The sequence below is a fragment of the Photorhabdus hainanensis genome (assembly GCF_018448965.1).
In the GTDB taxonomy this organism is placed as follows: Bacteria; Pseudomonadota; Gammaproteobacteria; order Enterobacterales; family Enterobacteriaceae; genus Photorhabdus; species Photorhabdus akhurstii.
Genome location: NZ_RCWD01000004.1, coordinates 1 through 182,015, shown reverse-complemented (window position 1 = coordinate 182,015; position 182,015 = coordinate 1). Strand labels below are relative to the sequence as shown.

Below are 182,015 nucleotides of genomic sequence, written 5' to 3'. Positions count from 1 at the left end.
TGAAATAAACTCATGAATAGAAATGCCTTTTTGGAATTGAATCTGATTTTTAGCCATTTTCATTTACCTCCACACAGACTTATTTTAAGTATACGCCTATGGGAGCTGAATTTAAGTGATAATCAGGAATAATTATGTTACTTAAACATTTATAAAATTTATATTATTGACTGTTCTGAGCAAAAATTTACATTTACTTAAACTATCAATTTTGATATTTATTGAGGATAAATATAAATTTATATTAACTTTCTAACGTGAAAAACAGAGGTAGAAATGAGGAATTTTAAAGACGTCAATAGGGAAAAATTTTTACAAATAAAACGTAATATGAATGAATTGACGCAAGAAAACCCACATTTTTCCCTGCTGATTTCTCCCGTTTCAAGCAATATCCGGCCCATATTTTTGTATCCTATCCCTCCAAACAGCTTTTTGAAATGTTGTTAAATCATTTGCGTAAGTTCACTGCTTGAACAATGAACTTATTCAGGATTGTAACCAGTGAAAATATTCTCAGCCTTTGGTTGTATGAACTTTTTTGAATAATAAGAGTAGCCGCAGTGTATCCATGACATCCTTAGATTAACAACAAAGGAGATATTATGACCATCAATATTCAGGAAGAATTTGACAAATTAATAGAAAAAGCTTACGAAATGTTCCCACAAAATCTTGAAGCAGATACTTATATTCAGCCCTGTGACTGCAATGTTAAACCGATTTACCCGGTTCGCTATGCTTATGTGAACTTTTTCGGCAAGGAGCTGGAAAAACCAGAAGCGCCCCCGGATATCCACACCCTGATGTTCTCTTCATCACTCCAACAAACCAAAGGCTATGCCGCCCGCCTGCTGCGTCCCGGATGGATATACATTAAGGAAGAAGACCCGCTTACCGCTCGCGGCAGCAAGGCCCGGGGCTATCTTCATATCTTTAAATACTGCGTGTCAGAGAAAGAGGTTAACGGCAAAAAACAGCGGGTAGAGAAATTTAGAAAATATATGTTTCTCAACCGCAGAGATGCCAGTGAAGGGCTTATCCCTGAGCCGGGCATTCGGGGTGAAGGTCATTCATTCCTGTTTGTCGCCAAAGATGTCATCAATATCAGTATCGCCTACAGTGAACACCCGTGGCACTCCTCAATACTGGCTAAGATTGACAACAGTCTTGAACTGCGGCAAAAAACCATGCAGTTTATCAACCTCGAACAGAAGCAATCCCCTTTTGCGGTTAACGCCTCAAACAAGTATTTTCGAAAACTGATTGTCGATTACAAAATCCGGCAGGAACAGTTTGCCAACATCAAGGCCATCATTGAAAAAGACATCAATGAACTGGATTTGGCTGACGTCAGTATTGATACGCTGACCACTCAGGACAGCTACGAAATGGACGCCGGTAAGATTATCCAGGAAATCAACAGTTATCTGCACTTCAATGAACAGGCGCGGATTGTGATCCTGCATGACCCGGTAGGCCGTCAGCGGGACATTGTGGAAGCCTACTCTATCCTGAATTTGTGGCAACAGAGCTATAACGCCTCCAACATCTATCCACTGACCATCGGTTTTTATGTCGAAAAGCTCAAAGCCACCAAAAACCCGGAGCTGAAAAAGAAAATAGATGACAGTATTCATCAGGACCGCTGGAACAACGACTGGCCGAAACTGAAAAAAGTCACCGAAGATTTTGAAGCGCGTCAGGCGATGTTTATGAAACTGTTTGAAGCCTTTGCGGATAACCCGGACCTCAGTTATCAAGTCGGCGGGCTGCAAAATTACTTTCACTACTTCTTTTCACTGCAAGATGAAAAACAGACGCTGGAAGAAGAGGATGCGCTGGAGTTCCGGTTTTTCAGTGAAATTCTCTCAGGTCTGCTCGGCAACCTGCAATCATCCTTGCCCGGCCAGCAGGTTTTAGCGAAGCTTGCAGCCAAAGAGTCAGATAGCAACGGGGATGGCAACTTCTGGCGCACCATTACCACCGGGGTTGTCACCGTACTAAATAACGACAAAGTAAAATCACCGATGCTTAAGGGCCCGTTTATTAGTGGAGTCGATAATATTCTGCTGGGGATGGGGACCTTTCTGGCAACCGTCTGCGCCTATACTAATCAGGCAATTTATCAGGGTTCAAGTTATGTCCGCCAGCTTCCCCAGAAAGCCATTGACCAGATAACCCAACAACTGGTTCCGGCCCTGTTATCCACGTTGGGAGTGGTGATTGAACCGGATGGCAGAGTGGCACTCAGTGAACAGAGCTATCAGGAAGTGCTTAAGCGGCTGGAATCGAAAACGAATCGCAACCGACCTGACCCGGCAGTACGTCAACAGGCTATCGGAGAACGGATGATTAACTGGAGTAAATGCCTGGAATCACTTGGCAATAAACCGGTGATCACTCTGCCGGAAGTTAAGACCAGTGTGGATTCTCCGGTTCAGCTTTTTACCTTAGAAGGGGCTAATAAAACCTCTATTGGTTTACTGTTTGATTCTTCATTGACCGGTGTCAGCCTGTTTCTGAATGCCTTCACCCTGGCGGACGTGGTTATGCAGACAGAATATGCCCGCAACAACCCGTTACAACCCGGACCTACCTATATGAATCTGCTGCGCTTTAGTACCGCGGTAATTGGTATGAGTGCCGATTTGACTTCTATTGGTTCGACACTGGCAAGTAAAGTGAATTCCCCTATAGTGAAGGCATTGATGAACGGGACAAAAATGTCTTCTATCAATGCGGCGATGGTCAGTCAGTTCTCCCGGATTGCCGGTAGTGTGGCGGGATATTTAGGAGCAATTATCTCCTTCTATGATGCGAGTAATGCTTTCAAAGTGGGTAATAACATGGAAGGTTATGGGCAAGTTGCTATAGGGACCGGTTCTACCATCTTAACAACAGCAGTTGTGATCGGAGCTGCGGTAGGTACCTTTCTGACGGCAGGAGTACTCACAGCAATAGTCATTGGAGCTGGCTTGCTTATCGGTGGCAGTATTGTACAAGCTAGCAGTGCCTGGTCGGATTTGGAGAAAGTGCTGAATAACTGTTTTTGGGGAGCAGGGAAAAAATATAGTTTTTGGAGTGATGACGGAAGGCCAACCATTCTAGAACAACTTAAAGCAGCCAGGAAAATGGATAATGACACCCAAAATCATTTTATTATTGAAAACCAAGAATTTTTAAATCTCTTTATCCAGCCACAACTGAAAATACATCAGGGCTTTGGCGTTACCATCTATCGTTTTATTCTACCTGCTTTTCAGATGGGTCTCTCAAATATTCGCGGGATCTTTGTGACTTCTCCTAAAACCTCTTACTGGGGAGAAAAAATCTATTATATTGAGATTAACCGTCAAAAATATACCCTAGATACTTTTCGCAATACCAAATTTAAGGAAGCCCAGGAACAAGCCAAATTGACCCTAAATGGTGATACTGCAACGTTGGAGATAACAGTTACGGAGACAATGGGAGTTTATCCCCATAGTAGCGAACTGTATTGGTACTATGAGCAATCAGCAAATGTCATCGCTCCTCTGCGCTACTTTTGGGGAGAGAAACCAACAGAGGAAAATACGATTAAAGGTAGTTTTGACGGGGAGCAGGTATTATGAAGCAACGATTAAAAAACTTACTTAAAAAATGGTTTCCCACTATTCATCCACTGCCGTCTAAACGGCTGGCACATTGGGAAAAAGAAATTCTGGCAGTACCACCAGATATTAAGAATGCAGAAACCATCAAACATATGGAAATGTTGGATTACCTTGATAATAAGGAATGCCATATCCGTAACACTCAACGCCGAGCCCGAAGTATTGCTTTGATTCCCGTAACTCTGGGGATTATTAGTAGCCTGATTTTGAGCATTAATAATTTTATAGAAGAACGAAGAAGTGGAGAAGCATACATTCACCGTTGGGTTAATTTAGTCAAAGAAGAATATGGTGAGAAATTTTATCTACGCAATGATTTACCGGATTATATGGAAAATGCACGTTATATTGGTAATGATAAAGAGATTTCTCTAAGAAAATACCTACATTATCGCTATAACTATTATGAATATAGTGATGATATTTTTATAATTGATATGACATTTATGCTACTTTATCTATTGATGATTCCGCTTTTTGTCTGGGCTGTCTTTTTTTTACGCCGGCAGGCACCATTAATTATTGATCGTGACCGACAGATTTTTTACACCTGGTATAAAGGCAAAGCTTATGCAGCCCGCTATCCCCAAGTAGGCATGGCAGAAAAAACTAATATTCTGTTCCTCAAAGTTTATGGCCTAGACGAAAATAATAACCTTGTCGGGCGTGGTTTTATCCCTAACGTCAGCAGTTATTCTTTTGCCTTCTTAAGTAGTGGCAATGATAAAGTACTGGCAGTCGCCTTTATGGTGAAATTCTTATTAAACGGCAAAGAGGCAGTCAGTAAAGTGAACTATAAACGCCGTGAGCCGCTTATCTGGTGGAGTAAAGATAAAAGACCCGCCGATTTAGAAGTTCAAATTCCGTTGATTCTGGCAGAATTGGATCGCTTAGGTCCCCCTGATGAAGATCTTTCCGAATGAAAGTGAAATTAAAAAACTTGCTTAAAAAATGGTTTCCCACTATTCATTCACTGCCAGCCAAACGGCTGGCTCGTTGGGAAAAAGAGATTCTGGCGGCACCACCGGATATCAAGAATGAGGAAACGATTAAGCATGTAGAGATACTGGACTACCTTGATAATAGAGAGTGCCATGTTCGTAACACTCAGCGCCGCGCTCGGAGTATTACTTTGATTCCGGTAACTCTAGGACTAATCACCAGTATGTTATTAACAGTAAATGATTTCATAGAAGAACGGAAGAGTAATGAATCAGAAATTTATCATTGGGTTGATGTAGCTAAAAAAGAATATGGGGAGAAGTTTTACCTACGTGATGATCTACCTGACTATTTGAACGGTATGGACTATATTGGTGATGATAAAGATCTATCCCTGATAAAATACTTGTATTACCGCTATAATTATTATGAATATAGTGACTATTATTTTAAAATTGATATAGGTTTCCTGCTACTCTACCTACTGATTATTCCTCCTTTTGTCTGGGCCATCTTTTTCTTACGCCGTCAGGCACCATTAATTATCGATCGCGAACGGCAGATCTTTTATACTTGGTATAAAGGCAAAGCTTATGCCGCCCGCTATCCCCAAGTAGGCATGGCAGAAAAAACTAATATTCTGTTCCTCAAAGTTTATGGCCTAGACGAAAATAATAACCTTGTCGGGCGTGGTTTTATCCCTAACGTCAGCAGTTATTCTTTTGCTTTTTTAAGTAGTGGCAATGATAAAGCTCTGGCAGTTGCCCTTATGGTGAAATTCTTATTAAACGGCAAAGAGGCAGTCAGTAAGGTGGATTATAAACGCCGTGAGCCGCTTATTTGGTGGAGTAAAGATAAAAGACCTGCCGATTTAGAAGCTCAAGTTCCATTGATTCTGGCAGAATTGGATCGATTAGGTCCCCCTGATGAAGATCTTTCCGAATGAAAATTAGCGTTAAAAAGTCATTTCCTACTATTCATCTTACACCAGCCAAATGATTGGCATGCTGGAGAAAAGAAATTCTGACTGTATCGCTGGATATCAGGAATGAAGAAATCATTAAACATGTGAAAATACTGTATTGCCTGAATGATTTCTTTCTATCCGCATTTACAATTTATTCACAAGCATAATTTGTAATAATAACGCTTACTGAGGCGAACAGTAGAAATCCTTATTTTCCGCTTTTTCCATCATATAGGGGTAAAATTGCCAGAATAGTGCTTCAAAGTCAGCGTAATGTTGTTCTATATCCTGAAATGATCCAGATAAAGCCGATAATCTGGGATGCCTTCGGGCCATGCCTGTTAATACATCTGCGATAAATGCAAGATCTGCATAGCGGATTAGCCAGTTTTGCGGCCATAAAAATTCATTCAGCTCCTGAAATTTTTCAGGAGTGTAATAAAGATGAGGTTCAATTTGGTTGCGGGCATGGTGAATAAATGCCGGTAATGAGTAAGTGGGAACTAATTTATCCCAATACAAGGAGAGGAAGTGATCCCAGATAATATCCAAAGTGATCGGCGCAACCCGTCGATATGGATTACTGAACAAGTGACGGGCTTGTATAACCAATGGATGGGTATCTGTTAATACGTCAACACGCCGATGCATGCGAATACCTGCAACCACATCAGCGCTGTATTGCCCCTCTGGATTACCACGCACAAAATCTGCCATCAGATTCCCTAACAGGGAACTGTCAGCCAGAGTAGCTAAATGTAGGTGAGCGAGAAAATTCATTCGGTGATTATAATATAAATCCGCGAAGTTATGTGCTTATTTGTTGCACCCTCAGTGCTGCGGCACTAGACTAGTCCGCCTGTTTTTCTGAATGATTAAATATAATGCGTGTCTCCGATTTTACTTTTGAACTTCCTGACGAAATGATTGCTCATTACCCTCAACCACAACGCAGTGGCTGCCGTTTGCTCTCGCTTGATGGTGAAACGGGGGCATTAACGCATGGTGTTTTTACGGATGTTCTCGATAAGCTGAATGCCGGAGATTTACTGGTTTTCAATAATACTCGCGTCATACCTGCGCGTATTTTCGGCCGAAAAGCTACCGGCGGTAAGCTGGAAGTGCTGGTTGAACGGGTGTTGGATGATAAGCGGGTACTTGCACATGTGCGTGCTTCCAAAGCGCCAAAAGAGGGAACTGAGCTGTTGTTGGGTGACAATGAAAGTCTTAAAGCAACCATGTTGGCTCGCCATGATAGTCTGTTCGAAATACGTTTTGATGATGAGCGCGATGTGCTGTCTATTTTGGATGATGTCGGTCATATGCCTTTGCCGCCTTATATTAATCGTCCTGATGAAGAGGCAGACCGTGAGTTGTATCAAACTGTATACAGTGAGCGGCCCGGGGCGGTAGCTGCGCCAACCGCCGGTCTGCATTTTGATGAGCCATTGTTGGAAGCGCTGCGTAAAAAGGGCGTGGAGATGGTTTTTGTGACATTGCATGTTGGTGCCGGTACTTTCCAACCAGTGCGGGTAGAGACTATTGAAGACCATATTATGCATGCCGAATATGCAGAAGTGCCACAGGATGTGGTTGATGCTGTGCTGGCGTGTAAGGCGCGAGGTAACAAAGTTGTTGCTGTTGGCACAACCTCAGTGCGATCGCTGGAAAGTGCAGCAAAAGCCTGCCAGGATGGGTTAATTGCGCCATTTTTTAATGACACGCAAATTTTTATCTATCCGGGTTTTGAATATCAAGTTGTGGACGCGTTGATTACTAATTTCCATTTGCCGGAATCGACACTTATCATGTTGGTTTCTGCGTTTGCGGGTTATAAAAATACGATGAATGCTTATAAAGAGGCAGTTGCAGAAAAATATCGTTTCTTTAGTTACGGTGATGCGATGTTTATTCGTCGTAATCCCTTCGCTTGCAAGGAAAAGATTTCTTAATTTAATGTAATAATTATGGCATTGACTGGAATATATTGTTGAAGTTGTTGAAAATAGGATTATGTGAATATCTCAGCTCAACGGTAAATTTCAACTTTGTCTGGTTTTAAACAACAGCATCGGACTGTTTATCTGATGCTTGGAGGTTAAGTGAAATTTGAATTACAAACTACCGATGGTCAAGCCCGTCGTGGTCGTCTGATTTTTGAGCGTGGCGTGGTAGAAACGCCGGCATTTATGCCAGTTGGGACTTATGGCACGGTAAAAGGGATGACACCGGAAGAGGTAAAGGAAACTGGTGCGCAGATCCTGCTTGGCAATACTTTCCATCTGTGGCTACGTCCAGGGCAGGAAATCATGAAACTTCATGGTGATCTGCATGGGTTTATGCAATGGCATGGTCCAATCTTGACGGATTCAGGCGGTTTTCAGGTATTCAGCCTTGGCGCAATGCGTAAAATCAAAGAGGAAGGTGTACATTTCCGTAACCCAATCAATGGTACCCCAGTTTTCCTTAGCCCAGAAAAATCGATGGAAATTCAGTATGATTTGGGCTCTGATATTGTCATGATTTTTGATGAATGCACGCCATATCCTGCTGATTGGGATTATGCGAAACGTTCGATGGAGATGTCCTTACGTTGGGCGGCGCGTAGTCGTAAGCGTTTTGATGAATTACAGAATAAAAACGCGTTGTTTGGTATTATTCAGGGAAGTATTTACGAAGATTTACGTGACATCTCAGTAAAAGGTCTGGTAGAGATTGGTTTTGATGGATACGCTGTAGGTGGTCTGGCGGTAGGCGAGCCTAAAGAGGATATGCACCGTATTCTTGAGCATGTCTGTCCGCAAATCCCGCAAGATAAACCGCGCTATCTGATGGGCGTGGGGAAGCCAGAAGATTTGGTGGAAGGGGTTCGTCGCGGCATTGATATGTTTGATTGTGTGATGCCGACCCGAAATGCCCGTAATGGTCATCTTTTTGTGACCAATGGTGTGATTAAGATCCGTAATGCCAAACATAAAGAGGATACTTCCCCGTTGGATGAGCAGTGTGACTGTTATACTTGTCGGAATTATAGTCGGGCATATTTGCATCATCTCGACCGTTGTAACGAAATTCTCGGTGCAAGGCTGAATACTATCCATAATTTGCGGTATTATCAGCGCCTGATGGCTAAGATTCGTCAAGCTATCGAAGAGGGTAATCTTGAACAGTTTGTTGAAGATTTTTATCAACGGATTGGTAAACCCGTTCCGGCATTAAGTATTTGACTTAAGTGGTGATTGACTGGTTTCGGTGTGTATAGCATATTGCGGCTGGTTTTTGATTACTATTGAATTTGATAACAATGAGGGAAGTTTAATGAGTATTATTTCTGAAGCAGCAGCATCTGCTGGCGCACCGGCTCAGGGAAGCCCATATTCTTTGATCATCATGCTGGTCGTTTTTGGCTTGATCTTCTACTTCATGATCCTGCGTCCACAACAGAAACGTACTAAAGAACATAGAAAGCTGATGGATTCTATTTCCAAAGGTGATGAGGTGATGACCAATGGTGGTTTGATTGGTCGCGTCACTAAAGTTTCTGACACGGGTTATATCGTTGTAGCACTGAATGAGACTACTGAAGTGACCATTAAACGTGATTTCGTCGCTGCCGTTTTACCGAAAGGTACGATGAAAGCTCTATAATTTCTGATTTTCCCGAAGGGAACTGCCGTGCTAAACCGTTATCCTTTGTGGAAGTATCTGATGCTGATCGCTGCGATCCTCATCGGTTTGCTTTATGCACTTCCCAACCTTTATGGTGAGGATCCGGCTGTACAAATCACTGGCGCGCGAGGTGTCGCCGCCAGTGAGCAAACGCTGGTCCAAGTCCATAATGTTTTAGAAAAGAATCAAATCGCGAGTAAATCTATTACGCTGGAAAATGGCGCGATTCTTGCTCGTTTCAATAATTCCGATATTCAGCTTCGTGCCCGTGAAGTATTGATGTCCACATTAGGCGATCAATACGTGGTGGCATTGAACCTGGCGCCAGCAACACCAACCTGGTTAAGTAAGGTTGGCGCCGAACCAATGAAGTTGGGCCTTGATCTGCGGGGTGGGGTGCACTTCCTGATGGAAGTGGATATGGAAACCGCATTAGGCAAACTGCAAGAGCAGAATATTGATGGTCTGCGCACTGATTTGCGTGAAAAGGGTATTCCTTATTCCACTGTTCGTAAAATTGATAATTACGGCGTAGAAATCCGCTTCCGTGATGAAAAAGCGCGTGCTGAGGCGGAAAACTATCTGACAGGTCGTCACCGTGATTTAGTTTTCAGTATCGGAACTAATAATACCCTGAAAGCGGTGATGAGTGATGAACGTCAGCGCGAAGCCCGTTCTTATGCGGTACAACAGAACATTACTATTCTACGTAACCGTGTTAATCAACTGGGGGTGGCTGAACCATTGGTTCAGCGTCAGGGCGCTGACCGTATTGTGGTTGAATTACCGGGTATTCAGGATACCGCTCGTGCAAAAGAGATTCTTGGCGCGACAGCAACGTTGGAATTCCGTCTGGTTAATACCGGTATTGATTCTACCGCGGCTGCATCAGGTCGTGTGCCTGGTGATTCTGAGGTGAAAAACACCCGTGACGGTAATCCGGTTGTGCTATATAAGCGTGTTATTCTGACCGGTGATCACATTACAGATTCAATCTCGGATGCCGATGAATATGGTAATCCACAGGTGAGTATTTCACTGGACAGTGCCGGTGGCACAGCGATGTCTAATTTCACCAAAGACAATGTTGGTAAGCCAATGGCAACACTGTTTGTGGAATATAAAGACAGCGGTAAGAAAGATGCTAACGGTCGGGCGGTGTTAGTTAAACATGAAGAAGTGATTAACATTGCTAATATTCAGACTCGTCTGGGGAACAATTTCCGTATCACGGGCCTTTCCAATGCAACCGAAGCGCGTCAGTTATCCTTATTGTTGCGTGCGGGGGCTTTGATTGCGCCGATTCAGATTGTGGAAGAGCGTACCATTGGACCAACCCTTGGTCTGCAAAATATTGAACAAGGTTTAGAAGCTTGTCTGTGGGGCTTAATTGCATCAATTCTGTTTATGGTGATTTACTATCGTAAATTTGGCGTGATTGCGAGCAGTGCGTTGTTGGCTAACTTGGTGTTGATTGTCGGTATCATGTCTCTGCTGCCAGGGGCGACGTTAACCATGCCGGGGATCGCGGGTATTGTGCTAACGCTGGCGGTGGCGGTTGATGCTAACGTGCTGATTAACGAACGTATCAAAGAAGAACTGCGTAATGGCCGGACAGTGCAACAAGCGATACATGAAGGTTATAAAGGGGCTTTCTCCAGTATTATTGACGCTAACCTGACTACGTTGATTACTGCGGTCATTCTTTATGCTGTTGGTACCGGGTCAATTAAAGGCTTTGCGATAACAACGTCAATTGGTGTCGCGACTTCTATGTTCACCGCTATTGTAGGTACTCGAGGGATCGTCAACCTGCTATACGGCGGTAAGCGTATTAAGAAGCTGTCAATTTAAGGAGCACGTTGTGGCACAGGATTATACTGTTGAACAATTGAACTATGGTCGCAGAGTCTATGACTTTATGCGCTGGGACAACGTTGCTTTCGGAATTTCGTTGCTGCTGTTGGTAGCTTCTGTTTTTGTGATGGCAACCCGCGGATTTAACTGGGGACTCGATTTTACCGGTGGTACGGTAATCGAAATCAAACTCAGTCAATCTGCTGATCTGGATAAGATGCGTGATAGCCTGGCAAAAGCGGGTTTTGAAGATCCGCTGTTGCAAAATTTCGGTAGTAGCCGTGATGTCATGGTGCGTATGCCACCGGTTACGGGAGCGGCTAATGAGGAACTGGGTAAAAAGGTTATTAAGGTCGTTAATGACACCATTGATAAAGATGCGAGTGTCAATCGTATTGAAATTGTTGGTCCGAGTGTCGGTGCTGAGCTCGCCCAAGATGGTGCAATGGCGTTACTGGCGGCGCTTGTCTGTATCTTGATTTATGTTGGGTTCCGTTTTGAATGGCGTTTAGCATTGGGTGCGGTTCTTGCCCTTGCCCATGACGTCATCATCACATTAGGGGTTCTATCACTGTTTCATATCGAGATTGACCTGACCATTGTGGCATCGCTGATGTCGGTTATCGGTTACTCATTGAATGACAGTATCGTGGTTTCTGACCGTATCCGTGAGAATTTCCGTAAGATCCGTCGTGGTACGTCGTATGAAATTATGAACGTCTCTCTGACGCAAACATTGAGCCGTACAATCATGACGTCCGCGACTACCTTACTGGTGGTGCTGATGTTGTATATTTTCGGCGGCGCGATGTTGAAGGGTTTCTCACTAGCGATGTTAATCGGTGTTTCTATCGGTACGGTATCTTCTATCTATGTTGCTTCCGCTTTAGCGTTGAAACTGGGTATGAAGCGTGAACACATGATCCAGCAAAAAGTTGAAAAAGAAGGGGCTGATCAGCCATCTTTGTTACCTTAATTATTCTGCCTTGATGCTGTTCAAACACCCTGTGAGTATTCCGGCTGACAGGGTGTTTTTTATTCAGATTAAGGATAAACTGTAAATTTAGTTTGGATTAACCATCAGGAAACGATATGCATTGCCCATTTTGTGCTGCTGTTGATACCAAAGTGATTGACTCTCGTTTAGTTGGGGATGGCTCGCAGGTGCGCCGACGGCGCCAGTGTCTTGAGTGTCATGAGCGATTCACCACTTTTGAAATGGCTGAGTTGGTTATGCCTAGAGTAATAAAAAGTGACGATATCCGAGAGCCGTTCGATGAAGAAAAATTGCGCCGCGGTATGCAAAAAGCACTGGAGAAGCGCCCGGTTAGTTCTGATGATGTAGAGATGGCGATTAGCTATATTAAATCTCAGTTACGTGCTACCGGTGAACGGGAAGTTCCATCCAAAATGATTGGTAATCTGGTCATGGATGAATTGAAGAAATTGGATAAAGTTGCTTATATCCGTTTTGCTTCTGTTTATCGCAGCTTTGAAGATATTCGTGAATTTGGCGAAGAGATTGCTAAATTACAAGGTTGAGCCAGTGAATAACGATAAAAAATATATGGCGCGTGCTTTGGAATTAGCGCGTCAAGGGCGCTTTACCACGTCACCTAATCCCAACGTAGGTTGTGTGATTGTGCGTGATGGGCAGATTATTGGGGAAGGTTTTCATTTACGTTCTGGCGAGCCACATGCTGAGGTTCACGCTTTACGGATGGCCGGAGATAAAGCTAAGGGCGCAACTGTTTATGTCACGCTTGAACCGTGCAGTCATCACGGTAAAACGCCACCTTGTGCCGATGCGTTGATTGCGGCTGGTGTTAGCCGTGTGGTTGCGGCGATGCAGGACCCTAATCCACAGGTAGCAGGAAGGGGACTTTATAAGCTGCAACAGGCTGGTATTGCAGTAGAGCATGGTCTGATGATGGAAGAAGCTGAATCTCTCAACCGGGGATTTTTGAAACGGATGCGTACCGGATTCCCGTATGTTCAGTTGAAGATGGCTTCTTCTCTTGACGGGCGAACTGCATTAGCTTCTGGCGAAAGTAAATGGATTACATCATCTCAAGCTCGCGATGATGTGCAAAAATTCCGTGCTCAATGTAGCGCGATTCTGAGTTCCAGTAGCACTGTTCTGGCTGATGATCCTCACTTGACGGTTCGTTGGAGTGAATTGGATGCAGAAACTCAGGCGGCTTATCCCGAGGAAAATCTTTGTCAACCGGTACGTGTTATTGTTGACAGTCAAAATCGTGTTGGTCCTCAGCATCAGGTGATACAACAGCCCGGTTATTGTTGGCTGGCTCGCACTAAAGCAGATGAACATGACTTGTCTAAAAATGTAGAACAGATACTGTTACCGGCTCATGGTGCTGGGGTAGATTTAGTGTCATTGATGATGCAGTTGGGGAGGCGCCAGATCAATACGGTCTGGACTGAATGCGGGGCATTGTTGGCGGGGGCATTGCTAACGTTAGGATTGGTGGATGAACTGGTTCTTTACGTTGCGCCAAAAGTGCTAGGTGATACGGCTTGTGGTTTGTTTACTATTCCTGAACTCAAAAATCTGGCAGTGGCGCCGGAATTTGACATTTTTGATATACAGCAAGTTGGGCCTGATCTTCGTCTGCGTTTACGGCCTGTATACTGACTGAATATGTGAGTGTGGATTAATTTGCCTGTTTTTATGCTCCGTTGCTAAATCGGCAGGCGCGGCTAACGAAAGAATATGATAGAATCCGCCCCCCTGCGGATATGAACAGATAGAAGGAAGGCTATGAACGTAATCAAAGGTGTTGTTGCAGCTCCACAAGCTCGTGTGGCGATTGCCATTGCACGTTTCAACAACTTCATTAATGACAGTCTGTTAGGAGGCGCGGTAGATGCGCTTGAGCGTATCGGTCAGGTTGCCTCAGAGAATATCACTGTTGTCTGGGTTCCTGGTGCTTACGAGTTACCATTGACAGTGAAGACATTGGTCGAAACCCGAAAATATGATGCCGTTGTCGCGCTAGGTACAGTTATCCGCGGTGGTACCGCTCATTTTGAATACGTTGCTGGTGAATGCAGTTCTGGTCTGTCTAGTGTGGCGATGTCCAGTGAAATCCCAGTGGCATTTGGTGTTCTGACTACAGAAAGCATTGAACAGGCGATTGAACGCGCTGGAACCAAAGCGGGTAATAAAGGCGCAGAAGCTGCATTAACCGCGCTGGAAATGGTCAATGTAATTAATGCCATTAAAGGCTGATTTTAGTTTTAATTAAGGGGAATCTTGTGAAACCTGCTGCTCGTCGTCGTGCTCGTGAGTGCGCTGTTCAGGCTATATATTCATGGCAATTATCTGGCAATAGCATTGCTGATGTTGAATTACAGTTTCTGTCGGAGCAGGACGTCACTGGTGTTGACGTAACCTATTTTCGTGAATTGCTGTCAGGAGTAGCTGTGAATGCAGTTAAGCTGGATGCTTTGATGGCTCCTTATCTTTCCCGTCAGCTCGAAGAGTTAGGTCAGGTAGAAAAAGCCATTTTGCGTGTTGCTATGTTTGAACTAAGTTATCGTGATGATGTCCCTTATAAAGTGGCTATTAACGAAGCTATCGAATTGGCAAAAGTCTTCGGTGCTGAAGATAGTCACAAATTCGTGAACGGAGTATTGGATAAATCTGGTCCAGCAGTACGCAGAAAAAGATAAGCTACTGCTTGTCGGGTTTTTCCCACCGTAGACGATGATTTGTAAGGCCGGGATACCGGCCTTATGTTCATGATCATCAGTAATTTTTTGGGATTTTATTATGGCATGTGGCGAATTTGACCTCATTGCACGTTATTTTGATCGCCAGGAGACTAACCGGCGTGATGTAAATTTGGGTATTGGTGATGACTGCGCACTAATGACACTGGCCGATAAACAACAATTGGCGGTTAGTACGGATACCTTAGTTTCAGGCGTTCATTTTTTACCTGATATCTCCCCTGAAGATTTAGCTTACAAATCTCTCGCTGTGAATCTTAGTGATCTGGCCGCGGTCGGCGCTGATCCTGCTTGGCTTTCATTGGCTTTAACATTACCGGAAGTGGATGAATGCTGGCTGAGTAGTTTCAGTGACAGTTTGTTTGAACAATTGCGTTATTACGGTATGCAGCTTATTGGCGGCGACACTACCCGCGGCCCAATGAGTCTGACGTTGACGATTCATGGCTTAGTTCCCGCAAGCAGAGCGTTACGGCGTGCTGGCGCAAAAAATGGCGATTGGATTTATGTGAGTGGATCGTTGGGTGATAGTGCGGCGGGTTTGGCTCTGTTACAAAATCGTTTGCAAATTTCTGATCCGATATCCCACAACTGGTTAGTTCAGCGTCATCTCAGGCCGCAGCCTCGTATTTTACAAGGGCAAGCGCTACGTGGCTTGGCAACATCAGCTATTGATTTGTCTGATGGTTTGATTTCTGATTTGGGTCACATCCTGAAAGCCAGCCGATGTGGAGCCAGAATAAACCTGGATGCGATTCCTTACTCTGATGCGATGAAACAATATGTTGAACCGCAGCAAGCTTTGATGTGGGCTTTGAGTGGTGGTGAGGACTATGAATTATGTTTTACCGTCCCGGAGCGGAATCGTGGTGCGTTGGAAATTGCGTTAGCGCATACCGGTGCTGGTTTTAGCTGTGTTGGACAGATCATGGCGGAATCGGAAGGTATTCGTTACTACAGCAATAATAAAGAGATTAAATTAGATCTAAAAGGGTTCGATCATTTTATTACCGAGGAAGCACATGGATAAGGCAAAGCGTCGCTTACGGATGAGCAATCCCTGGCATCTATTAGCGACAGGTTTTGGTAGTGGGCTGTCGCCGGTCGTGCCGGGGACAATGGGATCGGCAGCGGCTATTCCGTTCTGGTTATTACTGGTTCAGTTCCCGGAATGGATTTGCTGGTTGGTGATTATTGTCGGGATGTTTTTCGGCATAATGATTTGTCAGCGTACTTCTGATGATATGAAGGTTCATGACCACGGCAGTATTGTCTGGGATGAATTTATCGGTATGTGGATCACATTGATGGCAATCCCTGTGATTAACTTGCAGTGGGTTTTGACCGGTTTTATGGTGTTCCGTATTCTCGATATGTGGAAACCGTGGCCAATTCGCTGGTTTGATCGCTATGTTCATGGAGGATTAGGCATCATGTTGGATGATATTATTGCGGGTGTATTTTCTTTCGTGATTGTTTGGTTATTGGCGTTTTATCAGATTTTGACTTTTTGAGGTGTGGTGTATTGATTATCCCTTAGAGAGGGACTCATTTTTTGCTTCATACTTGGAGTAGTGATCGGGTAGCTGCGATAACCGCTAACTTCTGTGGTAGGTGATTTTTCTACAGAAAATTCCGGTTTGGGATAGTTGTGTGAGGACAAAACCGTAAGTTTCTGCGTAAAAGTGCCCCAACAGAGATTCTCGTTGAGTTCAATCAACCGCTTGTTCATGTTATCTGGATGCTCCCAATACACCTCCCCTTTCTTGGGCATGTAAATGCTTCGCGATGTTATCATCGTCGCAGTCAGGTGCGCCAAGTACCCATACCGGATAGTCAGAAACGAAGGCTTCCAGCTCAAGTTTTTTGCCGACAGTTTCCATTTCTTCAACGGATGCAGAATCCCAAGAGAACACCAGTCTGGCAATGATCTGGTTGCACTTGGTACAAGGAAATATCTTAGGTTGAAGTTGGGTATCACCCAACCGAGTACCGTGAACAACTACTCCGCCGATTTCTTAATGCCCATTTTTAAATATGACGTAGGCGTTTCCCTGTCGTTTAGCAGAGATATCTGGTAGTAGTTGTAATTTATTGTGATTGGTTGGCTTCGTTCATTTAAAGCTTTCCCGCAGTGACTAGTGCCGCATGTATTGTTTTTAATGGTAACAGCAAAGATAGATGGGCATCTAATAGCGGAATAGCATCATAGCTGGCGTACCACTCGGCAACACGCTCATTCTTGGCATCAATTAGCAATGCAACCCCGCCAGCCTGCGTGGCCACCAATAAACAGCGCCGACCAGCAGCTAGCAACAACTGGCCACCGAGTCCTTGACTCTGTACTGAAAGATCTACAGCCAGACGGCCAAGCCGAAATACTGGCACTTCATGTCGAGCCAGACCACGTTTAATCACTTCCGGTGCACGTTCATAAGCAATAGAAGCGGGGCTTAGACTGTAGTAACCCAATACCGTCCGATTGCTCTCGCTAACCGCAAGGTAGGTTTTTGCCCCACCTTTCTCATGGCTCTGCCTTGCATGGCGATGTAAAAACTGATTCAACGCCTCATCACCACAGTCAAAAGCACCGCGATAATGATGTTTGCCTATAGGCTCTTCGTGCCAGATTGGTAGCATCATGATTGTTTCGGCAAGGCAAATGCTGCGGCCAACAATTTATCATTCGGTGCCGGTGGGTTATCCAAAAGATCCAGAACATGCAAACTATCTCTTTCGGTCAGCTCCAGTCGTTCGTTCTCGTCGATAATCTTCCGTGCTGCTGACATCACATTGCGGAGCACGAACTCAGTCAAGTTGGTATGTTGTAAAGCGGCTGCACGCATCAACAGCGACTTTTCTTCTGAGGCAATACGTAGCGACATTCGGTCATTAGTTTCTACTGGGATCTGAGGCATTGTTACGTCCTCCTATTTATACGCATTGAAATTGTACACTAAGGTGTGCCTATTAGCAAAATGTACACAATGAAAGCGTACGCGTACCGTATCAAATACGAACGTTTTTGGCACGGCAGTGACCTCTATCGATTTTGTTATTTTCAGAAGACGACTGCACTGGATTACTGGGTTTGTGTAGAGCCTTTGGTAGGTATCGTTACTTGATTCTGAAAATAGTGCCTTTTTATAGAGAAGAATGCGGAAAATACATATCATCTAACTTGAGGCACTTCCTACTATAATCCTAAACTGAGGATAATAGAATAAATATCCTATTATCCCTATACACTCAGGAAAATAGCCTTTTATTGATGCTATTCTGAATACCTACGGCATCAAGCCCTAAATCCGCTCTGATTTCTTCCTGATTACCTTGTGGAACAAATTGGTCAGGCAAGCCAATATTCAGAATTTGCACCAGACGACCTTCCTGCATTAGCAGTTCATTAACGCCACTTCCGGCACCGCCCATAATGGCATTTTCTTCCAGCGTGACCAATAAATCATGGTTATCAGCCATTTCTAATATCAATTCTTTATCCAGTGGTTTGACAAAACGCATATCAACAACAGTCGCATCCAGTGACTCTGCTGCTGTTATTGCATCGGGTAACAGAGTTCCAAAGTTCAGGATCGCTACCTTATTACCCTGACGACGAATAACGCCTTTACCAATTGGCAATTGTTCAAATGGTTGGGGTTCTGCCCCCGTTCCGGTCCCTCGTGGATAGCGCACGGCTACTGGACCTTGCTGATAATGATAGCCGGTATGCAGCATCTGTCGGCATTCGTTCTCGTCACTGGGCGCCATAATGACCATGTTGGGGATGCAACGAAGGAATGAAAGATCAAAGGCGCCTTGATGTGTCTGACCATCAGCACCTACGATACCTCCGCGATCTATTGCAAATAGAACAGGTAGATTCTGAATGGCGATATCATGGATAACTTGGTCATAAGCACGTTGGAGAAATGTCGAATAGATAGCAACAATCGGCTTGTAACCACCAATTGCCAAACCAGCGGCAAAAGTCACGGCATGTTGTTCTGCAATGGCGACATCGAAGTATTGATCAGGATATTCACGGGAGAAACGCACCATACCAGAGCCTTCGCGCATGGCTGGTGTGATTGCCATCAGTTTTTTGTCATTGGCGGCTTCTTCGCATAACCAGTCTCCAAAGATTTTGGAGAAAGTAGGGCGGTTGTCTGAGCTTTTAGGTAATGCGCCAGTAGTCGGATCAAATTTAGGTACCGCATGCCAACTGATAGGATCTTTTTCGGCGGGTGCATAGCCCCGACCCTTTTTAGTCATGATGTGCAGTAGCTGCGGCCCTTTCAACTCACGCATATTTTTTAGCGTTTGGGTCAATGTCAGTACATCATGTCCGTCGATAGGGCCAATGTAATTAAAGCCCAATTCTTCAAACAGAGTGCCAGGAACAACCATGCCTTTGATATGTTCTTCGGTTTTTTTCAGTAGTTCTTTAATCGGAGGTAGATTGGAAAAGACTTTTTTCCCACCTTCCCGCAATGTGGTGTAGAGTTTACCGGATAGAAGTTGAGCTAGATGGTTATTTAACGCACCAACGTTCTCTGAGATAGACATTTCGTTGTCATTAAGAATAACTAACATATCCGGGTCGATATCCCCGGCATGGTTCATCGCTTCGAAAGCCATGCCTGCTGTTATCGCGCCATCACCGATAACACAAACTGTACGACGGCCTTTGCCTTCGCGTTGAGCGGCAATTGCCATTCCTAATCCAGCACTGATAGAGGTCGATGAGTGGCCGACACATAAGGTGTCGTATTCACTTTCATCCCGCCACGGGAAAGGGTGAAGCCCATTCTTTTGACGAATCGTATCAATACGATCTCGGCGTCCTGTCAAGATTTTGTGAGGATAAGCCTGATGGCCGACGTCCCATACCAATTTGTCGAAAGGCGTTTTATAGACATAATGTAACGCTACAGTCAGCTCAATGGTGCCAAGACCTGAGGCAAAATGACCACTAGAGCGACTGACACTGTTTAGCAGGAATTGCCGAAGTTCATCACATAACTTCGGCAGGCTCTCTTTTGGTAACATACGAAGTTCTTCAGGATTTTCCGCTAATGCCAATGTTGGGTATTTGGCTATATCAATGCTCATTTGATGCTCGTTAAGAAGTGTTTATTAATAGCGCTGTCAGTAGGTAAATTTACTGGCAGACCTTAGTTGTTACGTTCAATGATAAAGCTGGCAAGTGTGCGCAGCATGGTTGTGTTATAAGATTTATCTTCCAGTTTATTCAAAGCTTGTAATGCTTCTTGATACAGTTCGTATGCTTTTTTCTGTGCTTGTTCTAACCCTAGTAATGCGGGGTAAGTGCTTTTTCCTAGCTGTTGGTCACTGCCTTGGCGTTTTCCTATCATTTCGGTATCGCCAATGACATCAAGAATGTCGTCCTGAACTTGGAATGCGAGGCCGATGGCTTGGGCGTATTGATCCAATTCAGGCAGGGCGTCATGCCCACTTTGGCCTGCGCTATATGCGCCCATTCTGACTGCGGAACGGATAAGCGCGCCTGTTTTGTGGCGATGAATTTTTTCTAGCATATGGAGATCGATGTGTTTGCCTTCTGCTGCCAAATCCAGGGCTTGGCCGCCACACATACCGGCTACGCCACTGGCGGTTGCCAATTCAGCAAGCATTTCGAGGCGATCTGTTGTTGTAACATCCGGCATTTCTCTTTTAGATAGGATTTCAAATGCCAGAGCCTGTAATGCATCTCCCGCCAGAATTGCGTGAGCTTCGCCAAATTTTATGTGGCAGGTCGGTTGTCCACGGCGTAAATCATCGTTATCCATCGCCGGTAAGTCGTCATGGATTAATGAAAAGGCGTGGATACATTCAACGGCTGCTGCTGGAGCATCCAGATTATTTGCGGATAACCCAAACATTTCACCAACGGCATAAACTAAAAATGGGCGCAGGCGTTTACCACCGAGCAAAGTACCATGTTGCATTGCGTGAACGAGCGGGTTGTCTGCAAATGCCAGTGAAGATAGTGTGCTTATCAGAACGTTATTGACTCGTTGTTGACAGATTTTAAGCTGTTCTTTAAATTGGGTTGAATTTTGTTCAGACATAGGCTTATTCAGTATCCGGGGAGAAATGACTCAGTGGAGATTGGGCATCATCGTTAAGCAGAATCTGAACTCGCTGTTCTGCTTGTTGCAAAGTCTGTTGCCCTTGGCGGGCTAATTGAATACCACGCTCAAACTCGCTTAGGGCTTCTTCCAGTGCCAGTTCACCTGATTCCAGCCGGGCGACGATCTGTTCTAGCTCTTTTAATGAGCTTTCAAATGTCATTGCCGGTGCACTTTCTGGCGTACTGTTTGTGCTTTCTGATATTGCATTTTTCTTTGGCATAATTTTTTACTATTTACGGAGCTCGCCTGAGGGTTGCAGACTATCTTATTATGCTGGTGCAAACAAATCCTTAACTGATTTTGTGTTTTTTCCGCGCTATACCACGAGATAGTGTTATACTCCGCAGCCTGATTTGACAACCAAAACGTACCATCAGTTTTTTTATCAAAATGCCTAACTACTACTATAACTCACTATGAAGTTTATTATTAAATTATTCCCGGAAATCACGATCAAGAGCCAAACTGTTCGTTTGCGCTTTATTAAAATTCTCGCTAGTAATATTCGCAATGTGCTGAAAACGTTAGGAGATAATATTGCAGTGGTTCGCCATTGGGATAATATCGAAGTTCGTACTAAAGATGAAAACCTTGGCGCTCAAATTTGTGATGTGTTGACACGTATCCCCGGTATCCACCATATTCTGCAAGTAGAAGAGCGTGAGTTTCGTGACATGCATCATATCTTTGAACAAGCTTATGACGCTTATGGCGAATCGCTCCACAATAAGACATTTTGCGTGCGAGTAAAGCGTCGAGGTAAACACCAATTTACTTCTAATGAAGTAGAACGCTATGTCGGTAGTGGTTTAAACCAGCATATTGAATCTGCGAAAGTAAAACTCAATCATCCTGATGTTACCGTCAATTTGGAAATTGATCAGGATGTGCTGATTTTGGTAAAAGCCCGTTATGAAGGGATTGGTGGTTTTCCTATCGGAACGCAGGAAGATGTATTGTCTCTGATTTCCGGGGGTTTTGATTCTGGTGTTTCCAGCTATATGCTCATGCGCCGTGGCTGCCGTGTTCACTATTGCTTCTTCAACCTCGGCGGTTCCGCCCATGAAATTGGCGTGAAGCAGGTTGCTCATTATCTTTGGAGTCGTTTTGGTAGTTCCCATAAAGTCCGCTTCGTTGCTGTGGATTTTGAACCTGTTGTCGCTGAAATTTTGGAAAAAATTGACGATGGTCAAATGGGGGTGGTGCTTAAACGGATGATGGTAAGAGCGGCATCTAAAGTTGCAGAGCGTTATGGCGTGCAGGCGATTGTTACCGGTGAAGCTTTGGGACAAGTTTCCAGCCAGACACTCACTAATTTGCGTTTGATTGATAATGCATCGGATACATTGATTCTGCGGCCGCTGATTTCTCATGATAAAGAACATATTATCAGGTTAGCACGTGAGATTGGCACTGAGGATTTTGCCCGTACGATGCCTGAATTCTGCGGTGTCATTTCAAAAAGCCCAACGGTAAAAGCTGTTAAAGCTAAAATTGAAGCAGAAGAGGAAAATTTCGATTTTAATATTCTGGAAAAAGTGATCAGTGAGGCTCAGAATATTGATATTCGCCAGATCGCAGAACAAAGCAATGAGCAAGTGGTTGAAATTGAAACAGTGACAGCGTTCGCTCCAACGGATGTGTTATTGGATATTCGTTCGCCTGATGAACAAGATGATCGGCCATTGCAGTTAAATGGTGTGGAAATCAAATCATTGCCATTCTATAAGTTGAGCAGCCAGTTTGGTGATTTGCCAAAGGATAAGACCTATTTACTCTATTGTGAACGTGGAGTTATGAGTCGTTTGCAGGCACTCTATTTATCTGAACAGGGTTTTGACAACGTAAAGGTTTATCGGCCTTAATTGTATATTTCGGGGTTCCTATTATGTGAACCCCGAATCGTATAAAGTAAGATGTTTTTGTCTATTTTTTCAGTCCTGATAAGAATATACACCTAGTGGCAATATGAGTTGAGTCGCCACCTCTGCCGCTGTTTCTCGTCCTTTTAATAATTCAATGAGTTTTAATGCGAAATCAAAAGCTGTTGCTGGCCCTTGGCTGGTCAATAGATTGACTCGATCATCAAAACAGACTCGGCAATCAATCCATTTATCAGACGAAATTTTGTCTTGCAAACCGGGATAACCGGTCATTTTGCCAGTAGGGAATAAGTTGTGGTGTTCAAGCACGATAGCAGGCACGGCACAAATTGCCGCGATAATTTTCCCTTGATAATGTGTCTGGCGGATTTTTTCGATAACGAGTGGATTATCACGGAAACATTCGGCACCTTGCATACCACCGGGTAAGATGATGGCATCGAAAGATTCATCAATAACTTTTTCTAGAGGGACATCAGCAACTAGTTTTACACCTCTGGAGCAAGTTAAAATCAGTTCTCCATCGTTGGTGGTGCTGGCGATCGTAACATTGATGCCAGCGCGTACCAGTAAATCAATGGTTGTAACGGCTTCTATTTCTTCACTACCGTGAGTCAGGCAGATGAGTGCTGAAGGGGTCATAATCATCTTTCCTTATGTTTAACTAGGTTATAGATACGGGTATTTTCAGGGGCTGCCAGACCGTGTGCACCGGCCCGGCGTAATAAATAACCGGTGATATAGTCAATTTCAGTGCGACGTTTTGCGCGGATATCCTGCAACATGGAAGAGTAATTTTTTGCTGTAAGTTTAATCACATCGTAGACATAGGCAATCAGGTTGTCGATGGTGGTATGTATGTTCTCTCGTTTCATAACCTGAATAATTTCTTCGCACAAAATATTTAGTTGTTCCGGATAGCGAAGCAAATCGCCATTTTGGCATTCATAAAGTGTAGTCAGCGGGTTTACGACACAGTTAGCGGCAAGTTTCAGCCAGCTAATAGAGAGGATTTCATTATGCCATGCAACGTCAGGCAAAGATTGGTGTAGTACATTAGCCAGGGATCTAAGTCCAGTTGCATTTGACGTTGCCGAGCCAATATGGGTTAGTCCGGACGCGGTATGATAAACCCGTTGGTCATCCTGATATGCGCCATGTGTTGTGACGCCAAGCAGTATGGGATTAGGCGCTGATAATAGTTCTTCCTGGGTACCCATGCCGTTGTGTAGTAATAAAATTGGGCAATTAGGTGAAAGCTTGGGCAGTAAATTATTGACTGCATCAGCGACTTGCCATGCTTTCAGGCAGACAATTAGTAATTCGCTGTTAGCAAGATGGTCGCTGTTATTAGTTGGGATTGGTTGGTTGAATGCTTGCCCATTCATTTCGTCAATATGAACAGATAAATAAGGCCGGGAACTTTTTAGCCAACCCTGTACTTGATGCTTTTGTTGCGATAATGCTGCTAGCCACAGTTTTCCTATAGCGCCACAGCCAAGAACGGTTATCTTCATATACACCTTTTGAAAGACGCTGCCATAATATTGGATAGAAATAATAAGATCCCGCTAATCCAAGTATAGCGCTTTTGCTGACAGTGGAAAGCGGTTATCATGCCAACTTATTGATTATCAGGAGGTCATGGATAATGCCATCTTTCGATATTGTTTCAGAAATTGATATGCATGAAGTTCGCAATGCGGTAGAAAATGCGCAGCGCGAGCTTACTAGCCGCTGGGATTTCCGTAATGTCAGCGCCAGTTTCGAGTTAAATGAAAAAAGCGAGTCTATCAAGATTACCAGTGAGTCAGATTTTCAGGTAAATCAGTTGGTTGATATCATGCGTGAAAAGTTGGCTAAACGTGGTATCGATGGCGCTGCATTGAATATCCCTGATGATATGTTGCACAGTGGTAAGACTTACAGCGTTGAAGCGACTTTGAAGCAGGGGATTGATACCCCTACGGCGAAAAAGATCGTGAAGCTGATTAAGGATAGTAAACTGAAAGTGCAAGCACAGGTTCAGGGTGAACAGGTGCGAGTGACAGGTAAAGCTCGTGATGATTTGCAAAGTGTAATGGCATTAGTTCGTGGCGCAGAGCTGGGACAGCCATTCCAGTTTACTAATTTCCGGGATTGATTTTCTGCCTAGTGGATTGAAATATCTAGCCTAATATGGAGTGGGGTATTCTTGACCAGAATACCCCACTCCCAGTTTCCCTGAATATCAAATCGGAGTGAGTGGAGTTATCTGGTTTGATACTTAATCTATCGTGTCATTATTATTGGCTATCAATTGTTCAAGTTGCGCTCTGTTTGTCAGCTTGGTATCTACTTTTATGTAAGCACTATGCTCCTCCGGCACAATAACGACGTCGCAAACGCCTGGTTGAACAAGAATTTTTTGTTCCAGCAATGCTTTATTGACTATATTTTCTGGCAGAGAAATTCTGATGCTGCTGACATAGGGGGGTTGTTTCATTGTTGTGCTGATAATCAACCAAATGATTGTCAGAACGATACCTGCCATAAATACCAGCGGTGCTCCTTTTAATTCAGATAACCAACCACCAAGGCTCCCCCCTAAAGCGACACCTAAAAATTGGCTAGTGGAGTAGACGCCCATTGCTGTACCTTTATAACCTGCCGGTGCTTCTTTACTGATAAGTGATGGCAAGATAGCTTCCATTACATTGAAAGCAATAAAGAAAATTTGTATGCCGATGAAAATTACCCATAAGTGATGTCCCGCCGACCACAATACAATTTCGGCCATCAGTAGCATCGTGATACACAGTGAAAATACTTGTTTCATGCGGCGCTTTTTTTCTGCGTAAATAATGAAAGGTAAAACAGATACAAATGAAGCCAGCATGGTGATCAGGTAAACCTTCCAATGTTGTTGGTTAGGGAATCCTGCTTGTTGCATCACTAAAGGAAAGGCGACAAAACTTGCCATTAGCAAAGTGTGCAAACTGAGTATGCCAAAGTTGAGTTTCAGCAATTGGCTATCAGCCAGAACCTTACTGAAACTGTGACGAACAATGCCTGATTCGCGGTTGAGGATGTGTTTATCTGTGGAAGGAACAGCAAATAGTGTTATCAGAATGCTACAACCAGCCAGAATGGTAATTACCCAAAACAGACCGTTTAACCCAATAGCGTGAGCCAGTATTGGGCCAAGTACAATGGCTGCGGCGAAAGTTATTCCGAAACTAATGCCAATAAAAGCCATCGCTTTAGTTCGATTTTGTTCACGGGTTAAATCAGAAAGTAGCGCCATAATTGCAGCAGATATGGCTCCAGCGCCTTGTAGCGCTCGTCCAATTATTATGCCCCAAATAGAATCACTGAGAGCAGCAATGATGCTGCCAAGGACGAATAGTAGTAACCCACCAATAATTAAGGGTTTAGCGCCAATTTTGTCAGAAAGCAGTCCAACAGGGATCTGTAAAATTGCCTGGGTTAAACCATAAATGCCAATGGCGATACCAATAAGTGTTTTAGTGGCATCTTCTAGATTCAGGCCATAGGTTGTTAATACAGGAATCACCATGAACAGGCCTAGCATTCGCAGAGAAAAAACTGAACCTAGGCCCCATGTCGCCCGAAGCTCAAGTGGCGTCATTTTATTATCGTTCATGATTACCTCGAAATATTTTGATACGTCATTGTAGATAGGTTTTCAATAAGGGGTAAATAGTTAATTGAATTAATAATATTGAAGTATTAAGGGGAGGGGATAACAGGCTGGAAAGAAACTGATGGCAGAGGGGACACCTCTGCCATCAGGGAAAATTACCGGACGTAAGTTAGGAAGGCTTCTGAGGGCACATGTGGGTCAATAGACATCATGACACTCAGGGAAGTGATTGCCACAATGGAAAATATAAATAATTTACGAGCCCAAATGCGGTCATTATCAGTTTTATAACCGGATAACGCCATTCCTAGCCACCAGACGCTCACTGCTGCTGCAACAACCAAATATTTGTAACCAGCGTAACCGCTGATGGCTAACATAAGGGTTGCAATCATAAATGCCAGGATATAAAGGATAATGTGGTTTTTCGCCACAGATATGCCTTTGATCACGGGCAGTACAGGAATATTGGCTGCCTGGTAATCTTTGAAACGAAAAATAGCAATGGCATAGGAGTGCGGCATTTGCCACAGGCTGAAAATCAGTAACAGGATCAACGCGCCCGTATCAAACTGACCAGTTACTGCGCAATAACCGATAACCGGAGGTGCCGCACCGGACAAACTGCCGATCAACGTGCCATAAACAGATTTCCTTTTCATATAGAGGCTATAAACCCCTACATAGACGACAAAACCGATAATCGCTAATTGCATTGCTAAAGCATTGGCTGCTGCATAGAGCAGCACTATGCCAGCAATACCCAGTATTGATGCATAAATCAGGCTGATTTTCGGATCAATAAGTCCTTTTACAAGGACGCGGTTTTTTGTTCTTTCCATGATCCGATCGATGTCTCGGTCAATGTAGTTGTTAAATACACAACCAGAAGCCACGACTAATGAAACGCCGAGCAGAGTCGAGATGAACAAAGGGTAATCAATCACCCCTTTCGAGGCGAGTAGAAAACCACCGATCACAGAAATTAAATTGCCGAAAATAATTCCTGGTTTAGTTACTTGCAGGTATTGCTTAATCATATATGCAGCTCTTTAATCAACCATCATATTAATGTTGAGGTTGTACATAATCCATAGTGAGCCAACAACAACAATACCGATAATTAAAATGGTGAACAGCAATGCTACTAAGTTCCAGCGCTCTTCTGACGAAGTGTTCATGTGCAGGAAGTAGATAAAATGAACAATAATCTGCACCACAGCCAGAGCGACTACCGTTGTCAGGATAGTCGTATGGGAGGCAGAACCATCCATTACCATCCAGAACGGAATCACTGTCAGGATGACTGAAAGAACAAAGCCGATCAGATAAGACTTCAGGCTACCGTGGCTAGCTCCAGTATGAGCAGTATTAGAATGACTCATTACATAGCTCCTAACAGATAAACAACGGTAAATACACAGATCCAGACCACATCCAGGAAGTGCCAGAACAAGCTCAGGCAGTTCAGACGGGTTTTGTTGACATCAGTTAAACCGCGGCGGGTGACTTGAATTATCATGATGATAATCCAGACCAGACCACAGGTAACGTGGATACCGTGAGTAGCAACCAGTGCGAAGAATCCAGACAAGAATGCACTGCGGTTAGGGCCGTAGCCTTCAACAATCAGATGATGGAATTCGTACAATTCCATCGCCACGAAGCCAAGGCCGAACAGGAAAGTCATACCAAGCCAGGCGTTAACCTGGCCGATTTTTCCTTTGTTCATTCCCAGCATGGCAAAGCCATAAGTGATACTACTGAATAACAGTAGGAAAGTTTCAACCAATACAAAAGAGAGGTCGAAAAGCTCTTTACCAGATTTGCCGTCCGCGGTTCCGTTAACGAGTACTGCATAAGTCGCAAACAGACATGCGAACAGAATACAGTCACTCATCAAGTAGACCCAGAAACCGAATACTTTAGTGGCTCCCGCATCGTGGTGCCCATGATGCTCGTGGGCATGATTGTGGTTAGTCATAGTTTCAGTTGACATGGTTCAGACCTGCCTTGCTAATTTGTTCATGGTGTTGATTCTCAATTTGCTCAACTTCAGCAACGGGTACGTAGTAATCAACATCTTCATCAAAGCTTTTTGCAATCCAAGTGATAATCATGCCTGCAAAGCTTGCGATAACCAGCCACCAGATATGCCAAATCATGGCGAAACCAAACAGCAAGCTAAAGCCAGCAATGATTACACCCGCCCCGGCGTTTTTAGGCATATGAATTTCTTCATACTGAGCAGGACGCTTATAAGCAGTGCCTTTTTCTTTCATATCCCACCATGCATCACGGGTTTGCACATGTGGAACGTCAGCAAAGTTGTAGAACGGCGGTGGAGAAGATGTTGCCCACTCCAGAGTACGTCCGCCCCAAGGGTCACCGGTCAGGTCACGGTTTTGGTCACGGTCACGGATACTCACGTAGAATTGAATGACCTGACACAGGATACCAACGGCAATCAGTGCGACACCAATCGCGGAGACGACCAGCAGAGTATGGAATTCAGGGTTGATATCTTGGCTAATACGACGGGTCATTCCCATAAAGCCGAGCGCGTAAACTGGCATAAAGGCGATAAAGAAGCCGATGATCCAGAACCAGAATGCGCGGACACCCCATTTTTCATTCAGTGTGAAACCAAAAGCTTTCGGAAACCAGTAAGCAGTACCAGCGAAACAACCGAAAACAACACCACCGATGATCACGTTATGGAAGTGTGCAATCAGGAACAAGCTGTTATGCAGAACGAAGTTTGCGCCTGGAACTGCCAGCAGAACGCCGGTCATACCACCGATAGAGAAGGTGACGATGAAGCCAACGGTCCACAACATCGGTGTTTTATACTCAATACGGCCTCGATACATGGTGAACAGCCAGTTGAAAATCTTAACGCCTGTCGGAATCGAGATAATCATGGTGGCTATGCCGAAGAAAGCGTTAACGTTCGCGCCAGAACCCATCGTAAAGAAGTGGTGCAGCCATACGATAAACGACAATACGGTGATGGCAATGGTTGCCCACACCAGAGAAGTGTAGCCGAACAGTCGTTTTTTCGAGAACGTCGCAGTCACTTCAGAGAAAACACCAAAGACTGGCAGCACCAGAATATAAACTTCAGGGTGACCCCAAGCCCATATCAGGTTGATATACATCATCATGTTACCGCCCATATCATTGGTGAAGAAATGGGTACCCATGTAACGGTCAAAAGTTAGCAGGGCAATGGTAACTGTCAGAATTGGGAATGCGGCGATGATAAGTACGTTAGTACAGAGTGCTGCCCAAGAGAATACAGGCATTTTCATCATGGACATGCCAGGGGCACGCATACGCAGGATCGTCGCAAAGAAGTTAACGCCTGTCAGCAAGGTACCGATACCGGATATTTGAAGACTCCATATCCAATAATCGACCCCAACGCCTGGGCTATATTCTATACCTGAGAGCGGAGGATAAGCTAACCAGCCGGTCTGAGCGAATTCACCCACACCCAGAGAGATGTTAATCAGCGCAACGCCAACGACGAAGAACCAGAAACTCAGTGAGTTCAGGAATGGGAATGCTACGTCACGAGCGCCGATCTGTAGTGGAACCACGATGTTCATCAGGCCGACAACAAAAGGTGTCGCCATGAAGAAAATCATGATGACGCCGTGGGCGGTAAAGATCTGGTCATAGTGGTGCGGCGGCAGGAAACCTTCTGCACCCGCAGAGGCGACAGCCTGCTGACCACGCATCATGATGGCATCGGCGAAGCCACGGAGCATCATGACCAGCGCCACAATAATGTACATAATACCGATTTTCTTGTGGTCAACGCTGGTTAACCACTCGCTCCACAGCCATTTCCATTTACGGAAATAGGTCAGGGCTCCGACAATCGCGAGCCCTGCGAAGAGAATCCCAGCAAGAGTGACCATGACAATGGGCTCATGCAATGGGATTGCATCAAGTGTTAATTTTCCCAACATTACTTTATTCCTCAACTCCGGCATGAGCGGTCTCGCTCATATTCATGTTATGACCTGTCGTTGCACCGTGGCCGCCATGCATATTCATGTTGCCCATAAATTTGGCAATAATGTCTTGATACAGGTTAGGCTTAACGCTTGAGAAGTATTCAACCGGATGGTTCTGGCTTTGTTTAGCTAACTCGTTAAATGCCTGCATGGTATCCAAGGTTTTGGGAGAGGCTTTCACTTTTTGAACCCATTGTTCAAAACCTTCACGATCTGCGGTAGCGGTAGCAGTAAATTTCATGCCGGAGAAGCCGTGGCCACTATAGCTACTGGATAAACCTTTATAAGTGCCAGGTTCATCGGCAATTAAGTGAAGTTTAGTCTGCATGCCAGCCATTGCATAGATTTGACCACCTAACTGTGGGATGAAGAATGAGTTCATCACAGAATCAGAGGTGATTTTGAAGTTAATAGGAACCCCAGTAGGGAAAGCAATTTCGTTAACTGTGGCGATACCTTGCTCCGGGTAAACGAATAGCCATTTCCAATCAAGAGAAATAACTTCAATAGTCACGGGTTTTTCATCACTGACCAGTGGTTTATATGGGTCAAGCTCGTGGGTTGTTTTCCAGGTAATGGTTGCTAAAATAAGAATGATAATGATAGGAACGGTCCATACTACCAGCTCAATTTTATTTGAGTGTGCCCAGTTAGGGTGATAGGTAGCACTTTTGTTGGCTTCGCGGTAACGCATGGCAAAAGTGAATGCCATGATGATTACCGGAATAACGATGATCAGCATCAAGCCAATAGCCGTAAGTATCAGTGTTTTTTGTTCAGCGCCGATAGCGCCTTTAGGATTCATCAATACCATATCGCAGCCACTCAGCATAAGAGTAGCCGCTAGTATTGACAATATCCCAATACTTTTATTGTATTTCATAAGTCTCATCTAACGACCCCAAATAACAAAAGCTCTATTGTCGTTTCATCAGTGCGGGCATTCTACGGTAAGGCCACTGGAGTGTAAACATTTGTAATAGTTAGTTGAGGGGTTGTTAACCCTTTATGTTACTGGGATCACATGCAACTGTAAGATTAATCAGAAGTTAGCTTGAAAAGGTTATTTAATTGTAACGAAATAGTGCGGAAATATGAATTTGTACTAAATCATTTTATATTTTTTAGGTGAAAGGAAAAAAATAAAAAAATTTGCTTTAAAAATTTCCACCGTAGTCATTTTATTTAGGAATTAAATTAATTGTGAGCCGCTTTTGGCAGCCCACAATTAAAATCAATAATTAGAAATTATATTTAATGGAGTAGACAATCGCATCCTGCCAGAAGTCTTCACCTAATTTATGATCGGCATATCGATATTGAATGCCGGTTGTGAAGGATTGGTGAGGCGTCCACCATAACGCTATTGCTCCATTGGCGCCGTTTCGTCCACCGTTGCCGTAGCGTTCATTCCTGTTAAGTTCTATTTCATTCCAGTTAGTTATGCTGAATTTTTCTTCCCAGAGTTGAAAGTCGTAACCCGCAACCCAGCCAACGACATAGCCGTTATTACCGGAGTAGAAAGTTTGGTCAACATAGTGCAGCGCAACGAATGGTTTGAACCAGACACCGGCGAAATCAGTGTTGTAACCAATACCATAGAGGGTATTTACCTCGTGGAAGTTCCCGCCGTGTGCTGTACCTGGGAGGGAGTAAGTACCGTAAACATGACCATAGAGGTTGAAACCAGTATCAGCCAGATAAAAGCGACCGGTTGTTTTAAAAGTGTATCTTTGGTTATCCCCTGGTTCAGCATGTTGACTGTTGAAAGCATTTTCCAGATCAAAGAACCCGTATAATTCACCCCAGTCAAAGCCGGCTCCGCCTTCCAGTTCCAAATAGGCAAAGTCGTCTTTATGAGAGGTTTGCCCTGACTTGTGTGTGGTATGGCTAGTCCAGTCGAGGTAGTTCATGCTGATATTAGCAAAGCCCCCTTGATATTCAGCATAAGCGGGAACTGAGACGGTGGTGAATAAAGCAGTAGCCAGAATGGTTGTTCTCATAAATTTCTCTAACGCATCCATGAAAAGAGGTTTTGGGTTTTAAAGCTATATTAAATAACCCTTAAAATGGTAGTCTGATTCTACGCAGATATGAACATTGAACAATTAAATAATCACTCGAAAATAGCACTTTTGGCAAATGACTATTTGAAGTGTGATCGCTATCACTTAAATATTTAAAAAGAGGGCTGGGATATCAAAGGCTGACGGTCGTCAACCTTTGATAAATTAACTTAATATTTTCACCTTTTAAGCCAATTTGCACTTTCTTAATGCAAGATAATCTAGAAAGCTACCGAGAATGATGCTTGTGATACCAATTTGTACTCCCCATAGTAGTAATGTTTCGGCCAGATCAGGCGTATGAGTCCAATTAAGAGCATTGGTGATGATGATAAGTAACCAAAATGTGAGCAAGATGCTTGCTAATGATAGTAAGCCAAGCGCTAGACGATAGAAATTTTTGAACTCAGTACGTGGCATAAAATCATTAGTTCGCTGGGTATAAACCAGAGTCTGGCGGCAGACAAATAACAGTAATAAGCCTGGAACAGAGGCCGCTATAGAGAATAGATAGAAGTTTGGCCAGCCGTGTAATTCAACGAACCAACCCGCAATTGGGCCGACATAGACTCGCCCAACAGCAGATAAAGCAGATAATAAAGCAAACTGTGTCGCAGAGAATGATTTATGACATAACGCCATAATTAGGGCGACAAATGCAGCGGTTCCCATTCCGCCACAGATATTTTCCAGAAAAACGGCGCTACCCATAGTGTAGATATTTTTGTCAGTAATAGATAACAGCCAGTATCCGATATTGGAAATCGCTTGAAGGATGCCAAAGCTCATGAGTGAGCGGAATAAACTCCATCGTTGCATCAAATAACCACCATATAATGCACCAACGATGGTTGCCGTTAATCCTAGCGTTTTGTTGATCATTCCGACTTCACCAGCATCAAAGCCAATACCACGGATTAGAAATGGGGTACTTAGGCTGGCGGCAAAGGCATCTCCCATTTTATACATGACAATCAACAGTAGTATCAGCCATGCATTATTGCGATTAAAAAAATCGGCTAATGGTTCTATTGCGGCTTGCTGGAGTGTTTTTGGTGGCGGAGCGTCAATTTCAGGTTCTCTAGCTTTTAACGTCGCATAGATGCCAATTAGCATCAATCCAGCCATCAACCAGTAGGTGTGTTGCCAGCCAATATAGCGGTCTGCGATCCATAGTGCTAACCCGCCTGAAACCAACATGGCTAATCGATAACCAAGTACCGAAACGGCAGCACCTACACCCCGCTCTTCGCTACTCAATAAATCGGCTTTATAAGCATCAAAGACGATATCCTGTGATGCGGAGCAGAAGGCAATGGTTACCGCTAGTGTGGCCAGCCACCATAAATGTTGAGATGGTTGGAGAAAACCCATTGCAGCGATACTGGTTATGAGTAATGACTGTGTAACAAGTAGCCAACCACGGCGGCGCCCGAGAAAAGGGAGGGTAAATCGGTCCATAAAAGGGGACCAAAGAAATTTGAAAACATATGCTTGGCCGACAAGAGAAAAGAAGCCAATTGTTTTAAGATCAATGTCTTCGACAGTCATCCATGCTTGCAGGGTGCTGGCAGTCAATGCGAGCGGTAAACCAGAAACAAAGCCGAGTAAAAGCAGGATTCGTGAGTTATGTTGGGTAAAAACGTTGAGATAACGATAAGACATGTGCCCCCCAAAACCCTGCCCTTGGCGGGCAGAGTAAATAATTAGTCCTTTAATAAACAATTAATCCTTTAATTAGCGAGCATTTTGTTTGATGAAATTGCTGACTGAGGGATCTTGAGCCATATCTGCTATGACTTCTGATAAGACAGTATTGACCGCATCAGCAATTTTTTCGTTAGTTGCGCCTAAAGGGCCTTGTACATTGTAACTAGTGCGGTAATTTTTAACTTGTTTACTGCCATTTTGCGCTGTACTAATGATGGAAATATCGGCTTTTGTTGAAATATTATGGCGCAGGCTACCTTCTTTAACGTCTGCATATAGATTGTTCACAATAATTTGCAGATTGGCATTGGCTGGAGATCCAATCATATAACCACGGGCGGTCATCTGTTTTTCCAGGATTTCCTGGAGTAGAAAGCGCAGATCACGGGAGGGTTTCAGTATTTCCAGCTTTGCATTGCGGTTAACTTGAGCAAGTGTCTGAGACTGACGATTGTCGGCACCGCTGATACTGATGGTAATCGCGCCCATTGTTGGATCTGCTGTTGGCAATGTAATTTTAGGTTCAATGGTCAAGGTATTGCTGGGAGCGGCACAACCAGCAAGAAGAAAAAGCGCAATGAGTGGGAATAAGATTCTTTTCAACATGTTAATTTTCTCATCGGTGATAAGGATATCCAGTAATACTTATCAATAGCATAAATTGCGTCAATAATAGCACTGCCTTTTGATCATGGCATATCCCTGATGGGGTAAACGCATATAAAAACCTTATGATGTGGGATTCGATTAAAAGATATTTTAATGCGTTGGCGCTATAACTCATGGAGAATAGACTAAAATTATTAGTATGGTTGGCAGTACGACTGCTGTGTGGTTAAGGAGAATGATATGGTGTATCAGGATATAGAAGAAAAATTACAGGCTGCATTTAATCCCTCGTATCTTGAGGTCATTGATGAAAGTTATCGTCACAATGTACCCGTAGGTTCTGAAAGCCATTTTAAGGTCGTAATCATCAGTAATAAATTTGCTGGTGAACGTATGCTGAATCGCCATCGTTCTGTTTACAGCGTATTATCGGCAGAATTGTCCGCAGGTGTTCATGCTTTGGCGTTGCATACCTATACAGAAAAAGAGTGGAATGAATTACAGGATACTGTTTTAGCGTCACCAGCATGTCGCGGGGGTAATATTGTTGCCTGAAATCCGCTGATTGATACTTAATTTTGGGCATTTTCTTACACAATAGAATAAATTTAGCGAACGGTCTTCGGGCCGTTTTTATGTTTTATATATGCATCCGTTTTGGATGTAAATTTAGCCGCTGAATAATCGTTATCCTGTGAAGTTGATGAATAGTTCGGCCTTTTTTCAGCAATTCTCGACTCACACCGTCTGCATCGCTATAATGTCGCGTCTAATTTTTAGAATGGTTTCGGGACGCTTCTGACATCAGGGATTCTCGGTTTTTAAATGCGACCGCCCCGGTTCTTAGAGAGTGTTGCGATTGGTACATACAAATATGTGCTGGTTGTATGGTCTCTGGAGTTGACCGAGCACTATGATTTTTTTGAGGTAAAAAGATGCAAGTTTCTGTTGAAACCACTCAAGGCCTTGGGCGTCGTGTGACAATCACCGTTCCTGCTGCCGATGTTGAGAAAGCAGTTAGTAGTGAGTTGGTCAATGTAGCAAAAAAAGTTCGTATCGATGGTTTCCGTAAAGGCAAAGTGCCTATGAACATCGTTAAACAGCGTTACGGCGCTTCTGTCATTCAAGACGTTCTGAGTGATTTGATGCAACGTAACTTTATTAATGCAATCATCGAACAAAAAATTAATCCAGCGGGTGCGCCAAGTTATGCGCCAGAACAATTCAAAAATGGTGAAGATTTCACTTACTCTGTAGAGTTTGAAGTTTATCCAGAAGTTGAATTGAAAGATCTGGAAGCCATTGAAGTTGAAAAACCTGTTGTTGAAGTAAAAGACGAAGATGTTGATGCAATGCTGGAAACATTGCGTAAGCAGCAGGCTAATTGGAAAGAAACCGAAGAAGCTGTTGGCGCGGAAGATCGTATTACTGTTGACTTCAATGGTTTTGTTGATGGTGAAGAGTTTGAAGGTGGTAAGGCATCTGACTTTGTTCTGGCTATGGGGCAGGGCCGCATGATCCCAGGTTTTGAAGAGGGCATTGTTGGTCATAAAGCTGGAGAAGAATTTACCATTGATGTCAATTTCCCAGAAGATTATCACGCTGAGAATCTGAAAGGGAAAGCTGCTAAGTTTGCGATCACATTGAAAAAAGTGGAACAGCGTGAACTGCCGGAGTTGAATGAAGAATTCATCAAACGTTTCGGTATTGCTGATGGCACTGTTGATGGTCTGCGTGCAGAAGTACGTAAAAATATGGAGCGTGAACTGAAAAATGCAGTTCGTAACCGTATTAAATCTCAAGTTATCGAAGGTTTGGTTAAGGCTAACGAAATCGATGTGCCGGCCGCTGTTGTCGATAGCGAAATTGATGTTCTGCGCCGTCAATCGGCTCAACGTTTTGGCGGCAATGAAAAACAAGCTCTGGAACTGCCTCGTGAACTGTTTGAAGAACAAGCTAAACGTCGCGTTGTTGTTGGTCTGCTATTAGGTGAAGTTATCAGCAGTAATGAACTGAAAGCTGATGAAGAGCGTGTTAAAGCATTAATCGAGGAAATGGCTTCTGCCTATGAAGATCCTCAAGAAGTGATCGAATTCTATGGTAAAAACCAAGAATTGATGAATAATGTTCGTAATATTGCTTTGGAAGAACAAGCTGTTGAAGTTCTTTTGGGGAAAGCAAAAGTTTCTGAAAAAGAAACCACTTTCAATGAGTTAATGAATCAGAATCAAATGGCATAAGTTTTAATTTTGTCGTGAGATAATGAATTTGTTGTCTTAGTGAAATGAACCCGCAGATAAATCTGCGGGTTTTTTTATAAGTAAGAGGCAAGATTTTTCTTGAAAAAAGTGGGTTTAACCCCAGATCCTTTTTAATATTATGTATATGATTGCAAAATTTTTCAGGGGTAATTCCCCCTTGATTGGTTAACTTTGAATCATGGTCATCATCGCTTATCTCAAGTAGAATTGGTTATGAATGGCACCAACATGAATTCTATTAGGAGACGAAAATGTCATATAGCGACAAGCGGGATCAATATGCGCCTCACATGGCTCTGGTGCCGATGGTAGTTGAACAGACTGCGCGTGGGGAACGTTCGTACGATATCTATTCGCGCTTATTAAAAGAACGTATTATTTTTCTGACCGGTCAGGTTGAAGATCATATGGCAAACCTGGTTGTAGCCCAGATGCTGTTTCTTGAGGCGGAGAATCCGGAAAAAGATATTTTCTTATATATCAATTCGCCAGGTGGCGTGATTACTGCGGGAATGTCCATCTATGATACGATGCAGTTTATTAAACCGGATGTCAGTACTATTTGTATGGGGCAGGCATGTTCAATGGGAGCATTCTTGTTGACTGCCGGCGCAAAGGGAAAACGTATCTGTTTGCCAAATTCCCGGGTTATGATCCATCAGCCATTAGGCGGTTTCCAGGGACAAGCTACAGATATTGAAATTCACGCTCAGGAAATATTGAAAGTAAAATCTCGTATGAATGAGTTAATGGCAAAACATACGGGAAGACCTATTGAAGAGATCGCGAAAGATACAGAACGTGATCGTTTCTTGTCGGCAGATGAAGCCGTAGAGTATGGATTGGTTGATAAGATTTTCACCCATCGCGATTAATTTATTATTCCCGGAAGCTATAATATAAACATTCAGCTTACCATTTGGTAAAGCTATGACGTTCGGGGTAATAGCAGAAGTTTCCTGCTTTGCCAGATAGATCTGGGGGAGCAGTTGATAAAGTGAGGTTGTGACTGATGACAGATAAGCGCAAAGACGGTTCAGGAAAGCTGCTGTATTGCTCTTTCTGCGGGAAAAGCCAACATGAAGTGCGAAAATTGATTGCTGGCCCGTCAGTATATATCTGCGATGAATGTGTGGATTTATGTAACGACATTATTCGCGAAGAAATTAAAGAGCTTGTACCACATCGTGAGCGTAGTGCATTACCAACGCCTCATGAGATCCGTCAGCATTTGGATGATTATGTTATCGGCCAGGAAACGGCGAAAAAAGTGTTGGCGGTTGCTGTTTATAACCATTACAAACGGTTACGTAATGGCGATACCAGTAACGGTGTTGAATTAGGTAAAAGTAATATTCTGCTTATTGGTCCAACAGGGAGTGGTAAAACGCTACTAGCTGAAACATTGGCTCGTTATCTTGACGTTCCTTTTACCATGGCCGATGCGACTACGCTGACCGAAGCGGGATATGTAGGAGAAGACGTAGAAAACATTATTCAGAAATTACTGCAAAAATGTGACTACGATGTACAAAAAGCTCAACGCGGTATTGTTTACATTGATGAAATTGACAAAATTTCACGTAAATCTGATAACCCGTCAATTACTCGGGATGTTTCAGGTGAAGGTGTACAGCAAGCGTTGCTGAAGCTGATTGAAGGTACAATTGCGGCAGTTCCTCCTCAAGGGGGGCGTAAACATCCTCAGCAGGAGTTTTTACAGGTAGATACCTCCAAAATCCTATTTATTTGTGGTGGTGCGTTTGCAGGTCTGGATAAAGTCATTGGCCAGCGTTTAAATACCAGTACGGGTATTGGATTTGGTGCGAAAGTCAAAGGTGAGTCAGAAAAAGCGACTGAAGGCGAACTGCTTGCACAGGCTGAACCGGAAGATCTTATCAAATTTGGGCTTATCCCTGAATTTATTGGGCGGTTGCCTGTTGTCGCCACGCTCAGTGAATTGAGTGAGGAAGCATTGATTCAGATTTTGAAAGAGCCTAAAAATGCGTTGACCAAGCAGTATCAAGCACTGTTTAACCTTGAAGGCGTTGATCTGGAATTCAGAAGTGAAGCCCTGACTGCTATTGCTAAGAGAGCAATGGTTCGTAAAACTGGGGCCCGCGGCCTACGCTCTATTGTTGAAGGCGCATTGTTGGACACTATGTACGATCTACCATCAATGGAAAACGTTGGAAAAGTTGTTGTAGACGAATCTGTTATCAATGGTCAATCTGCGCCTTTGCTGATTTACAGCAAACCGGATGCCCAGGTTTCTGGTGAATAATTGAATCTAGGACAGGGAATTCACTAAACGAGATATTATTGAATAAAATGAGGGGATTACCCTCATTTTGTTTTTATTAAAGTGCCATACCATTGAATGTCAAATTCCTGTCCCCATATATTTTATATTCTATGGAGTGAAACTCGTGAGAACCGTGTTTCACGAGATTCCTAAAAACTGGCGAAAGCTAAACGAAGAGAGAGCTCTATGAATCTTGAGCGTTCCGAACGCATAGAAATCCCTGTATTGCCTCTGCGCGATGTGGTGGTTTACCCGCATATGGTGATCCCATTGTTTGTAGGGCGTGAGAAGTCTATTCACTGCCTGGAAGCAGCAATGGATCATGACAAACAGATCATGTTGGTTGCGCAAAAAGAAGCTTCAACTGATGAGCCAGGGGTTAATGACCTTTTCTCCGTTGGTACCGTAGCTTCTATTTTACAGATGTTAAAACTGCCTGACGGCACGGTAAAAGTGCTTGTCGAAGGGTTGAAACGTGCCCGCATTACGACTCAGGCTGATAATGGCGAACATTTTTCTGCTCATGCTGAGTATCTTGACTCGCCGCTCGTTGATGAGCGTGAGCAAGAAGTTATGATCAGGACAGCTATTAATCAGTTTGAAGGCTACATTAAATTAAATAAAAAAATTCCGCCAGAGGTTCTGACCTCGTTACACAGTGTCGAAGATGCCGCTAAATTAGCTGATACAATTGCTGCGCATATGCCATTGAAGCTTAGTGATAAACAGACTGTGTTGGAAATGTCTGATGTCGTTGAGCGTCTTGAATATCTGATGGCAATGATGGAGTCAGAAATTGATTTGTTACAGGTAGAAAAACGCATTCGTAACCGCGTGAAGAAACAAATGGAAAAAAGCCAGCGCGAGTACTACCTGAATGAACAGATGAAAGCGATTCAGAAAGAATTGGGTGAAATGGATGATGCGCCTGATGAGTATGAGACCCTAAAGCGTAAAATTGAAGCAGCAAAAATGCCCAAAGAGGCTCGTGAAAAAGCCGAAGCTGAATTGCAAAAACTGAAGATGATGTCTCCTATGTCGGCGGAAGCGACGGTTGTCCGTAGTTACATCGATTGGATGGTGCAGGTTCCGTGGGTTGCTCGCAGTAAAGTTAAAAAAGATTTGGTTAAAGCTCAGGAAACTTTGGATACCGATCATTATGGTTTGGAACGTGTGAAAGAGCGTATCCTTGAGTACCTGGCAGTACAAAGCCGAATTAGTAAAATTAAAGGGCCGATTTTATGCTTGGTTGGGCCTCCAGGGGTGGGTAAAACCTCTTTAGGTCAGTCCATTGCACGAGCGACCGGGCGGAAATATGTGCGTATGGCACTGGGTGGGGTTCGTGATGAAGCTGAAATCCGTGGTCATCGTCGTACCTATATTGGCTCTATGCCGGGCAAATTGATCCAAAAAATGTCCAAAGTTGGAGTGAAGAACCCTCTGTTTCTGCTGGATGAGATTGATAAGATGTCATCTGATATGCGTGGTGATCCAGCTTCTGCCTTGCTGGAAGTTTTGGACCCGGAACAGAACGTGGCATTTAACGACCATTATCTGGAGGTCGATTATGATCTGTCAGATGTCATGTTTGTTGCGACATCCAACTCTATGAATATTCCGGCGCCATTGTTGGATCGTATGGAGATTATTCGTCTTTCTGGTTATACCGAAGATGAAAAATTGAATATTGCCAAACGTCATTTGCTGCCTAAGCAGATTGAGCGTAATGCCCTGAAAGAAAGCGAATTAACTGTTGATGACAGCGCTATTATTGGGATTATCCGTTATTACACTCGTGAAGCAGGAGTGCGTAGTTTAGAGAGAGAAATTTCTAAGCTGTGCCGTAAGACGGTAAAAGCATTGTTAATGGATAAAAATTTAAAACATATTGAAATCAACGCAGATAACTTAAAAGATTATCTGGGTGTTCAACGTGTGGATTATGGCCGTGCAGATACGGAAAACCGTATTGGTCAGGTCACAGGACTTGCATGGACTGAAGTTGGTGGTGATTTACTAACTATTGAGACCGCGTGTGTTCCAGGGAAAGGTAAACTAACCTATACCGGCTCACTCGGTGAGGTTATGCAGGAGTCCATTCAAGCAGCATTAACCGTTGTTCGTGCTCGTGCTGATAAGTTGGGTATCAACGCTGATTTTTATGAGAAACGGGATATTCATGTCCACGTTCCGGAAGGTGCGACGCCAAAAGATGGCCCAAGTGCGGGTATCGCCATGTGTACAGCATTGGTTTCCTGTCTGACCGGTAATCCGGTTCGAGCTGATGTTGCTATGACCGGTGAAATCACATTGCGTGGTTTAGTTCTGCCAATCGGTGGTTTGAAAGAGAAACTATTGGCAGCTCATCGAGGCGGAATCAAAACAGTCTTAATTCCGGAAGAAAATAAACGTGATCTGGAAGAAATTCCCCAAAATATTATTGCAGATCTACAGATCCATCCAGTAAAACGTATTGAAGATGTTTTGGCTATTACATTGCAGGACCCTGTGTTTGGCGCAGAATTAGTGTCAGTTCAATAGTGCAAAAATAGTGAATTACCTCAATAATCATGAATGAAATATAGGCTGGTAAGCGAATTCAGGCTTGCCAGCCTTTTTATATTGCTAACTTGGATGAACTGTCTAATAAATATTTTGTTGTCTTATGATTTCTTGCCAATATCGGAAAGGATTGATATAACGGCACTGCTATCGGGTTATCCGTTAGGATTCTGATGCGATAGTAAAAACTATATGGGGATGATAAGAGTGAATAAATCACAACTGATCGACAAGATTGCTGCTGACTCTAATATTTCTAAAGCAGCCGCAGGGCGTGTAGTAGATGCATTTATTTCTTCTGTAACGGGTGCATTGAAGGATGGCGATGATGTTGCTCTGGTGGGATTCGGTACTTTTGCTGTTCGTGAACGTTCTGCACGTACAGGCCGTAACCCTCAAACAGGAAAAGAGCTCAAAATTGCTGCGGCTAAAGTACCTGCTTTCCGTCCAGGTAAAGGTTTGAAAGACGCTGTTAATGGGTGACATGAACCAAATATTGTTTATCAGTCCTTGTTATATTGGCAAACATAGACTGACGAGACAGGTTTGGTAAGTTAAAATAGAAGCGCATCAATTGATTGGTGCGCTTTTTTTCTCTTAGCGCTTGAATTAGCGTAATATGGCGTTTTCAATTTCACCAAAGCGGAGTTTTGCCTCTTTATGATGGACAACCTACGCACGGCGGCAAACAGTCCTGTGCTTAAAATCGTGCTGGCTCTCATTATCCTGTCTTTTGTTTTGACGGGGGTTGGCGGCTACCTGACAAGTGGAGCTGGTAGTTATGCTGCCGAAGTGAATGGCCAGGCTATCAGTCGTGCTCAATTGGAGGGTGCGTTTCAGCAAGAGAGAAACGCATTGCAAGAGCAATTGGGAGATAAATTCTCAGTGTTGGCAAGTGACGAACAAAGCATGAAGCAGATTCGTAATCAGGCTTTGGAGCGTCTAATTAATAATGTACTGATTGAGCAATATTCCCGTGCATTGGGTTTATCTGCCAGCGATGAGCAAGTTAAGGATTCTATCCGAAATATCTCTTACTTTCAGACAAATGGTAAATTTGATAACAACAAATATCTGGAGTTGCTCGATCGTTCCAATATGAGTCCAGATATTTTTGCTGAACAAACACGCCAGAATTTAGTTAATCAACAATTAATTATGGCTTTTTCTGGTAGTGAAATAGCATTGCCTAGTGAGGTGAAACTCAGCGCTGAATTACTTCTGCAACAGAGAACTGTCCGTATGGTTACACTGGAGCTGAAGAAAATGCAGGCGCAGCAGGAAGTAACAGATAAAGATTTGCAAGATTATTATAATCTGAATAAAAGCAGCTTTATTGCTCCAGAAGAAGTGAAAGTTAGCTATATCAAGATGGACGCTGTAGATGAAATGAATAAAGTTTCAGCTACATCTGCTGATGTTGATGCTTACTACGAACATAATTTGAAACGTTATACTCAACCAGAACAGAAAAAATACAGTCTGATTCAGCTTGCAACTGAAGCTGAAGCCAAAACAGTGCTTGATGAGTTAAATAAAGGTGCTGATTTTGGTAAATTAGCGACTAAAAAATCTACGGATAAGTTTTCAGCGAAAAATAGTGGTGAGATCGGTTGGATGGAAGAGGATGCTCTTCCTGAAGAGTTGAAACAAGCTAATTTGAAAGAGAAAGGCCAAATTTCTTCTGTGCTTAAGGTTTCTAATGGCTTCGCTATTTTCCATTTGGATGATGTTAAGCCTCAAGTAATTAAGCCCTTATCTGAAGTTCGTTCTGAAATTGAGAAAACGGTTAAGCAGGAAAAAGCAGTAGATGCTTTCTATGCTCTGCAACAGAAGGTTAGTGATGCTGCTACTAGCGATAATGAATCTCTAGCTGCGGCTGAGGAAGTTTCAGGTATTAAGATTGTGACGACTGATTGGTTTGATCGCAATAGTGTGCCGACAGAGATTAATTTTGGGGCCGTCATTCATGCCATTTTTGAAGGTAATCTTGTTGATGGACAGGGGCCAACAGGGACTAACTCTGATGTTATCTCCGTTGAAGGTGATCGTGCATTTGTTCTCCGTGTAGATAATTATAAGCCAGAAACAGTACAACCCTTCGAGAAAGTTAAAGAGCAAGTTACTGAATTGGTTAAACGTCAGAAAGCTGAAAAACAACTTCAAGTCGAAAGTGAGAAATTACTGGCTGCCTTAAAAGAAGGTAAAGGTGAGCAAGCCTTGAAAGATGCAGGTATTCAATTTGGTGAATCTCAGGTTATTCAGCGTACATCTCAGGATAATGTGTTAGTTGGTGCAGTATTTGCTTTACCACGGCCGAAAGGAGGTAAGGCAGGATATGGTTTGACGAAAAATAGTTTGGATGATGTTGTGTTGATCCAACTAGATAAAGTTACTCCAGGTGTTGTATCCGAAGAACAAATTAAAAGCATGATTGATAGCTATCAGAGTGAAATGGGTAACGCTATGCTGGAGTCTTTACTGGTTAGCTTGCGTGAAAAAGCCAAAATTAAGTTAGGTCATATCGAATAAAAATTTGCGGAGAATATCGCAAATATCTTTGTAATTATCTTGTCAATAAAGGCCGCTTTCGCGGCCTTTCGCATATCTGATCTTTGTCCATTGTACTCAAATTTATCTGTGGCAATCTTTTTTCCGCTCATAAAACATGGAGGAATTAATATGAAAAAATCGGGAATTTTATCTGTTTTGCTCGTTGGCTTGCTTTATGCGTGTGGAGGGCAATTCGCGATTGCCACTGAACAAGTAAAAGATAAAGTAGCTAAAACAGCCAATACTACCAGTAATTCTTCATCAGAAAAGCAATTACAGCAGCAGGATGCTTTGAAAGTAGAAGAAAAGGGAAAGGTGAATATTAATACTGCAAGTGCGGAAGAGTTAGCAAAAGCACTAAATGGTATTGGGGTAAAAAAGGCACAAGGAATCGTTGAATATCGAGAAAAACATGGTGCGTTTACTACGGTGGAGCAGTTACAGGAGGTTCAGGGAATAGGACCAGTTTTTATTGAACGAAATAGAAGTAAGTTGAGTTACTAGTATATTATCTATCATCCTCATTCATGATTTTTTTTATGAATGGGGATGTTGTGATCAAGGTTGCAAATAAATCACTTTAATTAGTGTGAATTTTTTGTTTTGCTATTGTGAAATCAACCTGGTCAGATGAGTGACTTTAACATAAAGGCAATATTATGAGTTCAATTATAAAAGTTCATGGTTATCATATAGATTTGTTTCAGCATGTGAACAATGCTCGCTATTTGGAATTTCTGGAAAGTGCTCGGTGGGAATGGTTGCATAAGCATTCTGTAGTGGAATGGATACAGAAAAATAACGTTGGGTTTGCCGTGGTCAACATTAATATTAATTATCGTAGTTCGGCAGTTCTTGGCGATGAATTGGAAGTGGATTGTCGATTGACGGAGCTGAGAAACAGAAGTGGTGTATTTTCTCAGGAAATCATACGCAGAAGGAACAATCAACTTATTGCAGATGCCAAGACTACGTTTGTCTGGATTGATAGAAAAACGCAAAGGGCATTGTCTATTGAAGGTGAATTACGTGAAATAATGGGAGCTTTGGTGAAAACAGGGCAATGAAAGGTGAAGGCTCTCATTGCCATTGGGATTAAATTAAATGTGTTTTTGCTTTCATTTCAGTCATTATTTTTTCAGGCGCACTTAGATATTGTTCTAATCCGTTAGCTCTGAGATGACAAGCGGCACATGTACCACATCCATTACCTTGAATGCCGTTGTAGCAAGTTAATGTCTGACTACGAACAAAGTCTAAATGCTGGTAGTAGTCGGACAATGCCCAAGTTTCAGCTTTGTTTAGCCACATTAATGGCGTTTCAAAACGGATATCACGGGCAATGCCAAGGCTTACAGCTTTATTCAGCGCTTTGACGAATTCATCACGGCAATCAGGGTAACCGGAGAAATCAGTTTCACATACGCCAGTAATAACCGCTTCCGCTTCAACTTGGTAAGCATATATAGCAGCCAGTGTCAGGAACAAAATATTGCGGCCAGGGACAAATGTACTGGGTATGGCGCTCTTTTCACTTTCACTATAGTCGGGAACAGGGATGTTATCACGAGTCAGACTGCTGAGAGCCAGTTCATTAAGTAATGTGACATCCAGTACTTTATGTGCAACAACATCAAGAGAATGGCTGACATTACGTGCAACATCAATTTCGGCATGATGGCGCTGACCATAATCAAAAGTGACACAATGTACTTCGTCATATTGATTAATTGCCTGGATCAGGCAGGTAGTGGAATCTTGCCCACCACTGAATACAACAACTGCTCGTCTCATTGTAACATCCTCATTGGAATAAAATGGTTATGTTACTTATAACTACGGAAATTGGATAGTTGTTTGAGATAAGGTGAAATATCGCCGATGTTATTTTTTATCCAATCTGGGTTGTAATAAGTATCAAGATAACGTTCACCACTGTCGCACAGTAAAGTTACTATTGCACCTTGTTCTCCACGCTCATGCATTTGGTTAGCAAGCAGGAGAGCTCCCCAGACATTGGTCCCCGTAGATGCGCCAACTTTTCTGCCTAACAATTTTTCCAGCCAGTAAATTGTTGCAATGCTGGCGCAATCGGGTATTTGTATCATGTCATCAATAACCGAAGGAATAAAAGAAGGCTCAACCCGTGGGCGGCCAATACCCTCAATCTTACTGCTATAATTGCCACGAATATCACAGCAATTTTGGCGGTAATAGTCATAGAATATAGAGTTTTCTGGATCGACAACAATTAGTTTCGTGTTATGCCCTTGGTAACGGATATAGCGCCCTAAAGTTGCAGAAGTCCCCCCAGTACCAGCGCTCATAACGATGTAATCTGGTTCAGGAAATGGTTCCATTTGCATCTGGCGAAAAATACTTTCAGCAATATTGTTATTACCTCGCCAGTCTGTTGCTCTTTCGGCGTAAGTAAATTGATCCATATAATGTCCATTTAGTTCTTTCGCTAGTCGTTCTGACTCGTCATAAATTTGTGCTGAATGGTTAACAAAATGGCATTTACCACCATAAAATTCAATTTCCTGAATCTTACGTTTAGCGGTGTATGAGGGCATAACAGCAATAAAAGGTAACCCAAGCAGGCGGGCAAAATAGGCTTCGGATACAGCGGTACTACCCGATGAGGATTCAATAACCGGGGTACCTTCCTTTATCCAGCCATTACTAAGTGCGTAAAGGAATAAAGAACGAGCAAGCCTGTGTTTCAGACTACCGGTTGGATGGGTGCTTTCATCTTTTAGATACAAATGGATACCTGGGAAAACCGGTAAATTAAGGCGGATAAGATGAGTGTCAGAACTGCGTTGATGATCTGCTTGAATCTCTCTGATTGCCTTGGTGGTCCAACTGTGTGACATTAATTATTAACTCTATAATTTAAAAATAATTGACGGCGGGTAGATTAACTTGATATTGGGAGAAATAGATTGTTATTTTTCTTAATATGTGGTTTCTTGATGGAAAAATTTTCTATAAGAGGTAGCTATGTTGGATAAAACAGACCGCAAGTTGCTTAAGTTACTACAGGAAGACTGTAGTCTGTCTCTGAATGCATTGGCGGAAGCTGTTAATCTTACCTCTACTCCTTGTTGGAAGCGACTAAAACGACTTGAAGATGAAGGCTATATCGTTGGCAAAGTTGCTTTGCTTGATAGCGAAAAATTAGGATTAGGGCTGACAGTAATTGTTATGATCAGAACTCAGCAGCATAATAGTGCTTGGTATGAGCAATTTGTCGCATTTATAAAACAAATGCCAGAAGTCTTGGCTTTTTATCGTATGGCTGGTGAGTGTGATTATCTGATGCATGTTGAAGTTGTAGATATGAAAAGTTATGATCTTTTTTACAAGCGTATGGTAAACGGTATCCCGGGGTTGATTGATGTTACATCCAACTTTGCAATGGAAAAAATCAAGTATACTACGGTATTGCCAATACCAGATTAGTCCACTATTATTCAGAGAATTAATTCAATTATTTTGAGTTTGATTCGATGTTCTTATTATTTATTTAAATTTATATTTAAGTTTATATTTAAATATAAATTTATATTTCGGGATATACACGTGTGATATTATTTTCTCAATTAAGTTGGTACTTTCGTAGTGAATGGCGTCGCTACCTTGGAGCAGTAAGCCTGCTTATTATCATTTCTATTCTGCTGCTAGTTCCTCCATATTTGGTGGGCGTCATTGTTGATGGTGTTAGTACTCGATCTATGTCATCTTACCAATTGATGATATGGATTGGTGTTATGTTGGTCGTAGCGTTGTTTGTTTATATTCTACGATATATATGGCGATTATGGTTGTTTGGGGCGTCATATCAATTAGCGGTTAAATTACGGAATAATTTTTACCGACAATTCAGTTGCCAAAACCCGGAATTCTATCTGCGTCACCGTACGGGCGATTTGATGGCTCGTGCCACTAATGATGTGGAACGGGTGGTGTTTGCCGCAGGGGAAGGCGTGTTAACGTTGGTTGATTCGCTAGTTATGGGCTGCGCTGTGTTGATCGTAATGAGTGTGCAAATTAGTTGGCAGTTAACGTTATTGGCTATGTTACCTATGCCTATTATGGCAATTATTATTAAACGATATGGTGATCAACTACATCATCGTTTTAAATCGGCACAAGGCGCGTTTTCTGCTCTGAATAATCAAGCTCAGGAGAGTTTAACTAGTATTCGCATGATCAAGGCATTTGGTCTTGAAGATCTACAAGCAAATCAGTTTGAGCAAGTTGCAGTAGAAGCTAGCCGTAAGAATATGTATGTTGCCAGAGTAGATGCCCGGTTTGATCCGACAATTGTTATTGCAATCGGTATATCAGATTTGTTGGCTGTCGGAGGGGGTAGTTGGATGGTGTTGAATGGGGGATTAACACTGGGGGAACTTACTAGCTTCGTAATGTACCTTGGTTTGATGATTTGGCCAATGTTGGCGCTAGCATGGATGTTTAATATTGTTGAACGGGGAGGTGCTGCATATAGCCGTATCCGTAGTTTATTACAAGAACCTCCTGTCATTAAAAATGGTCTCCGTCATTTATCACCTGAGCGTAGTATCCTGAATGTGGATATTAAATCTTTTAATTATCCTCAAAGTAATAAAAGTGTTCTGAATCAAATTAATTTCAGGTTATCTCCTGGGCAGTTACTAGGGATCTGTGGTCTAACAGGTTCAGGTAAGAGTACCCTGCTTGCTCTGATGCAGAGACAGTTTGATGTAACTGAGGGAGAAATTCTTTTCCAGTCGATAAAAATTGCAGATATCCAGTTGGATGAATGGCGGGCTCGTTTTGCCGTTGTCAATCAAACACCTTTTCTGTTTTCAGATACCGTTGCCAGTAATATTGCTTTGGGACGTCCGGATGCTACACAGGAGCAAATTGAAGAAGTTGCTCGTTTTGCCTGTGTTCATGAAGATATTCTTCGTTTACCGGAAGGGTATCAAACGGAGGTGGGGGAGCGTGGTGTGATGCTTTCTGGTGGGCAGAAGCAGCGTATCTCTATTGCGAGAGCATTACTCTTAGATACAGAGATTTTGATTTTGGATGATGCCTTATCTGCGGTTGATGGGCAAACTGAATACAGTATTTTGCAAAACCTAAGACAATGGAGACAACAACGTACTGTCATTATTAGTGCCCATCGTCTGTCGGCATTAACTGATGCTGATAATATTTTGGTGATGCAGCAAGGTTCGATTATACAGCAGGGACAGCATCAGCAACTGGTGGAGCAACCAGGATGGTATCGTGATATGTATCATTATCAGCAGATTGAAGCAGCACTGGATAGTGAGGATGGAATCGTATGAAGGAGATAGAGATGACTAAGGTTCGTCAATTGTGGCCGTCTCTGAAACGTTTGCTGGTTTATGGGAAAGATTATCGTAAGCTGCTGGTGCTGGCGGTACTTATGTTGTGGGTGGCTGCAATTGCGGAGGTAAGTGGTCCAGTTCTAATTTGTTATTTTATCGATAATATGGTTGCAACAGGTAATATGCCCATTGGATTGGTTATTGGCTTGGCTGTAGCCTTTATTGCTCTGCAACTGATCACCGCTGTATTACACTATTTCCAGGCTTTATTGTTCAATCAAATATCAGTTGATGTTGTTCGTCAACTTCGTACTGATGTGATGAATGCGGCATTGCGTCAGCCTTTGAGTGCTTTTGATAATCAACCAGTAGGGCAATTAATTTCTCGTGTAACGAATGATACAGAGGCTGTTCTAGATCTTTATGTCAATGTGGTCCCTACGATATTCCGTGGTATAGCATTAATTAGCGCTATGTTGATTGCCATGTTTGTACTGGAATGGCGTATGGCATTGATTGCAATTCTTATTTTTCCTATCGTATTAATTGTTATGGCGATATATCAGTATCTAAGTACACCAATTGTCCGACAGGTACGTAGTTATTTAGCTGACGTTAATGATAATTTTAACGAGATTATCAATGGAATGAGTGTCATCCAACAATTCCGGCAGCAGGCCCGTTTTGGTGAACGAATGCTGGCAACTAATCTTGCTCATTATCAAGCAAGAATGCAGGCACTACGGTTAGACGGGCTTTTATTACGACCATTACTGAATTTTGTGTCAGCTATGGTACTGTGTGGCCTTATCATGCTATTTGGTTTTAATGGAATCGGCGTAATTAGTGTTGGGGTGTTGTATGCCTTTATCGATTACTTGGCACGGTTGAATGAACCACTCATTGAGTTGACCTCCCAGCAATCTATCTTGCAGCAGGCTGTGGTTGCTGGTGAGAGAATATTTGAATTAATGGATAGTCCTCAACAAGGCTATGGCATGGATAATCAGCCACTGTCTAGCGGTCGAATTGATATAGAAAATGTTAGCTTTTCTTATCGGGATGACAAAGTAGTTTTACAAGACATCAATTTACAGGTTCCGGCTCATGGTTTTGTTGCTTTGGTTGGTCATACCGGTAGTGGTAAAAGTACGTTGGCAAATTTACTGATGGGATATTATCCGTGGCAGAAAGGGGAAATTTACCTCGATGGTCGGCCTGTATCATCCCTGTCTCATTCGGTACTACGCAATGGTATAGCGATGGTTCAGCAGGACCCGGTCGTTCTTGCTGATTCTTTTTTTGATAATATTACGCTTGGCCGGAATATCTCAGAAGAGAAAGTTTGGCAGGTATTGGAAACCGTGCAATTAGCTGAGTTAGTACGTACATTATCTAATGGACTTCATACTATTTTGGGAGAGCAGGGTAATACGTTGTCGGCTGGTCAAAAACAGTTGCTTGCTATGGCGAGAGTGTTAGTGCAAACGCCACAAATTTTGATCCTTGATGAAGCGACTGCAAACATTGATTCTAGTACAGAACAGATGGTACAACAGGCTTTGAGGTTGATTCGTCAGCAAACGACGTTGATCGTGATTGCTCACCGCCTGTCTACTATTGTGGAAGCTGATACCATTCTGGTGCTACATCGTGGTGCAGTTGTTGAACAGGGATGCCATCAGCAATTATTGGCGAGGTGTGGACGTTATTATCAGATGTATCAATTGCAACAAGTCGGTGAGACACTAAATGAATGTGGCACAATCTCTGAAAAAGAGGTACTAATTTAATCAGGCTTGCACTGATTAGGTGCACTCTGGGAGAGTATATCCGCTACTCTCCCTCCTTCTTATTCTCCAGAATTTTTATTTTCTTTATTATTATTTGATTTTTATATTCTTTTAGTTTCTGGCACACCCTTTGCTATTTCCTTATTGCAAACATAATAGCTGGATGGAAAGGGGATATATGAAGCTCATTACGACAATTATAAAACCATTCAAATTAGAGGATATTCGGGAAGTTCTCTCTAATCTTGGTGTTCAGGGGTTGACCATAACAGAGGTAAAAGGATTTGGGCGTCAGAAAGGGCATGCGGAGCTTTACCGTGGAGCTGAATATAGTGTCAATTTTTTACCTAAAATAAAGATAGATATTGCTGTAGCAGATGAATTAGTTGAGGAGGTAATTCATGCTATTCAGCAATCAGCTTTCACTGGAAAAGTTGGCGACGGTAAAATCTTTGTCGTTGAATTACAACAGGCTATTCGTATTAGAACAGGAGAAACTAACGATGCGGCACTGTAACTCACTGATAGAGAAGATAGATGTGAAAAGACAATTCTCAGTGGCTGCCGGTATTGTGGCCAGTTGTGTACCATCATTATCTCAGGCTGCGGAAGGCGTTGCTGACAAAGCTGATAATGCTTTTATGATGATTTGTACAGTCCTTGTTCTGTTTATGACCATTCCGGGAATTGCTCTGTTTTATGGTGGATTGTTACGGAGTAAAAACGTTTTATCGCTCATGGCTCAGGTTATGGTGAGCTTTGCTTTAGTATGTGTGTTGTGGGTGATTTACGGTTACAGCTTGGCTTTTGAACCAGGGAATGGTTTTCTCGGTGGTTTTAGTCAAATGATGCTAAAGAATTTGGCATTCACTGACTTAAGTGGCAGTTTTTATCAGCTAATTCATGTGGCATTTCAGGGTTCTTTCGCTTGTATCACTGTTGCTTTGATTGTTGGTGCATTAGGGGAGCGTATTCGCTTTTCGGCTTTGTTAATTTTTAGTGTGCTGTGGTTGACATTTTCTTACCTGCCTATGGCGCATATGGTTTGGGGCGGTGGTGTACTTTCACAGGATGGAGCATTGGATTTTGCGGGTGGTACGGTTGTCCATGTTAACGCTGCTGTAGCTGGATTAGTTGGTGCTTACTTGCTGGGAAAACGCACTGGTTTTGGGAAAGAAGCATTTAAACCGCATAATTTGCCGATGGTTTTCACCGGTACTGCTGTGCTCTATATTGGTTGGTTCGGTTTTAATGCGGGTTCTGCTAATGCGGCTAATGAGATAGCTGCTCTGGCATTTTTAAATACCATTGTGGCGACTGCTGCCGCTATTCTGTCATGGGTTTTTGCAGAATGGTTTTTCCGTAATAAGCCGTCTCTTTTAGGGGCATGTTCAGGCTGTATTGCTGGACTGGTTGGTATTACACCTGCTGCCGGAATGGTGGGTGTTGGTGGTGCATTAGTCATTGGCCTGATCGCGGGTTTTACCGGGCTTTGGGGGGTGGTGGCTTTAAAACGATGGTTATGTGTTGACGATGTGTGTGATGTATTTGGTATACACGGCGTATGTGGGATCGTTGGCTGCCTGCTGACTGGGGTTTTTACGGCTAAATCTTTGGGAGGAACCGGCCATGCAGAGGGTATAACCATGTTAGAGCAAGTTGGTATCCAGGCTTTTAGTATATTGGTTTGTGTGGTTTGGTCAGTCATTGTTGCCTTTATTGCTTTTAAAATAGCTGATCTGTTGGTAGGGCTGCGGGTTACGGTTGAAGTTGAAAGGGAAGGGTTGGATATTAATTCTCACGGAGAGAGTGCTTATAATTAAGTTGTAATATTAAAAGGCAGCAATAAAACCATAAAATATGCTGCCTTATTCATTTATCTGTTGCGTTTCCTAATCAGACCTTCCTGTACAGTGGAAGCAACAAGTACCCCTTCACGATTATAAATTTGTCCCCTAACAAAACCACGAGCACCGGAAGCTGATGGACTATCTATAGCATATAGTAGCCAGTCGTCTAGTTTAAACGGACGGTGAAACCACATAGAATGGTCAATTGTTGCTATCTGAATATTTTTTTCAAGAAACCCGACACCATGTGGCTGTAATGCTGTTGGCAGAAAGTTAAAATCGGAGGCATAGCCAAGTAGATATTGATGAATAAAAGGGTCATCAGGCATATTGCCATTACTACGGAACCAAACATAGCGTATAGGTTCTTCTGGTGGGCAATTAAATGGACTGTGATATTTTACGGGTCTCATTTCTAGCGGGCAGGGAAAGAGAAGAATATTCTGCATCTTCTGTGGCAGTAGATGCGACATCTTTTTCACGATTTCGTTCTGAGGGATAAGTTCTTCTGGATATGGTACATCCGGCATTATATTCTGATGTTCAAAACCTTCTTCGTGACTTTGAAATGAGGCAGTCATATAAAAGATAGGTTTGCCATTTTGAATGGCACTGACTCGCCGGGCACTAAAACTTCCTCCATCACGTAGAATTTCGACATCATAGACGATAGGTTTGTGACTGTCTCCGGGGCGTAAGAAATAGCTATGAAAAGAGTTGCCCATCCGGTCATCGACAACGGTTTGTTTGGCTGCATACAGTGCCTGACCAATCACTTGTCCCCCGAAAACCTGAGGAAAACCGAGATCTTTACTTTGCCCTCGGTAAATACCTTCCTCAATTTTTTCCAATTTCATCAAATTTATCAGATTCTGTAATGACTTGCTCATAATATGCCTTTGTTTTCTATTAGGTTATCGAGAGTACAAGGGATGATTATTGTCTCATTAATAGATGATTAATAAATAACTAAATTGTAAATGTTTTAAGTCCTGACAGTAGCGCAATAAAGAATATGAGATTTATTGGCGTTTTATATTCAATTTTTTAATCTATAATTCAAATGATTTAGATTTAATGATCTGATATTTCAATTTATTTTAATGTTTATATAGATTAGTTAATAATGGAGGAATGTGTATGAGGTTATGGCAGCTCCCCGCTGGCGTACTACTAGCGGTTGCTTTGGTCGGGTGTAATGCCAAAGGTGCTGAAGTAGTCGATACTCAGGTGGGAAAGATTGAAAACCCAATGAAACGGTCTTTTGTTGAAGGCAATATTAATATACTACAGCGTATAGCATTGCCAGCAGATGCTGTGCTGACAGTGGCTTTATCTGATGTATCTTTGCTTGATGCACCTTCAGTTACTCTGTCTCAGAAGGTAGAGCGTTTAGGTGGGAAACAATCACCTTTTCATTTTGTTTTGCCTTATCAGCCAGATAAAATTAAGCCGGGTGCGCGCATTGTTGTCAGCGCTTCTGTTTCGTTGCATAGCCGCTTGATGTTTGTTACAGATACAGCATATGAAGTGATTAATAATGGGAAGACTAAAGATATCGAAATTACGCTGAAAGCCGTTAGATAATGTATTTCCTTAAATTGCATTGACTTGCAATGTTCAATAAATCAGCATTCGGGTCTGCTTATCTTGCTATTTGAGTAGGTATGAATGATAATGGCGCCGCTTTAGAAGTTAAAGCAACACGTCGCAATGGGGGCTCTGTTGGTTCTCCCGCAACGCTAACTTGTTAACTTGGTCAGGTCCGGAAGGAAGCAGCCATAGCAGGGGATGTGTGTGCCGGGATGTCGCTGGCAGAGCCCTCGCCAATTTTCATTGATAACCTAAATAAATAGATGATCTAAATAAGCCGATAGCACTTTACCGGCTCGGATCACTTTCTATCTGATAAAGACTATTTTAGCGAACGTATTTCCATACTGAAGGTGGAATTCTATCATACAGTTTATTCATGGTCAGCTCAGCTAGGCGGTGATCCGCAGCAGAGTAGAATAGTTCAAGTTCATCTCCTGAAAGTTCATATTTGTTCTTTTCAATTACACGTTCTAGTGTATCAATCGTGGTGCATTTTCTTAAACGCATCAGATAATCAGTTTTAGTCATAATCGCCTTTCTTATTTAACATATATAAAAAATTATTGAGGGAAATATTCAATCAAATTTTGCTCAAGGAACAACTTAAATCCTGTAACAGGACGCTGATTGAGCGTTCATTAGTTTTTACCATTCCACAAGTCTGGAAACGCCAATCTTAAATTTGTTTCCAAGAAATTTGTAAGTATATGTATTATCAATACATTTATCAATTTAAGAGAGAAGGTTGAAATCATCAGAATATTTTATTTTAAAGTACCAAACGAAAGTTGATATGTATTCGTTCTATTTGTTTAGTTCTAAATTATCCTGAGATGTAAAAATTATTTCCACAACCAGTCTCATCTCTGTGTACTTTGCACTAGACGTGCCTCTTGCCTTAGATTCTTACATAAGCATTTTAATTCATCAATATTATGTCATCTTGAGTGAATATTCATCCATGCTATGTTGATCTTCCAGTATATGCCATTACTTAATTTTTTGAGTTAAACACTAAGCATATACACGTATTATAAAATTTTTTTCGAGAGATTATTATTATGTATCTATAATCGTTCTTTGGGATTATTTATCTTTTTTACAGATAGCTCTGATTTTCTTCTGGTAAATCAGGATCAGCTCTTAACAAAAATTCATACCTTAACTCAATAAACTATAAATATCGGCTAGTATGTGTGAGTTAATATGTAGGTTTATATAAAACAGTATTACTCTCAGATACCAGTAACGGCAGATTATAGCCTGATGGCTACAATAATCAATGAATATAACATCATTATTACATAAGTCACTATGTGCTGGTATTGTTTTTTGTCATTTAGTGTAAAAAAAGATAAAGTAATTTTTGTCCGACAACTTTCATATTAATTTTATTAAAGTCACTAATGCTTGGATTTTTAAAGCTATTTTATACTCATAAGTGGTGATCATAATTAAATTTAAACAAAATTACTTAAAGATTAAGCGGATAGGTTAATGATCAGAATCTTGCCAGACGGAAGCAACCATTATATTAAGAAGGCCGATTTGACGGCCTTCTGGTTATTGTTGGTAGCATTAATGAGATTCTGACGCAGGTTCAATCTCCTCTGCTTTCTTACTGAAACGTCGTCTTATAACCACAAAGAATACTGGTACGAAAAAGATTGCTAGAGAGGTTGCTGCAATCATTCCGCCTAATACGCCAGTACCTACTGCGTTTTGAGAGCCGGAGCCTGCACCATTACTCAGTACTAGGGGAATAACACCTAACATAAATGCTAGTGATGTCATTAGGATTGGGCGAAGACGCATTCTTACCGCATCTAGCGTAGCTTCTATCAACCCCTTGCCCTCTTTTTCCATCAGATCCTTAGCGAATTCAACGATGAGTATCGCGTTTTTCGCCGACAAACCGATAGTGGTTAACAAACCAACTTTAAAGTAAACATCGTTATCCAAACCGCGGAATGTTGTCGCTAGCAAGGCCCCAACGATACCCAATGGTACTACTAGCATAACTGAGAATGGAATTGACCAGCTTTCATATAGTGCTGCCAGGCAGAGGAATACCACTATCAATGATAATGCATACAGAGCTGGAGCCTGATTACCGGATAGGCGTTCTTGATAGGACATACCGGTCCAATCGAAACCGATCCCATTTGGTAGTTTGGATGCTAGCTCCTCCATCAGGGCCATTGCGTCACCGGTACTTTTACCTGGAGCAGCTTCACCCAGAATTTCCATTGATGGTAAACCGTTGTAACGTTCCAGACGTGGTGAGCCGTAGGTCCAGGGTTCTTTGGATGTATCTATAAAGGCAGAAAATGGAACCATTTCACCTTGTTTGTTACGGACATACAGCTTGTAGATATCACTTGGCAACATACGATAAGGTGCTTCCGACTGAACGTAAACTTTTTTGACGCGACCACGATCGATAAAGTCGTTCACATAGTTACTACCAAACATCGTGCTGAGTGTTGAGTTAATATCAGCGATGGAAACACCGAGAGCTTCGGCTTTTTCCTGATCGATCCGGAGCCGATATTGAGGAGTATCTTCCTGACCATTAGGACGAACACCTACTAACATATCTGGATGCTGTTGTATCATGCCAAGTAATTGGTTACGGGCTTCTGTCAGTTTGTCATGTCCAAGGTTTGCTTTATCAATTAATTCAAAATCAAAGCCGGTTGCTGAACCTAACTCTACAATTGCCGGGATGTTAAACGCAAAAACCATACCTTCTTTGATTTTCTGGAAGTGAGCGCTAGCCCTGGCAACAATAGCAGGTACTTTGTTTTCAGCGCCAGGACGTTCACTCCAGTCTTTCAGGCTTATAAAGCCTAACCCAGTGTTTTGCCCTTGACCACTAAAACCAAAGCCGCTGACGGTAAATACAGAAACCACACGATCTTTTTCTTCTGTATTGAAGTAATCGCTTATTTTATCCAGAACTTTCTCTGTTTGTTCCTGTGTCGCCCCCGCAGGTAATTGAACCATTGTCAGCAATACTCCCTGATCTTCTTCAGGAAGAAAGGAAGATGGTAAACGTGTGAACATGACGGCCATACCAGCCACTAGGAGTACATAAATTACCAGATAACGGCCTGTATTGCGTAGAATACGACCAACACTGTCAGTATAGTGGTGGGTACTTTTGTCAAATATGCGGTTGAACCAGCCAAAGACGCCGGCCTGCTTACCGTGGCTACCTTTGGCAATGGGTTTCAACATAGTGGCACATAGAGCCGGTGTCAGGATTAAGGCTACCAGCACAGAGAGTACCATTGCAGATACGATAGTAATCGAGAATTGACGATAAATTGCACCGGTTGAACCGCCGAAGAAGGCCATTGGGATAAATACAGCAGACAGCACCATTGCAATACCAACCAAGGCGCTTTGGATTTGTCCCATTGATTTCCTGGTTGCTTCTTTTGGCGATAGACCTTCTTCCTGCATAACACGTTCAACGTTTTCTACAACAACAATGGCGTCATCTACCAGTAAGCCAATGGCAAGAACCATAGCAAACATGGTTAATGTATTTATTGAATAGCCAAATGTAGCGAGTATCGCGAATGTTCCTAAGAGTACGACTGGAACCGCAATAGTTGGAATGAGTGTTGCGCGGAAATTTTGGAGAAATAGGTACATTACCACGAACACTAGCATAATTGCTTCAACCAGTGTTTTTACCACTTCGTTAATAGAGATTTTAACGAATGGTGTGGTGTCATATGGATAGACAATTTTCAGCCCGTGAGGGAAGAAAGGTTCCATATTTTTTAGTGCTTCTTTTACTGCTTTGGATGTATCCAAAGCGTTAGCGCCTGTCGCTAGTTTGACACCGATACCCGCAGCAGGTTTACCGTTATAGCGGGCAATGATGTTGTAGCTTTCTGCACCTAGTTCCACGTTTGCTACATCTTTCAGACGGACCTGAGAACCGTCAGTATTGACGCGCAGGAGAATATTACTGAACTCTTCTGGTGAGGTTAGACGTGTTTGAGCAATGATCGAAGCATTCAGGCGTTGACCTGGAACGGGAGGAGTTCCTCCTAATTGACCGGCGGCTATTTGGTTATTTTGCGCTTTGATTGCATTTATTACATCTAAAGTCGTCATTTTGTAGTTAACAAGCTTGTCAGGATTTAACCAGATACGCATGGCATACTGGTTACCGAAAAGCATTGTATCACCTACACCGGTTACGCGACTTAAAGGGTCCTTGACAGTTGCACCAACATAATCAGAGATATCGTCCTGTGACATGGAACCATCTTCAGAGATGAATCCGGCAACCATTAAGAAAGAGGTTGTGGACTTATCTACACGTATCCCTTGCTGTTGTACTTCTTGTGGTAACAGAGGCATAGCGAGTTGCAGCTTGTTTTGTACCTGTACCTGTGCAATGTCGGGGTTAGTACCTGCTTCAAAGGTTAGTGTGATATTCATGTTTCCAGCAGAATCACTGTCGGAAGACATATAAACCAGGTTGTCGATACCATTCATGTTCTGTTCGATAACCTGAGTAACTGTGTTTTGTACAGTGGTGGCATCTGCGCCGGGATAAGTTGCGGCGATAGAAATCGCCGGTGGTGCGATAGTAGGGTATTGCGCCACGGGTAATTTCATAATTGCCAGCAGCCCAGCCAGCATGGTGATAATTGCGATTACCCATGCAAAGATTGGCCGATCTATAAAAAACTTAGGCATGAATCACCGACTCCTAAATTAAGACTTTTTCGCAGGTTCAGTTTGGTTCGCAGCAGATTTTGCATTTAAGTCTACTTCTGCTGCTTTAACCGGGATGCCGGGTTTAATTTTTTGCAAACCAGTAACAATGACCCGATCACCTGCTTTCAGACCGGAAGTTACTAGCCACTTATCACCAATTGCTTGGTTAGCGGTGATAATGCGTGGTTCGACTTTTTCGTCTGCACCAACCACCATGACAGTAGCTTCACCACGAGGTGTACGGGTAACTCCTTGTTGAGGAACGAGGATTGAATCCCGGCGAATACCCTCTTCCAGTTTTGCTCGAACAAACATGCCTGGCAGTAACTCTTCATTTGGATTAGGGAATATTGCACGGATAGTGATAGAGCCCGTTGTTTCATCTACAGTGATATCAGAAAATTCCAAGTAGCCTGTTTCACTGTAATTTTTACCATTTTCCATGATCAGGTGAACTTTAGCTTTACTGTCCCCTTTCTGTACAACACCTTTGGCGATTTCATTTTTAAGACGCAGATAATCATCACTTGACTGAGTGACATCCACATAAATTGGATCTAGTTGTTGAACAGTTGTCAGTGCTGTTGGTTGGCCAACAGAAACTAGAGCGCCTTCAGTTATAGTCGATTTGCCGGAACGACCACTAATCGGCGCTGTAACTTTGGTATATGCCAAATTGATACGGGCAGTCTCTACAGTTGCTTTTGCTGCCTGTACTGTAGCATTCGCTTGAGCGTAGTCAGCGCTGGCTTTATCAAATTCCTGTTGACTAACATAGTTTGTACCTAACAGTGACTTATATCGGTTCACTGTCAAGCGTGTGATCTCTGCATTAGCTTGAGCTTTTGCCAAATCAGCTTTAGCACTGTCATAGGTAGCCTGGTAAGTTGCTGGATCTATCTGATATAAAGATGTGCCTGCTTTTACATCGCTGCCTTCTTTATAATTTCGTTCCAGAATTATACCACTCACTTGTGGACGAACTTCTGCAATGCGGAAGGCTGACGTTCGGCCTGGAAGTTCTGTCGTGACCATCAGAGGTTCATTTTTCAGCGTCACGATACCGACTTCAGGAGCCTGTTGATTCCCAGCAGCTTGCTGAGAGTCTTTGTCGTTACATCCTGAAAGAGCTAAGCTGCCTGAGAATACCAGTATTGTAGCCAGAGGCAAAACTCCCCTGTTTATTCGCATAAGTAAACCTCAATATTTTTAGATGTTGACCCTTCAATCCGTAAAACCATTACTCCATTAATAACAGCATGCTATAATACAAACATACGTGAATGTATGTAAATCCATTTTAGGTTAAAATTAGAGTGTATGGCACGAAAAACTAAACAACAGGCTGAGGAGACCCGGCAACAGATTATAGACGCAGCTATAAAAGAGTTTTCTGAGCGCGGTGTTTCTGCTACTTCACTGACAGATATTGCCACAACAGCCGGGGTAACCCGAGGGGCAATTTACTGGCACTTTAAAAATAAAGTAGACCTGTTTTCCGAAGCCTGTAGAATAACAGATTCTAAGATTGACGAATTAGAAAAAGAGTATCAAGCAAAATATCCTAATAATCCACTCCTGATTTTAAGAACTTTAATCATCCATATCCTGACGTCGGTCGTTGACGATCCGAAAAACCGGCTATTAATGGAGATTTTTTTCCACAAATGTGAGTTTGTTGGTGAAATGTCTGCCTTGGTGGAAGTCCGTCAGGAGCTGTGTGTTGCAGACTATGTTCGTATTGAAGAGTCTCTTTCTGGTTGTATTGCATCAGGTCAGCTTCCTTATAATCTTCATCTGCGGCGAGCGGCTATCATGTTAAGAGGATTGATAACGGGCTTGTTGGAAAATTGGTTATTTGCGCCAGATAGTTTTGATATTCAGAAAGAAGCGGAGTCGTTAGTGGATAGCTTTATCGATATGCTTAAATATAGTGAGCATATGAAAATCACTGAAAAATGAAGAATCAGAATAATAGAGGTGAATTCTATTTTAGTAATTGCTAACAATGTGGATAATGGCAAAAAATCATTATCTTATGCTCTTTGTTTATCTGCTGCTATATAAGAGATGAGACAGAGAAACTAAGTTGAAAATATTGCTAATATCAGATGCAGTTGCCGGTTTTGTTAGGGAAGAGGTCAAAGAAAAACTATAACTTAAGGTAAATTTTTAAGATTCTGACTGTATAAAATGTATTGATCAAATTTAGAAGGGCGGAACAGGAGCTTGTGATATCAGCAAGTTGGAACGGGTTGATAACGCTGAAATTAGTATATTGATTGAATTTTCCCTACGGATTCTGTAGGCAGACACAGTACTAAGTAGGAGTAGTGTTAAGTTGCTGGCTGCTAAGAGATAACTATCTATGTTGGAAATACGAAATGTGACGCATGCCTATGGCGAGCGAGTGATATTAAAAGAGTTAAATTTGCAGCTTAAGGAAAAACGGATTGCCATCATAGGTAGTAACGGTTGTGGCAAAAGTACATTTGCGCGTCTTCTTAATGGATTATTAGTACCGAAAAGTGGTGATGTTTTGGTGGATGGTTTGAACACCAGAACGGAGGGTAAAGCGATCCGACGTAAAGTTGGTTTCGTATTTCAGAATCCTGACAATCAGATCGTTTTTCCAGTTGTTGAGGAAGATTTGGCCTTTGGAATGAAAAATCTTGGTTTTACCAAGGACAAGATTCGGCAAAGAACGCAGGAAGCTCTTTCTCGGTATGATTTACTTCAATTTAGGGAACATCCTGCCCATCTTTTAAGTGGTGGTCAGAAACAACTCCTTGCGATTTCTGGCGTCCTTGTGATGGAACCCGATTACATTATTTTCGATGAACCTACAACCTTGTTGGATTTACGAAACAAGCGCCGTGTTGCCGAAGCAATCGATAACTTATCTCAAACTGTGATTGTAGTTTCTCATGACCTTGATTTTTTGGCGAGATTTGATCGTGTTCTGGTTTTTGATGATGGTCGCGTCGTTGTTGATGACATACCCTCTATTGCTATTCCTGAATATGTAAGGATGATGTTATGAGCCTGTCTGGGTATAACCCTGGTTCATCATTTGTACATAGAGTTAGCCCGGGGCTTAAAATTATTTCTTTGGTCATTTTGGGAACATTGCTTTTCGTTATTCCACGTATCGATCTCTCTGTTGCGGCGTTAGCGGGTATCGTACTTTTATACTTATTAGCCAGAATCTCATTAAAAACTGCTTGGATGCAATTACGGCCAGCGCTATGGATCTTCGTACTTATTTTTATAGTCCAATTGCTTCTACACCACTGGACCGCAGGTGTACTTGTGGTAGTTCGTCTTGTCTCACTTTTATTGCTGGCCTCACTTGTCACTCTTACTACTCGCTCTTCTGATATGATCGACGCCTTGGAAAAGGGCCTTGGATGGTTGTACTATCTTGGCATCAATCCTGGAAAAGTGAGTTTGGCTCTATCGCTTGCTTTGCGGTTTATCCCTGTTCTGGCGTCAATTACAGAAGAAGTACGGGAGGCGCAGAAAGCAAGAGGTCTCGATAAGAGTGTCATTGCAATTGCAGTTCCTGTTATTGTGCGAATGCTCAAAATGGCAGACGATATTTCTGCCGCTATTGAAGCTAGGTCCTATGATCCAGAATTTGACAGAAATAAATCAAGCAGCAAGTAAAACAGAGGTTGTGGCTTTATCGAAAAGAAAGGGGGATTAAATGTCTACCAAAGATATTGTTTATATAGCACTATTTGCCTCTTTAACCGTAGCGCTGGGTTTATTTCCGCCACTGACACTTCCCGTTGTGGGCGTTCCGATAACAGCGCAGTCAATGGGAGCAATGCTTGCTGGTGCCATTATTGGTGCGAAACGGGGTGGATTAGCATTGTTGCTCTTTTGTGTGTTTGTTTCCGTTGGATTACCGGTAATGTCTGGAGGGCGGGGAGGATTGGGGGTGTTTCTCAGTCCAAGTGGTGGCTTTATTTTGTCATGGCCGATTGCCGCTTTTGTTATCGGCTATTTGTATGAGAAGAATCTTGCAAAACTGAATACCTTTAAAGAAGCTGTATTTCTTGTTTTTGGTGGAATTATGGTTGTTTATGTCATCGGTATTCCGTGGATTGCCTTATTTGCTAATATCAGCACTTGGCAAGCAGCCGTAGGTTCAATTGGGTTCATACCGGGAGATATTATCAAAATCGTACTGGTTATTTTAATTGCGAAGACGGTTCGTCGGGCTTATCCCACCCTTGAGTCGCGTTCTTAAGTGTCATCATTGTGCTTATTATGGACCAGGCAACTGGACGATAGCCTTTAACGGTAACTTAATGATATTACAGATATAATATCAATTAATTGTAGTTTTGCTGCATATCACGACATTTCCCTCGCGATAATTGTTACAACGTATAAAATGGCGGTAGGGTAAGAAAAAGTGCTCTTAATGTTCAAATTCCAGATACCTTACTGAAATACATTACGACCATAAAATCAACTTCTTCTCATTTAATACACCGATGAAGGAGCCTGTTGCAATGCGATTGCTGTTTGCAGGCAGGACAATATGAGGGTTAGTTGTGTTGAAAATGACGACTGAACCAATTTGGGGTCGAAAAGTGAAAGATTCGCAATTAACCAATGGGGCGCTATCATACGGTTTGTACGTTTTATCAACGACAGTACTCTTGAATGGTTGGTTATAGATCACGGTTTCTCCTCCCTGAGAGGGAGATAAAATATAGAGGTTCCAGGCAAGTTGAGTCGATATATCTCCGACGACTAAATTTCCTTTCGCAAAAGTAGGTGCGTAGTCCACATGTAGATCCGAACCACCGGAGATAATCCGGACGATACCGGCAAAATAGGGGCCAAATCCCGGTTCTTCTGCGACCGAAATGCTGAAATTTGTATCGTGATTGATATATCGAATGAACCGAGCAACTGGATCAAAAGCTTGACTGATAATTTGGGTGAGATCTTGTTCAGCTACGCTAACTTGAGCGAAATATTGCTCTTTTGGTCGATTACGGTAATGAGCGAGTGGATTTCCTAAATAAGACCCCGGCCTTCCAAACTCATATGGCTTTGCCTTCATGCTCAGTATTGCAGACGAAAGCTGTTCTGCTTCTTCTTTAGTTGCAAAATCATCTATCATCGCTGCTGGAATCTTGTTATCTATGATTGCCTGCAAGCTTTCTGATGATAATTTGACAAGCTCGTTTGATACCCACCGTGACGACATAGTAGTCGATTCCTAGCCGATTTTCTTTATATTAGAAAAACTGATCTATTGATGGTCAGTATTAATCATATAGCATTGGTTGTATAAAAATGCAACATTTGATCACATTCTGGAGCGCAATAATGACAATATCTCTGAGAGGTCATCACCTTTTGTGTATTCTTACCTACGCTGGCAACGGATATTCCCCTGATTTTGTTGAAAATTATAATAGGATTATTCCTCGAATTCGGGATGAAGATATTCTGATTGTGGCAGGGCCGGATGACATATGTATTCCTTTGCTTGGAGAAGACAAACCTCATTGTTTTGGCGAGAGTGTTATTGTCCGGGATGGTCGAGCTTTGGAAGCCATTGGTTCTCTTATGGGCCGATCAGTTGAGGTAGGTTATACGTTGAGGCTTGATGAAACCTATTTAGAATGGGCTCGATGGGCTTTTAATCGCGGGATCATAAGAGCCGCTTGTGTAGGTTGTGAATGGGAACCGCTTTGCACTCGAATTGCTGCGGATGATTATTCTTCAACGTTTCTTAAACGAAATAGCGGAAAGAGCGAGTGACGATATAAAGCCGTTTGAAATTTTGCAAAGGCTGATATTGATATGAATGTATGACCACATACTTAAGACAAATGTGAATCTCTTATAGTATCGATCAGGGAATCTATTAAGGTGTTGAAGTAAATCGCTCAATACTCCTTCGTTGACTGTGATTGCTTCGCTAATTTTGCTTGATAGTCGTGTTTGACTATTTCCAGTGCGGCGAGGGCGATTTCAGGAGTGATTTCATTGCATTCCAGTAAATAGATCAGATCAACAGCAAGTTGAACTTCGGGTGGTGCATGTTCGACGGACATAAAACATTCCTCATCTGAATCGTTAGTCCATGTTCTCTTTGTATTCGATTGATTTTTCAATTCGCATCAGAGATTGACGGCAACGTGCTAGCCTTCCGGCTAATGCCGCGATTTCTTTCTGTATTTTTTGTTGATGACTAAGTGTAGTTTGTTGATTCAATTTTAGCTCTCTATCATTGATCATTGCGAGCAGGCGGCGTTCATAATCCTGATGTTCAGCCAGTTTGTGATATAGGTCAGTAGCTTGTTGTTTATGTTCAAATCGGTTCTCTTTTTTTCTCAATGACTGGGTGGACAATTCACGCTTTAGTGCCTCTATTTGGGCAATTAGGCGTTCAGTTAGAAATGCGACCTGTTCGGTTCGGTGATCCTGAACACACTCTTTGAGTTGTTCCATGTTGTGCCTGACTTCTTGTAGATAGCCTCGGAGTTTATCGCTATGTCGGTTAAATAAAGCCTGATCAAACCGGGCAGTAGAGAATGGCGTGTCAGCTAATGGCGCTATCTCTTCCGCCAGTATATCGACCTGTTTTTCGAGTAAATTTAATAACGGCTGTGTATTCATTTATACCCTAAAATGGTTATGTCTTGCGAAGCAGAATTAATCTGGGACGACAAAAAGTAGGCTGATGCGTGTTCATCAGTTGCTTTTTTCTATCAGTTTACATAGATTTTAGAACCTCCGTGTTCTACTCATCATTGGCCCGATTATGACCGCAAACGCGCAGCAACTGCAATTTATTAAAGACAGCATTGAAACGATTCCTGATTACCCGAAACCAGGGATTCTTTTTCGTGATATTACTACTTTATTGGATAACCCTCTTGCCTACCAAATGACAATTGATCTTCTGGTAGCGCGATATCAGGACAAAGGCATTACAAAAGTTGTTGGCACAGAAGCTCGCGGTTTTCTGTTTGGCGCTCCGGTTGCGTTACGTCTTGGTGTTGGTTTTGTTCCTGTTCGTAAAGCGGGCAAACTACCTCGGGAAACATTGAGTGAAACGTACGATCTAGAGTATGGCGCTGATAAGTTGGAAATGCATAAAGATAGCGTAAAAGAAAACGATAAGGTGTTGGTTATTGATGATTTGCTGGCAACGGGGGGAACGGTTGAAGCCACTGTTCGTTTAATCCGTCGCTTAGGCGGTGAAGTTTTTGAAGCGGCCTTTATTATTGGTTTGCTTGGTTTAGGCGGTGCTGAGCGTCTGCAAAAACAAGGTGTAAGTAGTTTTACGCTACTTGAATTCCCAGATCATTAATCTGCTTATTTTCGTATTACTAACATATCGGCCTCGCTGTCTATAGTGAGGCTGTGTTAGCATGGTGCCCAACTGTATTCGATTTTCCCGGTATCAATGAGCTATCAGGTACTTGCCCGTAAGTGGCGCCCACAAATATTTTCTGATGTCATTGGTCAGGAGTATATCCTGACTGCGTTGGCTAATGGTCTTGCCCACGGTCGGCTTCATCACGCCTACTTATTTTCTGGCACGAGAGGTGTCGGGAAAACAACGATCGCCCGTTTGTTTGCCAAGGGGCTAAATTGTGAAACGGGTATTACTGATAAGCCTTGTGGTAAATGTGTTAATTGCCTTGAAATTGAACAAGGGCGATTTGTCGATTTAATTGAAATTGATGCGGCTTCCCGTACCAAAGTCGAAGATACGCGTGAATTGCTAGATAACGTGCAATATGCTCCAGCTCGTGGGCGTTTTAAAGTCTACCTGATTGATGAAGTGCATATGCTTTCCCGCCACAGCTTCAATGCGTTATTGAAAACGTTGGAAGAGCCACCCGAGCATGTGAAATTTCTACTGGCAACGACTGATCCGCAAAAATTGCCAGTGACCATTCTTTCCCGTTGCTTGCAGTTCCATCTCAAATCGCTGGATATTGGTCAAATAAGCGATCAGCTTGAACGTATTCTTAAAGCTGAACATATAGAGAGTGACAGCCGTGCTCGTCAGCTATTGGCTCGTGCTGCTGATGGCAGCATGCGTGATGCTTTGAGTCTAACAGATCAGGCTATTGCTATCGGGCAGGGCCAGGTAACAGCCGAAATAGTTAGCTTGATGCTTGGAACGTTAGATGATGAACAGCCGTTATCAATTATTGAAGCATTAATTCGAGCTGACGGTCAGCAAGTTATGGCATTGGTGGAACAAGTCGCTTCACGTGGTGCTGACTGGGAAGATTTGTTGGTAAAGATCCTTTCATTGCTACATCGAATTGCAATGCTTCAACTATTGCCTTCTCAACCAGAGATCGCTTCTTCATCAATTGAAGGCCGTTTGCGCATATTGGCAAAAGCTATTTCACCGGAAGATTTGCAACTTTATTATCAAACTTTGCTGATTGGTCGTAGGGACTTGCCGTATGCGCCGGAGCGCAGGATGGGGGTTGAAATGGCTCTGTTCAGAGCTTTGGCATTTCATCCCAAAAAAGTTATTGAAGAGGTTGCTGCGCCGGTGGTAAATCCTGCGGTTATACCATCAGTTACAACACCAGTTACAGCACAGCCGAAACATAAACAGAGTGATCAGGGGGATGTGCCACCTGCTAATGATATTAATGAACCGGCGCAATTGGATAGAACTTCTCCGTCGCAGCCTCAGATACCTCAGGCGCTTGCATCAAGCCCAACCGCGCAGTTGCTGAAAGCAAGGAATGTGTTATCCCGACAGCAAGAGCAAACGCCAACAAAAAAGCCTGAATCGGCTACGCCGGTTAAGATGAAGTCAGCAACTTCGGCATTGGAACGGATTGCCGCAGTGTCAGGACAGCGACCTCAGTCATCAATAGATAAAAAACAGGAAAACAGACCTGAGAAAAAAGAGGCTTACCGTTGGCGCGCCAAGAATATTGAGGAGAAAACAGAAACTCATGTGGCTACGCCAAAGGCTTTAAGAACAGCTTTGGAACATGAGAAAACACCAGAGTTGGCAGAGAAATTAGCGGAAGAATCTAAACAGAGAGATGCATGGGCCGCAGAAGTTGATAAACTTAAAATTCCTAAACTGGTGCAACAATTGGCATTAAATGCGTTCAAAGAGCAGGTTAGCGCGAATAACATCCGTTTACACCTACGTTCGAGCCAGCGTCACCTTAATTCCGCTTTCGCGCAGAAGTCATTAGCGGGGGCTTTGAGCGAGTTGTATGGCGCAACGGTTGAATTCAGCATTATTGAAGATGATAATCCTGCGGAGAAAACTCCGCTGGAGTGGCGACAAGCCATTTATGAAGAGAAATTGGCACAAGCTCGCCAATCAATTATTGCGGATAAAACTATTCAAACATTGCGGCAGGTATTTGATGCTGAATTGGATGAAGAGAGTATCCGACCGGTTTAACCATGCTGCAATCTGTACCTTGTTGTACGATGTAGCCATAGCGAAGAGAGAAATCTATGTTTGGTAAAGGTGGTTTGGGCAATTTGATGAAACAGGCCCAGCAAATGCAGGATAAGATGCAGAAAATGCAAGAAGAGATCGCCAATCTGGAAGTGACGGGTGAATCGGGTGCGGGTCTGGTTAAAGTGACTATCAATGGTGCTCATAATTGCCGTCGTGTTGAGATCGATCCAAGCCTGATGGAAGATGACAAAGAGATGCTGGAGGACTTGATTGCTGCCGCATTCAACGACGCGGCTCGTCGTATTGAAGAGACTCAGAAAGAGAAAATGGCAAGTGTTTCCAGTGGGATGCAACTGCCGCCAGGCTTTAAGATGCCATTCTGATGCAAACCAGTCCTCTCCTTGAATCCTTGATGGAAGCATTACGCTGTTTACCAGGGGTTGGCCCTAAATCTGCGCAGCGGATGGCTTTTCATCTGCTACAGCGTGATCGCAGTGGTGGAATGCGTTTGGCTCAGGCATTGACCAGAGCGATGTCAGAAATTGGACACTGCAAATATTGCCGGACTTTTACCGAACAGGAACAGTGCACGATTTGTGCTAATCCACGCCGTCAACAAAGTGGTCAAATTTGTGTGGTTGAAAGCCCTGCGGATATTCATGCTATTGAACAAACCGGGCAGTTTGCCGGGCGTTACTTTGTATTGATGGGGCATTTATCTCCATTAGATGGTATTGGTCCAATCGATATCGGTTTAGATCGTCTTGAGGATCGTCTCGCCACTGAAGAGATTTCAGAGGTGATTCTGGCGACTAATCCGACAGTGGAAGGAGAGGCTACTGCCAATTATATCGCGGAGATATGCGTTCAGTACGGTGTGACAGCAAGTCGTATTGCTCATGGTGTACCGGTTGGTGGTGAACTTGAGATGGTAGATGGTACAACATTGTCTCATTCAATTGCTGGGCGACAGAAGATTACTTATTGATTTTCTGTTAACGCCTTACGGTTTTCGAGTTGTGATTGAATATGTAGCTTGAACAGTGTTGTAGCTTGGTTAGAGCAAGTCGTAAAGGTTTTGAGGCGCTACATTTATGTGGCGCATACCTTTTAGCTCATTCTGCTATGATCAAAAGTGACTTCATAATTCTTTTAGATAATCAAACTTGAAATTCAACTTATTTATCCCCATCTGCATATTATCGTCTGATTTTGTCTATCTGAACTGGATTTAGATTGAGGTAATAAATGAGTATGAAAGGTCAGGAAACCCGTGGATTTCAGTCTGAAGTAAAACAACTTCTGCAATTAATGATCCATTCACTCTATTCCAATAAAGAGATTTTCCTTCGTGAGCTAATCTCAAACGCTTCCGATGCTGCTGACAAATTACGTTTCCGCGCATTATCAGCTCCAGAACTTTATGAAAATGATGGTGAATTACGTGTTCGCCTTTCTTTCGATAAAGAAAAGAGAAGCATCACGATTAGTGATAATGGCATTGGTATGACTCGTGATGAAGTTATCGATAATCTTGGAACAATCGCTAAATCAGGAACAAAAGCTTTTCTGGAATCTATTGGTTCAGATCAGGCTAAAGACAGCCAGTTAATTGGTCAGTTTGGTGTTGGGTTTTACTCTGCATTTATTGTGTCTGATAAAGTCACTGTGCGTACTCGTGCGGCTGGCGCTTCAATTGATCAGGGCGTATTCTGGGAATCTGCCGGAGAAGGCGATTACACGATTGCTGATATTGAAAAAGAGACGCGCGGTACAGAGATCACCCTTCATTTACGTGAAGGAGAAGATGAATTCCTGAATGACTGGCGTTTGCGTTCTGTTATCAGTAAATACTCTGACCATATTGCTTTGCCGGTTGAAATTGAAACCAAAAACAAGGGCGAAGAAGAGGGTGAAGAAGATACAGTAACTTGGGAAAAGATTAATAAAGCTCAAGCTTTGTGGACTCGTGGCAAATCTGAAATTACAGATGAAGAGTACAAAGAATTCTACAAACATATTTCTCATGATTTTTCTGATCCGCTGATCTGGAGCCATAACCGCGTAGAAGGTAAACAGGAATATACTAGCATGCTCTATATTCCGTCTCAGGCTCCGTGGGATATGTGGAACCGTGAGCATAAGCACGGGCTGAAATTGTATGTCCAGCGTGTGTTTATTATGGATGATGCGGAACAGTTTATGCCGAACTATTTACGCTTTGTCCGCGGCCTGATTGACTCCAACGATTTGCCGCTGAACGTTTCCCGTGAAATCTTACAAGATAATTCTATTACCCGTAATTTACGTAGTGCATTGACCAAACGTGCATTACAGATGCTGGATAAACTGGCGAAGGATGACGCAGAAAAGTACCAGCAATTCTGGCAACAGTTTGGTCTGGTAATGAAAGAAGGTCCGGCAGAGGATAACACCAACAAAGAAACTATCGCTAAATTGCTGCGTTTTGCTTCTACTCATAATGACAGCTCGGCACAAACAGTTTCTTTGGAAGAGTATGTTAGTAGGATGACCGAAGGTCAGGATAAGATCTACTACATTACCGCGGACAGTTATGCTGCGGCAAAAAACAGTCCTCATTTGGAGCTATTCCGCAAGAAAGGTATTGAAGTTCTGTTGCTGTCAGAGCGCATTGATGAATGGATGATGGGATACCTCACTGATTTTGACGGTAAAAAATTCCAGTCAGTCAGTAAAGCCGATGAATCTCTGGATAAATTGGCAGATGAAAACAAAGCTGAGCAGGAAGAAATTGAAAAGCAGTTGGAGCCGTTTGTTGAGCGTGTGAAAACACTGCTTGGTGATCGCGTGAAAGAGGTTAAATTGACTCACCGTCTGACTGATACTCCAGCAATTGTGACAACAAATGCGGATGAAATGAGTACTCAGATGGCGAAATTGTTTGCTGCGGCTGGTCAACAGGTGCCGGACGTTAAGTACAATTTTGAACTGAATCCTGATCATCAGTTGGTAAAACTGGCTGCTGATATCAGTGATGAGGCTCAATTCGCGGATTGGATTGAACTGTTGCTTGATCAGGCATTGTTTGCTGAACGTGGCACATTAGAGGACCCAAATCAGTTTATTCGCCGTATGAATCAGTTGTTATTGTCTGAAAAAGCTTGATTTAACTATATTTCTTGATAACGATTGTAAACCACGCCTCTGATAATAAGATGGGGCGTGGTTTATTTTTACAGAAAAATATCACGAAATCGTTTACCTGTTTCCTTGAGCGAACCCCATGCTAAATGGTATGGTGATTCGTTTTCTGAAAATATAAAAACTAATTAGCAAGGGGATTTACGCAATGCGTATTATTCTGCTGGGCGCTCCGGGCGCCGGTAAAGGGACTCAGGCGCAATTTATCGTGGAGAAATATGGGATCCCTCAAATTTCTACTGGCGATATGTTGCGTACTGCGGTTAAGGCTGGCACAGAATTGGGTTTAAAAGCGAAAGCGCTGATGGATCATGGCAAGCTGGTCACTGATGAACTGGTAATTGCTTTGGTCAAAGAGCGCATCAAACAAGATGACTGCCGCAATGGTTTCTTGTTGGATGGGTTCCCCCGTACTATTCCCCAAGCTGATGCAATGAAAGAAGCGGGGATTAATGTTGATTATGTCCTGGAGTTCGATGTTCCCGATGAACTCATCATTGAACGTATCATTGGGCGCCGTATACATGCGCCATCTGGCCGTGTTTATCACATCAAATTTAATCCGCCGGCAGTGGAGAACAAGGATGATGTTACGGGTGAAGAGTTGACCATTCGTAAAGACGACCACGAAGATATCGTGCGTAAACGTTTAGTTGAATATCATCAACTGACAGCACCTTTAGTATCCTACTATCGAAAAGAAGCAGAGGTAGATTATACTAAATATTTTAGAATTGATGGTACTCGTAAGGTATCTGAGATTAGCGAAGAATTAACTGAAATTTTAGGTTAATCAACCTAAATGGTTCTTAGAAGGCGACTAACAAGTCGCCTTATCTTATATTATTTATTTACTATATCATGTAAATTGGTCGGTTTTTCCTCATTGTTTGCGTAGATAAACATGATTTTCATCTGTATTTTATTGTGTTAGGGTTTTCACTAGCAAAACAATTAAGGATCGACATAATGAGCAACGGTAAATATGGTGTTTTATTAGTTAATCTTGGTACTCCTGATAAACCGACAACTAAAGCTGTAAGACGTTATTTAGCTGAGTTTCTGAGCGATAAAAGAGTCATAGACTTATCTCGATTCATCTGGAAGCCAATATTATATGGATTTGTTTTGCCTTTACGTTCTTCACGTGTAGCAAAGTTATACCAGAAAATTTGGACGGATGAAGGCTCTCCTCTGTTAGTATATGGCCGTCGGCAACAGAAATTACTGGCAGAAAGACTGGCTGACATCCCTGTTGAACTTGGAATGAATTACGGCTCTCCGTCTCTTGAGCAAGCGATTGACAATTTACTTAAGCAGAATGTTGAGCAGCTAATTGTGTTACCACTTTATCCCCAATATTCTGGCTCCTCATCTGCGGCGGTATTTGATGGTGTCAGTCAGGTATTGCAGAAATATCGTACTATTCCTGGAATTCACTTTATTCGTAGTTATGCTGATCATCCGGCCTATATTTCTGCGCTGAAAGAGACTATTGAGCAGAGTTTCGATAAGCATGGTCAACCAGACCGATTATTGTTTTCCTACCATAGCATTCCGCAGCGTTATGCTGATACGGGTGATATTTATGCTGAACAGTGTAAGTTAACAACACGTTTACTAAAGCAGGCAATTAATTATCCGGCAGAACGGGTAATGGTGGCTTATCAGTCACGTTTTGGTCGTGAACAATGGTTGACGCCATATATGGATCAAACAGTGAAATCCCTGCCTAATCAGGGAATAAAACATATCCAGGTGATTTGCCCCGGCTTTTCGTCTGATTGTCTGGAAACTTTGGAAGAGATAAAACAGCTAAATAAAGAGATATTTCTGAGTGCTGGTGGAGAAAAATTCGAATATATTCCTGCGCTTAACGACAATACAAGACATATTTTACTCCTTGAAACGTTGGTTAACGGGTTTGTCAGAAACGGGAATGAATAGTGATAGGATTAATCTATCATTAGGGTTCATTGGCTTTTTAGGGTATATTGCTACACGGATGCTAGCTTGGTGGAAATGCCATACTTATTTCAGGGTAAATGGGAATTAACCTATGGGCTAGTGGGATGATGTTTTGTATATCAATTAGTAACAGCATATTTGAATTTGGATATAAATAATGAGTAATAAACCGATTAAAGGCACTAACTTAAATGAAGAATATTTTAATTATTACAATTCAAAACAAGATGATGAAATTGATTTGTTTGAGTTATTCTCTGTTTTATTTCAATCAAAGTTATTGATTATTGCTGTTACTATTCTTTTTGCTGTTATTGGCTTTGCAGCAGCATCTTTGATGCCACAAAAGTGGAGTAGTTCGGCTTCTGTTGTTAAACCTCAACTTGAAGAGATACAACCACTTAAAGATACCCTGACTAATTTAGAGGTTTTAAGTTTACAATCATCAATAACTTCGTCGTCGTTGTATAATAATTTTTTAAATAATTTTAATTCACGGGTTTTACGTGAAGAATATCTGATCAATACAGATTATTTTAAAAATCTGATAGCGAAATCAGATGATCATTCACCGCTTGCAAAAAGAAAACTTATTGAAAAGATTGTAAATGATAATATTTCATCTTCTTCAAAAGCGGAGAAAGATGATGAAAATGGTGAAACTAAATTGATTTTCAGTGCTGGAACTGCTGAGGATGCATATAACCTGTTAAATGGCTATATTGACTATGTGTCGTCTGTTGTTCATGAGCAGGTGAAGAGTGAATTAAGTGATATGGTAAAACAAAAGCTAGCTTACTCTGAAGGTTTATATAAAGTTGATTTAAATCGTGTGAATAACGTACAGGAAGCAAATATTGAGCGATTGAAACATGCATTATCTATTGCTAATTCAGCAGGAATTAAAAAACCTATTTCCAGTGAAGGTGCAATGATCAAAGACGATCCAGATTATTCCATTGCTTTGGGAGCTGATGCATTACAACGTAAGCTGAAAATTACGGAGGATATTAAAGATCCCACCTCAGTTGATGCTGACTTACGTAACCGTTTGTTCTATATAAAGGCGCTTAAAGCACTTAAAATAGACACAGTTAATTTCCAACCATTCAAATATATGCAGGCTCCTTATGAGCCAACGGCGAAAGATTCACCGAAACGTTTACTTATTTTGGTAGGCAGTGCTTTTATTGGGCTGATCCTAGCTGTGGTGTTTGTTCTGATCCGTCATATGGCACGTAGTCGTCGACAAGCGGCTTAGTCTTCTTTGGCAGCAAATGTCGAATGACATTTGCTGCCTGTTAGTCTTTTGTTGTGCTAATATGCTGCATCTTTTGGCGTCATAGCATCAATCAAAAATGAAATTCCCCGGTAAACGTAAATCAAAACACTATTTTCCCGTCAGCCTGCGCGATCCTTTACTCCAGCCAATTAAAGAGATGATGGATGGGGAGAATAACCGAGCTTATATCGTTGGCATCGATCAGATATTAGTAGATATTGAAGCGAAAGTAGACGAAGGTTTTATCCAGCGCTATAACCTCAGCCAAGGGCATTCATTAGTTATTGAAGATGATGTCGCTGAAGCTCTGTATAAAGAACTTACTGATAATAATCTTATTAGCCACGAATTTGCTGGCGGCACTATTGGTAATACCTTACATAATTACTCGGTTCTTGCCGATGATCGTTCTGTCTTACTAGGTACTATGTGCAATAATATTCAGATTGGCAGCTATGCTTACCGCTATTTATGTAACACATCTAGTCGTACTGATCTGAACTACTTACAAGGTGTGAACGGGGCAATTGGGCGCTGTTTTACGCTAGTAACGGAAAATGGTGAGCGCACTTTTGCCATCAGTCCTGGGCAAATGAATCAACTTAAGCCGGAGAGTATTCCTGAGAAGATTATTGCTGAAGCTTCTGCATTGGTGTTAACCGCTTACCTGGTTCGTTGTAAACCAGGAGAACCAATGCCAGAAGCGACCATGAAGGCCATCGAATATGCGAAAAAGCATAGTGTGCCTGTCGTTCTGACGTTGGGGACAAAATATGTTATTGCTGATGATCCACAATGGTGGCGTGACTTTTTAGTTGAGAATGTTTCTGTTCTGGCAATGAATGAAGATGAGGCTTATGAGCTTACTGGTTGCAGTGATCCGCTATTAGCTTCAGATATGGCGTTGGATTGGGTTGATTTAGTTTTATGTACCGCTGGTCCGGCTGGACTATACATGGCAGGTTATACGGAAAAAGATTACACACGTCAGACAACTCACCCATTGCTACCGGGGGCTATTGCTGAATTTAACCGTTATGAATTCAGCCGCGCTATGCGTAAATCTGATTGCCAAATCCCAATGAAAGTTTATTCCCATATTGAACCTTATATGGGGGGGCCGGAAAAAATCATGAATACCAATGGGGCAGGTGATGGTGCTTTATCTGCTTTACTGCATGATATAACGGCCAACAATCATCACAGAATGAATGTGCCTAATTCGAGTAAACATATCCGTACTTATCTGACATATTCATCACTTGCTCAGGTTTGTAAATATGCAAACAGAGTTAGTTATCAGGTATTGAGTCAGCATTCCCCACGATTAAGTCGTGGTTTACCTGAAAAAGAAGACAGTTTGGAAGAGTCTTATTGGGAACGATAACTCTAAAATTTCGGCGCTGTATTAATTTATACGGCGCCGAAATTTAGGTATAAAATCATTTATTAAGATTATGAATGATAGTTAAAGTTTATTTTGTTAAGAATAATGATTCTTTATTGAATTGATAGAAGAGAAAATATTTTTCTCTTCTTTATATATCTGTTTAAATAGATTTACATAATATATAAAAAATATTTTGGAATAGAATATTTATATCACTAAGATAGCAAAAATATGCAAATGAAATTTTCTGTTTGTTTTTTGCTTTCAACTTATCCTATTGTTTTATATATGATAATTACGTATAGTAGAGTATTTATAATATAGCTATATATCGCTAAAATTATCAATCAGCCCCGTTCTGATTTAATGATTTCTCTAATTTTTCTATTTATTTTGTGAGGGAACAGATGGAAGATGAATTTGGACTAAAATCACAATTTTTAAAAATATTGGAACTGGTTTTTCAATTGTTGATTCTAATAATTATAATCAAGATGATTGGCTAGAGGATACTCCTTTATTAGTAATATGCTGAAATGATATTCTTTATATATTGAAATGATATCGATCATATATAGAAATGATATTAGTTATATATGGATTGGTGCTGCTATATTTTAGAAATAGCCCCTAGGCTGATACGGAGCTTAATATTTTTTTGTATAGTATTGATATGTGAGTTAGTGTTTTCTAATGCTAATTCTGATAGCGAAATTTTATCGATGATTGATAACTTAGAAGGATCATTTAGCGAAATACTTTTTGTTTACTGTAATTATTTGATTTTGTGGCCTATATTAGGATGGTTTTTTTGTATCTTTTATTATTGAGTTGGAGTTATTGAGACTACTAACATTTGAAGAAAATACGCATCTAATAGCCATTAAATGAAAGTGATAGTATTTAATGACTATAACTTATTATTGCTAATTTAAAGAAATGGAGGAACGTGATGAAATTTTTTATTAAAAATTTCCTATTATATTTCAAGTAATTAATTATTATCTATAACAGCCATTGAGGATACTATGAATAGTTACTACGATTATATAAGAATTGCCAGTATGGTCAGTATGGTCTTAATTATGCCGGGACCAACCAATACTCTATTGGTATCGTCTGGATATTCACATGGTTTTATTAGTACACTCAGGCTGATATTAGCTGAGGCACTGGGTTATATAACAGCAATTAGTTTGTGGGGGTTATTTTTATCTACTGTCTCTCATGCTTTCGTATGGTCATTAGTTATCTTAAAGATGTGTGCTTCGACATACATTGCTTATTTGGCTTTTAAAGTTTGGCATTTCTCATTAGACAAGAATGCGGCGAAAATCCACTTTATCACGGTATTATTTGCCACGTTGCTGAATCCTAAGGCCTTTGTGTTTGCTACATATATATTTCCTCTTACTGCATTTACTTTGTGGTCAGAATACATTCCATGTATGGCGGTTTTTGTTTGCGCGTTATTGCCTGTTTCTTTAATTTGGGTGGGGGTTGGGAAAATGCTATATGCAGGAAAGCTGGGAAAAGGGAGTTTAAAACCCGATCTGTTTTATCGTCTCGCTTCTGTAGTGTTATGTGTTTTCTCGGTTTCAATGTTTTACACGTCAATGAAAGGTGTTTTATATCTTTGACGTAATGAAATATTTGATATCACGACTTTCCGATTGATTTTTGCTGTACAGAATTGAGTAGATCGATACTGTAACTGAAAGCTTTGTTTCCTCTGAGCCGTTCTTATCGCTGGTACTTAAAGTGATAAGAACGGCTCATATGGTTCACTATAGAATAGAAGAAAAAACCCTACTCGGTAACGAATAGGGAATTATGCCATCAACAGTCGCGTCTTCTTAGATTAATGGTGAAAAGGGCGACGCAGGGGGAGGCTCAGTCGGATAGCCTTGCTCACTATTGGCTAATACACTTGCCATTGTTTTGGCAATTTCACGTTCGCCAATAATAACGTGGCTAGCCCCACGCTCCGTGATATAGGTAACTTCATCGTCGTAGTCAGCTCGGACAATGATATTAATATCTGGGCGTGCTTCTCTCGCACTAGCGACAATCTCACCTGCTTCATAGCCATTGGGAATGGTCAGTAGAAGGGAGCAGGCGCAATCCAAGCGAGCCAGTGACATAATATCTTTGCTGGCGGCGTTGCCCATGACGGCACTGATGCCTTGTTCACCGAGTTCCTCAAATTTGGCTCTGGTGTTTTCAATAACAACCAGAGGGATCTCTTTTTCCTGCAAGCGTTGACATAGCAAGCTGCCGATACGTCCGTAGCCGACAACGATAGTGTGACCGCAGATATCGACAGGAATTTGCGTCTCTTCTTCCAGAGTTTCTTCCAGCAACTGTTCCTCAATAGTTTCTGTTTTTTCCAGATAGCGATCCAACAGGCTAAATAGAACTGGATTTAGCATGATAGAAACAATCGCGCCAGCCAGAACAAGGTTACGGGCATTTGCATCAAGCAGGCCGAGTGCGACCCCAAGACCAGCCAGAATAAAGGCAAATTCACCGATTTGTGCCAGACTGACTGAAATTGTCAACGCAGTCCGGCGTGAGTGGCCGAACATCTTTACGAGTAACATTGCAGCTGCGGACTTACCAATAATAATGATTGCCAACGTTGCCAGTATCGATAGTGGCTGTTGAATGAGGACCATTGGGTCGAACAGCATGCCAACAGAAACGAAGAACAATACGGCGAAAGCATCTCTGAGTGGCAGCGTATCTTGGGCGGCACGGTGGCTTAATTCTGATTCGTTTAATACCATACCGGCGAAGAATGCGCCCAATGCGAATGAGGCATCAAACAGAGCAACAGCGCCGTAAGCGATACCCAAGGCGATAACCAGTACGGCAAGGGTAAATAGTTCCCTGGAGCCGGTACTGGCGGTTTTTGCCAGTACCCACGGAATTAGACGACGGCCAACAACAATCATCAGCAGGATAAACGCGATAACTTTGCCGACGGTCATGGCGAGCTCGATAACTAGCTGCCCGATATCGGCTTCTTTATTACCAAGAATACCGGCGGCCGCAGGCAGTAATACCAGAGTCAGCACCATCGCCAGATCTTCGACAATCAGCCAGCCAATAGCTATTTGACCTCGTTGGCTATCGATCAGTTGGCGCTCTTCTAGCGCTCGTAATAGAACAACGGTACTGGCGGTTGATAGACAGAGACCAAAGACGATACCGCTAAATAATTCCCAACCCAGTATTGCTGATAATCCTACTCCGAGTAATGTCGCGACCAGTATTTGCGCAATCGCGCCGGGGATAGCAATGGATTTTACGGCAAGCAGATCTTTGAGTGAAAAATGCAATCCGACACCAAACATCAATAAGATGACACCAATTTCTGCCAGCTCGGGGGCCAGTGATGCATCAGCGACAAAACCAGGAGTGAAAGGACCAGCGAGTACTCCCGCAGTAAGATAACCAACCAGCGGTGAGATTTTCAGGCGTTGTGCCAGCATACCAAGCAGATAAGCGATAAAAAATCCGCCAACGATAGTGGTGATAAGTGGTGTCGAGTGCTCCATTAAGACTCCTTCTTGCTGAGGCTAGTAAATAGCATAGTGAAGAGGTAGGTGTAACTTTATTTTATAGATAATTCGAGGTAAATTCGCTAAAAAAATGAATAAAACATCAAAAAATATGGATTGAAAGGATTAAATTACCCGTAACAGGGATTTATGTTGTTTTATTTGAATATTTATGAGGTAAATAAGCATTATTCCCACATAAAAAGTAACTTTTATGTGGGGTTGTATGGTGATTTTTCTAGTTCTTATCTTCTATATTAGGTAATAAAGCGGTAAATATGCCAAGTAACGGCAGAAAAGCACAAATCTGATAAACCAGTTCAATACTTGTTCTGTCCGCGATATCACCAAGTACCGCTGCGCCAATACCTCCCATACCAAAAGCCAGCCCAAAAAACAGGCCGGATACCATCCCGGTTTTACCTGGAATAAGTTCCTGAGCGTATACCAGGATTGCAGAGAACGCAGATGCCAGAACCACACCAATAATCACGGATAGAATACTTGTCCAGTACAGAGAAGCGTAAGGCAGAACTAATGTAAAGGGTGCAACTCCGAGGATAGATATCCAGATAACATACTTTCTGCCGATCCTATCACCAAGCGGTCCGCCAATAATGGTTCCTGCTGCAACTGCGAATAAAAAAATAAACAGATGAAACTGGGCGTTTTGTACGGAAATGCCAAATTTGTGTATTAAGTAAAAAGTATAATAGCTACTGATACTGGTGAGATAAAAATATTTGGAAAATATTAAAATTAGCAAAATAACCAAGGAACCTATCACGGTTTTTCTTGATAAAACTTTGACGGCGAGGTCAGCTTTAGTTTGATTTTTCTTGATGTAATTCTGAGCTTTATACCATTTACTGATCTGTAGCAGCACGATGATGCCGAGTAATGCCGCCAGAGTGAACCAGCCAACGTTGCCTCTGCCATAGGGAGCAATAAACACAGCAGCTAGCAAAGGCCCAAGGGAACTGCCGAAATTACCGCCGACCTGGAAAAGAGATTGAGCTAATCCGTGTCGACCACCGGATGCCATACGTGCTACGCGCGACGATTCCGGGTGGAATACCGAAGAGCCTGTGCCAATTAATGCAGATGCTAATAGAATTAACGAGAAATTGTTGGCGTAGGCCAGCAGTAATAGACCGGATAAAGTGAAACTCATTCCAACAGGTAATGAATAGGGTTGTGGATGTTTATCAGTATAGAGACCTATCAGTGGTTGTAATAAAGAGGCGGTAATTTGATAGGTCAGTGTGATCATACCGATTTGCACAAAACTTAGGTTAAATTCTAATTGTAGCAAAGGATAAATCGCCAGAATCAGCGATTGGATCATATCGTTCAATAAGTGTGAAACACTGATTGCACCAAGAATAGTAAAAACGGTATTCCTAGTTTTTCTTGTGGGAGATGGGACTATAGTAGTATTGCTCTGTTCACTCATATTCGCTGCCAACCTGTCTTAATCAGTAATCAGTAATCAGTAATCAGTATATTGGTTATTTGTTGAATTTTAATACACATTAGGTAGAGAGTTGATTTTTTACTATTTTGGATATAGTTTTATTTTGGATGTAGTTTTATGGTACTCTCGCGAAGACGAAACAAAACATGTTCTAATAATTGCATAACATACATAACCTATCTCAAGAAATGATCAATTTATCCCGCCTTGTTAGCTTTTGAAGCTGTTTTTGCATGGCAATTCACTAAAAAACATGGAGATATACCATGAAACTCTCGTTCAAGACCTCAGCTTGCGCTTTGGTTGTATCTATAGCATTACTTCCTGCAATCGCAAATGCCTGGGAGAAAGATAAAACCTATGACATTACTATCTTGCACACCAATGACCATCATGGACATTTTTGGCATAACGATTATGGCGAGTATGGTTTAGCCGCTCAAAAAACGGTAGTTGATGAAATCCGCCAAGAGGTCGTGAAAAAAGGTGGTAGTGTGTTGCTACTTTCCGGCGGAGATATTAATACCGGTGTACCAGAATCTGATTTGCAAGATGCCGAACCTGATTTTAAGGGCATGAATTTGGTGGGCTATGATGCAATGGCGTTGGGGAACCATGAGTTTGATAATCCTTTGTCAATACTGCGTCAACAGGAAAGATGGGCAAATTTTCCATTTCTGGCTGCTAATATTTACCAAGCAAGCACCGGCAAACGTTTGTTCAAGCCTTATACCATTTTCGATAAACAGGGTGTGAAAATTGCCGTTATTGGTCTGACGACTGATGATACGGCGAAAATCGGCAACCCGGCTAATTTCCCTGATGTTGAATTTCGGGTTCCTGCGACAGAAGCCAAAATGGTTGTTGAAGAACTAAAGAGAGATGAAAAGCCAGATGTGATTATTGCCGCAACCCATATGGGACACTATGACAACGGTGATCATGGTTCTAATGCGCCGGGCGATGTTGAAATGGCTCGCAGTTTGCCCGCAGGCTATCTGGATATGATTGTTGGTGGTCACTCGCAAGATCTGGTCTGTATGTCCGCGGAAAAGAAAAATTATAAGCAGATCGATTATGTGCCAGGAACGCCATGTTCGCCGGATCGTCAGAACGGTACCTGGATTGTCCAAGCTCATGAGTGGGGGAAATACGTTGGTCGAGCTGATTTTCAATTTCGTAATGGTGAATTGAAGTTGACTCACTATCAGTTGATCCCTATTAACCTCAAAAAGAAAGTGCAGAAGGGAGATGGTGCTACTGAACGTGTTTACTACACTCATGAAATTGCCCAAAACCCGGATATGTTAAAGTTGTTGATGCCTTATCAGGATAAAGGTGATAAACAGCTTGGTGTAAAAGTGGGTTCTATTGAGGGTAAATTGGAAGGGGATCGCAGCAAAGTTCGTTTTGTTCAGACTAATATGGCCCGTGTTGCTCTTTCTGCCATGATGGAACGCGCGGATGCTGATTTTGCGATTATGAGTGGCGGCGGTATTCGTGATTCGATTGAATCTGGCGATATCACTTATAAAGATGTGTTGAAAGTACATCCATTTGCCAACACATTGGTTTACGTTGATATGAACGGCAGTGAAGTCGAAAAATATCTGGCGATAATTGCGAATATGAAAGTTGATTCCGGTGCTTATGCACAGTTTGTGAATGTTAGCCTGATAGCTGATGGTAAAGGTATTAAAGAGGTAAAAATCGGTGGAAAGCCACTAGAGCCGAATAAAACTTACCGCATGGCAATGCTTGACTTTAATGCTATTGGTGGTGATGGTTATCCTCGAGTTGATAATTATCCAACCTATGTCAATACCGGTTTTGTTGATGCAGAAGTGTTGAAAGACTATATCGAGAAGCATTCACCACTGAAAGCGGCTGATTATGAACCAAAGGGTGAAATTATTTATCAATAAATTTTCCCTGACAGAATGATAAATCGAAAGGGCTGCAATCTTGGCAGCCCTTTTGGAGTAATAATTTAAACTTTTGCAATATCAGCGAAATTGCCTTTCACTAGCCTACAGAGATCAGACGGCGCTAATTCAATATCTAACCCTCGTTTGCCGCCAGAGACAAAGATAGTAGGGTACTGTTGCGCTTGATTATCAATAACCGTTGGTAAGAGTTTTTTCTGTCCTAGCGGACTGATCCCACCGACGAGATATCCTGTCACTTTCTGGGCGATTTGCGGATCAGCCATCTCGGCTTTTTTGACTTTAAAAACTTTGGCGACCTTTTTTAAGTCCAGTTCACTTGAAACGGGGGTGACCGCTACTACCAAATTTTTAGCCTCACCATTAAGTGCAACCAGCAAAGTTTTGAAGACTTGCCTGGCATTGAGTCTTAATTTCCTCACTGCTTCATCACCAAAGTTATGCTCATTTGCGTCGTGTTCGTAGGTATGAAGAGTAAAGCTAACTTTCTGTTTCTCTAGCAAAATGATCGCAGGTGTCATGATTTCATTACATAGGATGATTTTGTAATTAAAGATAATGGATGAAATGGAATGATGGAATTGATAATCTGACTACGGCTCTGTTGCTTGTATACAAACAGGTAATATCCCGTACTTAAGAATAACAAAAATGACAGATTATACCTCATATGATTGGCCAATATTATTATAGCGATATATGTAATATTGGCCTTTTTTTAATGCTGTTTTTCTGTCAGCATCTTGGGCAAATTCCCTTCACCATACAGATGCAAGACGCCAACAGCGACGATGTATCGACCGGCGGGTAATTCCTGTAAACGCTTATTCCATCGTTTATTACGTTCAGTCATCAATAGTTGGTATATCTCTTTACTGAAAGTTGTTGGTAAAGCATGTTCTTGTTGTTCAGGTTGATAGTCCATCCACCAACTGATCATGGTTTGTAAAGCACGGGCATTTGCGTGCCAATGGGTTAATGTATCTTCCAGTAGTGGCAGGCCGTTATTGGGAATTTGATTAAGTAAATTAATTTGTGATTTAGTACCTTCTAGTTCAATAATCGTTTTCCCTTGAGCTTTGGCTGCATTCAGGAGCTGATAATCGATACCGTATTGGGGATGCAATCCAAGGTTTTGTGCTTGTCCTGCTTGTAAAATTAAAGCGATTTGCCATGAGGGCAATAGATTGAGGAATTCTTCTTGTTGTTGGATCTCATTGCAACAGTCCTGAAAATTCTGATACATCTCAGAAGATAAACGTTGTTCGATACGGTGATATGATTGAAACTCATCATGAAATGGGGAGTCTGACTGAGTAATATCCGCTTCCACGATTAATGTATCGGATTGATTAAGTTGTTCTATCAATATTTCCGACAGTGGGAACATATTTTTCGTACCCATATGAATACTGCCCACCAGATGCAAATGTCTATCACCTGCTAGTGTAATATCGTGAGCGGGATAGGGATAACGATGGGAAAAATTTATTCCCAAGATATTGGTAAGGTGTTTAATCAGTCGTCCCATTTTAGCTCCGGTTTAGCATTTATTCTTTAGGCTAACTATTTTTTCAGGTTAATATACAGCCGTATCTCTATTCATTTCCATTGAATGTTCCTTTCACTACTATTCAGTATACAAGGAGATTTTACTTGACCTCCGCATTTACCTTTCCAGTTCTTTAAAAATGATAACTAGAGATTTGTAATGAAAACATTGACGGAGACGTAGTGATTTGATGCGGTAACATGGATGGATATTGCTATATGAAAAAGTGCTGGGGTAGAAGTGTAAAATGCGATCATGGATGCGCATTTTTACAGCTCACCCCAAAATCATCAAAGCAGACTTATTTCTTTAGTGATTCAGGATTTAGGTTTAAACCTCAATAAGCGGTTAGCATTACTTACTACCGTAATTGAAGAGAGCGCCATTGCCGCACCTGCGACTACCGGATCTAACAGGGTTCCGGTAAAGGGATAGAGCACGCCAGCGGCAATTGGAATCCCTAATGTGTTGTAGATAAATGCCCCCAATAGGTTCTGTTTCATATTGCGCAGCGTTCCTTTGGACAGTTCAACTGCATCAGCCACACCATGCAGACTATGACGCATCAGTGTTATCGCCGCGGTTTCAATGGCGATATCGCTGCCGCCTCCCATTGCAATCCCCACATCAGCCTGCGCCAGGGCGGGAGCATCGTTAATACCATCTCCCACCATAGCAACCTTGCGACCTGCTGCTTGCAGTTTCTGAATCGCCTCGGCTTTGCCATCAGGTAATACACCCGCAATCACTTGATCAATACCTGCTTCTTTTGCAATCGCATTGGCAGTAGCCGGGTTATCACCGGTTAACATCACTAAACGGTAGCCTTGGTGATGTAATCGCTGTAATGCAGTAATGGTATCTTCACGCAGTGGATCGCGAATTGATAGCACTGCCGCTGCTTTACCTCCTGCTGCCAGAATAACCGGTGTGATGCCTTGTTCTGCTTGTTGAGCGATCAGCGGTTTTAATTCTTGCGTATCAACTTGATTTTGTTCAATCCAGGCTTGATTACCTAGCAACAAGGTTGCGCCATTCACTTCACCGCTGATACCGAGTCCAGCCAGAGTGCGGAATTGTTCAACTTGCGGCAATGCCAGCCCTTCGGCTTTGGCAAGAATGGCTTTGGCTAATGGATGGCTAGAACCTTGTTCCAGTGCGCCAGCCCAACGCAATACCTCTTGTTCGCTGTACCCATTAAAAGTATGGATATCAGTCACTTGAGGCATACCTTCCGTCAGCGTACCGGTTTTATCAAAAACCAGGGTATCCAAGGTACTCGCTTGTTGCAGCGCGTCGGCATCCCGAACCAGAACCCCAAATTCTGCTGCCCGGCCGACGCCAGAGATAATTGACATCGGAGTCGCCAACCCAAGAGCGCAGGGACAGGCAATAATCAACACCGTGGTAATAATGACCAATGAATACATGATCTGTGGCGCTGGCCCCAAGAAATACCAAATAGCCCCGGCAATCAGGGCAATGGCGACCACAACGGGAACGAACACGGAGGAAATTTTATCTGCTAATTGACCAATTTCGGGCTTGCTACTTTGCGCCTGACGGACCAGTTTAATAATTCGTGCTAATGTTGTCTGACTGCCAACTGCGGCGGCAGTAAACAGCACTGTGCCGTCTTGCACTGTCGTACCGGCATGAATGTTATCGCCTTTGGATTTTTGCTGTGGAATCGGCTCACCGGTGAGCATTGCTTCATCTATCCAAATCTCACCTTGCATGATTTCACCATCAACGGGAACACGATCACCGGTTGTCAGACGTAACGTCATGCCGGGTTTGACATTAGCCAATGGCATCTCTTTTTCGCCATCTTCTGTCACCACACGGGCTGTCGGTGGCGTCAGATCCAGCAGACGTTCCAGTGCTTTTGAAGAACGCTGACGGGCACGTTGTTCCAGAGCATGACCCAGGTTTATCAGACCAATAATCATCGCGCTGGCTTCATAATAAAGATGACGGGCTTGTGGCGGAAAAATATCCGGCCATAGATTGACGCTGATTGAGTAAAGCCAGGCTGCGCCTGTTCCTAATGCCACCAATGTGTCCATTGTGGCACTACGGTTTTTCAGGCTTTGCCACGCATTGCGATAGAAGTGACCACCGGCAAAGATCATCACGGCAAACGTGATAACGCCGATAATCAGCCAGATATGACGGTTTTCAGGTGTGAGCATCATATTATCGCCCATCATTCCCCACACCATCACGGGAATACCGACGACCAATGCTAATGCTGACTGCCAACGAAAACGGCGCATATTAGCGTCAGAAACTTGTTGCTGACGTTCACGCCGTTCAGCTTCGTCCTGAATCAGTTCTGCGCCATACCCGGCTTTTTCTACTGCTTTAATCAGCGCCTCCGGTGAGGCGCTACCGGTAATTAAAGCGCTGCGTTCAGCAAGATTCACTCTGGCATTTTCCACGCCATCAACACCTTGTAATGCTTTCTGAACTTTGTTCACGCAACTGGCACAAGTCATGCCGTCCAACAACAACTGGATGCTCTCATCGCTATCACTCACAACGGAGGCGTCAGTTTTTTCGACCGGAACGGAAGAGGTTGCCGCTGCCAAAGGTTCCGGTCTATTCGAAGCAGGTAGTGTCAGCGGCTCAGATTTTGGGGAGTTTTGACCGGAAATCAGTTTTGCGTGATAGCCAGCTTGTTCAACAGCGGCAATCAACGTATCGACATCGGCTTTACCGTAAACTTTAGCTGTTTCAGTATTTACCTCTGCGGCGATAACGCTATCCACGGCTTCCAGCGCTTTACGTGTCGTACCGGCACAATGCATACAACTCAGGCCAGAAAGCGCCAGTTCAACGTCAGGTTGGCTGGCGATTATCGCATCGTAACCGACTGCTTGAATTGTTTCGATTAATGATTCAGCAGAGGCTGAGCCGATGATTTTGGCATAATCAATCGTAATATCCGCCTGTTCCACATCTGTATGATTTGCCAGTGCCTTTTTCACACTGTTAACACAATTCATACAGGAGAGTCCCTGCAAGGCTAAAATAGTTGTGTGTGACATAAAAAACTCCTAACACATAGTGATGTAATTATTCTTCACACTTGTGTGATAATTGATGATATCTACACAGTTCAAGTGAATTTCTGACTTGTTGCGAAGGTTAAACCTTCCCGCAAGGGTAAGGTCAAGGGGAAAAAATGAACATCAGTGAAGTTGCCCAAAAAACCGGTCTTACCAGTAAAGCTATTCGGTTTTATGAAGAAAAGGATCTAATTACACCGCCAGAAAGGGGGGATAACGGCTACCGTTATTATCAGCAGAAACATATTGATGAATTAACGCTGTTGCGTCAGGCGAAACAAGTAGGTTTTACGCTTGATGAATGTCGTGGATTTTTAGTGTTATTTCGCAATCCTAATCGTCACAGTGCTGATGTAAAAGCGGCAACATTGCATAAGGTGGCTGAAATAGAAAAGGCGATTGAAGAGTTGCAGAAAATGAGAAGTAAATTGTTATCTTTGGCGGAAGAGTGCCCTGGAGATGATGGGGCTGAATGCCCCATCATAGATCATTTATCGGGTTGTTGCTCTCATCACTGAGAACTGACCGGCTTTACTTTCAGGGTAATGCCATCAACAGCGATCACTTCCACTTCGGTATGGGCGGGTAGTTCACTGTTACAGTGAACCCGCCAGCTTCCATCAGCCAGTTTGATCCGGCTGTAACCATTTTCAGTGTCTGTAGCTAGTTTGGCCCGGATACCGATGAGCTGGTGGTCTTTCTGGTTCAGGTTATCGCTGCCTTTTGAGGGGCGGCGACGTAACCAGTAGCGCCATAATATTGCGGAAAGCAGCGTCAGAGTGGCAAACAAAACGCCTTGCCATTCCCAGCTCATTCCTGGCAGCAGCCAGGTGACAAACGCAACAACGATAGCGGCTATCCCCGTCCATAACAGATAGCCGCCGGTTCCAAGAAGCTCTGCGATTAACAGCAAGCCGCCAAAAGAGAACCAGAGCCAGGGGGTTTGAGCCGCAATCTGTGCAATCATGATTACTTACCTTTTTTGCTTTCGCCAATCAGTTCAGTAATACCGCCAATCGCACCCATTAGATTGCTTGCTTCCAGAGGCATCATAATGACTTTGCTGTTATCGGAAGCGCCAATACTGGTCAGTGCATCCGTATATTTCTGAGCGACAAAGTAGTTAATTGCCTGCATGTTGCCGTCAGCAATCGCATCGGACACCATTTTAGTTGCGCGAGCTTCCGCTTCGGCGGCACGTTCACGTGCTTCTGCCTGGAGAAATGCCGATTGACGTTCCCCTTCCGCTTTCAGAATTTGAGACTGTTTTTCTCCTTCTGCTTTCAGAATAGCCGCCTGACGGATACCTTCCGCTTCCAGAATATCAGCACGTTTTGTACGTTCTGCTTTCATCTGGGCGTTCATGGCGGAGATCAACTCTTTGGGTGGACGCACATCACGGATTTCAATACGGGTAATTTTCACTCCCCACGGGTTAGTGGCTTCATCAACAATATGCAATAGACGGCTGTTGATAGAGTCACGCTGTGACAGCATTTCATCCAGCTCCATTGAACCCAAAACGGTACGGAAGTTGGTCATCGTCAGATTGATAATGGATAGCTCAAGGTTACTGACTTCATAAGCCGCCCGAACAGGATCGACAACCTGAATGAAGCAGACCGCATCAATAGTAACATTGGCGTTATCGCGGGAAATCACCTCTTGTGAAGGAATATCCAACACTTGTTCCATCATATTAATTTTACGGCCAATGCGATCGATAAAAGGGACGATAATATGCAAGCCCGGTAATAAAGTCCGGGTATAACGACCGAAGCGTTCTACCGTCCATTGATAGCCTTGTGGCACTGTTTTTACGCAAGTAAAGACAATAACCACCGCAATAAAGATCAGAATGGGTACGGCACCAAAAGCGAATAAATCCATAGCAATTCCTTACAATTAAATAAATCAGTAAAGCAGTGAATAGACCTGGCGACGGTACTTTGAAGCCAGGGTGTTACTGGTCCCCATTGCAGACATAATATCCATCATTGTTTTCCGTACTGCGCCATTGGCAGCGGAAAGGTCCTTTTTCAGGAAGCTAAGTAATAATTCCAGAGCTTCTTCATTACGACTAACTTCGTGCAGTTTCAGCGAGAGCTTAACAGCCAGCTCTGCATTTTCTGGTTGAATGGCGAATTCTTGCTGCAATTGTTGGATCTCTGGTGTATCCGCCGCTTGCTTTTGTAACTCAATTTGAGCCAGTAAACTGTGATAATGAGTATCTTGGTCCTGTAATGGAATAAGACTCAGAATTTCCTCGGCCTCTGCTATATTATTGAGCATAATTTGCACTTCGGTCAACATAAGTGCAATTTCACTGTTTTTTGGGGCTAATTGCCAGGCTTCTTTCAGTAGTGGTAGTGCTTCCTGATGTTTTCCTGCTGCGATAAGTTCCTCTGCCTGAGCGACTTTCAACTCTTCCGGCTTGGGTAATACGCGGGCAAGCATCTCTCTGATGACGTTTTCAGGTTGTGGCCCCTGAAAACCATCTACCGGTTGGCCTTGTTGCATAATATAAACCGTAGGAATGGCGCGTAAGCCAAACTGTGCCGCGACCATTTGCTCTTTATCGCAATCCACTTTTGCCAATATGAATTGATTTGCATATTCTGCGGCCAGTTTATCCAATATTACGCCTAATTCTTGACAATGAGAGCTACGTTCAGACCAAAAATAAAATAAAACAGGTACAGTCATAGACTGTTCGACGGTTTGATGTAGATTGCCTTCGTTAACATTAATTCCAGTAGAAGTTGGTAACATATAATTAGTCTCTTAAATTTGGTTGTCGCAGGGTATGATTAAATAGATTGAGGTTATTTTCTTAACTTTCAAGTTGTACCACTCTGCTTACTCAGTATTTTATCCATTATTCTTCCTGGTAAAATCCGGCGCATAATCGTGACTGCGTGGGTTATCCAAGTCACTGGATAACGTAATTTGGGGTTCGGACTTTCCAGAGCATGAATCAGTTTGCGCACAACGGCTTCGGGGGTGAGGGTAAAATGGCGAGCGATCCTGGGGTTTCTGACCGGTTTATCGCTTTGCGTTTGATTCACGTTTTCTGCGAAACGTGTTTTTATCGGGCCAGGGACAATCAGACAAGCTTTAATTCCGGTTCCGGCTAATTCCATTCTTAACGCATCTGACCAAGCTTCCAAGGCATATTTACTGGCGGAGTAAGCACCGCGGCCTGGGGTTGAAATCAATCCCATCACTGAACTGGTTTGGATAATACGGCCTTCACCATGAAGTTGCATTGCTGGAAGTAATAAGCAGGTAAGTTGATGTGTACCAAATAGATTAGTAGAAAATTGCTGTTCCAGTTGTTCACGACTGATCGTATTTAATGGGCCGTAAATACCAAAGCCGCCGTTATTAAACAGCCCGTAAAGACGGCCATTGGTGAGCCTGATGACCTCGGCGGCGGCGCGTTCCACACTCATTTTGTCATCAAGGTCCAATTGGATAGGTTCCAGTCCTAATTCGCGCATATGTTGTAAATCTGCGGGTTTCCGGCAGGCTGCCAATACTCTATAGCCCCGCTGATGTAGTGTTTTGGCCGCCACCAGACCAATTCCACTGGAACAGCCGGTGATAAGAACGGACTTTTGCATAACTTTACCTGCTTATAGACATCAATTTGTTGAAACTAATAGTTTACTACTTAAGAATAATTAAGATGTGCTGATAGTGTGTCAGACATCCAATCGGCGATAAAGGGTTGGGCTGCCAGATTAGGATGTAATCCATCTTGTTGCACCCACTCCGGTTTAATAGCGACTTGCTCCATATAAAACGGAAGCAGGGGGATTTGATTATGTTCTGCCAATTTGGGATAAATCTTGGCAAAAGATTCGGTATAACGGCGCCCATAGTTTGGCGGCAGACGGATCTGCATCAATAAAGGTTGAATATTGGCTTGTTTCACTAACGTAATGATCTGTTGCAGATCTTGCTCTGTTTGTTGTGGGGGAAAACCGCGTAGTCCATCATTGGCGCCCAGTTCTATCAGTACCCAACGGGGTTTATGTTGTTTAAGTAGTTCAGGTAGCCGCTCAAGACCTTGAGCTGCGGTATTACCGCTGATGCTACCGTTGATGACCGTGATTTTATTACCGGATTTCCGCCACTTTTTTTCCATCAAAGCAGGCCATGATTGCTCAATAGGCAGATGATAACCGGCACTAAGGCTATCTCCGAGAATCAGAAGGGTATCAGCCGCAGTCGCTCTGGCGCTAAATAGCATCACTAATAAAAGGAAAAGTAAATGGTAACGGGGAGTATTCTTGAAGTTCAGCATCTTAGTAAACACGTTGGTCAGGGAGAAAATAAGATCACTATATTGCAGGGAGTCGAGTTAGTTGTCGAGTCGGCACAGACTATCGCTTTAGTGGGAGAATCGGGTTCGGGTAAATCCACATTGCTTGGCATTATTGCCGGGTTAGATGATGGCAGTGGCGGGGAGGTTCGGCTGCTAGGGAATAATTTAAGCCAGATGAATGAAGAACAGCGGGCGCAACTACGGGCTGAAAATGTCGGTTTTGTCTTTCAGTCATTTATGTTAATCCCGACGTTAAACGCATTAGAAAATGTCCAGCTTCCGGCTTTATTGCGTGGTGAATCCGAACACAATAGCAGGAAGCAGGCGGTTGAATTGCTGGAACAATTGGGATTGGGAAAACGTTTGAAACATATGCCGGCACAACTTTCTGGTGGTGAACAACAGAGGGTGGCATTGGCAAGGGCATTCAGCAGCCAACCTAAAATTCTGTTTGCTGATGAGCCGACAGGTAATCTGGATCGGCAAACCGGTGATCGGATTGCTGATTTACTGTTTTCTCTTAATCGTGATTACGCCACAACATTAATTCTGGTGACGCATGACAGCCAGCTTGCTGCCCGCTGTCAACGTTGTTTGCGGTTAGTTGATGGCAAATTGAGGGAAGAAAGATGATTTGGCGTTGGTTTTGGCGCGAATGGCGCACCCCTTCTTTATTGATTGTCTGGTTATCGCTTACGCTGGCGGTGGCTTGTGTGTTGGCACTGGGAAGGATCAGTGATCGCATTGATCAAAGTGTCCATTATCAGAGTCGGGATTTTCTGGCGGGTGATTTAGTCCTGCGTGCGGCTTATCCGGTAGATGAAGGATGGTTACAACAGGCGAAAAGCTTGGGATTAACGTTGAGTCGCCAGCTCTCTTTCACCACAATGACTTATGCCGGGGATATTCCTCAGCTTGCTAATGTAAAATCCGTGGATAGTCATTACCCGTTATATGGTGAGCTGGAAACCAGTCCTCCGGGTTTGAAAGTGGAAAAAGGCACGGTACTCGTCGCGCCTCGTTTACTTGAACTGTTGAAAATCAAAGTGGGTGATAACCTCGATGTGGGTGACGCCACGCTTAAGGTGAGTGGAGAATTAATTCAGGAGCCGGACAGTGGTTTCAACCCCTTTCAGATTGCGCCCCGGATTTTAATCAGTCTTGATGACGCGCAATCTACCGGGGCGATTCAACCGGGTAGTCGTCTGACTTATCGTTATATGTTTTCAGGTGATAAAGAAGCGGTTTATCAGTATCAGCAGCTCATTGATCCCCAACTTAAAGCTGATCAGCGCTGGTACACTTTGAAACAGGATAGTGGGGCGCTGGCGAAATCCATTGAAAGGGCGCAGCAATTCTTGTTGTTATCGGCTTTGCTGACGTTATTACTCGCTGTCGCCGCGGTAGCGGTATCAATGACCCACTATTGCCGCAGCCGTCATGATTTAATTGCAGTGCTAAAAACACTTGGGGCTGGACGTTGGGCGTTGCGTAAATGGGTGCTTGGTCAATGGCTAGTGATACTTATCGCGGCGGCGTTGGTGGGAACACTTCTGGGATTGATGTTTGAATATCTGCTCGTACAGATTCTGGCGCCCATGTTACCGAAGATGTTGCCGCAAGCCGGATTCTGGCCGTGGATATGGGCGTTAGGCGCGTTATCGGTTATCGCTTTACTGGTGGGAATACGTCCGTACAAGCAGTTAATGGCAACCCAACCATCAAGGGTATTGCGTGATGATATTATCGCGCCTATCTGGCCGTTGCGCTATTACTTGCCGCTGGCGGCATTGATGATCATTAGCGGGTTGGGCCTGTTGGTTGGAACCAAACCTATGCTATGGGCGTTGCTGGCTGGCATGGTGATGGTTGCGCTATTACTGGCGGTGTTTGGTTGGGGAGGATTATGGTTATTACGTCATCTGAAACTTCGTCAGCTCAGTTTTCGCCTGGCGGTTAATCGACTACTGCGGCAGCCGTTCCAGACAGTGGCCCAACTGGCGGCTTTCTCTTTATCCTTTATGTTATTTGCTTTGTTGCTGGTGGTCCGGGGAGACTTGCTTGACCGTTGGCAGCACCAATTGCCGCCGGACAGTCCAAACTATTTTCTGATTAATATGACTGGACAGCAAATTCCACAAGTAGAACATTTGCTGGCTCAATATCAGGTTAAACCTACGGCATTCTATCCGGTGGTATTGGCTCGCTTGACGGAAATTAATGGTCAGTCAGCTATCGCGTGGGCAGAGGCCAGAGAATCGGATAGCAACACGGTGCAGCGGGAGTTGAACCTGACATGGAAAGAGGAATTGCCTCCGTTTAATACCTTGGTGGAAGGTCGCTGGCCGCCAAAGGCGGATGAGGTTTCTATTGAGCAGGGGCTTGCTGAACGTTTGGCAATCAAAATCGGCGATAAGCTAACATTCAGTGGTGATACGCAGCAATTTAGCGCCATAGTCAGCAGTATTCGATTGGTGGATTGGGAAAGTTTGCGGCCAAATTTCTTTTTTATTTTCCCGAAACAAGCATTGGAGAATCAGCAGCAAACCTGGCTGACTAGTTTCCATTATGAAGGCGATGGCCGACTTCTGACGGATCTTAATCGTCAATTTCCAACCTTGAGCCTGCTTGATACTGGCGCGATGATTAAGCAAATTCAGGCTATTTTGCAGCAGGTCAGTAAGGCGTTGGAGGTTATGGTTGGGTTGGTCATGGTCTGCGGCGCATTACTGCTATTGGCACAGGTTCAGGTAGGGATGCATCAACGGCAACTTGAACTGGTGGTTTACCGCACCTTGGGAGCCAGTAAACAGTTACTGCGTCGTACCCTTTGGAGTGAATTTGCTTTGCTTGGATTAATGGCGGGTTTTACTGCGGCACTGGGAGCTGAGGTTGCGCTTTGGTTGTTGCAGACCAAGGTATTTGATTTTCCGTGGCAACCAGCATGGCAGATGTGGCTATTACTACCAATAATCAGCAGCTTGTTACTTTCATTGTGTGGAAGTGGGTTGGGGCTTCGGTTGTTACGGGGTACGGGATTACACCGGCGAGTTCAGGGATAAAAGGGCGATATTTGCAGACATTCAGGGAATGGGTAATCGCTCGTCGAGATGTGATGAACCCATTCCAGGCTTATTGGCCTACTATACCCTATGGATTTCAAGATTCATCGCGACGGCAAAGGAGTGAATCCCCGGTCGCATAGAGAACTATGTGACCGGGGTGAGCGCAGCCAACAAAGAGGCAACTTGAAAGATAACGGGTATATCGTTGTTTAAGTAAATTCGGCTCTAAGTTGTGGCAATATTTTCTCGCCGAAAGTGGTCAATCCCTTAACATAATCAGGGAAGATCAACATAACCCCGTCCAGTTCGCATTCACGCAGTAAATCTGACAATTGTTTACGACATGTTTCCGGGTTGCCGATAGCAGTGTGGGTCATAAAAGCGTTTTGGGATCTTTCAACCATCGCATTGCTTTTTCCGTCAATATCGACGCCAAAACTGTGCATCATGCTTTTAACTGCGTCTATATCCAAGCCATCACGATAGAACTCAGCCAGCGTTTTAGCTTCTTCATCTGTTTCAGCGCAAATAATCGTACACATACAAAAGGTTTTGGTGGTTGTGTCGTATTCGGCTGCAAGACGTTTAGCCATCAAACTAATTTGTCGCGTTTCTTCTTCATCTTTACCGCCAATGAAGCACACATCGGTGTTCCGTACACTAAAACGTAGCCCACATTCTGATTGACCGGCACAGACCAAATAAGGGCGCGGAATGGAAACAGGTTTAGGCTCAGAAACACAATTCTTGAAATTAAAGTAATCTCCCTGATGATTAACCTGCTTCTCACTCCAAAGCCGTTTGATCAATTGGGTCCACTCTTCGGTCATTGCGTAACGTTGATTGTGGTCTAAATTGTTATCCCATTCCCCCATCTGTTCAAATTCGTCTTTGAATGAACCAGAGACAATATTCAGCCCGGCGCGGCCATGACTAATTTGATCCAGTGTCGCAATCATTTTGGCTGTCACGGCGGGATTATGCAGCCCGGCATGCATAGTTGCGATCAGCCGGGCGTGATGAGTCACTTCGGCAATACCGGCCATCATCGTAACGGATTCCAGCGAACAGCCCCAATGTTCTGTTTCACCGCCAAAGCCGCGCCATTTGCTCATTGACATGATGAAATCCAAACCAATTTGATCAGCCAGAATAGCCGCTTCACGGTTTTGCTGATAAGAAGCATCGAGTGGTGGTGTATTTTTGGAAATAATCCATCCACCTTTCGCTATGGGTAGAAATACACCGAATTCTTTTTTTGCCATGATTAATTCCTTGTTTGACTGTTGTAAGGAATATTTTATAGGTTCATTTTATTGTTAAATTCAGTTAAGTAGTGTGTTGTCATCAGAACATTTCTTCACGACTTGTGACGGTGGTTGCATCATGAATGTGATGATCAGAATAGCTAGCACTGGTATGGCGATAATGAGAAATGCCGGTGTAAAACTACCTGAATAATCCTTAATTGCGCCCACCAGGAAAGGGGCGATACAGGCGGTAGTAGAGATTAGATTCATCACCGAAAACAGTTCCAAGTAAGGCGTGCGCCCAAAATAATTGAATAGCAATATACTGGATGCCAGAAAAGTCATGCCATAACCGATGCCAATACACAATGTGAACAGGATTAAAAATGTCCATGAAGTGGCGGCACTGAGTGCGATAAGGCCGCAGATAATTATCGATAGACTACCGATAAGCAATTTTTTGGGATCGAGCCATTCACCAACAGCGCCTCCTGCAAATCGTGAGAATGCGTTGATAAAAGCCAAAATACTGAGCGAGGAGGCAGCGACAGATTCACTGAATCCGTTTTCAGTAATATGGGCGACTGCAAAACTATTAACGGTTATCCCACACAGTAAAAAAGAGGTATAAGCGGCGGCAATGGCATAAAATTGCCAAGTGTGCAGCGCCTGCCGGACATTCCATATTTCCTTAGTGCGATAGATACTCGTGGGGAGCTGGTCTTGTTGATTTTTACTAACCTTTTCCGCATGGGCGTTTTCCTTTTTACCTTCGCGCATAAATAAAATGGTCAATAAACTAATCAGGGTGAGTGATATCCCGGAAATTGCCCAGTGCATACGCCAGTTTTCCCAAAATATTGTTGCCAGGAAATAGATCCACGGACCGACCACGCCTCCTAATCCCCCAATGGTGAAATAGATACCAAAGGCTAATGACTGTTTTTTAAAAAGTCGACTAATGACATAAGTACCGGGAACCGTCGCCATAAGACTAAAGCCGATCCCTAATAATGTGGTACCGGTAAAATAGGCTGCGATACTGTGGGTGTTATAGAGGATGTAAAAACTGGTGATAAAGGTGAGCGTACCGATCATTAAGGTAGCGCGGACGCCGGTACGACGAATAAACATCGCTGGAAGGTAACTGGACAGCCCACATGACAGGCCCAGTAAAGTGAACCCCAAACCGGCATCAGTCCAACTCCAGTGTAATTCCTTAATCATGCTAGGTAATACAACGCCCAGCGAAGTAAATGTGGTTGCGGTGACCAGAAAGTAAATCAAACCCAAAAGTATCAGTAGGAGCCACTGATAAGTACGTCCGAACTGGTCATGTTGAATGGGCATTTTGACTCCATCAGGATAAAGGCCATCAGAAAATTTCTGATATTTTATTCCGATATCAGAAAAAACTATATCGAATAAAGATCCCGTAGCTAAATTGATCCGTTCGATAATAAGGGGTATCTCTTATTTTGTATTTATTTTTTATGGGGTTCAGAACAATGCCTGTCCATAAATGACCGGATTGATGACCAAGGAGTTTCCCTAAATCGTAATGTAACTCTGGTTTGAAATCGATAGTTTCAGGCTGTCCATGCAAACCTAAGGTATAGTCAAAAGTGCCGACAACCCGAAAATCTCCTAAGCTATTATTGAAGGGAATGCCGTAATCGATATGAATTCGCTGATCATTCCAGCTTCCTTTGGCGTTATTCTCAAAATAAAAAATTGTACGTAACCAGCTAATCCAGCTAGCTTGCCAGTCAATACTGATACCGGGGAAATAGTCGTAATCTACCCCTTTCGTTTTGGCAACCCATTGAGCGAACAAAATATCTTTCACTGGCCCAAAAGAGATGTCATTACCAGTAACTTTACTCAAGCTCACTCTGGGGACAAATTTATAATAGTAAGTGCTCTTATCACCTTGGTAATCACTTTGCAGCGAGTTTTGCCAAATACTATAGACGTACATATCGCCGACACTATAGTCGCCGAAAGCTTCTAAAATCGGCGAAATGGTTTTTTGGGGATCGACCCGATTTTCAAATTGCATATAAAGGCTGGTATCAATCGATTGAAAATTGACAAAATGACCGGCTTGAGCTTGATTGATTGCCGACAGCAGTAATAGCATTGCAGGTAATCCGCTCTTCCTTAATCGAGTGCCTATCCAGCGCCAAATCATTGCCAGATAAGCGGCGCCGCAAAATGGAGAAGAGAGCCTTGAGGTGAAAAAAAGCGGGGGATAGTTTTTCGTATTATGGATTTTTGTGGCAAGTAACACGAAGATTCCCTTTCTCATGCGGTATCGGGCTGGTGATTGCTAACATTGATCTAATGAGACGGTTTTGTCAAAGGGATATTTGATTTTATTGATGAAAGGAGGAGGGAGTAGAAAGATAAGATTATTTTAACCTTAGTGATTTTTCAGTGTTACTAATACACTGATTATTGAATTAGTAATAGGTTTTTTATTTAACTTTGTGTTGAGAGTTGGGGAAATATTGTTGATTAATGGTTTTGTGAAAATATTTTTTAATTATATTTTAGTTAACTTAAATATATAATTTATTTTAAATGGAAAATAGTAATGAAAAATAATAATAAATTGGCGTCTTTTTTTGTATAATCAAAATCATTTTCGAATTTAAATAATTATTGCTTTGGTTTTAAAATATATAGATAAAATATCTTTGTTAATATTTATCTTGAGTAATTAACCCTAACTAGCTCAATGTATCTTTGCATTTTTCACAAATCACTTATACATGAAGTACATATTCAAAAAAATAAAGAATAGATTATGAATAGTTAGGTATTCCAAGACTAAATCGTCTTGGCAAGCCTCTTTTGCAATAACGACATAAATACTGTTAATTTTGCTGGCGGGTGAGCAAGTGCCCGCAGTAAATAAATATCTTCTTTACGTCCATCAGGATCATTAAATAAAGGCACCAATTTTCCAGAACGAATATCGGTGGATACCACCCAATTAGGCAAAAGCCCTATCCCAAATCCACTGACAGCGGCCATTCTCAATGTTTCAAAGTCATCGCTGCAAAAAATTCTATTATCATCGTTGAAGTTAATAGCACTGCGATAACGTGACCAGCAAATACCTGCGGGGTCATGATGTTTATCAAGCAAGTAGTGTTCACTCAGTTCCGTCAGTGTTGTCGGTGTTCCATGCTTTTGAATGTAGTTTGGGCTGGCACAAATAACCCAAGTTTGTGTGGCGATGCGTTTTGAATAAAGTGTGCTGTCCTTTAATTCACCAATACGAATAACTGCGTCGAGACGATCCCTGACCGGATCAGTCAAACGCTCGGTTTGATCAAGTTCAACCTGAATTTTAGGATATCGCGTGAATAGTTCCGCTAGCATCGGAATAATATGTTGGCGTCCAAACGTTGGCAGGCAAGCTATGCGTAATGCCCCTTGCGGTTCGCCATTCAACGCCGCCAACTCAGCCTGGACATCGACAAGATCATTGATAATACCTTGCGCCCTTGCAAATAAAATCTCCCCTGCGTCAGTCAGTGATAAACCACGAGTAGAGCGAAAGAATAGTTTTGTCTCTAGCATTTTTTCAAGGTTGTCTATCTGACGAGTGATAGAAGACGCAGTCATACCTTGCAAACGAGCAACGGCAGAAAAACTTTGTGAACGGACAACATGAATGAATGTTGTTAGCATATCGGTACGTAATAAATCTTTCATCGCAATTTTTACCTATACATTTCATATATTACAAATAATACATAACATCTGGTAGCGCTATCACTTTTGCATTCTATGCAAAACAATTTCGTTCGCTCTCTTTATTCCCACGATTTCAAAATAGTGCCAGAATCACTTCATCATAATTCCGGCCCAAATGCTGATAGTTCCCATGTCAAATACAGTAATTAAACCAAATCCTATTTCTTCCATTTCTCTTATCTTATTATCTGTAGCTTGTGGTTTTGCTGTCGCGAATATTTATTATAACCAACCACTATTGCCAACAATTGGGACAAGTTTTAGCGTTAATGGTTCAATATCCGGCTGGATCGCGACACTAACGCAGGTTGGCTACGCGGCGGGGCTTCTCTTTTTTGGGCCGCTTGGCGATACACTAAGCCGTCGCAAGCTGGTTTTCTGCCTCTTAATCGGTAACATAGTCAGTCTTATCTTATGTGCCACAGCCCCAAATTTTACATGTCTTTTGACAAGTAGTCTGATTGTGGGGCTAACTTCTATTTCAGCACAAATCATCATTCCCGCCGTATCCGGTTGGGTAATACCAGAAAAGCGCGGCCGGGCGGTAGGAAGTCTGATGAGTGGCCTTTTCGCTGGAGCACTGCTTGCCAGAGCATTGAGTGGTGCGGTTGGAGAGCATTTCGGTTGGCGTGAAATGTTTGTATTAGCAGCTTTAATTGATATCTTCCTGTTTTTTCTGGTCTGGTTTGTACTGCCAGAAATAAAAACATCACACACTATGACTTATAGCCAACTTCTTATTTCACTTGGTAAGTTGGTAAAGCAACAACCCCTTTTGCGTGAAGCGGCATTATCCGGTTTTTTACTGTTCGCCGCTTTTAATACGCTATGGGGGTCGCTGGCCTTATTACTTTCCCAACCACCTTACGGTTGGGGAAGCGATATCGCCGGTCTTTTTGGTTTGACGGGCATTGTAGGAATGCTAGCTTCACCCATAATAGGCTCGTTGACAGATCACTTCGGCGGGAGAGCGATTGTTACTACAGGTGCTTTATTGGTGACGTTAGCCTTGTGCCTAATTAGCGGCGCGAGCCACAATATTCTATTTTTATTCGTCGGTATTGTTCTGTTAGATCTTGGCAGCAGAGCGGGTTTAGTGGCAAATCAAACACGGTTATATACATTATTACCTGATGCCCGCAGTCGACTAAATACCGTATTTATGACCTGTTATTTCGCCGGTGGCGCAATAGGTTCCTCTTTGGGAGCTGTCGCAGCCTGGCATTTTTCTTGGTATGGCGTCGCTTGCAGCGGCGGAGGATGCGCATTATTAGCCGCTCTAGTGGTTATATTTAGTTCAAAGAGTCGTTAGTGATAAATATTTAAGGTAAAGTGTTTCCATAAATTAGAAAAATAATTTTCGACTCTATCTTGGTTTATGTTTGATAATTGTCAATTTAATAGTAAAAAATCATCCACTCTACAAAAAGCTTGATATAGTTAAAAACTATAGGGTAAAGTAGTTTATTAGCTTTTAAATGTTTTATTAAAATTTTTATTTAAATCAACTATATAAAAGATATTGTTTGAATATGGGTAGAAAAATGTGGTTAATTGAGCTAATAAATTTTCATTAGATATATTCATGAAAACCATAAATTCTCTTAATGTAATAATGATATTTCTATTTAAATATAAATAAAAGAGGGTGATTATGTATACTGGAATTGTACAAGGAAAAGAAAGCGTATTATCTCTTGATAGAAAAGACGGGTTTAGTACATTAACCGTCAGTAATAATAACCATTTCTTTGATGATGTCTCTGTGGGGGCCAGTGTTGCGATTAATGGTACGTGCCTGACTGTCACCCAATTTAATAACGATATCGTCTGGTTTGATATATCAGATTTTACGGCTGATGTTACCACATTAAAGTTTTTAAATGTGGGGGATGAAGTTAATATTGAAAGATCACATCAAATGAATAAAGAAAATGGCGGTCATAGTCTATATGGGCATATTGAAGGTGTGGCAGAAGTCGTTGAATTTATCAAAACTGGCGAAACTTATCGATTGGTGATTAATATTCCTGGCGATAATATAAGATATTTTTTTCATAAAGGTTTTATTGGGTTACATGGTTGTAGCTTGACAATAAATGGTATAAATGAAGAAGATAAAACCATAGAATTGAATTTAATTCCAGAAACGTTAAGGGCTACCAATCTTAGTAATATTAAAGTTGGTGACTTACTTAATTACGAAATAGATCAAACAACCAGAACGATTGTAGACACAATATCCAGATCGATGAATGCTAATAGATCAATATTATAATTGAAGTAATATAAATAAGCTAGATTGAGTTGAGGTGTGAAGCGGAAGTCACTTTACTTCCGCTTCCACAATTAATCTCAGGCTATTAAATGACAAATGTTTGATTATTTTAATGGACGTTTGTCATCTATTATTTTATCCCAAAATTCATCTATGGTACCTACACTTGTACCGCCACCACTTTCCAGCTCATGGATCGCTGCCTGTGTTGTAGCATTAGGAACATGGTGTTCTTTTGTCGCTCTAGTTAATACCAGACGGACAAAGCTAGACATATTCAAATTATTATCCCGGGCGGCTTGTGCCATCGCATTTTTCAGTTTTTCAGAAACACGAACTTTTAATATAGCCGTATTCATATGTCCTCTTTGTCTCTTAATTTGTATCCTTACTGTGGGACTATTGTGGATACAAATCAAGATAACAAGATCGATAAATAAACAACGTTAGTGTTAGGCGTTAGTTAAATTAGTTTTTCCTGTACCCATTCAAGGCCACTCTGATATTCAGGGGGCAGCATGGGAACAAGTTTCTGCAATGTATCTTTTAATTCATTTTTATCAAAGTGAGAAAGATTAAGATGACCAACTTTACGTGCAGGACGGACTTCTTTCTCATACCAATGTAAATGTACCAAGGGCAAACTGAGCCATTGGGTATTGATATCTGTGCCAATTAAATTGATCATAACTGATGGCGCAGTGACTTCTGGTTGAGGCATGGGTAAATCCAGAATAGCGCGAAGATGTAATTCAAACTGGCTGATAGACGCGCCGTTCTGCGTCCAATGACCGCTGTTGTGCACGCGTGGCGCGAGTTCGTTAATTAATAAGTTATCACCGACAATAAAACATTCCATTGCCATCACGCCGATATATTTCAGCTCGTGCATAATCGCTGACAACATATTTTCAGCCTGTTGTTGTAAATGATAATGCTGTAAATGGTCATTTTCCTGAGGAGAGACAATACTGGCGCGGAGAATGCCATCTTGATGCAAATTGTGCGCTAAGGGATAGAACACACAATCGCCATTTTTATTGCGGGCGCCGACCAGTGAAACTTCGCCCGAAAAAGGAATAGCTTGTTCAGCAATACATTCACCATAAATATCGGTAGGTAATGCTGTTTCATCTCCGGGACGAATACGCCATTGCCCTCGGCCGTCATAACCACCAGTACGGCGCTTAACGATAACGAAATTACCGAGTTCAGAGAATAATTGCGGCCATTGGTTGGTATCAGAGAGTAATTGCCACGGAGCCGTTGCTAGCCCAAGGCTATCTATTAACTGTTTTTGCGGCAGCCGATCAGCCAGACGGGGAAAGATATCTCGATTAGCGAAAGCCTTATGGCGGGCAAGTTCTTGGGTAAGGGCCGTTTCCGGCCAGCGCTCAATTTCAGCGGTAATAACGCTATTCTGATAAGGAACCGCTTCGGGTTCTGCATCCAGGCCAACAGGATAAACCGTGATACCTAAAGGCTCACCAGCTTGACGTAACATGCGACCGAGCTGACCATTGCCTAATACACAAACTGGCTTCATGCTTCCTCCCGCGGATCAGGATTATCGAGTACATCCTGAGTTTGTGTTTCACGCCAATGGCTGAGGCGTTGCAGTAAATCTTTATCATGACGAGCCAGAATCTGTGCGGCCAATAGGGCTGCGTTTGCCGCGCCGGCTTTCCCAATCGCAAGTGTGCCGACAGGAATCCCTTTTGGCATCTGTACGATAGAGTAAAGACTGTCTACCCCATTCAGTGTAGCGCTTTGTACGGGTACGCCGAGAACCGGCACCAGCGTTTTAGCCGCCAACATGCCGGGTAAATGAGCAGCGCCGCCGGCGCCAGCGATAATGACATCAAAACCATTTTGTTCAGCTTGCTCGGCAAAACTGAATAGTTTATCGGGTGTACGGTGAGCAGAAACAATTTCAACATGAAAAGGTACATTAAAAGAAGTGAGAATATCAGCCGCGTGCTGCATAGTCGTCCAATCGCTTTTAGAACCCATGACAATGGCGATTTTGGCATTGTGTTGAGTTGTTCCTGCTAAATCAGGCTGGGCAGTCATAAATCAAATGCTCCTGTGTTTTAACGTCCACCAGAATAAAAATAACGCTTTAAGGCCGCGGATCATATCATGCTCACAAGCTAAGGAAAACGATTGCGTTACTTTATACTTTTGTTGTGACACTTGGATGTCGGGGTTCCCGGTTAATCAGAATGGGAAAGAGATAAGATCGATTGATGTATCCGTTACTTTGAACATCGATCCCTGATGATGCCATGCGCCAAGTACACCGCGGTAAACGGTTTTATCATGCAGAGCAACTTCATGTACAAAAGGGCGGTGGGTGTGTCCGTGAATCATCCAGTCAGCTTGATGCCGCTCAAAAGCATCAATAACAGCTTGCTGGTTTACATCCATAATGGCTTCGGATTTTCTGCTGTTGACCGATTGGCTGTTGGCTCGCATTTTTACGGCAATTTTTTGGCGGATAGACAGAGGTAGCAGTAGAAACAGACGTTGGACCCACGGGGTATGAACCCGCTTACGATATCGTTGATAACCTTCGTCATCAGTACACAAGGTATCGCCGTGCAGAATAAGCACTCGCTTACCGTACAGTTCCAGTACTTTTTCCTGTGGAAGCAATATGACGCCGCTCTCTTTAGCAAAGCGCGAACCGAGCAGAAAGTCACGGTTGCCGTGAATAAAGTAACAGGTAACACCTTGTTGTCGCACAGTTTTTAATGCGCTAGCGATTTCACGGTGGAGAGGATTGTCATCATCATCGCCGATCCAGTAATCGAATAGATCACCGAGAATATAGAGGCTATCGGCTTGAATGGCATCCTCATGCAAAAAACGCAGAAAACCGGCAGTGATTGCCGGTTCATGTTCGCTGAGATGTAAATCTGCGATAAAAAGTGTGCACATATTCAGTGAGTTATTCGCTGACAGTCACTTTTTCGATGATAACATCTTCGAGTGGTACATCTTGGTGCATACCGCTGCGACCGGTAGAAACGCCTTTGATCTTATCAACAATATCCATACCTTCGGTCACTTCGGCAAAGACGCAGTAACCCCAGCCATCAGGGCGCTCAGAACGGAAGTTCAGGAAATCATTATCAACAACGTTAATGAAGAACTGCGCAGTTGCTGAGTGTGGATCGTTGGTGCGGGCCATTGCCAAAGTACCACGGTTGTTTTTCAGACCGTTATTGGCTTCGTTTTTGATAGCTGCATCAGTCGGCTTTTGTTTCATACCAGGTTCAAATCCACCACCCTGAATCATGAAACCGTTAATAACACGGTGGAAAATAGTATTATCGTAGAAGCTATTGCGGCAGTAGTTCAAGAAATTCTCAACAGTTACAGGAGCTTTGTCGGCGAAAGTATTAATTACAATATCGCCAAAATTGGTATGGAAAGTCACCATAATTGAAATCCTAATAATAGTTTTGACTAACCCAGTTAGGGCATTCGGACCAGGCGGCTTTTATATCACATATACCATAATGAGTCAGTACCTATTAGTTTCAGTAGACTATATTGATCGCTAGCCTTGCAAAGCGCTTAATATCGGGTTTCAATATCCTATTGGACTATGCCATATTGAGCCGTTATTGATGAGATAAGGGCATAAATCCAGAATTATCAATTCGTTATTTTTAACACACGTACAGTGAATTTACGGAAAATCTCGATGCTAAAAATTTTCAATACCCTCAGCCGTCAGAAAGAAGAATTTAAGCCAATCCATCCGGGGAAAGTAGGGATGTACGTGTGTGGTATCACGATTTATGACCTGTGCCATATTGGTCACGGCAGAACCTTTGTTTCTTTTGATGTGGTTGCTCGTTATCTACGTTATTTGGGATACGATTTGACCTATGTACGTAATGTGACCGATGTTGATGACAAAATCATCAAGCGGGCGGCGGAAAACCGTGAAAGTTGTGATGATCTGACGGGCCGTATGTTGGCGGAAATGTATAAAGATTTTGACGCGCTGAATATCTTACGCCCTGATCTGGAACCACGTGCGACCCGGCATATCCCGGAGATTATTACACTGACCGAATCGTTGATAAAACGTGGTCATGCTTATGTTGCAGATAATGGCGATGTCATGTTTTCCGTCGAGAGTGATCAGGATTACGGATCACTTTCCCGTCAGGATCTCAGCCAGTTACAAGCGGGGGCGCGAGTGGAAGTGGCTGATGTTAAGCGTAACCCGATGGATTTTGTGTTGTGGAAAATGTCCAAACCCGGTGAGCCAAGCTGGGAATCGCCGTGGGGAGCGGGCCGTCCGGGTTGGCACATTGAATGTTCCGCCATGAATAGTAAACAGCTAGGTAATCATTTTGATATTCATGGTGGTGGCGCTGATCTGATGTTTCCCCATCATGAAAATGAAATTGCACAATCTACCTGTGCCCATGATGGTCCGTATGTGAATTACTGGATGCATTCAGGAATGGTGATGGTGGATAAAGAGAAGATGTCCAAATCGCTGAACAACTTCTTTACTATCCGTGACGTATTGGAATATTACGATGCGGAGACGGTGCGCTATTTCTTATTGTCAGGTCATTACCGCAGTCAACTTAACTATACAGAAGATAACCTAAAGCAGGCCCGTACCGCACTTGAACGATTTTATACAGCTCTGCGAGGTACAGATGCTTCTGTACAGCCGGCCGGTGGTGAAGTATTTGAGGAGCGTTTCATTGAAGCGATGAATGATGACTTCAATACGCCAGAGGCTTATTCGGTACTGTTTGATATGGCACGTGAAATTAACCGCCTGAAATCAGAAGATATGGATGCAGCGAATGGTTTAGCGGCTGAATTACGCAAGTTGGCTGGTATCTTAGGTTTGTTGCAACAAGAGCCGGAACAATTCTTGCACCGTGGTGTTCAGGCTGACGATGAAGAGATTGCTAAAATTGAAGCGCTAATTAAGCAGCGTAATGATGCCCGTAAAAACAAAGATTGGGCGCTGGCAGATTCTGCTCGTAATCAATTAAATGAGATGGGTATTGAACTGGAAGATGGTCCGCAAGGGACAAGCTGGCGTCGTAAGTAAGTTCGATGTTTTTTGGTGTTAATTTATCATTTAGGCTCCCTACTGAGGGAGTCTAATATTGATGGTTAATCTCTATTATCCCACTTGTTGCTTTATGAAATCTCCTGGTTAAGAAATAAGGCAAGCCTGAAAAAAATGTTTATGATTTTTTGAATAAATTCAAAAAAACTCTCTGGCTTATAAAGTTTCTATTTAAACAAGTTAGAATCTTTTAATTCTCACAAGCTGGATGTCTATAAAATTATATTGCTTTTCATTTTTGCATGGATATACCCAGTAATTTATAGCTGTAATATCTCAAGCGACTGTTTGTTTAACAATAATCTTGGTAATATCCGTTTGGATAATGAATTGATAATAATGAGATTATTGATAAAGTTTTTTTACTTTTATTGAATAACTTATAACTTGTAAGATAATAACGATTAACCATCTAATTAATAAATGATTAGGTAGTGAATGTAATTGTTATTGTATTTGAACCAGATTGTGATTATTGTGAATTATAATGAGTTGTTGACATAATAATTTAATATATCAATTATAAGATAACATTATTTAATCTAAGGAGAGTATATGAGCCAAAAAAATGATTTTAAAGCTTTTTCTATTAGTAATAATGCAAATGTAGTGAGCCAAGAGGGATATGAAGAAAGCCGGAGTTTGAGTACTGGATTTCCACCTGAGAATATTACTACTCACTTATTAAATAAGGTATTACGTCAATCTTCAACAATAGCATCCGTGGTTGCTAATTTTATCGCGACACAATCTGGCGATAATGTTTTAGATGATGGTAATATCGCTAAGCTTTCTGCTCAATTAAACAGAGCATTGGAACAAAAAATCACTACAACAGCACCAGATGCTTCGTTAACACAAAAAGGGGTTGTTCAGCTTACTGATGTGATTGGTAATAGTGACTCATTGGCAGTAACGCAAAAGCTTGCCCAGGAAATAATAAATTCATTGCGTGAAAATATTAATAGTAGAGTACTTAATACCCGAAAAGTGAATGGGAAGGTGTTGTCGAGTGACATTAATCTGAATGCCGGGGATGTAGGAAGTTACGATAAATCTGAATCTGATTCTCGTTATGGAAATAAAAACACATCCCTAAAAGCGGTAAATGGTTGGTGGAAATGTGGCAATACTGGGATGATATTTCAATGGGGAATTTCAGACGCTACTGCGTATGATAATCCTGATAGACATGTTAATTTCCCAATTCCATTCCCAGAAAGGGTTGTTGTAGTTGCTGAACATGACTATGGAGGAGGTGTTCATAAAGCAGTTTGGCAAATAAATAATATTCAATTGTCAGGTTTCACTGCGTCAAATCTTGGCATGTTAAGCCGAGGTGTTAAAGAATTTGGACCGATACCTGGGGCAAGATGTGTCTGGTTTGCCTGGGGATTTTAATATGGAAACCGATGACAATAGTTCTTTGCGTTAATAATCATTCGTAATGCAAATTGGACTGATTTCTTTAAATCATTTGTTATTAAATATATTTAATCGGTGATCTTTCCTTTATCAGAATATTTTATGGATGAAAAAACAAACCTCGCTATTTTGGACGAGGTTTGTTAACCGATTTTCTGTGTTTCAATGAGTTGTAATAATGCAGGAGAGCTAAGTAGCTCTGATTACATTATTATGGTTTTTCAGGTAGTTGCACACGAATATTAATTACTCTTCCGTCTGGAATATCGCATGGTTCAGCATCATGGTAATAAACGATTTCTCCTGTTGCAGTTACGCTTTTGACGCGTTGGTTTTGGGCAAATTCCGGAGCGTCTTTATTTTGACGATGGTAACATTCGATGGTTATATCGCCGCTGGCGGTGTCTACCGATTCACGCACCCAAATCAGATTTAATCCATTGCTGTCTGCCGGGATAATAGTTCCGCCGTGAATTCCCCACGCGCCATCTTTGGCAAAACCATTGCAACCGCTGATACGATATTTCCCTGTATCTATGCGCTTAACCGTCACTCCCTCAGCTTCGCTGGTTAACTCGTAAGTTCCGTCTGGATGAATATCTACAACTGGGCTGGATACTCTGAGAATGCCGTTAGTGTCGAAATGTGCGTTTTTGTCTGTCAGAACTCGGCTAACTTTTGTATTTCCTCCCCCATCATTTCCGTGAATAAAGCTAATATTGGCAGAGCTATAATCCGCGACAAATCCCGCCCATATGTCATGCATTCTTGTTACATAGCCGCCTGACCACGGATATCCAATGCCACCATGATTTTCTGCAAATCTGAATGCATGACCACCCTGCGGTAATGATTTTATCCATGCGGTAAGATCACTTATATTCGCTGGATTAATATACTTTGGCTGGATAAATTCAGATCCTTCGGATTTTGCATATGCCCCGATATCCGCCGGCGTCGGTTTATTTTTTGTTGTATAAATATCAGTCCAATCTTCCTCAAAACCAAAATTATCACGGGCAGAGCGATAAGCAATCCCGCCGTTTCTGTACTGCACTTTCAACTGAAAAGCTGGACAGCTTCCAGCTCCGTTATTGAAATGAGCGATATGCTGAGAATCTATTCCAGGTCTCAGCAAGTCATATAACCCTGTGTTTGCGTTCCAGGGGACTGGATTATTAACAGAGTATCCGCCTGCTAATCCAAGCTTAAATGCCCCAACATCCGCTGCCGTTGGTTTATTTTTTGTTGTATAAATATCAGTCCAATCTTCCTCAAAGCCAAAATTATCACGGGCGGAGCGATAAGCAATCCCACTGTTTCTGTACTGCACTTTCAATTGAAAAGCTGGGCAGCTTCCTGTGCCATTATTGAAATGAGCGATATGCTGAGAATCTATTCCAGGTCTCAGCAAATCATATAACCCTGTGTTTGCGTTCCAGGGGACTGGATTACTAACCGTGTTGTTTCCTGTTAATCCGAGCTTAAATGCCCCAACATCTCCGGCATTCAGATTGATATCCCCGGTTAACGCTTTCCCGTTAATTTTTCTACTATTCGGTACCGCATTTTTAGCTAAATTGCCGGTTTCTGCTAAGCCGAGATTTTTCACAAACGCATTTTTATCAGGAATGTCTGCGCCATTTTGGTTTTTTGCTAATCTGTTGTTAGCATTATCATTTACATCAGAAACAAGTTTTTGAGTGACTGCAAGTGAATTGCTGTTGCCTATTTTATCTGTGAGTTGAACAATTCCTTTCTGGGTTAGTGAAGCGCTTGGAACTTCTGCGGCGATCTTTTTTTCTAAGGCTTTATTTAATTGAGTAGTGAGTTTGACTATATCCCCATCATCCAGAACATCATCGCCATATTGTGTCGCGATAAAATTAGCTATTGTAGAGGATATTGCTGAAGATTGACGTAATACCTTATTGAGCAAATGAGTGGTGATATTTTCTGGAGGAAATCCAGTCTTTAAAGCCGGGTTTGCTTCATACCCTTCTTGGCTTACTACGTTAGCATTATTACTAATAGAAAAAGCTTTAAAATCATTCTTGGGACTCATATACTTTCCTCAAATTAAATAATACTATTTTATAATTAACATATTGAATTATTGTGAAAATAACTCCTGTCAACTCCCGCTGAACATAGTCTAGTTAGGAATGGGAATAATGGAATATTCTTATATCTTATGAGGTTAATTATTTTTGTATGGTTGGTAGTAATAAATAACTGTAAATTTTGTAACTAGAAACATATCAAAATTATTTATATTTAATATATGAAATTACTTCTTATATTTCTTCCTGTTTTGTCTGTCAGATGTACGGTATATTTTTTTATTTTTAACGATTGAATAGATTGCTAAAAACGGATTGAGTTCTATTAAGTGATCTACTGTTTGATATGGTTATTTAGTAATAGAAAACATATTAAATTCATTCTGAATAATATGTTTTCTATATCATGACCATGACGCTCTGTTTTATGCCTATTTTTATAACTTCATATTACCAAGAATTAAAGTTACAGTAATAATGGATAGCAACGTTGTCCATGTAATAATAGATGCCATTGCCTCATGATCACCACCCATTTGTTTAGCTAATATATAAGCATTACCAGCACAAGGAACTGCGGAATATAGAATAGCAATGTTTGCGGGAACGCCTGATACACCTAAATATTTTATTATCAATATGGTGATAAGCGGCATTACAAACAGCTTAAGTATAGTCGCATAGGAAATAGAAAGTATCTTTTTTATATGCATGCTGATGATCAATCCAGCGCCTACGGACATTAAGCTTAATGGTGTAGCTGCGTTCGATAAGTAAATAAAAAGTTGCCTGATTGGTCCGGTAATATGAATGTTAAAGTAGTTTAGCAATACTCCAATAATTGCACCAATGATTAGCGGGTTTTTAGCTAAAGCAAGGATAGCGCCACCGAGACTTTTCTTACTTCCGTGACCATAATGATTCATTACGAGTACACTCATAATATTGGTAATAATTATCATATAGGCCACAAAGAATCCGGATAATGCAACTCCCTCACTGCCGAATAGTGATTGTGAAAGTGCTATAAAAACATATGAGTTATATCTAACTCCTCCTTGGAAAATAGATGTAAATAGATCTGGTGTAGTGTTAAAGAAAAATCTACCGATGAAAATAATAATAGCGATTATTATTGTTGAACTTATGGTTGATACGATTGGATAGAAGTTATCGGAACCAGAGAAATTAGCCTCACTAATATCTAATATTAACAAGCAAGGAAAAAAAAGATAGTAAACAAACTTATCTGAAAAGTTCCAGAAGCTAGCAATATCCTTTATATATATTTTAGATAGGAAGCCAAGAGTAATTAGCAAGAATATAGGTAGAATTGAAAAGAAAACATTTAACATCTGGTGGTCCTTTTAGATAGAGAAAACTCTATGCTCTATTTGATTTAAATATCGATGATCCCAAAGGTTGGGTGAAATAAATACGCGTTGTAGTCGCCAGTTAAAATATTTATATTGATGTTTTGTAATTTTACAAGAAAATATATTGGCTTAGGGTTTATGGGTATTCGTTGTTTTTTATGGCTGATATTATTATAGATAAAGAGGACATCATGGCGGATTTAACTAAATGAATATATAAATCGCCACCGGTAGGATCGTAATCAATTTTATTTAATGCTGAAAATAGATCCTGTTTTTCTTGCATGATTAATTGAAATATATTTTGGTAATCCATTTATATTCTCTTTGAAAAATTATAATGTTAACTAACCCTAAAAGTAGGAATATATTACATATATTGTTCTTCTTTAAAACCAAAATTAATAGATAGTGTGATCTTAATCACTTAAAATAAAATTATTATATTTGATTTTTTAAATCTTAAAGTGTGATAAAAATCATCTTTTTAATAGCTAATGATCACTGTAGCTAGATAGTCTAAAGATTAAGTGGGATGTATTAATGGAAAAATAAATTGATTTATCTGTAGCCCTATAATTGATAAAAAACGATAAAAGTTATGTAGTTGCATGAACACGCCTATATTAAATAGGCTGGCATGATTACAGTTATATGTTAATTGTTTCGTTAAATAAGAATGCTAAGATTCTTCTTATAAAAACACTTATATAATTTTATGAGAATTCAATGAGTATTTATTATAATTATTCTGTGTTTCATCTAGAGTAAAGAGACAGCTCTTGAAGGATTATTACTCCATTTTATTAATATTTAAGTGGCTATTTGTTTTAATTACAGTAATTCCAATATCTTCAAATTTCTTGATGTGATTATTGATAATGATGATGAGTTAGCGGGAATATGAGCAATGATAATAATTAGCAGATTCCAGCAGCCATTGCCTCACATCTGAACCGTCTAGATTGGTAGGACGGCAGGATAGAATTAATAAGATTATCTAATTATTGTGCTAATTATGCTCATTTCTCCTGTACCGGAATAGGCATGACTTTGAGGTCATGTGCGATACTAAATTCTGCTTCCGTTTTTTCGCGTAGAGCCTCTAATGTGACATCTGGCGCATGTTCTTTCAGGATTAACTGGCCCTGTTCAAAGCAGAAAACAGCTAATTCAGTGACAATCATGCTGACTTTATTGATGGCGGTGAGTGGCAAAGTACACTGCTTGAGGATTTTTGCTGAACCGTCTTTGGTGCAATGTTTCATTGCAATAATGACTTTGCGTGCGCCGGTGACAAGATCCATTGCTCCTCCCATACCAAGCACCATTTTCCCCGGTATCATCCAACTGGCTAGGTTGGCATGCTGGTCAACTTGCAGACCACCCAGAACACAAACATTTATGTGACCACCTCGGATCAGGGCAAAAGAGAGGGCGCTGTCAAATATGGCTGCGCCGGGCAGGATACCGCAGGGTTTTCCGCCCGCATTGACCAGATTGGGATGTACTTCTGTAATCGGTCCAAGGCCAAGTATGCCGTTTTCTGACTGGAGAGTAATGTGAATGTGATCCGGCAGATAGTTTGGGACTTGCGTGGGAATGCCGATGCCAAGATTAACAACGTCGCCGTCTTGTAATTCGAGTGCGACACGGTGGGCGATAATTTGTTCAGCATTCATTATCAGTTTCCCCCTGGATAAACGATGTAGTCGATCAGTGCGCCAGGTGTTATCACGCAATCCGGTGTAATCTCGCCGACTTCAACCAGTCTATCGGGTTCAGCAAGCGTGATGTCCGCTGCCAGAGCGATCACTGGGTTAAAATTTCGGGCGCTTAACTGGTAGGTCAGATTACCGTGATAGTCAGCAAGATGAGCTTGAATAAACGCGAGATCGGCGCGTAGCGGAAGCTCCAGCAAATAGTCTGTTCCATTGACGGTGATTTTTTGTTTTCCCTCTTCTACAACAGTACCTACCCCGGTTGGGGTCAGGAATCCGCCCAGACCGGCTCCGCCGCAGCGAATACGTTCGATCAACGTACCTAAGGGAACCAGTTCCACTTCTATTTCTCCGGCAAGCATTTTTCGTCCGGTTTCCGGGTTAGTGCCAATATGTGAGGTAATGACTTTTCTCACTCGGTTATTAACCACAAGGGGGCCGATACCAACGTCAATCCCGGCGGTATCGTTAGCAATGATGGTCAAATCTTTGACGCCGGAGTTCAGCAGTGCGGTGATTAAGTGAGGAGGTGTACCTACGCCCATAAAACCGCCAGCCATAATAGTCATGCCGTCATAAAAATGCTCCATAGCTTGTTGTGTGCTAATGAGTTTATTTTTCATATCTATTCTCTATATAGGATATGTTGGACATAGGCGCATGTCCGTAAGGCAATGAATATGCCAGTAAAGCAATATCTTCAGAATGTTTCCGGAGGGGAGAAAGATGAATAGCGTTAAGGCGGTACAGTTTGGCCTGTAGGGTAAGGGGCATTTCGCCAACGTTCACTGTATCGCAGCACAACGCCATCATTTTGGGGCTGTTAGTCAAGATCCGATCCCAACCGTGGTTGTCGGATGAGGCTCGGTGTTGTTGATTGACTCCCTGCTTCATCAATTAGCCTCCGAGAAATCTCGCCGTTCAGGATAAGGGGAAAGGCGGTAATTGGGAGTATAGAAAGCGTTGCCGAATGGGAGCAAGGGGGAAAATGGGTAAGTGTGAGGGGCTTCTAATGGGTTTGACTCACTTTAGCCTTATAGGTGTATGGCGTAGGGATGATCTGTTAATACCGGGAGGCACAGCGTTGTATTCTATGCTGCGCCTTGAATCTATTTGCTAAGACAATTTTAGGTGAGGGTTTCTAAGAGAGATAATTATTGTTCCGACTTGATTATCGTTGCGGGTATCTTTTCCATAACTAAAATCAAAATATTTCATTTGGTCTCCGGTTTCTACCACTGTTCCATTAATCGCTATGAAATTTTTACGGAGCATGGTGTTAAGACCATAGGCATTAGCATCTTTTGGTGCAACATCAATGACGACTTTTCCTGTGTTCTCTTTTCCTTCGGCCATAAAGTTGAATACACCTTTAGGGTAATCTTCTCTGTGAATATCTAATGGAAAATCGGTGCCGTTTGGAGAGTTAAGATTTAATAAAGTCGCTCCGGCTTTTAGAGTGAAATTTGTGTAGAATAAAGGTTGACCTTGTTCATCTAAATCAGTTCTTATGTTTAATATTTGAGAGCTTATTAACATCTGTGCATTATCTTGTAAGATAATATTGCTATTGTATATATTGACCAGATGGCTTTTAAGCATAGCTTTAGAGGATTCAGTGATAGAGAAATCACATTCTAGTGAAATATTACCTTTTATCACTTCATTTTCTTGCTGTATTTCTACCGAAGCCTCTACAGTAAGGTGACTTAACCCTGATATAGCGACTGCTGATTCTTCTGGTTTCAGTGTTTTATTTTTAGGACCGCTAATTCTTACCGTGTTTGCCTTTGCTATTGCAAGGGTACTTGAATTTTGTAATTTTATTCTATATCTATCTGTAATTTGAGAATTAAGATGAAAATTAACAGGTTTTTCTTGACTTCCTGATATTATAAGATTTCCTGAGGAGATATTTATTGTTTCTCCTAAAGTTTTATCTGTATTTTCTGCCTTATGTACTATCTCATATTGCTCTTTAAGTTCAACTGGAATTGATGGTCTGGGCCAATGAATATCGTGTGCTTTAATGCTATTTGTGTTATCCGTATTCAGTGTTAATGTATTTTCTCCAGCGTCCATTTTGAAGGTGAAACCAATGTTTTTATCGAAAGAGCTTGATGGAGTAATAGTTTGACTGCCGTGTTGATGACCGTATGATTGATCTTCATCAGGGACCCAGATAAATTTCTCGCTCATTAATTTTACCCTTTTTTGAGTTAATATTATTTCATTATTAAATGTAGATTAATATAAATATAGTTCAAAATAAGTGAGTTTCAAGATACTTTCAGCCTATTTTATTGCGATTTTGTTGCTGATCAATGGAACCTGATATCAGAATTTTTTCCTGTTTTTAATAGAGATTTTTCAACGGTTTATTTATGTAAGGAATGATATTATGGGAGAATAGTTTATTACTACTTGCTAACTGAATAATTCAGTTTAAATGTAGGTTTGATTGAGCATAATTGGTGAAGAGGAGTTGTTTAAGTTTATAAACAATTCTTTGTGATTGAAAAAATAACGATAGGTAAAAATCCTGTGTCAGGATAGTTATGTTTGGTGGGTCACTGATGTAATCAATACATATTATGTATAATCCGAAGACGATATTAGTTTCAATCTGAGAATTTTACTCTCTGTGAGTAGCCAGATATCTTAGTCGGAAATTGAATCTATTTGTTGTGTCTGTTTTGTTGGGTAAGTCAATGATAAGTGAGTTTGTCAGCGTGTTTTAATAGTCTGTTATTACCTTATTTCTTGTCGTATAGAAAATTAATGTACCTGATTGAACTAATCGGTTTGCCTATATGTGATTTAAATCTCAAAAAAGAAAATTTCTAATTTCCGCACGCTTTATTGTCGATGGTCAAATGAAGTAATCCTCTGACGAGGATCTTGTTGGGGAAATATGTGCAAAATACTATAATGCATTGTAAATACTGAAATAATTATAAAGTTAATTGCGAATACACCTGATTGTGATGATTTTTAGGATGGTTAATTTTATTATGAAATAATAATAGGTACGAGCATAATATTATTCGGTTTTATATTGTTTATTGGCATTCAGAGTGGAATGATTAGCTGATTTTATTTTTTTAGATAAATGATTTTGTGGTTTTTAATGTCTCAATATGAAAATGGATAAGATGCCATTAAATAATTTTTAAATTTAGTGGAAAGGAATAGAACTTTGTCTATATTTAATTAACAACGTAACATGATAAATAAAAATAGTAACGCCTTCGTGGAATAGAAGGGCAAGTTTTACGTCAACAATCCATTTCAAGCTTAAGGAGGTTCTCAGAGATTAGTTCATCAATTTAATTAAGTCAGGGTTTATATTTAATTTTTAATATGAAGATGAATGTTATTCAAGATTCTATGACGTTTTTTATAATTTTCTAATAATATAGGTGAATGAAATGATAGAAAAAACAGAGCGTATTGCAGAATTAGAAAAGATTATCGATTCACAATTAACTTCATCTATTTATAGTGTTAGTAATTTCGTAGGTAACGATAATGATGTACATTTGACTGGAGGCAGTCTGACGAGAACATATACGATTATGCCAATGGAGACAGTGTGGGGCATATATGCAAGCGTTCCAATTATAGGTCCTAATACGGATATTAAAATTATTAAGCCACTTGATTTCCATGTTATGACAAAGTATTGGGAAAATGTTGGAAAGATTTGGTTATTCCAGGAAGCAAGAGCTATTAATGGTGTTATTAAATATTGTGTAGGTGATAATTTTAATTACTTAGCTTCAAGAGAAGCGCAAGGTAATAATAATAGTGGGGGAAGTAAAAATCTGAAAGTTGTGTGTAGGGTTCCGGGAGATTTGAATACTGCTCAAATGATATTGTACTAACACAAGATAGCTCGGTTTTTAAAGTAGAGTTTTTACAGATTAATTGTGTTCTTGATATATTATAAACTGGTTGTAAACTCGAATAAGCTTTTTTAAGGTTATAAATGAAAAGAGACATGATTGCTTGACGAGTTCTCTGGTTTTTAATTCTGGATTTAAGGCTACACTCCGATGTAGCCTTATCTTTTTATTTTAATATAAGGTATTGTATATTTTGCTTGATATTTAGAGAAATAATGTGTGGCTTGCTAAATATGTGTAATATTACTGTGTTTGTATTTTCATGAGCATAGAATTTGTTTTTATGGATATTATTACCATTTTAAGAAATTACTGAATATAATAACACAGAGTATTTGTGATGACTGTTTGTGAAGTGATGACTCGATATTTTTCGGTTTTGTTAATTCATGTTAAATATATTGTTGAAGTATAAAATTGTTTAATTCTGGGTTTTATGAGTAAATTTACACATTAGATATCATTTATAAAGTATGTGTTTTATAGTTTACCATGATTAAATAATAGCTGATTTATATCGATGTTAAGTGGTACATTACCTTATTTGATATCGTACCACAAAGAGTAAAATTAATTTTGAACTGCTAAACATTTACTTTTTGATATGATTGGTATTGATCTTTAAGTGATATTGTTATAATCATAAATTTATGATCATTTTTTAATTGGTCTGGTTTATAACCAATATTAAAATAATCTTCGTGTTTTTCTTTTTTAATTATTTTATTATTGATAGCTATTAGTTTTTTGTCAAATATCTTATTTATATTGTCTTTTATATTATTAGGATTTTGTTGTGAGAATTCAATCATAATTTTTCCTTCATTCTTGCCTTCTGTAGTAATGAAATTAAATAGACCTTCTGGATATTCTACGTTGTCAAGGTAGAGTGGGAAATTGATACCATCGAAAGATTCTAAGTTTAGTAAAGGAGAACCTGCTTTAAGCTTGAACCATGTCTTGTTTTTTTCTATGTCATTTTTTTGCATTATGCCATTATTAATCAAGGTCACTGTCGATTTATCTTGTATGCTTATATTGCAGTAATTAAAGTTTCCATCTCCAAGGTAGAGATTACTACTTTCAAAAGTGAGCTTAGATGATTCACTTAAAGAAATTTCACTAGCTAGAAATATAAAAGCCGGAACATCATCTTCTATTTTTGTTGTTTGTTTTATTTCAAATTCACTGTTCCCTGACATTATGAGTTTTGGCGGTTTATTGGAAACGACATAATCTATAAACATAAATACAGTTCCTGGATTTTTGATGCTTAAGGAGCCTGAATTTTTAAGAATAAAATTAGCGCTTTCAGAACACCCTAAATAAGCAACTGTATGGCTTCTATCAACTGTATGGTTTTGATCATTTAGCCGATAGTCTACTAATAGTGTTCCAGCAGATACATTTATATCTAATCCTTTGCCGCTATCAGTCATTGTTCCGTCATTGTTGCGGTTAAATTCTGGCCAATAGATAGGTATATTATCGGAATCATTCTGTAGTGTTAATGTTTCACTTTCAGCGTTCATTGTGAAATTAGCGCCACCTAATTTATCGAATGAATCTGACTGAGTAGATGAAAGAGTAATAGATCCAGTTCCATAATCTTTGGTATATACCTGAGAATTATTTGGGTCCCATTCAAAGACTGTGCTCATTTTTAACCCCTCATAAGGATGAATATTTTTTTCATAATTAAACATAGTTAAAATAAATATAGTTCAAAGTGAGAGGGTTTCAAGGTATTGAATGAGATTATTGTATATTTACTCAAATTTTCTTGCTAGAAATAAATTCAATTACAGTGCATAGCATAGTGCCCTTTACGTCAATAATTTTACCTAAAAATATATTTTATTGTAATTCGGTTATTGTTTAATACTGGAATTAATTATTAACATTATTCCATATTTCTCTTATAGCGTCTCTTTAATTATTACTTTGTTATTAGGATGGTTACATTACAGATGAATAGCCTGGAATTATCTAACGCTTGTGGGGATAATTGAAATATTTATCCAGTTTTAAAGTAATATCATAGATATAACTTATAATGTATGGTCATAATATTTCTTTTTGTCAGTATTTTTCCATAGCGATTTGCATTATTTAAAGCATATAAATATTATAGTGAATTGATTTATCTCAGTTTTAATTTAAGTGCTGTTTGCCCGGAATTTATTCATATTGCTCTCTCTAATTAATGCTTGATGAATGAAAAATAATATTTAACTCACTGGAGTCTTGTAGGGTAAATAATATCATTTTAATGATAACCATTTGAAATAAATATATGGCTTTTTCATATTATATTCCAATTGACTTGTAATAATGTGAAAGATGGACTACTTTTTTAATGTGGATATATGAAGCTCTCCGATTCACTAAAGAATATTGATTATATAATTTTATTCAGAAATTAAATATTATTTAAGAAAGATATTTACATACCTAAAATAGCTATGAAAATTAATTTCAATTAGTTAATGCCATTATACGATAATTGAATGATTCTTAAAGGATATATAAATATGAAGAAATTTATGTTAGGAGTATTGCTTCTCGGGATTGCGTCTGCTGCAAACGCAGGCAATGGAGCCGATAAGTCTATTGAACTAACTGATCAAGAGTGTATTGCGCAGTGGTATATGTCTAGTGCTTCCCAGTCTTGTGATATATTATCAATTTGGACACTCGGAAATGATACTTGTGCTATTACAGCACAATGTCGTGCTGTTCATGGACCAGTTGTCGAGAATGGTACTCGGTTTTTCCCGTATTCTCAGGTATCACAGATCGCGAACTGCGGTGGTTATTTAAAGACTGATGGATGTTAATTTTATTTTCATTAATTTCAGGCTACGGATTGTAGCCTGATTAGGGCGTTAGGGGAAAATTGTAAATTCAAATCAGTGCTGTAATCTCGGCAAATAGGGATTATGGATAAAATTTTTTATAATTAGTTAGTTATGGCTATGGTAAAGCCGAAAATTACAGTGCATAGATCAATCCTCTTTCCGTCATTAAGTTTACCTGAAAATATACTTTATTGTAATTCGGCTACTGTTTAACTCTGGTGTTAATTATTACTTTGTTATTAGGATGATTACATTACGGATGAATAACCTGAAATTACTTAATGCTTGATGAATAAAAACCATATTTAATTCACTGGAATCTTGTAGGGTAAATAATATTATTCTAATGATAACCATTTGAAATCAATGTACGGCTTTTTCATATTATATTCCAGTTAGCTTGTAATAATGTGGAAGATGGACTACTTTTTTAATGTGGATATATGAAACTCTCCGATTCACTAAAGAATATTGATTGTTTTATTCAGAAATTAAATATTATTTAAGAAAGATATTTACATACCTAAAATAGCTATGAAAATTAATTTCAATTAGTTAATACAATTATACGATAATTGAATGATTCTTAAAGGATATATAAATATGAAGAAATTTATGTTAGGAGCATTGCTTCTCGGGATTGCGTCTGCCGCAAACGCAGGCAGTGGAGCCGATAAGCCTATTGAACTAACTGATCAAGAGTGTATGGCGCAGTGGAGTATGTCTCGTGCTTCCCAGTCTTGTGATGTATTCATTTGGAAGCAAGGAGATGAGACTTGCGCTATTACATCACAATGTCGTACTGATAATGGAGGATTTATCGATAACGGTACTGAGTATTTCCCGTATTTTAAGGTATCAGAGATCATGAACTGCAATGGTCGTTTAAAGATGGGAAGATGTTAACTTTATTTTCACTAATTTTAGGCTACGGATTGTAGCCTGATTAGAGCGTTAGGGGAAAATTGTAGATTCAAACTCAGTGCCGTAATCTCGGCAAATGGGGCTTGTGGATAAAAACTTTTTATAATTAGTTAGTTATGGCTATGGTAAAGCCGTGCAATATGAATAAAGCAGCAATTTAGGAACAAGGTAAAGACCAGTAGGAAAAAATAAATGAAATTAAGATTTGCTAACAACCGATCAATGTGATTTAATGGCGTCACTGGTTTGGAAGTACAGACCTATTTATGAAAAGTTTTTATGAAAAGTATTAAAGTTAAAGCAGTTCACCATTTAGCGTTATCCCTGATACCACTTCATTGCGAATTCCTTCTAATTAGTACCCGTAAATAGTACCCATAAGTAAAACTGAAAAACAGACCTCATAACGCCTTGTGGCAACTTAAAAATTAAAGGAAAATTCTATGTCTAATGCAATGACTGGTTCAGTAAAATGGTTTAACAACGATAAAGGTTTTGGCTTTATTTCGCCAAAAGATGGTAGCAAAGATGTTTTTGTTCATTATTCTGCAATTCAGAGTAATAATTTCAAAACATTGGAAGAAGGGCAGGAAGTTTCATTCTCTATTGAGAATGGCGCTAAAGGTCCATCCGCAGTAAATGTTATCGTATTATCTTGATTTAATTTAACTGCTTAAATCTGTTAGCGACTTTACGATAGCGATGAAGGTAATATCCTGAGTAGTTAAAGTTGTTAATAAGTAAAAACCCGCTTAGTTGCGGGTTTTTTGCATGGTGACAGTAGTATTTTGCTTTGATTATTTTGTCTTGGTAGTTTAAAGGGAACCAAATATTGAAGCTCCCATTGAACTGATATTCCGGTAGTGGTTTGTATTTAGCGCTCAAACCCGCATCAAGGAAGGCAGTAGATTTTTAGGCTGTTGAGTTGTGTTAGGTGTCAGGCGTTGTTCAATATCATCAATAAATCGTTCCAACCAAGCTTGTAGCTCGGTTACATCTATTTCGGTTAAGGGACGTTGTGACCATAGAATGGATTGTCCATCCAAATCACCTTGGACATGAGCCGGCCAATGTTGCCCAAAAAGGTTGTTGGCATGACTGACTTCGGCCCCTAATTCGCAGAACAACTGTAGCCAGTTGTCGTGATAACAGCCAATCAGTACCTGAAAACGCCCGTCAACTTCCAAAGTGTAGATATCATCGTCGGTAGGGGACGCGGGTACTCCGAGTTTAGAGAATAGCGCTTCTATAAGTTGGTGATAGTCGTGTGTCATCGTGTTTTAGGCTCGAAGTTGGAAACGTAGAAATTTTGTCCTAGTCCGATTTCCTTGTTATACATGGATTTAGACCAGAAGTCTTGAGAGAACCAGTTGGAGAATGAGGTTTTGTCCGGGAAGCTGAACTCACCGAAATTAGGATCGAAGAAGGTAACGCCCTTCTGGTCATCTACATAGGCTGCTACGGTATGTCCGGCCATCTGCCCTTCAAAGCTGATCTTCTTGTAGCCTGATTCCTTATTACCTGTATCCAGGATAGCGTTTAATAGATCTTTTGTGCCTTTGCTGCCAGTTTCGCCGTTTGTATCAAGCTGGCTTCGTGGTTGGACGCCGTTCTCACTGAGCCAGGATTCCGTTATTTGACTCTGCTCGGCATATGGATCCATGCCATCCATCTGTAATTGCTTAATGGAAACCAGAGAGTCGATATGAAATTGACCTTTTTGGCCGCCCACATAGAGCTGGTTGAAGACGCTTTCACCCTTGGCATGAGCGCTTATCCAGTGTGCGGAGATGGACTCACAAACCCCGCCGGAGGTGTCTTGATGTTTCATGATTTGGTCCAGAAAAGTACCTTTGGTCTGGGCGAACTTGAAAGTAACTTCGCCGCCGTGCTTACTGGCAGAATCCCGAACACTCCCTAACTTGGTGCTCACCGCAAAGTGAACGATTCTGTCTTTTATCATGCTGAACGAGAAGTGGCTCTCTTGATTCTTCTTGCCATCGGTGGTCAGTTGACGATCGAGCATGGAGTGGCCCGGTAGATTGCGTTGAATCGTCGCGGAAAGGCGCTCTAACAACCCGGGTCTGGGTGAAGAGACTTTCAGAGATTTACCCGACAGTTCCCCCTGTGGTTGATTAACGGCTGTGGTATCAAGCTGTTGGGTAGGAAATATTCTTTGGTGATTAATACCTGAGATGGGAGACAATGGTCACTCCTTTAGTAGTTTTTATTCCAAGGGATATACGCTTGGATATCAGATAGAGTGAATCATAATGTTTTGTCGAAATAGAGAATATTAATAACGGCGGAAGAAATTTTCATTTTCCGTCGAAAACTGGTTATCTCTTTGAAGCGTGATGGCGTCTTCAATTTTGCCATTGGTTATTGATGGCAGACATCAGCGCTTCTAATTGGCTATCCAAACTGGCGTCAATGATCCCGACTTCTGTTTCCAAAATACAGCCCCCTTGATCGAGACGCTCATCAGCGGTGATCTCTAAGTAGCCAATCTCAGGGAAATCTTTGTGTACCCGTGATATTTGTTCACGAACTGTCGCGGCCTGTTCAGGATTAACGCGTAAAATAACCTGTTTTTGGTTGCTGACTAATGACAAGGCTTCACGAACTATCTGTAAGGTGAGGGAAACTTGGTCATAATTCTTTAGGATCTTACGTACAGCCTGCAAGACTACATTGCTCATTTGTTGCTCCACCTGTCGGTAATATTGCTGACATTGCAACTGGGTTTGATGAATCAGATTAGCTTGTTCCGCGCGGGCAGCATCAATACCAGCTTGCCAACCTAACTCTTTTTGTTGCTCATATACCGCCTGCGCGTCACGTTCAATTTCTTGTGCCTGGAGCCGGGCAGCCTCAAGCAGAGACTTGGCGCTGAGGCAGGTCTGATAGTCCGCTTTACGCAGTATCTGGAGTTCAGGGGCCAGTTGAAGGTGCTCTGTTGTTATTTTAATAAATGGTAACATTCTGTGTTCACTTGCTTAGCCAATTTGAGACACAATGCTTGTGCCAATGGTCGTTCTGCCTGGCTGACAGGCCAGGCCGGGAGGTTTTCATAAGGTGGAAGCCGTAGGCTCAAGCGTTTAGCGAAATCAATAGAAAGAGGCTCCATCGCTGTTAGCCAGAACTGTAAGGCGCTGATACGAAAATAGTTTGCATTGATTACTGGTGGTAACGAGCGTTGCCAGCCAGTCGGCCAGTTGCCGATAATGATGTCGAGATACTTTAAGCAGAAGCGGTGCCCCTCTTTTCCTAGTGAATCGTGTAAGTGGCGAAGCTCTGTCGCCAGCAGGCAATGGCGGATAGCTTGCCCGTGAAGTAAAGCTCCTAGCCAGGTAAGAAGTTGTTCTAAGCACGATTGTTCTAACAGGGCGAGATTTCCCAACCCGGTTGGTAATTCATAATCCACATTCAGATCAAATTGGGTTAGCAGTAGCCCATTTAGTCTGGGAGAGTTTCTCCACTCAGGCAGTGAAGATAAGACTGCAAGCCATTCTGATGGTAGGTGGTCAGAATGAATATAGCTGGCAGGGCAAAATCGAAACTGATAGGGCGTTAATGCTGTTGCCATTTATTGCATCCTGCTTCGATGCCACAGGAATTGCGCCAGATTACTGACAAATAACAAGGCTAATAATAGTACAAACAGCCCAATCAGACGCCCCTGTGATTCTTCAGTCACTTGGATAGAGAACAGAGTGGAGTAGCGTGGCGCCAGCGGTACTTGACGCACGCCCGCTGCGGGCACTAATACGACGCTGATCCGATCATAACTCAGCCCTTCAATGCTGTTATTAACCAGTTGCTTGATTTGGGGAATGTAAGTGTCGAGTTGCACGTCCGCCGCGTGTTTGATAAACACCGAAGAAGAAGCTGGAGATAGCTTTTTACCCAGTCGGTCTTGCTCCTCGGGTAAAACAACATGTACCCGAGCGACCAGCACTCCGTCGATCTCAGAAAGTGTTCGGGCAATCTCCTGCGCTTTGGCGAAGTTAAGTCGCGCCCGCTCTTCTATTGGCGAGGAGATAAGGCCGTCTTTGGGGAAGACATCTTGTAACGAAGAGAAGCTCTCCCGTGGATATCCTTTACGTTTGAGCACTTCAACCGCTTGCGCCACATCGGACTCTTCGACTAACAGTTTGATATTGCCATCTTTGTCTGGCTGTTTATCAGAGGAAATGCCCGCTTCCCTGAGCAAGGCTAACATTTCGTTGCCTTCTTTTTGACTGACGCCGGTGTAGAGTTCGATTTTACAGCCAGTTAGCATCAGGACAGCGAGCATAACGCAGATTATATAGGGTTTCTTCACAGCTCCTCACTGGGCTTTCATTAAGGTTTCAATGTTTTGATTGAGCCGTCCTACCGTTTTGGCAATTAGCTCTTCTTGCAGGGTGATTCGCATCAGAGACCACTGCATTTGCATCAGGCTGTTAGGGTCGCTACCGGGCACGGCTAGTTGCGCTTCCAGCTCCTGTTTGGCCTGAGTGAATTGTTGTCTGAGCTGCCCCAATTCACTGATCAGATTGTTTTCAATCCCCTGATCTTGATTGGACATAGCGTGTTCAAAACTCGCAATATTTTCGGCACTGGCCTGAGGTGTATTAAGTTCATCCAGGCTGGTGATCAGTGTCTCACTTATCTGTGGTAGATCCATTGTTCCTCCAAATTTGAGGTAGGTTGAGTTTATTTAGGTTGTCTATCCCTGTTTCACTAAGCTGTGGTTGGTCCATTATTCTTCCAAATCGAGTTTGTGTGAGTTTCGTATCAGGTTATCCACCATACCGTTACGGGGGATCAGTGTTTTCAACTCTTGCCGGATAAGGTCACTCAGGTACTCATTGCCCGGAATAGTCTCAATCTTGCCGAGTATCTTGAGGAGCGCCGTCTCCTGTTGTCGGCCTGTGGGGGCGAATTCACGAACAATCGCTCTCAGTTCTGGCATATCCAGTGGCGGATTGACGGGCAATGTCAGGCCGCCAAACTGTGACCATAGCCGCTCTTGTACCGGAGCGATCAGCTTGTCTTCTAACTGAGCACGTTGGGCGGGCTGTTTATCAGGCGATAAAGCCTGATACCACTGCCATGTCACTTGGCGCTGTGTCGCTGGATCAAAATCGCCTAAAACATTTTCCAGCGATTCTCCCTGTAACCAGCGTTGTTGGCGCTCTTCCAGCATTTGCTGATCCGGCGTGGTTTCCAGTGCTTGCTCAAAGCTGAGTTGATGTCTGGAACTGACCGAAGGCTGTGCCGTTGGTTGCGGCACGGTGTTATGGGATGGCCCTTCAATCCTATCCATGAGATAGCTGTTCCCGCATGCCGTCAACAAAGGAGAGTAATTGTGGATCATCACTGCCAGCCATTCGTGTCAGTCTTTTTTCCAGAGCTGATGCCAGCCCCAGACGCCACTCGCACAACGCTAACCAAGGTTCCAAACTAGGCCAGGGAAGGTCCCGACCAAAATCCAGAGCCTGTTGATATTTGCCTTGGTTTGTCAAAGAAGAGAGTCGAATCAGGTTTGCTGCTTCTTGCCCTTCCTCGCTTGATATCAGCCAGTCAGCAATAATATTGGCTTCATCATGGCAGTGATGGCCGCTTCCAACCAGAGCGATATCTGCCAGTAACCCTTTGAGTGAACGTGTCATGATTAGATCTTCTGTAATATACCCTGCATCAGGTCTTTCATGGACCGGGTGACAGTAGAGTTAATGTTGTAGATAACTGACCATTTGTTGATTTTGTGTTGTAAATCGGCTAGCAAAGCGGGGTTGTCAGCACCGTCGCTGAGGGCGGTGATTGCTTCATCAACGTCTTTGTTGGCTGTGTTAGCTTGTTTCTTCAACTGGTCAGCAACCTTATCGAGGGTATTAACTGTTGTTGCGGAAGTAAAAATTTGGGCCATGATGGTCTCCTTCTGTTGTGTTAAGTATTGCGATTGCGGCTTGGATGGCATCAGCCTCCAGTTGCCATTGTTGGTATTCTTGTACTGAACCGCCACGTCTCAGTCGTTGTTTGATGTCGTTCAGCGCCTGAGAGAGGCGATGTTGCATTTCGTTGACATAAGTGGGATCGGCGCCAAACAGTCGTGCCTCCAGGGATGTCATCATAAAACCGGGCTCCTGTTGAGTTTGATAATAAATTGCTGCTCGCCCTTGGTAATAACAATCGCATCTTGGCGGATGGCCTCGATTCTTAAACCGTTTTCTGTTGTTGCTCCGACGGGGTAACGCAGGTTGTTTTTGAGTACCACATAAGGTATACGCCCGAGGGAAACTGCCCGGACATCGAAATTTAGCTCATCATGGCGGGTGAGCCGCTTATTATTCAGTAATACCAGTGCTGGCCGGTTGCCGAACTCTTGTTTAAATACTTGCTGTAAGCGTTGGAAATTGTGAGCTTGGTGTTCATCCAGTTGACCTGTGAACTCGATACGATCATTTTTATCTTTGTAGGTCAGCGTGTTGGGTAAATCATGTTTAGCTAACAGCATATCTAGTCGCTTGATATGATTGCCCGTGAACTTCGTTTGGTTTTCTATGCCTAGTAAGCCCGGAACATCACGTTTGAGTAGTGATTCGATATCGTTCCATTGCTGGCTGGTATCAGTGACTTCGCCCATAAGGCGAACCCAGCCCGGTTGTTTGCCATTGTAGCTTTGAAGCTGGGCATAGCCTAGTTTTTGTAAAATGAAATCCACCCCTTGACGCAATTCTTCCATAGTGCGTAATTCCAGCCGATAACTGAGAGAGTGAGTATCAAGATATTGTTGCAGCGCTAGCCGTTGTTGATTGAGGTTTACATAACCTTTGAGCAATAGCGGCTCGTTATTGGGCATCATTTGTACACTTACATGACGATAGGCTGAATCGCCATTGAGAAAACGGCGCAGCTCTTGCTCGGCCATACCGTTGGACATGCTGCTTCTTTGCCATCCTTCATGTCCAAGCAGCATCAAGAGACCAAGTGCCAGTACCAAGCACAGTATCAACATTCCACCCGCTACCCGGCTGCGATTTTGGCGGACAGGATGCTGGCGTGGTGTGACCGCCGGTTCTGCGAGTTGGTTTGGGAATGTATGTTGTTGGTCACAAAAAGCCCACAATAACGGGCCTGCCTCTTGACGGGCTAACGCTTGCAATGTCGCTCCCGGCGATAGCGGTTCGCCATTCTGACTTGGCGCGGTTTCACCGGCCCATTCCAACAGGCGAATTGAGTCCGGTTCGACTTCTAAGATCAGGTGCGCTGGGGCAACATCTTCATCCACCAGAACGATATCTGCCTGTAGGGGGTCTGAGCCGATGGCTAAACGCCCCTCAGCTAAATTGACCTCAATACTTTTATTTAGTCCGCGGTAAAAGCGAATTTTCCAACTCATCTGTTCGCCTTATTTTGCACACGAACACACCAGGTTTCTTTCAGTGAACATTGTTGCTCAATGACTCGCCATCCGTAAGTTTTATCCATTCGGCATGAGTTTAAAAATGAGCTTTTACCTGCTTGCCGTAGTGTTTCTTGTACTTGACGGGCCGAGGATAGTGGCTGGCATTGCGCGCTCCCCAGAGCTTTACTCAACGATAAGCTATGATTAGAGATATCTTGTGTCGCCAGTAATCCAGGACGCAGATCTTGCCCGTTGCCAAGAGCCAGATAATGGGCTATCCCACTATCAATCAGACGTGGTTCAATAATGAATAGCCGTACTGATCGCCGAACTTGTTCACTGGTATTGCGAAACAAGACACCCAAATAGGGGATATCGCCTAAAAATGGCACCTTACGTGTTATTTGACTCATTTCGTCGCGATAGATGCCGCCGATCAGCAGACTTTGCCCATGTCCAACTCTGGCAACGGTATCGACAACGGTTCGGCTGATAGTCGGGATACCATCCCGACCTGAACTATTAGGTTTCTGGTTACCATCCTCAATATGCAGATCTAAACTGATTTCAGGAGAATCTCCTACTTGGATGACTCTGGGGATCATGCGTAGCATAGTGCCATAGGTCAGGCTTTTAAGTTCCGCAACCCGTTCGCCATTCACTTTCACGTAGTAGGTTTCATTGTTGTCAATGACCGCTTGCGTATTCTCCTGCGTTAAAAGCGTTGGGCGGGAAATCACCTGAGCGCTTCCTTTACTCTCTAGTAAGGTTATTTTGGCGAGCAAGTAATCCAGACCACGGCGATCAACCAGACTACCTAATGCGGCTGAACCAATGCTTTCACCTTTTTCCTTGCCCTCCTTTTTTTCCCCAGCGGAGGTTGTGATATCAATAATATGACGAGGCCCGGTGTTGATGCCGACTTGCCAGTCAACCCCCAGTTCTGAAAGGTTGTTTGCGTCGATATCGACGATGGAAAGGGCGACTTCAATCCGGGCGGAAGGTTTGTCCAGTACGTTGATCAAATGGGCATACATGGGCATCCTTTCCGGGTTATCCCGTACAATGATGGCATTGAGGGAGGGTTCTGCCTGTACAACCGCACGGCTTGAGTAGCTTCCTCCCGTAGAAGAAGACGCTTCACCAGTAACAGCGGTCACATTGGTATCACTGAGCAGACGGGAGAGAATAGTGGCTATGCCGGGTGCTTCAATGCTGGTATCACGGTACTGAATCTTGCGATCGACTACCGAGGCGTATTTAAGCGGGAAAATTTCCACTGTCAAGGCGCCGGTTTTTTCGCTACGCAGCAATGATTGCTGTTCCAGCGCAGATGCGGTTTGATCAACCAGTTCGAGATAACGGGGCGGGCCTGATATGTAAACCAGTTGATTGCTTGGATCAGGACGCCAGCCAAAGCGTGGTTCCCAAATACCTGAACGTTTTAGGGCTTGCTGTAGTTCCGTTGCGTTGGTTTGTTCAAGCTTAAGCAGGCGCGATTGTATTTCGCTGTTTTTGAATACATACAGCACACTCCCGTCGTAATACCAGACCAGATTATAGAGAGAGGATAAATGTTGCAGGAATTCCTGAGGAGTGTCCTGTTCAAAATGGCCGTTAACTTGATCGGTCACTTTGTCACTGACAACCACTGAGGCTTCATAGTTAGCGCCGAAATTAACCAGTACATCCCGCAGGCTTTCCCCTTTTGCCAAATAGCTATAAGGCGTAGGAAACCAATCCAGATCTTGGCTATAAGCAGAGGGAATCATCACGCCGCTGATGCTCAACGACAACAGTAGGGAACGGCATAACCGTTGGAACTGTTTCATGGTTGCCATATTACCTGTTTCCATTGGGGGGAGGATTGGGTTTCTGACAATAAAGCCATCACTTGTTCCAGTAGATCGACGTGCATGGTTAGCATCTGTTCCAGTATTTGAGCGTCCAAACTATCAAGGTCAAGGCGTGCCTCCAGAATAAGATTCTCTGATTCATCCAAGGTCAGTGCGTGGGGAGCATGGCGTCCCCAACGTGTGACCTGTTGCAATAGTGTTTTCAGTAACTCTGCGCCTGACGGATCTTTTGGGTTATGGCGCCAGCTTAACGGGCTGGATAACACAAGTTCAGTTCCCTGTTGGCGAAGGAACAGGTTGTAGTTATCAATGTGCAAATGGTAATGCCCTTGTCTATCGGAAACGAAAGGCTTCTGGCCCAAGCGACTGGCCAAATGATTGAGTAGAGTTTGCATGTTTCCTCTAATAATTAGGTCGTCGTCGATTGCCAATAAAAACTGTCCTGCGGCAGACACAGAACACGGGCACAAAGCCATTTTTGTAAGTGAATGGCCGACTCGTTGTCATGCTCTAAAGCGGTTAACCACGTCCAACAGGATGACAGCGCTTCGGGAACCGGTGTAAAAGCGGTCAGGCCGCCGCCAGCTTGGAGCGCATCCAGCCCAGTAAACCAGTTGGGCCATGCTTCGCGAGCTTGGGTTTCCGTTGCCGACAGCAGCTTTTCTAATAGTTGCTTGCGTTGGTTAAGCGCTGTTTGCAAAGATATAACCTCTTGATGATGTTGTTCCCGACATTGAGATGGGACACTTTCCGCCTGCCGCCAAAAATGCGCTTTAGCCCGCAATTGCCGTTCTTGGATCTGTAACTGCTCAAATTCAGTGAACCAGAAATCTATCTCTGGCTCCAACAAACGGAGCCACCAGTCAAATAGCGGCTGTAACATCCAGTATTGTAAAAGATGTCTGTCAGCCAGGTTTATGCGGTCGCCCAATACCTTATTCCAGTCACATTCCGGTTCTGCCGCCGCTCTGATGAGCTGTTGTAGATCATCACGCCGCAAAGCTTGTCCACAATTTAACCGTCTACGAAACCAGACGGACTTCATCAAGCTTTCCAGCAGATGTCTGGGTAGCAAGCGTTGTAATAAAATAAACTGTTGGCTATTAATAATGTCGCTATTTTGATACTGAATAGCCGATGATTTTCCGAGTAACTGATCCCGGCGTGGAATTCCCGACTGCATGACAGAGATCTTGCGGCCGAGAAACATGCTGGTTCGAGTCTGATTATGGTCTTGCTGGCTCATGCTATGCTCATCTTGCTGCTAGTCACTCTTGTCGATTAAATTAGGAATGGCCTTATTTTATCTGTCAGGCCAATGGTTAACTTGTAAAAAACGTCAGATTATTTTAGCCAATCGTTACTCTTTGCCATACCTGGCCCGACTGGGGGTGCAATCAAAGCGTCTTCGATAGCTTTGAGTAAAGTAAGATTGGCTGGAGAATCCGGCTTCCATTGAGATATCAACAATACTCATCTCACTGTTGAGTAGGAGTTGGTGTGCATAAAGAATGCGGCGTTCACTGATCCAGGCGCGTGGCGATATTCCGTATACCGAACGGAACAACTCTTTGAAAGTGGTTAATCCCATACCAAATTCTTTAGCGAATTCACTGAGTTTCCACTCCTTAAGGTAGTGGTTTTCCATAAAACTCTGCAAACGTTCCACTTGGCGGTTGCTCAATTGTCGTAATACTGACATGAGCAAAGTGCCTTGTTCTCCAAATGCTAATAGCAATAACAATTCTTCTGTTCTGAGTTGACCCAACGCTGCGGGGTAATCATGAGCCAGTAAATCGACCAGCCCATTTATACTTTGAGATAACAGAGGCGATGAGGTAAATGCAATTAATTCGGGTGTTGGCATATTGTGCCGCTCGACCTCACTGAGCAGAGTGCCAAAACGTTGCAAAAAACCGTGGAGAAAAGCGGTGCTCAGAGGCAACCAGAGTAGCTTACAGGTATCACTACGCGTTTTTGCTGCATAACTGCCACGACGAACAAAAAGCAGTTCGTTGTGGGAGATATCGTAGGTATTGGTACTATCCTGCCATGTCATTTCACCTTCGAGTAGGATATATATCCCTTCCTGAGGATGTTCTATAACGTTAAAGGCAGGCATGCTACGTTGGAATAGCGAGATATCCATTCCCTTCCCTGATGTTGTGATGCCGTTCATTCTATTGTCCTGGATCTGTTGGTGTATGTCTTAAAAATACAAATCACATTATTATTAATAGATATTTTCTTCGGTTTCGCTGTCTGAAATAGACAGAAAGAATAGTTTATGTATTTAACCTGATGGTTAACTATAGCACCTTTTAATTAAAATGATTTTTGCTGGTGGGCCTATTTATGTTCCTTGGCCCGAATACCGTATTATTCTTACGTTTTATAAACGCTTTATAAACGAAGAGTAAAAAGCGATCAAATTTTTGTACGATAACCATTGCCGATAAATTTTGCACCTTTAATCATAAACTGGGCCTTTTTTCCTGACTGATATTGATAGTTATCTCCTTTTATTCAGGCGATGTATTAATGGTTCAGAATACGTTAATAATTGTAATGACTAGGGCAATATTAACGGATTAACAGGTGTAGAAGTCAGCGCAAAGTGAAATCCAAATGACTATATGTAATATAAATTACTTAATAATAAATTCAATCTGGTTTCAACAATTTGATCAATCGATAAAAAGGTAAAATCAACCGAACTGAATTGGATTGTTTATTATAATATTGTTTAAGTAATGTTGGTTTATTAGCAGTAATTTTTATTTATATTAAATTTGTTGTTATTATGTAATTGAATCGTAATAATTAAGAAGCGAATCTGCATTATATTTCGTTTATATTGAGCATTGGCGAGGTGTTTTGAACGCTAATGCTCAATTCATGTATGTTTAATTCGGTGGCTAAAAAACGCTATTAGGGAACAGGTTACGACTCAGGAGCACGATCTTGCCACTGTTCTAACCAGCGTAAAACTTCTGCGGTAGCTTGGATGAGATCGGCAGGAATATAGTGGTCGATTAGGCCATCCTGATAAAGCGCCCGTGCCAGAGGAATACGTTGTAACACCGGAATACCTTCTTCTTCGGCAATACGTCGAACTTGTAGGGCCTGGGCATCGGTGAATTTGAGCGTGATAAGGGGTAACGGTGTTTCCCCTTTCTTGTAACGGATACCTACCGCAATGTGAGTTGGGTTGGCGACGATCACTGATGAGTTCTTGACGCTGGCACGCATATTGCTCGACTGTAATTCTTGATGAAATTGACGTCGCTTACTTTTGATCTCTGGGCTGCCTTCACTCTCTTTGTACTCCCGCTTGATCTCGTCTTTGCTCATTCTAAGCTGCTTAATATGTTGGTAGTGTTCGAAGGCATAATCAGCGATAGAGATCACGATAAGCCCAATGCCACACACGGTCATTAACTGGGTTAACATCATTCCCAGTACAGGGGTAATGCATTTTTCCCCACACTCTGGTAGGTAGAGTAGCGCCTGTAGGTTGCCTGCCAAAGTCACCCAGACCAAGGTACAGAGCAGCCCCACTTTAAGTATCGATTTGATGAATTCCACCAGACTCTTGATAGAGAAGATTCGCTTAGCGCCTTCAACAGGGTTGATCTTTTTAATATCAGGTTTGATGGAGTGTCCACTGAGTAGAAAACCGTATTGAGCGAAGTGCGATGCCAGAGATAGCAAAGCGGAAACGCTCAGAATTGGCAGGCAGAGGTAGACCAGCTCTTGCATCAAGTTTTCAACCACATGGTTTAAGGCTTGGGGAAAGGGTTTATCTAGCAGATTAGCCGGGATCAGCATCAGTTTACTCAGATGCTCCAAATAGTATTCAGACATGACTATCATCATACCGATTAGCCCCAAGATTAAAGAGGTAGAGACGACCTCGTTGCTTTTGGTTACCTGGCCTTTCTTCCGAGCATCTCGGAGTTTCTTGGGGGTAGGCTTTTCAGTCTTTTCTCCACTCATGGCGCCTCCAGAATAGGGATTAACATGCGTACCGGGGAGAGAATTAACAGCACCTTATCATAGGCGTGATGCATCAATAACTGGACATAGATAACCAGTAACAGGCTGGCAATTGCGCTTTTGATTGGCATTGCCAACACGAAAACGTTAAGAGAAGGAGCGAAGCGGCTAATCAGTGCTAACCCGAACTCAGCCAGAAACATGGCAATTAACAGAGGAGCGGCCATCAGGGCGCAGAGTTGCAGCAGATAACTAAACTGGCCGTAGAAAAAATGGAGCCATTGGTTGGTAATGTTGGGGAAGAACTGCGTCACCGGCCAACTGTTATAGCTCTGAAAGAGAGCGCCAAGCAGGCTAAGAAAAGCGCCGCCGGAGAAAAAAAGTGTGATTAGCGTTTGAGTTAATAACAGACCTGTGGGTGAGGTTTGACTTCCCAAGGAAGGGTTAAGCACTGACGCCATTGTTGCTCCCCGTTGGTTATCTATAATAAAACCGGTGGCTTCCATCGCCCAAAATGGAATAGAAGCGATAAAGCCAATGAGCAAACCAAGCAGGACTTCTTTACCGAGCAACAGCGTCAACTCCAGGCTGCCTAATGTGGGCAGAGGGTTGCCGGCTACGGTTGGGTAAGCATAGAGAGCCAGTGAACACGCCACGCCGTTGCGGATTAACCCACCGCCTAGCATCTGTTTGCTGAGCACAGGGAATATCACAAAGCAGCTCATGATGCGCGGTAATAGCAGGGTATAAGCCAGCATTTGCTGCTGGAGCTCTGGTAAGGTCATTTGATCAGCGGCACCTTAAGAAAGGTCATGTTGGCAAAGCTATAAAGTTCGTTGCCAAGCCAGGTAGCGGTAGCGAACAAAGTGATAACGACCGCGATTAATTTAATCACAAAACCCAATGTTTGTTCTTGTATTTGGGTGAGTGCTTGGATTAGCGAGACTAATGTTCCCACTGCCGCAGCCATGAGTACCGGAGGCAGGGAGAGGATTAACACTAACCAGAGCGATTGGCTGGTGAAATGCAAAATATCAGCATTACTCATATTCAATCTCCGTAACTGATAACAAGGCCGTGTGTCAGGCGCGTCCAGCCATCAAGCAGGACAAATAACAGTAACTTGAAAGGAAGAGAGATAGTCATTGGAGAAACCATCATCATTCCCATTGCGAGCAGAATGTTAGAAATAATGAGATCGATTGCAATAAACGGCAGATAAAGCAGAAACCCGATTTCAAAAGCTCGGGTTAATTCACTGACTGTAAAGGCGGGTAACAGTATCAACAAGCTGTCTGGTTCTAGCCGATCTGCATACTGGCTTGGCCAAATTTGTCGGGTACTGTCGATAAAAAAAGTACGTTCACTGGGCTTGATATGCTGTTTAAGAAAGTTTCGGTAAGGCGTCAGACCCTCTTCCACAAATTTCTCTACTGATTGTGCGTTGCTGAATGAAACTTCATTTTGACGCAGGTAATCTTGAGTGGCGAAACCCACCGGAGCCATCACATAGATAGTGAGGATAATGGCTAATCCGTACATTGCCATGTTAGGTGGGATCTGCTGTACGCCCAACGCGTTACGCAGTAAGGAAAATACCACAGCCAGTTTGAGAAAAGAGGTCGCCATTACCGCGATAAAGGGAAGTAGAGCCAGCAAAGCCAGACCGATGATGAGATCCAATTCGTTTGGTAGCTGGATCATGACTGTTTCTCCACGGAGAGATGTTCGACTCTTACTCCCAGACGCCCCTCAATATCGACCAACCGGCCTGAACCCAGGCATTTCTGATTGACAAGAATACGTACTACACCGTCTGAGGGAACGCCAAGATCGAGTAATGAGCCGGGTTGCAGGCTGGTGAGCGTCTGTAGATCCAAGGTCTGACGACCCACTTCGAAACTGACATGAACCTCCAGGTCGTTTAAGTCCGTTACTGGCAAAGCGTCGTCAGAATTGTCAGGGGAGAGGGGGTACATAGTGATTAACTCCAGTTTATGGTCATGGGATTTAAAGTAAGCCCAAGGGCGTCCTTCCAGATATGCCAATAAAGGGGCGTCTGGTTGTTGCTGTAGGGGCAGTAGCAGCACATCCCCTGATTCCAGGGTGCGAAACGCATCTAAAGTCAGGGTTATTGTTCCCCATTGCAGAGAAAGTTGTAATGGAATAGACAGGCACTCGCCAGGTTGACGTTCTGGCAATATAGCAATTAAAGGGGATGGCTCTGATAACCAGAGCGGCAATGTGGCCCCTGGCCGTTCAAGACGTAGTTGTAAACAAGCTGACAAAGGGCGTTCCGACGTGGTACGCAGTGCTGACCATGACAGCGTGGGTAGCACTTTGCTCTGATATTCCAGCAGCGCCAGCAGCAGATCTTGAGGGAGAGAGGTGAGATCCGCTTGTTGTAGATCAGGAGCGAGCCACAATGCTAGCTCGGCTGCATGGCAGTAAAAGGAAAAAGTTTGTCCCTGCCAATGGGCGATCAGTACCCTGTCCAACGTTTCGGGAGGGGCGGTCACATCCAGCGAGAGATGGCTATTATCCCAACTAAATTGTTGCTGGTGGCGACTCAGGGCCTGATGCAGCGTTAATTCTTCTAATGAAACTTTGGATAGGGTTAGGTCATTCATGCATCTTTTTTCCATTCTTCATATACGCTGCGACGTTGACGTGATCCGTGTTCACTATCCGTTTGAGGCGGAAGGGAGAGTTCAACCGTTTGTGTTGGGTAAAGAAGTTGTAAACGTTCAATCAGTTCAAAGCGTGCCTGTTTCAGGAGTTGTTGAGCTGCGGGATTCGCTAAAATCTCGATTTGAAGTTTGCCGTACTCATTAGTGAGTTGGATCTCAAGCGCCCCCAGGCTAGGAAGCGTCAAGTGTAATGTGGCCGGACGCGGTTGCTGTGTGAGTTCGATACTGATCTCCACACTCAGTTTGTCGATCAATGCTTCCAAAAGGGGAGATATGGTTGAAGTTGCTTGCATCGTGGCGAGGATGCGTTCCCCTGGCAGAAGTGGTGTTTGCGGCAAGAAAGGGGTTTTCCCATCTGATCCGCCGGAGTAAGAGGATTGAGAGTCAGACTCTTTTGGCTTTGGTGCCAACAAATGGTAGGTCTCGACTTCATCCAACGCTTTTTTTTCCGTAATGTTGCTTTCGTTGGCGATGTTGCTTTCGTTGGCATAGTGAGCAGGTATAGGTAAAGTCGGATCTGTCTGTTGGTGAGGAGTAGCACCGCGTTGTGTGTCTGGTTGAGATGGGGATCGGCCAGGTGTTGTCTGTATCACTGCATGATATGCCAGTTCATCGTTTGCGTTTTGCTGTACAGGCGTCATTGTTGCGTCAGGATGGCCAGTCACAGTGATATCAACCGGTTTCAGGCCGGAATCAGGCAAGACGTTCAGGTTTGGCTGATCCGTTGGGATTCCAGGTGCTGACAGAGACTCTTGTATCTCGCTAGCGATCTCACTAAGGCGATGAACGGAGGTCGATAAATTTTTCTTCTGATTTTGAGGTGGCGCAGGCATGTCATGGCCTGCCAATGGTAAGGCTTGCTTGCGCGTATCATCAATTACCGGTTGGGGGGAGCCGAATGGTGGAAACTCCTCATCTGAGTCATGTGTAGCATGCCGATCCGCTGTTTTACTATTTATTGTGTTAGTTAACGTTGTTGTGTTAGTTAACGTTGCCGAGTTAGTTAACGGTTGTTCTGTCCGCTGTGTGGTTGACTGGCGTGTGTTGGCGGCATGAGAGGTGATAGCTTGCTCGAAACGGCGTTGCAAATCTGCGTCTGCCTCTGTGGGAGACGACGTTGGGAGGGAGGAGACACCTTTGCCGATAGCTGTCAGTGGGTTCATACTCTTCTGTTTTACACTCTTTCTTGGCGATGGAACTCTTCTTGTTCCAGCTCTTCCTGGTATTCACCTTGGGCACGGATCGCCTCCTGCTGCTGACGACCCAATTCATTAAATTTTTCTTGCTGCTGGCGTGCGTGGTGCAGTACACGCTGACACTCTTGTAATTGACGGAGTTCCAGCTCCACTTTTTCTTTCATTTCAGCCGCTTGCTTTTCCAATTGCGCTTCATTTTCGCGCAACAAGGCAACTTGTTGTTGCCAGCGTTCGAGACCTTTACGGTCAATAGGTTTGCCCTGACACAGTGCAAAAAGCCGCTGTTCCTCTTCTATTCGCCATTGACCGTAATCTTGCAGGGTTTGCAAAGCCTGTTGATGGTTTTGACGGGCTGTTTGTAGTTTCATTTGTTGCAGAGAAAAATGTTTTTCAGCGCGTTCGACTCGTAAGGCTTTTATGCGTTGTAAACGGCTAATCATTATCTAGTTATCTGCTGTAATAGCGCTAAAGTTTGCGGTAAATCACTTGGCTCATGAGTGCCTTGGCGTAACCAGCTACGTATTGCGTCAATATGCGCAATGGCATTGTCAGCAACGAGATCTTGCCCCTTTTGATACTCTCCAATCTGCAACAAAAGCTCCACTTCTTCATATTTAGCTAACCAGTTGCGTAACAGGCCAGCTTGAGCCTGATGTTCAGGAGTAATAATTTGATTCATTACCCTGCTGGCGGAACGTAGCACATCGATAGCGGGATAGTGGTTAGCCGCAGCCAGCTTGCGTGACAAAATAATGTGACCATCAAGGATAGATCGAGTCTCATCTGCTACGGGTTCTGTCATGTCATCGCCTTCCACCAATACGGTATAGAGGGCGGTAATCGAACCTTTGTCGGATTGACCCGCGCGTTCCATTAATCGTGGCAAAGCCGCGAACACTGACGGAGGATAACCACGCCGGGTTGGCGGTTCGCCGGCAGCTAAACCTATTTCTCGTTGTGCTCGGGCGAAACGGGTCACAGAATCCATCAATAGCAGTACACGTTTGCCTTGATCACGAAAATATTCAGCGATTGACGTAGCGACAAACCCTGCTTTAGCTCGCTCCATTGCCGGGCGATCTGAGGTCGCGACCACCAGCACGGAACGTTTTAATCCCTCTTCACCGAGATCCGATTCGATGAATTCTCGTACTTCGCGGCCACGTTCACCAATGAGCGCCAGCACGGTAACGTCAACTTCGGCGCTACGAATCAACGTAGATAGCAATGTACTTTTTCCGCCGCCCGCCGCGGCGAAAATCCCCATCCGTTGGCCTTCACCGCAAGTGAGTAAGCCATCAATAGCGCGTACGCCGAGTGAAAGCGGGTGTTCAATCCGTTTACGACTCATGGGAGCCGGGGCATCTCGATAAACGGGATACCACGCTTGTGGTTCCGGCAATTGGCCGCCGGAAAACGGATTACCTAGCCCATCAAGGACTTGTCCTAACAGGTAATCACCCACACCAACTTGGTGCATAGCTCCGGTTGGACTGACTTCGGTATTTGAAGAGATGCCGAACATTTCACCAAGTGGCGTCAACAGCGCTTGATGTTGTTGGAATCCAATCACCTCCGCCAAAAGCGACAGCGTGTTGTCAGGATTGCGTAAGTGACAAAGTTCACCTATTCGTACACCAGGAATGACGGCTTTAAGTAGTGTACCCGTGACCTGTGTAACCCTGCCGCGAATCTGAATTAGCCGGCATTCATTAATGGCGTGGCGCATTTGGCCGGGAATATGGTCAAGGGAAAGCTTCATGATCGTTTATATAACCTCTGCTGCAAATACTATAAAGAAGGGAGAGAGGGAGGGATTGCAACCTGAGTCGGGAGTTTTTAGAAAATGGTTGGAGTTTGCCTGAACGTTCCCTGCTTTATCGGTGAGATTTCCTGATCTTATTCATGGCGTATTGTTCATGCTTGATGCGCCTTACACCAGATCAATGGGACTCTGCTTTGGGTTACGACGGATTTTGCTAAAAATTCACGACTGATTTTGGCATAGGCGCTGGGACGGTATCTTTATAATTTGTTCATTATTAACTCTGATATGACAAGGTAGGCTATGGATATTATCCAGAATCATCTTCATTCGATAACTTTATCAGAACCGGGTACCGGGGTTACCGCACAACAGGAGCAGGCTAAGGTTGGTCAGTTTCAGGGAGAGAAAGTCGTGTTGGTATCGGCATCCCAATCTTTTGCTGATGCGGCTGAAGAGCTGACCTTTGCATTTTCGGAGCGCAAAGATATGCCGCTCTCCAAGCGTAAAGTTAGCGATGGGCATGCCAGGGTACGAGAAATTGAGGCGTTGGTGGGCGAATATTTGCAGAAGGTGCCGGATTTGGAGCGTCAACAAAAGGTCAAAGCATTGATCTCTCACTTAAATAGCGCCCAATTGACGAATATTGCTCAGTTACAGGCTTATCTAGAAAGTTTCTCTGGCGAGGTGAGTGAGCAATTCTATGCGCTGAGTCAGGCCCGTGACGCGCTGGCCGGCAGGCCAGAGGCACATGCCATATTGACATTGATTGACCAGGAATTGTCACGTTTAGCGCAAGAACAAGGGATTGCTATCGAGTTGGGAGCGCGCATTACGCCTGATGCCGCGACAGCAGCGAGAAATGGGGTTGGCAACTTGCAAGCGTTGCGCAACATCTATCGAGATGCAGTGATGGATTATCAAGGGCTGTCGGCTGCCTGGCGGGATATTCAAGCCAATTTCAAGAGTAGTTCCCTGATGGAAGTAACAGGATTCATCATGAAAGCGTTGAGCGCTGATCTGGACAGCCAACAACGGCAACTTGATCCGATTAAGCTGGAACGTGTGATGAGTGACATGCATAAACTCCGTTTGCTTAATAGTTTGTCGGTTCAGGTTGAGCAGTTATGGAAAAGCGTGATAGAGGGGGAGAATCATGGCATACGGGCCTTCTGACCTTATGGGGGATGTCGTTTCTCTGGTTGAGAAACGTTGGGCCAATGTGCGGGATATTGAAATGCTCGGTCATGCTTTGGGATTGCAGGATAGCCAAACTCAAATTCATTTCTACCGGGAGTTGAAGCGATTGATTCGCTTGATTCCGGTAGAAGTGTTTAGTGATGAAGAACAGCGTCAAAATTTGCTTAATGCTTGTCAACTGGCGCTGGATACAGCGATTGAGAGAGAAGAAGACGAGTTGTGGTCGGGAGAGGGAGCGTCATGAACTGGATAGAGCCACAGTTGCTCCAGTTTTGTCAGGATTTGGGTATGGAGATGTCTGACGTTTCCAGCCCCTTGATCCAAATCGATTTTGAGTATTCTGGTACGTTACAAATTGAGCGCTATGGCGGCGCATTAACACTTTGGCTGGCCCGCGAAATTCCCTGGCATCAAGGAAAAGAGGTCATGGTTAAGGCGATGTTACTCACTTTCAGTGGTCAGGGGCCAGAACTGCCCTTGCGTTGTGGCTGGTTGGGGGAAGATCGCCTGTTATTGTTTGTGACACTAGACGAACGAGATATAACCTTGCCTTTGCTGCATCAGGCATTTCGCTCTTTGTTAAGAGTACAGCGAGAGGTGCTCGCTTCGTGAGCAAAATCGCTGCCGCCCACATAGGAATTGAACAACTAACGGCGATCAGTCGGGAAGAGATAGGGGTTAGTTTACCTGATCGCTACGCGTTATTGCCCGATGGTCAATCCGTTGAGACTCACTCTGCACGTCTTTATCCCGCTAACAAGGCTGATCAGGCTTTGTTGGCTTTTGCTTGCCCGCAAGATGGGTTTCACTCTCTGTTGCGCCCACATGATTTCCGTCAGGCTGTGAGTGGTCTGCGTACAATTTTGCAACAAGATGATGACGTCAGGGTACAGCATGCTGTCTCCCTGTTGGAAAAAATGAATCAAGATGAACAGTTGTTGCAGATGGCTCTGCACCTGTTGCACAAGGTATGACCATGACTCTCAGTGCTAAACAGCAGAGCGCCCTGTTGCTGCTCGGCTGGCTACAACTTCAATACGGTCATCCTGACCGAGCGCGTATTTTATTGGATGCATTACTGGCTTTGCATCCAGAAAATCAGGAAGGGCGTCGCGCCTTGGTGGTTTCATTACTTAAACTGCAAGAGGGGAGCGCGGCAAAAGAACATTGCACTCTCTTACAAGAACAGGGCGAACAAAACGCAGCCCTCTGGCTTTGTGTTAGCCGCGCTTGTCAACAGGAGGGGAACCTGGAAGAAGCGCGTAATGCTTATCAACGTTATCTCGCTCAAGGGGCGCTATTATGAGCCGTGGGTTTGAGTTATTGCGTCTGATTGGCGAGCGTAAAGACATCATGTTGGCGATATTGTTGCTAGCCGTGGTTTTCATGATGGTGTTGCCGCTTCCGCCTATCCTGCTTGACATTTTGATCGCCATTAATATGACCATCTCGGTGGTGCTCATGATGATGGCGGTCTATATCAATTCCCCCTTACAGTTTTCCGCTTTTCCTGCGGTCTTACTGGTGACAACGCTATTTCGTCTGGCGCTTTCCGTCAGTACCACCCGGATGATCCTCCTACAAGCAGATGCCGGTAAGATAGTCTATACCTTCGGTAATTTCGTTGTCGGCGGCAACCTGATTGTCGGGATAGTGATCTTTCTGATCATCACCATTGTACAATTTATCGTCATAACCAAAGGTTCGGAACGCGTAGCTGAGGTGAGCGCCCGCTTTTCTCTTGATGCCATGCCCGGTAAACAGATGAGTATCGACGGAGATATGCGTGCCGGCGTTATTGACGTCAATGAAGCCAGAGAGAGGCGCAGCATTATCGAAAAAGAGAGCCAGATGTTTGGTTCGATGGATGGTGCGATGAAATTTGTTAAGGGTGATGCGATTGCAAGTCTCCTCATCATCTTTGTCAACATTTTGGGTGGGATAACTATAGGCGTCACTCAGAAAGGGATGTCGGCGGCTGATGCATTGCAGCTCTACGCTATTTTGACCGTTGGTGATGGTATGGTCTCTCAGGTTCCGGCGCTATTGATCGCTATCACCGCGGGTATCATTGTTACCCGGGTTTCGTCGGAAGACGCCTCGGATCTGGGTAATGAGATCGGCGAGCAGGTTGTTGCCCAACCAAAGGCGCTGCTGATTGGCGGTGTTTTATTGGTGCTATTTGGCCTTATTCCCGGATTCCCTACATTAACCTTCTTAACGCTTGCACTGGTGGTGGCAGGTGGCGGTTATTTGCTGTTCCAACGCCAGCGACAAGCCAGCGCCAGCCAGGAAACGGATCTTCCTAGCCTATTAGCCCAAGGAGCAGGCGCTCCGGCAGCCAAACCTAAACCCAAAAGCGGTAGTAAGGCCAAGGCTGGCAAGCTGAGTGAGAAAGAGGAATTTGCGATGACGGTTCCTTTACTTATTGATGTGGATGCGGGATTACAGGCTGAGCTGGAAGCTATTTCACTGAATGATGAATTAATACGGGTACGACGCGCCCTCTATTTGGATTTAGGGGTACCATTTCCGGGTATCCACTTACGCTTTAATGAGGGAATGAAGGAGGGGGAATACCTGATCCAGCTACAAGAGGTGCCTGTTGCTCGTGGTCGGCTGCGTTCATCACATTTGCTGGTGCAGGAACCGGTCAGTCAGTTGGAATTGTTGGCTATTCCTTATGAAGAGGGGGAACCGCTATTGCCTAATCAGCCTACTCTGTGGGTAGCCGAAGCACATCAGGAACGTTTGGCGAAGTCCGGGCTGGCGTTTTTATCCATGTCTCAGGTGATCACCTGGCATTTATCACATGTGTTGCGGGAGTACGCCGAAGATTTTATTGGCGTGCAGGAAACCCGTTATCTTCTGGAACAGATGGAGGGTAGCTATGGTGAATTGGTCAAGGAGGCCATGCGCATAATTCCATTGCAGCGGATGACTGAGATATTGCAGCGGCTGGTCGGTGAGGACATCTCTATTCGTAATACACGTACGATTCTCGAAGCTATGGTGGTGTGGGGGCAGAAGGAAAAAGATGTGGTGCAATTAACGGAATATATTCGCAGTAGTCTCAAGCGTTACATCTGTTACAAGTATGCTAATGGTAACAATATCCTGCCCGCCTATCTGTTAGATCAACAGGTAGAGGAGCAGATCCGGAGTGGTATTCGTCAAACGAGCGCAGGTAGTTATCTGGCGCTGGACCCGGCAGTAACACAAAGTTTCCTTGAACAGATGAAGAAAACAGTGGGCGATTTAACACAGATGCAGAATAAGCCAGTGTTAATCGTATCAATGGATATTCGTCGCTATGTCCGTAAGTTAATTGAAGGTGATCACCACGGCTTGCCGGTGCTCTCGTATCAGGAATTGACGCAACAGATCAACATCCAACCTCTTGGTAGGGTGTGTCTATGAATAGTGATCCGCTAATCCCTTGGTTTAAGGAGCGGGGTTATTCAGTACACCCTCATTATATGGGAAGTAGCCCGATCCCTCTTGGCTGGCGTGTGTGGTATGAAGATTGTGAAATTGCCTGGCGTTATGATGCGCCGCGAGTTTGGATCGTGATGTTACGCCGTACCCGGCAGCGCCGAGGGCTTGCTAATCCATTTGCGCCTCTTTATCTGTTGGCGACAGCAACGATGGCAGTACTTGGGCCGGGTAGCCGGCTTTATGGTCAAGTTAATACTTTGGTTGACTCTCCCCTTAATGATGAACGTTTGGCCCGGTTCTACCATCGCTGGACTGGTGCGAGTGAGGTGGCGCCTGGCTGGTTTGAGTTAGAAGCCAGTTGCGTTATATCGCTACATCAAATGAGAAAACAACAAAAAAAAGTCCAACTTTGACAGGAAGAATCAATATCTCTCTTTATTATAGGAGTCACTGATGCAAGAGAAGCCTAACGCTAAGGTACTGCAAGCTGCTGAGGCGGCCATTAAGGACAGCGATCACAGACTGCAACTATTGCAGGAGATGTGGCAGTCTCTTGGCATCAACCCAAATGTGGGTACAGAATTGTTTGGTCATACTGACGTTACTTTGGTTCAGAATGCCGAACAAGAGTTGCTGACAGAAGTTAATCGCTTACGAAGCAACCAACCTCCCTCTTTGGAAGAGGGAAAGCGTCTCCGTCGCCCACCTCGTATGCGTGGCATTATTGTATAAGGAGTTTGAAGGTGGAAATTAGGCCATATCAAAATGACCCACAGCTTTTTTTGAAAGATCTGAACGGGGTTTCGCTAAATCAATTACAAGGTTCTGGATCTTCGAAGCTTGATGAATTGGTTGAGCTTATTCTTGAGAAGAAGATCAAGATTGAATCTGGTTCTGTTGTTATCACTAACGATAAAGAACTCCTGAAAAAACTGATTGCCTATTTTCTGCCAGCGGACGCTGTTGTTAAAGGTGGTCACTTAGATAGCCAAATAAAAAATGGGATCGAAAATCTTAAATCTTTCTTGAATAGCTCAGCATTAAAAACTTGGACATTAAAAGATTTTCTGGCTGCGGTTCATTTTAATTTAACGCCGGATCGTCTTGATGATGATGTAATCGATATATTCGTTTCTGTTATGTCAGGTCATGATAAAAAACGACTTGAGTTACGTGATGAATTGGCTACATTGACCGCAGAGTTAAAGGTTTACAGTGTTATTCAATCGGAGATTAATGCGAAATTAGCAGCTAATGGGACGCTTAATATTACCGATTCCGATTCCTTCAATTTATTGGATCATAAGAAATATGGTTTTAGTGATCAGGCTGCTTTTGAGAAAAGTGCTGAATATAAGCTATTAAAGAAGATATCTTCTAATCCTAAAATTTCTATTAAGACATTTTTAGAAAGTCCCAATAAGCAAAGTGGCGCTATGACAGGTCTGGAGGATTCATATAAATATGACAAGGATAATAATAAGTTAGCCAACTTCTCTACTTCGGTTAACGATCGTGTAAATCCGCTAAACAATACTGTCCAGGAAAAAACAACACGTTTAAATGAGGCGAGTTCCCGTTATAACGCGGCTATCGAGGCGTTAAACCGTTTTATTCAAAAGTATGACAGCATCATGCGCAATATTCTCGGCGCAATTTAAGGAATGATTATGGAGCATCAAGAAACATCAACGACTTCTGACCAATATGCACAAGAACTGGAATCTTTTCTTCATGATGGCGGCACTTTTGCCATGTTGAAGGATATTTCTAGTGATACGTTGGAGCAACTTTACTCATTAGCGTTCAACCAGTATCAGTCAGGCAAATGGCAGGATGCACATAAGATATTCCAGGCTTTGTGTATGTTGGATCACTATGATTCCCGGTTCTTCCTTGGATTGGGCGCGTGCCGTCAGGCAATGGGGCAACTGGAGCAGGCGATTCAAAGCTATAGCTACGGAGCGATGCTTGATATTAATGAGCCCCGTTTTCCATTTCATGCTGCCGAATGTCTCCTGCAATTAGGAGAACTTGATGGGGCCGAGAGTGGCTTCTACTCGGCTCAACAACTTGCGGCAGCTCTGCCGGAACAGGCCGCTTTGGCTGCCAGTTCCAGTGCAATGTTAGAAGCTATCACAATAAAAAGGACTCAGGAAAATGGTTCAAGTCAGTGAATCTAAAGTTCTTCAACCGAGGGTCGACAGTTTTCAAGTTGATGAAATCCTCGCAACTATACCCCCTAAAAGCGAGCAGCATGTTACGCCTAGCCAGGCAAATGACTTGTCTACTGATGTAGCTAAGTCACGAAGGGTATCATTGCCAGCGCCATTGGCTGTGAGTAATACCCGCCTTGGGCGAGAAGAAATGGCTAAGCTCGAATCGATTATGCAAGAGGCTAAGCAGGCTACAGGGCTGATAAAGTCGCTGACAGCAAAGCTGACAGAAACTTCGCGGTTGGCTTCTCTATTACTATCTTCATCTGAGGCAATAGAGATTGAATTGGGCAAATTGACCAGCGAGCTTGATCGTAATCAGACAAATCTCAAAATCCAAGATATCCAGCGAGCACGTCAGCAAAGCTTGCAGAAAATGGATGAGAACCAGCAGAAGATTAAAGAAGCTGAAAATTCTGCTAAAGAGGCGCAAAAATCTGGATTATTTTCCAAGATCTTTGGCTGGATCAGTGCGATTGCTTCAATTGTGGTCGGAGCAATTATGGTTGCCACCGGTGTTGGCGCGATAGCTGGCGCGATGCTAATTGCCGGAGGAGTAGTGGGAGCAGTATCTCAGGGATTACAACAGGCGGCTCAAGATGGTTTAATCAGCAAGGAAACCATGAAATGGCTGGGGCCAGCAATGATGGCGATTGAGATTATAGTGTCTTTGGCGGCACTGGCAGTCAGTTTTGGTGGCTCGGCAGCTGGGATTATAGCCAAAATGGGAGCTAAGATTGGCGGTAAAGCGGCTGAGATGGCAGCTAAGGCTGCGGAGTTTTCTGCTAAAGCTGCCAGTATGGCCGCGAATACCACGGCTCGGAGCGTGAAATTGGCTGTACAGGTAAGTGACATGACAGTGGATCTTGCTAATGGCGCCGCTCAAACTACCAATGCGGCCTTCCAGAGTAAAGCGGCTAACCGACAAGCTGATGTACAGCTTTCACGTAGTGAATTGACCGCGTTTCAGGCTGTTATGGACAGGCTTAAAGAGGAGTTGTCCCAAATGGTAGAGTCTTTCCAACATGTGATGGAAATGATTTTCCAGATGCTCAATGCCAGGGGAGACATGATAAATAACCTTGCCAGCCGACCACAGGAAATTTAGGGAGTAAGAAGATGGAAGCTATTAATAATATCAGTAGTTCTCAGGTGAACAGTGTCAATAATAGTGTTGATATTGTAACTGACAAAATCCCCACACCGACACTGACAGCACATGAAGCGGCTATTCAACAGCCGGAAAAAATTAGGCTCACGGATAAGGTTGAATTAATTGTACCGAAACAGGGTTTCGATCCCAGTCGTTTAGGAAATGTCGGACAAGAATTAAATAATACGCTAGATATGATGTCGCTGTTGTTTGAGATTGCCAAGAGAATGCGCGAACTGGGTATTTTACAGCGTGACACTGAAAATAAAGCGTCCATTGATGCTCAGAAGTCACAAGTGGATGAGATGCGACGTAGCGCCAAGTTGATGATTGCTATGGCAGTGGTTTCAGGCTTAATGACGATTGGTTCGGGGCTGATAGGTGGTTTTTCTTCCGCTAAAAATAGTCAAGCGATTAAGCAGCAGAAGACGTTGGAAGGTAATATTGCTGGTCGTAACGAATTAATTGATCTTAAGTTGCAACAGCTAGGTAAGAGTAGCGATGCGGATCGGGCGGCAATTGGTAGAGTATGGAATGTAGCACAAGATGCTGACAAGAGCGCTCTGAAATCTATTACCTTGGTTTTTGAAAGTCGTAACAGTAAGCAGCAGTTCTTAACTTCAGTGATGAAATCTTTAGAGAGTATGTCCAATAATTCGGTGCAGGTAGAACAAGGACTTTCTCAGGCTAAAGCTAAAGAACATGAAGTGGATTCATCTATTTCTCAACATGAAAAACAGAAGAGTGAAGATCAGATCTCATTGAATAACAATTTCATGAGAGAGGTTTTGCAATTGATACAGCAGCTTTATCAGAGCCATGTCCAAGCATGGCGCGCGGCGACTGGCGTGGTGTGATGCTGGCAGAGTAGAGCCGTGTTGGATAATAAGTCTGAGCGTACCGAGAGGTACGCTCTTATTGGTGTGACCTTTTTATTAAAAGAATTGCCTTTGAGTGACAGAGGCGCAAAAGATGATGGTAGTAAACTGGCACCCTTTTCTGCGGGAGTAACCCGTTTGTTTGACTATTCGGTAGTTCAAGTTGGTCTGATTGCCTTCTCTAGCAGGAGTAACCCATGATGGATGTGATAGCCATCGTCAACCAAGTTTTGTCTGAATTTGCTGTTAAATTCGGCTTGCCGCACCTGGCTTTAAATCATGAAGGTGTGGCCGCTCTCTGTTTTGATGAGCACCTTCACCTCTCTTTGATCTTAATTCCTGAACGCGACCAGCTCGTTTTACAGATAGATGTGGCTGATATTACTGCGGTTGGAGAAGGGATTTTCCGTCAATTAGCCAGTTTTAATCGTCATTGGTATCAGTTTGATCTTCATTTTGGTTTTGATGAGTCAACGCTAATGGTACAGATTTATCGGCAGATGTCAGCTAGTCGGCTAAATCTGGCTCTCTTTGAAGAAAGCCTTTCAAGTATGTTGGATCATGCTGAGTTTTGGCAGGAGTTATTGCAAGCTCAACTTCCGGCTGACTCTCAACAGAGCGAATCTTTAGGAATGAGAGTATGAAAATTGAAAATTCATCACCCATTCATTTAACAAACGTGTCCCATGAAAATAATAGTCTTTGTTGCGGCCGTCGGGTTACTTTGGGACATATGCCGCAAAATGTTAATGAGCCACTTTCTGTGGTGCTAAGTAGAGGTCTTGTCGTAGGGCTTGAACATGAGACAACATTGCAGCGTTTGTTGGATGGGCAGCATACTCCGTTGTCACAACGTAGGATCAGCCAGCCGTGACCAAAATAGGGCTGGTCTTGTTGTGCTTGCTGATTACTGGTTGTGTCAGTGAAGTAGTCAAGCATGATGCATCACGGTTGATTGAGGGAGATGTGACCATGCCGGTTTCTCTGCCTAAAACGGCAGACGTTGAGGTGTCGTTGCTTACTGTGGTTGAAGGTAAAGTATTGACAGTGGGTGAGATGTATTATCGCTTGGACATGTTACCCCTCACTTTTTCTATGCGTTTAAGCCCACAGTTTTCTCATGGTGAGCTATTCTTAAGGACCCGTTTACGTTGGGATGGGAAACGAGCGGTACAGGCGAAAAGCCAACAACGAGTTGTTGCAGGAAAAAGAATTATAGTGCAATTGTCTCCTTTACCGTGTTATCCAGAATGTTTATGAGTTTTAAATATTTTTCCATTAATAAATAAGGCAATAATATTGCCTTTAAAATTTTTAAATGCCATTTGATTATAGGTTAAATAAGAGTAGTATCTACTATAATATCTATTTTAATATTATTTGCTAATTAGTTCATGATAAGCTTTACATCTATTATATTATTATAGCTAGTAAATATAGTTAATGTTTTTCGCCCTTCTCTATTGTTTTATTCTATTTCTTATTTTTGATTACATTTGTTTTTTTACCTTAAAATATTTAATTGTATTTATATGTGAATCCAAGGATTTTATCTGCTACATTTACCGATTTATTTAAACTGTTCCAATAGGTTTGGATGACTGTTGCTATCTTTACAAGAGACGGTAATGTGTAAATTACAGATATATTCTTTAATCATTATCACACTTAATCATCTTCTTTTTTGATGAAAATTTTAATCCCATCTATAACTGATGATTAAAATATTGTATGGTCTGTGAATAGCAATGGGGAAAAGGCACATTTTTACTATGAAAATAATGTTCTTATCAAAAACAACTAATTCATTAAAAGGACTATAGATGTTTCAGTTTGATATTACTATCATTATCCCACTATTTAATAATGAAAGTTATATAGCCTGCTTGTTAGATTCAATATCTGTGCAAGAGAATGTTAATTTTGAGGTTGTTATTATTAATGACGGCTCAACGGATAATAGCTTAGGAGTAATTAATGAATATAAAAAAAGAGATAATAGAATACGGATCTTTAATCAAGAAAACCGTGGTGTTTCAGTAGCTAGAAATCATGGCATAAAATATGCGAGAGGAGAGTGGGTTTTATTTATTGATAGTGACGATTGGCTGAAACCGCAAATATTAAGAAAATGGCTTGATCAAGCTATTGCACAGAAATTAGATGTGTTAATTGGCAATGGAGTTAGTTTCACAGAAGAGCCATACTTACAGGAGAATAAAAGAATAACACGTAGACAACCTTATGGCAGGGTATTAACGGGTAAAGAGTGGATAGAGTATTGTGTTGAATGTAGAGAATGGCCACATTTTGTTTGGTTACAACTTATTAAAAAGGAGCTGATTATAAATAACCAACTCAGTTTTAGAGAAAATACCCTTCACGAAGATATTTTATGGACCATTAATTTGTCACTTATCGCGAATCGAATTGGCTTTTGTGAGGAGTTATTATATTGTTATCGACATAATTTGGAATCAATAACTCGCTCAAAAGAAATTAAAAAATTATATCATCGGGCTGATAGCTATATTACTGTAGTTGATTCAATTATTAACATCTCAAAAGGGATTAGAGGTGAAAAGTCGTTAAGAAGATCACTGAATCGTCATGCAATACGAGAGATTGGCAGTTTATTTATTTTGTATAGAAAAAGGATACAAGATCCTGCCTTAAAAAAATTACTTGCGAAACGTTTTATTGAAAAAATTGCTTTGAGAGATTTATTATCAGGTGTACATAATTATCATGAATTATGGTTTATTATACGTTGTAATCTAATTTTAGTATTAAGGAGATTTATGGGATAATGATTATAATACGTTAGATGCTCTATTTTTAATTATTTTCATCTGATTAATTTTTCATTTCACAGTCTATTAGTAAGGGTAATCCAACATTTAAGTTGACAGTGAGGATATAAAATATTTTCGATATAATTATTTTTTTGAGTAACAAAAATCTTCCTGCGAACATTCATTTTTCCAGGTTAAATGATTGAGAATATCAGCATACATTATAAGGATATTTGAGTAACTTGATAAGAGCAAAGTTATTTATATTAGAAAGGGGAGGAGTGATTTGGCCTTGATTTAGCGTTTATTTTGTTCTTAAATGAATCAGCAGAAATAAGGTTACTATAACAAGACATTTCAGAAATTAAATGCACGGTGATTATGTTGATACTTGAAAGTAGCAAATTCAAGGCGAAGTAATAATCCCTTGCTTTTGATTGAAGGATGGACTATTGGGAAATTAAAAAATAGATAGAATATGAATTCTTGTAGAATAATAGCTAACAAAAAGAGTATTGTTTAATTGGAATAGTTAATGCCTTAATAAATCATGTATCTATTAATTATTATTATTCCCTTATACGTAATGACATACAACCAGAGTTTGTTGATGAGTTCGATATTATACTAAATGTAAGTAATCACCTTATAAAATTTAAGGCTGCGCTATGTGTGGCCTTTTCTTATTCTACTGATTTCGCAGTATTCCTATTAACTGAAATTTAAGGCTACACGGCAGCCTATGGATTCCCATTATATGAATGGGAGTAAAGGATGAAATACATGGATAAACAGCCTGACATCTGGATGCAGCTATGGGTATGGCTGCTGTCAGTCAAAGAACAAGGTATAGGCGCGGCACTGGCTGCCGCGATGGCTTATCTCAGAGGTCGATATAACGGCGGTAAATTTTGGACGTCAATTATGGATTCTATTATGTGTGCCATGATTGCTTGGTTTATCCGTGATGTGTTGAATTTTTTTGGTATGAGCACGGACTTGGCTTACATCGGCAGTGTCATTATTGGTTATCTGGGAACTGACTATTTTGGTCAGATCTTAAGAAAAGTTGTTAATAACAAAACAGGTAATAAACAGTAGGAGTGAATTATGAGCAGAGGTATTCGAAATAATAACCCTGGCAACATTCGTTGGGGTGACGATTGGCAAGGTTTGGTACCAGAATCACAACGTACCGACAAATCTTTCTGCCAGTTTGTCAGCCCTGAATATGGTATTCGGGCAATGATTAAAATTCTGCATAATTACAATCGGAAATATGGTCTTAAAACAGTGAAAGGTATCATTTCACGATGGGCTCCCCATAATGAAAATAATACTGATGCTTATATTAGCCATGTATGTAAAGACACTGAAGTGACTTGTGATCAGGTTGTTGATGTATTTAATGAAGTATTTATGACAAAGCTTCTTAAGTCCGTTATTACCATGGAAAATGGTAGTCAGCCTTATAGCAATGCGGTCATTGATAAAGCATTTTCACTTTTGTAGAGCGATATTATGAAGTTTAACTCTCATGGTTATACTGTTATTGCACTAGCGCTTGTCTCGCTTCTGGCTTACCACTATTACGGTAAGTATACCAAACAGCTTGATACGACAGTTAAGCTACAGAGTGAGTTGCTGGAGCAGCAGAATGAAATCGTTAATCAGCAGGAGCGGATAAAGCTCCTGTCTGAACTGGATAATCAGCATACAAAGGAGCTTGCTCATGCGAAATCTGAAATTGATGTGCTTCGCAACGATGTTGCCGCTGGTCATCGCCGGTTGCGCATCGCGGCCACCTGTAATCAAGGCGAAGCCGGCTCCTCCGGCAGCGTGGGCCATGCAACCCCCCCACGACTTAACCCGGCAGCTGAACAAGATTATTTCGATCTCCGAAGAATGATTGTTGAGAACGAACAACAAACGAAATACTTGCAAGAATATATCAAAACTCAGTGTCAATAGCTGAGTTTTGATAATGTTATTGCGTAATCTAAAACAACGTAGGTAGGGTTGGTTATTAGGGCAAGTATGCTTAAGGTCGATTAATAATCAAACAGGGAATACTGTGTTTTGTAACACAACCCGATAACCATCAATATCTTCGAATGTTTTACCATCAATATCCCAATATGGGTTGTAAGAGGGGACTGCGATAAAGCCAGCGTTTTTCATTAATGATATCTGTTCTAACCATTCTGAACGGTCTGATATATAGAAGGCCAATAAATTGTCCTGCGTGGGGGATCTTCCTACTGTTGTGCCACGATGATGGGTAAATTCGAGATGCCAGAGATGGTTCGGATGCCCGAGAATAATACCATCAAAATTTTCATGATCTTTGAATTGCTCCAGGATAATAAATCCTAAACCTTGGCAGTACATTTCAGCAATTTGAGTTAAGTTGTCAGTTGGTCTGGCGATTCTTAGTATGGTTGATTTTTTCATGGTAATCCCAGTTGATAAAGTTTTTGTGGAATATGCCCAATTCTCAGATCTTCTATTGCTATATAAAACAATCGATAATGGTAGTTGATAAACGAGAAAAGTACAAAGTGGTGAGCTTCAAAATTAAAACAATCTAAAAATATTCGATACTACCGAGCTATTATTTATAATATGGCAAAATTTATGGTTTTATAATTGGCGTTTTTTGATAGGTTAGTTGGTTGTTTTTTTATTTTCTATCATCTTAATTACTAAAGTCTCTTATATGAACACGGATTTGATGTAAGTAGGCCCGTGTTTTTTCACAATGTTATCGAGAGTATGTATTCAGTTCCGATAAATTCTGATAAATATCTTCACTATTATTTGATGGGTCGCTCTTACTTTCTGTTTGTAATAATATCTTATAAGATATATTAAATAATAAAATAATTAATAAATTTATTACCTATTATTTAATGGCTTGAATTTTTCAAAGCCATTAAGTTGATTTCTGTTGTTTTTATCAAGTGATACGACCAGTAGCCTAGTGTCTTGTGGCCCTTAAGCAAAATTTTTATATTATATTATATTTTATTATATTATAATCTAGTTTTGTTAGGGAGATTATAATTAATACTATTTTTCTGTATTCTTTTTTGTTTATTATGTTTTAAGGATAAATTTCTGATGAATATTAAGGAATTAATTATAGTTCTGGCGTTGTCCTGTTCTACACTATTAGGTGGTTGTACTGTTGTGCCTGGGAGTGGCCTTACTGTTTATAATAAAGAAATAATCAATGATGATGATAGTAACTATGATATTAATAATTTGGTAAACGTTTATCCAGTAACACCACAGTTAATTGAAAAGTTACGAGTGAATTCTGCTATTGCACGTCCTAATCCTGAATTAGATAAAGAGTTACAACAGTATGAATACCGTATTGGTGTGGGGGATGTCATTATGGTTACTGTTTGGGATCATCCTGAATTGACGATACCAGCCGGGCAATACCGTAGTGCCAGTGATACGGGAAATTGGGTGCATTCTGATGGAACGATTTTTTATCCCTATGTTGGTAAAATTCATGTAAAAGGGAAAACGGTCACTCAGGTGCGCACAATGATTACTGATAAGTTATCGAAGTACATCGAATCACCTCAAGTTGATGTTAATATTGCTGCTTTCCGTTCACAAAAAGCCTATGTAACAGGTGAAGTTGCCAGGTCTGCTCAACAACCTATCACTAACGTTCCTTTAACCATTATTGATGCGATCAACCATGCCGGCGGCTTAACCGAAAATGCTGACTGGAGGAGGATCATTTTGACTCATAAGGGAAAAGAGACGATTATTTCTCTTCAAGATTTAATGCAGAATGGTGATCTAAAGCAAAATCGCCTGCTCTATTCTGGCGATATTTTATATGTTCCCCGTAATGATGATTTGAAAGTGTTTGTTATGGGGGAAGTCAAAAAACAGACTACTCTGCGTATGGATCGCAGTGGAATGACTTTGACTGAAGCATTGGGCAATGCCGAAGGTATAGATCAATTATCAAGTGATGCTAATGGCGTTTTTGTCATCCGTTCACTGCGTAATGTAACTGATAATAAAGGAAAAATAGCCAATATCTATCAGCTCAATGCGAAAGATGCAACGGCGTTGGTGTTGGGAACTGAGTTTAATTTGCAACCTTACGATATTGTCTATGTTACCAGTGCTCCAGTCGTTCGCTGGAATCGGGTTATTAATCAGTTGGTGCCAACGATATCAAGCATTAATAGCCTGACTGAAACAACTAAGTGGATTCGTAAGTGGCCGAATTAATGTTTAATTCTATTCTGGTCGTTTGTGTGGGTAATGTTTGTCGCTCTCCGACAGGAGAGCGATTATTGAGGCAGATATTTCCTCAGAAAGAGATTTATTCTGCGGGAATATCTGCTTTGGCTGGTAATCCTGCAAATGAGTTCTCAAGTAGGGTTGCGGCTAAGTATGGATTGTCCCTAGATGGACATACGGCACGTCAACTAACCAGTGAATTATGCCAGCAGTCAAGCTTGATTTTGGTTATGGAAAAAAGACATATTGAAGCTGTAAATAGGATAAATCTAGGAGTCAGGGGGAAAACAATGCTTTTTGGCCATTGGTTAAATAAAATGGCAATTCCCGATCCATATAAGTCTGATATCGAGGTTTATGAATATGTGTATCAGTTATTATTTGAGAGTGCTAATAGTTGGCTTGGGAAATTATAACTTATAAGTATTTTCAAATTCTGGGTTTTCTATTCTTCATTACTTATCAATAAAGTAATTATAGGCTTTTTATGACTACATCAGATAAATCAAGTCACACTCATACGGATAGTGATGAAATTGATTTAGGCCGTCTTCTTAGTGCCTTATTCGATTATCGCTGGGTGATTGGTGGAATCACTCTATTGTTTACCGTTATTGGCCTTTGTTATTCCTTGATTGCGACTCCGATATACAAGGCAAATGCTTTATTGCAGGTTGAAAAGAGAAGTAGTGCATTGCCTTTAATTGGCGACATGGCGGATATGCTTTCAGGAAGACCGTCAGATACATCGGCAGAATTGGAGTTATTAACTTCCCGAATGATATTGGGAAAGACGGTAAAGGATCTAAATTTGGATGTTCAGGTTACAGCGGATTATTTTCCTGTGATAGGTAAGGGAATTGCCCGTCTCCGCGGTATGCCAAAGCCAGATATTGTTATTAAACATTTTACAATATCACCCGAATATATGAACAAAGAGATAAAAATATATGTTGACGATTCAGAAAGTTATCGGTTGCTGTTTGATGATCAGATTTTCCGCGGGCAAGTGAACAAAGTATTTGATACTGATGGCATAAATTTGCTTATCTCAAATATTTCAGCTTCTCCAGGACAAAGTTTCACGTTGGTTAAACGGGGGCAATTGGGGGTTATTCGTGGGTTGCAACAAGCTTTGCGGGTAAAAGAAAAAGGTAATAGTACTGGTATTATTTCGCTTGAAATGGAGGGTGATGATCGTGCGAGAATAAAGTCAGTACTGGATAGTATTGGTAAAAATTACTTGCAACAAAATGTGACAAGAAAGACGGAAGAGGCTGAAAGTAGTCTTAATTTCTTAAAAAATCATTTACCTAAAGTTAAAATTGAACTCAATCGTTCTGAGGAGTTGCTTAATCAATATCGTCAAGCGAATGAATCTATCGATTTATCACTTGAAGCAAAATCGGCTTTGGAAACATTAGTCCAAATTGAGAAACAGATTAATGAATTGACTTTCAAAGAAGCTGAATTGCAGCAATTGTATACCAAACAACATCCTGCTTATGTTGCGTTGCTTGATAAACGTAAGACTTTGGTTGATACCAAAAAGGAGCTGAATCAGTCAATCAAACGGTTACCTAAAACACAGCAGGAAATTTTACGTTTGACCAGAGATGTTCAAGTTGGTCAAGAAATTTATGTGCAGTTACTCAATAAACAGCAAGAGTTGAACATCTTGAAAGCAGGGACAGTGGGTAATGTACGTATTATTGATGAAGCTATTGTAGAAAATTCAGCGGTAAAACCGAAGAAGTCACTGATTATTGCATCTATGATGGTATTGGGGTTTATATTGTCTGCTGGATTGGTTTGCATACGAGTCATGTTTCGTAAAGGAATCGAAAGCCCCGAACAATTGGAGGAAATAGGTGTTTCTGTTTATGCCACGGTTCCACTATCTGGGACCCAAATTAAACTTGAACAGCAACAGAAAAAGCGAACTCATCGTCATAAATTACGGTTATTAGCGATTCAAGATCCCACAGATTTAGCTATTGAAGCATTACGTAGCCTTAGAACAACCTTGCATTTTTCAATGATGGAATCTGCGAATAAAATTATTCTTCTTTCAGGTTCTGCGCCTGAACTAGGAAAATCTTTTATTTCAGTAAACCTTGCTGCTGTATTGGCATTAAGTAATAAACGTGTGCTTTTAATCGATGCGGATATGAGAAGAGGTCGTTTACATAAGGTGTTGGAAAGTCCTCAATCTCTGGGGCTGTCTGAATATTTGGCTGGTCAGCATCAGATAAAAGAGATCATTACCAGAACTTATCTTACTGAGCTTGATTTTGTTAATCGAGGTGTTATTCCGCCTAATCCGTCGGAATTGCTTATGCATAACAGGCTTAAAGAATTATTATCTTGGGCAGAAGAGCATTATGATTATGTCTTGGTAGATACTCCTCCTATTTTGGCTGTAACTGATGCTGCAATTATTGGGAGATATGCAGGAACTTCATTGTTAATTGCTCGTTATCATAAAACAAGGGTTAAAGAAGTTAATATTGCTATTCGCCGGTTTAGACAAAATGGCATTCATATTAAAGGTGTGTTGCTAAACGCGGTAGAGAAGAGTTCTGGTCTCTATTATGATTATGGCGGATGTTATCAATACAGTTATAAGGATTGATCACCTTTCTCCGGCTTGTGGGGCCGGAGAAATTTTATCTAATGAGTTTTTATTCCTTTCATCTTATTATATACCTGTTTTTATCCTTAAAAGTTAATCGCCGGTTTGCATGATTTCGTTATATCGTTGCTGGTCCCGGTACATTTGCAGATAGACCTGATATTTGGCTTGATGAAATGAAAATGTCTCTTTTTCCGGTTTGATAATGTTGCCTTCACGTACCATCGATTTCGCTGCTTGAGCGAAGTCGGTAAAGGAACCACAAGCAACGGCACCAAGCAAAGCAGAACCAAGATTGACAGCATCCTCTTCCTGAGTGAGATGGATTTCGCGCCCGGTGGCGTTGGCATATTCACGTAACCATAGTGGGTTTTTAGTTGCGCCGCCACATATAACTAGCCTGTTTATCTTATGCCCTGCTTCTATTAGTGCATCAATAATATGGCGGGTGCCATAAGCGATAGATTGCAGCGTTGCCAAGTAATGGCGGGCCAGAGCGTCACGACTATCTGCCAGCGTCAGCCCGCTGACCATTCCTTTGGCATTAGGGTTTGCCCTTGGTGAGCGGTTGCCGTGATGGTCATCTAAAATATGAAGTTGTGCGGTCGGGTATTTTTCTTGCTTTTCTAACTGTGCGACAGCTTCATTCAGTAGCTGGTAGTAATGATGACCAGATTCCTTAGCTTCGATTTCTAGCTCCAGCCAGTTATTGTGTTGACGAATTGACCACTCAACTAATGCACCGGCGGCGCTTTGTCCACCTTCGTTGAGCCAATAACCGGGTAGCATAGCGCCGAAATAGGGACCCCAAACCCCTGGAACCATGACAGGATGAGGACTGACAATCATATGGCAGTTTGAGGTGCCGCTGATAATGGCCAGGCTGCCCTCTGGATCGGCGCCAGCCAGGGCCAATCCGCCGGCATGAGCGTCAATAATACCACCGGCGACGATGACTTCTGTGTGCAGCCCAAAATCTTTAGCCGTTTCAACAGTCAGGTAACCTGCTTTTTCGCCAAGTTCAATGATGGTAGACGGAACTTTATTTGTTAAATCTTCTAACCCCACATTATAAAGTAGTTTTTCGCTGAACTGTTTTTGATGGGCCAAATAGTTCCATTTACAAGTGAGCGTGCAAATACTGGCTACATCAGCGGCAGTTGCTTTCCACGCCAAAAAATCAGCTAAATCAAAGAAACGCCAGATATCCTGATAACGTTGAGGAAAGTGGTTCTTTAGCCATAATATTTTCGGTAGTTCCATTTCAGGGCTGATTTCACCACCTACATAGCAGAGTGCGGGGTCATTGGTTTGATTTATCGTGATGGCTTCCTTGATTGCCCGATGATCCATCCACATGATGATATCGTGTTCAGGATTGCCATTTTCAGCCACAGAAAGAGGACGTCCTTCTGTTGCTACAGCGACTAATGAACAGGTGGCATCAAAGCCGATTGATTTAACATCAATAGGATTAATATTTGCCAGTGCAACAGCTTCTCTTACTGTTGCACATACTTGCGCCCAGATATCAGTAGAAGATTGTTCAACAAAATCAGTTTTTGGGTGAAATTGCTGGATAGGGCGAGCAGAGAATGCATGCCGTTTGCCGTGTTGGTCAAAAACCGCAGTACGGACACTGGCGGAGCCAACATCAACACCAATGAAATATTGTTGTTCCACCATGAGGTTCTCTCTCATTCATTAACCCAGGCGGATAAAATGAGTTGAGTGGAACAATAACACAATGAGGTTATTCAATTATTGTGAAGCGGCTCGAAAAAGATTTAGCAAAAACCGCCGTAAACCCTTGGCCAGTGCGGGCGGGGATATCAGGCGAAAGGCCCAGAGGGCTTTCAGAATAGTGATTTATTTCTTAAAAAATCGATTTTAAAAATAATATTAATCAGTTCATTAATTAACAAAAAACGGAGTGTAAAGGGTAATATTTTGTTGTCTTACGTTAATTAGTTGAAGTAGTCAGATGTTCAAGTAAATTATTTTAATTAAAGGAGTGGTTTATATGTAAATGTCTTTTAATGTATTTGGCGTGATAAATTTCTGAACATTCTAATCTTAAAATTCTATCGAGTGATATCACTCACAAGTATTAAATCTTTTTCCATTTTTGCGAAATTTTTTCTCGCATATTTTCTGTAAATATTCTTTATTAAGTTGCTGCGCATATGTTGTTGTTTTGTTATGAGATGTCCGAGGGAATATATGGGATTAATCACAGAATGGCTGAGTGCTATTAACGGGGTCGTATTGGGAGTACCGATGATGGTCGGTCTTCTGGGGGTTGGATTGTTTATGCAGCTCCGCCTCTCTTTTCTGCCTATACGTAAATTGGGTACAGGTTTTAAGTTACTATTTGAGCGTAATCATCAACGGGGAGAGGGACAGATATCGCCATTTAATGCACTGATGACTGCGCTTTCAGCCACCATTGGAACAGGTAATATAGCTGGAGTAGCTACCGCGGTTGTATTGGGAGGGCCAGGCGCGCTGTTTTGGATGTGGATAACCGCATTAGTGGGCATGGCAACCAAATATTCAGAGGCGGTGCTGGCAGTCCGTTTCCGTGAGGTTGACAAAAATGGTCACTATGTTGGCGGCCCCATGTATTACATAAAAAACGGCTTAGGTAAAAAATGGGCTTGGTTGGGGACGTTGTTTGCGGTATTCGGCAGTATTGCTTGTTTTGGTATCGGCAATACCGTACAGGCAAATTCTGTTGCTGATGTGCTGCAAAGTAACTTCGGCGTTTCTACCACGGTAACGGCCGTAGTATTGGCGATTCTGGTTGGCGCAGTGCTTATTGGGGGTATTAAACGTATTGCTGATGTCGCAGGTAAATTAGTGCCATTTATGACGGTTGCCTATCTTGCCGCCGGGATTATTGTTCTGGGGGTGAATTTTAGTGAAATTCCCGCGGCATTTGTCCTGATTGTTAAATCTGCATTTACGCCTGTTGCGGCACAAGGTGGCTTTGCGGGTGCGGCAGTATGGGCGGCAATTCGTTTTGGTGTAGCTCGTGGCATTTTCTCTAATGAGGCGGGATTGGGAAGTGCGCCGATTGCTCACGCGACAGCCAAAACCCAAAACCCGATTCGCCAGGGTTTGATCGCTATGCTAGGTACTTTCATCGATACTATTATTGTTTGTTCTATCACTGGCTTAACTATTGTCATTACTGGTGGTTGGTTGAACGGTCAGACAGGTGCGACGCTGACAGCGACTTCTTTCGCTATGGCGATTCCTGGTGGCAACTATATTGTCGCAGGCGCTCTGGTAATATTTGCCTTTACCACAATTCTTGGCTGGAGTTTTTACGGTGAAAAATGTACTCAGTATCTATTTGGGCAAAAAGCTATCATGCCTTTCCGTGTCGTATGGATTATCGCTTTGATGGTAGGCGCTACTCAGTCATTGGATTTTGTCTGGTTATTGGCAGATACATTGAATGCGATGATGGCGATACCAAACCTGATTGCATTAGCCTTGTTGAGTCCCGTTGTTTATCGGCTGACAAAAGAACATATTAAAGATGTCAATGCGGATAGTGTTGATATTAAAGCAAATATCTGAATAAAAGCCTTCCAAACGGAAGGCTTTTTCATCATTGATTGAAATTATTCTTCACTGGTTTTGATATAGATGTTTTTGATCAGGGTGTAGGAATCCAACATCATTTTGTGTGTTTCTCTGCCAAGACCTGATTTTTTGTAGCCGCCAAATGGCGCATGAGCTGGCAGTTCATGGTAAGTATTAATCCACATACGGCCAGTTCTGACAGCTTTAGCGACGCGTAGTGCCCGGTCGATATCCTGTGTCCAGACAGCGCCCGCCAGGCCATAATCAGAATCATTTGCCATTCCGATGACCTCTTCTTCTTCGCTGAACGGAATAACGGTCAATACGGGGCCAAAAATCTCTTCGCGTGCGACTCGCATATCATTAGTAACGTTGGTAATGATGGTTGGCTGGATAAAGAAGCCATCATCATAACCTTTCCCTGTAATGCGTTTGCCGCCCGTGAGAATGGTTGCGCCCTCTTTTTCCGCAATATCGACATATTCAAGAATTTTTTCCATTTGTTCCTGACTGACTTGGCTTCCCATTTGAGTATCTTTTGCCAATGGGTCGCCAACTTGGATGGATTCGAATTCTACTTTTAAGGATTTGAGGAATTCATCATGAATATCTTTATGCAAGAATAACCGGGAACCTGATTCACACGCTTGACCCTGATTCAGCAAAATAGCTTTGGCCGCATATTTTACCGCCTTTTTCATATTGGCGTCAGGGAAGATAATATTGGCTGATTTACCGCCAAGTTCCAGTGTTGCAGGGATCAGCTTTTTGGCTGCGGCTTCGGCTACGGTATAACCTACTCTGGTGGAACCAGTGAATGCCACTTTTTCGACATCTTTATGATCCAAAATGGCTTGACCAACGACTGAACCGCGGCCTGTAACAATGTTAACCACTCCGGCTGGCAGGACTTTATCCAATATTCGACCCAGTTCAAGCAAGGTGATGGGTGTCAGTGTTGCCGGGTTAATCACAACGGTATTGCCCGCTGCAAGAGCAGGAGCTAATTTCCATGCCGCCATCAGTAGTGGGAAATTCCAGGGAATTACCTGCCCGACAACACCAATAGGTTCACGGATCACCAGGCTGAGTGTATTGGCATCCAGAACTGAAGCTTCATCGGTATGGGAACGGATCACACCCGCGAAATAGCGGAAGTGGTCAATGGAGGCCGGTAGATCCATATACAGGGATTCATTTAATGGTTTGCCGGTATCCAGTGATTCAAGGATGGCGAAACGTTCTTGTTCTGCTTCTAGTAAATCAGCAATTTTCAGTAAAGCTGATTGTCTTTCGATAGCGGAGGTTTGACTCCAGGCGTGGAAAGCTTTTTTCGCGGCGCTGACAGCAAGATCGACATCTTCCGCATTACCGGATACATATTCAGCCAGTAATTCTCCTGTCGCCGGGTTATAACTTTTGGTTATCGCTTTGGATACACTATCTACCCATTGCCCACCAATAAGCATTTTGTAGGATTCAACGGGCAACATCTCTTTCTCAATATCATGTAATCGTTTCATTAAGATACTCCGAGTACTTTGGTTTAAGAATAGTTACATCGAGAATCTATCTCATTAGGTTATTTTATTTTCCATTCTTGTTAGTAAAGATCGAATGATTCTCTGTATATCATGTATATAGCCTGATTTCTGTACTTTGCCTGTACTGTACATATGATTTATTGACAATAATGGCCCTGTATTGATCATTTCTATTGGAATAGTTGCTTAATTAGCAGGTTTTATATAGTTCCATTATGTGAATATATTTTTACTTAACCGAATTTATCTTGTCATGTTTTATATTTTTTTAGCATCAACTATAGTAGAGCACAAAATAATAGATGTCTATTAGCGCGTTATATAAAATGTTAGGTATATTAACGAACGGAAATTATAAATGAATGGTGAAGATAAATATCCGTTGGCGTATTCCAACGGATTGAAAATAAATATTATTTTGCTGTAACCCAGAATATCCCGTTACCGTCAAGAGCGGTAAAGGTTTTATGCAGATATAGGCTATCAGCTTGTGGATCGATATCTTTAAATAACTTCGGATGCAGGAATTTAGCAATAATCTCAACCGCAATGATGTTAAACGGCGTATCGTAATATTGGTGGTGCAGTGCTATTACTTGTTTTTCACGAAACGCTCTTAATACGCTTAATTTGGGACGAGTCAGTAATTTTTTCAGTCGTTCCTGTGACTGTTTTAGATTGCCGGTGTAGCCTAATGGCACAGAGAAGCTTCCGGGGTGGACTTTATCCCAATCTGCGGCGGTCATCAGATAAAACTCAGGATTACTGACGATTAATTGTTTTTCGTTTACCTCACCATCCATACCTGAGAACCAGCGAGCACCGAGGTTATCACCTCCGGCGGCCGTAATAAATTCGCCAAAATTTCCATTTCCGAAAGTTTTACAGCAATATTCAGCACCTGACATACCTGCGTGGCGTTCGATAAACACCGGAGGACGCTGTTCTTTACCTAACGTGCCGACACGTTGATTAATAATTTTCATCCTCTCTTGATAGAACTCAATAAATTTTTGTGCATTTTCTTCTTCACTAAATACTTTCCCAAGTAAAGTCATACTTGGAATCGTATTTGTTAGCGGATATTGACAGAAATCGATAAAGATAACCGGAATGCCCGCTTTTTCTAGTAAAATTATGGTTCCACTATCATTGAGCTTAGTTTGAAGACCAATATCAAAAATAACCAGATCGGGTTTATAAGTCAGCGCTTTTTCGACACTAAAATCGCTTTGATAAGGGCTAGGGAATACCGGAATATCACGCAATTGCGGGAAGTCTTTTTCATAAGCAATGGCTAAATCTGGAGATTTAATTTCCAGTGCATTATCCCAGGCAACAATACTTTTAAGCGGATTATCAGGATGAAGAATATTTAGTGCAATCAATGCTCGGCTGTCAGCCAGTATAACCCGATTAACTGGCGCGTTAACTTTAACTTTCCGGCCAGCAACGTCTTTGACTGTAATTTCTTTTGCTTGCGCAAAGACAGACAGTAACATCAATATGGCAGTCAGAAAATATTTTGCAGTACGGTGGATGATTGCCATTATTCCTCCTTTGAATAAAGAACGCTCTTGGTTGAACCGCATAATTTGACAAATTGGGTCCATATCTACTTATGCTAATCTTAAAATGATAATGATAACAATTTACATTAATCAAATGGTTTTAGTGACTTTAGTAAATAATATTTTGATTTTTTTGCTATTTTTAAATAATAACAATGAGTTGAGCGGCATTCTTGAGTTGAAAATAATTCTCATTTGGTGGAAGATTATGGTGATGGCTGGCAAAAACAGCAAACTAAATTTACCAAATTTTCTGGTAGATTGTGATGATCTCAGTTACATTATTGCTCTGAATATCGGCAATTACTGAGGCTGTATCTGGGACTGTCATGTTGTCGGTTGGTCGGGTGTTTTAGTCGTTTGATAGATTTAGCAGGCAAAAAATCGTTTTTTATGCTGTTGAAGAAATAATAAATGATTATATTTTGGCATTATCATTGCCAATCACAAGGATAATCATTCTGGAATAGCATGATGAGAAATTTCATCTTATTGCTATTCTTTATCGATTTGGCTAATTATTTCTGCTTCTGTTATTATTCCCTTGTTTAATATTCTGTGGGGGGATGAATATGAAAAAATTGTTAGTAATTTGTTTGTTAGGATTTGTATTAGTTGGTTGTGATAACCAACCTAAAATTGATGCGTCTAATGAAATTTCGTTGAAAGTATCCATTGAGAAAGTAAGAGACACGTTACCTGATGATAAAAAAGCGAAGTTTGATGAATCAATTCAATCAGCTATGTTTAATAGTATCGATTTTAATGATTTGGTTAAATCAGGTACTAATGGTGACATGAAGGAATCAAAACAAAAGTTCTATAAATTGCTGGATGGTAAAACCGCTGACCAATTGATTGCTGAAGTTGAAAAAATTGAAGCTAAGAGATCAGAAAATGAGTAATTCCTTCATGGGATTATTCGCATTAAACGGCAATGAGGTGTGAATCTATGCCGTTTTTTTATTATCATCAATAACTTAAATGGAACTTAAACAAGCCAATTTTCAAATTTGAATTATTACGACTATTGCTTATAATGTGCGCCGCATTCTAAGTGCAGTATCTCGTTAGGCGAGGCTCCTATACAAACACAGGTTGCTGATCTCACGACGTCGAGAGACGCCCAAGATTAGGACAGGATATATCGAACCAAGGTATATCCCCATGTAACTTTCTGATAATTCAGGATACGTTGTATAGTGCTAAAACTGAGACGTAGAGATAGCCGTTGTATTCTCTCATCTGGTTTCGCCCCTATGTGAGTGCTGTTTGAAGTTCACAACAGTAATAGGGACCAACATCATGAAAACCACATCCCATGAAAAAATGGATGCATTAGCGATTGCTAGTCATTCTATTAATGAAATAAATGCTGATCAGCAGCGGAAACACCAACTGAAAAATGAAGAGACAACTGTCAGCGCATATATGAGCCAATGTTTCATTTCTGTATCTGTTGCTGATTCTGTGTTGTCGGTAAAGAGTAATTTGATTAATCAGCTTGAGGGTGAACAGATCCCAACTTATTTATATGTCATTGATGATGAAGGCTATCTCAATGGCATATTACCGGTGAAAGTGCTATTAACTGTAGCCGATGATTTATTTGTGTCAGATATTATGAGGCAAAGCTATTTTTCCGTATCACCGGAGCAGTCGCGTCATGATGTTTATAGTTTGATAAATCACAGTGGCATGGATAGTGTTCCAGTTATTCATTTTGGCAAATTAGTTGGAGTGCTACGACCACAGGATATTGCTGAACTGATTGAAGATGAAAATACGTTGGATGCTCATTTGCAGGGGGCAACTTTACCTCTGGATCAGCCTTATCTGAGCACCAGCCCAATAACATTATGGCGTAAGCGTGTCGGTTGGTTATTATTGCTATTTGTTGCAGAAGCTTATACCGGTGCAGTGCTGAAAGCATTTGAAGATCAATTGGAAGCGGCAATTTCTCTCGCGTTTTTCATCCCGTTATTAATAGGAACGGGGGGCAATAGTGGGACACAAATTACTTCAACCTTGGTCAGAGCAATGGCACTGGGGGAAGTGAGTTTGCGTAATTTAGGGGCAGTGTTACGTAAAGAGATTTCTACTTCATTTTTAGTTGCGGTAACGATAGGTTTTGCTGCGCTTATCCGTGCCTGGATATTAGGCGTCGGCATTGAAGTGACAATTGTTGTTAGTTTGAGCATCATTGCAATCACTCTCTGGAGTGCCATTGTTTCTTCCATTATTCCGATGGTATTGAAAAGGCTTTCTATTGATCCGGCTGTTGTATCAGCTCCTTTTATTGCCACGTTTATTGATGGTACAGGACTGATTATCTATTTCGAAATAGCGAAATTAGTGATGACAGAACTCGTTTAAAATTACCAATAAGATACCCATATTAATTGGGTGTCTTATTGACTGGATAAGAGTTTATTCCATATTAATATATTTTTATTAGGGGTGTAAATAGGGTTTTTATTTAAATAAACTTAATGTTTTTATATGTTTAATGTTGGGTTTAATCATCAATAAATATAAATAAAATGAACTGATTTAATATGGTGAAATATATATTAAAAATCACTTGGTTAAATAAAATAAGTTATTTTCTGTTTTAATGAATTGATTTGTTTTATTTGTCATTAATCGATATTATTTAGATGTATTTTCAAATGGTTTATTTTTAATTTTAAATTTATTTGTGGTAATAAATTAGGTGTTTTTTATTATATTGAATATGCCTGAGGTTTTAATAAAACTCTATTTTACCCCAAGCATAATCAGTGACGCGTGTCATAAGGCCAACTGCGTCCGCAGAAGAAACTCTTTAAGTTAATAAAAATTTCTCAGGTATATAATGATAAAGATTATTGACTCGACAATATTCTTCTAATTGAAGAGTGGAGTTAATGTTTATTTTATGATATATCCTGTTTATATGGTTTTCAATTACACTAGGATCAAGATTCAATATTGTTCCCATTTGATTTATTGTGTATTTCTGTAAGAAAAGGAAAATAATATCCCATTCACGATCAGTAAAGAGATCTGTCGGTGGTTGGAGTAAAATGGATGGGGGAAGTTTATTATGATATTGATACAGACTAATTAATGAATAATCCTTAGCCTTCCAACAATGATATATAACGCCTATACAACTTCCATCTTCATGATAAAAAGGCATCTTTTCACAGAAATAAGATGATAGAATTTTCTCTTTACCAAATAGATGTGTTTCAAGTGAGCATATTTTTTTCCCTTTTTTCATTACTTCTTGATCATGATGAATATATTCCTTTGCAAATTCAGCGCCATCCCAAGGGAGTTCATGATCATAAAGCCCATTGTAATCAAATGATTGTGAGAAATTTTTGATAGAACTTAACGCTTTATTACCATAAATAAAACATGAAGAACTATCTTTTATTCCCCAAGGTTCGTTGCTTATTTCCATTGTATTGATAATCTGAGGTGATATCGTACAGTTCTTCATAAAAACTCCTTGATAATTTGAAGATTAAATAAACATTCTACTATGGGATTCTCTGGTTTTTTCTGGGATATAGCAATAAAATTGACTTTTTTCATAAGAATTTTCTAGTTTTATGTATTATGATGGATTGAATTGCTGTTTATCATATTTAAAATAACGGGTTATAAATAAGATTTCAAAATAGTGCTACATCTTATACCACTCATAATTCTATGTATAACAATGGGTTGAAGAAGGCTATGTGTAGCATAATTACGAAACGTTATTTATAGTAATACCTGGCAATCTGTTAGTTCAAAAGTACATTTATTGGTTAATTGATTATCTTACACGTTCAGATTCATTCTAAGGAACTTCATGATTGTAAAGCTTTCTACAATCAAATAATTTCTCAATATTATGAGTAAATTCTTTTGTTGCTGAATTAGCATAAATAAAGTATGGAGCACTACTTTTTACTCCCCACGGTTCATGATTTTTTTTCCATATGTTAATGAGTTGCGGAGCGATATTTGACATAAAATGCATTATTGAATATCTATCTATTTTAATGTAATTTTTTATTATAGAAGAATTAAGTATAATGTTTAAATAGGACTGGTTACTTAATCGTATCCTTAAATTTCCAGTTTTTTTAGATAAACAAGTATATTCCATACGAGTTTCACTTACTTTATCTTTAAAAATTTTTTGACACTTGGCAATGGGTTATAAACAAGACCAAAAAGCGATACACAAGTCACATTTTTACACTTCATGAAACCGGTTACATGAACAGCAAACTCATCTCACATTCCATTTGAAATAAATTCATTACTCTATACTTCCGACTATGAGGGAATTCCCTTATAGAATGAATAGCTGTTCTTGCTAATTATTGAAATATTTTTCTATATTGAAGGCCATATATGAGTCAAATCACCCCTCAGTTAACGAATATGTGGGATAAAAGCCATGAATCATGGTTTGTAAAAGATAGGAATCTTCGTTTTATATATGCAAATAAAGTGTTTATCAAATTAAGTCAGCTACCTGAAGACTTTGATGTCATTGGATATACTGCTAAAGAATTACCTACACCGTTTAATTATCTTGCTCACCTTTTTGAAAAGCATGATCGTAAAGTCTTACAATCTATGCAACGAATATCATCTATTGGGGCTGATTTGCAAAGCAATGATCAACAATTTAAACCCTATTTTTGTGAAAAATACCCATTAATGGATGAAAATAACCAATGTATTGGAATAATTTGTCGCATTAAAGAAATAAGTCATTTTTCAGTACAAAATTATATTAAAAATTCCTCTTCTATATCTGTTAGGTTAAGGCCACCCAACAATATACTGACAGAGAAAGAGTGGATTGTGATTTTTTTATTCTGCCGAGGTGTTAGCAATAAAGATATTGCTAATGAAATGAACATTTCATGCCGTACATTGGAAAGGTATTTCCAAAGTATCTATGAGAAATTATCAATTAGATCAATTATTGAATTGAAACTTTTTTGCGAAAAAAATGATTATGATCTTTATATTCCACCAAAATACCTTAAATCTATGAACTATTTCCTGCTATATTGAAGGCGCTACTTCTGTTCTAGCTTTTCTGTCACTTAATCAAGGGGAATGATTTAAGTGACAGAGAGACATGACTTTCAGTAGATAGTGACATGGATCACCTTCGTAGCCAGAGCTAAGGATTTCATCGTTGGTATATTTGTCGGTATATTGAAAATCCTATCATGTTCATATTCCCAACAGCTCTTATTCTATTGTTAAGCCGTTCACTCAATATTATTAAGATAAACCCAATTCACATTATTCTCTTGAAATAAGGTATACAAATCCTTTCATGATAATTTGAATAAATTGAGATATGATTCTTCTTCATATTTATTTTGTATAACCGCTGAGGAGAAATTATGGCCACAATGAAAGACGTCGCCCATCTAGCTGGAGTATCTGTGGCCACTGTAAGCCGTGTTATTAATAATACCGCTTATGTTGAACCGGGCACTCGTGAGCGTGTAGAGAAAGCCATGCGTGAGTTCAACTACCATCGTAATTCTGCCGCGCTTGCATTAGCGAAAAGGTGCGGGAATATGTTGGGTTTACTCACCGGCAATTTGGCTGATCCCTTTTTTTCGCTTTTGGCTCGCGGGGTTGAAACAATCGCCCGACAGAAAGAAGTAAAACTGATGGTTTGTAGTGGAGGATATCAAGCTGAACTTGAGAAATCGGCCTTAGATTTTTTAATTAATCAGGGATGCGAAGCAATAGTAGCGCATATTAGTAGGATGAGTGATGTAGATGTATTACGTTATGCAGCTCATACACCAGGATTAGTGATTATCAATCGATATTTCCCTGCTATCGCCAATCGGTGTATCTGGTTAGATAATGTCAGCGCTTCTCAGATTGCTACCAACTATCTTCTTCAAAACGGTCATCGAAAAATTGCTTGTGTAACCGCAGATCTACCGATTGATAATAGAAGACTCCGTTTGGAAGGGTATCAGGCTGCAATGGCTAATGCGGGTATCACAGTACCTGGCAATTGGGTTATTAGTGTGCCATTCAACGAAAAAGGTGGGGAATTGGCAGCAGAAAAGCTCTTAGAAAGTGGCATCGGTTTTACTGCGGCAGTAACATTTAATGATGTCATGGCTGCCGGTATGATGCGATCCTTACATCAACGGAAAATTAAGTTACCGGAACAACTGTCGATTGTTGGGTTTGATGATATTGTTCCGGCCCGATATCTCTATCCCCCCTTAACTACCGTACACAATCCAATAGAACGAATGGCTCAGCGGGCGGCTAATCTGGCATTGCAACTCAGTGCCAAAAAAGAAATAACGCCACAAATGAATATGTTCTCAGCTGAACTCGTTATCAGAGATTCTGTTTTTTTTATCGAGTAATAAAAAGTGTCGTAATAAGCGTAAAAGCGATATACAGATCACATTTCACAACTCATGAAACCAATTACATGAACAAGTAATCTCTGTCACATCTCATTCGAAATAAATTCATTATTCTGTTTCAACAACCACCTGAAAATGGAGTTTTAATATGGATGATAAGAAAAAGCTTAATCTGGGACTCGCTATACTGCCAATTGCAGCAATACTCTTACTGTTAATTATTGGATATGGTCAACTGAATTTACGCATCGAATCCCTATTACTGATATCAGCAGGAATAGCAGCTATTCTAGCGTATTGGCAAGGCTATCGCTGGAATGACATTATCGATGCTATTGTGGCAAAGCTAGCTAAAGCGATGCCGGTGATGATGATACTGATTTGCGTCGGCGGGTTAATTGGGACCTGGATGTTCAGCGGAACCATACCTTACATGATGTATTGGGGGTTAAAACTGATTACTCCTCAATACATACTGATTGCTGCTTTCTTTATCACGAGTGTTATCTCAGTTTGTACCGGTACGTCATGGGGATCAGCGGGAACAGTTGGTGTTGCTTTGATGGGAGTCGCCGCTGGCCTTGATGTATCTTTGGCTGCGGCAGCCGGAGCGGTTGTTTCAGGCGCATATTTCGGCGATAAAATTTCACCGTTATCAGACTCGACTAATTTCGCCGCCATCGTTGCCGATACTGATCTTTACAGTCATGTTCAACATTTGATGTATACCACTATTCCCGGCTTTGCTTTAGCCGCTATTGTTTATTTTATTGTTGGACATACAAGCTTAACAGGTAACGTGGCAACACCGGAAAAAGTCACAGAAATCGTACAATCTCTTGAAAGCCTGTATCACTTCAATTTATTGCTGATTTTGCCACCGATACTGGTTTTGTGGGGAGCAATAACAAAACGTCCGGTGATACCCGTCATGCTTGCAGCCTGTGCATTGGCTATTGTACTTGGCATAGGTTTCCAAGGACTCACCCTTAAACAGGGCCTTAATGCGTTAATAGATGGTTTCAATCTTTCTATGTTCTCTGATCAGGGACATAACATTACCGGAGTCGTTAGCGATGTCTCCCGTCTGCTCAATCGGGGTGGTATGTCATCAATGATGAGTACTATCCTGCTTGCGTTCTGTGCATTTGCGTTCGCCGGTGCTTTAGCACTCACTGGCGCTTTGACCATCATCATTAACTGGCTTCTACAAGTTGTTCACACAACCGGGCAACTTATCGCTGCAACCTTGGTAACAACTATTCTGGTAACGGGCGCAACCTGTAACGGAAAGTTGGCTCTCCTCATCCCGGCGGAGCTGTTTAAAGGGGCTTATCGTCGCATGGGACTGGATAATAAAAATCTGTCACGAACAATAGAAGACGGCTGTACCGTCATAGAGCCGTTGATCCCTTGGACTGCTGCCGGTATTTACATGGCGACTACATTGGGTGTCAGTACGCTTGAACTGCTACCTTGGGCTATCCAGTGCTATGCCGCCGTCTTCTTTGCTCTCATTTATGGTTTTACTGGTTTCGGTATCGCAAAAATCACGCCGGAAAACTCCTTAAATAAAAAGGAAATTCAAAGTGAAATTGCCTGATTTCAACCAGATAATCGATCGTTACAATACAAGCTCTGTTAAGTGGGATTTTTTAAATCGTCACTTGCACTTACATAAGAGTGACCTGCTGCCAATGTGGGTGTCTGATTTCGATTTTCAATGCCAAAAAGAAGTCCTGCAAGCGCTTCACTCCAGGGTTGACCACGGTATTTTTGGTTATAGCGAACGCGACGATTGCTATTACCAAGCAGCAATAGATTGGTTTTCAAGACGCCATAAATTGACCTTGTACCGCGATTGGTTTACATCGATAGAAGGCGTCATACCCGGATTGGCTTTATTGATACAAATGCTCAGTAAACCGAGGGAAGGTGTCATTGTACAGGGGCCCTATTATGCTTCATTCGCCAAAATTATTACTATGAATGGCAGGGTAGTTATTGAAAACCCTCTACTTGAAAGCTCGGAAGGTTATAAGATTGACTATGGTCATTTAGAGCAAATGTTAGAACAACACAGGCCACCTTTGCTATTGTTATGTAACCCACATAATCCTACTGGCCGATGTTGGAATAGTGATGAACTGCTCCAGTTATTAATGCTCTGCAAAAGGTACGGGACGACGGTAATTTCCGATGAAATCTGGGCTGATTTAATTTTGCCTTGGGGGAAATTTACCTCAATACTGCATTTGGGGAGTGAATGGCATAGCAACGTTATTGTTGCTACCTCGGCAAGTAAAACATTTGGACTTTCATCACTCCGTATATCAAACTTTCTCATTCCAGCTCCCGAACTTCGACGAGCCTTTATCGATCGGTTGAATGCTCATGGACTAGACGTATTTAACGCGCTATCTATGACTGCGGCTACAGCCGCATACCAACATGGGGATGTATGGCTTGATGGGTTACAGAGTTACCTGGCGGAAAATCGTTGCTGGTTCGAGCAAGCTTTAACGTCTGCTGCTCCTTGGTGCCGAATGACAAAAGCGGAAGGTACATATCTGGCTTGGTTGGACTGCCGTGATTTAGGTCTGGATGATGATACTTTGCAACGAGCCTTACTGCAAAAAGCCAAAATAGTCGTTTCAATGGGATTGAATTTTGGTGATCAAGGGAAAGGGTTTATCCGAATAAACTTGGGGTGTCCTCGTCAATATCTTGAAAAAGCAATCACTGGTTTAGTCCAGCTAACATCATAAAATAAAAGGTATCCACGGAATTTGGCCTGATTATATATTTTATCCAGAGCTTGATAACAAAGTAGGGCGTTAATAGCCCTGCTTTAATTCTATGCTCATACCTGAAATTTTCCATGAGGAAAGTTTCAGGTAATGAGCTCTCTCTCATTGGTTTTATATGAGAAGCTCATGTTAACTTTGAAAATGACAACTCATTTAAAATATCTGCTCGGCCATATTTCGCAAGGTTCACAATTTAAAGCGGTAGCAATTAGCCGTTCACCTTTGGGCCACGGACGGTGTAGCGCATTACTTAAGGTAGATGATGCAAGCCCCGCTTCTCTTGAAATAGTAGAAAGATTTGTTCCTTGTTTTTTTAATGCTGCAATAATATCAGCCGGGTGCCAGTCGTCTTTTATAATCATTCCTTATTTTCCTCTCAATTTGGTTATTCAAGGTGCTATGTTCATACTCTCTCTTCAATTTGATATTTTTATATTTCTACAGCTTTTTCCCTGAGTCCGCACAGGCGCGGAATGTTAAAAAATAGCTGTACTAAGAGATTAAACCCCACCAAGTACAGCCAAATATTCTCCGAATAGAAAATTGTCTAACGATAAAAAGTTCATAAATGAACTCTGATTGTTCAAAATTAAACTTTAAATGTGCAGAAATGTTCTTTTTAGATCGCTAGAGTATTCAAAAAGTTTAGTTATTTTTGGAAATGTTGGAAGCGGATGAAATACTTTAATGAATGTCTTAAGCTCTTCAGTTACAGGGAATGGCACCAACTTAGTTAGCTCAGAGAATTGGTGTGCAAGGGGGTATATTTCAAAACTTCTAAATGATCACGCATCACACCTTGTCCATATCCATTGTAAAAATTACACGATCATTATCACCGAACCTCCTGTCATTGCTTACTCAGTTGTCTATCTTATAGACAATAAGACAATTAGTTTTAATGAGTTGCTAGGTTAGGTAAATTCAATTTTTAAATATTTATTAACTGATAAAATCAATCATATAAATAATATTTTATCAAAATAATAACTTTTTTTATATTTTGTGGTATTTATAATGTTATCTTAAAATTAATAAATTGTACACTTTTTGACTGGATTATTGTTGTGATATATTATATGGTTAAGCTGTTTTAAATATAATTCAGATGACAATTCATTCAGATAATGCCTTAATGATAATTAAGTAGTTACTATGTCAAATATAATAAAGGAACAATAGCATGAATAATAAGTTAATTATTTCACCTCAAGTTATTAACACATTGGCAATCAGTAACGACCCTTGGGGAATAAAAGATAAGAATTCGTGTTTTATTTATGGCAATAAAGCGTTGAACTCCATTAAAGGTTTTTCTGATTCATTTGATTTCGAAGGATTTTATGATGATGAGCTTCCTTGGGATGGAGCTGAGTTTGCAAAAGAATATATTCATCATGATCAAAAGGTAATGAAAGAAGAAAAATCATATGTTTCACTCGAAACCCATATTTGGGGAGGAATAAAAACATTATCCTCTTATTTCTGTGAAAAATTACCTATTTATCATGAAAATGGTGAGTGTCTTGGAATTATCTATCACTTGTGGAAAGCCCAAGATTATTCATTAACACGTTTATATCATGGAAAACTCCCGGCATCTATTATATTTCAACCACCGACTCATTTATTTACCCAACGGGAATGGGATGTCATTTTTCTCTCTTTACATAAATATACCAGTAAACAAATTGGTAGAATATTAAATATTTCCTACCGTACTGTTGAACACTATACAGCACAAATATATAGAAAGATTGGTGTTAGGTCTGCTCGGCAATTGGAAGAATACTGTCGCTTTAATAATTATGATCTTTATGTACCAGAAAGATTTTTACGCCCTGAAAGCAGTATTTTGGTTTGAGTTTCAAGTCCTAGCAATGCTTACAAGAGGAAATAGACGAACTGAGTTATCGTTATATGTCGTATTTACCGGAAAAGCGTGCATAACTTATTACGCAATGACCTCCTTTACTGTGCGTTTTAAGGAAGAAACGGCAGTAAATACCCTTTCTTACCGCCTAAGAACTATCTATTCGTATATCTATGATAAGTGAGAAAAGAAGATATTTTATCATCACGAAAGCCCAAATTTTAAAAGCTACTACCGTTTGTAATAAGACAAAAACGTGATGTAAATTACATAATAAAATTATTACGAGATTGTCACAGTTAAATATTAATCCATTAATAATAGTGCATTTTTCTTATTTCAGGCAGTCAAGCTGTAGACATGTCAGATCAACAACTTATTCATCAATAGGCACGTCAGGCAATTAGTGCCACCCCTTGCGGATGTTTCCGTCTGTGCCCGAAAAGGCGGTGACTACCAACACCAGCTGTCTGATAGTTATCTCCCAATCCGCAATAGCGTAGCGCCTGTTTTGCCAACTGAGCTAAAAGTCATCATCCAATCTAATCAGAAAAGGTCATTACTTATCACAAATTAAAAATAACTGTCACAGTTCAAGTCATTCAATGCTGAAATCAATCATCATAAATGTGATGTCAATCACATAATAAAAATAAAACAATAAAATTAATTTGAAATTATTAATGCTGGTTATTAAATGATTAATATTAATCTATTTTTTATACAATGCTGTCACAAAATAATCACATTGGCCTGTTTTTTGCTTTGTCATATAACTCCTTGTTTTTGCTGCTATCTTAACCAATCCCCTATTTTAGTTGCCCGGTTGATAATCAACCCTAAATATTGATCGTTAAGTTAAATTCGTGGTTAATGCTGTTTCGACATTGTGGAATAGAAAGTCAATGAAAAGCAGTATTTTGGTATTAACGGTCTTTTGTAGCGTAGCCTCAGGCAGTCAAGCCGCCGACATCGCAGATCAACAACTCATTCATCAACAGGCCCGTCAGCACGCGCTGGAAGCTCAATTAGCGCCACCGCCTGAGGAGGTTCATCTGTCGGTACCGGAAACCGGGGAGTCAGCCGCCTTTGCGATGGAAACCCCCTGTTTTCCTGTCACTCATGTCGTATTGGCAGGCACCGAAAATTTCCCGCACTGGCTACCGTTCCGGCGTGTCGCTCAACAGGGCGAAAACCATTGCCTGGGCGATAAAGGCATTAGCCGGTTGATAACCCAATTGCAAGATCAGCTCATTAATCACGGCTATGTCACCAGCCGGGTTCTGGCTCCTCCCCAGGATCTGCGTACCCAAACGCTAAAACTGGTGATGATACCGGGCAACATCCGGCATATCCGCTATACCCCAGACAGCGGGAACTATATCCAGCGGATAACCCCCTTTCCCGCGCGTGAAGGCAAGTTACTGGATTTACGGGATATCGAGCAGGGATTGGAAAACTTGCAACGTTTCCCGACCGTGCGGGCGGAGATGAACATTGTCCCGGCAGCGCAGCCGGGGGAGAGCGATATTGTGCTGGACTGGCGTCAGTCCCGCCACTGGCGAGTCGCCACGTATCTGGATGATACCGGGTCTAAAAGCACCGGGCGTTATCAGGGCGGTTTAACCTTCTTTCTGGATAACCCGCTGGCGCTCAGCGATCTGTTCTATCTCTCCGAGGGACGCGATATTCACTCATCTGCCGGGAAAGGCAGCCAGAACGACACGCTCTATTACTCCCTGCCTTTCGGCTACTGGATGGCGAGCGTGACGGCCAGTCATTACGATTATACCCAGACGATAGCCGGGCTGAATCAGGCGATCCAATACCGGGGCAAAAGCCAAAACCTGGCGGTCCAGCTTAGCCGGGTGCTACATCGTAACGCCGACCAGAAAACCGGGCTCAACGGTGAAATTTATCGCCGGACTTCGCGCAATTTTATTGATAAGACCGAAGTTGATGTTCAGCGCCGGGAAACCGCGGGCTGGAAGCTGGGGCTGTCTCATCATCACTTTATCGGCAGCGCGACGCTGGATACCAAAGTGACTTACCAGCAGGGCATGCGCTGGTTTGGCGCACAACCGGCACCGGAAGAGTACCGCAATGAGGGGACCGCCTTGCCTAAAATCACCCAGTTCTCGGCGACGCTGGCCGGGCCGTTAACGCTGTTTTCTCAGCCCTTTTCTTATCAAACCCAGTATCTGCGGCAGATAAGCGCCAGCCCATTGACGCCCCAGGATCGATTTTCAATCGGTGGCCGCTGGACGGTGCGCGGCTTTGATGGCGAGTTGACCTTATCCGCTGATCGGGGCTGGTACAGCCGCAACGAACTGGACTGGCAAACCCCGCTGAAAGGGCAGTCTCTGTATCTGGCAATGGATTATGGCGAAGTGGGCGGCCGGGGCAGCGACGCGCTGCTCGGAAAACACCTGGCGGGGAGCGCCTTGGGCTGGAGAGGCAACCTGAAAAAGGTGAGCTACGACCTGTTTGTCGGCGTCCCGCTGTCCAAACCCGCCGGTTTCCAAACTTCCCCCGTCACGGCCGGATTCAACCTGTATTGGCAGTATTAATTCAAATAACAAAACTGCCGGTGGGTAGTGTTGTGTGGAGCAAAAATCATGAACAAGCAGTTATATCGTATTATCTTTAATCAATCTCGCCAGCTGTGGATGGTGGTGGCCGAGATAGCGCGGGCCGGACGGGGAAGAGCCGGACGTCGCGCTCATCGCCCCTCTTCACCGCAGCGTCGTTGCCGACTCACCGCGCTACGGTTTGGGTTGTTGTTAGCCCTTGGCGGAGTTTCGCTCACCGCGCAGGCGGCGATTGTGGCCGACGGACAGGCGCCAGGCCGTCAGCAGCCCACCATCATTCGCAGCGCCAACGGCACGCCGCAGGTCAATATCCAGACCCCCGGCGCCGACGGCGTTTCCCACAATACCTACCGTCAGTTTGACGTGGATAAACAGGGGGTTATCCTCAATAACAGCCATCAGGCCACGCAGACGCAACTGGGCGGTATGGTCGCAGGCAATCCGTGGCTGGCCAAAGGAGACGCCAGCGTTATTCTTAACGAGGTCAACAGTCGTGACCCCAGTCACCTTAATGGCTGGATTGAAGTGGCCGGGCATAAAGCCGAGGTGATTATTGCCAATCCTTCGGGCATCACCTGTAACGGTTGCGGTTTCATTAATTCACATCGCACTACGCTCACCACCGGACAGGCGCTGATGGAACAGGGTCGGTTGAAAGGGTTTGATGTCAATCAGGGGGAAGTGCGGATTGACGGGCGCGGCATGGACAGCACACAGCAAAGTTACACCGATATTATCGCCCGCTCCGTGGCGATTAACGCCAAATTACACGCCCAAGACCTGAAAGTGACCGCCGGGCGCAATATTGTCGATGCGGCGCATCAGCAGATTAAGAAAAAATCGATTGACGATGAAAAGCACCCGGCGTTTGCGCTGGATGTGGCGGCACTGGGCGGCATGTATGCCCATAAAATCAGGCTGATAGGCACCGAAGCGGGGGTGGGCGTGCATAATGCCGGCAATATCGGCGCGTCTGCCGGCGAGGTCCATATCACCGCCGATGGCCGGATAGAGAACCGCGGCACCCTCAGCAGCCGTGACGCGTTGCAATTAACCAGTACCGCAAAGATAGACAATCAGGGCAAACTCCTGTCTCAATCGACGGCGACCTTGCAATCAGGCGAACAACTGAACAATAGTGGTCGGGTTGAGGCTCGGGGCA

At 42.1% G+C, this 182,015-nt stretch carries 175 protein-coding genes, 1 other RNA gene and 1 riboswitch; of the genes, 93 read left to right on the top strand and 83 right to left on the bottom strand.

Annotation, left to right across the window (positions count from 1 at the left end; translation table 11 throughout):
- The first annotated feature begins 605 nt into the window (after positions 1-605).
- Genes EAE92_RS04330 through EAE92_RS04320 form a run of 3 tightly spaced genes read left to right on the top strand, consistent with a single transcriptional unit; the run spans position 606 to position 5,547 of the window.
- A complete protein-coding gene (locus EAE92_RS04330) occupies positions 606-3,617 on the top strand; it encodes a toxin VasX (protein WP_214067172.1) in 3,012 nt (1,003 codons plus the stop codon).
- The gene (locus EAE92_RS04325; RefSeq protein ID WP_214067171.1) at positions 3,614-4,582 is read left to right on the top strand and encodes a hypothetical protein; all 969 of its coding nucleotides are present in this window, start codon (positions 3,614-3,616) and stop codon (positions 4,580-4,582) included. Before EAE92_RS04330 ends, EAE92_RS04325 begins: the two co-directional genes overlap by 4 nt.
- A complete protein-coding gene (locus tag EAE92_RS04320; protein WP_214067170.1) occupies positions 4,579-5,547 on the top strand; it encodes a hypothetical protein in 969 nt (322 codons plus the stop codon). Before EAE92_RS04325 ends, EAE92_RS04320 begins: the two co-directional genes overlap by 4 nt.
- Before the next feature lie 204 nt (positions 5,548-5,751).
- Here the strand turns inward: EAE92_RS04320 and EAE92_RS04315 are convergent, their stop codons facing one another.
- Entirely contained in the window at positions 5,752-6,348 is a 597-nt protein-coding gene (locus EAE92_RS04315; protein WP_040149999.1) for an acyl carrier protein phosphodiesterase, read from the bottom strand.
- Positions 6,349-6,452: 104 nt separating this feature from the next.
- Between EAE92_RS04315 and queA the strand changes: the two genes are divergently transcribed.
- From queA to pgpA, 11 genes are all read left to right on the top strand, one after another.
- Entirely contained in the window at positions 6,453-7,520 is a 1,068-nt protein-coding gene (queA, locus tag EAE92_RS04310) for a tRNA preQ1(34) S-adenosylmethionine ribosyltransferase-isomerase QueA (RefSeq protein ID WP_214067169.1), read from the top strand.
- Between the two features lie 150 nt (positions 7,521-7,670).
- The gene (gene tgt / locus EAE92_RS04305; RefSeq protein ID WP_036808812.1) at positions 7,671-8,795 is read left to right on the top strand and encodes a tRNA guanosine(34) transglycosylase Tgt; all 1,125 of its coding nucleotides are present in this window, start codon (positions 7,671-7,673) and stop codon (positions 8,793-8,795) included.
- A gap of 91 nt (positions 8,796-8,886) precedes the next feature.
- On the top strand, positions 8,887-9,216 hold the full coding sequence (yajC, locus tag EAE92_RS04300; protein ID WP_036775066.1) for a preprotein translocase subunit YajC: 330 nt from the start codon (positions 8,887-8,889) through the stop codon (positions 9,214-9,216).
- A 27-nt stretch (positions 9,217-9,243) separates the two neighbouring features.
- A complete protein-coding gene (secD, locus tag EAE92_RS04295) occupies positions 9,244-11,091 on the top strand; it encodes a protein translocase subunit SecD (protein ID WP_214067168.1) in 1,848 nt (615 codons plus the stop codon).
- Between the two features lie 10 nt (positions 11,092-11,101).
- Positions 11,102-12,070, top strand: a complete 969-nt coding sequence (gene secF / locus EAE92_RS04290) for a protein translocase subunit SecF (protein ID WP_036775069.1) — start codon at positions 11,102-11,104, stop codon at positions 12,068-12,070.
- A gap of 116 nt (positions 12,071-12,186) precedes the next feature.
- A complete protein-coding gene (gene nrdR, locus EAE92_RS04285; protein ID WP_036775072.1) occupies positions 12,187-12,636 on the top strand; it encodes a transcriptional regulator NrdR in 450 nt (149 codons plus the stop codon).
- A gap of 4 nt (positions 12,637-12,640) precedes the next feature.
- Positions 12,641-13,750, top strand: coding sequence for a bifunctional diaminohydroxyphosphoribosylaminopyrimidine deaminase/5-amino-6-(5-phosphoribosylamino)uracil reductase RibD (gene ribD, locus EAE92_RS04280; RefSeq protein WP_181150124.1), 1,110 nt, complete (start codon positions 12,641-12,643; stop codon positions 13,748-13,750).
- 126 nt (positions 13,751-13,876) lie between these two features.
- Positions 13,877-14,347, top strand: coding sequence for a 6,7-dimethyl-8-ribityllumazine synthase (gene ribH / locus EAE92_RS04275; RefSeq protein ID WP_046394460.1), 471 nt, complete (start codon positions 13,877-13,879; stop codon positions 14,345-14,347).
- A 26-nt stretch (positions 14,348-14,373) separates the two neighbouring features.
- Positions 14,374-14,790, top strand: coding sequence for a transcription antitermination factor NusB (nusB, locus tag EAE92_RS04270; protein WP_046394461.1), 417 nt, complete (start codon positions 14,374-14,376; stop codon positions 14,788-14,790).
- Positions 14,791-14,890: 100 nt separating this feature from the next.
- A complete protein-coding gene (thiL, locus tag EAE92_RS04265; RefSeq protein WP_036775077.1) occupies positions 14,891-15,880 on the top strand; it encodes a thiamine-phosphate kinase in 990 nt (329 codons plus the stop codon).
- Positions 15,873-16,364, top strand: coding sequence for a phosphatidylglycerophosphatase A (gene pgpA, locus EAE92_RS04260; RefSeq protein WP_214067167.1), 492 nt, complete (start codon positions 15,873-15,875; stop codon positions 16,362-16,364). Before thiL ends, pgpA begins: the two co-directional genes overlap by 8 nt.
- 219 nt (positions 16,365-16,583) lie before the next feature.
- Here pgpA and EAE92_RS04255 read toward each other — a convergent pair whose 3' ends face one another.
- The 3 genes from EAE92_RS04255 to EAE92_RS04245 all read right to left on the bottom strand — a co-directional run bounded on the left by EAE92_RS04255 (position 16,584) and on the right by EAE92_RS04245 (position 17,768).
- A complete protein-coding gene (locus tag EAE92_RS04255; RefSeq protein WP_051560605.1) occupies positions 16,584-16,835 on the bottom strand; it encodes a hypothetical protein in 252 nt (83 codons plus the stop codon).
- 133 nt (positions 16,836-16,968) lie between these two features.
- Positions 16,969-17,493, bottom strand: a complete 525-nt coding sequence (locus EAE92_RS04250) for a GNAT family protein (protein ID WP_214067166.1) — start codon at positions 17,491-17,493, stop codon at positions 16,969-16,971.
- On the bottom strand, positions 17,490-17,768 hold the full coding sequence (locus tag EAE92_RS04245; protein ID WP_036775083.1) for a type II toxin-antitoxin system TacA family antitoxin: 279 nt from the start codon (positions 17,766-17,768) through the stop codon (positions 17,490-17,492). The genes EAE92_RS04250 and EAE92_RS04245 overlap by 4 nt, the downstream gene beginning before the upstream one ends.
- Positions 17,769-17,837: 69 nt before the next feature.
- Between EAE92_RS04245 and EAE92_RS04240 the strand changes: the two genes are divergently transcribed.
- Positions 17,838-17,975, top strand: a complete 138-nt coding sequence (locus EAE92_RS04240; protein ID WP_160169972.1) for a hypothetical protein — start codon at positions 17,838-17,840, stop codon at positions 17,973-17,975.
- Positions 17,976-18,099: 124 nt separating this feature from the next.
- Here EAE92_RS04240 and dxs read toward each other — a convergent pair whose 3' ends face one another.
- From dxs to xseB, 3 genes are all read right to left on the bottom strand, one after another.
- Positions 18,100-19,965: a 1-deoxy-D-xylulose-5-phosphate synthase gene (gene dxs / locus EAE92_RS04235; protein WP_214067165.1), complete on the bottom strand. Its 1,866-nt coding sequence runs from the start codon at positions 19,963-19,965 to the stop codon at positions 18,100-18,102.
- A gap of 62 nt (positions 19,966-20,027) precedes the next feature.
- Positions 20,028-20,945, bottom strand: a complete 918-nt coding sequence (gene ispA, locus EAE92_RS04230; protein WP_214067164.1) for a (2E,6E)-farnesyl diphosphate synthase — start codon at positions 20,943-20,945, stop codon at positions 20,028-20,030.
- A 4-nt stretch (positions 20,946-20,949) separates the two neighbouring features.
- On the bottom strand, positions 20,950-21,228 hold the full coding sequence (gene xseB / locus EAE92_RS04225) for an exodeoxyribonuclease VII small subunit (RefSeq protein ID WP_214067163.1): 279 nt from the start codon (positions 21,226-21,228) through the stop codon (positions 20,950-20,952).
- 196 nt (positions 21,229-21,424) lie between these two features.
- Between xseB and thiI the strand changes: the two genes are divergently transcribed.
- The gene (thiI, locus tag EAE92_RS04220; protein WP_214067162.1) at positions 21,425-22,873 is read left to right on the top strand and encodes a tRNA uracil 4-sulfurtransferase ThiI; all 1,449 of its coding nucleotides are present in this window, start codon (positions 21,425-21,427) and stop codon (positions 22,871-22,873) included.
- Between the two features lie 69 nt (positions 22,874-22,942).
- Here thiI and yajL read toward each other — a convergent pair whose 3' ends face one another.
- A complete protein-coding gene (yajL, locus tag EAE92_RS04215; RefSeq protein ID WP_214067161.1) occupies positions 22,943-23,533 on the bottom strand; it encodes a protein deglycase YajL in 591 nt (196 codons plus the stop codon).
- 2 nt (positions 23,534-23,535) lie between these two features.
- A complete protein-coding gene (gene panE / locus EAE92_RS04210; protein WP_214067160.1) occupies positions 23,536-24,408 on the bottom strand; it encodes a 2-dehydropantoate 2-reductase in 873 nt (290 codons plus the stop codon).
- Positions 24,409-24,542: 134 nt separating this feature from the next.
- On the opposite strand from panE, the gene EAE92_RS04205 reads away from it, so the two are divergent.
- Positions 24,543-25,034, top strand: coding sequence for a YajQ family cyclic di-GMP-binding protein (locus EAE92_RS04205; protein ID WP_214067159.1), 492 nt, complete (start codon positions 24,543-24,545; stop codon positions 25,032-25,034).
- 123 nt (positions 25,035-25,157) lie between these two features.
- Here the strand turns inward: EAE92_RS04205 and EAE92_RS04200 are convergent, their stop codons facing one another.
- From EAE92_RS04200 to EAE92_RS04160, 9 genes are all read right to left on the bottom strand, one after another.
- Entirely contained in the window at positions 25,158-26,537 is a 1,380-nt protein-coding gene (locus EAE92_RS04200) for an MFS transporter (protein ID WP_214067158.1), read from the bottom strand.
- 155 nt (positions 26,538-26,692) lie between these two features.
- Positions 26,693-27,577 carry a heme o synthase gene (gene cyoE, locus EAE92_RS04195; RefSeq protein WP_011148018.1) on the bottom strand — a complete coding sequence of 295 codons (885 nt, stop codon included), beginning with the start codon at positions 27,575-27,577 and terminating at the stop codon, positions 26,693-26,695.
- A 12-nt stretch (positions 27,578-27,589) separates the two neighbouring features.
- Positions 27,590-27,922 carry a cytochrome o ubiquinol oxidase subunit IV gene (locus EAE92_RS04190; RefSeq protein ID WP_036775099.1) on the bottom strand — a complete coding sequence of 111 codons (333 nt, stop codon included), beginning with the start codon at positions 27,920-27,922 and terminating at the stop codon, positions 27,590-27,592.
- Positions 27,922-28,536, bottom strand: coding sequence for a cytochrome o ubiquinol oxidase subunit III (locus EAE92_RS04185; RefSeq protein ID WP_214067157.1), 615 nt, complete (start codon positions 28,534-28,536; stop codon positions 27,922-27,924). Before EAE92_RS04185 ends, EAE92_RS04190 begins: the two co-directional genes overlap by 1 nt.
- Positions 28,526-30,517 (bottom strand): cytochrome o ubiquinol oxidase subunit I, encoded by a 1,992-nt coding sequence (gene cyoB / locus EAE92_RS04180; RefSeq protein WP_036775101.1) that lies wholly within the window; start codon positions 30,515-30,517, stop codon positions 28,526-28,528. The genes EAE92_RS04185 and cyoB overlap by 11 nt, the downstream gene beginning before the upstream one ends.
- A 4-nt stretch (positions 30,518-30,521) precedes the next feature.
- A complete protein-coding gene (cyoA, locus tag EAE92_RS04175) occupies positions 30,522-31,457 on the bottom strand; it encodes a cytochrome o ubiquinol oxidase subunit II (protein ID WP_214067156.1) in 936 nt (311 codons plus the stop codon).
- 349 nt (positions 31,458-31,806) lie between these two features.
- On the bottom strand, positions 31,807-32,568 hold the full coding sequence (locus EAE92_RS04170; RefSeq protein ID WP_214067155.1) for a nucleoside-specific channel-forming Tsx family protein: 762 nt from the start codon (positions 32,566-32,568) through the stop codon (positions 31,807-31,809).
- A gap of 249 nt (positions 32,569-32,817) precedes the next feature.
- Entirely contained in the window at positions 32,818-34,296 is a 1,479-nt protein-coding gene (gene ampG / locus EAE92_RS04165; RefSeq protein ID WP_214067154.1) for a muropeptide MFS transporter AmpG, read from the bottom strand.
- A gap of 72 nt (positions 34,297-34,368) precedes the next feature.
- Positions 34,369-34,947, bottom strand: coding sequence for a lipoprotein (locus EAE92_RS04160; RefSeq protein ID WP_112894573.1), 579 nt, complete (start codon positions 34,945-34,947; stop codon positions 34,369-34,371).
- A gap of 243 nt (positions 34,948-35,190) precedes the next feature.
- On the opposite strand from EAE92_RS04160, the gene bolA reads away from it, so the two are divergent.
- The 9 genes from bolA (at position 35,191) to EAE92_RS04115 (ending at position 45,698) form a co-directional block, all read left to right on the top strand.
- Complete coding sequence (bolA, locus tag EAE92_RS04155; RefSeq protein ID WP_036775112.1) at positions 35,191-35,505, top strand: transcriptional regulator BolA; 315 nt, start codon at positions 35,191-35,193, stop codon at positions 35,503-35,505.
- 380 nt (positions 35,506-35,885) lie between these two features.
- On the top strand, positions 35,886-37,190 hold the full coding sequence (tig, locus tag EAE92_RS04150) for a trigger factor (RefSeq protein ID WP_214067153.1): 1,305 nt from the start codon (positions 35,886-35,888) through the stop codon (positions 37,188-37,190).
- A gap of 272 nt (positions 37,191-37,462) precedes the next feature.
- The gene (gene clpP, locus EAE92_RS04145; protein ID WP_036775116.1) at positions 37,463-38,086 is read left to right on the top strand and encodes an ATP-dependent Clp endopeptidase proteolytic subunit ClpP; all 624 of its coding nucleotides are present in this window, start codon (positions 37,463-37,465) and stop codon (positions 38,084-38,086) included.
- A 137-nt stretch (positions 38,087-38,223) separates the two neighbouring features.
- Positions 38,224-39,495 (top strand): ATP-dependent protease ATP-binding subunit ClpX, encoded by a 1,272-nt coding sequence (gene clpX / locus EAE92_RS04140; protein WP_214067152.1) that lies wholly within the window; start codon positions 38,224-38,226, stop codon positions 39,493-39,495.
- A 207-nt stretch (positions 39,496-39,702) separates the two neighbouring features.
- A complete protein-coding gene (lon, locus tag EAE92_RS04135) occupies positions 39,703-42,057 on the top strand; it encodes an endopeptidase La (protein ID WP_214067151.1) in 2,355 nt (784 codons plus the stop codon).
- Positions 42,058-42,285: 228 nt separating this feature from the next.
- Positions 42,286-42,561, top strand: coding sequence for a nucleoid-associated protein HU-beta (gene hupB, locus EAE92_RS04130; RefSeq protein WP_011148005.1), 276 nt, complete (start codon positions 42,286-42,288; stop codon positions 42,559-42,561).
- Between the two features lie 177 nt (positions 42,562-42,738).
- Positions 42,739-44,610: a peptidylprolyl isomerase gene (ppiD, locus tag EAE92_RS04125; RefSeq protein WP_214067150.1), complete on the top strand. Its 1,872-nt coding sequence runs from the start codon at positions 42,739-42,741 to the stop codon at positions 44,608-44,610.
- Between the two features lie 150 nt (positions 44,611-44,760).
- The gene (locus EAE92_RS04120) at positions 44,761-45,135 is read left to right on the top strand and encodes a ComEA family DNA-binding protein (RefSeq protein WP_036808869.1); all 375 of its coding nucleotides are present in this window, start codon (positions 44,761-44,763) and stop codon (positions 45,133-45,135) included.
- A 155-nt stretch (positions 45,136-45,290) separates the two neighbouring features.
- Positions 45,291-45,698: an acyl-CoA thioesterase gene (locus tag EAE92_RS04115; protein ID WP_046394481.1), complete on the top strand. Its 408-nt coding sequence runs from the start codon at positions 45,291-45,293 to the stop codon at positions 45,696-45,698.
- A gap of 28 nt (positions 45,699-45,726) precedes the next feature.
- Here the strand turns inward: EAE92_RS04115 and queC are convergent, their stop codons facing one another.
- Positions 45,727-46,425, bottom strand: coding sequence for a 7-cyano-7-deazaguanine synthase QueC (queC, locus tag EAE92_RS04110; protein ID WP_214067149.1), 699 nt, complete (start codon positions 46,423-46,425; stop codon positions 45,727-45,729).
- Between the two features lie 32 nt (positions 46,426-46,457).
- Positions 46,458-47,510 (bottom strand): PLP-dependent cysteine synthase family protein, encoded by a 1,053-nt coding sequence (locus EAE92_RS04105; RefSeq protein WP_214067148.1) that lies wholly within the window; start codon positions 47,508-47,510, stop codon positions 46,458-46,460.
- A gap of 127 nt (positions 47,511-47,637) precedes the next feature.
- On the opposite strand from EAE92_RS04105, the gene EAE92_RS04100 reads away from it, so the two are divergent.
- The 5 genes from EAE92_RS04100 to amtB all read left to right on the top strand — a co-directional run bounded on the left by EAE92_RS04100 (position 47,638) and on the right by amtB (position 53,595).
- Positions 47,638-48,099, top strand: a complete 462-nt coding sequence (locus tag EAE92_RS04100) for an Lrp/AsnC family transcriptional regulator (protein WP_214067147.1) — start codon at positions 47,638-47,640, stop codon at positions 48,097-48,099.
- A 122-nt stretch (positions 48,100-48,221) separates the two neighbouring features.
- Positions 48,222-49,976 carry a SmdA family multidrug ABC transporter permease/ATP-binding protein gene (locus EAE92_RS04095; protein ID WP_214067146.1) on the top strand — a complete coding sequence of 585 codons (1,755 nt, stop codon included), beginning with the start codon at positions 48,222-48,224 and terminating at the stop codon, positions 49,974-49,976.
- An 11-nt stretch (positions 49,977-49,987) separates the two neighbouring features.
- The gene (locus tag EAE92_RS04090; RefSeq protein WP_214067145.1) at positions 49,988-51,772 is read left to right on the top strand and encodes a SmdB family multidrug efflux ABC transporter permease/ATP-binding protein; all 1,785 of its coding nucleotides are present in this window, start codon (positions 49,988-49,990) and stop codon (positions 51,770-51,772) included.
- A gap of 178 nt (positions 51,773-51,950) precedes the next feature.
- Entirely contained in the window at positions 51,951-52,289 is a 339-nt protein-coding gene (gene glnK, locus EAE92_RS04085; RefSeq protein ID WP_036808877.1) for a P-II family nitrogen regulator, read from the top strand.
- 22 nt (positions 52,290-52,311) lie between these two features.
- Positions 52,312-53,595 (top strand): ammonium transporter AmtB, encoded by a 1,284-nt coding sequence (amtB, locus tag EAE92_RS04080; RefSeq protein ID WP_214067177.1) that lies wholly within the window; start codon positions 52,312-52,314, stop codon positions 53,593-53,595.
- A 53-nt stretch (positions 53,596-53,648) separates the two neighbouring features.
- Here amtB and tesB read toward each other — a convergent pair whose 3' ends face one another.
- Positions 53,649-54,512 (bottom strand): acyl-CoA thioesterase II, encoded by an 864-nt coding sequence (gene tesB / locus EAE92_RS04075; RefSeq protein ID WP_110090782.1) that lies wholly within the window; start codon positions 54,510-54,512, stop codon positions 53,649-53,651.
- 250 nt (positions 54,513-54,762) lie between these two features.
- Between tesB and EAE92_RS04070 the strand changes: the two genes are divergently transcribed.
- Entirely contained in the window at positions 54,763-55,209 is a 447-nt protein-coding gene (locus tag EAE92_RS04070) for a YbaY family lipoprotein (RefSeq protein ID WP_105397723.1), read from the top strand.
- Positions 55,210-55,345: 136 nt separating this feature from the next.
- Positions 55,346-55,442: signal recognition particle sRNA small type (gene ffs, locus EAE92_RS04065), an RNA gene on the top strand.
- A gap of 100 nt (positions 55,443-55,542) precedes the next feature.
- On the opposite strand, the gene EAE92_RS04060 is transcribed toward ffs, so the two are convergent.
- From EAE92_RS04060 to EAE92_RS04050, 3 genes are all read right to left on the bottom strand, one after another.
- The gene (locus EAE92_RS04060; RefSeq protein WP_011147992.1) at positions 55,543-55,746 is read right to left on the bottom strand and encodes an HHA domain-containing protein; all 204 of its coding nucleotides are present in this window, start codon (positions 55,744-55,746) and stop codon (positions 55,543-55,545) included.
- 1,050 nt (positions 55,747-56,796) lie between these two features.
- Positions 56,797-59,946: an efflux RND transporter permease subunit gene (locus EAE92_RS04055; protein ID WP_214067144.1), complete on the bottom strand. Its 3,150-nt coding sequence runs from the start codon at positions 59,944-59,946 to the stop codon at positions 56,797-56,799.
- 18 nt (positions 59,947-59,964) lie between these two features.
- Positions 59,965-61,158: an efflux RND transporter periplasmic adaptor subunit gene (locus EAE92_RS04050; protein WP_214067143.1), complete on the bottom strand. Its 1,194-nt coding sequence runs from the start codon at positions 61,156-61,158 to the stop codon at positions 59,965-59,967.
- Between the two features lie 129 nt (positions 61,159-61,287).
- On the opposite strand from EAE92_RS04050, the gene acrR reads away from it, so the two are divergent.
- From acrR to EAE92_RS04030, 4 genes are all read left to right on the top strand, one after another.
- Complete coding sequence (gene acrR / locus EAE92_RS04045) at positions 61,288-61,929, top strand: multidrug efflux transporter transcriptional repressor AcrR (RefSeq protein ID WP_065389297.1); 642 nt, start codon at positions 61,288-61,290, stop codon at positions 61,927-61,929.
- Between the two features lie 406 nt (positions 61,930-62,335).
- A complete protein-coding gene (locus tag EAE92_RS04040; RefSeq protein ID WP_214067142.1) occupies positions 62,336-63,010 on the top strand; it encodes an energy-coupling factor ABC transporter ATP-binding protein in 675 nt (224 codons plus the stop codon).
- Positions 63,007-63,636: an energy-coupling factor transporter transmembrane component T family protein gene (locus tag EAE92_RS04035; RefSeq protein WP_214067141.1), complete on the top strand. Its 630-nt coding sequence runs from the start codon at positions 63,007-63,009 to the stop codon at positions 63,634-63,636. The genes EAE92_RS04040 and EAE92_RS04035 overlap by 4 nt, the downstream gene beginning before the upstream one ends.
- 40 nt (positions 63,637-63,676) lie before the next feature.
- Positions 63,677-64,225 carry a biotin transporter BioY gene (locus tag EAE92_RS04030; protein ID WP_214067140.1) on the top strand — a complete coding sequence of 183 codons (549 nt, stop codon included), beginning with the start codon at positions 63,677-63,679 and terminating at the stop codon, positions 64,223-64,225.
- 210 nt (positions 64,226-64,435) lie between these two features.
- Here the strand turns inward: EAE92_RS04030 and EAE92_RS04025 are convergent, their stop codons facing one another.
- The gene (locus EAE92_RS04025; RefSeq protein WP_214067139.1) at positions 64,436-65,200 is read right to left on the bottom strand and encodes a 2OG-Fe(II)-dependent halogenase WelO5 family protein; all 765 of its coding nucleotides are present in this window, start codon (positions 65,198-65,200) and stop codon (positions 64,436-64,438) included.
- 122 nt (positions 65,201-65,322) lie between these two features.
- On the opposite strand from EAE92_RS04025, the gene EAE92_RS04020 reads away from it, so the two are divergent.
- Entirely contained in the window at positions 65,323-65,760 is a 438-nt protein-coding gene (locus EAE92_RS04020; RefSeq protein WP_214067138.1) for a DUF1284 domain-containing protein, read from the top strand.
- Positions 65,761-65,888: 128 nt separating this feature from the next.
- Here EAE92_RS04020 and rsmS read toward each other — a convergent pair whose 3' ends face one another.
- Entirely contained in the window at positions 65,889-66,056 is a 168-nt protein-coding gene (gene rsmS, locus EAE92_RS04015) for a pleiotropic regulatory protein RsmS (RefSeq protein ID WP_071647076.1), read from the bottom strand.
- A gap of 22 nt (positions 66,057-66,078) precedes the next feature.
- Positions 66,079-66,621, bottom strand: a complete 543-nt coding sequence (priC, locus tag EAE92_RS04010; RefSeq protein WP_214067137.1) for a primosomal replication protein PriC — start codon at positions 66,619-66,621, stop codon at positions 66,079-66,081.
- A 145-nt stretch (positions 66,622-66,766) separates the two neighbouring features.
- On the opposite strand from priC, the gene apt reads away from it, so the two are divergent.
- From apt to EAE92_RS03960, 10 genes are all read left to right on the top strand, one after another.
- The gene (gene apt / locus EAE92_RS04005) at positions 66,767-67,318 is read left to right on the top strand and encodes an adenine phosphoribosyltransferase (protein ID WP_036775164.1); all 552 of its coding nucleotides are present in this window, start codon (positions 66,767-66,769) and stop codon (positions 67,316-67,318) included.
- A gap of 96 nt (positions 67,319-67,414) precedes the next feature.
- Positions 67,415-69,409 (top strand): DNA polymerase III subunit gamma/tau, encoded by a 1,995-nt coding sequence (gene dnaX, locus EAE92_RS04000; protein WP_214067136.1) that lies wholly within the window; start codon positions 67,415-67,417, stop codon positions 69,407-69,409.
- Positions 69,410-69,465: 56 nt separating this feature from the next.
- Positions 69,466-69,795 carry a YbaB/EbfC family nucleoid-associated protein gene (locus tag EAE92_RS03995; RefSeq protein ID WP_021323842.1) on the top strand — a complete coding sequence of 110 codons (330 nt, stop codon included), beginning with the start codon at positions 69,466-69,468 and terminating at the stop codon, positions 69,793-69,795.
- A complete protein-coding gene (gene recR, locus EAE92_RS03990; protein ID WP_110090785.1) occupies positions 69,795-70,400 on the top strand; it encodes a recombination mediator RecR in 606 nt (201 codons plus the stop codon). The genes EAE92_RS03995 and recR overlap by 1 nt, the downstream gene beginning before the upstream one ends.
- Before the next feature lie 266 nt (positions 70,401-70,666).
- Positions 70,667-72,559 carry a molecular chaperone HtpG gene (htpG, locus tag EAE92_RS03985; RefSeq protein ID WP_214067176.1) on the top strand — a complete coding sequence of 631 codons (1,893 nt, stop codon included), beginning with the start codon at positions 70,667-70,669 and terminating at the stop codon, positions 72,557-72,559.
- A 184-nt stretch (positions 72,560-72,743) separates the two neighbouring features.
- Complete coding sequence (adk, locus tag EAE92_RS03980) at positions 72,744-73,388, top strand: adenylate kinase (RefSeq protein WP_214067135.1); 645 nt, start codon at positions 72,744-72,746, stop codon at positions 73,386-73,388.
- Between the two features lie 176 nt (positions 73,389-73,564).
- The gene (gene hemH / locus EAE92_RS03975) at positions 73,565-74,542 is read left to right on the top strand and encodes a ferrochelatase (protein WP_214067134.1); all 978 of its coding nucleotides are present in this window, start codon (positions 73,565-73,567) and stop codon (positions 74,540-74,542) included.
- A 178-nt stretch (positions 74,543-74,720) separates the two neighbouring features.
- Positions 74,721-75,824 (top strand): LPS O-antigen length regulator Wzz(fepE), encoded by a 1,104-nt coding sequence (gene wzz(fepE), locus EAE92_RS03970; RefSeq protein ID WP_214067133.1) that lies wholly within the window; start codon positions 74,721-74,723, stop codon positions 75,822-75,824.
- A 97-nt stretch (positions 75,825-75,921) separates the two neighbouring features.
- Complete coding sequence (locus tag EAE92_RS03965) at positions 75,922-77,232, top strand: inosine/guanosine kinase (protein ID WP_214067132.1); 1,311 nt, start codon at positions 75,922-75,924, stop codon at positions 77,230-77,232.
- A 1,031-nt stretch (positions 77,233-78,263) separates the two neighbouring features.
- Positions 78,264-78,875 carry a LysE family translocator gene (locus EAE92_RS03960; protein ID WP_036808915.1) on the top strand — a complete coding sequence of 204 codons (612 nt, stop codon included), beginning with the start codon at positions 78,264-78,266 and terminating at the stop codon, positions 78,873-78,875.
- 216 nt (positions 78,876-79,091) lie between these two features.
- Here the strand turns inward: EAE92_RS03960 and ybaL are convergent, their stop codons facing one another.
- Both ybaL and EAE92_RS03950 read right to left on the bottom strand, forming a co-directional pair.
- A complete protein-coding gene (ybaL, locus tag EAE92_RS03955; RefSeq protein WP_036775184.1) occupies positions 79,092-80,798 on the bottom strand; it encodes a YbaL family putative K(+) efflux transporter in 1,707 nt (568 codons plus the stop codon).
- Positions 80,799-81,039: 241 nt separating this feature from the next.
- Entirely contained in the window at positions 81,040-82,257 is a 1,218-nt protein-coding gene (locus tag EAE92_RS03950; RefSeq protein ID WP_214067131.1) for an MFS transporter, read from the bottom strand.
- A 287-nt stretch (positions 82,258-82,544) separates the two neighbouring features.
- Between EAE92_RS03950 and ushA the strand changes: the two genes are divergently transcribed.
- Positions 82,545-84,203, top strand: coding sequence for a bifunctional UDP-sugar hydrolase/5'-nucleotidase UshA (ushA, locus tag EAE92_RS03945; RefSeq protein ID WP_214067130.1), 1,659 nt, complete (start codon positions 82,545-82,547; stop codon positions 84,201-84,203).
- A 65-nt stretch (positions 84,204-84,268) separates the two neighbouring features.
- On the opposite strand, the gene ybaK is transcribed toward ushA, so the two are convergent.
- The 3 genes from ybaK to copA form a co-directional block, all read right to left on the bottom strand.
- Positions 84,269-84,745, bottom strand: coding sequence for a Cys-tRNA(Pro)/Cys-tRNA(Cys) deacylase YbaK (gene ybaK / locus EAE92_RS03940; RefSeq protein ID WP_214067129.1), 477 nt, complete (start codon positions 84,743-84,745; stop codon positions 84,269-84,271).
- A gap of 197 nt (positions 84,746-84,942) precedes the next feature.
- On the bottom strand, positions 84,943-85,755 hold the full coding sequence (locus EAE92_RS03935; protein WP_214067128.1) for a TraB/GumN family protein: 813 nt from the start codon (positions 85,753-85,755) through the stop codon (positions 84,943-84,945).
- A 338-nt stretch (positions 85,756-86,093) separates the two neighbouring features.
- Positions 86,094-88,829 (bottom strand): copper-exporting P-type ATPase CopA, encoded by a 2,736-nt coding sequence (gene copA / locus EAE92_RS03930; protein WP_214067127.1) that lies wholly within the window; start codon positions 88,827-88,829, stop codon positions 86,094-86,096.
- Positions 88,830-88,966: 137 nt separating this feature from the next.
- On the opposite strand from copA, the gene cueR reads away from it, so the two are divergent.
- Positions 88,967-89,368, top strand: a complete 402-nt coding sequence (gene cueR, locus EAE92_RS03925) for a Cu(I)-responsive transcriptional regulator (protein ID WP_214067126.1) — start codon at positions 88,967-88,969, stop codon at positions 89,366-89,368.
- Here the strand turns inward: cueR and EAE92_RS03920 are convergent.
- The 5 genes from EAE92_RS03920 to tesA all read right to left on the bottom strand — a co-directional run bounded on the left by EAE92_RS03920 (position 89,362) and on the right by tesA (position 93,159).
- A complete protein-coding gene (locus tag EAE92_RS03920) occupies positions 89,362-89,817 on the bottom strand; it encodes an NfeD family protein (RefSeq protein WP_214067125.1) in 456 nt (151 codons plus the stop codon). The genes cueR and EAE92_RS03920 overlap by 7 nt on opposite strands.
- A gap of 2 nt (positions 89,818-89,819) precedes the next feature.
- Entirely contained in the window at positions 89,820-90,740 is a 921-nt protein-coding gene (locus EAE92_RS03915) for an SPFH domain-containing protein (protein ID WP_036775200.1), read from the bottom strand.
- A 24-nt stretch (positions 90,741-90,764) separates the two neighbouring features.
- On the bottom strand, positions 90,765-91,622 hold the full coding sequence (locus EAE92_RS03910) for a co-chaperone YbbN (protein WP_214067124.1): 858 nt from the start codon (positions 91,620-91,622) through the stop codon (positions 90,765-90,767).
- A 68-nt stretch (positions 91,623-91,690) separates the two neighbouring features.
- The gene (locus tag EAE92_RS03905) at positions 91,691-92,476 is read right to left on the bottom strand and encodes an SDR family oxidoreductase (RefSeq protein WP_214067123.1); all 786 of its coding nucleotides are present in this window, start codon (positions 92,474-92,476) and stop codon (positions 91,691-91,693) included.
- Between the two features lie 50 nt (positions 92,477-92,526).
- Entirely contained in the window at positions 92,527-93,159 is a 633-nt protein-coding gene (tesA, locus tag EAE92_RS03900) for a multifunctional acyl-CoA thioesterase I/protease I/lysophospholipase L1 (protein ID WP_181147764.1), read from the bottom strand.
- Here tesA and ybbA point away from each other — a divergent pair.
- Both ybbA and ybbP read left to right on the top strand, forming a co-directional pair.
- On the top strand, positions 93,130-93,816 hold the full coding sequence (ybbA, locus tag EAE92_RS03895) for a putative ABC transporter ATP-binding protein YbbA (RefSeq protein WP_214067122.1): 687 nt from the start codon (positions 93,130-93,132) through the stop codon (positions 93,814-93,816). The two genes, tesA and ybbA, sit on opposite strands and share 30 nt — an antisense overlap.
- The gene (gene ybbP / locus EAE92_RS03890) at positions 93,813-96,245 is read left to right on the top strand and encodes a putative ABC transporter permease subunit YbbP (RefSeq protein WP_214067121.1); all 2,433 of its coding nucleotides are present in this window, start codon (positions 93,813-93,815) and stop codon (positions 96,243-96,245) included. Before ybbA ends, ybbP begins: the two co-directional genes overlap by 4 nt.
- Positions 96,246-96,457: 212 nt before the next feature.
- On the opposite strand, the gene EAE92_RS03885 is transcribed toward ybbP, so the two are convergent.
- From EAE92_RS03885 to EAE92_RS03870, 4 genes are all read right to left on the bottom strand, one after another.
- Complete coding sequence (locus EAE92_RS03885) at positions 96,458-97,513, bottom strand: LLM class flavin-dependent oxidoreductase (RefSeq protein WP_214067120.1); 1,056 nt, start codon at positions 97,511-97,513, stop codon at positions 96,458-96,460.
- A 60-nt stretch (positions 97,514-97,573) separates the two neighbouring features.
- Positions 97,574-98,848 (bottom strand): MFS transporter, encoded by a 1,275-nt coding sequence (locus tag EAE92_RS03880; protein ID WP_036808959.1) that lies wholly within the window; start codon positions 98,846-98,848, stop codon positions 97,574-97,576.
- A gap of 55 nt (positions 98,849-98,903) precedes the next feature.
- A complete protein-coding gene (locus EAE92_RS03875) occupies positions 98,904-99,791 on the bottom strand; it encodes an outer membrane protein OmpK (protein WP_339959347.1) in 888 nt (295 codons plus the stop codon).
- A 542-nt stretch (positions 99,792-100,333) separates the two neighbouring features.
- Positions 100,334-101,227 carry a LysR family transcriptional regulator gene (locus tag EAE92_RS03870; protein ID WP_214067118.1) on the bottom strand — a complete coding sequence of 298 codons (894 nt, stop codon included), beginning with the start codon at positions 101,225-101,227 and terminating at the stop codon, positions 100,334-100,336.
- 172 nt (positions 101,228-101,399) lie between these two features.
- On the opposite strand from EAE92_RS03870, the gene EAE92_RS03865 reads away from it, so the two are divergent.
- Together EAE92_RS03865 and EAE92_RS03860 are read left to right on the top strand one after the other, a co-directional pair.
- The gene (locus EAE92_RS03865) at positions 101,400-102,581 is read left to right on the top strand and encodes an MFS transporter (RefSeq protein WP_214067117.1); all 1,182 of its coding nucleotides are present in this window, start codon (positions 101,400-101,402) and stop codon (positions 102,579-102,581) included.
- A 342-nt stretch (positions 102,582-102,923) separates the two neighbouring features.
- Positions 102,924-103,547, top strand: coding sequence for a riboflavin synthase subunit alpha (locus EAE92_RS03860; protein WP_214067116.1), 624 nt, complete (start codon positions 102,924-102,926; stop codon positions 103,545-103,547).
- A 104-nt stretch (positions 103,548-103,651) separates the two neighbouring features.
- Here the strand turns inward: EAE92_RS03860 and EAE92_RS03855 are convergent, their stop codons facing one another.
- From EAE92_RS03855 to ppiB, 5 genes are all read right to left on the bottom strand, one after another.
- Positions 103,652-103,906: a type II toxin-antitoxin system RelB/DinJ family antitoxin gene (locus EAE92_RS03855; RefSeq protein ID WP_214067115.1), complete on the bottom strand. Its 255-nt coding sequence runs from the start codon at positions 103,904-103,906 to the stop codon at positions 103,652-103,654.
- 104 nt (positions 103,907-104,010) lie between these two features.
- Entirely contained in the window at positions 104,011-105,093 is a 1,083-nt protein-coding gene (purK, locus tag EAE92_RS03850) for a 5-(carboxyamino)imidazole ribonucleotide synthase (protein WP_214067114.1), read from the bottom strand.
- A complete protein-coding gene (gene purE, locus EAE92_RS03845) occupies positions 105,090-105,620 on the bottom strand; it encodes a 5-(carboxyamino)imidazole ribonucleotide mutase (protein ID WP_214067113.1) in 531 nt (176 codons plus the stop codon). The genes purK and purE overlap by 4 nt, the downstream gene beginning before the upstream one ends.
- Positions 105,621-105,767: 147 nt before the next feature.
- Complete coding sequence (gene lpxH, locus EAE92_RS03840) at positions 105,768-106,490, bottom strand: UDP-2,3-diacylglucosamine diphosphatase (RefSeq protein ID WP_214067112.1); 723 nt, start codon at positions 106,488-106,490, stop codon at positions 105,768-105,770.
- A 10-nt stretch (positions 106,491-106,500) separates the two neighbouring features.
- On the bottom strand, positions 106,501-106,995 hold the full coding sequence (ppiB, locus tag EAE92_RS03835; RefSeq protein WP_214067111.1) for a peptidylprolyl isomerase B: 495 nt from the start codon (positions 106,993-106,995) through the stop codon (positions 106,501-106,503).
- A gap of 267 nt (positions 106,996-107,262) precedes the next feature.
- Here ppiB and cysS point away from each other — a divergent pair, with 267 nt between their 5' ends.
- Together cysS and EAE92_RS24415 are read left to right on the top strand one after the other, a co-directional pair.
- Positions 107,263-108,648, top strand: a complete 1,386-nt coding sequence (gene cysS / locus EAE92_RS03830) for a cysteine--tRNA ligase (protein ID WP_040150091.1) — start codon at positions 107,263-107,265, stop codon at positions 108,646-108,648.
- Positions 108,649-109,224: 576 nt separating this feature from the next.
- A complete protein-coding gene (locus EAE92_RS24415) occupies positions 109,225-110,070 on the top strand; it encodes a gp53-like domain-containing protein (protein ID WP_229001698.1) in 846 nt (281 codons plus the stop codon).
- Positions 110,071-110,305: 235 nt separating this feature from the next.
- Here EAE92_RS24415 and EAE92_RS03820 read toward each other — a convergent pair whose 3' ends face one another.
- From EAE92_RS03820 to EAE92_RS03790, 7 genes are all read right to left on the bottom strand, one after another.
- A complete protein-coding gene (locus EAE92_RS03820; protein ID WP_214067110.1) occupies positions 110,306-112,159 on the bottom strand; it encodes a phage tail protein in 1,854 nt (617 codons plus the stop codon).
- Between the two features lie 435 nt (positions 112,160-112,594).
- Entirely contained in the window at positions 112,595-113,512 is a 918-nt protein-coding gene (locus EAE92_RS03815; protein ID WP_214067109.1) for an AEC family transporter, read from the bottom strand.
- Between the two features lie 157 nt (positions 113,513-113,669).
- A complete protein-coding gene (locus EAE92_RS03810) occupies positions 113,670-113,849 on the bottom strand; it encodes a hypothetical protein (RefSeq protein ID WP_214067108.1) in 180 nt (59 codons plus the stop codon).
- Between the two features lie 706 nt (positions 113,850-114,555).
- The gene (locus EAE92_RS03805; protein ID WP_214067107.1) at positions 114,556-115,215 is read right to left on the bottom strand and encodes a CoA transferase subunit B; all 660 of its coding nucleotides are present in this window, start codon (positions 115,213-115,215) and stop codon (positions 114,556-114,558) included.
- A 2-nt stretch (positions 115,216-115,217) separates the two neighbouring features.
- Positions 115,218-115,877 carry an acetate CoA-transferase subunit alpha gene (gene atoD / locus EAE92_RS03800; RefSeq protein ID WP_214067106.1) on the bottom strand — a complete coding sequence of 220 codons (660 nt, stop codon included), beginning with the start codon at positions 115,875-115,877 and terminating at the stop codon, positions 115,218-115,220.
- Positions 115,867-116,148, bottom strand: coding sequence for a hypothetical protein (locus EAE92_RS03795; RefSeq protein WP_214067105.1), 282 nt, complete (start codon positions 116,146-116,148; stop codon positions 115,867-115,869). The genes atoD and EAE92_RS03795 overlap by 11 nt, the downstream gene beginning before the upstream one ends.
- Before the next feature lie 222 nt (positions 116,149-116,370).
- The gene (locus EAE92_RS03790) at positions 116,371-117,453 is read right to left on the bottom strand and encodes a hypothetical protein (RefSeq protein ID WP_214067104.1); all 1,083 of its coding nucleotides are present in this window, start codon (positions 117,451-117,453) and stop codon (positions 116,371-116,373) included.
- Between the two features lie 1,232 nt (positions 117,454-118,685).
- On the opposite strand from EAE92_RS03790, the gene EAE92_RS03785 reads away from it, so the two are divergent.
- Positions 118,686-119,141 carry a hypothetical protein gene (locus EAE92_RS03785; RefSeq protein ID WP_036775245.1) on the top strand — a complete coding sequence of 152 codons (456 nt, stop codon included), beginning with the start codon at positions 118,686-118,688 and terminating at the stop codon, positions 119,139-119,141.
- A 605-nt stretch (positions 119,142-119,746) separates the two neighbouring features.
- Here the strand turns inward: EAE92_RS03785 and EAE92_RS03780 are convergent.
- The gene (locus EAE92_RS03780) at positions 119,747-120,823 is read right to left on the bottom strand and encodes a hypothetical protein (protein ID WP_052105775.1); all 1,077 of its coding nucleotides are present in this window, start codon (positions 120,821-120,823) and stop codon (positions 119,747-119,749) included.
- Between the two features lie 873 nt (positions 120,824-121,696).
- Here EAE92_RS03780 and EAE92_RS03775 point away from each other — a divergent pair.
- The 3 genes from EAE92_RS03775 (at position 121,697) to cspE (ending at position 123,606) form a co-directional block, all read left to right on the top strand.
- Complete coding sequence (locus EAE92_RS03775) at positions 121,697-122,002, top strand: hypothetical protein (RefSeq protein ID WP_214067103.1); 306 nt, start codon at positions 121,697-121,699, stop codon at positions 122,000-122,002.
- A gap of 624 nt (positions 122,003-122,626) precedes the next feature.
- Positions 122,627-122,929 (top strand): hypothetical protein, encoded by a 303-nt coding sequence (locus EAE92_RS03770; protein ID WP_214067102.1) that lies wholly within the window; start codon positions 122,627-122,629, stop codon positions 122,927-122,929.
- A 461-nt stretch (positions 122,930-123,390) separates the two neighbouring features.
- Complete coding sequence (gene cspE / locus EAE92_RS03765; protein ID WP_021323801.1) at positions 123,391-123,606, top strand: transcription antiterminator/RNA stability regulator CspE; 216 nt, start codon at positions 123,391-123,393, stop codon at positions 123,604-123,606.
- Between the two features lie 222 nt (positions 123,607-123,828).
- Here the strand turns inward: cspE and EAE92_RS03760 are convergent, their stop codons facing one another.
- The 23 genes from EAE92_RS03760 to sctN form a co-directional block, all read right to left on the bottom strand.
- Positions 123,829-124,221 carry a CesT family type III secretion system chaperone gene (locus EAE92_RS03760; protein WP_214067101.1) on the bottom strand — a complete coding sequence of 131 codons (393 nt, stop codon included), beginning with the start codon at positions 124,219-124,221 and terminating at the stop codon, positions 123,829-123,831.
- Entirely contained in the window at positions 124,218-125,153 is a 936-nt protein-coding gene (locus EAE92_RS03755; protein WP_214067100.1) for a YopT-type cysteine protease domain-containing protein, read from the bottom strand. Before EAE92_RS03755 ends, EAE92_RS03760 begins: the two co-directional genes overlap by 4 nt.
- Positions 125,154-125,313: 160 nt before the next feature.
- On the bottom strand, positions 125,314-125,931 hold the full coding sequence (locus EAE92_RS03750; RefSeq protein WP_214067099.1) for an HrpE/YscL family type III secretion apparatus protein: 618 nt from the start codon (positions 125,929-125,931) through the stop codon (positions 125,314-125,316).
- Positions 125,910-126,536: a Yop proteins translocation protein K gene (locus tag EAE92_RS03745; protein WP_214067098.1), complete on the bottom strand. Its 627-nt coding sequence runs from the start codon at positions 126,534-126,536 to the stop codon at positions 125,910-125,912. The genes EAE92_RS03750 and EAE92_RS03745 overlap by 22 nt, the downstream gene beginning before the upstream one ends.
- Positions 126,537-127,274 carry a type III secretion system inner membrane ring lipoprotein SctJ gene (gene sctJ, locus EAE92_RS03740; protein ID WP_269468749.1) on the bottom strand — a complete coding sequence of 246 codons (738 nt, stop codon included), beginning with the start codon at positions 127,272-127,274 and terminating at the stop codon, positions 126,537-126,539.
- Between the two features lie 6 nt (positions 127,275-127,280).
- On the bottom strand, positions 127,281-127,619 hold the full coding sequence (gene sctI / locus EAE92_RS03735) for a type III secretion system inner rod subunit SctI (RefSeq protein ID WP_036809025.1): 339 nt from the start codon (positions 127,617-127,619) through the stop codon (positions 127,281-127,283).
- A 75-nt stretch (positions 127,620-127,694) separates the two neighbouring features.
- The gene (locus tag EAE92_RS03730; protein WP_214067097.1) at positions 127,695-128,261 is read right to left on the bottom strand and encodes a YopR family T3SS polymerization control protein; all 567 of its coding nucleotides are present in this window, start codon (positions 128,259-128,261) and stop codon (positions 127,695-127,697) included.
- Positions 128,254-128,607 (bottom strand): YscG family type III secretion system chaperone, encoded by a 354-nt coding sequence (locus EAE92_RS03725; RefSeq protein WP_214067096.1) that lies wholly within the window; start codon positions 128,605-128,607, stop codon positions 128,254-128,256. Before EAE92_RS03725 ends, EAE92_RS03730 begins: the two co-directional genes overlap by 8 nt.
- Before the next feature lie 2 nt (positions 128,608-128,609).
- Positions 128,610-128,864 carry a type III secretion system needle filament subunit SctF gene (gene sctF / locus EAE92_RS03720; RefSeq protein ID WP_214067095.1) on the bottom strand — a complete coding sequence of 85 codons (255 nt, stop codon included), beginning with the start codon at positions 128,862-128,864 and terminating at the stop codon, positions 128,610-128,612.
- Positions 128,830-129,069 (bottom strand): EscE/YscE/SsaE family type III secretion system needle protein co-chaperone, encoded by a 240-nt coding sequence (locus EAE92_RS03715; RefSeq protein WP_036809037.1) that lies wholly within the window; start codon positions 129,067-129,069, stop codon positions 128,830-128,832. Before EAE92_RS03715 ends, sctF begins: the two co-directional genes overlap by 35 nt.
- Positions 129,066-130,337, bottom strand: coding sequence for a type III secretion system inner membrane ring subunit SctD (gene sctD / locus EAE92_RS03710; protein ID WP_214067094.1), 1,272 nt, complete (start codon positions 130,335-130,337; stop codon positions 129,066-129,068). Before sctD ends, EAE92_RS03715 begins: the two co-directional genes overlap by 4 nt.
- Positions 130,334-132,184 (bottom strand): type III secretion system outer membrane ring subunit SctC, encoded by a 1,851-nt coding sequence (sctC, locus tag EAE92_RS03705; RefSeq protein ID WP_281422749.1) that lies wholly within the window; start codon positions 132,182-132,184, stop codon positions 130,334-130,336. The genes sctD and sctC overlap by 4 nt, the downstream gene beginning before the upstream one ends.
- Positions 132,172-132,594: a YscB family type III secretion system chaperone gene (locus tag EAE92_RS03700; RefSeq protein WP_036775278.1), complete on the bottom strand. Its 423-nt coding sequence runs from the start codon at positions 132,592-132,594 to the stop codon at positions 132,172-132,174. Before EAE92_RS03700 ends, sctC begins: the two co-directional genes overlap by 13 nt.
- Positions 132,595-132,608: 14 nt before the next feature.
- Entirely contained in the window at positions 132,609-133,445 is an 837-nt protein-coding gene (locus EAE92_RS03695; protein ID WP_214067092.1) for a T3SS regulon anti-activator ExsD domain-containing protein, read from the bottom strand.
- Between the two features lie 114 nt (positions 133,446-133,559).
- Positions 133,560-134,378, bottom strand: coding sequence for a helix-turn-helix transcriptional regulator (locus EAE92_RS03690; RefSeq protein ID WP_036775282.1), 819 nt, complete (start codon positions 134,376-134,378; stop codon positions 133,560-133,562).
- A gap of 764 nt (positions 134,379-135,142) precedes the next feature.
- Positions 135,143-136,198, bottom strand: a complete 1,056-nt coding sequence (sctU, locus tag EAE92_RS03685; RefSeq protein ID WP_214067091.1) for a type III secretion system export apparatus subunit SctU — start codon at positions 136,196-136,198, stop codon at positions 135,143-135,145.
- Positions 136,195-136,983, bottom strand: coding sequence for a type III secretion system export apparatus subunit SctT (sctT, locus tag EAE92_RS03680; RefSeq protein WP_214067090.1), 789 nt, complete (start codon positions 136,981-136,983; stop codon positions 136,195-136,197). The genes sctU and sctT overlap by 4 nt, the downstream gene beginning before the upstream one ends.
- Entirely contained in the window at positions 136,980-137,246 is a 267-nt protein-coding gene (sctS, locus tag EAE92_RS03675) for a type III secretion system export apparatus subunit SctS (protein WP_036775290.1), read from the bottom strand. The genes sctT and sctS overlap by 4 nt, the downstream gene beginning before the upstream one ends.
- Before the next feature lie 2 nt (positions 137,247-137,248).
- On the bottom strand, positions 137,249-137,902 hold the full coding sequence (gene sctR / locus EAE92_RS03670; protein WP_214067089.1) for a type III secretion system export apparatus subunit SctR: 654 nt from the start codon (positions 137,900-137,902) through the stop codon (positions 137,249-137,251).
- Positions 137,899-138,828: a type III secretion system cytoplasmic ring protein SctQ gene (gene sctQ, locus EAE92_RS03665; RefSeq protein ID WP_214067088.1), complete on the bottom strand. Its 930-nt coding sequence runs from the start codon at positions 138,826-138,828 to the stop codon at positions 137,899-137,901. Before sctQ ends, sctR begins: the two co-directional genes overlap by 4 nt.
- Positions 138,825-140,051, bottom strand: coding sequence for a type III secretion system needle length determinant (locus tag EAE92_RS03660; RefSeq protein WP_214067087.1), 1,227 nt, complete (start codon positions 140,049-140,051; stop codon positions 138,825-138,827). The genes sctQ and EAE92_RS03660 overlap by 4 nt, the downstream gene beginning before the upstream one ends.
- An 11-nt stretch (positions 140,052-140,062) precedes the next feature.
- Positions 140,063-140,524 carry a type III secretion protein gene (locus EAE92_RS03655; RefSeq protein ID WP_036775296.1) on the bottom strand — a complete coding sequence of 154 codons (462 nt, stop codon included), beginning with the start codon at positions 140,522-140,524 and terminating at the stop codon, positions 140,063-140,065.
- Positions 140,524-141,846: a type III secretion system ATPase SctN gene (gene sctN / locus EAE92_RS03650; protein ID WP_214067086.1), complete on the bottom strand. Its 1,323-nt coding sequence runs from the start codon at positions 141,844-141,846 to the stop codon at positions 140,524-140,526. The genes EAE92_RS03655 and sctN overlap by 1 nt, the downstream gene beginning before the upstream one ends.
- A gap of 306 nt (positions 141,847-142,152) precedes the next feature.
- Between sctN and sctW the strand changes: the two genes are divergently transcribed.
- The 20 genes from sctW (at position 142,153) to EAE92_RS03550 (ending at position 155,500) form a co-directional block, all read left to right on the top strand.
- Positions 142,153-143,025: a type III secretion system gatekeeper subunit SctW gene (gene sctW / locus EAE92_RS03645; protein ID WP_214067085.1), complete on the top strand. Its 873-nt coding sequence runs from the start codon at positions 142,153-142,155 to the stop codon at positions 143,023-143,025.
- Positions 143,006-143,293 (top strand): TyeA family type III secretion system gatekeeper subunit, encoded by a 288-nt coding sequence (locus tag EAE92_RS03640; protein WP_036775304.1) that lies wholly within the window; start codon positions 143,006-143,008, stop codon positions 143,291-143,293. Before sctW ends, EAE92_RS03640 begins: the two co-directional genes overlap by 20 nt.
- Positions 143,290-143,661 carry a type III secretion chaperone SycN gene (gene sycN, locus EAE92_RS03635; protein WP_046395145.1) on the top strand — a complete coding sequence of 124 codons (372 nt, stop codon included), beginning with the start codon at positions 143,290-143,292 and terminating at the stop codon, positions 143,659-143,661. Before EAE92_RS03640 ends, sycN begins: the two co-directional genes overlap by 4 nt.
- Positions 143,658-144,023, top strand: a complete 366-nt coding sequence (gene sctX / locus EAE92_RS03630) for a YscX family type III secretion system protein SctX (RefSeq protein ID WP_036775307.1) — start codon at positions 143,658-143,660, stop codon at positions 144,021-144,023. Before sycN ends, sctX begins: the two co-directional genes overlap by 4 nt.
- A gap of 2 nt (positions 144,024-144,025) precedes the next feature.
- Entirely contained in the window at positions 144,026-144,355 is a 330-nt protein-coding gene (gene sctY, locus EAE92_RS03625; protein ID WP_214067084.1) for a type III secretion system chaperone SctY, read from the top strand.
- Entirely contained in the window at positions 144,352-146,469 is a 2,118-nt protein-coding gene (sctV, locus tag EAE92_RS03620; RefSeq protein ID WP_214067083.1) for a type III secretion system export apparatus subunit SctV, read from the top strand. Before sctY ends, sctV begins: the two co-directional genes overlap by 4 nt.
- Positions 146,466-146,900, top strand: coding sequence for an LcrR family type III secretion system chaperone (locus EAE92_RS03615; protein WP_214067082.1), 435 nt, complete (start codon positions 146,466-146,468; stop codon positions 146,898-146,900). Before sctV ends, EAE92_RS03615 begins: the two co-directional genes overlap by 4 nt.
- Positions 146,901-146,940: 40 nt before the next feature.
- Positions 146,941-147,219, top strand: coding sequence for an LcrG family type III secretion system chaperone (locus EAE92_RS03610; RefSeq protein ID WP_046395141.1), 279 nt, complete (start codon positions 146,941-146,943; stop codon positions 147,217-147,219).
- 11 nt (positions 147,220-147,230) lie between these two features.
- On the top strand, positions 147,231-148,148 hold the full coding sequence (locus EAE92_RS03605) for a virulence-associated V antigen (RefSeq protein WP_214067081.1): 918 nt from the start codon (positions 147,231-147,233) through the stop codon (positions 148,146-148,148).
- A 9-nt stretch (positions 148,149-148,157) separates the two neighbouring features.
- Complete coding sequence (locus EAE92_RS03600; protein WP_214039620.1) at positions 148,158-148,664, top strand: SycD/LcrH family type III secretion system chaperone; 507 nt, start codon at positions 148,158-148,160, stop codon at positions 148,662-148,664.
- The gene (sctE, locus tag EAE92_RS03595) at positions 148,648-149,811 is read left to right on the top strand and encodes a type III secretion system translocon subunit SseC family protein (RefSeq protein WP_214067080.1); all 1,164 of its coding nucleotides are present in this window, start codon (positions 148,648-148,650) and stop codon (positions 149,809-149,811) included. Before EAE92_RS03600 ends, sctE begins: the two co-directional genes overlap by 17 nt.
- A gap of 11 nt (positions 149,812-149,822) precedes the next feature.
- Positions 149,823-150,713, top strand: a complete 891-nt coding sequence (locus EAE92_RS03590) for a YopD family type III secretion system translocon subunit (protein WP_214067079.1) — start codon at positions 149,823-149,825, stop codon at positions 150,711-150,713.
- Between the two features lie 18 nt (positions 150,714-150,731).
- On the top strand, positions 150,732-150,935 hold the full coding sequence (locus EAE92_RS03585; protein ID WP_214067078.1) for a hypothetical protein: 204 nt from the start codon (positions 150,732-150,734) through the stop codon (positions 150,933-150,935).
- The gene (locus EAE92_RS03580) at positions 150,932-151,378 is read left to right on the top strand and encodes a type III secretion system chaperone (RefSeq protein WP_246544990.1); all 447 of its coding nucleotides are present in this window, start codon (positions 150,932-150,934) and stop codon (positions 151,376-151,378) included. Before EAE92_RS03585 ends, EAE92_RS03580 begins: the two co-directional genes overlap by 4 nt.
- The gene (locus EAE92_RS03575; RefSeq protein WP_214067077.1) at positions 151,375-151,608 is read left to right on the top strand and encodes a T3SS regulon translocated regulator ExsE family protein; all 234 of its coding nucleotides are present in this window, start codon (positions 151,375-151,377) and stop codon (positions 151,606-151,608) included. Before EAE92_RS03580 ends, EAE92_RS03575 begins: the two co-directional genes overlap by 4 nt.
- Entirely contained in the window at positions 151,605-151,994 is a 390-nt protein-coding gene (locus EAE92_RS03570) for a YscW family type III secretion system pilotin (protein ID WP_214067076.1), read from the top strand. Before EAE92_RS03575 ends, EAE92_RS03570 begins: the two co-directional genes overlap by 4 nt.
- Before the next feature lie 563 nt (positions 151,995-152,557).
- Complete coding sequence (locus EAE92_RS03565; RefSeq protein WP_214067075.1) at positions 152,558-153,544, top strand: glycosyltransferase; 987 nt, start codon at positions 152,558-152,560, stop codon at positions 153,542-153,544.
- Between the two features lie 759 nt (positions 153,545-154,303).
- A complete protein-coding gene (locus EAE92_RS03560) occupies positions 154,304-154,630 on the top strand; it encodes a phage holin, lambda family (RefSeq protein WP_036775333.1) in 327 nt (108 codons plus the stop codon).
- A gap of 9 nt (positions 154,631-154,639) precedes the next feature.
- A complete protein-coding gene (locus tag EAE92_RS03555; RefSeq protein WP_036809100.1) occupies positions 154,640-155,041 on the top strand; it encodes a structural protein in 402 nt (133 codons plus the stop codon).
- A 9-nt stretch (positions 155,042-155,050) separates the two neighbouring features.
- Complete coding sequence (locus tag EAE92_RS03550; RefSeq protein WP_214067074.1) at positions 155,051-155,500, top strand: lysis protein; 450 nt, start codon at positions 155,051-155,053, stop codon at positions 155,498-155,500.
- An 87-nt stretch (positions 155,501-155,587) separates the two neighbouring features.
- Here EAE92_RS03550 and EAE92_RS03545 read toward each other — a convergent pair whose 3' ends face one another.
- On the bottom strand, positions 155,588-155,983 hold the full coding sequence (locus EAE92_RS03545) for a VOC family protein (protein WP_214067073.1): 396 nt from the start codon (positions 155,981-155,983) through the stop codon (positions 155,588-155,590).
- A 669-nt stretch (positions 155,984-156,652) separates the two neighbouring features.
- Between EAE92_RS03545 and EAE92_RS03540 the strand changes: the two genes are divergently transcribed.
- From EAE92_RS03540 to EAE92_RS03530, 3 genes are all read left to right on the top strand, one after another.
- Entirely contained in the window at positions 156,653-157,798 is a 1,146-nt protein-coding gene (locus EAE92_RS03540) for a polysaccharide export protein (protein WP_214067072.1), read from the top strand.
- Positions 157,798-158,226, top strand: coding sequence for an arsenate reductase/protein-tyrosine-phosphatase family protein (locus tag EAE92_RS03535; protein WP_214067174.1), 429 nt, complete (start codon positions 157,798-157,800; stop codon positions 158,224-158,226). Before EAE92_RS03540 ends, EAE92_RS03535 begins: the two co-directional genes overlap by 1 nt.
- Before the next feature lie 71 nt (positions 158,227-158,297).
- Positions 158,298-160,445 carry a polysaccharide biosynthesis tyrosine autokinase gene (locus tag EAE92_RS03530; protein ID WP_214067071.1) on the top strand — a complete coding sequence of 716 codons (2,148 nt, stop codon included), beginning with the start codon at positions 158,298-158,300 and terminating at the stop codon, positions 160,443-160,445.
- 93 nt (positions 160,446-160,538) lie between these two features.
- On the opposite strand, the gene EAE92_RS03525 is transcribed toward EAE92_RS03530, so the two are convergent.
- Positions 160,539-162,128, bottom strand: coding sequence for an FGGY-family carbohydrate kinase (locus EAE92_RS03525; RefSeq protein WP_214067173.1), 1,590 nt, complete (start codon positions 162,126-162,128; stop codon positions 160,539-160,541).
- A 540-nt stretch (positions 162,129-162,668) separates the two neighbouring features.
- Here EAE92_RS03525 and EAE92_RS03520 point away from each other — a divergent pair.
- The gene (locus EAE92_RS03520) at positions 162,669-164,036 is read left to right on the top strand and encodes an alanine/glycine:cation symporter family protein (protein WP_214067070.1); all 1,368 of its coding nucleotides are present in this window, start codon (positions 162,669-162,671) and stop codon (positions 164,034-164,036) included.
- A 44-nt stretch (positions 164,037-164,080) separates the two neighbouring features.
- On the opposite strand, the gene EAE92_RS03515 is transcribed toward EAE92_RS03520, so the two are convergent.
- The gene (locus tag EAE92_RS03515) at positions 164,081-165,565 is read right to left on the bottom strand and encodes an aldehyde dehydrogenase family protein (protein WP_214067069.1); all 1,485 of its coding nucleotides are present in this window, start codon (positions 165,563-165,565) and stop codon (positions 164,081-164,083) included.
- Positions 165,566-165,999: 434 nt separating this feature from the next.
- Positions 166,000-167,136, bottom strand: coding sequence for an ABC transporter substrate-binding protein (locus tag EAE92_RS03510; protein WP_214067068.1), 1,137 nt, complete (start codon positions 167,134-167,136; stop codon positions 166,000-166,002).
- 593 nt (positions 167,137-167,729) lie between these two features.
- Between EAE92_RS03510 and EAE92_RS03505 the strand changes: the two genes are divergently transcribed.
- Together EAE92_RS03505 and EAE92_RS03500 are read left to right on the top strand one after the other, a co-directional pair.
- A complete protein-coding gene (locus EAE92_RS03505; protein ID WP_214067067.1) occupies positions 167,730-168,062 on the top strand; it encodes a DUF6694 family lipoprotein in 333 nt (110 codons plus the stop codon).
- Positions 168,063-168,216: 154 nt separating this feature from the next.
- Positions 168,217-168,388, top strand: a riboswitch (M-box (ykoK) riboswitch).
- Between the two features lie 74 nt (positions 168,389-168,462).
- Complete coding sequence (locus tag EAE92_RS03500) at positions 168,463-169,533, top strand: magnesium transporter (protein ID WP_046395128.1); 1,071 nt, start codon at positions 168,463-168,465, stop codon at positions 169,531-169,533.
- 451 nt (positions 169,534-169,984) lie between these two features.
- On the opposite strand, the gene EAE92_RS03495 is transcribed toward EAE92_RS03500, so the two are convergent.
- The gene (locus EAE92_RS03495; protein WP_214067066.1) at positions 169,985-170,650 is read right to left on the bottom strand and encodes a PAS domain-containing protein; all 666 of its coding nucleotides are present in this window, start codon (positions 170,648-170,650) and stop codon (positions 169,985-169,987) included.
- A gap of 908 nt (positions 170,651-171,558) precedes the next feature.
- Between EAE92_RS03495 and EAE92_RS03490 the strand changes: the two genes are divergently transcribed.
- The 4 genes from EAE92_RS03490 to EAE92_RS03475 all read left to right on the top strand — a co-directional run bounded on the left by EAE92_RS03490 (position 171,559) and on the right by EAE92_RS03475 (position 176,347).
- On the top strand, positions 171,559-172,233 hold the full coding sequence (locus tag EAE92_RS03490) for a helix-turn-helix transcriptional regulator (RefSeq protein ID WP_110091897.1): 675 nt from the start codon (positions 171,559-171,561) through the stop codon (positions 172,231-172,233).
- Positions 172,234-172,574: 341 nt separating this feature from the next.
- Positions 172,575-173,576, top strand: coding sequence for a LacI family DNA-binding transcriptional regulator (locus EAE92_RS03485; RefSeq protein WP_110091898.1), 1,002 nt, complete (start codon positions 172,575-172,577; stop codon positions 173,574-173,576).
- Positions 173,577-173,727: 151 nt separating this feature from the next.
- Positions 173,728-175,182: a Na+/H+ antiporter NhaC gene (gene nhaC, locus EAE92_RS03480; RefSeq protein WP_214067065.1), complete on the top strand. Its 1,455-nt coding sequence runs from the start codon at positions 173,728-173,730 to the stop codon at positions 175,180-175,182.
- On the top strand, positions 175,169-176,347 hold the full coding sequence (locus tag EAE92_RS03475) for a MalY/PatB family protein (protein ID WP_214067064.1): 1,179 nt from the start codon (positions 175,169-175,171) through the stop codon (positions 176,345-176,347). Before nhaC ends, EAE92_RS03475 begins: the two co-directional genes overlap by 14 nt.
- Positions 176,348-176,538: 191 nt before the next feature.
- Here the strand turns inward: EAE92_RS03475 and EAE92_RS03470 are convergent, their stop codons facing one another.
- Complete coding sequence (locus EAE92_RS03470; protein WP_036809145.1) at positions 176,539-176,751, bottom strand: helix-turn-helix domain-containing protein; 213 nt, start codon at positions 176,749-176,751, stop codon at positions 176,539-176,541.
- Between the two features lie 821 nt (positions 176,752-177,572).
- On the opposite strand from EAE92_RS03470, the gene EAE92_RS03465 reads away from it, so the two are divergent.
- From EAE92_RS03465 to EAE92_RS03455, 3 genes are all read left to right on the top strand, one after another.
- Positions 177,573-178,253 carry a helix-turn-helix transcriptional regulator gene (locus tag EAE92_RS03465; RefSeq protein ID WP_036809147.1) on the top strand — a complete coding sequence of 227 codons (681 nt, stop codon included), beginning with the start codon at positions 177,573-177,575 and terminating at the stop codon, positions 178,251-178,253.
- A 914-nt stretch (positions 178,254-179,167) separates the two neighbouring features.
- Positions 179,168-180,832, top strand: a complete 1,665-nt coding sequence (locus EAE92_RS03460) for a ShlB/FhaC/HecB family hemolysin secretion/activation protein (protein WP_214067063.1) — start codon at positions 179,168-179,170, stop codon at positions 180,830-180,832.
- Between the two features lie 48 nt (positions 180,833-180,880).
- The coding region (locus EAE92_RS03455) for a two-partner secretion domain-containing protein (RefSeq protein ID WP_214067062.1) at positions 180,881-182,015 on the top strand (1,135 nt) is incomplete at its 3' end.

Excerpts from the sequence above, each read along its gene's own strand:
- EAE92_RS03795 (WP_214067105.1), bottom strand. The coding sequence starts at position 116,148 with ATGAAGCAGGGAGTCAATCAACAACACCGAGCCTCATCCGACAACCAC.
- EAE92_RS03905 (WP_214067123.1), bottom strand. The coding sequence starts at position 92,476 with ATGCAAAAGTCCGTTCTTATCACCGGCTGTTCCAGTGGAATTGGTCTG.
- EAE92_RS04035 (WP_214067141.1), top strand. The coding sequence starts at position 63,007 with ATGAGCCTGTCTGGGTATAACCCTGGTTCATCATTTGTACATAGAGTT.
- xseB (WP_214067163.1), bottom strand. The coding sequence starts at position 21,228 with ATGCCAAAGAAAAATGCAATATCAGAAAGCACAAACAGTACGCCAGAA.
- sctY (WP_214067084.1), top strand. The coding sequence starts at position 144,026 with ATGACTCTCAGTGCTAAACAGCAGAGCGCCCTGTTGCTGCTCGGCTGG.
- ppiD (WP_214067150.1), top strand. The coding sequence starts at position 42,739 with ATGATGGACAACCTACGCACGGCGGCAAACAGTCCTGTGCTTAAAATC.
- EAE92_RS03935 (WP_214067128.1), bottom strand. The coding sequence starts at position 85,755 with ATGGGACGACTGATTAAACACCTTACCAATATCTTGGGAATAAATTTT.
- purE (WP_214067113.1), bottom strand. The coding sequence starts at position 105,620 with ATGACTGCCCAGCCTGATTTAGCAGGAACAACTCAACACAATGCCAAA.
- EAE92_RS03715 (WP_036809037.1), bottom strand. The coding sequence starts at position 129,069 with ATGATGACATCCCTGGAGGCACGACTGTTTGGCGCCGATCCCACTTAT.
- sctN (WP_214067086.1), bottom strand. The coding sequence starts at position 141,846 with ATGAAGCTTTCCCTTGACCATATTCCCGGCCAAATGCGCCACGCCATT.
- EAE92_RS04060 (WP_011147992.1), bottom strand. The coding sequence starts at position 55,746 with ATGACTAAAACTGATTATCTGATGCGTTTAAGAAAATGCACCACGATT.
- EAE92_RS03490 (WP_110091897.1), top strand. The coding sequence starts at position 171,559 with ATGAGTCAAATCACCCCTCAGTTAACGAATATGTGGGATAAAAGCCAT.
- EAE92_RS03610 (WP_046395141.1), top strand. The coding sequence starts at position 146,941 with ATGCAAGAGAAGCCTAACGCTAAGGTACTGCAAGCTGCTGAGGCGGCC.
- htpG (WP_214067176.1), top strand. The coding sequence starts at position 70,667 with ATGAAAGGTCAGGAAACCCGTGGATTTCAGTCTGAAGTAAAACAACTT.
- cueR (WP_214067126.1), top strand. The coding sequence starts at position 88,967 with ATGAACATCAGTGAAGTTGCCCAAAAAACCGGTCTTACCAGTAAAGCT.
- EAE92_RS03560 (WP_036775333.1), top strand. The coding sequence starts at position 154,304 with ATGAAATACATGGATAAACAGCCTGACATCTGGATGCAGCTATGGGTA.
- sycN (WP_046395145.1), top strand. The coding sequence starts at position 143,290 with ATGAACTGGATAGAGCCACAGTTGCTCCAGTTTTGTCAGGATTTGGGT.
- EAE92_RS04250 (WP_214067166.1), bottom strand. The coding sequence starts at position 17,493 with ATGATGCTACCAATCTGGCACGAAGAGCCTATAGGCAAACATCATTAT.
- EAE92_RS03870 (WP_214067118.1), bottom strand. The coding sequence starts at position 101,227 with ATGAAAGATTTATTACGTACCGATATGCTAACAACATTCATTCATGTT.
- EAE92_RS04100 (WP_214067147.1), top strand. The coding sequence starts at position 47,638 with ATGTTGGATAAAACAGACCGCAAGTTGCTTAAGTTACTACAGGAAGAC.
- EAE92_RS04055 (WP_214067144.1), bottom strand. The coding sequence starts at position 59,946 with ATGCCTAAGTTTTTTATAGATCGGCCAATCTTTGCATGGGTAATCGCA.
- EAE92_RS03885 (WP_214067120.1), bottom strand. The coding sequence starts at position 97,513 with ATGGCAAAAAAAGAATTCGGTGTATTTCTACCCATAGCGAAAGGTGGA.
- EAE92_RS03775 (WP_214067103.1), top strand. The coding sequence starts at position 121,697 with ATGAAGAAATTTATGTTAGGAGTATTGCTTCTCGGGATTGCGTCTGCT.
- EAE92_RS04325 (WP_214067171.1), top strand. The coding sequence starts at position 3,614 with ATGAAGCAACGATTAAAAAACTTACTTAAAAAATGGTTTCCCACTATT.
- ybaK (WP_214067129.1), bottom strand. The coding sequence starts at position 84,745 with ATGACACCTGCGATCATTTTGCTAGAGAAACAGAAAGTTAGCTTTACT.
- thiL (WP_036775077.1), top strand. The coding sequence starts at position 14,891 with ATGGCATGTGGCGAATTTGACCTCATTGCACGTTATTTTGATCGCCAG.
- EAE92_RS03880 (WP_036808959.1), bottom strand. The coding sequence starts at position 98,848 with ATGCCCATTCAACATGACCAGTTCGGACGTACTTATCAGTGGCTCCTA.
- EAE92_RS04185 (WP_214067157.1), bottom strand. The coding sequence starts at position 28,536 with ATGTCAACTGAAACTATGACTAACCACAATCATGCCCACGAGCATCAT.
- EAE92_RS03530 (WP_214067071.1), top strand. The coding sequence starts at position 158,298 with ATGACTACATCAGATAAATCAAGTCACACTCATACGGATAGTGATGAA.
- EAE92_RS03820 (WP_214067110.1), bottom strand. The coding sequence starts at position 112,159 with ATGAGTCCCAAGAATGATTTTAAAGCTTTTTCTATTAGTAATAATGCT.
- copA (WP_214067127.1), bottom strand. The coding sequence starts at position 88,829 with ATGTCACACACAACTATTTTAGCCTTGCAGGGACTCTCCTGTATGAAT.
- adk (WP_214067135.1), top strand. The coding sequence starts at position 72,744 with ATGCGTATTATTCTGCTGGGCGCTCCGGGCGCCGGTAAAGGGACTCAG.
- sctQ (WP_214067088.1), bottom strand. The coding sequence starts at position 138,828 with ATGAATGACCTAACCCTATCCAAAGTTTCATTAGAAGAATTAACGCTG.
- EAE92_RS04320 (WP_214067170.1), top strand. The coding sequence starts at position 4,579 with ATGAAAGTGAAATTAAAAAACTTGCTTAAAAAATGGTTTCCCACTATT.
- EAE92_RS03545 (WP_214067073.1), bottom strand. The coding sequence starts at position 155,983 with ATGAAAAAATCAACCATACTAAGAATCGCCAGACCAACTGACAACTTA.
- dxs (WP_214067165.1), bottom strand. The coding sequence starts at position 19,965 with ATGAGCATTGATATAGCCAAATACCCAACATTGGCATTAGCGGAAAAT.
- EAE92_RS03655 (WP_036775296.1), bottom strand. The coding sequence starts at position 140,524 with ATGATTAGCCGTTTACAACGCATAAAAGCCTTACGAGTCGAACGCGCT.
- EAE92_RS03910 (WP_214067124.1), bottom strand. The coding sequence starts at position 91,622 with ATGTTACCAACTTCTACTGGAATTAATGTTAACGAAGGCAATCTACAT.
- EAE92_RS03810 (WP_214067108.1), bottom strand. The coding sequence starts at position 113,849 with ATGGATTACCAAAATATATTTCAATTAATCATGCAAGAAAAACAGGAT.
- EAE92_RS03730 (WP_214067097.1), bottom strand. The coding sequence starts at position 128,261 with ATGGATAGGATTGAAGGGCCATCCCATAACACCGTGCCGCAACCAACG.
- EAE92_RS03590 (WP_214067079.1), top strand. The coding sequence starts at position 149,823 with ATGGAAGCTATTAATAATATCAGTAGTTCTCAGGTGAACAGTGTCAAT.
- EAE92_RS03510 (WP_214067068.1), bottom strand. The coding sequence starts at position 167,136 with ATGGCAATCATCCACCGTACTGCAAAATATTTTCTGACTGCCATATTG.
- EAE92_RS03600 (WP_214039620.1), top strand. The coding sequence starts at position 148,158 with ATGGAGCATCAAGAAACATCAACGACTTCTGACCAATATGCACAAGAA.
- EAE92_RS03815 (WP_214067109.1), bottom strand. The coding sequence starts at position 113,512 with ATGTTAAATGTTTTCTTTTCAATTCTACCTATATTCTTGCTAATTACT.
- EAE92_RS04115 (WP_046394481.1), top strand. The coding sequence starts at position 45,291 with ATGAGTTCAATTATAAAAGTTCATGGTTATCATATAGATTTGTTTCAG.
- glnK (WP_036808877.1), top strand. The coding sequence starts at position 51,951 with ATGAAGCTCATTACGACAATTATAAAACCATTCAAATTAGAGGATATT.
- EAE92_RS03805 (WP_214067107.1), bottom strand. The coding sequence starts at position 115,215 with ATGAATGCTGAACAAATTATCGCCCACCGTGTCGCACTCGAATTACAA.
- EAE92_RS04245 (WP_036775083.1), bottom strand. The coding sequence starts at position 17,768 with ATGCCTCAGATCCCAGTAGAAACTAATGACCGAATGTCGCTACGTATT.
- rsmS (WP_071647076.1), bottom strand. The coding sequence starts at position 66,056 with ATGTCCGTCGAACATGCACCACCCGAAGTTCAACTTGCTGTTGATCTG.
- apt (WP_036775164.1), top strand. The coding sequence starts at position 66,767 with ATGACCGCAAACGCGCAGCAACTGCAATTTATTAAAGACAGCATTGAA.
- cysS (WP_040150091.1), top strand. The coding sequence starts at position 107,263 with ATGCTAAAAATTTTCAATACCCTCAGCCGTCAGAAAGAAGAATTTAAG.
- bolA (WP_036775112.1), top strand. The coding sequence starts at position 35,191 with ATGGTGTATCAGGATATAGAAGAAAAATTACAGGCTGCATTTAATCCC.
- EAE92_RS04170 (WP_214067155.1), bottom strand. The coding sequence starts at position 32,568 with ATGAGAACAACCATTCTGGCTACTGCTTTATTCACCACCGTCTCAGTT.
- EAE92_RS04020 (WP_214067138.1), top strand. The coding sequence starts at position 65,323 with ATGACAATATCTCTGAGAGGTCATCACCTTTTGTGTATTCTTACCTAC.
- EAE92_RS03565 (WP_214067075.1), top strand. The coding sequence starts at position 152,558 with ATGTTTCAGTTTGATATTACTATCATTATCCCACTATTTAATAATGAA.
- EAE92_RS03950 (WP_214067131.1), bottom strand. The coding sequence starts at position 82,257 with ATGAGTGAACAGAGCAATACTACTATAGTCCCATCTCCCACAAGAAAA.
- lon (WP_214067151.1), top strand. The coding sequence starts at position 39,703 with ATGAATCTTGAGCGTTCCGAACGCATAGAAATCCCTGTATTGCCTCTG.
- EAE92_RS03700 (WP_036775278.1), bottom strand. The coding sequence starts at position 132,594 with ATGCAAACTCTACTCAATCATTTGGCCAGTCGCTTGGGCCAGAAGCCT.
- clpX (WP_214067152.1), top strand. The coding sequence starts at position 38,224 with ATGACAGATAAGCGCAAAGACGGTTCAGGAAAGCTGCTGTATTGCTCT.
- EAE92_RS04090 (WP_214067145.1), top strand. The coding sequence starts at position 49,988 with ATGACTAAGGTTCGTCAATTGTGGCCGTCTCTGAAACGTTTGCTGGTT.
- sctR (WP_214067089.1), bottom strand. The coding sequence starts at position 137,902 with ATGATCCAGCTACCAAACGAATTGGATCTCATCATCGGTCTGGCTTTG.
- EAE92_RS03780 (WP_052105775.1), bottom strand. The coding sequence starts at position 120,823 with ATGAGCACAGTCTTTGAATGGGACCCAAATAATTCTCAGGTATATACC.
- EAE92_RS03660 (WP_214067087.1), bottom strand. The coding sequence starts at position 140,051 with ATGAACCCACTGACAGCTATCGGCAAAGGTGTCTCCTCCCTCCCAACG.
- EAE92_RS03460 (WP_214067063.1), top strand. The coding sequence starts at position 179,168 with ATGAAAAGCAGTATTTTGGTATTAACGGTCTTTTGTAGCGTAGCCTCA.
- sctU (WP_214067091.1), bottom strand. The coding sequence starts at position 136,198 with ATGAGTGGAGAAAAGACTGAAAAGCCTACCCCCAAGAAACTCCGAGAT.
- cyoB (WP_036775101.1), bottom strand. The coding sequence starts at position 30,517 with ATGTTGGGAAAATTAACACTTGATGCAATCCCATTGCATGAGCCCATT.
- ispA (WP_214067164.1), bottom strand. The coding sequence starts at position 20,945 with ATGTCTGAACAAAATTCAACCCAATTTAAAGAACAGCTTAAAATCTGT.
- sctF (WP_214067095.1), bottom strand. The coding sequence starts at position 128,864 with ATGGCCCAAATTTTTACTTCCGCAACAACAGTTAATACCCTCGATAAG.
- EAE92_RS04120 (WP_036808869.1), top strand. The coding sequence starts at position 44,761 with ATGAAAAAATCGGGAATTTTATCTGTTTTGCTCGTTGGCTTGCTTTAT.
- EAE92_RS03860 (WP_214067116.1), top strand. The coding sequence starts at position 102,924 with ATGTATACTGGAATTGTACAAGGAAAAGAAAGCGTATTATCTCTTGAT.
- sctT (WP_214067090.1), bottom strand. The coding sequence starts at position 136,983 with ATGACCTTACCAGAGCTCCAGCAGCAAATGCTGGCTTATACCCTGCTA.
- atoD (WP_214067106.1), bottom strand. The coding sequence starts at position 115,877 with ATGAAAAATAAACTCATTAGCACACAACAAGCTATGGAGCATTTTTAT.
- EAE92_RS24415 (WP_229001698.1), top strand. The coding sequence starts at position 109,225 with ATGAGCCAAAAAAATGATTTTAAAGCTTTTTCTATTAGTAATAATGCA.
- EAE92_RS03785 (WP_036775245.1), top strand. The coding sequence starts at position 118,686 with ATGATAGAAAAAACAGAGCGTATTGCAGAATTAGAAAAGATTATCGAT.
- EAE92_RS03995 (WP_021323842.1), top strand. The coding sequence starts at position 69,466 with ATGTTTGGTAAAGGTGGTTTGGGCAATTTGATGAAACAGGCCCAGCAA.
- EAE92_RS04330 (WP_214067172.1), top strand. The coding sequence starts at position 606 with ATGACCATCAATATTCAGGAAGAATTTGACAAATTAATAGAAAAAGCT.
- cyoA (WP_214067156.1), bottom strand. The coding sequence starts at position 31,457 with ATGAGACTTATGAAATACAATAAAAGTATTGGGATATTGTCAATACTA.
- dnaX (WP_214067136.1), top strand. The coding sequence starts at position 67,415 with ATGAGCTATCAGGTACTTGCCCGTAAGTGGCGCCCACAAATATTTTCT.
- tig (WP_214067153.1), top strand. The coding sequence starts at position 35,886 with ATGCAAGTTTCTGTTGAAACCACTCAAGGCCTTGGGCGTCGTGTGACA.
- sctV (WP_214067083.1), top strand. The coding sequence starts at position 144,352 with ATGAGCCGTGGGTTTGAGTTATTGCGTCTGATTGGCGAGCGTAAAGAC.
- EAE92_RS04105 (WP_214067148.1), bottom strand. The coding sequence starts at position 47,510 with ATGTCACACAGTTGGACCACCAAGGCAATCAGAGAGATTCAAGCAGAT.
- EAE92_RS03500 (WP_046395128.1), top strand. The coding sequence starts at position 168,463 with ATGAAAACCACATCCCATGAAAAAATGGATGCATTAGCGATTGCTAGT.
- EAE92_RS03495 (WP_214067066.1), bottom strand. The coding sequence starts at position 170,650 with ATGAAGAACTGTACGATATCACCTCAGATTATCAATACAATGGAAATA.
- EAE92_RS03790 (WP_214067104.1), bottom strand. The coding sequence starts at position 117,453 with ATGAGCGAGAAATTTATCTGGGTCCCTGATGAAGATCAATCATACGGT.
- sctC (WP_281422749.1), bottom strand. The coding sequence starts at position 132,184 with ATGGCAACCATGAAACAGTTCCAACGGTTATGCCGTTCCCTACTGTTG.
- yajC (WP_036775066.1), top strand. The coding sequence starts at position 8,887 with ATGAGTATTATTTCTGAAGCAGCAGCATCTGCTGGCGCACCGGCTCAG.
- nrdR (WP_036775072.1), top strand. The coding sequence starts at position 12,187 with ATGCATTGCCCATTTTGTGCTGCTGTTGATACCAAAGTGATTGACTCT.
- acrR (WP_065389297.1), top strand. The coding sequence starts at position 61,288 with ATGGCACGAAAAACTAAACAACAGGCTGAGGAGACCCGGCAACAGATT.
- cyoE (WP_011148018.1), bottom strand. The coding sequence starts at position 27,577 with ATGATTAAGCAATACCTGCAAGTAACTAAACCAGGAATTATTTTCGGC.
- EAE92_RS03920 (WP_214067125.1), bottom strand. The coding sequence starts at position 89,817 with ATGATTGCACAGATTGCGGCTCAAACCCCCTGGCTCTGGTTCTCTTTT.
- queA (WP_214067169.1), top strand. The coding sequence starts at position 6,453 with ATGCGTGTCTCCGATTTTACTTTTGAACTTCCTGACGAAATGATTGCT.
- EAE92_RS04240 (WP_160169972.1), top strand. The coding sequence starts at position 17,838 with ATGAAAGCGTACGCGTACCGTATCAAATACGAACGTTTTTGGCACGGC.
- EAE92_RS04025 (WP_214067139.1), bottom strand. The coding sequence starts at position 65,200 with ATGTCGTCACGGTGGGTATCAAACGAGCTTGTCAAATTATCATCAGAA.
- EAE92_RS04200 (WP_214067158.1), bottom strand. The coding sequence starts at position 26,537 with ATGAACGATAATAAAATGACGCCACTTGAGCTTCGGGCGACATGGGGC.
- EAE92_RS04315 (WP_040149999.1), bottom strand. The coding sequence starts at position 6,348 with ATGAATTTTCTCGCTCACCTACATTTAGCTACTCTGGCTGACAGTTCC.
- EAE92_RS04190 (WP_036775099.1), bottom strand. The coding sequence starts at position 27,922 with ATGAGTCATTCTAATACTGCTCATACTGGAGCTAGCCACGGTAGCCTG.
- EAE92_RS04040 (WP_214067142.1), top strand. The coding sequence starts at position 62,336 with ATGTTGGAAATACGAAATGTGACGCATGCCTATGGCGAGCGAGTGATA.
- EAE92_RS03640 (WP_036775304.1), top strand. The coding sequence starts at position 143,006 with ATGGCATACGGGCCTTCTGACCTTATGGGGGATGTCGTTTCTCTGGTT.
- EAE92_RS03770 (WP_214067102.1), top strand. The coding sequence starts at position 122,627 with ATGAAGAAATTTATGTTAGGAGCATTGCTTCTCGGGATTGCGTCTGCC.
- EAE92_RS03960 (WP_036808915.1), top strand. The coding sequence starts at position 78,264 with ATGAATAGTTACTACGATTATATAAGAATTGCCAGTATGGTCAGTATG.
- EAE92_RS03865 (WP_214067117.1), top strand. The coding sequence starts at position 101,400 with ATGTCAAATACAGTAATTAAACCAAATCCTATTTCTTCCATTTCTCTT.
- nhaC (WP_214067065.1), top strand. The coding sequence starts at position 173,728 with ATGGATGATAAGAAAAAGCTTAATCTGGGACTCGCTATACTGCCAATT.
- EAE92_RS04050 (WP_214067143.1), bottom strand. The coding sequence starts at position 61,158 with ATGCGAATAAACAGGGGAGTTTTGCCTCTGGCTACAATACTGGTATTC.
- EAE92_RS03965 (WP_214067132.1), top strand. The coding sequence starts at position 75,922 with ATGAAATTCCCCGGTAAACGTAAATCAAAACACTATTTTCCCGTCAGC.
- EAE92_RS03615 (WP_214067082.1), top strand. The coding sequence starts at position 146,466 with ATGAATAGTGATCCGCTAATCCCTTGGTTTAAGGAGCGGGGTTATTCA.
- EAE92_RS03520 (WP_214067070.1), top strand. The coding sequence starts at position 162,669 with ATGGGATTAATCACAGAATGGCTGAGTGCTATTAACGGGGTCGTATTG.
- ampG (WP_214067154.1), bottom strand. The coding sequence starts at position 34,296 with ATGTCTTATCGTTATCTCAACGTTTTTACCCAACATAACTCACGAATC.
- EAE92_RS03855 (WP_214067115.1), bottom strand. The coding sequence starts at position 103,906 with ATGAATACGGCTATATTAAAAGTTCGTGTTTCTGAAAAACTGAAAAAT.
- EAE92_RS03505 (WP_214067067.1), top strand. The coding sequence starts at position 167,730 with ATGAAAAAATTGTTAGTAATTTGTTTGTTAGGATTTGTATTAGTTGGT.
- ybbA (WP_214067122.1), top strand. The coding sequence starts at position 93,130 with ATGGTAACGGGGAGTATTCTTGAAGTTCAGCATCTTAGTAAACACGTT.
- ybaL (WP_036775184.1), bottom strand. The coding sequence starts at position 80,798 with ATGGAGCACTCGACACCACTTATCACCACTATCGTTGGCGGATTTTTT.
- ppiB (WP_214067111.1), bottom strand. The coding sequence starts at position 106,995 with ATGGTGACTTTCCATACCAATTTTGGCGATATTGTAATTAATACTTTC.
- EAE92_RS04160 (WP_112894573.1), bottom strand. The coding sequence starts at position 34,947 with ATGTTGAAAAGAATCTTATTCCCACTCATTGCGCTTTTTCTTCTTGCT.
- EAE92_RS03550 (WP_214067074.1), top strand. The coding sequence starts at position 155,051 with ATGAAGTTTAACTCTCATGGTTATACTGTTATTGCACTAGCGCTTGTC.
- clpP (WP_036775116.1), top strand. The coding sequence starts at position 37,463 with ATGTCATATAGCGACAAGCGGGATCAATATGCGCCTCACATGGCTCTG.
- ushA (WP_214067130.1), top strand. The coding sequence starts at position 82,545 with ATGAAACTCTCGTTCAAGACCTCAGCTTGCGCTTTGGTTGTATCTATA.
- EAE92_RS03555 (WP_036809100.1), top strand. The coding sequence starts at position 154,640 with ATGAGCAGAGGTATTCGAAATAATAACCCTGGCAACATTCGTTGGGGT.
- priC (WP_214067137.1), bottom strand. The coding sequence starts at position 66,621 with ATGAATACACAGCCGTTATTAAATTTACTCGAAAAACAGGTCGATATA.
- thiI (WP_214067162.1), top strand. The coding sequence starts at position 21,425 with ATGAAGTTTATTATTAAATTATTCCCGGAAATCACGATCAAGAGCCAA.
- EAE92_RS03485 (WP_110091898.1), top strand. The coding sequence starts at position 172,575 with ATGGCCACAATGAAAGACGTCGCCCATCTAGCTGGAGTATCTGTGGCC.
- hemH (WP_214067134.1), top strand. The coding sequence starts at position 73,565 with ATGAGCAACGGTAAATATGGTGTTTTATTAGTTAATCTTGGTACTCCT.
- EAE92_RS03745 (WP_214067098.1), bottom strand. The coding sequence starts at position 126,536 with ATGGCAACAGCATTAACGCCCTATCAGTTTCGATTTTGCCCTGCCAGC.
- recR (WP_110090785.1), top strand. The coding sequence starts at position 69,795 with ATGCAAACCAGTCCTCTCCTTGAATCCTTGATGGAAGCATTACGCTGT.
- tesB (WP_110090782.1), bottom strand. The coding sequence starts at position 54,512 with ATGAGCAAGTCATTACAGAATCTGATAAATTTGATGAAATTGGAAAAA.
- panE (WP_214067160.1), bottom strand. The coding sequence starts at position 24,408 with ATGAAGATAACCGTTCTTGGCTGTGGCGCTATAGGAAAACTGTGGCTA.
- EAE92_RS03515 (WP_214067069.1), bottom strand. The coding sequence starts at position 165,565 with ATGAAACGATTACATGATATTGAGAAAGAGATGTTGCCCGTTGAATCC.
- EAE92_RS04030 (WP_214067140.1), top strand. The coding sequence starts at position 63,677 with ATGTCTACCAAAGATATTGTTTATATAGCACTATTTGCCTCTTTAACC.
- ribH (WP_046394460.1), top strand. The coding sequence starts at position 13,877 with ATGAACGTAATCAAAGGTGTTGTTGCAGCTCCACAAGCTCGTGTGGCG.
- queC (WP_214067149.1), bottom strand. The coding sequence starts at position 46,425 with ATGAGACGAGCAGTTGTTGTATTCAGTGGTGGGCAAGATTCCACTACC.
- EAE92_RS03535 (WP_214067174.1), top strand. The coding sequence starts at position 157,798 with ATGTTTAATTCTATTCTGGTCGTTTGTGTGGGTAATGTTTGTCGCTCT.
- lpxH (WP_214067112.1), bottom strand. The coding sequence starts at position 106,490 with ATGTGCACACTTTTTATCGCAGATTTACATCTCAGCGAACATGAACCG.
- cspE (WP_021323801.1), top strand. The coding sequence starts at position 123,391 with ATGTCTAATGCAATGACTGGTTCAGTAAAATGGTTTAACAACGATAAA.
- sctW (WP_214067085.1), top strand. The coding sequence starts at position 142,153 with ATGGATATTATCCAGAATCATCTTCATTCGATAACTTTATCAGAACCG.
- ybbP (WP_214067121.1), top strand. The coding sequence starts at position 93,813 with ATGATTTGGCGTTGGTTTTGGCGCGAATGGCGCACCCCTTCTTTATTG.
- sctI (WP_036809025.1), bottom strand. The coding sequence starts at position 127,619 with ATGGATCTACCACAGATAAGTGAGACACTGATCACCAGCCTGGATGAA.
- sctE (WP_214067080.1), top strand. The coding sequence starts at position 148,648 with ATGGTTCAAGTCAGTGAATCTAAAGTTCTTCAACCGAGGGTCGACAGT.
- EAE92_RS03465 (WP_036809147.1), top strand. The coding sequence starts at position 177,573 with ATGAATAATAAGTTAATTATTTCACCTCAAGTTATTAACACATTGGCA.
- EAE92_RS04205 (WP_214067159.1), top strand. The coding sequence starts at position 24,543 with ATGCCATCTTTCGATATTGTTTCAGAAATTGATATGCATGAAGTTCGC.
- EAE92_RS03470 (WP_036809145.1), bottom strand. The coding sequence starts at position 176,751 with ATGATTATAAAAGACGACTGGCACCCGGCTGATATTATTGCAGCATTA.
- yajL (WP_214067161.1), bottom strand. The coding sequence starts at position 23,533 with ATGACCCCTTCAGCACTCATCTGCCTGACTCACGGTAGTGAAGAAATA.
- EAE92_RS03915 (WP_036775200.1), bottom strand. The coding sequence starts at position 90,740 with ATGGATTTATTCGCTTTTGGTGCCGTACCCATTCTGATCTTTATTGCG.
- sctD (WP_214067094.1), bottom strand. The coding sequence starts at position 130,337 with ATGAGTTGGAAAATTCGCTTTTACCGCGGACTAAATAAAAGTATTGAG.
- EAE92_RS03695 (WP_214067092.1), bottom strand. The coding sequence starts at position 133,445 with ATGAGCCAGCAAGACCATAATCAGACTCGAACCAGCATGTTTCTCGGC.
- EAE92_RS03750 (WP_214067099.1), bottom strand. The coding sequence starts at position 125,931 with ATGTTACCATTTATTAAAATAACAACAGAGCACCTTCAACTGGCCCCT.
- EAE92_RS03580 (WP_246544990.1), top strand. The coding sequence starts at position 150,932 with ATGATGGATGTGATAGCCATCGTCAACCAAGTTTTGTCTGAATTTGCT.
- EAE92_RS04070 (WP_105397723.1), top strand. The coding sequence starts at position 54,763 with ATGAGGTTATGGCAGCTCCCCGCTGGCGTACTACTAGCGGTTGCTTTG.
- sctS (WP_036775290.1), bottom strand. The coding sequence starts at position 137,246 with ATGAGTAATGCTGATATTTTGCATTTCACCAGCCAATCGCTCTGGTTA.
- EAE92_RS03540 (WP_214067072.1), top strand. The coding sequence starts at position 156,653 with ATGAATATTAAGGAATTAATTATAGTTCTGGCGTTGTCCTGTTCTACA.
- pgpA (WP_214067167.1), top strand. The coding sequence starts at position 15,873 with ATGGATAAGGCAAAGCGTCGCTTACGGATGAGCAATCCCTGGCATCTA.
- EAE92_RS03690 (WP_036775282.1), bottom strand. The coding sequence starts at position 134,378 with ATGAACGGCATCACAACATCAGGGAAGGGAATGGATATCTCGCTATTC.
- EAE92_RS03760 (WP_214067101.1), bottom strand. The coding sequence starts at position 124,221 with ATGACACACGACTATCACCAACTTATAGAAGCGCTATTCTCTAAACTC.
- EAE92_RS03575 (WP_214067077.1), top strand. The coding sequence starts at position 151,375 with ATGAAAATTGAAAATTCATCACCCATTCATTTAACAAACGTGTCCCAT.
- EAE92_RS03725 (WP_214067096.1), bottom strand. The coding sequence starts at position 128,607 with ATGACACGTTCACTCAAAGGGTTACTGGCAGATATCGCTCTGGTTGGA.
- purK (WP_214067114.1), bottom strand. The coding sequence starts at position 105,093 with ATGAAGCCAGTTTGTGTATTAGGCAATGGTCAGCTCGGTCGCATGTTA.